The following is a 230,686-nucleotide window of genomic DNA, read 5'->3' as shown; positions in this document are numbered from 1 at the left end:
GAGGAGCGCTGTGCTCGCAGGATGGCGCCAGTCGAAGAAGCTCGACCAGTGGATCGCGTTCTGGTCGGTGCCGTTCTTCTTCACCGTGTTCGGAATCGTGTTCGTTCCGCTGAGCTGGATGATGCCGCCGCGCGCACCGAGCGCTTCGCAAACCGAGATCCTCTCGTTCATACAGTCGCCGAACCTGCTCATCGCCTGCGCCATCCTGATATTGGTGTTCGGCCTGGCGCCGGTGGCCAACGCCGGGTACCTCAACCAGATCCGCCGCATGTCGGTCAGCCCGGTGCTGCGCTACAGCCTGATGCTGGGTGCGATGACCGGCACCATCGTGGGGATGCTCTTCGCGATGTTCTGCTTCGGGTTGGGCGCGTTTCGTCCCGGCTACGACCCGGCGATCCTGGCAATGCTCTACGACTTCGGCTACCTGGCCTTCATCGGCTCGCTGGGGTGTTTCTGCATCATGTGGATGGCCTTCGGCCTGGCCATCATCCTCGACCAGAACAACATCCTGCCGAAATGGCTGGGCTACTACACCGTTTGGCAGTACGTGACCGAGTTGATGGCCGCGCCCGTCTGGATCGCCAAGTCCGGTCCGTTCGCCTGGAACGGCCTCGTGACGTTCTACTTCGCGATGGCGCTGTACGTGCCGTGGCAGATCATCGTCTACTTCTGCATCTACCGGGCCATCAGAGACCAACCCGAGGACGAACTCGACAACGCGCCGATCAAACCGGTCTCGAAGGTGCTCGCATGACCGAGGCCACCACGGCGCTACCGGGCCGCACTGGCACCGCCTCGCGAAAACTCCTGGTGCGCAGGCATCTTCCCGGTGAGCCGAGCATGTGGTTCTTCGTCATCGGGGATCTGATGATCTTCGCCGTGTACTTCGTGGCGTACATGTACTACCGCGGTCAAGACCACGCCATGTTCCTGGCGAGCCAAGCGAAGCTGAATTACAACATCGGCATGGTCAACACCGTTGTGCTGCTGACCAGTTCGTTGTTCGTCGCCTTGGGTACTTCAGCGGCGCGCGCCGGTAAAACCGCCGACGCTTACCGGCTGTTCTGGCTCGCCCTGGCCGGTGGCGTGCTCTTCCCGGTGCTCAAGGCGTTCGAGTACATTCCCGAAATCCTCGCGGGTCTGACGCCGGGAACCAACCTGTTCTTCATGTTCTACTACGTGATGACTGGCATGCACCTGTGCCATGTGTTGCTGGGGCTGGTGATCCTGTCTTTCATTGTGCGCCAACTGCGCGGGCCCGCCCAACCTCGAATCATCTTGGTGGAGACCGGCGCTACCTACTGGCACATGGTCGACCTGTTATGGCTGGTGCTGTTCGCGCTGCTCTACTTGATGAGGTGACCCTGTGACAGCCTATCTTCGCCACCCGCTGACCGTCGTGTGGGCCGTGCTCACCGCGGTGACCGTGGCGTCCTGGCTGACCGCCCGGGACGGCGGTCAGGCACACCACGTCAGCGCCACGGTCACCGTCGTCGTCCTGCTTATCGCCGCGGTCAAGACACAGTTGGTGATATGGCATTTCATGGAGGTGCGGCACGCACCGACATGGCTCAAGATCACGACCAACGGCTGGCTGGTCGGCGTCTTCGCGCTGGTGCTGGGTTTCTACTTCGCCGCGCTGTAGGTTTGCGCGTGATGCGCCACCCACTTCTTGTAGTCGTTCTTGCCATCGCGATGCTCTCGGCGGCCTGCAGCTCGACCGTCGCCGGAACGCCGGTCAGGGCCACCGGCGCGCAAGGGGCACTCGACTTCGACCGGCTCGACGTCGGCCCCTATCCGACCGAACCCAGCCGGCCGCTCGGCGTGGCGGGGGATCCGCTGCGCGGCATGGTCATCGAGGCGCAACGCATGGCCAATCACGTCATCGGGCCGTGGGAGGTCGACCCGGCGCTGACGAAGTGGTTCAACTTCGGCGCCATGGTGCTGCCCAGGGCGCAGGCGCTCGGGCTGATCGGCCCCGGCGAGCTCGGGATGGTGGCCAGCCGGCACAACTTCATCAACGGCTTCGCCACCGCACGCACCGAAGCCGACAAGAAGCTGTTGCTCAACGCGGTCCTGCGTTTCCCCGACGACGAGGCGGCCGCAGCCGCGGCGACCGCCCTCGGCGAAACGGCGATGCAGCAGCAGGGCGCCGACGGACCGGCGCAGACGGTGAGCATCCCCGGCCATTCCGACGCCACGGCCAACACCTACACCACCGTCGACCGCAGTGCCGGCAAGCGGCACGCCGTGCGCTCGTTCGCCGCGCACGGCTCGTACGTGCTGATGCAGCTCGCGCAATCGACCGACGGCGCCGAGCAGGCCGCCGAGCTGGTCGCCAAGACCCTCGACCTGCAGGGCCCTGAGATCGACAGCTTCCGCGCCACCGACCCGTCGGAGTTCGCCGACATCAGCATCGATCCGACCGGATTGTTGGCGCACATGATCCCGGTGGAGACGCCCGATCCGATGCTGACGAAGAACACCACCTACGAACGGCGCGGCGCGCTGCACTTCCAAAGTGATCCCGTTCGCTCGGCCAAACTGTTCGCCGACACCGGAACCGATTTGGTGGCCATGGCCATGGCCAGCGTCTACGAAGCCGAGGACGCCGCGGGAGCCAACGCCGTCGTCGACGAGTTCTACGCCGAGGTGTCGCCGAAGTCCAAGCCGGCCAACCCGGTGCGCAATATGCCGGACAGCCGCTGCATGCAGCTGGAGGATCGCAGCTTCTACTGCCTGGCCACCGCCGACCAGTATGCGATGGAGGCCGCCGGGCCCACCTTGCTCGATGCCCAGCAGTTGGCGGCCGCGCAGTACGTCATGTTGTTGAGCTAGCGCGGCGCGCAGAACGGCATCCCGGTGACGGTCGCCGCCGCGGCGACCTGAAAGGATCTGGGCCGTGGGCAAGAACGAACGCGCGAAGATCGTCATGACCGACGAGGAGATCGCCGCATACATCGAGCGCAGCAGAACCGCCACCCTCGCCACGCTGATGCCCGACGGGCGGCCGCACCTGGTCGCCATGTGGTACGGCGTGCTCGACGGGGACATCTGGTTCGAGACCAAGGCCAAATCGCAGAAGGCCGTCAACCTGCGTCGCAACCCGACGGTGACCGTGATGATCGAGGACGGCCATACCTACGACACCCTGCGCGGTGTGTCGATCGAGGGCCGCGCCGAAATCGTCGACGACCCGGAAACCATTCTGCGCGTTGGCATCAGCGTGTGGGAGCGCTATACCGGGCCGTACTCCGAGGAGATGCGCCCCTACGTCGACCAGATGATGCGCAACCGGATCTGCGTGCGGGTGGTGCCGACCCGCACGCGCAGTTGGGACCACCGCAAGCTCGGTATGCCCGAGATGCCGCTGGGCGGCAGCACCGCGCAGTATCTAAGTTGATCGCATGGACCCGAACAGCAAGCCCAAACAGCTGAACTCGCCGATCGTCACCCAGGTGATGAAGTACGCGGGCAAGGCCCACGTGTGGGTGTATCGCCGCACCGGCGGACGTGTCGGCGCCAGCTGGCGGGTGGGCGCGGGGTTCAAGAAGCCGGTGCCGACCCTGCTGCTCGAGCACATCGGCCGCAAGACCGGCAGGCGGTTGGTGTCGCCGCTGGTGTACATCCACGACGGCGACGACGTGATCGTGGTGGCCTCCCAGGGCGGACGCGACACCGATCCGCAGTGGTACCGCAATCTGGTCGCCAACCCCGACGCCTACATCGAGATCGGTTCGGAGCGCCGCCCGGTGCGTGCGATGACCGCGAACCCCGACGAGAAGGCCCGGCTGTGGCCCAAGCTCGTCGAGGCCTACGCCGACTTCGACACCTATCAGGCCTGGGCCGACCGGGAGATCCCGGTGGTGATCTTGCAGCCGCGCTGATCGGCGGACTGCGACCCATCTCACATCTGGACAATGTTCAGCTTCCCCCCGCCACTGGGTAGCCAACTAGGCAGGTGCAGCCCAAGCGCCGAATGAATTTTCGTCAACGCATAAGGGGCTAGAAGCAGATGACTACTACCGCTACCGAAACGACCTTGCTCCGGCAGCTACGCACGATGCTCGACCTGACCCATACCGAGATTCAGGTCGCCGAGACCCGCGTCGCGCAGGCCAGGACCGAGGCCGTGCGTCGCGAGCTGAGCGAGAACGCCGAGAACGGCCAGATCCGCGCCGAGGCGATCGAGAAGGCGATCCGCGACCTTGGCGGGTTCCCGGACACCGTCGGCCCGTTCTTCGGTCGTGCGGCCGCGGCCGTGAAGGCGCTGACCGAGCAGGCGCAGCCGTTCGATGAGGCTCTGTTGGGTGACCTGGCGCTGGAGAACCAGTTGCTGGACCGTGCGCGCTACATCAAGGCGCTGGCGGTTTCGGCCAAACAGCGCGACATCCAGGACCTGGCCGATCGCCTGATCACCGCGCATTCGGCGACGGTGAGCTGGCTGACCACCGTGTTGGCCGAGGACGCCCTCGGTGGACCGGCCGCGCTGCAGCGCACGCCGATGCAGGCCGCCGCCTGCACCGCCGTGAAGTTGGTCAACCTGCCCGGCCAGTGGTCGGCACAGTCGGTTGAGCGGGTCGCCGAGTTGGTGCGGTCCGCGGGACCGGCCGTCGAGGATCTGCGCCAGCGTGCGCAGCGGGCCAGCGAGATCACGCTGAAGGCGCTCGGCGCCTCACGTGATGGCGCGCTGAAGCGGGCCGAGGACGTGGTGCGTCGCGAGGGCGCCGATGAAGCAGCTGACCGGCTGCACAAGGCGCGCGCCGAGAGCGGTGTCGTCGACGCCGACGAGCTGCCCATCGAGGGCTACGACGAGCTGAACCAGAACGACGCGGTGGCCGCGGTGAAGGAGCTCGACGATCCGAGCGACATCCGCACGATCATCGCCTACGAGGAGATGCACAAGAACCGCCAGCGGTTGGTGTCGGCAGCGCAGACACGCCTGGCCGCCATCGCCCAGGAGGTTGTCGGCATCAGCTGACCCGGCTACACAGGAACACCCCGCGGACATTCCGCGGGGTGTTTTCTTGTCTACATGCGTGGCGGGGCGAAGCCGGGGTTGGACAGCGCGTTGGCCACACCGCTGCCGATCGGCCCGTGCTCGTCGACGATCGTCGCGCTGCCGGTCGCCACCCCCGCGTCGCTGTAGTGCGTCAGCGCCGCCAAGCCGAGGTAGGGACCCTTCGGCAACCGGGCCAACGACAGGGTGTAGTCGGCGTTGATCCACTGCAGACCGCTCGGCCCGAAATGCGTCAACGAGCTGACCATGTCTCCGGCCATCGACGCGCGCACGAACGGCGTGAGCTCTGATCCGGCGACCAGGGGCCGAAAGTCGCGCACCCAGATGTGCTTTGGCCCCGAGTGCTGCCAGTTCTGCAGGCCTTCACCGGGACCGGGTTCGCGGTCGTGTTTGCCGTAGGTCCACACCAGGGTCGATAACCCCGGCGGAATGAGGTCAGGTGTCGGCGGCGGCGACGGCATGGTCACCGGCGAGGTCCAGATCTCATCGGCGGGTTGCTCTCCGCGGCGCAAGAACAGGGTCGTGCCCCGGGCGACGACGGTGTCGCCCTGCGTCATCACCGCGTCGACCAACTTCAAGCGGCGACCCGCACGCACGACCGCAGTCTCGACGCGGACCGGCGCCAGCGCGGCGGGGCGGAACAGGTCGACGGTCAACCGGGTGGGCTGGAAGTCGGGCTCGCCGGCGTCGCGCTCGACCACGTGACCGAGCAGGCCGCCGACGTAGTTCCCGCTGATCGTCTGTCCCCAGGGGCCCTGCGCGATCGGCCCGGGTACGAACGCATCCCCGTCAGGGGTGAAAAACGCGGTCGTCACCGCGCCGACGATAGCGGGCCAGGCCGGTTACCGATCCGCCAGCCAGCGTTCGACGTCGGGGGTGACGGGGTCGACGACGTCGGAGAACTCCTCGTGTTTGTCGAGGTAGCCGGCGACCATGTCGCACACCGGCACGATCCGCAGCCCGTCGTCTCGGGTCTGCTGCAGCGCTTCGCCGATCAGGATGGTGGCCAGGCCGCGACCCTGGAACGCATCGTCCACCTCGGTGTGCGGAAAGACCCGTTGGCCGTCGCGGTCGGCGAACTCGGTGAACCCGGCGGTCTTGCCGTCCACCGTGATGTTGAAGCGGTCGGATTGTTTGACGACCTCGGTGGGCGCGCCGGTCTTGTCGGTGGTCATGGACTACCTATACCCCCGGATTGCGTCGCGGACGCAAAGTGGCGTTCGGCAGCGCGGGGGCGGGCAGCCGCTCCACCGCGCCGCGGTAGCCGTGCACCGCGCCGAACCGGCCGTGGTGGTCTTGCCACTGCTCGCGGTACGTCGCGACCTCGTCGTGGCTGCGGCCGACGAAGTTCCACCACATCACCAGCTCTTCAGGAAACGGCGGGCCGCCCAGGACGACGACGCGGGCGGGGCGGTCACCGCGGTTCGTCAGGGCCAAATCGGTGCTGCCCACGGCCTGGAACGCCAGATCCGCCACGTCGAGCGCGGTGTCACCGACCATGACGTCACCCTGGTCGAGCAGGACGCCGTGTTCGAACGCGGCGTCGACCTCGAACGTCACCGCGGAGCGCGGTTCGAGGTCGACCTGCGCGCCCAACAGCGGGGTGAAGGTGTGCACGGGCGATTGGGCGCCAGCGAGTTCACCGAGAAAGACCCGCAGGGTGGCACCGCCGAAGGCGCGCGGCGTCGGCACGAAATGCGCGAAGTCGCGGCCGGTGTCGCGGTCGGAGTCGGGCAGCGCCACCCACAGCTGCACACCGTGCAACACGGTGGTCGCCTCCGTCGACACCTCGGAGTGGCAGATGCCCGCGCCGGCAGTCATCAGGTTCAGTTCGCCCGGGCGCACCATCGCGTGCACTCCGGCGCTGTCGCGATGTTCGACCTCGCCGGCGAAGAGCCAGCTGACGGTCTGCAACCCGGTGTGCGGGTGCGGGGGCACATCCATGCCGGGCCCGTCGCGCACGTCCTGCGGGCCGTAGTGGTCGGCGAAGCACCACGCACCGATCAGCGAGCGTTCCCGCTGCGGCAGCGTGCGTCGCACCCGCATCGCACGTGGCCCGCCCAGCGGCACCTCGCGCGCATGCAGCACACCGGCGAACGGCGTTGCCGCACAAGCGACTGCGGCAGGCGCCGGTTCGGTGTTGCTCACCGCCTCACAGTAGCCGTCAGCCACCGCCCGTCATCGCCGAACGGATCACCTCCAGATCGCGGTCGTCGGTCGCCAGCCGGTGGATAGCATCGAACGCCATGAACGACGATCACGCCGAACTGGCGCGGCGCCGGGCGCTCACCGAGGACGCCGCCCGCCCCGAGGCCGTCGAACGTAGGCACGCCGCGAACGGACGCACCGCACGGGAGAACATCGACGACCTCGTCGACGAAGGGTCGTTCGTCGAATACGGGCGGTTCGCGATCGCCGCGCAACGGCACCGCCGCGACCTCGCCGATCTGATCGCCCGCACCCCCGCCGACGGGTTGATCGCGGGCACCGCGCGCATCAACGGCGACCTGTTCGGCGAGGAGCGCAGCGCGTGCGCGGTGCTGTCCTACGACTACACCGTGCTCGCCGGAACCCAGGGCGCATTGGGGCACCGCAAGAAGGACCGGTTGTTCGAGTTGATCGAGCGGATGCGGTTGCCGACCGTGTTCTTCGCCGAAGGCGGCGGCGGCCGGCCCGGCGACACCGACTATCCGACCGTGTCGTCGCTGGAGGTGCGGGCGTTCAAGTTGTGGGCGGCGTTGTCGGGGCTGGTGCCGCGCATCGCGATCGTCAAGGGCCGCTGTTTCGCGGGCAACGCCGTCATCGCCGGGTGCGCCGATCTGATCGTGGCCACCGAGGACGCGTCGATCGGGATGGGCGGGCCGGCGATGATCGCCGGCGGCGGTCTCGGCGATGTGGCGCCCGACGACGTGGGCCCGATCGCGGTGCAGGCGCCCAACGGTGTGGTCGACGTCGTGGTGGCCGATGAAGCCGAGGCCGTCGCGGTGACCAAGCGCCTGCTCGGCTACTTCCAGGGCACCACGCCACCGGGCCCGGCCGGCGACCAAACCCGGTTGCGCACAATGGTTCCCGAGCGCGCACGGCGGGCCTACCAGGTGGCCCCGATCATCGAGACGCTCGCCGACGAAGGGTCGGTGACGTTTCTGCGTCCCGGCTTCGCCAAGGAGATGGTGACCGCGTTGACGCGCATCGGCGGCCGCCCGGTCGGGGTGCTCGCCAACAACACCATGGTGATGGCCGGGGCGATCACCGCGGCCGCCGCCGACAAGGCCGCCAGGTTCCTGCAACTGTGCGACGCGTTCGGGCTGCCGGTGGTGTCCCTGGTCGACTGTCCGGGCTACATGGTGGGCCCGGCGGCCGAGGCCGAGGCGCTGGTGCGGCGCGGGTCACGGATGCTGGTTGCCGGTGCTGCGCTGAGCGTGCCGCTGATCGCGGTCGTGCTGCGCCGCGGATACGGGCTTGGTGCGCAGGCGATGACCGGCGGCAGCCTGCACGAGCCGCTGCTCACCGTGGCGTGGCCGGGCGCGCACCTGGGCCCGATGGGGCTGGAAGGTGCGGTGCGGCTGGGGTTGCGCAAGGAGCTCGAGGCCATCGCCGACGACGACGAGCGCGAAGAACGGGTCCGTCAGGCCACCGCGGCCGCGCAGGACAATGCCAAGGCGCTCAACGCCGCCCAGCTCTTCGAGATCGATGATGTCATCGACCCGGCCAACACCCGCAAGCTCATTCTCGACACCCTGACCGCAGCGGGCTCCGAAGAGCGTGCTGTGCGGCCGCGCTTCGTCGACACCTGGTGAGCGTTCGACGCCGACCAGGCTGCTCGCCGCCGACCCCCCGAGAACCGGCGGCGGGCGCCCTCGCGGGTCAGGCGGATTCGGCGTACAGGCGGCGGTGCCGGACCGGGTAACCGTTGCGCTCCGCCAGCGACCGCAGCTGCCGCAGAGCAAACGTGCGCCCGCGGCCGCCTTCGGGCACGACGATGCCGGCCCACAGCCCTTCGGCGCGGGGCAGCTCGCAGGCTTCGCGGGCGCACAACCACCGGCGCGGGCACGCCCGGCAGATCGCCTTGGCCGCCTGGTCGGCCGAGGTTGTCCACCGCTCGGGGTCGCGGGTGCAGGCGCCGACGGGCATCTCGTCGCAGTCGATTGAGTGCATGGCTGTCGCTCCTCTGCTGGTCTGCGGCCGCTGCGCCGCGTTGACGACAACGTAGCGGACTAAACCGTAGCAATGCAACAGTTACAGCCGTGGAATTCAGAACCTGTCTGAGCAGCCCGCACCCCCAATAGGTGCGCGGAACCGGACCGACCTGCGGGGAGACCGCGCCGGTCAAATCGTAGCGGTGCTTCAGTTCAGCACCCAAAGAAGGCGTAGCTTCGCGACAGCAAGTTGGTGCGGACACACCACCCAAGCTGTAGCGGTCGGGCGGCCGGCGGATAGGATTGCGGGGTCGTTCGCCCCCCGTTTCTTCGACAGGAACCGTCGTCCATGAGCCAGCCCGAGCCGACCGACGCGTCGGCCGAAACGCTGGATCCCGGCATGGTGCGCGCGGGCGCGGCCGCCGCCGCACGGCGCCGCGAGCTCAACATCAGCCAGCGTCGGCTGGCGGCCGACGGCATCATCAACGCCGGTGCGCTGATCGCATTCGAAAAGGGTCGCAGCTGGCCCAGGGAACGCACTCGAGCAAAGCTCGAGGAGGTGCTGAAGTGGCCGCCGGGCACCATCGCCCGGCTCCGGCAGGGCGAACCGGCGCAGACGCGCGCCGAGCCGCCCGCGGCCACCAACGCCGACGAGATCCCGCTGATCGCCCAGGCGGTCGTGACCGCGGTCGGCACGTTCGCGTCGGCGATCGACGCGTTGCCGCCTGTCGACGCTCCCGAGTTCGGCCCGAAGGTGACCAAGATCCTGGCCGACCTGCGCCAGCTCGAGTCCGTCGCCGCGCGCGCCGCGCGGATCAGCCGCGTGACCCCGGCGCTGATCAAGGCGTTGAGCGCGGTGCGCAGCCGCTACGACGCGCTCATGCTGCGCGCGGCGCGCTCACCGCACGCCACGCTCGGGCAGCGGCTCTACGCCGCGCGCCGCAGCGCCAACCTCACCATCGCCGAAACTGCCCAAGCCGCAGCGGTTTCCGAAGACGACATCACCGGCGCCGAATCCGAAGAACCGGTGTCGGCTGCCGCCGCGCATGCGATCGAAGAGCTGATCGCACAACTCGACTGGCGGTGACTAAAAGCGTCGGCGGTCGTCCTGGGTGGGGAAGTGCTTGGCGAGCGCCGCGGCGATCTCCAAAAAGCGCCGCCTGGTCGCCGGCGACATCTCCGCGGTGCGGTCGATGACACCACCCGGCCGCAGGTGCCCGTCGAACGGAACCTCGATGACCGCCTGCCCCTGACTGGAAAACTGTTGCGCCAGAATGGAACGCGTCCGCTTATCGGCATGCCCGTCGGAATCGTTGAGCACGATTACGGTGCGCTGCAGCAGCGGTGTCAGCCCCCGGGCGGCCAGCCAGTCCAGCGTCTGGCCCGCGGCGGCCGCACCGTCCACCCATGGTGAGGACACCACGACCAACGCGTCCAGATCGCGCAGCACCTCCTGGGTGACCGGGGAGTCCATCGTGGAACTGCAGTCGATGATCGAGATCGTGAAATGCCGGTCCAGCCGCGATGTCGCCTCCCGGTAGATCGCCGGGTCGAGCACCCGGCGCCGGGCCGGCGTCGCCTCACCGGCCAGCACGAACAACCCGGCGGCGTTGTTGCCCACCCGGCTGCGTACATCGGCGAACGTCTCCAGGTGCTGGTCGGACGCCAGCTCCCAGTACGAACCCTGCGCACGCGGGTCGATACGACTGCCCAACTTGCCGAACGCGGTGTCGGCGTCGATGGCCACCACGCGGTCGTCCTGGCGCAACTCGGCCAGCACCGAGCCGATGCTGGCCGACACCGTCGTCTTGCCCACACCGCCCTTGCCCAGCACGCCGACCTTGAAGTGGCCGCGCATCGGAGATTTGATCTTCGCCTCGAGTTGGCCCTGCCGGATCTCGTCGGGTCCCGGGCCCAGGTTGATCAACCCGAAACTGGCCTTGTACAGCGCCAACCGCCAGCCGCGACCCGGCGGCACCCGGCGCGCCGGCACCAGTTCGTCGGCGCGGATGCGATCGGCGTACGAGCCGCTGGGCGGGCCCTGCGCAGGCGGTGCATCCGGTGGATATCCGCCGGCCGGCCACTGCGGACCACCGGGTGGGGGCGGCGGCGCCGACGGCCTTGCTGGACCGGCGTGTGGACCGGCGGGCGGGCGCGGTGGCCTGCCGGGCGGCCCGGGCCACGGTCCGGGTTCGGAGCGGACGCTGCCGGGCAGCGGTCCGGTATCGCGTGGCATACCCGGCGGCGGACCGAACCTGCCCGGCGGAACGTCCGCGGGCGGGTGCGGCGGCGGCACCGGCGGGTTCGGCGGCGTTGGCTCTGGTTCGACGGCGGCAGACTCCATATCGCTCTCGTCGGAGCCCGTCCAGCCCAGATCTCTCCGCAATGCGTCATCGCGGTCGGTCACTACACGTCTCCTCACCGAATGTTCGTCTCGGCCCCTTCTCAAGTATCAACTACGAGACGACGCAGCTCGGGGGGCGGCGACCAATGCTCCGTAGCAAACTTCCATACGGCCCGGCATGGGACGCGCGGAACGCCATTGGCGCGCGGTGCAGTGGCGGTATGCCGCGCGTCGCCGGTGAGTATGCACAGGGTGACGAACCTAGCTAAGCGCCCGAAGCGGTGTCAGATTTTCGTTGCTGTGCAGATGATCAGCACAGGACAGCGCGGTATTCACTGCAGTATCAGATAGCTACAGATGTCCGTCGTGTAGCGCCTGCCCCACCAGAAATAAGCGCACTTAGCACATCCGCAGCGCTGGTACCCTTTGAAACGTCGAAGGGGTTTGCAGACCAGGGTCGGGGTGCGCCTGCCAGGGCGGCAAAGTGTCGTCGGCGATCTTGATCCGTCTGACCGGAGCCCGGGGACGGAGCCGCTGAAACCAGACATCCGGTCGGATGTCATCGCGGGACGACAAACAGGGAGGACTTCATGCCCGGCGACGATCTGCGCGCGACGTGCCAGACAGCGTGAGCGCTCTGCAGTCAGCGCACCGCGACGCCGCGCACATCGACGATGTCGTCGGCGTAGAGGTGACCATCGACGGCATGCTGGTCATCGCCGACCAACTGGGGCTGATGGAGTTTCCGGCATCGCTCGGCATTCGCCTCAACATTCCGCAACCAGATCTGCGCGACATCGTGTGGGATCAGGTCAGGCGCGATCTGACGGAGCAAGGGGTGCTGGATGTCTTCGGCCAACCCCACCCCGAAGTGGCGGCGATGGTCGACACCCTCAGCCGATCCGACCGGACCCTGGAGGGCCGCTGGTGGCGGCGCGACGTCGGCGGCAAGATGATCCGCTTCGTGGTGTGCCGCAAGGGCGACCGCCACGTCGTCGCCGCCCGTGACGGCGACATGCTGGTGTTGCAGCGCGTCGCCCCGCAAGTCGGGATGGCGGGCATGGTGACGACGGTCCTGGGAACAGCGACGGCCGCCGACGTGGAACCGCTGACCGGGGCCGCAACCAAGTTGGCGGAATGCACCAGCGCCAACCAGATCGCGACCTACGGCGTCGCGCCCACGTCGGCCCGCGTCTACGCCGACATCATCGCCAACCCGGCCAGCTGGGTGGAGCTCACCGCCCAAGAACGCCATCCCGGCGGTACCTTCACCCAAACCGACGTCGCCGCAGGGGTTTTGGATGCCCAACAGGGCCGGATCGTGTCGATTCCGCGCCGCGTCAACGGCGAACTGTTCGGCAGCTTTCTGCCCGGCAGCCCCGAAAACCTGCAGCGTGCGCTCGACGGGCTGATCGAGTTCCTGCCGTCGAAGTCCTGGTTCGATCAGCCCACCTCCGAACTCGTTGACGGCGAGGGGGACTGAGTGGCGACGAGTGACCGGACCCCGCATGACTCCGACGACCTGGCCGCGGCGCTCGACTTCTCGGTCGCCGACGACGGCTCCGCGGCGTCGGACCTCGACGCGCTCGACGTGTATGACCGAGCGGCGCGCGATGCCGCACAGGATCCGGTGTTCATCGTCGCCAACCCCGAGGGTTCCGTCACGGTGACGGCGGCATCGGACGGTCGCGTGCAGCGGATCGAGCTGTCGCCGAAAGCGACCGCCATGACCGAGGCGGACCTGGCCGACGAGATCGTCGTCGTCGCCGCGCTGGCCGCCCAAGACGCCAAGTCCGCGCAATACGCCTACATGCTCGAGGCGATGCGCGAGCAGGGCCACGACGATGCCGCCACCCGCGACTTCCTCACCCGCGACCTCGCCCTCCCCACGCCGGAACAAGCTGCGGCCGAACGGGAGCGGGTCTTCGCGACCAGGCAGGGGAGCGGCGGTGTCTGAGCAACTGGCCAACTTGTTCGGAAGCGCGGTGGGGATGTTGCCCAGCGCTCCCGCCCGCTCGCTGGAAATCTTCAGCGAGATCACCACGGTGGACGAGGCCGCGTGCGACGCGTGGGTCGGCCGGATCCGGTGCGGCGACACCGACCGGGTCACGCTGTTTCGGGCCTGGTACTCGCGGGCGAACTTCGGCCAGCTCGCCGGGGCCGCCGAGATCTCGATGAACAGCCTCGGCGCCAGGGTGCCGATCGGTGGGCAGTTCGGTGACATCACCTACCCGGTCAACTCACCGCTGGCCATCACGATGGGCTTCGCGGTGCACGAAGCGTCCGTCGGCAACTTCGTCGATGCGATGGAAGCCCTCGAAGAGGTACCCGCCATCGGCGCAGCGCATCTGCTCTCCTGGGTCAAGGCGGTGATCTACGGGGCCGCCGAACGCTGGACCGAGGTCATCGACGAAGTGCGGGGTGCCGCGGGGTGGCCCGACAAGTTCCTGGCCGCCGCGGCCGGCGTCGCGCACGGCGTGGCGGCGGCCAACCTCGGGTTGTTCAGCGAGGCCGAACGGCGGCTGACGGAATCGAACTCGGCACCGGCAGGCGAGGCGTGCGCACCTGCCATCGCCTGGTTCTTGGCGATGACACGGCGCAGCCAGGGCAACGAAGAGGCCGCGGTGGCGCTGCTGGAATGGCTGCAAGCCACCCACCCAGAACCGAAAGTCGCTGCAGCGCTGAAGGATCCGGGATATCGACTGACCACGACCACCGCCGAGAAGATTGCGTCGCGCAAGGATCCGTGGGATCCGGCCAGCGTCGAGGCGGACACATCGGGCCGTGAGTCGCTGCTGGCCGAGGCGCAGGCCGAGCTGGACCGCCAGATCGGTCTGACGCGCGTCAAGGAGCAGATCGAGGCCTACCGGGCCGCGACCCAGATGGCCAAGATCCGCGCCGCGCGCGGCATGAAGGTCGCCCAGGCCTCGAAGCATATGATCTTCGCCGGCCCGCCCGGTACTGGGAAGACGACCATCGCCCGCGTGGTGGCCAACATCCTGACCGGCCTTGGGGTGATCAGCGAACCGAAGCTCGTCGAAACCTCCCGCAAGGACTTCGTCGCCGAATACGAAGGACAGTCTGCGGTGAAGACGACCCGCACGATCGACCGCGCGATCGATGGCGTGCTGTTCATCGACGAGGCCTACACGCTGGTGCAGGATCGCGACGGACGCACGGACCCGTTCGGCACGGAGGCGCTGGACACGCTGCTGGCCCGGATGGAGAACGACCGGGACCGGCTGGTGGTCATCATCGCCGGGTACAGCGCAGACATCGACCGGCTGCTGGAGTCCAACGACGGGCTGCGGTCCCGCTTCGCCACCCGCATCGAGTTCGACTCCTACTCGCCGGAGGAGATCGTCGAGATCGCCAAAGTCATTGCGGCATCTACGGATTCCACCCTGTCCGAAGAGGCTGCCAAGCGGGTGCTCGAAGCCGCCACCCTGTTGAGTGAGCGCGATCTGAACGGTAAACCGGCGTTGGACATCGCAGGCAACGGCCGCTACGCCCGGCAACTGGTAGAGGCAGGTGAACAGAACCGGGATATGCGGCTGGCGCGGTCACTGGACTTCGACAGCCTCGAGGTCGAGCAGCTCAGCGAGATCAACGGCGACGATATGGCCGCCGCCATCACCGCGGTGCACAGCCGCTTGAGCATCAACGCGTAACCCCATGGCGAGTTTTCGGCTTACCACCAAGGTTCAGGTCAGCGGATGGCGGTTTCTGCTGCGTCGCGTCGAGCATGCGATCGTGCGCCGCGACACCCGCATGTTCGACGATCCGCTGCAGTTCTACAGCCGCTCGGTGTCGACCGGAGTCATCATCGCGGTGCTGATCTGTCTGGGCGCAGGGCTGTTGGCGTATTTCAAACCGCTCGGAAAGCGCGGCAGCGACACGCTTCTCGTCGACCGCACCACCAACCAGTTGTATGTGGCACTGCCGGGGGCCGGTTCGCTGCGGCCGGTGTACAACCTGACGTCGGCGCGGCTGGTACTCGGTAATGCGGGCAACCCGGTGGCGGTGAAATCCGATGAGCTCAACCAGATGGCCAAGGGCCAGCCGATCGGCATCCCGGGTGCGCCCTACGCGACCCCGGTGGGTGGCGCCGACACCACGTGGACGCTATGTGACACCGTCACGAAGCCGGAGAGCGTTACGCCCACGCTGGCGACCTCGGTGATCATCCGGCCGCTGCTGACCGACTCCTCGGTGGGGCCGATGCGCGCCGACCAGGGTGTGCTGGTGTCGTATGAGAACGACAACTGGCTGATTACCAAGGACGGTCGCCACGACATCGACCTCGCCGACCGCGCGGTCACGTCGGCGGTTGGCATCCCCGTCACCGCGAGGGCCACACCGATATCGGAGGGCCTGTTCAACGCGTTGCCCAACGCGGGCCCCTGGCGGCTCCCGCAGATTCCGCGCGCCGGTGAACCCAATACCGTTGGCCTCCCGCCGAACCTGGTGATCGGCGCGGTGTTCAAGGCGCTCACCGAAGACGGTGAGCAGCACTTCGTGGTGCTGCCCGACGGGGTGGCCCGGGTCAACGACACCACGGCCGCGGCGTTGCGCGCCACCAACTCCTACGGTCTGGTGTCGCCGCCGTCAGTGGAGGCCAGCGTCGTCGCGCGCATCACCGAGCATGTCTTCGCCTCCCCACTTGCCGATGAGCCGCTGGAGATCCTGCTGCGTGAGGATGCACCGACGCTGTGCTGGTCGTGGCAGCGCGAACCCGGGGACCAGGCCCCAGCCACGACCGTGATCGCCGGACGGCACCTGCCCATCCCGTCGTCAGCGATGAACAGCGGTATCGACCAGATCGGCGGTGATGCCACCGTTTACATCGACGGCGGCAAGTACATCCGGCTGCAGTCACCGGACCCGCGGTACGGCGAAAGCCTGTACTACATCGATCCGCAGGGAGTGCGCTACGGGCTGCCCGACGAAGAGACCGGGAACACCCTGGGGTTGTCCGCGCCGAACACCGCGCCCTGGCAGGTGGTGAGCATGCTCGTCGACGGTCCGGTGCTAACCAAACAGGCGGCGCTGCTCGAGCACGACACGCTGCCACCGGATCCCAACCCACGCAAGGTCGACGGAGGCACCCCCGGCGCCGCCCAACCGGCGTCCAACACCGGAGGTGGCCGATGACCACCAAGAAATTCACGCCGATCATCAAACGGGGCCCACGGTTGACACCCGGCGAAATCAACGTCGCCCCACCGGATGACCTCGGTGTCGACATTCCGCCGTCGGGAATCCAGAAGGCGCTGCCCTGGGTGATGGGCGGCGGCATGATCGGGATGATCGCCATCATGATCTTCACCGGCATCCGGCAGCTGTCGCCGTACATGCTGATGATGCCGCTGATGATGGTGATGGCCACCGTCGGGTTCATGGCGGGCGGCGGACCCGGCGGCAAGCGGGTGCCGGAAATCAACGCCGACCGCAAGGAATACCTGCGTTATCTGGCGGGTCTGCGCACCAGGGTGACGTCGTCGGCGGCCGCGCAGGTGACCTTCTTCAACTACCACGCACCGCATACCGAGGACCTGCTGTCGCTGGTCGGCACCAATCGGCAGTGGTCGCGCACCGTCACCGCAGACTTCTACGCCGCCACCCGGATCGGCGTTGGCACCGAACCCGCGGTCGACCGGTTGTTGAAGCCGGCGGTCGGCGGCGAACTCGCGGGGCCGCAGGGCGCCCCACAGCCGCACCTCGAGCCGGTCAGCCACATGTGGGTGACGAAGTTCCTGCGCACCCACGGCTTGATCCACGACTGCCCGAAGCTGTTGCAGTTACGCACCTTTCCGACCATCGCGATCGGCGGTGACCCCGAGGGCGCAGCCCGGCTGCTGACTGCGATGATCTGTCACCTGGCCGTGTTCCATCCGCCCGACCTGTTGCAGATGCGGGTGCTCATCGACAACCCCGAGGACCCGGACTGGGCGTGGGTCAAGTGGTTACCGCACGTGGCGCATCAGACCGACACCGACGTGGCCGGGCCGACCCGAATGGTGTTCACCCGGCCCGACGGGCTGGGCGATCTGACCGCACGCGGCCCGCACACTGCCGACGCCACGCCCAGCGGGCCCTACATCGTCGTCGTCGATCTGACCGGTGGAAGGGCCGGATTCCCCGTCGACGGACGGGCCGGCGTCACGGTCATCACGCTTGGCAACCACCGCGGCTCGGGATACCGGATCCGGGTAGCTGACGACGGCACCGCCGACGACCGGCTGCCCAATCAGACGTTCCGCCTGGTGACTTCGACGACCGACCGGATGACACCGCAGCAGGCCGCCCGGGTGGCGCGCAAGTTGGCCGGCTGGTCCATCACCGGCACCATCATCGACAAGAGCGTGCGGGTGCAGAAGAAGGTGGCCACCGAATGGCACCAGCTCGTCGGCGCGCAGACGGTGGCGGAAGTGACGCCGAGCCGGTGGCGGATGTTCAGCGATACCGACGGCGACCGGCTGCGCATCCCGTTCGGCCACGAACTCAAGACCGGCGACATCATGTATCTCGACATCAAGGAGGGCGCGGAGTTCGGTGCCGGGCCCCACGGGATGCTGATTGGCACAACGGGTTCGGGCAAGTCGGAGTTCCTGCGCACGCTGATCCTGTCGTTGGCCGCGACGCATCATCCAGACCAGGTGAACCTGCTGCTGACCGATTTCAAGGGCGGCTCGACGTTCCTCGGCATGGAGAAGCTGCCGCACACCGCCGCGGTGGTGACCAATATGGAAGAAGAAGCCGAGTTGGTCAGCCGCATGGGCGAGGTGCTCAGCGGTGAGCTCGACCGACGCCAGTCGATCCTGCGCCAGGCCGGTATGCAGGTCGGCGCGGCCGGTGCCCTGTCCGGGGTCGCCGAATACGAGAAGCACCGCGAGCGGGGTGCCGACCTACCGCCGCTGCCAACGCTTTTCGTGGTGGTCGACGAGTTCGCCGAGCTGCTGCAGAACCACCCGGACTTCATCGGGCTGTTCGACCGGATCTGCCGGGTGGGCCGGTCGTTGCGGGTGCACCTGCTGCTGGCCACCCAGTCGTTGAACACCGGCGGTGTGCGCATCGACAAACTCGAGCCCAACCTGACGTACCGCATCGCACTGCGTACCACCAGCTCGGCCGAGTCCAAGGCGGTCATCGGAACCCCTGAGGCGCAGTACATCACGAACAAGGAAAGCGGCGTCGGCTTTCTGCGCGTCGGCATGGAGGACCCGGTCAAGTTCCACAGCGTCTACACCGGTGTGCCGTACGAGCCGTCGCCGCCGGTGCAGGACGACGGGGAGGCCAAGCCCCGCGTGCACGCGGACAGCCGGCTGCGGATCCACCAGTTCACCACGGCCCCGATCTTCGACACGGCGGTGACGTCATGACCGTCCAACCCGGACAGCGCGTGTTGCGCGAGGTGGTCCTCGACCAGCTGGCCACCGGCGAGATCCGCGCATACCGGATGTGGTTGCCGCCGTTGGCCGATCCGACACCGGTCAACGAGCTGATCGAACGCGACCACCAGCGTCGGCCGTTGCGCTTCGGGCTCGGCGTCATGGACGAACCGCGGCGACACCGCCAGGAAGTCTGGGGCATCGACGTAGCGTCCGCCAGCGGCAACATTGCGGTCGGTGGCGCACCCCAGACCGGCAAGTCGACGTTCCTGCAGACGCTGATCCTGTCGGCCGCGGCTTCCCACACCCCGCGACAGGTGCAGTTCTACTGCGTGGACCTCGGCGGCGGCGGTTTGATGTACCTCGAGGATCTGCCGCACGTCGGCGGTGTCGCGACCCGGTCCGAACCCGACCGGGTCAACCGCGTGGTCGCGGAGATGAAAGCCGTCCTGCGGCAACGGGAAAGCATGTTCAAGCAGCACCGGGTCGGCTCCATGGCGGCCTACCGGCAGATGCGCGACGACCCCGCCCATCCCGCGGCCGCCGACCCGTTCGGCGACGTGTTCCTGGTCATCGACGGCTGGCCGGCGTTCGTCGCGGAGTTCCCGGACCTCGAACCGATGGTCCAAGACCTCGCCGGTCAGGGTTTGGCGTTCGGCGTGCACACCGTGATCTCCACGCCGCGGTGGACCGAGCTGAAAGCCCGGGTGCGCGACTACCTCGGCACCAAGATCGAGTTCAGGCTCGGCGACGTCAACGAAACCCAGATCGACCGGATCACCCGCGAGATCCCGACCAACCGGCCCGGCCGGGCGGTGTCGATGGAAAAGCACCACCTGATGATGGGGGTCCCGCGCCTCGACGGGGTGCACAGCGCCGACAACCTGGTGTCCGCCATGTCCGAGGCCGTGCAGATCATCGGGGCGCGCACCACCGAGCGTGCGCCGCAGGTGCGGGTGCTGCCCGAACGGATCTACCTGCACGAACTCGACCCGCAGCCGCCGGGACCCGACGCGGACTACCGCGCCCGCTGGACGGTGCCCCTCGGTATCCGGGAATCGGATCTGTCGGTGGCCTACAACCATATGAACATGACCCCGCACCTGCTGATCTTCGGTGGGCCGAAGTCCGGCAAGACCCGCATCGCACATGCCGTCGCACAGGCGATCTGCACGCGCAACAGCCCGCAGCAGGTGCGGTTCATGCTCGCCGACTACCGCTCGGGCCTGTTGGACGCGGTGCCCGACAGCCATCTCCTGGACGCGGGCGCCGTCAACCGCAACAACGCGACGTTGGAAGAGGCGATCAAGGCGCTGGCCATCAACCTCAAGAAGCGACTGCCTCCGCCGGACCTGACCACCGCCCAACTGCGGTCGCGGTCCTGGTGGAGCGGCCCCGACGTCGTGTTGCTGGTCGACGACTGGCACATGATCGTGGCCGCCAGCGGTGTGGTGCCGCCGATGGCGCCGCTGTTTCCGCTGTTGCCGGCCGCCGCCGACATCGGTCTGCACATCATCGTCACCTGCCAGATGAGCCAGGCGCACCGGGCCACCATGGACAAGTTCGTCGGCGCCGCCTACGGCGCCGGTTCGCCCACGATGTTTCTGTCCGGGGAAAAGCAGGAGTTCCCGTCCAGCGAGATCAGGCTCAAGAAGCGACCCCCTGGCCAGGCATTTCTGGTCACGCCCGACGGTAAAGAGGTGGTCCAGGCGGCCTATGTGGATCCACCGGAAGAAGAAGTGTCGTGAGCACTCCCGAGGCGCGGTTAAGATATAGACATACGCCTCCAGCAAAGCTTTCAATGGGGGGCTGGCAAAGGGGTCGGGGACAGATTCCCGGATGCAGTGGCCACCGTGGGTAGCGGTCGCACAAGTCAATATTCTGCGCATTTCATCCAGGTGAGGAGACATCGTAAATGCAACCAATGACGCACAATCCGGGTGCTGTCGGAATCGGCGCGCAGGTCGTCGCGAACGGGGCGCGCGGTCTGGCCGCCGGTACGACGGCAGCGGCCGAGGTCACCGCGCTGGTGCCGGCGGGCGCCGACGAGGTGTCGGCGCAGGCGGCGCTGGCTTTTGCCGCCGAAGGCGTCGAAACCCTCGCATTGAATACATTTGCGCAGCAAGAGATGGCGCGTGCGGGTGCGGCGTACATGGAGATCGCCGGTATCTACACCGCGGTCGACGGCGCCAACGCGGCCAACTTCTGACGGCTTCACCCCACTCGGCGAGGATGCACTAGGCGATGTTCTGGCATGCAATGCCGCCAGAGCTCAACACTGGACGGCTGATGGCCGGCGCCGGTCCGGCGCCGATGCTGCAGGCCGCCGCGGGGTGGGAGGTGTTGGCGGCCTTCCTGGAGACGCAGGCCGACGAACTGGCCTCGAGCCTGGCCGCGTTGTCGTCCACGTGGAGCGGATCGGCGAGTGAACGCGCCGTCGCTGCAACCATGCCGATGGTCGTCTGGCTAAGAACTGTCTCAGCTCAGGCGCAGAAGCGCGCACTGCAGGCCGTGGCACAGGCCAACTCGTACAGCCTCGCGATGGCGACTACGCCACCGCTGGCGGAGATCGAGCAAAACCACATTACCCACGCGGTGCTGGAAGCCACCAACTTCCTTGGCGTGAACACGGTTCCGATCGGGCTGAACGAGTTCGACTACTTCGTGCGGATGTGGAACCAGGCCGCCGGCGCGATGGACGTGTACCAGGCTGAAACGGCGATGAACATCATGTTCGAGCCGATCATGCCGATGAAACCCATCGTCATTCCGGGAATGGCTGAAGGCGCCGTCGGGGCAGCGCTCGGCCAGGCCGCGGCGATGGCGCCCGGGGCCGCGTTGCGCAACGCCGCGATCGCCCATGTCGGCGCGCAGGCCAGCGTCGAATCGGCGGGCCTGCAGACAGGGCGCGCGGTGGCGCAAGCCAACCAGGCTGCGGTGCATGCCGAGGGACAGGCGCAGCGCACCCAGAACGCCCACAACCTCGGACCGCAGGACACGCTGCAGCAGGGCATGCAGATGGGCATGCAGATGGGTGCTCAACTGGGCTCGACATTGGCCCAGATGCCGCAGCAGGCAAGCCAAATGGTCATGCAGCCCATGCAACAGTTGACCCAACCGCTGCAACAGGTGACCTCGATGTTCAGCCAGCTCGGCAGCCTGGGCGGCAGCGACACGGCGCAGCTGGGGTTGATCGGCGCCAGCCCGCTGTCCAACCATCCGCTGGCGGGTGGATCCGGTGCGAGCGTCGGGGCCGGTCTGGTGCGCGCCGCGTCGCTGCCCGGCGCCGGCGGCACGGCGGCACGAACTCCCTTGATGGCCAACCTGATCGGCGAAACCAAGCCGGTTGCGGTGGCGCCCGGCGCGGCGGCCGGAACGAGCGGGACGGGTGTGGCGCCGGTCGGCGCCGGCGGCGGGATGGGGCCGATGGGCGCCATGGGCCAACGCGGTACCAGCGGGGGCTCGAAGCAGGGGTTGACCGCACCGTCGGTGCTACCGCAAGACCTCGGTGAAGAGGAAGACGACGACTGGTAGTCGTCACCAGAAACTTCCCGGCCACCCGGCCGGAAAGACTCGCCATTTCCCCAGATATGTGGTGAGGACACAGGAAAAAAGAAAGAGAATCCAGCATGGCACAGATGAATACGGATGCCGCTGTCCTCGCCAAGGAGGCAGCGAACTTCGAACGTATCTCCGGTGAACTCAAGGCCGTCATCTCGCACGTCGAATCCACGGCAGGCGCGTTGGCCAGCCAGATGGTCGGCCAGGCAGGCACCGCGGCGCAGGCCGCACTGGTGCGCTACAACGAGGCGGCTGCCCGCCAGATCCAAGAGCTGAACGACATTTCAGCCAACATTCACACCTCGGGCACGCAGTATACGGTCACCGACGAAGACCAGGCCGGCATCGTCGCGGGCGCGATGGGCATCTGACCACTATCACCTAAAAGAACGGAAAATACAGACATGACCGAACAGGTATGGAACTTCGCCGGCATCGAAGGCGGAGCAAGCGAGATTCAGGGCGCCGTCGGACAGACCGCCGGCCTGCTCGACGAGGGCAAGGGCTCGCTCGCCGCGCTGGCCGCGGTGTGGGGCGGTTCGGGCTCGGAGGCCTACCAGGCCGTGCAGATGCGTTGGGACAGCACATCTGCCGAGCTCAACACGGCACTGCAGAACTTAGCGCAGACGATCAGCGAGGCCGGCGCGACGATGGCCCAAACCGAAGCCGGCGTTACCGGGATGTTCGCCTAACACGACGGTGCACGCGGGTGGGGGAGCGCGTCACGCAGACGGGCTCGCCCACTCCGCGCCTCGGCGTTTTTCCAACGATGAGAGGTACCCATGTCGGCCGACTATGACCGGCTCTTCCACTCCCCGGGCGATGCTGTGAAGACAGCCGACGAGGTAGCGGATCGCGACGCCGCCGCCACAGACGCGGCGGGCCCGATGCCCACCAGCGGCCCGGGCCGCAGTGAAGTGACGCCGCCCGCGCCGCCCATCACCCACCACGTGGCGCAGATCGGGTCCGCGCCGCCGGTGCGCGAGACCGAGGTCACCGCCCAGATGCCGCCGGCCAGGCCGACGCCCCCGCAGGCGCACGCCAACGGGATGATGCGCACGTCCCAGGCCGAGGTGCCCGCTGGTGCTCGTTACGAACAGCCGGGGCAGGCACCTGCGCCGCCGCCGCGGCCCGCTCCGGCGCCCGCGCCGAGCCAGCAATTCGCCGATGCGCCTTCGGAATCCAACGCCCCGCGGCGCTCGGCCCATCAAGCACCGACGTCCGCGGCCAGCATCGGCAATCACCGCGCGATCGATGCGCTGTCACACGTCGGCGTGAAGTCGGCCGTCAAGATGCCGTCGCAGCGCGGCTGGCGGCACCTGCTGTATGTGTTGACACGCATCAACCTGGGGCTCTCACCCGATGAGCTCTACGAGATGGAGTTGCACAGCCGGATCCGCCGCAACGCCCGCGACTCCTATCAGATCGGCGTCTTCGGGCTCAAGGGCGGCGTCGGTAAGACTGCCGTGACCGTGGCGCTCGGTTCTGCGCTGAGCAGGGTGCGCGGGGACCGAATCCTGGCCATCGACGCCGATCCGGACGCCGGCAACTTGGCCGACCGCGCCGGCCGCCAGTCGGCTGCGACCATCGCCGATCTGCTCTCCGACAAGGAGCTGGCGCGCTACAACGACATTCGTGCCTACACGAGCATGAACAGCGCCAACCTCGAGGTGCTCTCGTCGGAGGACTACAGCGGCGCGCGCCGCGAGTTCAACGACGAGGATTGGAAGGGCGTGACCAACATCGTGTCGCGCTACTACAACCTCGTGCTGGCCGACTGCGGTGCGGGGCTGTTCCAGCCCGCCGCCCGTGGCGTGCTGTCGACGGTGTCGGGTCTGATCATCGTCGCGAGCGCGTCGATCGACGGGGCGCGCCAAGCCGCGGTGACGATGGACTGGTTGCGGCAGAATGGATATCAGGATCTGCTGGGCCGCTCCTGCGTGGTGGTCAACCACGTGGTGCCGGGTAAACCGAACATCGACGTCGAGGACCTGGTGGAGCAGTTCGAACGCCATGTCCCGCCGGGCCGCGTTGTTGTGTTGCCGTGGGATAAGCACATCGCCGCGGGCACCGAGATCCAACTCGAGTTGCTTTCCAAGACGTTCCAGCGCCGCGTCATCGAGTTGGCTGCGGCACTGTCCGACGACTTCGACAGGATCGAGCGGCGTTGACCTCCACCGCCGCCGCAACAACGCCATCGGCTGTCACGCCGGGCCGGCCGTCGACCACACGGGTGACGATCCTGACCGGGCGGCGGATGACCGATCTGGTGTTGCCGGCGACGGCGCCGATCGAGAGCTACATCGACGAGACGGTTTCGGTGTTGGCCGAACTGCTCGAGGACACCCCCAAAGATGTGCTGGCGGGGTTCGACTTCTCCGCACAGGGGGTGTGGGCGTTCGCCCGGCCGGGTGCGCCGCCGCTGAAGTTCAGTGAGTCCCTCGACGACGCGGGCGTGGTCGACGGCTCGCTGCTGACGCTGGTCTCGGTCAGCCGCACCGAACGGTATCGGCCGCTGGTCGAGGATGTCATCGACGCGATCGCGGTGCTGGACGAATCACCGGAGTTCGACCGCGCGGCGCTGAACCGCTTTGTCGGGCTGGCGATTCCATTGGCGACGCTGGCGGTGACGGTGATGACGCTGGTGACCTGGGCGCAGACCGGACATGGCTGGTGGTGGGCGGTGGCGCTGGCGGCGCTCGGGCTGGGCCTGCTCGGCGGCAGCGCGGTCGCCACGAACCGGTACGGGAACCTCGAGGCGGCGGAAAGCCTGCTGGCGGCGTCGCTGCCCGCACTGGCCGGTGCGGCGGCGTTAGCGGTGCCGTTGCCGCGCGGGTTCGACTCACTGGGTGCACCGCAGGCGGCCGGCGCGGCCGCGGTCGTGCTGTTGGTGACGCTTGCCTCTCGCGGCGGCCCACGCCGAAGAGCCGAGCTGGCAGCGTTTTTGGCGGTCACCTCCATCGCGGCGACCGCGGCGGCCATCGCGTTCGGCTACGGGTGGCAGTACTGGGTGGCCGCCGGCGCCATCGCCTTCGGTCTGATCATCGTGACAAACGCCGCGAAGCTGACCGTCGCGGTGGCGCGGATCGCCTTGCCGCCGATCCCGGCGCCCGGTGAAACGGTGACCAACGACGAACTGCTCGACCCGGTGGCGACATCGGAGTTGACCGGCGACGAGTCACCGACCTGGCAGGCCATCATCGCGTCGGTTCCGGACTCCGCGGCGCGGCTGCACGAGCGCAGCGAGTTGGCCAAACGCCTGCTGATCGGTTTCGTCGCGGCGGGTGCGCTGATTCTGTCGGTGGGCGCGATCGGCGTTGTGGTGCAAGGCCATTTCTTCGCCCACAGCATGATCGTCGCCGGTCTGGTCACGGCGATCTGTGCGTTCCGGTCGCGGCTGTACGCGGAGCGGTGGTGCGCGTGGGCGTTGTTGGCGGCGACCGTTGTGGTCCCGACCGGCGTGATGGTTCGGCTGTGCCTGTGGTACCCGGAGCGGGCGTGGCTGGTGCTGAGCCTCTACACCGCCGCGGGGATCGTGGCGTTGATCGTCATCGGCGCGACCGCCGGGGTGCGCCGGGTCTCACCGGTGACCAAGCGGATTCTCGAACTGCTGGACGGTGCCTCGATCGCGGCCGTCATCCCGCTGCTGCTGTGGATCGCCAGCGTGTACGACGTGCTACGCAACCTGCGGTTCTGACGTCGCTCACTTGCGCGGCGGGCGCAGCACTTTCATCGCCATCCGCATGACCGGCGCTGGGAGCCGGTCCTTGGCCGAGAGCGCGGCGTCGGCGGCGCGCCCCCGCAGCGGGGTGCCCCGGCCGAAGACGCGGTTGAACGGTCCGCCGGTGGGTTCGAGGTCGAAGTGCAGCGGCGGTTTACCGTCGGCGGCGCCGAGCGCGTTGGCGATCACGATCCGCTGAATCTCGCTGGTGCCCTCGAAGATGGTGTACAGCTTGGCATCCCGATACCACTTCTCGACCGGGTGATCCTTGATGTAGCCCCAGCCGCCCATCGTCTGGATGGCGCGTTCGGTGGCGCGCACGGCGACCTCGCTGGCGGCCATCTTGCACATCGAGCCCTCACCGCGCTCGAACGGCACCCCGCTGGCGGCCATCCAGGACGCGCGCCAGGTGAGCAGCCGGGCCCCGTCGATCGCGGTCGCCAACTCGGCGAGCGGGAACGCGATGCCCTGGTTGTCGATGATCGGCGCGCCGAACGCCTCGCGGCGGTTGGCGTACTCGGTGGCGTATTCCAAAGCCGCCCTGGCGATCCCGAGCGCCTGCGCGGCGACCATCGGGTGGGTCTGCTCGAAGGTGCCCAGCGTCGCCGATCCGGAGTGTTTGGCACCGTGCGCCGACTTCTGGCTGGCCTCACGCGCCTTGGCCAGCTTGTGGTCGAGCTTCTCCTGCCCGCCGAGCAGCTGATCGGCCGGGATCCGGACGCCGTCGAACTTGAGTTCGGCGGTGTGTGAGGCCCGGCAGCCGAGCTTGTCGAGTTTGCGCACCAACTCCAGGCCCGGGGTGCCGCCGGGAACGATGAACAGCGCCTGGCCCTTGTGCCCGAGCTCCTCGTCGACGACCGCGTTGACCACGTGCACGTTGGCGATGCCGCCGTTGCCGATCCACATCTTGTGCCCGTCGATGATCCAGTCAGCGTCTTTTCCTGGGGCGGCACGGCGGGCCGTGGTCCGCAGGTTGCGCACGTCGCTGCCGCCTTCGGGCTCGGAGATCGCCAACGCCGCCAGCTTGAGATCACCTGGGGTGCCGAAACATTCGGGTGCCCACTGCAGCATCTGCTCCGGTGAGGCGGCCTGGCCGATCGCCGAGAGCGCCAGCGCGGGCATCACCACGGCCAACCCGATTCCGGCGCACCCCCAGAACAGCTCCTCCATGAACATCGGCAGCGACAGGCCGGTGGGATCTCCGATGAGGTCGCGGTAGAACAGCGGGCTGTAGAAGCCGCGCGTCGCCGCCTCTTCCAGCACCGGCCAAGGGAACTCCTGGCGCGCGTCGTACTCGGCGGCCACCGGGCGCACGACGTCGACGGCGAACTCGTGCGTGCGTCGCGCGAGGTCGTGCTGCGCCCCGGTCGGGGTGAGGTCGAAGCCCATCGAGCACCCGATTAGCCGTTCGGCGCCGCTGTGAAACCCCGTCGGCGCAACGACGAGGCCCCCGGATACGCGGGGGGGGGGGCGCATCCGGGGGCCTGCTGTGAGGGGGTTACTTCACGTCGACGTACACGGTCTTGTTGACCACTCGGGTGCTGAGGTCATGGCCCACACCCTTGCTGTTGGTTTCGGTGTAGGTCTGGCCCGACCGCACCGACACCACATCGGCCCGGTCGAGCGGCGCGTTGCCGATCCGGTTGACGATCACGTTGTAGCCCTCCGACTCGAGCTGGCTGATCGTCTCCTCGGCGTTTCCCGGTCCGGACGGCGCGGCCGAAACTGGGGCGGCAAACCCGACGACGGCGGCGGCCAGTGCGCTGGCGGCGATGGTGACAATGCTGAACTTCTTCATCAATCCCAGCCTTCTTCTCTTCTCGTTCTGACGAATCCGAGCCGTGGCAGGTGTCGCGGTTCGTGCTGCAGCTACCCAGTTCAAACCGGACCGTCAAGGGTTTAATCCCACTGGCAGAAATTGAATGTCAGCTGGCAGCAATTGTGCTGCGGCGCAGCCGATGCCCACGTACTGCGCACCGGATTGGACCGGCCTCAGCGCTGCACGGTCGCGTCTTGACCGCCGTGATCGCGGCGCAGCGTCGTCTTGAGGACTTTCCCGGTGGCGTTGCGGGGCAGTTCCGCCACGAACTCCACGCGGGTGGGGCACTTGAAGTGGGCCAGCCGCTCGCGGGCGTAGCCGATCAGCTCGGCTGCGGGTACCGGCGCTTCGTCGTTGCGGGCGCCGGTCCCCGGAAAGAAACGCCCGCCGGCTGATCCAGCTGCCGATGCCGCCCGTGGCCGCGTTCGCCGCAGTATCCAGTGCCCAGCCCTTCGCCGACGTTCGCGTGCCTCGATGATCGTCGACGGACCCACAAGGGCCCAGTGCCCACCGGAATCGAACGTATGATCGAGTAGTGGGTGAGTTGCAGTCGATCGGCTACCACGGACAGCCGGTCCAACAGGCCTTTCGTCGGGTCGACCCGCCCGTTGCCGTGCTCGTCGACCTGGCCGCCGTCTTCCCGCGCGAGCCACACCACAGCGGCGGCTACAACCCCGCGGGGCTGCAGATGCACTCGATCGTGGAGGGCAAGCTGACCTGCTGGGGCCTGTGCGAGCAGGGCTACTGGTGGGGCCTGGTCACCTACGAAATCGCTTACGGCGCACGCCGAAACCGCGTCACACACTGGATTCCGGCGTGGACGCTGAAGCGCAAGGCCGACTAGGGCCTTGGCCCCCGCGCTGGCTACGGGCCTTCGTCGTCTTCGGGCAGCAGGTACTTCTCGGGGTGGTGGTAGTTGTTGACGCGGGCCTGGCCGGTATCGAGGTAGGCTGGCGGCAGCCACTCGGTGCGTCCGTCGGCGCGCGGACGGGTGGTCCAACCGCCGTCGCTGTCGATCAGCCGGTTGTGCGGCGGGCAGGCGAAGGTGAGCTCGTTGATGTCGGTCTGTCCGCCGTTGATCCAGTCGGCGGCGGCATGGTGGACTTCGCACCAGTAACCCGGCGCGCTGCAGCCCGGCTTGGTGCAACCGCGATCACGCGAGTGCAGCACGATGCGCTGTCCCGGGGTGGCGAAGCGCTTGGCCCGCCCGGCATACAGCGGCAGCTCGGTGTGGCCGTCATAGACCACCAGATAGTGGTGTGCTTGGGAGGCCAGCCGGATCACGTCGCTCATCGGCAGCAACGTGCCTCCGCCGGTGACCGCCATGCCGGACGCCGACTCCAACTCCTTCAGCGTGGTCGACACGATGATCGAGGCCGGCAACCCTTTGTGCTGACCCAGTTGCCCGGAGGCCAGCACCGCGCGGCCCATAGCCTTGAGGGCATCGTGGTTGCGCTGACCTTGGCTGCGCATATCGCTGTGGCGCTGCTCGGGTGTGGGTTCACCATCCACGCAGGGACTTTCGTCATCCGGGTTACACATACCCGGAGCGGCCTTCTTGGCGAGCACTGCTTCCAATGTCGCGCGGGCTTCCGGATCCAGCCAGCCGGTGATCCTGCTCATCCCATCGCGGCCCTGGGTACCGATGTGCAGACTGCGCCGCCGGGCGCGCTCCTTGTCGTTGGGCATCGGACCGTCCTGGTCCAGCAGCATCGCCAGCCGGTCGGCGGCCTTGCGCAGTTCCTCCGGACGCAGCCCGGCCGCGATGTACGCCAGATCAGCCTCGGCCGACTCACGCGACTGATAGTCCACGTGCGCGGGTAGCTCCTGGAAGAACGTCTCGATGATGCGCACCTGCTCCGCGCCCAGCGCACCTTCGGCCTGGGCGGCCGCGGTGGCGGGCAGCAGCGGCGCCAACCGTTCCCCGGTCATCGCGGTGCGCGGACCGAGCGCCTGCGCCGAGTCGATCCGGCGCTTGGCCTCGTCTCTCGAAATCAGCAACGCCGTACACATCGCCTCGGCCAGCGACGACGCCCCCAACGCCTTCGGGTCCTCGAGCGCCAACCGCGAGATCAGCACATGGTCGACGGCCGCGTCGCGGCGACGCACTCGCTCCAGCCGGTTCTGCACGGCCACCAACTCGCGGCCGGTCAACCCCTCAAGCGACAAGCCGGCCAGTTTCTGATGGGCGGCCTCCACCTCGCCGACGGCCGCGAAGACCGCCTTGGATGAGGTGACACCGCACATCGTCATGGCTGAGTGACCGCCTCCCGGATGCGCCGCTGCGCCTCACCGGGGGAGATGCGCAGCCGCCTGGCCAGGTCCTTCGCCGAACACGCCCCGACGGGGCGAGCCGCGCCGCCTTCGGCGACCAGCCGGCCGATGAGCTTGCGGTTCAGCGTGGCGCGCTGCTGCTCCAGCCTGTCGAGCCCGGCCACCAGTGCATACAGATCGGTGCGCGACAGCCTGTCCAGGGGCAGCGCCGCCAACTCCTTGTAGGCGCTTTCGATCGACGTCAGCACGTCGACCGCGGACACTGTATTCGAACGCATGTGCGAAAGTCTACCGCCCTCGGCCGACACCCGGCGGAAGTTATCCACAGGTCCGGAATACTTGGACCGCAGTCCGGTTAGTCCCAGTATGCCTGCCATCACCGCTGACACCCTGACCCTTCCCCGGGTCGCGGCGCCGTCGCCGTCAGACACCGAACGCCCCGTCCGCTCGATCACCACGGGCCCGCGCGGCTACGAGGGTGAGGGCTTTCCGGTCGTGCGGGCGTTCGCCGGCGTCGGCGCCGCCGACCTCGACCCGTTCGTGCACATGGACCAGATGGGTGAAGTCGACTACGAACCCGGCGCGCCCCGGGGCACCGACTGGCATCCGCACCGCGGCTTCGAAACCGTCACGTACATGATCGACGGCCGCTTCGCGCACCAGGACTCACATGGCGGTGGCGGGTTGATCACCGACGGCGCCACCCAGTGGATGACGGCAGGCTCCGGCATCCTGCACATCGAGACCCCGCCCGCCGAACTCGTCGAGAGCGGCGGGTTGTTCCACGGCATCCAACTATGGGTGAACCTGCCGCGCCGCAACAAGTTCGCCGCGCCCCGATACCAGGCCATCGAAGGCGCCGACGTCAAACTGTTGTCCTCGGCCGACGGCGGTGCGCTGGTGCGCGTCATCGCCGGCGACGTCGACGGCCAGCACGGCCCCGGCATCACGCACACGCCGATCACCCTGGCGCACACCACGATCCAGCCCGGCGCACGGCTGAACCTCCCGTGGCGGCGCGAGTTCAACGCCCTGGTCTACGTGCTGTCCGGCCGCGGCACCGTCGGCGCGGCGCAACATCCGATCCGGCAGGGCCAACTGGCGGTGCTCGGCGCGGGCGACCGGATCAGCGTCGCGGCCGACACCGGCCAGGACGCCCACCGTCCCGCGCTCGAGGTCCTGCTGCTCGGTGGCCAGCCCATCCGCGAACCGGTGGTCCACTACGGCCCGTTCGTGATGAACACCAAGGCCGAGCTGATCCAGGCCCTCGAGGACTACCAGGCCGGCAAGTTCGGCACCGTGCCGCCCAATGCGCTGATGCCGCACCGCATCTGAGCCCAAGCGCGTCAGGAATGGCTGGGATACAACAACTCCAGACCGCCCAGGTGGGCCGCGACCGTGACCAGCGGCAGCGCGGCGGCAACGGCGAGATCAGTGTCGGCCTGCAGCGCCCGGACCTGGGGGGCCTCTGCGCGCAGCGTCAACACGAAGTCGTCGCTGATCGGCGGTGGTGACTGCCGGCTGCTGCCGATGATCCGGTCGCTCACCGCCTTGGCGTGGGCTTCCAGCACCGCCTTGGTTTGGTCGTATACCCCAAGCGGCGGCGGGACGACGTCGGTGATCAGCTCCGCGGCGGCGCGCAGCCGGACCGCCCCGTTGGCCGCGCGCACCGTCGGGGCCCGCACGTCGGTCACGCCGCCGTTCTCCGAAAGAAATTGGCGCACCGCATCATCGACGGTGCGTGTGGCGACTAGCGCATTGTGGCTGAGCGTGAGCACACGGTTTGTGGCCTCTTCGGAGGCACCACGTGTGACGCGCTGAACGGCTGCCTTGAGGAACGCTGCACCGAGGGTGAACGCCCGGTCGATCGTGGCGTTCACCCGCGCCGCGGCTCCGCGAGGCCACAGCAGCAGGGACACCATGACCCCCACCAGCGCGCCGACCACCACGTCCTCGACGCGGGCCAACCCGACGCTCCAGCCCGTCGGCGCTATCAGGTTGAACGTGATCAGCACCATCATGGTGAACGCCGCCTGTCCGGCGATGAACGATGCGATCTCGGGCACGAACGCCGAACCGAACGCCACGATCGGCAGCAGCGTCCACATGACAATCGGATCGACGCCGACGAGCTCGATGACGATGACACCCAGGATGAACCCGATGCCGGTGCCGGTGACGGCCCGCACGACGCGGGTGCCGGTGGTCAGCGCGCTGCTGCGCAGCACCGACATCGCGCCGAGCACCACCCAGAAGCCGTGCTCGAGCGGCAGCACGTGCGTCACGGCGACCGCAAGCGCGAGACCGAGGCCGGTGCGCACGCTGTTGCGGAACACCACCGCCCTGGTGGCCAGAAAACCCCGGGTGATCTGCGCGACGGCGGTGGTCTCGGGCATCACCCAGTCGGCCGTGCCGGTCGGTGGCAGACCCCGGCCGAGCACCCGGTCCCAGACCGGGCGGCCGTCGGCGGCCGCCGCGTTGCGGATGACGCGTCCGGTCACCCCGACGGTCGCCGAAAAGGTGCGCCGGCCCAACAGGTTTCGACCAACCGTCACCGCGGCGGTGTCGTCAGGACTGTCGAGGATCGCGACGATGTCCTCGCGGTAGTTGCCCTGCGCGACGGACCGCAGCTCGCTCAGCGCGATGTTGAGATCGGTGCCCAAGGCGCTTCGCGTCACCCGGTCGGGCGTCTGCAGGACGGCGGCGCCGTCGCGCAGCACCCGCACCAGTGGCGGTTTCATCACGCCGAGTTGGTGCCCGGTGTCTTCGGTGAGCCGGTCCGACAGATAGCCGAGGTCGTCCACCACGCGCACCAGCGCGCGACTGCCCGCGCTGAGGGCGACGGGGCGGAAGTCGGCGTTGAGGAACGTCTCCCACAGCGCGTTCATCGCGCGGGTCACCTCTTTGACCGTCGCGCCGCCCTCCAGCGCGTCGGCGAGCTTGGTGCAGACCGCGGCCGCGTTGTCGCGCAATTCGTCGTGATGGCGTGGTGGCAGGAGGAACAACGCGGCAGGCACGCACACGGCCAACGCGATGAGCCAGCCGAGCAGCCGCTCGGGGATGGGGCCCACGGGGGTGCATACGGGCAGCACGAAGGTGAGCAGGGTGGCGCGCTGACCCGCGGCGACGATCTCGCTGAGCACTCCGAAGAACGTCACCGCCACGCCGAGCAGGAACATCACCACGACCGCCAGCCACGGATGCGGCGCGACCAGGGTCCCTAGCGTGATGAGGACGACGCCGTTGACGCCGAGGCCGCCGTAGGCCAGCGCCCGGGCCGGCCGGTTGCCGGGGAAGTCGACCACGATCAGCAGTGCCACCGAGCCGAAGATGGTGAACAGCGGCGTCTGCGAGTCGCCGGCGACCAGGAAGCTGACCGCCGCGGCGACCGGCAGCATCACCGCTGCCCGCGTCGCGCGGCGCAACGCGTCGTGCTCGGGGTCGCGTTGGCGGATCCGGTCGACCACGCGGCGCCACAGCCGCACCGGGCCACGTAGCAATGATGTTGATGGGGTCGACCGGGGCCGAGTGCTCGATGTGGCGCCCGAGTTAGCTTTCATCGAAGACCGACGTGAACCGGCCGGATTCGAGGGCGCTGATCATCTGGGCCGCGATCCACTCGAGCGCGTGGGCGTCGCGTGGCAGGGCGGCCTGTTCGTATCCGATCAGCAAATAGACCGCCCACGCGGCGAACACCTGCGCCTGACGCACATGTTGCAGGATCTCGTAGGCCGACTCGTACACGATCTCGTAGCGTTGCTGGTCGACCGCGGATTGCACGGTCCGCACGTCAGGGTCGATCGCACTCCACACCCGAATCGCGGCCTCGGCCCCGTGGGGCAGGCCCAAGGCGCTCTGCACCAGCATGTCGATGCGCCGGCGCGGATCGGGTTCGGCGCGCACGGTGTCGACGACGCGCACGGTGCGGACCTGCATCCAGTGCGCGACCAGCGCCTTGGTGTACGCAGGCCAGTTCGGGAAGTAGTGATAGAACGATCCGGTCGTGACGCCGAGGCGGTTGCACACCTCGGCCAGTTTCAGCCCGCCATAGCCGAGGTCGGACAGGACGTCGAGACCCGTCTCGAAGTAGGCCTCACGCGATGCGACGCTCGCCATGGGACGCGACCCTAGTTCGTGAACCTGTGTCTTCTCTACGGCGGATTCGTCGCTACACCGTCGGATGCTTTGCTGGTCGGGCGGTCCTGACGCCGCCGTAAGCATCCTGGTGCAGTTATCCCCGGTGACCTGTGGCACAATTTCTCCGTGCCGCACACCGCGAGTAGGGGCCCCGGTCGTCCCCCCGCAGCGAAGGCCGCCGAGACCCGGGAGCGCATCGTAAAGGCGGCTCGCGAAGTCTTCAGCGAACTCGGATACGACGCCGCCACTTTCCAGGCGATCGCCATCCGCGCCGACCTGACCCGGCCGGCGATCAACCACTACTTCGCCAGCAAGCAGGTGTTGTGGCGCGAGGTCGTCGAGCAAACCAACGCGACGATCGCCAGGGTGGGCAAGGCCCGCGCCGAAGCCGAGACGAACCTGCTCGACCGGCTGACCGTCTATTTCACCGTCGCGATGCAGGCAGACTCTGAGGACCGGTCGGCGGCGGCGTTTCTCGTCACGTCGGTGCTGGAGGCTCAGCGGCACCCCGAACTCGGCGGCGACGAACACGATTCGCTGGAGAACTCTCGTGAGTTCATCACGTGGGCGGTCAACGACGCGATCGAACGCGGTGAGCTCAGCACGGACACCGACATCAAGTACCTGGTCGAGATGCTGGTCGCGGTGATGTGGGGGATGGGCTTCTATGCGGGTTTCGTCGGCACGCACGAAGAACTGACCGCGGTCATCCGTAACTTCGAGCTGTTGATGGCCAACAAGCTGTGGCAACTCAAGTCGTAGCGCCGGTGACGTCGCCCACAGTTCGGATAGCATGTCTAAGTTATTGGCTTACCATGGCGCACGATGAGTTCACTGCGCACTGACGACGACACCTGGGACATCGCCACCAGCGTTGGCTCGACCGCGGTGATGGTGGCGGCCTCCCGCGCCGCCGAGACCGCCCGCGACGAGCCGCTGATCCGCGACCCGTTCGCCAAGGTGCTTGTCGCCGGCGCAGGAACAGGGATCTGGGAGTTCATCCTCGACGATGCGTTCAAGGCCAAGGTCGCCGAGGTCGACCCCGAGGTCGCCGTGATCTTCGAGCACATGGGCAACTACCAGGCCGTGCGCACACACTTCTTCGACCGGTTCTTCACCGACGCCGCCGACGCGGGGATCCGCCAGGCCGTCATCTTGGCGTCCGGCCTGGATTCGCGCGCCTACCGGCTGCCGTGGCCGGCCGGCACCGTGGTCTACGAGATCGATCAGCCCAAGGTGCTCGAGTACAAGGCCGCGCGGCTGGCCGAGCACGGCACGCTGCCGTCGGTGCGACGGCACGCGGTACCGGTCGACCTGCGCTTCGACTGGCCGGCAGCGCTGCGCGACGCCGGTTTCGACGCCGACGCGCCCACCGCGTGGCTGACCGAGGGACTGCTGATGTACCTGCCAGCCGACGCCCAGGACCGGCTGTTCGAGCAGGTCACTGCGCTCAGCGCACCGGGAAGCCGGGTCGCCGTCGAGACCGTCGGCACGCAGGCCGACGAGCGTCGCGAACAGATGCGGGCGCGGTTCGAACGCATCGCCGCCCAGTTCGGCATGGAAGAAACGCTCGACGTCGCCGACCTGATGTACAACGACCCCGACCGCGCCGACGTCGCGCAGTGGCTCGACGCGCACGGCTGGCGCTCCGCCGCCGTCACCTCCCGCGACGAGATGCAACGCCTGGACCGGTGGGTGCTGCCACCCGAGGAGTACCAGGCCGACGCGTTCTCCGCGTTCGTCACCGCTGAGAAGGCGTGCTAACCGCCCGAACGGACGATATAAGGGGGACAAAGTTGCCCCTACAGGGTGGCCCAACCGGTTGGTTAGGATCGGGTATTCCTCGGGTCAGGAAGGACACCCACCATGACCACTGAATCCGTCGCGCCCGCGCCACCCACCACCGACATCCCCGGTGTCGTGCGCCGACTGCGCGAGACGTTCAAGACCGGCCGCACCAGGGATTTGGCCTGGCGCAAGCAGCAGTTGCTGGCAATGGAAAAGCTCGTCACCGAAAACGAGGACGCCATCGCCGAGGCGCTGCACCAGGACCTCGGCCGCAACCGCTTTGAAGCGTGGCTGGCCGACATCGCCAGCACCGCCGGTGAGGCCAAGGACGCCGCGAAGAACGTGCGCAAGTGGGCCCGCCGCCGCTACCGGCTGCTGGAGTTGTCGCAGCTGCCCGGACGCGGCTGGGTCGAATACGAGCCCTACGGCACCGTGCTGGTGATCGGCGCGTGGAACTTTCCGTTCGTGTTGACCCTCGGGCCTGCCATCGGGGCGATCGCGGCCGGCAACACCGTCGTGCTCAAACCCTCCGAGGTGTGCCCGGCGTCCTCGGCGCTGATGGCCGAGTTGGTACCGCGTTACCTCGACAACGACGCCATCGTGGTGGTCGAGGGCGACGGCAGCGTCAGCCAGGAGCTCATCGCGCAGGGCTTCGACCACATCTGCTTCACGGGCGGCACCGAGATCGGCCGCAAGGTCTACGAAGGCGCCGCACCGCACCTGACGCCGGTCACCCTGGAACTGGGCGGCAAGAGCCCGGTGATCGTGTCCGCCGACGCCGACATCGACGTCGCGGCCAAGCGGATCGCGTGGACCAAGCTGATCAACTCCGGCCAGATCTGCATCGCGCCCGACTACGTGCTGGCCGATGTGAAGATCCGCGATCAGCTCGTCGACAAGATCAAAGAAGCGGTGACGACGTTCGAGTCCGAAAACCCCAGCGGCAAGCGCATTGTCAACGAGCGCCACTTCAACCGGCTCGTCTCCGCACTCGATGCGACCAAGGGTGAGGTCGCCATCGGCGGCGGATCGGACCCGTCGACGATCAGCATCCAGCCGACCGTAGTCGTCGACCCCGATCCCGCCGAGCCGCTGATGACCGACGAGATCTTCGGCCCGATCCTGCCGGTCATGACGGTGAAATCCCTCGACGACGCAATCGGATTCGTTAACTCGCGGCCCAAACCGCTGGCGGCCTACCTGTTCACCAAGACCAAGAGCATCCGGGAACGGGTGATCAAGGAAGTGTCGGCGGGCGGCATGGTGGTCAACCACCTGCTGTTCCACTTCGCCACCAACAAGCTGCCCTTCGGCGGCGTCGGCCCGTCGGGCATGGGCGCCTACCACGGCAGGTACGGCTTCGAGCAGTTCAGCCACAAGAAGACGGTGATGACCAAGCCGACCCGACCCGATGTCGGAGCCTTCATCTATCCCCCGTATACAGAGAAGGCACTTAAGCTCGCCAAACGTTTGTTCTAGTCGGCGATTTCGGTGCGCTGAGTAGCGCTGGGCGCAACTGATCGCACCGAAATCCACAGTTGAGAAGGGAACCCCATGCCAGGAGTGCAGGATCGCGTCATCGTCGTCACCGGGGCCGGCGGCGGCCTCGGACGCGACTACGCGTTGACGCTCGCCAAGGAGGGCGCCAGCGTCGTCGTCAACGATCTCGGCGGTGCCCGCGACGGCACCGGCGCCGGTTCGGCAATGGCCGACGAGGTCGTCAAGGAGATCAAGGATGCTGGCGGCCGCGCGGTGGCCAACTACGACTCGGTGGCCGAACCCGAGGGCGCCGAGAACATCATCAAGACCGCTTTGGATGAGTTCGGCAAGGTCGACGGCGTGGTCTCCAACGCGGGCATCCTGCGCGACGGCACCTTCCACAAGATGGAGTTCGCGAACTGGGACGCGGTGCTCAAGGTGCACCTCTACGGCGGCTACAACGTGATCCGCGCGGCCTGGCCGCATTTTCGCGGGAACAGCTTCGGCCGCGTGGTGGTGGCGACCTCGACCAGCGGGCTGTTCGGCAACTTCGGGCAGGCCAACTACGGCGCCGCGAAGCTGGGCCTGGTCGGGCTGATCAACACGCTGGCCCAGGAGGGCGCGAAGTACAACATCAAGACCAACGCCGTCGCGCCCATCGCGGCGACCCGGATGACGCAGGACATCCTGCCGCCGGAGGTCTTCGAGAAGCTGACGCCCGAGTACGTGGCGCCGGTGGTGGCCTACCTGTGCACCGAGGAACTGCCCGACACCGCGTCGGTCTTCATCGTCGGCGGCGGCAAGGTGCAGCGCGCCGCGCTGTTCCAGAACGAGGGTGTGACGTTCACCGAGGTGCCGTCGGTCGACGACATCGCCGCCAAGTGGGGCGAGATCACTGACCTGTCGGCTGCGCAGCGCGCGACGTTCAGCCTCGGCTGATCAGCATTACATGAAAGCGCTTGTTGCGCGGGAGCTTTCCGGTCCGGCGGGCCTGGACTACACCGATGTCGACGACCCCGTTGCGGGCGACGACGCGGTGGTCATCGATGTCCGGGCCGCCGGGGTCAGCTTCCCCGACCTACTGCTGCTGCGCGGTGAGTACCAGTTGCGGTTGGAACCGCCGTTCACCCCGGGTATGGAGGTCGCCGGGGTGGTGCGCTCGGCGCCCGAGGAGTCGGGGTTCACGCCGGGCCAGCGAGTGACGGCGATGGCGATGCTCGGCGGGTGGGCGGAACAGGTGGCGGCGCCGGCCCCCAACGTCACGCCCACCCTCGAAGATCTCGACGATGCCGAATCCGTTGCGCTGATGGGTAATTACCAGACGATGTACTTCGCGCTGGCCCGCCGCGGCGCGCTGCGGCCCGGCGAGACGGTGCTGGTGCTCGGATCGGCGGGCGGCATCGGCGTGGCGAGCATCCAGATCGCAAAGGCGTTGGGCGCCAGAGTGATCGCGATGGTGCACCGTCCACACGCCGTCGACTTCGTGAAATCGCTCGGTGCCGACGTGGTTTTGCCACTGGCCGACGGCTGGTTGCAGGCGGTGAAGGACGCGACCGACGGCCGCGGCGCGGACCTGGTGGTCGATCCGGTCGGCGGCGAGGCGTTCGACGACGCGGTGCGGGCACTGGCCATCGAGGGCCGGCTGCTGGTGATCGGGTTCGCCGCAGGCCAGGGCATCCCGACCGTCAAGGTCAACCGGCTGTTGCTGCGCAACGTCGCGGTAATCGGTGTCGGCTACGGCGAGTACGTCAACCGCGTACCGGGTTCACAGTCGGTGTTCGCGTTCGGTGTCGCCGAGTTGGTCCGGGCCGGGCTGCGGCCGCCGCCCCCGGTGCGCTTCGGTCTGGCCAAGGGCGCCGACGCGTTGCAGAGCCTCGCCGACGGTGGCGTGCTCGGCAAAGTTGTATTGGAGCCCTAGCGATGGGTCCGCAGGCGCTGGCCTTCGACGTATTCGGTACCATCGTCGACTGGCGGTCGTCGATCATCAACGAGCTCAAGGCGTTCGGGCGCCGCCACGACGCGCACCGGGACTGGGCCGCGGTCGCCGACAGTTGGCGCGCCGGGTACGTGCCGGCGATGGACCGGGTACGCCGCGGCGAGCTGCCCTGGATGAAGATCGACGACCTGCACCGGATGATCCTCGTCGAACTGCTCGAGGCCGTCGGGCTGGCGGCGGTCGACGACAACGAGATCGACCACCTCAACCGCGCCTGGCATCGACTGGATCCGTGGCCCGACACCGTGGCCGGCCTGACGCGGCTCAAGCAGCGGTACGTCATCACCACGCTGTCCAACGGGAACTTCGCCCTGCTGACGAACATGGCCAAACGGGCCGGGCTACCCTGGGACTGCATCATTTCCGCCGAGCTGTTCCGGCACTACAAACCCGACCCCGAGACATACCTGGGCTGCGCCGAACTTCTCGACGTGGCCCCCGGCGAGCTGATGCTCGTCGCCGCGCACCCCGGCGACCTGCGCGCGGCCCGCGATGCGGGGCTGAGGACCGCCTATGTGGCCCGACCGCTCGAACGTGGTCCGCGCCGCCCGCAGCGGCGGGTCGAGGACGGCGAGTTCGACGTCACCGCAACCGATTTCCTGGACCTCGCCGACAAGCTGGGCGCATGACGCACAGGCGTAGCGTGGATCTGTGACCACCGCGCTGCCGCCCGCACTGAGCCGGGCGATCGAACTGTTCACCGAACCGCCGTCGAACCCCGATGCCGGCAAGGGCTACCTCGATCTGCTGAGCGGCCAGTCGAGCGCCGCACCACCGCGGAACACCGGGTTCATCCAGGCCGCGTGGGCGTCGGGAATCGGTTCGCTGCTGTACGACAACGCGCAGGCCTTCGCGCGTCGGTTCCTCGGAGCCTGGCGAACGCCGATCGACTGGCTCGACATCCCGTGGGGTGGTACCGCGCTCGACGTCGGCAGCGGCCCCGGCAATGTGACCGCGGCACTGGCCCGCGCCGCGGGACCGGAAGGGCTGGCGATCGGCGTGGACATCTCCGAACCCATGCTGGCCCGGGCGGTCCGCGCCCACGCCGCCCCCAATGTCGGCTTCCTGCGCGCCGACGCCCAGCGCCTGCCGTTTCGCGACGAGACCGTCGACGCGGTGACGTCACTGGCGGTGTTGCAGCTGGTGCCCGAGCCGGCGTCCGCGGTCGCGGAGATATTCCGGGTAATACGGCCCGGCCGCCGCATCGCGGTCATGGTGCCGACCGTCGGTACGGTACCGCCTCCGCTGCGGCTGTTGTCCTGTAGCGGCGCGCGCTTCTTCGGCGAGGACGAGCTTGGTGACCTGGTCGAACGGGTAGGGTTTGTGCGCGTTCGAACCAAGACTTTTGCCAACATCCAGTGGGTGCGGGCCCAGCGTCCCTGACCCGTACATTCGACGTATGAGTACCGGCGGCATCGTCCTTGTCGCGCTTGCCATCGCGGTGGGGTTGGTGGGCATCGTGGTGCCGCTGCTGCCGGGCACGCTGCTGGTGTTCGGCGCGATCCTGGTGTGGGCCGTCGTCGAGGGCCGGGAGAACGCCGTCACCGCCTGGGTGACATTCGGTGTGGCGACCGCGCTGCTCGCGGCGACCTTGCTGATCAAGTACCTGTGGCCGGTCAAGCGGATGCGAGCCGCCGACGTGCGCACCTGGCCCCTGGTCGCCGGCGGCGTGCTCGGGGTGATCGGCTTCTTCGTCATCCCGGTGCTCGGCCTGGCCGTCGGCTTCGTGCTGGGCATCTATCTGGCCGAACTGGCCAACCGGCGCGACCAACGGTTGGCGTGGACGTCGACGAAACACGCACTCAAGGGCGTCGCGCTGTCCGTCGGCGTCGAACTTGTCGGCGCACTGCTGGCGACCGCGGTGTGGGTGGCCGGGGTACTCGCCGCCTCTTAGATTGTCACCTCGCCCATTTCCGCCTGCCGTGACGCCCGGTTTCATATAACGTGGTTATCTAATTCTGCTTGGCGTCGCCGCGACGGAAGGACCGGGATGGCGAAGACCGTCAACACCTATTGCCAGATCTGTGTGACGAACTGCGGCATCGAGATCACGGTGGATGAAACAAGAAACCGCGTGCTGTCCATCGTTCCGGACCGGCAGAACCCTTACTCGTGGGGCGACTTCTGCCGGAAGGGCAAGACAGCCAACGAGGTCATCGAGCATCCGCGCCGCATCACCCGGCCGATGCGCCGGGTCGGCGACGGCAAGTATGTGGAGGCGACCTACGAGGAGGCCATCACCGACATCGCTGCGCGGCTCAACGCGATCATCGCTCGAGGCGGTCCCGACGCGGTTGCCACCTACCACGGCAACCCGATGGGCTTCTCGTTCTCGACCACGACATTCTGGACTGGATTGCTCGACGCGCTCGGGACGGGGAACCGGTTCTGGGTCGGCTCGCTCGACCAGAACAACGCCCACTTGGTGTACGAAGAGCTCTACGGGACCGCCTATCTGGGGCTCGTTCCCGACATCGACGCCTGCGAGTGCTTTCTGCTGGTCGGGATGGATCCTGCCCAAAGCCGGTTCAACTGGCTGGACAGCAACCCGTCGGGCTGGAATCGGGTGCTGCAGCGCCAGCGCGACGGCGCCGACGTCATCGTGGTGGATCCCCGACGTTCGACCTCCGCCGAACAGGCGCGTACCCATGTCGCCGTAATGCCCGGGCAGGACTGGGCTTTTCTACTCGGCGTACTGAAGGTCATCTTCGAACGCGGCCTCGACAAGCCGCCGAGCGCCGTCCCGGTCACCGGTATCGATGCCGTCAAGCGGCTGGCCGCCGAGGCGGACCTCGACTGGCTCGCGATCCGCTGCGGCGTCGACCGCGCTGTCATCGAAGACATTGCGTGCCGCTTCGGCGGCGCTCGCACGGCCATGTGTCTGAGCCACACCGGCGTCTCGCACAGCGAGTCCGGCACGATCGCCGAGTGGCTCGGGCAGTTGCTGAACATTGTGACCGACCGCCTGGACCGGCCCGGCGGGCGCCGCTACGAGCGCGGCTACGTCGACCTGCAAAGAGTCCTCAGGCTTTTCGGGTCGCCGATTCAGCACCTCACCCGGTTGCGTCGGAATCCGCCGATTTTCGGGTATCACTCGGTTGCAGAGCTGCCCGACGAGATCACCACACCGGGGCATGGTCAGATCCGCGCCATGATCATCGCCTTCGGCAATCCCGTCGTGAGCGGGCCGCAGGGCGAAGCGCTCGACACGGCGCTCGCCGATCTCGACTTGCTTGTCGCGGTCGATCTCGTGCAGCGGGAAAGCCACCGCCACGCGCACTGGCTCATTCCCGGGACGCACTGGCTGGAACGCGAAGAGCTTAGCCCACTGCTGGCCAATGTGCAGGAGCGCCCGTTCGTGCAGTACGCACAGCGCGCGGTCAACCCGCCTGACGGCGTCATGGAGGAGTGGGAGTTCTTCACCGAGCTCGCGTTGGCGATGGGACGCAACCTTTTCGGGCGCCGCGGGGTCAACCGGGCGGTGCGCGCGACTCGGTGGGTGGCCGCACACACGGGGCGGCGGGGGTTGGCGCTGAATCCCGAGTGGGTGTCACGCCTTCTGGTGGCCACCGGACGGCGGCTGAAGTGGCGTGACATCCGTGCCCATCCGCATGGTTGGCTCTACGGCGAACCCCGCTTCGGCGACCTCGCCGATGCGCTTGCCACCGACGACAAACGGGTGGACGCCGCGCCCGAGCCGTACCTTCACGCGGTGCGTGCAGCGCTCGCGACGCGCGTGCCGACCGATGAGGAGTTTCCGCTGGTCCTAGTGAACAAGCGTGTGCGCGAAGCGATGAACTCCTGGCTCAACGAGTCGCCCGGGCTTTTCGCCGCCCAACGGACCAGCGTCGTGGAGGTGCATCCCCGAGACGCTGCCGGTGCCGGCGTGCACGACGGCGACCTGGTGCGGCTGAGCTCGTCGGTGGGCAGCGTCGAGCTGCGAGCAGAGATCACCGACGCGATGCGCCCCGGTGTGGTCTGCGTGCCGCACGGCTGGGGCAGCCGCGTATTCGATCCGGTATCGGGCGAAGCGCCGCAGTCATTCGGGGTCAACCGCAACGCGTTGGTGTCCAATGCCCGTCTCGACCCGTTTTCACAGGTTCCGGCATTCAACTCCACGGCCGTGCGCCTCGCGCCGGCGACCCAGCGCGATCCGGCGCCGCCGAACAAGGACGCGAGCCTGTCGTGACCTATGTGATCACCGGTCGATGCTGCAACGACGCGATCGGTGTTTCGATCTGCCCTGTCGACTGCATCCATCCCATGCCCCGCCAGGGCGCGGTGTTAACCGAAGTCGATAACACCGCGCTCGCATCTGGCTAGATCCCATTACAGACACGCTGATCGGCGCGACCTCGAGTTCGTCGAGCACCTCGATGCGCTCGGATTCGACGAGGCGTGGATCGGCGAACATCATTCGGCGGGAAGCGAGATCATCGGCTCGCCGGAGGTGTTCATCGCGGCGGCCGCCGAGCGGGCCAAGCGGATTCGGTTCGGCACGGGCGTCATCTCGCTGGCCTACCACAACCGGTTATGGGTGGCGGACCGGCTGATGCTGCTCGACCATCTGACCAATGGCCGGATCATCGACGGCATGGGGCCGGGGTCGCTTCCCACCGATGCGGCGATGATCGGACTGACGCCCACCGACACCCGCGAGTTGCTGGAGACGAACCTCGACATCGTGGTGCGGTTGCCGGCCGGCGAGAGCGTCACCGCCAAGACCGTCAGCCACGAACTGTTCGACGCTCGACTTCAGCTCGCGTCTTACGCCGAGGGCGGTATCCCGCTGGCGGTCGCCGCCGTGGCGTCACCGACGGGCGCCCGATTGGCCGGTAAGCACGGTATCGGGTTGCTGTCGATCGGCGCGACGTTGGTGGTCGAGGGATTCGACGCGCTGGCCCACCACTGGGGTATCGCAGAGGAGCGCGCGGCGGCATTTGGCGCCACGGTTGACCGCAGGAACTGGTCGCTGGTGTGTCCCATGCACATCGCCGAAACCGAGGAACAGGCGCGCGCCGATGTGCGGTTCGGACTCGAGCCGTGGTTCCGCTACTTCCAGAAGGTGGCGGCCTTCCCACAGATGGAGATGCCGGGCGAGCGCATCGACGAGGTCATCGACATCATCCACGGTGCGGGCGCCGGCGTGATCGGCACGCCGGAACAAGCCCGAGCTCAGGTGCAACGGCTACGGGACGAGTCGGGTGGCTTCGGCTGCATGCCGCAGATGGGTCACGAGTGGGCCAACCCCACGGCCACCCGGCCTTCGGCGGATTTGTTTGCGGCCGAGGTGATTCCACACTTCCAGGGCCAGGCGCAGCCGACGCTGGACGCCGCCGCGCGCGCAACCGAGGTGCGGGAAGAGCTGGCGGTGACGCAGATGAGCGCCATCGAAAAAAGAGCCAAGAAGTACGAGGCCGAAAAGGGCTGACTGTGCGCTTCTTGAACGGCGAAGCCAAGGAAGCTCAAATAAGATAACCAGGTGAACTAAAAGCAGGAGATGCGGGGGGTCGCTGGCTCAAGCCGAGTCTTTCCGCTCAACCGCCGACTCGATCATGGTACTGCGGGCAGTACTCATTGACTGACATCGCGAAAAAGGTTCTGCCCAGATCGGCGTCGACGGCCAAGTACCGAGAGATGCGCTCCCTGACGTGGCCAGGATCTCGGTTGAGGCTGAGGAAATAACATGCTGAACGTGCGGTGCTGATCAGATTGGCTGCCGCCTGCTGGAACCCGAGAGCCTTGGCTTCGCGTACGAAGCCGGGATTGTCAGCCTGTGCTGGTGGTGCCGACAGTATGAGCGACGCTCCGATGACCGCGCCGCCGATCGCACTGGCAGTTCTCCGCATGTGAATTCCCCTGTGGCAAATAAGTATTCGGATACGACCGGACGTGTGGTGCGGTCAGGACGGGCATAGATAGATGAGTGCCAGTTGCGAGATGGCAGGCGTGACTAGCGTCGCCGGGGCCCCGGCGACGCCTATGTCGCGCTGTCGACAGACATGACGTCCGAGCTGCAACAGTTCTCCGTCGCTGCGGAACTCCGTGGGATCGCGGTATTCCGAGAAGACTTGACGTAGTTGCCCGAGGTACGCGATCTCGGCGGGCGATAGCGGCGTCAATGGTTCGGCTGGGGCAGGCGGCGCGCCGGGCAAGGACACGACGAGTGCCAGCAGCGACCCCATCAAGAGATCCCTGGGAATGTTCAACCCTGTCTCCTCCCTGCCCACGCGATCGGCGCGGTCCTCGGATCCGGGGTGGTGCTCCGTTCCGGACCGCTGCGCACTGCACCGCGTCGCTTGCTGGCGCAAGTGTGACATGTTGCGGGGTGCTTTGGACTCATTTCCGCCGGACTCGCCGGGCTGCACGTGAAGCACGGGGCCTTCCGAGAGTACGAAGTCGACCCTTATGCGCCGGAACTGAATTCATCTACTGCAGGGTGGCGTCCTGCGTTTGCGCGGGGCGAAATCGACGTGTGGCGCCAGCGTATAGGCAGACCCGTCGCCGTTACCCGCGATGACGTCAAATTTGCTGGTCTTGCACCCGGATGCTTACAAAGACGTAAATTCCTCCGTATCGCGGGATAGAAATGGGGTTTGTGGTGACCATCACACCATGATTTACTAACCTGGTTAGTGTTTTAATGATCCGGTGGCTTCCGGACGCTAGATGAGGCAGAAAGGGGAGCGGCGTGGCCAAACTGGTCGGAGGTCCTGCCCCGACGCAGGTCTTGACTTCGGCCGTGGCCAACGCGGGTCAAACGGCATCGAAGGCGGCCGCTGTTCCGACGCGCGCGGCGGGCACCACCGGTCGTGGCGTACGTCTGGCCGTCGACGTGCTGCGTTACGCAGTCCTCGACGCGGTCAGACTTCGGCTCCCGGTGCAGGAGTTCATGTGGCAGGCCTGGGTGCTGCTGAAGGTGACTGCGATTCCCGCGCTGCTGATGGCCATCCCGTTCGGCGCCATGGTCACCATCGTGACATCCGGCCTGGTTGCTCAGGTCGGCGCCACTGCCCTGCTCGGCGCGGCGAGCGGGGTCGGCGTTGTACGCCAGGGCGCGCCCATTACCGCGGGGCTGCTGATGGGGGGCGCCGCGGCGTCTGCGATCGCGTCGGACTTCGGTGCTCGCGCGATGCGTGAGGAACTCGATGCCATGCGGGTTCTCGGTATCGACCCGGTGCGCCGCCTGGTGGTGCCGCGGTTCCTGGCCCTAATCCTGATCGCGCCCATTCTCTGCCTGATCATCATCGCGTCGGGGACCGGCGCAGCCTTCCTGCTCTCGGTCACGGTCAACGATGTGGCCACCGGCAGCTTCTGGAACTCGTTCGGGACGTTCGCCAAGATGACCGACGTATGGTTCGCCATCGCAAAGAGCATGATCTTCGCCGCGATCGTGGCGATCGTCTCGTCGTTGCGAGGAATGGAAGCCAAGGGCGGTCCGCGCGGTGTTGCCGATGCCGTGAACGCGGCGGTTGTGATCAACGTCGTGCTCATAGTTTTCGCGAACCTGGCCATAACCCAGATACAGACGATGTTCTTTCCGACGGCGATCGCGTAATGGCGACTCCCTCCGTTCTGTGGCAAAACCGCGTGTTCACAACGCACACGGTGACGAAGCCCCTACGCGTAGTGGGTCAGTGGGTGCTGTTCATCGGGCAGACCTTCTTCTACCTGCCGTTGACGGTGCGCCGGTACACGCGACAAACCTTGGCCCAGACGATCAACCTTGGGTGGGGCAGAGGCTCGCTTATCGTGGACGGCGGCACGATCAGTGTCCTGCTGATCCTCGGTGTGGCGGTCGGCGCCTCCATGGCCATCGAGGCGCTCGCAACCCTCAACATCATCGGATTCGGACCGTTGGCGGGTCTCATCGGCGGGGTCGGGGCGGTCCGGGTGATCGGACCACTGGTCGCCGGCATCGCGTTCGCCGCGCAGGCGGGCACACGAATGACCGCCGAGATCGGTGCCATGCGGATCTCGGATGAGATCGACGCGGTCGAGGTCATGGGCCTCAGGCCGATACCTTTTGTGGTGGGTACGCGAATGATCGGCGGCCTGCTTTGTGTCGTACCGGGTTACCTGCTCACACTGGTGGCGACCTTCTTCGTGATGGACACGGTGGTGACGCTCAGCGGTGAACCGGGCGGAACGTACGACCACTATTTCATCCAGTTTCTGACGCCTATAGATCTGCTCTACTCGGTGATCAAGGCAACCACGTACTGCGTCGCGGCCACGTTGATCCACTGCTACTACGGCTATTTCGCGTCGGGCGGGCCGGTGGGTGTCGGCGAGGCGTCGGGTCGAGCAGTACGCGCAAGCCTGGTGACGATCATGATCCTGGATGTCACGACCACCGTGCTGCTGTGGGGTCTGCAACCCGAGTTCGTGTTCAAAGGATAGCGCGCTGCCATGCTGAGAGGTTCAACGAAGTACCAGGAACGGGTGTTGTCGAGCATCGGTCTTGCGGTGCTGCTGTGCATCGCACTGGCTGCGGTTCTCTTCAACGCGAAGCCGTTCGGTGGCCGGGGCGGCGACCAGCTTTCCGTCGTGATCAACACGCCCTATGTCGGGCAGGGCGTCGAGGCGGGCACACCGGTTGTGCTGCACGGCGTCGAGGTCGGACAAGTCTCGAATGTAGTCAATACGGCAGGTGGAGGTGTCCGGCTGGTCACGGACCTGCAGAAGAAGCCGGTGCAGGGCCTCACCGACTCGATGGGCGTCGACTTCCGGACGATCAACTACTTCGGCGTCCCAGGCGTAAACCTGGATCCCCAACCCGGCGGACAGCTACTGCGCGACGGCAGTGAGGTCAGCGTTGTGCCGACGGGCAATTTCACTCTTTCGGAGCTGCTATCCCAGCTCGGCGACGTGTCGATGGCCTCCTTGACGCCGCAGCTGATCCAGGTCATGGATCGTGTCACCCGGTATACCGATGGGCTTAATCCGTTGTTCGAAACCGCGGTCGCCGTGACGCAAGCGGTAGCGGATACCCGGACCGTTCCGACCGCGCAACTGCTGGCCAACACGACATCGATCGTCGCGGCCTTTCCGGAATTCAACGACGTCGCGATCGAGTCCACCAGGAGGATCATCGATTACAGTTACTACCCCGGTCAGACCTTCCCGCCGGCGGCAACGATCCCGCAGCGGCTCACTCCGCCCTTCTTGGAGGGTGTGACGGTGCCGAACCTGGCCGATGTCAGCGAGGAGTTCTTCCAGAACGTCACCACGGAATTCAGTCGGACCGCATCACAGGGTCTCTTCGCTGCCGTGGGCAAACTGCTCGGCAGTCATGTGGATGATCTGTTCCCGCTGATATCCGGGATGAAAGCGCTTACGGACGCGACGCCAGTGCTGCTGCGTCCGGGCGACATCGCCCAGAACCTCGCGGAGTTGCGCTCCCGATTCGAGAGGCTTTACGCAGGCAACGGCGATCAGCGTGCGATGTCGGTCCGCGTCGTGCTGGACAGTCTGCCTGGGGTGGCCGCACCCCTCGGAGTCGTGCTGGGAGGTCCGGAATGAGTCTGTGGGCCTCATCGTGGCGTATCTGGTTGGCTATCGCGGTCGCGGTCGGCCTGTTCGTCCTGCTCTCCAATACCCTCACCAACCCCGTGGCGATGGAGACTCGCACGTACACCGCTGATTTCACCGATGTGTCCGGACTGCATCCTGACGGCGACGTGCGGGTCCGTGGCGTTCGCGTCGGAAAGATCGAAGCCGTCGACCTCGTGCATCGTGACGGGCAGAACGTCGCGAACGTGACGTTCAGCCTCGATAAGCAATACGGCATTGTGGCCATCACGCGGCTTGCGATCAAGTTTCAAGCCCTTACCGGTGTCCGCTACATCGACGTCACCAACGCTGCGCAGGGTTACCAGGCAGCCGATCTGATCACGGCAGTACCGACCGCGATGACCCAGCCCTCGTTCGACGTGACTGCGTTGTTCAACGGTCTACAACCCGTGCTGGCGACCTTGAACCCGGAGGAGATCAACACCTTCACCGCGAACGCGGCGTCGTTCCTGACCGGCGACGGCAGTGGATTGGCACCTCTGCTGGCCAGCTTGCGCAGCCTGACGGAGTTTGTGTCGAATCGCCAGGAGGTCGTGTCGCGGTTGATGCAAAATCTGTCAGATGTGTCTGACTCCATCGCAGGCAAGTCAGCGCAGTTCGTGCACCTCATCGATGTGTTCAATCAGCCGGTGGACGCGGCGCTGACGATCCTGGACGAGTTCCGCAAGTCCCTGCTGTACGGGCATGGTTTCTTCGATCCGGTCGTGCGACTTCTCAACAGCGCGGGGCTCAAGCCGGGGAACAATATCGACGAGGCGTTGGATCGGGCATTCAGCAACCTCGACAACTTCTTCGACGCCTTCAAGTTGGTCCCTGTGATGAACGAGAACATCAGACCGCCCGGTGAGAACGACGAAGCGGTAGAGCCGTGTTCGCGCGGTCGCCTCCAACTACCGGAGACGATGGACGTGCTGCTGAACGGTCAAAGGGTGGTGTTATGCAATCGGTGAACCCGGCCAGAGCGCTGCGCAACCCGATCACCTGGGGTGCCGGAGCAATCGCCTTCGCGCTCGTGGTGGCGCTCGTGTTGGCCTACATCTATTTCCACCCGCCCGGTCAGAACAAGCTCGTCAGCTTCTACACCGATGACGCGGCGTCGATCCGCGTCGGTGACGACGTGCGGATGGCGGGTATCACCGTGGGCAAGGTCGAGGGACTCTCGCTCGAGGCGAAGCAGGTCCGCGTCACTGCGCGGGTCAATGACGACGCCTTCGTCGGTGACCTGTCGCAGGTCGATGTCCGGATGCTCACCGTCGTCGGCGGCTACTACGTGAACCTGGTGTCGATCGGCGACATCCCTCTGGGCGATGCCGCCATCCCACTCGCTCGAGTAACAATGCCGTACAACCTCATTCGCACTCTGACCGACTCCACCAAAATCACTGAGAATGTGGACACCAAACCGTTGAATGAGTCGCTCAACCAGCTCGAGCAGGGCCTCACCGGCACCAACGTCGAGGTGGTGTCCACCGTCATCGACGCAGGCAACACGATCATGTCGGCGGTGGACCGACAGCGTGGACAAGTGAGCAACATCCTCAACATGTCCGACGAGTACATTCGGGCGCTCGCGAATTACCGCGACAAATTCGATCAGCTGGTCAGGAAGGTATCGATCCTGACGCAGACGCTGGTGCTCTACAACGGCGGAATGACGAGCACGATCGGCGGATTGGGAACGGCTCTCATGCAGCTCAAGACCGTCGGCGATTTCTATGAAGCCCACCGAGCGCAGTTCGTCGAGAAAATCCAGCAGTATCTGCACAAGGGGCAGTTGTTCGTGGAGAGAAACGGCCTGACCATCCGGGCACTGCGGCGCGTGCAGAACTTGCTCGACCGAATTCTGGATGCGCAGAATGCAAGCCCGGCGCTGTTGGCCACGGACATTTGCATGCCGATTCCAGGGAGTCCGTGCTGATGGCCTCTACGCGTTCCAGCCCCGTTCGTTCTCGCCGCGGTCGCCGCGTGGTGGCCGCGTCGGTCGCAGTGGCCGCGACGCTGGCGTGCGGCTCGTGTGCGTCGTTGCGCGAGGCCCAGTCCGCCCGGTACTGCGCAATCATGCCCGACAGCATCGGGTTGTATGTCGACAACCCGGTCAGCCAGATGGGTTACGAGATCGGCAGGGTATCTGCGATCACCCCGTCGGCAACCTCGGTCCGCGTCGACTTCACCGTCGATGCCCAGCGGTCCCTACCCGGCAACGTCAAAGCGGTCATCAGATCGACCTCGATCCTTGCTGACAGGTCACTGGAACTCGTCGGCAACTATGAGGAGGGGCCGAAACTAGCTGTCGGCGAGTGCATTTCGCTTGACCACTCGATGACGCCGAAGAGTCTGTCGGAGGTGATCGGCGCGTCGACCGACTTCATCAACTCGATCAGCCCGGCGGAGTCGACGAACGTCGCTGGTGTCGTGCAGGGCTTCGAAGAGGCGCTGCGCGGCCAAGGGCCCAACGCCAACATGCTGCTGACCACCGCGGCGTCGGTGCTGGATTCACCCGACCAGGCGATCGGCGATCTGGGTTCCATCACCACCAACCTCGGTCTGTTGACGTCCACCTTGGTCGATCTCGAACCGATATTGAAAGGCGTGTTCTCCGACGCCGAGTTCATCGCACCGGAGCTCGTGACCGTCAGCTGGCACACAACGGAGGCCTACGAGGGCATCATCCCCATTCTCACGATGGCCGCAGATCTCGAGTCCCAACTCGGCCCGCAGATTCAGCAGACACTCGACGCGGTGTCGGTCGCGATCAGGAAGATGACGCCACGCGCCCCCTTCTACGCGAGCATCTTGAATGTGGCGCCTCGCCTGATCAACGGAATGGTGAACCAGGTCAACAGCCACCAGCCCGACACCCTTCGGTACCGTCCACCGCTCTACCGCGTCCGCACTCCGGACGGTGTGTTGCAGTGCAACATCATGAATGCGTCGGTGCCGGGCAGTTGCGCCAATGTGCAGGGCACGCCATATGCGGTGGACGTCGCATTACTTCAGTACGTTCTGACGCAGGCGAACCGATGAGCCGGCGATTCGCGCGGGCCGCGATCGCAGCCGCCTGCGCTCTGGCGCTTTCCTCGTGTGCATCCGCCAACTTCAACGCGATCCCCAGCCCGGGTGCGTCTTTCGGTGACGGATACGACATCGTGATGGAGTTCGAGAGTGTCCTCAACCTCCCCGAACGCACCAAGGTGATGCTCGACGGGGTGACCGTCGGCGTCGTCTCCGATATGACCTTGACCCCCGACTTCGTGAAGGTCACGGCGCGTGTCGGTCGCGACATCGCCATCCCGTCGAATGTCCAGGCGGTCCTCGAGCAGACGACGGTCCTCGGCGATATCTACGTCGCGCTCGAGCGCCCCCAGATCGGGATTCCGCCCGCGCCCGACCTACCGCCGGGCGCGTCGATTCCCCTTGCCCAGACGACGTCTCCGCCACAGTTGGAGGACACGATTGCCAGCCTCGCGAACTTCACGTCGAGTGGGTCCATCCAACGCGCACAGGACACCGTCATTCGGCTCAACCGCGTCACCCCGTCCAGTGCCGAGGTGCGTAGGCTGACGGCGCAGGTAGACGAAAGCCTCGCCGCGCTGTCGGAGAACCTCGATCAGGTAGACGAACTGTTCGACGGGGCGTCGCGAACCGCCGCCACCCTGAATGCGCACATACCTGAGTTCGACTTCTTGCTCTCACCCGAAGGTCAGCTCAACATGGAGCGCTTCATCGCCCTCAGCAACTACGTCGCCACCCTGCTGCCCGGCGTCGGCAGCATTGGCTCGGGCGGGTACTGGCTGGTCCCGTTCTTGAACTCGATGGCGGACACCATGGACGCGGTTCAGCACTCGAAGGTGGCAGTCGAAGACGAAATACCGAAGTGGCGACAGCTTTTCACCGACTCGTTCCTTCCGCAGGACAAGTACCCGGCGATCAACATCACGTCGATCATCGGACCTGACGGGCGCGAGCTGTCGGGCAATGTGCAAGAGGTGCTGCGGATACTGGGGGCGATGCCATGAGAAACGCCGTGAGACTGCGCGACGTGATCTCGTTCCTGGCTTTCGGTGCGATCGTCGTGTTCGTTCTCGGGTACTTCGCCACGCTCGGACTGCGTGTCGCTCCCCCCGACGATCGAACCACGCTGTCCATGGACGTCCCGGACATCAACGGGCTGGTGGTCGGATCGAATGTGCTGCTGCGCGGCGTGCCCGTCGGCAAGGTGACCGGCACCGGCACGTCACTTCAGTCGGCGACTGTCGACTTCTACGTCGCCGGTAAACAGAAGATTCCAGTCGACACCGAGGTGCGATTGGAGAATCTGTCAGCGTTGGGTGAGTCCTACATCGGGCTGATGCCGCGCAGTGAGGGTGGTCCGGTACTGCAGAGCGGCCAACGGTTCTCTACCGAGGAAGTTGTGCAGCCGGCTTCGGTCTCGGAGTTGGCGACTAGCGTGACGCGGCTGCTCAATCAGATGGAACCCGGCGCCCTGCAAAGCGTGATCGGCGAAACGGATGCGGCGCTACCGGACCCGACTATGGTGTTGCCCAGCCTCTCCCGCACTAGTGTTCTGCTCAACAACACCGTCGAAGAGATGAACGGTCGCGGGCGGCTCCTGCTCGGCAACTTCGAGACGCTGCTCAAGAATGCCGAATGGGTCAGTCCGATCCTGATCAGCCTCACGCCGCAACTTCGGGAGTTCAGCAAGGGCTATCAGGACTTCATGAAGCACGTGCCGATCCTCGATAACCGCGGCGAACCGCACAATGTGTCTAATCTGAACAAGCTGATGGCGCGTATACAGGCGCTCCTCGACGATCGGGGTGGTGATCTCAAGGTGTTGGGTGAGGCATTCCAACCGAAGTTGAACATGATCGCCGCGACGTTGATGAACTTCGACACCGGTCAGTTCTTGGAGAACGTGCTCAGGACAGTTCCGTCCGATGGAGCCATCACACTGCGTGTCACGCCGTGACGCCGGCACCGATGAGCGCGTGTTCGGCACGGGCACAGTTCGATGAAAGGTAAGACCATGGCCACCTCCGGCACAGACCCCGCAGAATCTGCTGCGACCGCAAAAGACACGACGGCGGTTGAGGGGACGCCGGCTGATACCAAACCGGAGGAAACGGCCACGGTGACGGCTGAGGAGGCGCCGACCGAGGCGAAGTCGAAGCGCACGCCGCACTCGATTTCGGTGACCGTGCGCAGTCTGGTGGTCGGTGGGGTAATTGTGTTGCTGATCGCGGCGGTCGCCGCCGTCGGCTGGTTGTACATCGACGCTCGCAGCCAACTCGACGCACAGGCCGCTCAGTCGGCGAACAACTCGCGCGCGGAGAAGATGGCGCTCGATTACGCAGTGAATGCGGCGACGATGGACTACAAGGATCTTCAGGCGTGGAAGGTCAAGCTCGTCGCAGGCACGACCCCGGAGTTGAACAAGAAGTTGTCCGAGGCTGCGCAATCGATGGAACAGGTCCTCGTGCCGCTGGAGTGGAGTTCGAGTGCCCGACCGCTAGTCGCCAAGGTCAGGTCGAGCAACGATGGCGTCTATGTCGTAGACAGCTTCGTCAGTGTGCAAACGAAGACCATTCAGTCACCGGAGGCGCTGCAATCCACGGCGACCTACAGCACGACGATCGATAGCAACAACGACTGGCAGATCACGGATGTCGGCGGTGTCGGCTCGGCGCTGGAGCCGAACTGACACCGGGATGCGGGGAGAACTGAGGTCATGGTGATAACGCTGAACGGTCGTGTTTCAACAGGACTCGGCGTGCGTCGACGGTGCACCACCCTCTGCGCGGTAGCCCTGGCGGTGACGGCCATCGCCTCAGGGGCGTCCGCCGGCGCCAGCCCCGGTGATCCACCGCCCCCGCCTTCCGACCGCGATCTGATCCGCCCCCTGCCGGTGGTCACACCGGTCGCATCCGGTTGGGAGCCGAAGTTCCCGTTTCCTTACGACCAGACGAGGAACAGGGTCACCGACGCCGACATCACGGCGATGCGGGAGATGTGTCAGTGGTACAACCTTCAGTACGCCACCCTGCGGGCGCAGATCGACCGCCTGCAGTTCAACCGGATTGGCCCCGACGGCAAGGATTACGACTACACCCGGGACAACATTGCGCAGCAGGTCGACATCGTCAGCGGAAACATCACCCGGTCCGTTGACTTCCTGACACCGCGCGCCCAGGCATTGACCCAGTCCCAGAATCCGTTCGGCGACAACTACTTTCCGATCTATCAGGGTGAGTCCTTCTACAAGCTGTGGGAGCAGTTGTACAACGTCAACAACGGGATACTGGCCCATCAGCCAAATTGGTTCACCGGTCCGTCGGTGCAGAAGGCGAAGCGGTGGGGCAGCGACATCCACCGCTCGCATGTGTGCGAATAGGAGGACGTGATGACGCGCAGACCCGTTCGCCAGCAAGGGTTGTCGGCGGTGATACTGACTTTCGTGATCGCTGGAACTGCGCTGGCACCGCCGGTACAGGCGGACACGGTTGACAAGCTCAGGGCGGCTGTTCAAGCGGCGCGCGAAGCATCTTGTGGACCGCTTCGGGATGACCCGATCGTTGCGGAGGCCGCGGAAGTGATCAACAAGTCCAACGACATATGGCTCGACCAGGGATCGCGCGCCGTGCCGGTGCCCGACGCGACGCCACTGCTGAAGGACCTGGGCTATCCAGCCAGCAAATCCAAAATCTTATACGGCGCCGGAAAGAAGGAAGCCGACTCGATCAAGGCCCTGTTGCTGCAGGGTTATCGCGAGATTCCAGACTGTTCCTACAGCGACGTCGGGGTCAGTGTGCTGCAGGGGAATTCAGCCGGCTGGATCATGAGCACCGTGGTGCTGGCATCATGAAGCGAATCGCGCTGATGGTCGTCTCGGTTCTTTGCGGTTTTGCTGGCGTGATTCAGGCACCGGTCGCACACGCGCAGGACATGGTCACCTACGAGATCTTCTCGGATTCAGTGGGCGGGTTGGCCAGCCTCCAGTATCGCGACATCTCGGGCAAGCATCAACTCCACCATGTTCCGCTGCCATGGCGACTGACGGTTCCAGTACTGGACGCCACGAGTCCGACGGCGGACGGTGCCGAGTTGCGGGCGGATTGGCGACCGAACTTCCGCACGGCGGCGACCGTCGGGCGGGTCCTGCTCGGAAAATTCGTGACGGTGCGCATCTATCGGGGCGATGAGCTACTTTGCGAGAGCATCCTCGATGTCGGCAATGTGACGTGCTACGGCAGTGTGCCGCATCGATCGGTGAACCAATCATCGCCGGGAAACCTGCCATGACACCTAGACCGCAGCGACTCAGCCTGAGCCGTCACCTACTCGGCGCGGCCGTCCTCACGGCCGGCCTGATGTTGATCGCTTCTCCCGCAGGACACTCGGAGCCGACCGCGAATCCGTATCCGGACAGCGATTTGATTATCAGGTCCTACAACCTGGTGAGATACGACGACTACTTCACCGCCAGTGCGGGCGGTGTGTGGTTCTCCACGCCGCTTGGACTCAACTGCGGAATCTGGGACCGCGGGAGCTTCGGCTGCACGGGTGACATCCGAGGTGCACCACCCGGTACCACCAACGTCGGCTGGGTCAACGGAAACGTCGTCACCCGGTACGACTGGTTGCTCGGAGTTCAGTTTCCGCCAGGCCGTGCCGAACGCGAGTTGGCGCCCCGCAATTACATCGAGTACAACGGCACGCGATGCGCGACGATGGCCGATTCCGGCACCTACTGTTCGCGCGGTCCGTACAAGTTCTTCGTCACGCCGAAGGGAACGTGGCTCAGTCCGCCGTAACGGCGACGCGGCTCAGCCAGCGGAAGCTCACCAGGGTTGATTTCCCCAGCGGTCTATATGGGTCACCTCACCTATCGGTCGGCGGGTGTTGGGTCCGTATTTGCCCCGCGGCCAGCCGAGCGGAATCACGCCCACCGGCGTGACGCTGCGGGGCAGGCCGAGAATGCGGCGCAATCTGCCGAGCCGCCACAGGGGCAGCGAGATGAAGCCCGCGCCCAGACCGACGGCACGCGCGGCCAGCAACAAGTTCTGCGTCGACGGATACACCGATGCGTATGGCGCGGAGTTGAGCATGATCGGCCGCCGCGGGATTCGACCCGTCCAACACACAACGATTACGACTGGCATTTCGTGGAAGTGGTCGCGCTGCCACTCGATCGCCTTCCACGTGCGGGCCCAAGCCGGGTCGGTGCGCACCCGCCGACGGTAGTACAACGACATCAGGGGAAACCCGCTGCGGTTCAGGCGGGCCAACTCCGCCCGTACAGCCGCGTCTTTGGCGACGACGAAAACGGACTTCTGCTCGTTACCGCCGTTGGGCGCCTTGGTGGCGAGCTCGATCACCCGCTGAAGAACGGCATCGTCTACCGGGTCGGGGTGCAAGCGCCGGATCGCCCGCTGCGTCTCCATTGCCTCGTGCAGGGGCATCATCAGCCCGCGCAGCGCAGCGTCGACCGTTGGGCCGACACCGGTGGGCATCCCATCTTCTGTCGTCACGCTCACCCTTCAGAAACTCGATGTGGGCCGTTCGATCCAGTCCGGTCACCGCTTGCCGCGAGCCCCTTCCGCGGCGCGTCGGGGCAAGCCGCCCTAACGGTGCACGGCGTCGGTATCGGAGAACTCTTCGGCACCACCGTTATCGACGCCGACCGAATCGGGCTGAGGTGTCCACCAAAACCGTTACTGTCACTGCCCGTCCCGACTGCCATTTTAACCAATAACCTGGTTATATAATAGTGAGCCGGAGCAGCCGCCGACAGGCAGGTCCGCGTATGCGCCGCACTCGAGGAGCGGATTTGCCATGACTAGTCAAGAGAAGATCACGTTCTGCCGGCTGTGTGAGCAGATGTGTGGCCTGCGGGTCACCGTTGACAACGGCATCGTGACTCGCATCAGGGCGGATCGCGAACATCCCCTGACCCGTGGGTTTGCCTGTCCGAAAGGGCTGGCGGCCCATGAAATTCAGTACGATCCCGAACGGGTCACCACGCCCCTGAAACGCACCGCGTCGGGCGGATTCGAACCGATCACCTGGAGCACCGCGCTGACCGAGATCGGGACCCGCCTCCGTGACGTCATCGATCGATACGGCCCGGAATCGATCGGCATGTATCAGGGCAACCCCGCGGCATACAGCATCGGCCACTATTTTTTTGCCAAGGGCATGATGGACGCGCTGGGTAGTCCGCACTTCTACAGTCCCGCATCCCAAGACACCAGCAGCCGTTTCGCGGCCTCGTACTTCCTGTACGGGTCACCGGTCAGCGTTCCCATCCCGGATTTGCCGCGGACCGACTTCCTGCTGATGGTCGGCGCCAACCCGTTTGTCTCACATGGCTCCCTGATGCAGGGGGGTCTGGTTCGAGTCGACATGCAGGAGATCGTGGAGCGTGGCGGCCGGGTGGTCATCGTCGATCCACGCCGCACCGAGACAGCCGAACGCTTCGAGCATGTCGCCGTCCTGCCCGACGGTGACGCGTGGCTGTTGCTGGCGCTGCTGAACGTCATCTTCGCCGACGGGCTCCAGCACCCGAGGGCCGCGGCGATCGCGACGGGTCTGCCGCAGCTGCGGCAGGCCGTGCAGTCCTTCACACCCGCGGCGACCGAGAAGCATTCGGGTGTGCCCGCGGCCGTTGCCCGGGACCTGGCCCGCAGTCTCGCGGCGGCCCCGCGCGCGGCGGTGTACGGCCGGGTCGGCGCCTGCGTGGGCAGCTACGGAACGCTGGTGAACTTTCTGCTCGACGCGCTGAACGTGGTAACCGGAAATCTGGACCGCCCCGGCGGCGCCGTGTTCACCACACCGCCGATCGACTTCTGGGGGATCGCTCGAAACGGCGGGTTCGACACCTACGGGGCCAGGCATACCCGGATCGGTGGCTACCCGGACGTGGTCGGCATGATGCCCGCCGGGATCCTGGCCGATGAGATCACCACACCGGGCCCGGGCCAGATCCGCGCCATGTTCGTCAGCGCGGGGAACCCGGTGCTGTCGGTCCCCAACGGCCCGGCCCTCAAAGCTGCGCTCGAGACCGTCGACCTCATGGTGAGTATCGACTTGTACATCAACGAAACCAACAGCACCGCCGACTACATCCTGCCGAGCACCACCTTCCTCGAACGAGAGGACGTCAATGGTCTGGTGCTGCCCTACCAATACCGCACTTTCGTGCAGTGGACCCCGGCAGTGGTGCCGCCACTGGGTCAGGCTCGCGAGGAGTGGACGATCATCCGGGACATCAGCGCCCAGCTCGGCCTCGTTGCGTCCAGTTCGCCACTGATCAGACGGCTGGGCCGGTTCGCCCGTGGGTTGACGCCCGCGCTGATGCTGGACATGATGCTGCGCTTCGGTTCCGCCGGCGACCGTCTCGGTCTTCGCCGCGGCGGACTGAGCCGGCGTCGCCTGCTGTCTCGTCCGCGGGGCGTGTTGGTGGCTGAGGAGGTGAAAACCGGTGTGCTGGAACGGGTGATCACCCGGCCCGACGGCCGGGTGAACCTTGCGCCGCCGGAGATCATCACCGTGGCGCAGGGTTTGTTCGACGAGGTGCGCGACGCCGCCGTGGGGCCGTATCCGCTGCGGCTCTTCGGCCGCCGTGAACTGCGCTCGCTCAATTCGTTCACGCACAACTCTCGTCGACTCAACCCGCGGGCGGTCGCGCCTGCGCTGCTCATGCACCCCGACGATGTGCAGCGATTCGGATTGCAGGACGGCGCCACGGTCCTCATCGAATCCGCCACCGGTGCGGTGCGGGCACAACTGTCGAGCACCGACACGGTCATCGTCGGAGCCGTCTGCCTCCCGCACGGCTGGGGGCACAACGGCGACGGCAACTGGCAGCACGCCAATGCCACCGGGGGTGCCAACTTCAACGCCCTGACCGCCAGCGGGGCGGGCGCCCTGGAACCGCTGGCGGCGATGTCGATTCTCAACGGCGTGCGCGTGAAGGTCAGCGCACTGGACTGACCCGAACCGGACGGGATGCCGGGTGCCGGTGCAACTTCGAACTCCGTCCGCTCAGCCGGGTGGTGTCTGTGGGCAGTAAGGGCAGCCCCGTGTCGGCGTTGACGCATACGGAATTCGACTTATCGCTACCGCAGGTGGAGAGAATACTATAACCTGGTTGGTGCATTCGCCGGCCGGAGTACGTCGCGTCAATAGTTCGATCGGAAAGGGGCCGATGGTCTCCACAGAATTGGTCGTCGCTGATCTCGTCGGCAGACGAGCCCGGCGCAATCCTGACCGCGTCGCCATCCAAGATGCCGACGGTGCGATCACCTACCGCGAGTTGGACCGACTGGTGGACGGGTTGGCGGCGGGGTTCGCGGCTTCCGGGGTCGCAGCCGGTGATCGGATCACGCTACTTGCGTCCAACTCCGCGCAGTACCTACAAGTCCTGCTTGCATGCTCGAGGATTGGTGCCGTGTTGGTACCGATCAACGTGCGGTTGATCGCCGACGAAATCCGCTTCCAAGTGGAGGATGCCGACTCACGTTTCGCGGTGACTGACCCGGAACTGGTCACGGTGGCGACGAACGCTGGGTTGTTCGAACACACGGTCTGGCAGACCGGCCCGGAGCTCAACGAGCTGGCCAATCAAAATGTGGGCGCGCCGGCCGGGCCCCGGCCCGACGCCCGATCTACCCTGACCCAGCTCTACACCTCGGGCACGACGGGCCGCCCGAAAGGATGTTTGCTGAGCCAATCAGCCTGGCTCGCAACTGTTTCGAACCAGATAATGGGGTTCGGCTTCCGCGACGGCGACGTGTTCACGATCGCCAACCCGCTGTTCCACGTCTCGGGAGTAGGGCAGGCTTTGACCGCTTTCGCTGTGGGCGGCACCGTCGTCCTACCGGTATCACCGTCTGCAGACGATATCTGGGCGAGCTGCCGTGAGCATGGGGTAACGGTCGCCGCGTTCCCCGCTGGCCTGGCGGCCGCTCTGCAGCACCCGGCAGCCGCCGACTCCGGCACGGGCCTACGCATGGTTCTCGGTGGTGCCGGCATGGAAAAGGTTGACACGCTCAACCTCTTGGCAGAGAAACTGCCCTCGGCCGAGTTCGCGGGGATCTACGGCAGCACCGAAGCGGGCGGCTATTCGACTCGCAGCACGCTCGACGACGAGGTCACTCGGCCAGACACCATAGGACGCCCGCTGCCGCTAACCGACGCAATTCTGTTGGACGATGCGGGTGTTCTGGTCGAGGTCGGCACAGTGGGGGAGTTGGCGCTACGTGGCGCCAGCACAATGGCCGGCTATTGGAACCTGCCGGCGGAGACGGCTGCGGCGACACGCGACAACTGGCTTCGCACCGGCGATCTGATGCGCTTCGACGAGGAGGGTTACCTGTACTTCGTCGGCCGGTTGAAGGAGATGGTCAAGCCGGGCGGCGAGAACGTCTACACGATCGAGGTGGAGCAGGCGTTGCTGAAGCATCCTCGGGTCAGTGAGGTGGCCGTCATCGGCGTCCCCGACGAACGCTGGGGCGAGGCGGTGAAGGCAGTTGTGGTGATCGACGGTCCGGTCGAACCCCAGGACCTCGACGCGTGGTGTCTGGAACGGCTGGCCCCGTACAAGCGACCAAGGTGGTACGAGTTCCGCGAAAACGCACTGCCTCGCACGGCGATGGGCAAGGTGCCGAAGGCCGAGCTTCGAGCGGGCCATGACCCGAACACGTCAATCCGACTGGGTGAGCGAGACCGCGAGTCCACCGAAATGAGGAACTGATGCAGGCGGATTCAGTGAGACTCGGCGTGGATATCGGCGGAACCTTCACCGACGGCATCGCTCTTACCGCGGACGGCCAATTCGCACAGGCAAAGACCCTGTCCACGCACGACACCAACCCCGCTGACGGGGTCATGACAGCCGTGGCACTGTTGGCCGAGAGTCTCGGTCGTGATGTCGAGACGCTGTTGCAGTCAACAGACCGGTTCAGCCATGGCACGACGATCGGCACCAACCTGGTTGTCGAGCGCAAGGGCACCCGCGTCGGTCTGATCACGACGCGAGGTCACGGCGACAACCTTCGAATCATGCGGGGCGCAGGCAGAGTGGCGGGTCTGCCGATCGACCGTGTTTTCGACGTGCAAAAGACCAAGAAGCCTGCGGCGCTCGTCGCACCCGACTCCGTTCTCGAGATCGATGAACGCGTCGATCGCTACGGAAGGGTGCTGGTCGCTCCCGACCCGCAACGTGTTCGCGCTCAGCTCGCCGAGTTCCTCGAATCGCAGCAGATCGACGCACTGGCGATCAGCCTGCTGTGGTCGTTCAAGAACCCTGTCCATGAGGAACAGATCGCAGCGCTGGCCCGCGACATCCGACCGGATCTGTTCCTCAGCCTGTCCTCACAGGTTTCGCCGCGGCTCGGCGAGTTCGAGCGCACCGTGGCAACTGTGCTCAATGGCTACATCGGTCCGGCGAGCCGCAAGTACATGATCGAGACGGGGCACCGGCTGCGCAGTCGTGGACTGGGCAACGAGCTCTTGATCATGCAGTCCCATGGGGGCGTGGTTCCGGTGACCACCGCGGTCGAGGTCCCCCTGGCAACCCTCGATTCCGGCCCGACCGGCGGCCTGGCCGCCGCAGCCGGTCTTGCGACAACCCTGGAGCATCCCCACGTTGTGGCAACGGACATGGGCGGCACGAGCTTTGATGTCGGGATGGTCGTAGGAGGCGAGCCGGTGCTCGCCGAAGCACGCGTGATCGACCAGTACACGTACCGCGCACCGGCGCTCGATGTGCGCTCGATCGCTTGTGGCGGTGGTTCGTTGGCGTGGATCGATCCTTACTCCAAATCGCTGCGAGTCGGCCCGTCCTCCGCAGGTAGCTATCCCGGCCCGGTGTGCTACGGACGTGGTGGTACTCAGCCGACAGTCACCGATGCCGATCTGGTGCTTGGGCTACTCGATCCAGCCGGATTTTTGGGCGGCACAATGTCATTGGACAGCGACGCCGCTCGCGTCGCGTTGGCCGAGCTGGGTACCGAGTTGGGACTTTCGGTCGAGGAGACCGCGGCCGGAATTCTGCGCATCAACAACAACAACGCCGCGACGTTGATTAGACAACGCACCGTCGAGCAGGGACTGGATCCGCGTGAGTTCATGATCTACGCATTTGGCGGCGCCGGCCCGGTACATGCGTGGGGGTTCGCCGCCGACCTTGGAGCGGCCGGGGTCCTCGTCCCGTTGGGAAACGGCGCATCGGCATTGTCCGCGTATGGAATTGCGTCGAGCGACGTATTCCGGTACTTCGATACCGAGTGCCTGCTTCCGGCCCCGTTCGATCACGAAGAGTTCGATCGCCTGCTGTATCAACTGGAAACGACAGCATCCAAGGCGCTGACGGAGGCCGGTTTCGACGACGGTCAGATACTGCTCGACCGCTTTGCCCTACTGCGCTACGCCGAGCAGTACGCGTACAGCATCCGGCTTTCCTTGCCCGACAGCGACGCCGAGAAATGGACGGCGGAGCTGTCCTCTCGTTTCACCGACGCTTACTCGCGGCTTTATGGTTCCGGAGCGGTGTCGTTGTTCCATGGAATCGAGGCCTTCGCACTACGGGTTCGCGCGCGGGTCGACTCCGGGGCACGTCCCCAGTCACAATCAGGCGGATCGACCCATAGTCACCACGCGACAAAGGACGTGTTCTGGCCCGACGAAATGGACTGGGTGACCACTTTCGTCTGGGACGGCGCCGATCTCGCTGCCGACAGCCAAGTTGACGGTCCGGCGATCGTGCAACTGCCGCATACCTCGGTTTCGGTGCCGCCCGGACACCGGTTGACCCGTGACCTGTGGGGCAATCTCCTGCTGCAGTCTTTGGAGGCGAAGTGACGGCGGACAGCCAAACAGTTCAAGCGGCCCCACCAGCCCGGTACTGGGACGGGGTGCAGCGCCCCTACATGCCTGGGGCTCGGTTGACCATTGCACCGGATCTGTTGCTTCACACCGACGTGGCCGAGGATCTTGATCCGGTCACCTACGAAGTCATCCGGTATTCGCTGCTTCAACTGAACTTCGAGCATGCATCGCTGCTGTGTCGGCTGGCGATCTCGCCCGCGGTGATGATCACCCGCGACATGCAAACGACCTTGCTGACCGAAGACGGCGATGTGCCGTTCATGGGTCCCGGACTGCAGTATTTCGCCACTGCGAGTTCGCTGATCGCGAAGTGGACGCTCGAGCACCGCGCGGCCAATCCTGGTATCCGCGAGGGTGACATGTTCATCTCCAACGACCCCTACGTCGGCTCACCGCATCAGCCCGATACCTGTATCGCCGCACCGGTGTTTGTCGACGGCAGGCTGTTCGGATGGGTCACCAACACGATGCACCATCTCGACCTCGGCGGCATCAAGTTGGGCAGCACCGATGAGGCTGCCGACGATATCTACCATGAGGGCATTTGCCTGCCGCCCACCAAGGTGATGTCCGGCGGCCAGATTCGCAACGACATCGCCGACCTGTTCGCCCGTTCGAGCCGGTTATCCCCCATGGTGGGGATGGATTTGCGCGCGAGCGTCGCGGCCTGCGGCCGGGCGCGAGACCAACTCAGCGCCCTGGTCGCCAAGTACGGCGCCGGAGCCGTCAAAGCGGTGATGCGCGGCACCATGGTCGCGGCTCGGCAGCTTTTCGAGGAGCGGCTGGCCCAGATTCCCGATGGGCGTTGGGTACATCGGGTGTACGCCGAAACCTGTCGCCCGGGGGACGACGGCGTGTACCGGATTCAGGTCGGCGTCACCAAAGAGGGTGGGCGCCTGGTGATCGACAACCGGGGCACTGACCCGCAAGCCGGCTCGCTGAACTGCGGATTCGGGGCCTTCTCAGGTGCGGTGCTGGCCGCGGTCACGGCGAATCTCGTCTCCGACCTGTCGGGTTGCTATGGGGGCGTGTATTCCAACGTCGATTTCGACCTGGAACCCGGGTTGCTCAACTGCGCCGAGTTTCCTGCGGCCGTGGGACCGGTCGGGTCACGCAATGCGATGTTGAACATCAACGCCGCGGCGGTTGCGGTCGCAAAGATGATGTCGTGCGGCACGCCGGCGGTTCGCGCGCGGGCGCTCGGACCCAACACGACGAACTTCTACGGAGCTATCTGCGCGGGATCAACGCCGACGAACGGCCCATTCCAGATGTTCGACGCCGACGGCATGATTGGAGCGCTCGCGGCACGTGCCGACGAGGACGGCGTCGATGCGGGCGGGCACTTTTGGATACCCGAAGGCATCGGCGCCAACGTTGAGCACAACGAGCAGAGCAGTCCGGTCATCGCGCTGTATCGCCGTCTCGTGTCCGGTGGCGCCGCAGGTGCCGGCCGGTTCCGCGGCGGTCGCGGTGTAGAGGTGGGCTACATGATGCACGGGGCTGACGCCGCCGTCCTATCGCTCTACAAGAATGAAACGATTCCCAAGACACAAGGCCTGTGGGGTGCAAACGCAGGATCGCTCGGGGGGATGCGGGTCAAGACCGAGGTCCACGCAGACGCTGTTCTCGCGGAGGGCCGCATCCCACAGGACTTTTCGGAGCTCGATGGTAAGGAAACGCCGCTACCGTACAGCGGGGGCAGCCACCCGCCGATGACTGAAGGCGACATGTGGTCGATGACCAATCCCGTCGCGCCCGGCCATGGGGACCCGCTTTTGCGCGACCCGAACCGCGTAGCCGAAGACGTTACCGAGGGGGCGTGCTCGGTGGAGACCGCGACGTCGACCTACGGCGTCATCTTTGATTCTGCGGGGATTCCCGACGCGGCAGCGACAGCAGAACAGCGGGCAGCCATCCGCCAGATCCGCCTCGGGTACGCGCCCCGACGCGATTTTCCACTCGATGACGCCTCCGACACCGACCGGGTGGGTGATGCGCTGCGTCACGCTGAGGGCGCGTGGTCCTGCCTCTGCGGCGCGGACCTCGGACGCGCGAAATCCTATAAGGAACTACTTCGCCGGCGCGAGACTCCCGGCGATGAGCTGGGCGCCAGCTATGTCTCGCCGGACCCGCAGGCGGCGGCTCGAATGAGCCTGCGCGAGTTCTTTTGTCCGGAATGCGGAGTGAGGGTCGAGGCGGAGTTGGCTCGAGCCGATGACATCGACTTGTGCGACGTCGAGTTCGCCAAATAAGCGTCCACAGCACACAGATAAGGAACCGAACAGCCATGACCGCCAAGCTCATCCTCTTCGTCCGTAGACGTCCCGACCTGACGCCCGAGCAGTTCAAGGAGCGGTATGAAACCGGGCACGTGCCCCTCGCGCATAGTGTCTCGCCCCTACTGCGCAAGTACGTCCGCAATTACCTGACCCAATTTCCCGGCGGTCCCGAACCCGAGTACGACGCGGTGTCGGAGTTCTGGTTCGACAACATGGCGGACCTCGAAGCGACGGTGGGATGGGCGGCCAGCGAAGAGGGCCAGGTGCTCGCTCGGGATGAAGCCGAATTCATCGACCGGGACTCGATGCGTCTCTTCATCGCCGACGAGTGCAATCTCGAGGATGACTCGCTGCGCTGATCGACGATTAGTGCGCAAACCCGCCCAGTGAGCGGGTTGCTGGCCTAGAGGTAGGCCTTGAGCTTCGACAGGGCTGCCTCGGCAAGAGGGCCGTGCGCACGTAGGGCCGAATGCTCTAGGGGCATCCGTCTGACCCCGACGCGGGCGAACTCAGCCGCGGTCCCGGCGATCCGATTCGGCGCGTCCCTCCGACCGAAACGCCACAGGGCTCCGCTGGGGGACACGACCTCGACGACGAGATCGTCGATCGTGTCTGGCATCGAGATTCCGGATTCCATCAATGCATGCGGTATCGCCCGATAGGTGATGTGACAGACGTGGCGAAGCCTGTCGGTGTCGACGGGCGCTACCCCCAGTGCCGTGAAGCAGTCGAGCCCGTGCGCCCAGGTTTCCATGAGGCGAGCCGTGCACAAGCTGACCGCCGACATGAGGTTCGGCCCCCACGGCACCCGTGCCGCAGAGTCAATCCGCCGGAACGCCGCCAACTGGCCAGCCCGGGCCCGTCGCCATGACGACAGGACTTCGTTGCCCGGAGTGTTTCCAGCCGGGATATCGATGAAGGGCGCGTCGCCGGAGGCCACCGCGGCGATGATCTCGGCGAAACGTGCTTCGCCTCCGCCGGTCAGCGACGTTGTTGCCACATCATCGAACATGGCCAAATGAGCGATCTGGTCGCGAACGCTCCAGCCCGCGGCGGGTGTGGGCGTCATCCACTGCGCATCGTCGAGGCCGTCGACCAGATCGTCGAGAACCTGTTGTTCGGCAATCAGATCGTCGAGCACCGGTGAATCCATCGAGGCAATGTCCCTAAGCCGCGCCGTTCGGAAGTGATAATAATAACCAGGTTATATTCTTGCGGCCTCCGGGAGTTTCCCTGGTAAGTACAGCGATAACTCCGCAAAAGATATATCCTGGTTATATATATATTGGCCGGATGGTGTCCCCGGGTAGTTCTAACGGCTCGTCGAGGAGAGGTTTGAAGACTGTGCATACCGAGATCGACGGGCGGACACCAATCATCGTCGGGGTCGGCCAGATAGCCGACCGGATCGAAGATCCGAGGTATCAGGCGCTGTCACCCATCGATCTGGCCGTCGAGGCGGCCCGCGCGGCCGTCGAAAACTGCGGCGCTGACGCTGAAGCCCTCATCGCGGCAATCGATGTCGTCGCGGCCACCAGGCAATTCGAGGATTCGACACCGAGCGCGCCCGCGCCGCTGGGCAAGTCGTCTGCGTTCACGCTGTCCGTGGCGGATCGCCTTAGCGCAAAGCCGCGACGCGCAGTCCTCGAGATCGCCGGCGGGCAGTCACCGCAGCACCTCGTGACCGAGTTCGCCCGCGAGATCGCCGGCGGCAGAGCCGACGTGGTCGTGCTGACCGGCGCCGAGGCGATCTCCACCATCGGGCATCTCGCGAAGTCGGAGAACAAACCGGACTTCTCCGACGATCCCGACGACCCGGAGGGTGTCTTCGAGGACCGTGGCTTCGGCCTCAAGGGCCTTGTCACCCTGGAGCAGATCGGGCACGGTCTGATCAACGCGCCCGTGCAGTACGCACTTTTGGAGAATGCGCGGCGTTCGGCCCGGGGGCAGTCGCGCGCCGAATATGCGAAGGCGATGGGTGAACTGTTCGCCCCGTTCACCGACATCGCCGCCGCCAACCCGCTGGCGGCGGCTCGCGATGTGCGATCTGCAACAGAACTCGTCACGGTGACCGAACGCAACCGCGTGATCGCCGAGCCCTACACCCGCTTCCTGGTCGCTCGTGATCTGGTGAACCTGGCCGCAGCGGTGGTGTTGACCTCCGTGGCGACCGCACGCCGCCTCCGTATCGCCGAGGAAAACTGGGTGTACCTGCACGGTCAGGCCGAACTACGCGAGCGGAACCTGCTCGAACGCAACAACCTTGGCGAAGCGCCCTCAGCGGCGATGGCGGTACGGCATGCCCTCGAGGTGGCCGAGATCGGCATCGACGACGTCGACTTCTTCGACTTCTACTCGTGTTTTCCCATCGCCGTCTCCAACATCACCGATGCGCTCGGGCTCTCCCCGCATGACCCGCGGGGACTTACACTCACCGGCGGCCTGCCCTACTTCGGAGGGCCCGGCAACAACTACTCGATGCACGCCATCGCCGAGGCGGTCGAACGCGTACGGGCCAAACCAGGCAGCCGTGCGTTGGTGTCCGCCAACGGTGGCGTGCTGTCGAAGACATCGGTCGGCATCTACAGCACGACACCGAGCCCGCTGCGCCAAGACGCCAGCGCGACCTTGCAGCGCGAGATCGATGCGCTCGACGCCCCCCGACACGCCCTCCGCCCCAACGGATGGGCCACTATCGAAACCTTCACTGTCGAACACAAGCGTAAAGGCAAGAACGGCATCGTTATCGGCCGGCTCGTCGCAAACGGTGACAGGTTCCTCGCGCTCGTCGCACCCGAAGACGACGAGTTGATGGAACTGTTGCAGAACGTCGATGACCCGATCGGCCAGTCCGTCTACGTCACGGCGCTGGGCTATGGCAACCGAGTCACCATGTCGGAGGCCAAGGCCGCCGCACTCTTCCCGAAGCGGCCGCCGAGGCTGCGTGAGAACTATGAGTTCATCACGGTGCACCGGGACGGCCGCGTCCTGGAGGTCACGATCAACCGGCCCGACCTGCGCAACTGCCTGCACCCACCTGCACATGAGGAACTGGACGAAGTGTTCGACGCCTACTTCGCCGACGACGACCTGTGGGTGGCCATCATCACCGGCGCCGGCGACAAGGCCTTCTGCGCGGGCAATGACCTGATCCACAGCGCCAGCGGCAAACCCTTGTACGTCCCGTTCAACGGGTTTGCCGGGCTGACCAGCCGTCGCATGCACAAACCGGTCATCGCCGCGGTGAACGGTTATGCGATGGGTGGCGGATTCGAGACAGCGATGGCCTGCCATCTGATCGTGGCCTCCGAATCGGCGACGTTCGCGCTCAGCGAGGTCAGGGTTGGGCTCATCGCCGGGGCTGGTGGCCTGATACGGCTGCCCCGCGCCATCCCGCCCAAGGTGGCCTACGAGCTGATCCTGACCGGCGCCCGCATCGACGCGGCACGTGCGCACGAGCTAGGTGTGGTCAACCGGCTCGCACCCGACGGCCAAGCTCTGAAGGTCGCCCGCGAGCTGGCCGCCGAGATCATTGCGGGATCGCCTACGTCCGTGCGACTTTCACTCGAGCTGATGCAGCAGACCGAAGCCATCGCCGACACCGTGGAAGCCGTCCGTAATACCCCCTCCGATGTCGTCGACGAGCTGATGACGAGCGCCGACGCCTTCGAGGGTATGACGGCGTTCGCCCTCAAGCGCGCTCCGAAGTGGAAGAACCATTGAGCGATCCGATGTCTCGCGCCGCGTTCCGGCCATCACTGCAAGACGAAAGGTAGGCATAGATGCCTGACACCGCACTCCCGCTCACCGGCGTCCGCGTGATCGATTTGACCGACGGCGTCGCAGGGGTGACGGGGCGCTTCCTCGCCGACCTGGGAGCCGACGTCGTGCTCGTCGAACCACCCCAGGGGGTGCCGTCGCGTCATCGGCAGCCACTGCACGCAGGGCATGGCCTTCGGTTCGCGACCGCCCACGCCAACAAGCGCGGAATCGTGCTTGACCTGACCGGTGGGCCGGGCCGCGAGGCCCTGCTGGCACTAACCGACGCCGCCGACGTCGTGCTGGAAGCCTTCGCGCCCGGGTATCTCGCCGGTCTGGGGCTTGGGCACCGCGACCTACGCTCCCGCAACCCGCGACTGGTGGTCGCGTCGATCACGAACTTCGGCCAGGACGGCCCCTACCGCGACTGGAAGGCCTCCGAACCGGTCCTGACGGCGATGTCGGCCGCTCTCACGCGGTCGGGCGCACCCGGGCGCGAGCCGCTGGTCCCACCCGGCGAACTCGCCGGCGAGACGGCCGCCGTCGAGGCGGTGTTCGCCGTATTGCTGGCGTACTACCAGGCCACGGTGAGTGGAATCGGCGACTACGTCGACTGCGCGTTACTGGACCTGGTGGTCCGGGGTCTGGACCCCGGCTTCGGCGTCGGCGGGTCGGCGACGATGGGCCAGCCGCAGATCAACGCGCCGCTCGAGCGTCCCGACCGGCGGATGCTGTATCCCATTCTCCCGTGTCGCGACGGGCATGTTCGGATGTTCATCGCCTCGGCGAAGCAATGGCGCGCGATGTTCGACTGGCTGGGAAGGCCCGAACACCTTGCGGATCCGGGACTAGAGCAGATGTTCACCCGGCTCATGCACTGGGACGCGATCCGCACCGCGTTGATCGACCTGTTCGCCGACCAGACCCGCGACGAAATCGTCACCCGCGGTAGAGAACTCGGTATCGCCGTCGCTGCACTGCACACCGCACAGGAGGTGCTGGGTTCCGAACACATCCGCGTGCGCAAATCATTTGTCCGCGCCGAGATCGCACCCGGGCTGACCGCCGACATCGCGAACGGATTCCTCGAAGTCGACGGGTATCGGGCGGGTTTCCGACGCCGCGCCCCGAGCCTGGGTGAACATAACGCCGAGGTGCTCGGCGAAGCAACCGGCACACCTGCCGCGGGCGTTGCATCCCCTGCGCCCACCACCGTGCGGCCGCTCGCGGGCCTGCGCGTACTGGATCTCGGGGTGATCGTCGTCGGCGCGGAGACCGGCCGGCTTCTCGCCGACCAGGGCGCTGAGGTCATCAAGGTGGAGAACCGCGAGTTCATCGACGGCCTCCGCCAATTCGACCAGCCCGAAACCTGTAGCTACACCGCCGCATTGGGTAATCGCGGCAAACGCAGCATCGGGCTGAACCTGCGTAGCGCCGCCGGCAAGGAAATCTTCAAGAACCTCGTCTCCGAATCTGATGTGGTGCTCAGCAATTTCAAGCCAGGAACCATGGAGTCGCTGGGCCTTGACTACCAGACCCTGCGGGCGGTCAATCCGCGCATCATCTACCTGGAGAGCAGTGCGCTCGGCAGCACCGGTCCATGGAGCAAGCAGATGGGATACGGGCCCTTGGTCCGCGCCACTGTCGGGCTCACCCAGTTGTGGCGACATCCCGACTCGGCGGAGGCCTTCGGTGATGATCTGACGGTTTATCCGGATCATTCCGCTTCGCGGGTGGGTGTGGCGGCCGTGATGGCGGGGCTGGTCTCCAGGGAACGCACCGCGAAAGGGTGCCAGATCAGCCTCGCGCAAATGGAAACGATCTTCGGCCAGCTCGCCACCGACTATCTGCGGGAGGCATTGCAGCCGGGTTCCATGACCGCCCGCGGCAATGTCGGCGAGTTCGACGCTCCGTCAGGGGTGTACGCGTGCACGGGTGAAGACGCCTACTGCGCCGTCGACGTGAACGGTGACGACCAATGGATCGCGCTGGCACATGCGATCGGCAGGTCCGACCTGGCGGCGAACCCCGCCTACGCCACCGCGCAGGACCGGGTCGCCCGCCGAGACGAACTGGATGCAGTGGTGACGGTCTGGATTGCGTCGAAGACGCCGTGGGAGGCGCAGGATCAGCTGCAGGCAGCCGGGGTTCCCGCCGGCGCCGCCGCGCATGTCGGCGATCTGCTTTCCAATCCCCAGTTGGCGGCGCGCCGGCAGCTGGGCGCGCTTCGGCAGCCGGGCTTCGCCGAACCGCTGGACGTCGACATGGCCCCCGCATTGTTCGAGCACATCGACGAACCGCAACTGCGGCCGGCACCGCTGATGGGCGCAGACACGCTCGATATCTGCTCGAACCTGCTCAAGATGCCCGACGAAGAGATCGACAGGCTCATTGCCGACGGTGTCCTCGAAACCCCGACCGGCTAGACCGCCAGGATCAGCAGGAGAACACGTGGCGATGCGCACCCCATTCACCGATCTCATCGGGATCCATCACCCGCTGGTGGGATTCAATCGCTCACCCGCGGTGGTCGCGGAGGTGACTAGAGCGGGTGGGCTGGGTGTGCTGGCCGCCACGGCCTACACCCCAGCGGAGTTGGACGCGCAACTGACGTGGATCGAAGAACAGGTGAACGGCCGCCCCTATGGCGTCGATCTCCTGGTGCCCGAGAAAGTGGCGGTCGGTGATCCGGACGACCTGATCGCGAGCCTGCGGTCACAGATCCCCGACGAGCACCGACGGTTCGTAGCCGATCTCCTCGCCAAGTATGAAATACCCGAGTTACCTTCTGATGCAACACCGTTGATCAACGACGACATCGCAGCCGCGCTCAACCCGGACGGTGTCGACGCGCTGCTCGACGTCGTGTTCGAGCATCCGATCGCCCTGGTGGCCAATGCGCTCGGGACGCCGCCGACAAGCCTGGTGGAGCGCGCAAAGGCCAACGGCATCGTCGTCGCGGCGCTGGTGGGCCAGGCCAAGCATGCCCGTCGTCAGGTGGCCGCAGGAGTCGACGTGTTGATCGCCCAGGGCACCGAGGCCGGCGGGCATACCGGCACCATCGCCACGACAGTGCTGACGCCCGAGGTGGTGTCGGTCGCCGAGGGGCGCCCGGTGCTGGCCGCCGGCGGCATCGCGACCGGTGAGCAGATGGCTGCTGGCCTGGCGCTGGGGGCCGCGGGCGTGTGGTGTGGGTCGGTGTGGCTCAACAGTTTCGAAGACATCACCCCGTTGCCGATCAAGCAGAAGTTCCTGGCCGCCGCCAGCATCGACACAGTCCGCTCGCCGCTGCGTACCGGCAAGCCCGCCAGGCAACTGCGCAGCGCCTATCACGCCGAGTGGGACGGCCCGAACAGTCCCTCGCCCCTGCCCATGCCGCTGCAACCCATGTTGGTGAACGAAGCCTTCAACCGGATCGACGCGGCCGCGGCAGACGGACACGCCGGCGCGCTGGAGTTGGAGACGTTCTTCATCGGCCAGGTGGTCGGATCGTTCACGACGCTGCGACCCGCACGCGAGATCACGCTCGACATGGTGGCCGACTGCGAAGAACGGCTGCGCGCACTGGCCGCCGCGATCGGGTAGCCCGGGCCGCTGGCGGTCACGTCGACGCGGTGTCCCTGGCCAGCACGAGATCGACCACTGCTTCGGTGTATTTGTCGCTGTCGCGAGCCAGGCGTGCGCGCCGCGACGGCGGTGTGGTCAAGCAGCGCATCAACAACGCGCCGAACAGCGCATCGAGAAGCATCGTCACGCCCGTGCCGCGCGGCAGCTCCCCGCGGGCGACGGCGCGTCGCACGATCTTGCGGGTGGCGGACACGTTGGCCCCGACGAACTCCTCCCAACGGGGTGCGAGTTCGGAAACCATGCGCGCTTCCGTGGACAACCGCAGAAGTACGTCGCCCGTGTCGCCGGTGAGCAGGCGCATGATGCCGCGCGCGAGCGCCAGAAGGTCACCGCGGACAGTGCCCGTGTCGATGTCCAGCGGTAGATCGACCGCCGTCTCGATAGTGTCGAGCAGCAGGGACGTGGTGTCAGACCAACGCAGATAAATCGACGACTTACCCACTCGTGCTTCACGGGCCACCGCTTCAATGCTGAACCCGGCCCACCCAGACTTGGCGTAGACCCGCGTTGCGGCGGTATGGACGCGACGGTCCAGTTGCGGATCACGGGGCCGTCCAGCACCGGTGTTGGTCTGTGTCATCTGGAAAGCCTCGGTTTCGTTTGACTCGAACCTGCACGACCATATCGCGACGGGCGAAATGGACGAGATGAAGTCGTCGGCCCCACTAAAAGTGGACGGCAGGCGTACAGTAATCGCAATCTAGGGCCTGACGCTGGCGGCCGGAACGGAGGAACCCGTGGGCGCCGTAATGGAGCTGGCCGCGTTCGTCGGGGCGGTCACCGAAATACTCGATAAGAGCTGGGGTGATGCGACCGCCGCTGAAACCGGCGAGATCGAAGAGCTTTGGGGCGCCGCGGCCGAGCACGGCTGGTTCGAACTCTCCGACGTCGGCGCGCTCGATTTCGCGGTGGCAACGGAACGAGCGCGGGGGCGTGCCGCCGCCTCGGCTACTCTGAGCCCGAGGCGGGATCGGACCTTGCGTCGCTGCGCACCCGCGCTGTCCGCGACGGTGACGACTGGGTGGTCAACGGCCAAAAGCTCTGGACTACAGGAGGACACGCCTCGGACTGGGTCTGGCTTGCCGCGCGTACGGACCCCGACGCCAAACCGCGACACGCCGGCATCACGGTGTTCCTCTTCCAGTTGGACACCCCCGGGGTCACCATCCGACAGCACACCGCCCTGTCGGGGGAGGTGTCGTGCACGGTCTTCTACGACGACGTCCGGATACCGGATTCCGCGCGGGTCGGGGAGGTCAACGGCGGCTGGGCGGTGATCGTCGATGCCCTTGCAGAGGAACGTATTCTGATGGGCAACATCGCGGCGGCGCTGCACCGTCAACTCGACGATCTGCTCGATCTCGTCGCCGAGGATCCGGTGCGACTGGTGGGCGAGCGCGGTTCGGCCAAGCGGGCCACCATCACCGACCTCGCCGTCCGCGTGCACGCCACCAGGGCGTTGGTCACCGCGGCCGTCCGGGCCAGCGCGACCGATCTCGGCGCCATGTTCGACGCGGCGATGGCCGGCGTGATGGGCGGAGAGCTCGCAGAGGATTTCGGTGAGGCGACGTTACAGATCTTCGGCCCCGCTGCCGCGTTGAGCGGCGACGGCACCGACGCGTCGATTCCCGGGGGCGGTGCATTCGAATACGGGCTGCGGCAGTCGATCATGTACGTGGTGGGCGGCGGCACCAACGACGTCCAGCGCGGCCTGATCGCCCGCGGACTCGGACTACCTCGCTAGCCGCCGCGCGGCCGCGCGGCGTTCCCAATTGATATATGCCCGCAGCCCCCACGCGAGCGTAGGGGAGTACGGCGGCGTGATCAGCTCGGCGAAACTCAACGGAAGCTTGCTTCGGGTCACCGTTCGGTGGTGGGTGAACGTGTCGAATCCCGTCTTCCCGTGGTATGCGCCCCAACCGCTGTGCCCGACTCCGCCGAACGGTGCTTCCATGACGGCGCAATGCAGGGCGAAGTCGTTGACCGCCACGCCTCCGCTTTGCGTTCGCTCACAAAACTTCTGGAAATCGGAGTCGGTCCGGCCATACCAGTAGGCGGCCAACGGCGAGGGGCGTGCCGCGATGTAGTCGCAGACGCCGTCGATGTTGTCGTAGGGCAGGACCGACAACACCGGCCCGAACACTTCCTCATTGCTGATACGCATGCCGTCGGTGACGCCGAGCACCACGGTCGGTGGGATCCGGCGTCTTGCGCGATCTAGCGGTGTGCCGCTGTCGTGAACCGTGGCGCCCTGTGCCCTGGCGTCTTCGATCAACGAGGTGACGCGGTCGAAGTTCTTCGCGTCGACGATGCTGACCAGCCCCGCCCCACCGTCCTGCGAGGCGGCCAGCCGGCCGTGCGCGAGCGCCGCCGCGACAAAGGAATTCACCTCGGCGCGGGGAACGAACACGTAGTCCGGGCACAGGCAGATCTGTCCGCCGTTGGCCACCCGGGCCGCCATCACACGCTGCGCCATGGCAGGGATGTCGACGTCGGCTGCGATGACGGCCGGGTTCTTTCCACCGAGTTCGAGCGTGACCGGCACCAAGTTCTGCGCCGCTGCGGCGGCGACCTTGGCCCCAACCCCCGGTGAGCCGGTGAAGAACAGGTGGTCGAACGGCAGTGCGCTGAACGCCGCACCGATATCGGCTCCGCCGGTGATCACCGTCAGCTCGGTCGGTGCGAAGTATTCGGCTGCCGTGGCGGCGAACAGCTCAGCGGTGCGCGGGGTGACTTCCGAGAATTTGATCATCACGCGGTTGCCTGCGGCGAAGGCGGACGCGGCCGGCTGGACCACGAGGCTGACGGGAAAGTTCCACGGTCCGATGACGCCCACGACGCCGAGTGGCTTCTTCTCCACCACGGTGGGCATCCCCATCAGAAGACCCGATCTGATCCGCTGGGGCCGCATCCATGTTTCGAGGTGGCGCCGGGTGGCCTTGATGTCAGGCAGGATGCCCACCGCCTCGGACAGCAGGTTCACCACGTGCGGCCGATTACCGAAATCGGCTTGCAGTGCCGTGGAGAACCGGTCGGCGTTCTCGGTGAGAAGCAGTATCAGCCGGTCGATCCGGTCGCGGCGGACCGCTGCCGACGGGAGGCCGGCCGCGAGAAAGTCTGCGCGTTGGGCGTCGAGCAGATCGCGCAGCGTGGGGGAAGGATGATCGGCTGCGGGCGCCGAGAACACGCCGTCACTGGACATTACGTCTCGCTTCCGGGTGCTGCGCTGGTTGACGTGGCTGCAGTCGGCGGGCCAGCGGCAGGGCCACCGCCGCGCAGGTGACGAGCATGACCACCCCACCGAGCCGCTGGTCGGTGATACCCGACAGCCCGATCACCGTGTGGTCAGCCATGATCGGAGACGGCAGGATAACCGCCGCCAAGCCCAGGATCGCCGCCACTTCCTGCCCGATGAGAAGCGCGCGAAGTCGTACCGCGGTGGTGACCCGACCGGCGGTGAGCAGGATGGCTGCCCAGTACGTGGTTCCGACCCCGATGACCAGCACAATGAGCCACAGCGGGACGGCGGTCAACGCCATGGCCTTGGAATGCACGCCGGGCAGGTGCGATCCGATCAACAGTGCCGAGTTGAGCACTACCGCCACGACCACCAACGACGTCCAGGATGCCGAACGGGTCGGGGCTGTCGCCGGCCGGGGTCGCCGTGTCGAGATGAGCAGCAGCGGCACCGCCACCAACAGCGCCTCCAGCACCACCATGCCGACAAGGTGTGATTGCAGTGCGATCGCACGCACCGGTTCGCAAACCGCAAGGCCCACCAACCCGCCTGCCGTCAGGACTGCGGGGATTCGGTCGCGGGTGAGCGCCCACCAGGTGAACGCCGCAGCCGTCACCACGGCGGCCACCGTGACGGCTGCGTTCCAGGAAATCGGCGAGGCATGGACGTGCATACCGGTATGGGGATCACCCGAGGACGTCGTCTTGGCGGCACCGAAGAGGATCGCCGCGACCACCACGGCGACACCGATCTCGGCGCCGGCCGCGAGCCACAGGCGCGGCCACGGCGGCCGGTTGTCGGTCAACGAGGTGGCCTCGACTGCTGATGTCGCCATTACGGATTCTTGACCAACGTCGGTAGTCGCTTCTGGGAAACGACGCGCGCTGCGACGGCGGCGAACGTCGACCCTTTACCGACGCGCGCCTGTGTCTTGCCTGCGGCCAGCGCGTCATACCCGCTGCGGGCCACCTCGACCGGCGAGCCGGCCTTGTTCTTTTCGAACAGGTTGTGCAGCAGTGACTTTCCGCGGAACGCGTCGATCCCGCCGGCTTGGGCGAACTTCGTCTGTGTCGCCCCTGGGGTCAGGCAGGTGACCGTGACGCCGAAGGGCTTCAGTTCGGCGGCCAGCGCGTACGTGAAGGTGTTGACATAGGACTTGCTGGCGCAGTAAGCGGCCATCCGCGTCGAGGGCACCATGCCCGCGGTCGAACCGACGTTGAGGATCTTGCCGTGGCCACGTTGCTTCATCGCGCGGCCGAAAAGCATCGATGCCATGGTCAACGTGATCACGTTGAGCTCCAACATGTTCGCCACACGTTCTGTCGACAGCTCGACCGCCTCGCCGAAGCAGGCGAACCCCGCGTTGTTGATCAGGACGTCGGGGAGCCAGTCGTTGTCCTGGCACCACTGCAACAAGGCCTCGGCGGCGTCGGGTTTGGCCAGGTCCATCTGCAGTGTCTGCAGCCGCGAGACACCGAACCGGAAGTCCTCGGGCAGCTGATCGAGCTCGGCCTGCAGCAGGCTGACCGCGAGGACCTCCGAGCCGTCCTGCAGGTACAGCTTGGTGAATTCCTTGCCGATGCCCGAGCCGGCGCCGGTGACGAGAACCTTCTGCATGGGTCGAAGACCTTTCCTGAACCGTCTAGGGCGCGGGAGCCAAAGCGACTTCGGTGCGTCCGGTGAGATCGACCGAGACCGTTGCGCGGCCGCGGTTGTCAGCGATCACCAGATCATCGACCGCACCATGGACGCGGTATTGCTGGCCCGGAACGAGTCGCTTGATCCCGAGATGCGCCCGCGTCGGGTTTGCGCCCGGCCACAACACCATCCGGAGGTCCGCTCCGTCGGTGCGCGCCGAGGCGACCAAGACGTCGGGATACGCGGCCTCGTCGAGGACGGGTCCGGTCAGCGTGGCCGGGTCGGGGCCGTCGGCGATCAACGCGCGGAACCCACCGGGCGGGCTGAATCGGGCCACCGCCAGCATCGCGTTCATGTTGGTCGACAACTCGTCATACCAGCGGGTGCCGTTGGTCTCGGTGGGCGGGGATTGCCGGTCCAGCGACGCCGCGAGCACGTCGTAGAGTTCGGTGTCTCCCATCTCGGCGGCCCCCCACATCACCGGCACGAACGAAGCCACCTGGCTCTTCTTGTAGTTGCCGGTGTCGATGGCGTCCCAGCCGCGCAGCGCGATCGTCGGTTCGGCGCCGGAGGTGTCGACGAACTCGCGTCGGACAATGGTCCAACACCGTTGTGCCAGCTCGGGATCGAACGCGTGAAGCATAGTGGCCAGACCGCTGTCGGCGATCGTCGACGTGAGCATGGGGATGGTGACACCGAGCCGAGCGGACCGGATGGCGGTCACCCGGCCGTCGGGGGTGATGAACTCGTCGTGCACTGCCCGTCGGAACTCGTCACCGACGGATTCGATGAAGCGGGTGTCGTGCAACCGGTCCGACAGCATCAACGTGTTGATGCCGGTCATGTTGCAGGCGCTGTAGACCCAGTTCGGCTCGCACGGGAACAGCGTCATCTCCGAGCGCGCCATGTTGTCGTGTACCGCGGCACTGACCATGTCGTGGTTGTAGGGCCAGGTGCGCTTGCCCAGCCGGAACGGCAGCGCGCCGCGGCGGCGGTACCGGTCATCGCCGGTGTTCGACTCGTAGGTGCCCAACATCATGCCGAGGTATCCGGACAGCATGACGTTGTCGCGCTTCATGGGGTCCCAGTCGAGGCTGAGGTTGCCCCACATCTGCTCGTAGGCCCAGTAGCGCCACACCGGCGGTAGCGTCAGCTTATCGATCAGGTTGCGTTGTGCTGCTGAAAGGTATCCGGAAAACGATGGAGTGCAGTGCAATTGGGACATCGCCAGCGCATACTGCAGAAAGTTGAGCTGGTAACGCGTGGCTGCGGGTTGAAACTGGTCGACCTTGGTGAACCCGTCGAACCTGTCCAATGGCTGCAGAGCCCGATCGAACAGCGATCGCAACGTCGCCAGGTCGTCGACGGAAAGTTCGTCGCGAGCCGAGTCCTTGGGGCGCGGATCGATGCGGGCCACCGTGGCGAGGTAGCGTGCGCGCTCGCGGCCGCGCTCCTGGGCGGTACGAAAGGCGCGTCGGCGGGCCACGGTCCCGGCCGCGGCGACGGTCACCAGCGCGGCCGGAACCGCCAGGCGAGCGCCGTCCCATGTCGCGCGTCCGCGGTCGGCCTGCCTGCGGGCGTTGAGCACGGCCGCGAGCCAGACCAGCGGCGGCGCCAGGATATTGCCGCTGCCGAACCAGGCCACCAACGATGCGGCGAACCCGCCGAGGGTGGCCAGGAATCGAAACGGGCTGCGGGTGTAGATGTAACCGCCACCGGGGACCAGCGCCCCGAGCGCCGCCGCCCGGTGACCCGATCGCCTGCTGAACGAGGAGATCAGGGTGGCGGCGGTGCCGAACAGCGCCGCGCCGATCGCGGTGCGGCGCAGCAGCCGTCGGACCGCGGGACCGTTCGGCTGGTTCGGGACGGTCAAGGGGTATCCGACATCGGTGTCATGCTCGGGTTCGACCGTGGACAGTGTCATCGCGAAGTGCTCCTCGACGTCGTGGTGGCAGCGTGTGATTCAGGTGACCACCGGGCGACAGGCACGGAAGTCTCCCGACCGCGATTGCGGCGGAGCCGGCGAACGACCGACCCGAACAGAGCGGCGGCCAATGCGCAGCACGCCATCAGTCACACCAACCGGTAGAGATCAACATGTGGTCCCTTCCACACCCGCAGGGCGGGCGTGATTTCAGCCGAAGTCTAATACCGACGCCGTCCGTCGGCAATAGGCTGGGAAGCGCAGTGTCTAAACTCGACCGACGAAAGGACACAGGACGCGATGAGTGCGGGCCAGGCCGATCGAGCGGGTGGGCGTGATCGAGAACGCCGCGCGCGAACACGCAAGCCAGGTGCGGGTCGCCGGCGCGATCCGACGATCGACGACAGGGTGCGGCAGGCGGCTCGTACGCTGTACGCGCGGGAAGGTTGGGCGGGCTTTCATTTCGAGGGAGTGGCGCGGGCGGCCGGCGTCAGCAAAGACGCGGTGTACCGCAGATATTCGGACGCCGAGGCCCTGCTTCTCGATGCTCTCTCAGACCAGTCGGTGCCGACGCTCGTCGACGATCGCCCGATAGAGGAGGCACTGGTCGTTTTTGCCTGCGACGTGTTCGCCTATTTCGCCAGCGGCAACGGTTACGCCAACCTGCGAGTTCACATTGACGGTGCCCGATACCCCAATGTGCTTCAGCAGTACCGCGATCGGGTGGTGAATCCACAGATAACGCAGGCGGTTTCGGTGCTCGAAAAGATCAAGCAGGCCGGGGCGCTTGATCCTGAGACGCCGACCGGCGCGGTGGTGGCGGCGCTGGGCGGTGCGGTGATCGTCTTGGCGCTGGCGGGGGGCTCGCGTCTGGACGACGATGGCCAACCCGATGCCGACGTCGTGCGCCAACTGACCGAGGTAGTTCAGCAGCTCCTGCATGGTCGACTCACCGAAATGCCGGGTGAAACCATACCGCGAAACGGATGAGGTCATTCCGAATGCCGTTCCGGCACAATGGTCGCCGTCGATCAAGGACCGTCGACCGGGTTTGTGTTGGCTTGTAGGAACTGGAGAACATGATCCGCGGCCGAGCGCCATTGCGGATCGAGCATCATGTCGTGACAAGGCGCATTGAGCAGTACCGGTGACACCCGGTAGGCATTCGCGGTCGCGCGCTGGCTCTTCTCGCCGAACAGGGCGTCGCCGCGCGATCCGATCACCAGGATCGGCGGAAGCTCGGGCGGTACCTGCTCGAAGCGCCGGACGAGATCCCTTATGGCGCGCCGAGACTCCGGGCCCAGCCGGGTCCGGTACGCCTCCGCCTCTGCGCTGCTGAGCCTGTTGCCGAAGAACGGGGTGTCGTTCACAGCAGATTCCACCGGGCGTCCCACCGCTATCCGAATGCCGTTGACCAACGCCCTTGGCCGGTTACCCCGCAACACATCAGCGAACCGGCTGCGGCCCAACCCTCCTGCGGTCGCCGAGGCGAACAGTACGGCGGCACACACCGTGTCCGCGTATTCTGCGAGGTATCGCTGCAGAATCGCGCCACCCATCGAGTGCCCGATCAGCACCGGCTTGCGGTTCAGTCTGTCGACCACCTGCACGACGTCGTCGACGTAGTCGGAAAGCCCCAGTCGGTGCAGTTGTTCGCGACCGGAACTGGCGCCATGCCCTCGCAAGCTGACCGCAATCGAGTCGTAGCCACGGTCCGCGAAGAAGTGCAGGAAATGATGCCAGCACCAGGCTGCATGGCAGACGCCGTGGATGAATACCACCGGCGGCGCCGACGTCCTCGGTCCGGCCCGGATGACCTCGAGATGACGATCGGTGAACCGCCACGTCTCGGCCCGGATACCTGAAGTGCGTTCTTCGGCGGCCATCTCGATCTCTCAGGTGTCAGCCGGTCCCGGTGTGATTGAAGCGAAGCGATCGCACGGAAAAATATAACCAGGTCATAGTATTGGTGGGGCGATCTTGACCATCTTTGCTCCCCGGCGGTGAGGCGGTACCGACAACTCATGCACATTCGCGATCACGTGAATAGGGCCAAACCGGCGTTGGTGCTGCATCCGTCCGGCCGGTCCGTCGACTTCGCCGAACTGGATCGGGCGGCCAACCGCCTGGCCCATGCGTTTCGCGGCGCGGGACTGCGGGAGGGGGACGTGATCGCCGTGCTCATGGAGAACAACGTCCACATCCACAGCTTCATGTGGGCGGCAGGCGCGCAGGTTTGTACTACGCGCTGATCAACACCCGCCTCACGGCCGCCGAGGCGGCCTACATTGTCGACGACAGTGGCGCCAAGGCGGTGATCGGCTCGAGCGCAACCCGCGCGGTCTGCGAGGCACTGGCCGACCATTTGACGAACGGCCTACCGGCGGTGCGGTTTCTGGTCGACGACGATCTGCCGGGGTGGGACCGTTACCCGGAGGTGGTGGCCGGACAGCCCGCCACGGCGATCGCCGACGAGCGAGAAGGTGAACTGCTGCAGTACTCGTCGGGCACCACCGGGCGCCCGAAGGGCATCGTGCGCCCGCTGAGCCACCTGTCGCCCGCCGAGGCGCCCCGCCTCCTGACCCCGTTGCTCGACGCGATGGGCATCACCGGCGACGCGGTATATCTGAGCCCCGCACCGCTGTACCACACGGCACCCAGCTACTGGTCGATGTCGTTGCAGTCGTTGGGAGCCACGGTGGTCGTGCTGGAGAGGTTCGATCCCGTCGAGGCGCTGGAGGCCATCGAACGCCATCGTGTCACGCACGCTCAGTTCGTTCCGACGATGTTCGTTCGGATGTTGAAATTGCCGAAGGAGATTCGGGAGCGCTATGACGTGTCGAGCCTGCAGCGGGTGGTGCATGCGGCGGCGCCATGCCCCGTCGAGACCAAACGGCAGATGCTCCAGTGGTGGGGGCCGATCATCGACGAGTTCTACTCCTCGTCCGAGGGCGCCGGCACGTCGTTCATCACCGCCGCGGAATGGCTCGCCCACCCCGGCTCGGTGGGGCGCCCGCTGGTGGGAACGCCACACATACTCGGCGATGACGGCAACGAACTACCGCCGGGGAAGGCCGGCGATATCTACTACGAAGGCGGCCTGTCGTTCACCTACCTCAACGATGAACAGAAGACCGCGGCCGGGCGGAACCGACGGGGCTGGGTGACGGTGGGCGACGTCGGATATCTCGATGAGGACGGTTACCTCTACCTGACCGACCGGCGCCATCACGTGATCAACTCCGGAGGAGTCAACATCTATCCGCGCGAGACCGAGGACATCCTGATCAGCCACCCCCGGGTGATGGATGCGGCCGTCTTCGGAATCCCCGACGCGGAGCTGGGGCAGATCGTCAAGGCCGTCGTCCAGCCGGTCTACATCACCGACGCCACAGCAGAATTCAGCGAAGAGCTGATGGTGTGGCTACAGGCTCGGCTGGCTCGCTACAAGTGCCCGCGCTCGATCTCGTTCGAGGCGCAGCTGCCCCGATCCGATGCCGGCAAGCTCTACAAACAAGAACTCGTGCAGCGCTACTCGTCAGGCGCCGAACCGCGCCGCATCTAGCGCCCCGGCGACCGGGCGTCAGTCGAGGAGGTTGGCGGCGATCCGGCGACGGTGCAGGCTGGGCGAGCCGTAGCTCTGTTGAAGCGCTTTTGCGCGCCGCAGGTACAAATGCAGGTCGCACTCCCAGGTCACCCCGATGCCGCCGTGCAACTGCACCGCGTCGCCGGCCACCGAAACCGCGTGATCGGTCGCCACGGCTTGTGCCAGCGCGACCGCGCGATCGGCATCCGCCCCCTCGGCCAGTGCCCACGCCGCACCGTAGACCGCCGACCGAGAATTCTCGACGTCCACCAACATGTCGGCCAGCCGATGCTTGACCGCTTGAAAAGTTCCGATGGGTAGGCCGAACTGGTGGCGCTCGATGGTATAGCCGGAGGTCATGTCCAGGGCGGCGGCCGCAACGCCGGCCGCTTCGGCAGCCGCCAAGGCCAGCAGCAGCTGGCCGGCACGTGAATTCGGACGGTCCCCCGCCAGCAGCTCGGCGTCGGCACCGACGAGTTCGGCAGCGGCCGCGGGCCGGGTGCGGTCCACGGTGGCCAACCCCTCGACGTGGGCGGCCTCGCTGACGAACCAGCAGATTCGATCGTCGACCAGGGCGGGTAGCACCAGCATCGTTGCTGCAGAGGCGTTGGGGATGAGCGGGATTCGACCGTCGAGCCGCCACCGCGCGCCGTCTCGTCGCGGTTGGACAGCCGCCGGGTGGTGACCGTCGCCGACCACGATGCCCGCTACTGTCTCGCCGCGAATCAGCGGGGTGAGAAATCGCTTGCGCTGCTCGTCGGAGGCGAGAAGCGCGATCGTCTCGGTCGCCGCGGTGTGCTCGCTGAACGGAACGGCGCCCACCGCGCGGCCCAATTCCTCCGCGATGAGGACCTGTTCGACGGGTCCCGCGCCGCCGCCCTCGTAGGCTTCGGCCAGCCCGACGCCCAGCAGCCCGGCGGCGCTCAGCGCGTTCCATAACCCCCGGTCGATACGGGAATCAGTGTCATACAGTGCCCGCGGCCGGCTCTGGTCGCGACAGAGGTCGGCGACGAGGTTGCGCAACGCGTCATGTTCCGCGGTGAATGCGAACTTCATCTATGCATCAGCCCACGGGTCTCGGGGCTGTCCGAGAATGCGTTCGGCCAGCACGTTACGTTGGATCTCGGACGTGCCCCCGCCGATGGTCGAGGCGCGGGTCCGCAGCCAGCCCAAGGCCCACTTGCCCTTGTTCGGTGCGTTTTCGGCACCCCGGTCGAGTATCGCGAACTCGCCGCCGAGATCGAGCGCGAGTTCGTGGAGGTGTTGTTCGACATGTTGCCCGAATAGTTTCGACATCGAGCCTTCCGGGCCGGGTTCCGCTCCGGCGAGCACCTTGGCGAGATTGCGCATTCCGTTGAGCCGCACCAGCTCCACGTCGATCCAGGTCTGCGCGATACGGTCGCGCCAGTGCGGATCGTCGGCGGCCCGGATTCCGTGCGGATCGGGTGTTTTGGCCATGTCGATCGCCTTGCGCAGGGTGGCGGTCAGGGCCATCTGCTGACCCATGAACAGGATTGCCCGTTCGTTGGCCAGTGTCGTGCGGGTGACATTCCAACCGTCGTTGAGCCTGCCGATCACGTTGGACAGTGGTACGCGGACCTCGTCGATGAACACCTCGTTAAAATCCGAGTCATCCGAGATTTGGCGGATCGGCCGCACCTCAATACCGGGTGCGGTCATCGGCACCAGGACGAAACTGATGCCCCCGCGCTTGGGCGCCGCCGGGTCGGTCCGCACCAGCGCAAACATCCAGTCCGCGAGGTGTGCACCGGAGGTCCAGATCTTCTGCCCGGTGATCACCAGGTCGTCGCCGTCGACGACGCCGCGGGTGCGCAGGGAGGCCAGATCTGAACCGGCGCCGGGTTCTGAGAAGCCTTGACACCACACCTCCCGACCGTCGAGCATCGGGGGCAGGAAGCGTTGCTGCTGTTCGGGAGTGCCGTGTGTGATCAGGGTCGGCCCGCACAGGTTGAGGCCGATGCGCCCGGCCAGCGGCGGCACCCGGCGCTCGGCAGAGATCAGGTAATAGAGCAGTTGCTGGCGCGCGGTGGCCGCTCTTCCGCCGAACGCAGCCGGCCAACTGATCGCCGCCCAGCCGCCGGCAGCCACCTGCGACTGCCACTTTCGGCCCACGAGTTGTCTGTCCGCAGAGGATTTCGCCGCCAGGAGCTCGTTGTGGATCGCCGGAAGGTGCCCGTCGAGCCATGCCGACCACTCCGACCCGAAGGCAGCATCTTCGTCGGACAGGTCGAGGTCGAGGTCGTCGAGTCCGTGCGGCGATGGTGCCGACGTGTCAGATTGCACATCGAATACTATAACCTGGTTGTAGCTTTAAAGGTCTAGGGGTCGGAGTGGTCGTTGTTCGATGAACGTTGGCCGGAGGAGGCCGAGGAATTGGCGCGGGCGCTCGATGCCGTCCTCGACAAACACTGCCCCCCGGACCTGCTCCGCGGCGCCGACGACGCCGGTGCAGCGCACGACGACCGAGTGCAGCGGCTGGACACCGCGCTGGCCGAGTTCGGGCTGTGGGAACTTCCGAACCAGCCCTACCTCCTCACCCGGGCGGTGGTCACCCTCGGTGCGCATCTGGCGCCGGTTCCGTTCGTATCGACCGTGCCGGCCCTGGTCGTGCTCGACGCGGCCGGGCTGGCCAACGGCATCGACCGCGCGCTGGTACCGGCAGGGCTGGCGCACGTCCTGGTTGCCGTCGGCGGCGACGGCCTGGGAATCGTTGCGACACCGGACAATCCCCGGCGCAGCGCCGGAGGGGAACGGGTGGTCGTCATCGAACCGGTCACCGAGGCGCCTACGCCGGTCGACGGCCACGTCGATGTAGTCCGGGCGTGGGGTTTCCTGCTGGAGGCGGCCCGCTTGGTCGGCGCCGCGCAGGCCCTCATCCGCTACGGCGTCTCGTACGTGTCCGACCGGCGACAGTTCGGTGTGCCGGTCGGGAGCTTTCAGGGTGTGTCCCATCCGTTGGCCGAAGCGGCCACTTCCGTGCAGTCCGCCGATCTGTTGGTGCGCCACGCCGCGTACCTGGCGGACGCCGACGGCGCCGTCCCGCTTTTCGCTGCGGTGATGGCGGCGGCCAAGGCACGGACCGCATCTCGTAACGCTGCGGCCACCGTGCACCAGGCGCTGGGCGGTTACGGCGTCACCGTCGAAGCCGACTGCCAGTTGTACTCGCGCCGGATCCGGGCGTGGACCGCCGCAATGCCCGATCCGGGTCCCTGGCTGGCCGACCTGGCGCGGACACTGGCGGACCCGGCCACCCGCGATCAGGTCACCGACCTGTGGCAGTTCGACCGGGGGTTCACGCTGCCACGCTGGGCGCGCGAGAGTCGTTGACACACAACCGTCGCGCTGCACACGTGAAAGAATCCAGCGCGTGGGTGCTGGGCGAGCTGCGCGTTCGGGGGTAACCCGCGGCCGCCCGCGGGACCCGGACATGGATGCCCGCGTGCTCGATGCGGCGCTGCGCGTGTACGCCGAACACGGTAAGGCGGGCTTCACCGTCGACCTGGTGGCCAAAACGGCCCGCTGCAGCCGGCCCGCCGTGTATGCGCGCTGGCCCACCCGCGAGGAGCTGCTGCTTGCAGCCGTGCGGTCGTTTGACGCGAGCCTGGACGTGGCCGATGAAGGCAGCGCGCGGGCCCAGCTGGTGTCGGTGGCACAGCAGTTGCTCGAAGGCTTCGCGAGCGTGCACGGGATGGCGACGTTTCGCATCGTGCTCGACAGCCGCGGGGACGAGGCGTTGCGGGCCGAGTGGGAGAAGATCAACACGGTGCGCTTGCATAGCGCAATGGAGGTTCTCGAACGTGGTGTGGCGCGCGGGGAGTGGCGCGAGGACGTCGCGACGACCGAGTTCCTTCGCAGCCTGACCGGCGCGACGATGATCGAGGGAATCTATACCCAGATGGCCTTTCCGGAGCGATTGGCCAGCGCCAGCGCGGAAGCGCAACGGCTCGTCGACTTCCTGTTGGACGGGCGGACAGCCAAGCGAACCTGAGACTTGTCACGGGGTCTGTGGCCGGGTAGCGTGCGGTAAGCAATTATCTGCAAACATTGCAGCTAATTGCCGTGAAAGGACGCCTAACATGCCGGAGAGCCTTCCCCGCAGAGGCGATTTCGACCACCAGCCGCTGGTCGGCTTCTTTCGCCCTGAGGCGGATCAGCATCTGCTGCACAAGACATACTTCGGCCTGGTCCTGGAAGGCACGTACTTCTACGGCATCATGACGACCGACGACGGTGAGTCGTATGCGTTCATCCGCAAGGCCATCACCTACACCACGCGCGACATCTCGATCATGGCCGCCGACGAGACCGGCCTTCGGGTGCATCCCGCCAGCGCGCACGGGGCCAAGGGTTGCAAGGTCGAGCGGGGATACCTCGACGGTCACGAAACGTTCGCCGGTGGATCTTCTGGTGGTGCGAATTTCGTTGTGCGGCTGAGCAATACGGGCTTCAGCTGGCAGGAACACGGCGACGACGGGCCGCTGCTCGACATTAGTGGCACCCTCGCTGCCCCCGGGTTCCAGGTCTTCGTGCCGTGGCGCACCGAAGAAGGGGAGGGCGGCGAACCCGGCGAACCGGGCGCCTGCTTCTACACGTCCACACCCTATTTCGCCGAGGGCACGATGCTGGGAAAGCCGGTCAGCGGCTTCTTCGCGGTCGATCACAGCTATCTGCCGAACGGTGTCGGCTGGAACAACAGCGCGATCTGGATGCGTCTGCAGGGCGGGTGGAACGTCTTCGCCAACGAGTACGAAGACGGCTCGGTCGAATGGGGACACATGAGTATCGGCGCTGATCGGTTCCGATTCGCCGCGGTGGCATCGGCAGATGCCGCACTTCTCAACTCGCTGTCCGTCGACGCCAAGATCGATTGGCGCGACGCCGAATTCGTAGATCGGATCACCTTCGATGTCGGTGACGGAAAGCCGTGGGAGTTCGTCACCGACCCCAACGGTAAGATGGTCGACTTCTCGGCCGCTCGACCGGGGTGGTCCGGTCACACCGGCGTCATCCGGCGCGTCGGTGAGACGCGCAGGCTCAAGCGGCACTGGGCCTGGCAGGAAGTTTTTCCGGCCCGCGTGTAGCGGCCCGGGGAATCCTGCCATGCGGGTATTGGTCACCGGAGCCAGCGGGGTCTTCGGTCGGATCATCTGTCGTGACCTGGTGCGCCAGGGCGCCGACGTGGTGGCGCTGGCCCGCCGGACCGTAGACATTCCGGGGGTGGCGTCGATCAGCGGAGACATCCGCGATGCCGAGGCAGTGAAGCGGGCGATGACGGGATGCGATCGGGTCGTCCATCTCGCGTTCCTGCTCGCCCCGCTGCGCTCATCGACCGGGGTGGCCGACATCAATATCGGGGGCACTCGAAACGTGTTGCGGGCCATGGAGTCGACCGGGGCGAACCAGCTGGTGTTCACGTCATCGACGCTGGCCTACGGTCCGTGGCCGGATAACCCGGACGTCATCGGTGAAGAGCATCCGCTGCGGCCCCATCCGGACGTGCTCTACGCGCGTCACAAGGCGATCTGCGAGGAGCTGATTTCGGAGTCCGGCGTACCCGCCGTGATCACCCGCACCTGTGTGGTCGCGGGCCGCGATATGGACAACTACGAGTTCCGTTTCCTGGCCCATCCCATGTTGGTTGCGCCCAGAGGCGAGATGCGGCCATGGCAGTTCCTGCACACCGACGACGTGGGCCGGTTTCACGCTCAGGCTGCGTTGGGCGACCGCACCGGAACCGTCAACGTCGGACCGCTGGATACCGGTCTCACCATCGAGGAGATCGCCGAGGTGCTTCGAAAACCGCTGATCCGGCTGCCTTTCAACGTCCTCCGGTCCGGCGCAGGCATCGCGTGGCGCGTGGATCTGCTGGAGCTCAGCCCGGCCGACCTGAACGGGTTCCGCTACATGCCCACGCTCGACACCACCCGGCTCGTGACCGAGTGGGGTTACACGCCGGTATACGGCTCGCGAGCGGCGCTGGTCGACGCGCGGGCCGGCGTCAACGCGGTGACCTACCTCGGCACTGCTCGGGTGCCGACCCCGTGGCGCACCCCGGCGCCGGATCACCGGTGGACGCGGAACCACCCACCGCCCGAGGGGTATCGGATCGATCCCGCACCGCCCGGGCTGAGGGGCGAGTTCGACGACTACGTCGACGCCCGCTATCCAACGCTGACCACCGCCAACGTCGGAGAGGCATTCGGCGGAACGTTGACACCGATGTCCTTGATGGCGGGCCGCGACGCGCTGCGGCTGGCGGGTGCCGTCCAGGTCGAAGTGCTCGGGATGCGTGACAAGGACATCATCGCCGCGCAACGGACCCGCAGCATCGCGTCGGTCGGACACCGCCTCTATACCAACCTGTCGGTGGTGCACGCCATGGCTGCCGCGATGCCCGGCACCAATGCTCGTGAGGTGGACGAACACATCCTCGGAATCCCGCACGTCGACGGCGATTCCGCGGAATGCCCGCCAATCTTGACCGCCATCCGGTCGGCGCTGGGGGCACCCGCCGCCGCGCTGCGGATGGCGGGCACCGGCCGTCGGATAGCCGACCTCGATGAACGGGTGCGGAAGATGTCCGCGTCCGTCGACGAACTGCGTCAGCTCGACGGTAATGCCTTGTTGACCCAGATCGACACCTCACGCGAACTCGTACTGGACGCGTGGGCCTACAGCACCACCACCAACCTGGTCGCATCGGCGGCGCAGGCGTTAGTTCGTCGCCTCGCACCAGACCTGGACCTGGCGGCGATGCGCGGCGGCACCGACGGGTTGGCAAGCGCCACACTGCTTGCCGGTGTGCACCGGCTGGTAGAGCTGGCGCGGTCCCGACCCGCCGTCGAGAAACTGCTCCGTGAGGAGCAGCCCACGGCCGTCCTGGACGGGATCGGCGGCGTCGACCCAGGATTCGCGGCGGCGTTTGGCAACCTGATCGCCGATGCCGGGCACCGTGGACCCGGGGAGACCGAATTGGCGAACCCGATGTACAGCGACCAACCAGAGCAACTTCTCGAAGCCGTCCGTAAGGCGCTCGACGTTCCGTCGCGGCCGGCGGGCGCCGTACCCGACCTCTCCGGTGTGGCGCGCCGGGCGGTGGGCGTGTTGAACGCCGCGGTGCGCCGACGCGAACGCTCCAAGGACGTTGCCGTTCGCAGTACCCACGCCCTGCGATTGGCGTTGCGTGAAGCGGGACGCCGACAAGTGGAGGCGGGAATTTTCGACGAAGTGGGTGACGTCTTCTACCTGGTGCCCGAGGAGATCGCCGCACCCAAGCTGTTCGCCGACCGCATTCCAGCCCGCCGGGCGGAGCGGGCGCGCCTGGCGGTGCTGCAGTTGCCGTCGATGTTCACGCTGCGCTGGGAACCGTTGAACTCCGAGATAAGTACCGGTGGGCCAGCCGATGTGTTGCGCGGAATCGGCGTCTCCCCGGGTATCGTGCGCGGGCCGGTCCGGGTGGTGCATTCCCGCGACGAGGTCGACGACATCGAACCCAACACCGTTCTCGTGGTCCGCGTCACCGACGTCGGGTGGACCCCGCTGTTCGGGTGCGTCGCCGCAGTGGTCACCGAAGTCGGCGGATTACATTCGCATGCTGCGATCGTCGCGCGCGAGTTCGGTATCCCCTGCGTCGTGGGAACACAACACGCCACCCTGTTGCTTTCCGACGGCGTTGTGGTCGAGGTCGACGGTACGAACGGAACTGTGATACCGGTGTAGTTCCTGTGCGGCAGACAACGCCTGCGCCCAAACCGATTTGATGCTGCGTCCGGTCGCCGCGGCTACCGCGAGGCAGTCCCGGTGCTCCGGTTTGACGTTCACGACCTCGTGGTCGAGCATGCCGAATTTCACGCCGATCCGATGACCATCTACGCGAACGGATCCGAAGTCCCGTGCCAAGGACCACCGGTGCTCTACCCGCCTGGCCCGCACGCCGATGGTGGTGCTCCGCCGAAGTATGATGTGTGCGACCGCGCGTTCGTTCGCTGTCGAGACCAGCGCGGACAACACGATTCCCGGCCGCCCGTTCTTCATGCCCGCCGGGGTGGTCCAGACGTCGTAGGCCCCAGCATCCAGACACGCCTGCATCACATCGGGTACCCATTCGGGAAGCATGTCGTCGAGGTTGGTCTCCAACACCAGCGCAGCGTCGCCGCGATCGGGCGGTGCCTGTTGCGGTGCGCCAAGAAGCGTACGCACCACGTTCGGCACCGCGCCCCAGTCTGCGTTGCCTGACCCGATCCCGATCACAGACAGCGTCATCGGCGGCATCGGTCCGAACCGCTGGCTCAACGACCTGACCAAAGCCGCGCCGGTGGGCGTGACCGTTTCGCCTTCGACGTCTACGCCGAAAACCGGACTGTCACGCAGGATCTCCAGGGTCGCGGGCGCCGGCAACGGCAGCGCGCCGTGCGCGCTGCGAACGGTGCCTTGGCCCATGGGAAGTGGTGAGCAGACGATCTCGCCGACGTCGAGCTGTTCGAGCGCCAGCGCGACGCCGCAGATATCGACGATGGCATCGACGGCCCCGACTTCGTGGAACGTCACCTCCTCGGGGGCGCTCCGATGTACCTGCGCCTCGGCCGCGGCGAGCACCTCGAAAGCCTGGTGCGCCCGCGCCATCGCAGTTGCAGGCATCGAACTGGAGTCGATGATCTCGCGGATGTCTCGAAGTCGCCGATGGGCGTGCTGTCGGGGGGCCGACACGGACAGCGCCGCGGCGCCGATACCGTGCCGCTGGACCGTGCGAACATCGAGCTCGACCCCGGCCACCGGCAGGGCCGAGCGGATATCCGCCACTGTGGCCCCCGCGTCGATCAGCGCCGCCAGCAGCATGTCACCGGCGACTCCGCCGACGCAGTCGATGTAGAGGATGGAGCTCACGTCTTGTCGACAAACCGTGTGGCGGCGCATGCTGCACCGAACCCGTTGTCGATGTTGGTCACCACCACGCCTTGAGCACAACTTGTCAGCATGGCATGCAATGCGGTCTCACCGCCGCGGGCGGCACCGTATCCGGTCGAGGTGGGAACAGCGATGACCGGGCACGACACGAGTCCTCCGACCACGGAAGCCAGCGCCGCGTCCATACCGGCGACCACGATCAGCGCCTGCTCGCGACGCAGGTCGTCGACGCGTTGCAGTAGCCGCCACAGCCCGGCCACACCGACGTCGATGTGCAGGCGCGATTCGATACCGAGAAAGTGCAGCGTGCGCTGTGCCTCTTGGGCCACCCGTCGATCCGATGTCCCCGCGGTGACGATGCCCACTCGCGCGTTGCGCTTGTCCAGCATTCCGTTGAGGAAAGCGGTCTGAGACGGGGCGTCATAGTCCAGAACCGCGTCGGTGCGGTCGGTGACGGCCTGCCACTGTTGCACCGACATTCGGGTGAACAGGACGGGACCGACCCCGGCGAGCTGCTCGACGATGTGCACCACGTCGGAGGTGTCCTTGTCGAGGCACAGCACCGCCTCGGGTAACCCGATCCGCGCGACGCGGTCACGGTCGTAGACCAACGTGTCGGCCACGCCGGTGTCGTCGCGTGTATCGGAGTTGTCCATGCCGCGCATCTTGTGAGGTACGTTACGGACCGATACAGTCTGAATCAAGGTCTGATCGGTGCGGGGTGACGGAGGGTGCGGATGCTGGAGGTGATGTCGCGGTACGCCGACGCCGTGAGTGTTCCGACGCAACCGCGGCGCATCACCCACGAGCTTGTCGCCGGCTTGGGCGGCCGGTACCGAGCGGTGGTCAGCCCGACGGAACCGGGAATCGTTGCGGGAACGGCGTTGATCGCACCTCCCGCGGCGGATCCGGCGGGGGCTTGGGACATCGTTGCGGTCGAAGGACAACGGGTACAACCCGGTCAGCCGGTGCTTTCCATCGAGGGCAACGCCCGGGAGGTCTCTGTCGCAGAGGACCACGCCATGGGTGTCCTCGGGTTCGCCGGGGGCGTAGCCCGGCGCGGTGTGCAGATCAAAACTCAAGCACCCGACGGGCTTCGTGTGGTGTGCGGAGCCTGGAAGAAGCTGCCGATGCAGCTGAAGCCGGCGTTGCGTGCCGGTCTTGATGTCGCGGGCCTGTCGCACCGACTGCTCGACGGGAACTTCGTGTATGTCGGTAAAAACCAGGCGGCGATGCTCGGCGGTGTGCCGCATGCGGTTACGGCAGCGCTCGGGTTGGGCAACGGGCCGGTCTCGATCCAAGTGGTTGACGTCGACGAGGCATTGCAAGCGGTGGACGCAGGCGCGGATGTGGTCATGGTCGATACCGGCCGGCTCGCTGATCTGGAATCGGTCGGCTCGGCGTTGCGCTCACGCGGCGCCGACGTACTGCTCGCCTACGCCGGTGGCGTCAACGCCTTTCAGCTGACCCGGATCGCCGAGTGCGGCGCCGACATCGTCGACATCGGACGCGCGGTCCTCGATGCGCCGCTGTGGGATCTGCACATGGAAGTGCTCTGATGGCGCAACCACGAAGCGTCGAGGCGGTGACCGCGGCCCTGGAGCGCTCACCGCTCCGCGTAATCGCATGCAGCGGCGGCGTCGACAGCCTGCTGCTGGCGGATATCGCACACGAAATGCGCCCGCGCACCACGGTGGTCGCGCATGCCGTCTCACCGGCCGTGCCTCCGTCGGCGACCGAGCGTGTACAACAGGCCGCTGCGGAGTTGGGCTGGCGGCTGGAACTGGTCGACTGCCACGAGTTCGACGACGCGGACTACCTCGCCAACCCGAAGAACCGGTGCTACTTCTGCAAGTCGAACCTCTACCGAGAGCTCGATCGGCTCACCGCGGCGTCCGGCTGGCGCGGACCCGAATGGACAGTGCTGAGCGGCGCCAACACCGACGATCTCGGCGAGTACCGGCCCGGTCTGACCGCCGCTGCTGAATACCGGGTGCGCCACCCCTACGTGGAGGCGCAGATGGCCAAGGCGGATATCCGCGCGTTGGCCCGCGATCGGCGACGCCGCTGGCACGATTTGCCCGCCGCGCCTTGTCTGGCCAGCCGCCTGTACACCGGCACGCCGGTCACCGCGGAGGTGCTGCGCGCCGTCGACCGAGGCGAGAACGTACTGCGGGCGGCTACTGGCCTTCCAGTGGTCCGCTGCCGCGTCAAAGGTGACGAGGTCATTGTCGAGGTCGCTGCTCCGGCTCACGGACGGGTGACCGCTCCGCTGCTGGCCGATGTGCTCGCCGCGATGCGCTGTGACGCCCCGGCGTTGCGGTCGATCACGCTGGATGACAACCCTTATGCGCCGGGACGGGCGTTTGTCAGCCTGTCCGCGCCATTGGAAGTTGTCTGAAGTGGCGGCCTCGTCAGCACGGGGCACTCGGCCGCACCGCGGGACGGGCCGGCCGCGCGATCCCGACGTCGAGCGCCGGGCGCTGCAAGCCGCGAGGCTGATCTATGGGGAATCGGGCAAGTCGCAGGTGACTTTCGCCAATGTGGCGGCGCGCGCAGCGGTCGGCAAAGCCGCGCTGTATCGGCGGTGGGCGTCACCGATCGACCTGCTCATGGACGCGCTGCGCACCGCCGCGTGGCCAACCGGGATTCCAGATCTCGGTGATGCCCAAGCCGAACTCGCCGGGTTCGCCCGCGCCCTGATGGAGTTGTTCGTGTCCTCTGATGGGGCGGCAACGATGCGGCTCGCCACCGAGTTTCACGACGAGACCGAGCCGTTTCGGCAATGGATCACTGCGACTTCGCAAGCCATGATCGACCAGGCCGCGTGGGTGCTGCAGCGGGCCGCCCGACGTGGGGAACACTTGCCGAACCGGTCGCCGGAGACGGTGATGCAGATCCTCACCGGCACCTTGCTCAGCCACACGGTGTTTCGATTCCAGGCGGGCAGGCCGTTGCACGCGGCCGAGGCCGACCAATACTGTTGGAATCTCGCGGGTTTGGCCCTCGGTCGGGCCGAGTCGGCCCGGCCACGCGGCCCGCTGGCGCGGCGCAGCGAGGATTCCGCAGCCGCGACGGGGCCGAGCAACAGGAAAGCCGAACTTGTCCGGATCGCGCAACGGGTGGCCGCAAGCCGTGGGTTCGCCGAACTGACGCTGGCTGCCGTCGCGAAGTCCGCGGGGGTGAGCACTCCGGCGCTGTACACGCACTTCTACAGCCGCGACGACCTACTCAAGCAGGTCATCGAAGTCACCGCGCGAGAGTATGTCGAGGATCTCGCCGCCACCGATGATCCTGCCGGTTCGGTCGAGTCACGGCTGCGAATGCGCTTGCGCCGGTGGGCGACTATGCCCACACCACGGTTGCGGGTGCTCCATGGTGCCGTGGTGCACAGCCCGGATTCACCCGGTGTCAGGGCCGCGGTCCGGCGGGCACGCGCGGCATGGGATGCGTTCCTGCACGACGTCCTCGAACGCGGTCAGGCTCGCGGCGAAGTGCGCCCCGACGTCGACTTCGACGCGGCCGCACAGCTGTTGACCAGTTGCCTCTTCGGCGTCGAGGTGGCCGCCGACACGGGTCTGGCGGATATGTCGCTGCGTGCACTCAGCGACCGGTTGGTCGACATGTTCCTCGCCTACGTGTGCGCGAGAGACGGAGTTCTTAATCCCCATTAAGATCAGTAAGGAGACGTCATGGCCAAACGGATCACGATGGTCGCGGAGGTTATCGAGGACAACTGTACCGGGTGCAACAAGTGCGTCCTGGTTTGTCCGACGGTCGCCATCTCCATGCGGCCCAGAAGTTCGGATGAGCCTGGGCCGGGGCGAAACGTCGCCGTGATACAGGAAGACATCTGCTACAACGCGCAGAATTGCCTGGAAATGTGCCCCGACGATGCCATCGTGATGCACCCATTGGAGCAACCGTACGAGGTGGGCACCTCCGAACCCGAAGCGGCCGCGGAGGAGATCGGACAGCTGTGTATGCAAACCGGGATGCTGCCCGACATGCTGGTCTGTGTCTGCACCGACACCGTGGCCGGTGACCTGGCCGGCGCCATTCTCGACGGGGCCCACACCCCCGAGGACGTCGCCATCCGCACCGGCGCACGCACCGGATGCGTGGAAATCTGTCTCGACCCGATTCTGCGGCTCCTGGCTGCTGCCGGACATGGCGAGGAGCCGCGCAATCCGCGAAATGGCTACCAGTGGTACGGGATACCGGGGCGGCTGATGAATTTCGTCGGACCCGACGGTCAGGTCGATCTCGAGCTGGCGAACGAATATCCGCACCTACGGTTGCAGAAGGACGTAAACGCAATGATGTTCAAGATGGACGAGGCCTGACCATGATTACCGCTGCCATGCCCGCTCCGCCGCTGTTCCCCACCTGGAACGGCCGTGCGCCCGCAGATGTGGTCACGCCGCGGGCCGCCGAGATCGACGGCATCGTGACCCTGCCGATCCGCGAGCTCACACCCTGGCTGCCGGAACCGATCTGGACGCCACAGCGTGAGCTCGGCCGCACCGACGTGAACGAGGTCCGCAGGCGCACCCGGTCCCGGCTCGAAGCGCTTGATTGGTCCAGGATCAAGCCCGGAGACCGAGTCAACCTGATCGCCAACCCGCACGGGTTCGCCCTGTCGGGCGAGGCGTACGTGGTCATGCTCGAAGAAATTCAGGGCCATGTGCAGAAGGTGAGCGGCGCGTCGGTTCGGCTGCGCATTGCAGAATCGATGGGGCACATCGAGAATCCGGACTGGATGAAAATCTACGACCTGGAGCGTCGCTTCGGTGACGCCCGCGAATGCCCGCAGATCGGCCAAGGTGTCCAGATCGATACGCGGGTCGGCCCGATGTATCTGACCCGGCAGCTGTTCAACGCCGACCACTTCATCCACACCCACGTCACCGAGATGCGCGAAGGCTATCTGCATCGCATGATCGACCGGTTGTACAAGCCTTTCGGGATGGCCTACACGCGGTTGGAGACGCGCTCTGCCTACCATTTCGGCTATGGTCCCCGGACAGGCCAGTTGGTGGCGCGCGCGGTGTTCGACAGCGACTTCGTGCAGCAGCGATACGTGTCGACCGTGGTGCTCAACACCAGCCCGGAAGGCGTCATCGACGTCGACGCCGACAACGACCTGGGAAGGCTCGACCGACGGGTGGCGACCGACATCTTTCGCAACTACGCCGTCTTGATCCGGTTGATGAGCGAAGTCAAGGATGTGACGGTGGTGTTCGACGGTCACGGCAACACCATTTACAGCTATGCGGGCGGGATCCCGTTTGACGTTCTCTACTACTCCAACGCGGACTGGCTGGATCTCGACAATCCCGCGCTGTACGCGGTGCTTCTGCCCGAGTCGATTCGAGGCATGGTGGGGCAGTACATGATGGGTGAGAACGCCGACATCAAGGCGTATGTCATCAATTACATGGCTGGCGGGGTGCCGTACATGTATCTCCTCAAGGGTGTGCCGACGTTCGTCACCAGCGCGCAGGTGCTGGAATGGTTGCAGCAGGACCCGTCGGGATGCTGGATCGGCGACCGGGCCGAGATGACCAACGGTCTTACCGACGCTCTCGCCCGCAGTAGGGAGATCGCACAGTCCGACAACGTCCTGGTGTATGACAACCTGCCAGGCGCCCTCCATGTTTCGGAGTCGCTTGCGGACGCGCTGCGTGTGGCCGCGCCGCAGGTGAAAGAAGACGTCGAGAACATCCGCATGCCGAAATGGCTGGCCCAGCGCGACCTTCCAGCCGTGACGCTGAGCTGAGCACGGTATGCCCGAGGTCGAACTGTTGGACAAGACCGAGGTGTGGGTGCGCGGTGTCGCACTCGACGGAGCGAACCTCGGCCAACTCGCCGCGACCGCTGCACACGCACTGACGATCGCCCCCGAGTCGGTGTTCGTCACCGACGCCCGCGACGATCACGTGGTGTTCGACGTTCTGCAGCCGCGGATGGAGCTCGCGAGCATCGTCGGCCGCGAGCCGGACCTGTTGGCGGCGCTGGCGCAGGTACCTGGCGTCGTCGTGGCCGATGGCGCCTCGGTGCACTCGCGCGGTGTGATCGGGATGATCGGCACCCCGCCGAAAGAGGTCGAACGCACGCTCACCCGAGCCGGACAAACAGATCAGCGGTTACGCCGATACATTTCGTCACGAGTCGCGGTGGTGTCGACCGGTCCTGAGGTGGTTTCCGGCCACATCGAAGACACCAACGCCGCGGCGGTGGCGGAAGGCATGGGTGGCGCCGGGTTCGAGGTGACGGCCGCAGGAGCCGTGGTCGACGACGACGACGCCATCCTCGGACGAATCCTGCGGCTGGTATCTGAAGGCTTCGGCGTGATCATCACCACCGGCGGTGTCGGAGCCGAGGACAAGGACCGCACGATCGAGTCGCTGCAGCGCGCCGACCCCGGACTGGCGACGGGGATCCTGGCAACCTACGCCGTGGGTCACGGCCGTCACGTCAAGCCCCACGTGCAGGTCGGCGTCGGCCAGATCGAGTGGACTCGGGTGATCGCCCTGCCCGGACCCACCCGGGAGGTACGAGCCGCCCTACCTATCGTGGTACGTGGCCTGCAGGAGCAGTGGAGCAACGCGCGGCTGGCTGAGCAGATCGCCGAAGTTCTCAAACAGCTGCTGCGACAGCCCAGCTGATGCGGATACACGGATTCGACTACTCGGACCCGCCGTCGACGTTGAGCAGCACGCCGTTGACATAGCCGGCGCGTTCGGAGACCAGAAATGTGATCGCGTCGGCGATGTCGTCGGGCACCCCGAGCCTCGTGCCCCACGTCGCCTGGCCCCAGCGACTGTTGGCGTCAGCGAAGTAATCGTCTTCGGTGCCACCGGTTTCCGCCATCCACTGCCTGCGTTTCGCGGCGATCTGTTCGTTGACGATCATCCCGGGCAGCACCGCGTTCGCCCGAATACCCCGGGGACCGTACTCACGGGCCAGGTTCTTGGTGAAATGGGCCAGCGCCGCCTTCTGAGCTGAATAATGCGCCAGCCGCGGAATGAAGTGCCGGATGGACATCGCCGAGGTGGTGACCACGGCGCCCCCGCCCGATTCGAGCATCAGCGGAATCCCGGCACGGCACGCCCGCACCGACGACATCAGCACCGACTGATACGCCCGGTCCCACCAGTCGTCGGGCTCGGTGACGGATACGCCCACCTCGCACACGCCGACGGTGTTGACCAGGATGTCGAGCCGTCCATGCTTCGCCTCGACGGCGGCGACGGCGCACTCGGCCTGGCCTGGTTCTGTCAGATCGGCGGCGACGGGCAGCGCCGACGCCGCTCCGGCTGCCAGCGCATCGGCCGCCACCGCCTCCAACTCGGGCTTGGCCGTGTATCGGTACTGCTCGTCGCCCTGGGAGTGGCCCCGTGAGCAGACCACCAGATGAGCCCCTTCGGCGGCGAGGCGCATCGCGGTCGCCCGACCCATCCCCTGGGTGGCGCCGAGCACCAGCGCCACCTTCTCCTGCAGACCCAGATCCATGGTGTGAATACCTTTCTCAGCCTCGGGGCAGCCCGAGCCAGCGTTGGGCGATGATATTGCGCTGAATCTCGCTGGTACCACCGATGATCGACAGCACCGTCGAAGCCCGCAGAAAGTGCTCGGCATCCTCTGCGAGCGGGTCACCGCTGTCGCGGGTGTAGGCGTCCGGCCCCAGCGCGTCGACCAGCCATTGCGCAACTCGCTGCGCCACCGCGGGTCCGTGCAGCTTGCTCATCGACGCCTCACCGCTGGCGGCCTCACCGCGGTCACCGAGCGCGACCACCTGCTGGCCGAGCAGACGCTCGGCCTGCAGGTCCACCAGGAACTCGCCGATCTGGCGGTAGTTGGCCTCGTCGAGGTCGGCGCCTTGGGTGCCGACCCGGTCGAGGTAGCGAGCCAACAGCAGCCGGGCCTCACGTCCGCCGAAGCTCATCGAGCGTTCCATGTCCAGCGCCTGCGACATCATCGTCCAGGCCTTGCCTTCGTCGCCGATCAGGTTGCGCGCCGGAACCGATACCTTGTCGAAAAAGCAGGCGTTGACTCGCCATCCGCCCATCACCCGCACCGGCTGGATGGTCACTCCGGGGGCGCGAGCGTCGATCATCAACAGCGACAGACCGCGATGCCGGGTGCTGTCGGGATCGGTGCGCACCAGGGTGAAGATCCAGTCGGCTAGGTGTGCGCCGGACGTCCACATCTTCTGCCCGTCGACGACGAAGTCACCGGCGGGCGTCCGAGAGGCCTTGGTGCGCAGCGCAAGCATGTCGCTGCCCGCCTCGGGCTCACTGTAGCCGCCAGCGTAGCTCCACGATGCATCGAGAATACGGGGAAGATGTTCTGCGGCAAGGTCTTGCGGCCCGAACGTCGCCAACATCCAGCCGACCGCTTCGGCCTGCTCCAGGCCGTACGTCGGCAGCCCGGCCGAATCGAGTTCCTCGTGCGCGACAAACCGCTCGGTCTGCGACGCCGGACGCCCCGACGGTTCGGGCCAGCCCAACCCGATGACGTGCTGACGCACCAACCACGGGTTGAACAAGGTGGGAGCCTGCCGGTCACTTTCCAACTCGGCCATTTCCGCGCGCATCGCGGCCATATCGTCGGCGCTGAACTCGTCGATCGCGCCGCGCAGCCGGTCGCGCAGCTCGCGTTCACCTGCGGTGAGCCGAAATTGCATCGTGCACAGTCCCTTCCGGATAGAGCGGGGTCAGGCCAGCAGGCTGTAGCCACCGTCGACGGGGATGGTGAGCCCGGTGACGAACCGGAAGTCGCTGGACAACAGCGAGACGATGACCGAGGCGAGTTCGTCGGGGTGCCCCAGCCGGCGCAGCGGGGTTTTCTGCGCGACGGCCGCCTGCATGTCGGCGACGCCGGCGATGATGCCCTCGCCGCCGTGGCCGGGGTTGTCCACCAGGGACGGAGAGATACCGTTGACCCGCACCCCGCGCGGCCCCAACTCGGCGCCGAAGTAGCGGACGAGGTTCTCCATCGCCGCCTTCGCCGGGCCGATGGCGCCGTAGTAGCGGGCATAGTGGTTGGCGCCGAGGCTGCTGACCGCCACCACCGCCCCGCCGACCTTCTCGAGTTCGGGTAGCGCGGTGCGGATCGCCTCCCACAGCCCCCATACCTGGACGTCGAATACCCGGTCGTATTCTTCGCGGGTCACCTTCAGGGTGCGCCCGGCGACGATGGGCACCGCGGTGGTCACCAGTCCCCCCAGACCGCCCAACGCTTCGACGGCCGCGTCCACCAGCCCGGCCGGGTCCGTGCCGAGGTCACCGCGCACGAGCACGGGCCGCGGGCCGCCGGTGTCGGCGGCCAGATTCTGTGTTTCCTCTGCCGCCGCATCGTTTTCCACGTAGCCGATCGCGCAGGCGATCCCCGCTGTGGCCAGTTGGACCACGGCGCTGCGACCGATCCCGCGGCTGCCGCCGATGACGAGAACCTTGTCGGGCAGCGTGCGTGCGTACGTCTGCGCCGTCACTGCGCCGACCCCGTCCCGTAGTGCTCGTCGCGCTTGCGGAACGCCTCGCTGGTTCCGCTCTTGGCGCGTTCCTTGACGAAGTTGAACTCGTCGGGTTCGAACCGGAGGTTCGTGCCGTAACTGTGGAACAGGTACGCGGTGGTCTCCTCCAGTCCGAGCGCCGAACTCGCCTCCACCAGACGGTAGGCCTCCTTGGCGATCGCGAGGCCGTCCGCGGGCATTTTGGCGACCAGCGCAGCCAGCGCCTCCGTCTCCGCGGCGACGTCCTGCTCGTCGACGAACCGGGTGAACAGCTTGGCGGACTCGAACTCCGCGCCGGTGGCCGTGCGGCCGGTCAACATGAGGTCGCGCGCGACGACGGGACCCAACCGGTGCATGAACAACGCCACGTTGCCGAGCACCGGTCCGAGGAACCGCGCGGCAGGCATGCCGATCTTGGCCTGGCGCGACACCACGGCAAGGTCCGCGGCCAGTGCGAGTTCCAGGCCCAGACCCAGCGCGTAGGACTCGACCTGCACGATGGTGGCCTTGGGGAACCCGATGAAATCGTGAAACATCCGCTGGCCCTTGCGGTCCACGGCCAGCCGGCGCCGTTGGCTGGGCCGGCGGTCGTCCCCGGGGGTGTCGTACCAGCCGTACGCCCGGTTGAGGTCGACGCCGGTGGTGAAGACGCCGCCCTCGCCCCTGACCAGCACCACCTTGATGGCGTCGTCCTCGGCGATGTCGTCGAGGTAGCGGCCCATCAGCTCGCAGTCCTCGGGGGCCATCGCGTTCTTCTTCTGCGGGTTGCAGATCGTGATCCGCGCGATGTGGTTGTCGTGGTCCTTGTCCAACCGCACCCGATCGGTGCTTTGTTGCGCAGCGGATGTGGATTCCGTTGTGGTCATGGTCGGCCTGCTTTCTGTGATTTCTCGTGGTCGTCGAAGAACTGCTTGCTGATCAGATCGCGGGCCAGCACCCGCAGCATCACCTCGTCGGCGCCACCGCCGATGGACAGCAACCGGGAGTCCCGGAAAAACCGCGACGTCCAGGTCTCGGCCATGTAACCCATGCCTCCGTGATACTGCAGGCAGGTGTCGGCCACCCGGCGAATCAACTTTCCGGCCAGCAGTTTCGCGCTGCTGGTGCGGCGGGTGACGTCGGCGCCCGCGACGATGAGCTCGGCGCAGGAGTGCGCGTACCGTTTGAGCGCGTCGACCTCACAGGCCAGCTCGGCCAGGGTGTACTGCAGGTACTGGTTGTCGATGAGCCTGGCGCCGAACGCGGGTCGCTGCTGGAGGTAGTCGATGGTGAGCTCGATCGCGGTTTCCATCTGGCCGACAGCTTGATACACGGCGCTGATGCGTTCGGTCTGGAATTGTTCCATCTGCTGCTGAAATCCCCGCCCGATTTCGCCGATGGTGTTGGCTACCGGAACCCGGACCCGGTCGAAGGTCAACTCGGCGGTGTCAGAGCACCAGTTGCCGAGTTTGGCCAGTGATCGGCTGACGGTCAGGCCCGGGCTCTTGGTGGGAACGATCACCTGGCTCATGCCGCGGTAACCGCCCTCGTCGGAGGTGCGCACCAACAGGCACAGCCAGTCGCCCTGGACACCGTTGGTGATGTAGGTCTTGGCGCCGGTGATCAGCCAGTCGGCGCCGTCGCGGACGGCCCTGGTGCGAATGCCCGCGACGTCGGAACCGGCGTCCGGTTCGGTCACCGCGATCGAACAGATCTGTTCGCCGGAAATCGCGGGCACCAGGTACTCCCGCTTGAGTTCGTCGCTGCCGTGCTTGTGCAGCGACGGGGTGGCCATGTTCGCCTGTACGTTGTAGGCCATCGGAATTCCGTTGCCCGGCAGCCGGCCGAACTCCTCGCATGCGATGACGGTGAACCAATGGTCGGCACCCTCCCCGCCGTACGCCGGGTCGTACTGCAGACCGAGCAGGCCCAGCTTGGCGAACTCCGGGAAGAGTTCGTGGGCGGGAAAGCGACCCGCCTTCTCCCACTCCTCGTAGCGCGGCGCGACGGTCCTGGCCAGCATCTCGCGCACGCTGGTGCGGAAGAGGTCATGCTCCTGGCTGAACTGCATGTCAGCCCTCCGTCGAGATGAGTTGTGGCACCAGGGTGCTGGGCACCCGGGCCCGGACCGCGCGGAATCGCTCGCCCAGGCTCTTGGCCTGAGGGTCTTCGCGCAGCGATGCCGCGACGCCGTTGCCGAGCAGCCCGACGATGACGACGTTGAACGCCAGCAGGTTGGGCAGCGCGTAGACGCGGATCTCGTGGGGCGCGAGTTCGGGCAGCAGTGTGGTGAGCCGGTCCGGGTCGGTCAGGTATTCGAGCAACGGCATGTCCCGTTCGTCCCGTACCCACAGGGCGAGGTTGGCGTTGCCGCCCTTGTCGCCCGAACGCGCACCCACGTAGGCGCCGACGTTGATCGTCGTGAGCTCGACGCCGCGGAACGCGTTGTCGCCAAGGGCTGGCCGCGGTTCATCAACAGGCATCGTCCGGGTTTCGAAAGGTGTGGCCACGTCGGCTTCTCGCCCGTCGACGCGGACCCGCGCCCGCAGGTGTGATGCGTCGATCAGGGTGGGCCAGCCCATCATGAACTCCGTCGCCGACCCTGGTGGTGTCGTCAGGTACAGACCGGGAAAGCTGCCCAGCGCGGTGGCCACCACCGCCGAGGAGAACTCGCGGCCCACGATCGCGGCGTCCGCGTCGGCCACCGAGATGCGCAGGTAACTCTGGTCGGCCGGATCATCCGAATCCAGGCTCGCCCCAACGACTTCGACTGCCGATTCAGCGAAACGTCCACGGCCGTCGCGAACCTGCGCCCAGACCGCTCGTTCGGCGAGCTCCGCTTTGGCGCGACGGTTGGCGCCGGTGAGGGCCAGCGTCATCGAGTTACGGAAGCCACCCGGATAGGTCAGCAGTGCCTTCGCCATCGAGGGGGCGGGTTCCCCGCGTGTGCCGCAGATCTGTACCCGGTCGGTCTCCAGCTGGCGCACCCGCACGGTGTCAAAGCGTGCGACCACATCGGGAACGGGATACCGGGGACCGGCGATCTCGTACAGCAGCTGAGCGGTCACCGTGTCCACCGTCACCGCGCCGCCGGTGCCTGGTTGCTTGGTGATGACACTGCTTCCGTCAGAGGCGATTTCCGCGATCGGAAAGCCGGGCTCGGTGAGGTCGGCGATGTCGGTGAAGAACGCGAAGTTACCGCCGGTGGCTTGGGTGCCGCACTCGATGGTGTGGCCGGCGACGGTTGCGCCGGCGAGCGCGTCGAAGTCGTCGGCGCTCCAGCGGTGCCACCACGCGGCGGCGCCCGACACCACCGCGGCGTCCGCGACCCGTCCGGTGATGACCACGTCGGCGCCCGCGCGCAGCCCCGCCGTGATCGCGTGACCGCCGAGGTAGGCGTTCGCGGCGACCACGTCCTTGCTGTCACCGGTCCAGGTCTGCCCGGTGTCCAGATGCGGGAAGGCCTCGCCCGCTGCGCGCAGTTCGTCGAGTCGCTCGGTCAGGTCGTCACCGCCGACGACGGCCACGGAGATGGCGATGCCGAGCCGATCTGCGATCTGGCGCACCTGGTCGGCACAGCCCTGCGGGTCGATGCCACCGGCGTTGGACACCACCTTGACGCCGCGCTCACGGCATTGACCGAGCACCTGTTCCATCTGGGTAACGAACGTCGTGGCGTAACCGGCCCGGCCCCGCTCGCGGCTCTTGGCCAGGATGGACATCGTCAGCTCGGCGAGCCAGTCGCCGGTGAGCACATCGATCGGGTCGGGCCCGTCGAGCAGTTGCGCCGCCGCGCTGACCCGGTCGCCGAAGAAACCCGAGCAGTTGGCGATGCGGCATGGGCGGGTCACGAAGGGTCCTCGAGTTCCACCAGAACACCGCCTGCGGCAACCGCCTGGCCGGCTTCGACGAGCACCTTCGCCACCACGGCGTCCGCCGAGGCCCGGATGACGTGTTCCATCTTCATCGCCTCGACCACCACCAGCCGGTCTCCGGCCGAAACCCGCTGGCCGACAGAGACATGCACGGACTGGACGGTGCCGGGCATCGGCGATGTGGGTCCGCCGAGGATGCTGTCGACACTCGCCACGGCGAACCGCGGCTCGACCGTCATCGCGACCTGCCCCGTGCCGCCGTTGACCCAGACCCGCGCGCCCCCGTCCGCGGCGAGGTCGCCATCGGCGATCACCTGCAACACCCGGGTGACGCCGTCGACTTCGACGCGCCAGCGGTGGCCGTTCCGGGCCAGGGAACGGACCGTGAAGTCGTCGTCGTTCACCCGGAACGGGCCGAACGGCTGGCCGGCAGCGGACGGCGGGCGATACGACAGTTCATAACGGGCGCCGTGGTCGTCCACCACCGTGCACTGCACCGGCGGGCGGGGCGCGTTCGACCACGCCGGCGAGAGCGGCCACACGGTTTTGGCCCTGTCGACCGCGGCAGCCACGACCGCGCCCACCGCGTGCACCGGAAGTGGCGTCGCTGCAACCAGATCGGCGCGCCGTTCCAGCCAGTTCACCGTCACCGCACCGCGCTCGTACTCCTCGTCGGTGAGGATCCGTTGCAGGACCGCGATATTGGTGGCCGGACCGTGCAGTTGCAGGCTGCCCAACGCGTCGCCGAGCGCCCGGATGGCCCGATTCCGGGAGGTCCCGCGCGCGATGACCTTGGTGATCATCGAGTCGTAGTGCGGGCTGATGGACACGCCCGAACAGATCCCGTCCTCGTAACGGACGCCTTCGTCGTGCGGATGCCAGTACCGGCGCACATACCCCGAACTGGGCAGCCACCCGGCGTACGGGTCTTCGGCGCACACGCGTGCCTGAATCGCGTGCCCGGTGAAGGTGATCTCGGACTGGCTGATGGGCAGTGGGGCACCGGAGGCGATATCAAGTTGCAGGGCTACCAGATCGATGCCGGTGACCTCCTCGGTGACGGTGTGCTCGACCTGGAGTCGAGTGTTCATCTCCAGGAAGAAGAAGTCCTCACCCTGCACCAGGAACTCACAGGTGCCCGCACCGACGTAGCCGATCTCCTCGGCGAGGCGAACGGCCGCCGCCGCCATCGCCGAGCGCAACTCGGGGTCGACGAGCGTCGCCGGACATTCCTCGAGAAGTTTCTGATGCCGCCGCTGCACCGAGCATTCGCGATCGCCGAGATGCACGACGTTGCCGTGGGTGTCACCGAAGATCTGAACTTCGATGTGGCGGGGGCCGGCAAGGAAGCGCTCGAGAAATACGGTGCCGTCACCGAACGCCGCCGTTGCCTCACGTTGCGCCGAGGCCACCGCGGTAAGCAGGTCGCCCGCACTCTCGACGAGCCGAATGCCGCGCCCGCCACCGCCGGCGCTGGCCTTGACCAGCAGGGGGTATCCGACGCGGGCGGCCAGCTCCAGCAGATCGGCGGTCGCGCCGCTGATCACCGCGTCAGGCAGAACCGGCACCGACGCCTTGCGCGCCAACTCCTTGGCGCGGACCTTGGAGCCCATCGCCGCGACGCATTCGGCCGGCGGCCCCACAAAGACCAGGCCCGCCGCCGCGACGGCCTGCGCGAACTCCGCACTCTCGGCAAGAAACCCGTAGCCGGGGTGCACGGCATCGCAGTTCGTGCGTTGCGCCGCGTCCAGCACGGCCGCGATGTTCAAGTAGGTGTCGGCGGCGGATTGGCCGGGCAGCCGAACCGCCTCGTCGACGTCATCGAGGTAGGGCAGTTCCGCATCGACGTCGGAGTACAGCCCCACCGTGCGGACACCGCGGACAAGCGCTGCGCGTGCCACTCGGCTCGCCACTTCACCTCGGTTAGCGATCAACAAACGATGCACGGGTTTCCTCACTAGAACCGGAAGACGCCGAAGCCGCTCGGCGGACGGACACCCGCCGGTTCGGCGGTGCGTGACATAGCGAAGGCGACGGTGAGCGCGGCACGGCTGTGGCGCGGGTCGATGATGCCGTCGTCCCAGCCGCGCCCGGTGGCGTAGAGCGCGGTGGATTCGGACTCGATCCGTTCCTCGTCGTTGGCGCGTTGGGCGGCATCGGCGGTGTCGTCGAACTCGAGGTTGCGCGAGGCCGCTGAACGCCGACGGACGATCGACATCACGCCGGCCAGCTGCCTGCCGCCCATCACCGCGATGCGATGGGTGGGCCAGGTCAGTACCAGACGCGGCCGGTAGGCCCGGCCGGCCATCGCGTAGTTTCCCGCGCCGTAGCTGACACCGACCATCAAAGTGACGTGGGGGACGCGCGAGTTGGCCACCGTGTTGATCAGCTTCGCGCCGTCTTTGATGATGCCCCCCTTCTCGGCCGCGGTGCCGACCATGAAGCCGGTGATGTTCTGGACAAACAGAAGTGGAGTCGCCAGCTGGTTGCACAGCTCGATGAACTGGGCGCCCTTCTGTGACTCGGAGGAGAACAGGATGCCGTTGTTGGCGAGGATGCCGATCGGCATGCCGTTCAACTCGGCCCAGCCGGTCACCAGGTTGGGCCCATAGAGCGGCTTGAACTCATCGAACTCCGAGGCGTCGACGATGCGGCCGATCACCTCACGGATGTCGAAGGGTGTCTTCGGATCGTCCGGGACGATGCCGAGCAGCTCGTCGGGATCGTGGACGGGCGCGGGCCCACCGGGAACCAAATCCACGTGAGCGAACCGGGAGATCACCGAACGGGCCTGCCGGATCGCATCGGCCTCGTCGGCGGCCAGGTAATCGGCCAGCCCCGAGATCCGCGCATGCATGTCGGCGCCGCCGAGTTCCTGCTCGGTTACGTCCTCGTCGATGGCCATCTTCACTAGCGGCGGGCCGCCGAGAAACGCGTAACCGCGGTCCTTGACGAAGACGGTGTAGTCGCTCATCCCGGGCAGATAGGCACCGCCGGCCGTCGATGAGCCGAAAACGATTGACACCGTAGGAATTCCGGAGGCCGACAACTCGGTGAGCCGACGGAACTGTTCGCCGCCGGGCACGAAGATGTCGGCCTGCTTGTCCAGATCGGCGCCGCCGGACTCCACCAGGGTGACGACGGGAAGTCGGTTGGCTTCCGCGATGTCCATGGCGCGCAAGGTTTTGGTGATCGAGGTCGGTGAAAGCGACCCGCCGCGCACGGTGGGATCGTTGCCGATGACCATGACCGGGCGCCCGCAGATTTCGGCGACGGCGGTGATCAGACCGCCGCCGAGCGGGTCGGTGGTCCCCCACCCGGCCAGCGTGGACAGTTCGAGGATGAAGCCGTGCCGGTCGACCAGAAGCGCCAGACGTTCACGCACCGGTAGCTTTCCCCGATCGCGGTGGCGTTGGACGGACGCGCTGGAGCCGCCCTGCGCGACCTGGTTCTGCAGGTCGGTGACCTCGGCGAGCAGCGCCTGCGTGCGCGTTCGGGCCCGTCGATAGGGCTCGCTCGACGGAACGACCTCAGTAGCGAGAACCGGCAAGACACCTCCAAATTGTTAACCTGGTTATATAAAAGATGTGGTCTGGAGGCAAGCCCCGCCCGATCACCGACGCAGCGCGAACGCCTTCGCGGCGTTGTCATGCAGAAAAAGACGCTCGACCTCGGGCTTGAGCGCCAGCTCGGACAGCCCGGCCATCGCCGCCTCGAAGGTGAGGATCGGCCAGTCGCTGGCCCAGATGCATTTGTGCCGCCCGTAGGTGCGCAGGAAGTGGGTGAACGTGGCCGGGTAGTATTTGGGCAGGTGCGCGCTCGTGTCGATGTACACGTTGGGATGCTTGGCGGCCACCGCGATCATCTCCTCGGTCCACGGCCAGCCGATGTGCCCCGCGACGATGCGCAGCTCGGGAAAGTCGATGGCGATCCGGTCGATGTGGCCGGGCCTGCCGGTTTCCGAGGTGTAGGTCGACGGGCCCGTTCCACCGACCTGGATCTGCAAGGTGATGTCGAGCTCGACACAAGCCGCATACAGCGGATACCACTGGGCCTCGGTGGGCAACTTGTCCAGGATGAACGGCTCGAGTTTCAACCCCACGAAGCCGTGCTCGGTCACCAGCCGGCGCAGCTCGTGCACTGCTGGCATCACCCCGTCGACCGACCAGGGGTTGACGCTGGCGACGCCGATCAGCCGATCGGGATACCGCGCAACCGCCCGCATCACATCGTCGTTCGGTATCAGCGGTCCAGCGGAGCACAGCGCCCTGTCGACGCCGTTGGCGTCCATCTCCTCGACGAGGGTCTCGAGGGGCATGCCGGCACGCAGGCGTGCGCCGTGCGCCATGCGATCGGCCAGGGTGAAGTTGCGCGACGGCATATTGGCGACCGTTTCGGGCAGCCACGGCTGCACCCAGGCGTCGATGATCGGCAGGCGGTCTTCGGCCATGGCTCAGCTCCTCGGCAGGCCGAGCACCCGCTCGGCGATCATCGTCTTCACTATCTCGTCGGTACCTCCGGCGATGCGGAAGGCCGGCGCCGAGAGCGCCACCAACCGCCAGTCGTCGAGCCCGGAGTCCGGCGCCGACAGCGCGTTGCCCAGCCGGTCGGCGACCGCGTCGGCGAGCGCGGACACCACCGTCCCGGTGGCCAGCTTGGCCAGCGCGGCCTCCGGGCCGGGAGTCTCACCGGCGAGCAGGCGTCGATGGATGCCGGCCTCGAACGCGGCCAGGGCCCGTTGGTCGATCACGGCGTCGAGAAACCGCTCCCGGGCGCTGGTATCTGGCCAGCCGAGCAGGGCGGCCTGGCGCACCAGCCGGCCGAGCGAGCGCCCGAAACTGGAGAACCGTTCGAAGCCCAACGTCGTCATCGCCACCGACCAGCCGCCGCCGACCTCGCCCAAAACCGCGTCGGCCGGCAGGTCGACGTCGTCGAAGAAGACCTCCGAGAATGAGGCGCCCCCGGTCATCTGCTTGAGCGGACGGACCTGGATGCCGGGCGTCGACATGTCCACCACGAAGGCGGTCAGGCCCCGGTGCCGCGCCTGTGGCGGATCGGTGCGCGCCAACAGGTAGCCGTATCGGGCGTGGCGCGCCTCCGACGTCCACACTTTTTGACCGTTGATCCGCCAGCCGGCCTCGGTGCGCACGGCGCCGGTGGCCACGCTGGCGAGGTCGCTGCCCGCACCCGGTTCGCTGAACAGCTGGCACCAGACTTCTTCGCCGCGCAGGATCGCCGCGCAATGCTTGCGCTGGTCCGTTGTGCCGACCGCCAGCAGCGTCGGGCCCACCATCTCGAGCGTCACGCCGAACAGGCCACGCGGCACGGCGTACTCGGTTTCGAGATCGGCCCAGGCCAGGGCATACGCCGAGGGCAGCGCGCGACCACCGACCTCGCGCGGCCACGTCAGGCCCGCGAATCCGTGATCGTAGAGCAGTCGCTGCCAGTCGACGCACCGGCTGCGGAACGCCTCAGGATCTGTGATCTCGCGGAACTGGGCGAACATCGCATCCGGGAAGCCGTCGGGGCGGTATTCGGCATGCGCATCGAGAAATGCCCGGGCGTCTCGGACGAAAACCTCGACCGAAGGCGGTTGTGGTTCCATCGCACTTCCTACTGTGGGGTGAGCACCGGATGGCAGCTTAATCGCTAACCTGGTTATATGATAGTGATATCACGTTGTCGCGAGGAGTATCAGTGAGTTCTCCGTCCTCTGCTTTTCAGGACTCGGTCGCCATCGAGCTATTGGGGAACCAACTGGAGGACGGACAACTCGTCGTCCGCCTCGACGGCAGCCGCATCTATCCCCGGATGATGGTCGGAGGCAAGGCGCACGGGCTCTCCAAGATCCGCGCCGCGGGGCTCCCGACACCACCGGCGTTCACGGTCACGGTCGATGCGTGCAGACAGTACTTCGAAGCACCCGACGACCTGATGGCCCGGCTGTGGCCGCAGATCGAGGAGGGGGTCGGCTGGCTGCAGGCGCAGACGGACCACACGTTCGGACGCGGCCCCGTGCCGCTTCTGGTGTCGGTCCGCAGCGGTGCTCCGGCCAGCATGCCGGGGATGATGGACACGGTGCTCAACCTCGGCATCAACGATGACGTCGAACGCATCCTCGCCGAGAAGTGCGGTGCCCGGTTCGCGGCGGACACGCACCAGCGGTTCCGCGAGCTGTTCTGCCAAGTGGTCGCTCCGGCCGACGGGCAGGTACCCGCCGACCCGTTCCTGCAACTGCGGGCCGCCGTGACCGCGGTGTTCGAGTCGTGGAACTCACCGCGGGCGGTGTCGTATCGGCGCCACCACGGGCTCGAGGGCAAGATGGCCGGCACCTCAGTGACAGTGCAGGCCATGGTGTTCGGCAACCTGGACGACCAATCCGGCACCGGCGTGCTCTTCAGCCGAAATCCGCTGACCGGGGCCAAAGAACCGTACGGCGAATGGCTGCCCGGTGGTCAGGGCGAGGACGTGGTGAGCGGCAAGTCCGATCCCCTCCCGCTGACGGTGCTCGCCCAGACTCATCCCGCGCTCCATTCCCAACTCATCGACGCGGCGACCTGGCTGGAGAACGACGGAGCCGACGTGCAGGACATCGAGTTCACCGTCGAGGCGAGCAAGCTCTACCTGCTGCAGACCAGGGCGGCGAAACGGTCGGCCCGCGCCGCTGTCACCATCGCGGTGGCGTTGCAGCGGGAGGGGCTGATCGACGTTGACGAGGCGTTGGGCCGCGTCACCCCCGCACAGCTGGAATCCCTGCTTACACCGGTCATCGAACCCTCGGCCCTCGCCGATGCGACCGCGGTGGCGACCGGGCTACCGGCGTGCCCCGGGGTCGGGGCGGGGCGCGTGGTCACCGACTGCGAGTCGGCCGAGGACGCCTTCGACGAGGGCGAGGACGTCGTGCTGGCCCGCGAAACCACCAGCCCCGACGACGTCGGGGGAATGATCGTCGCTCGCGCCGTGATCACCGAACAGGGCGGGGCGACGTCGCACGCGGCGGTCGTGAGCCGCGAGCTGCACACCCCGTGCGTCGTCGGTTGCGGCAAGGGTGCGCTTTTGGCCCTGGCCGGCACCGACGTCACTGTCGACGGGGTGACCGGCCACGTGTACGCCGGGCTGCTACCCCTCACCCGGCCGTCGGAAGACGGCGACCCGGCCATGGCGAAGCTGCTGGGGTGGGCGCGCGAGCGAAGCCAGGTCCAGGTGCGCAAGGCCGGCACTCCACACGCCGCGGGTCTGCCGGTCGTGGACCATCGCGACCCCTCGACGTTGACAACTGCGCTGGCATCGGGGGCCACGGCGCTCGCGGCAGAACATCCCTTACCCACCATCTTGGTGCTGCTACGGCTGACGGAGAATGTCGACGGCGCTATGCGCTAACCAGGATTGCTAATTAGATGAGAGGATGGAGTGGTGCATCCCGACAGCGAAGCCATCACGCATCCCACCGCGGGCCAGCTGGTCGCCGACAACATCCGCCGCAAGATCATTCTCGGCGAGTTCCGCGACGGTGATTTTCTGCCCAACGAAGCACAGTTGCTTGCTCAGTATGAGGTGTCGCGCCCGGTGCTACGCGAAGCCATCCGGATCCTGCAATCGGAGTCGTTGCTGACGATACGACGCGGCAGTAAAGGCGGTGCCCGGGTCAATGCACCGCGGCCGGAGCCGGTGGCGCGGCAGGCAGGCGGTCTGTTGCAGTACGGACACACGACGGTCTTCGATGTGTTCCGGGCGCGCTCCATCATCGAACCGCCCGCCGTGCGATTGCTCACCGAAAACGCTACGCCGACAACAGTTCAGCGTCTCCGAGATGCTCTCGAGCTCGAGTCGAACACGATCAACGATCCTCGCCGATGGGGCAAGGTGCACGCCGACTTCCATACGCTGGTGGTGGAACTTTCAGGCAGCAATACGCTCGCGCTTTTTGCCCACATCATGTCGGACATCACCACCGCACATACCCAAGCCGTTTGGCAGCACGCTGTCGACGACGCGCAGAAGCGTACCGATGCCGAGCTCGCGCACCGGGTGCATCGCAAGCTCGTGCGGCTCGTGGAGGACGGCAAGGCTGCCGACGCCGAGCAGCTGTGGCGGCGCCATCTCGAGGAGACCACCGAGAAGATGCTCGAGAACCAGGGCCACCGAGAGCTGCTCGACCTCATCGAATAGGCCCATCCGAGGCTTTAGGCTAACCTGGTTATACTTTTCCGGCTACGGTTGGAGGCCAGTGACGTGAGTTCGGACCTGCTCGAGGACCTCAGAAAGACCACCAGGCAGGCGCTGACCGCCGGTGGCGGTGATGTCGTCGACCAGTTGGACCTCGTGGGTCTGCTGCTGGATGGCCAAAGCGGTGGGCTCGGCATGGGCGAGCGCGAGATGGTGCTCGTCGGCGAGGAGATCGGCAGGCAGACGGCGCCGTCGGCGTTCCTGCCGAGCGTGATCCTGGCCGCCACGCTGCTGTCGCACGGGAACGTCGATGGAATCGAGCTGACGAAGGAGTTGGCGGGCAACCGTTATGCGGTCGCCCTGGCCGGCCTGAACACCGCAGCGACGGCGATGCCACCGGCCGCCGTCGTCGCCACCGGAGGGACCGGCGGATGGCTGCTGGACGGCACTTCGTGGGGCCTCGCGCCGCCGTGTGATTTCGACGCGGTACTTGTCGTCGCGGTATCCGGGCCGGGTCTGGCGCTCTTCGTTGCCGATGGCACTGCGGCGACGGTGACCGCTGACCAACTCGACCCAAGTCGCGGATTGGTCGAGGTCACCCTCGAGCGGGCGCCGGCGCGGATCGCGGTGGAGGCAACTGCGGCCGCTGGTGCGCTCCGGGCGGCATACCGCCGGGCAGTGCTCACCGTGGCCGCCGAGCAGTTGGGCGTGGCGCGAGCATGCCTCGAGATGGCCGTCGAACACGCCAAGACGCGTAACCAGTTCGGTGCCCCCATCGGATCGTTCCAGGCCATCAAGCATCGGTGTGCCGAGGTGTTGCTCGACGCCGAATTCGCCGATGCCGCAATACAACAGGCTATCCAAACCACCGGATTCGATGATCTCGAGCTGGCCTTCCTCGTCGCGACCAGGGCAGCGGTGTCCGCCGCCCAGTCGTGCATCCATGTCCACGGCGGTATCGGCTTTACTTGGGAACATCCCGCGCATTGGTACCTGCGGCGCGCCAAGGTCAACGCCACCCTCTTTGGCCCACCGAGCATGCATCGCAACGCCATCGCCGAATCGGTCGGTGTGAACGCAGCAGGAAGGAAATGACGATGATCGACGAATTGACCATCCTGCGCCTCGTGGCGATCAAGGGGCGGGTCTCGCCCGAGGCGGTCGCGGACAGCCTCGGCGCCGACCCCGCCGACGTCTGCGCACAGCTCGAGGAGTACGCGTCGCGCGAGCTGTTCAAGTCGACGCCGATGGGTTACCGGATCACTCCGTCCGGACGCCAACGGTGCACCGAACTCGTTGCCGCGGAACATCGCGACGCCGATGCGTCTGCGGTCGAACAGCTCTACGGAACCTTCACCGAGCACAATTTCGAGCTCAAGGCGCTGATCACCGATTGGCAGACGCGTGGACCCGATCAGCCCAACGACCACACCGACGCGGACTACGACCGCCAGGTGCTCGAACGCCTCCACACCCTGCACCGGCAGGTCCTGCCGCTGCTCGATCTGATCACGGCCGTGGCACCACGGCTGGCGCACTACAAGACGAGGCTGGTGAAGGCCGCCGACGCCGTGGCGGCAGGGGACCACAGCTTCGTGTCGAAGCCGATCACCGACAGCTACCACACGGTGTGGTTCGAACTCCATGAAGACCTCATGGGATTGGCCGGATCGACTCGTGCCGAGGAAGCCGAGGCGGGCCGCGGCGCGTGAGCCTCGTCCGCATCGAACGCGAGGATGGTGTCGCCCGGCTGCTGCTGGATTCGCCGGCCAACCGCAACGCGCTGTCCGCCCGGTTACGCACCGAACTCTATGCCGGACTTCGCGACGCGCTCGCCGACGCCGATGTCCGCACCATCGTGGTGGGCCACACCGGAACCGTATTCTGCTCCGGCGCCGACCTGAAGGAGGTCCGTAGCCAAACGCCGGCCGCCGACGCGCCCACGGTGCCGCAGATTCTCGTCGAGCTGTGGCGCTCGCCGAAGCCGGTCATCGCCGCGCTGACCGGGGTGGCGCGCGCCGGGGGGTTGGGACTGGTTGCGGCGTGCGATGTTGTCATTGCCTGCCGCACAGTCAGTTTCGCGTGCACCGAGGTTCGCCTCGGTGTCGTGCCGGCGGTCATCTCGGCGGTGATGCTGCCCCGGATGTCGCCGGCCGCGGTCCATCGGCTGTACCTCAGCGGGTTGCCCGTGTCGGCGCAGTGGGCGCAGCAAGCCGGTCTGGTCGACGTCATCGCCGAGCCCGAGCACCTCGACGACGAGGTGCGCCGCTTCACCGACGCCTTCAACCTCGCCGCGCCGGGCGCGTTGGCGGCCACCAAGCGGCTGACGCGCAGCGCGGCCGCGATCGCACGGTTGGAAGCCGAACTGGCCGACCTCGAACGCATGTCGGCTCGGCACTTCGCGAGCGACGAAGGACGAGAAGGTCTGGCCGCCTTCGCCGACAAGCGGAAGCCCAGTTGGGTGCTTGGACACCACTTACGGACTGACTGAAGGACTCGCCAGGGTTCAAAGCGTCTGTCGCAGTGATGGTGTGAACTGTGTGCCACCCACCGCGACACCTTGGTTTCGACGAATCTCTCTATATCGGACGATAGCCGTCTGCTATGTTCGTTCCACCGCCAGATCTCGTAGGAGAGCTGATGAGAATTCGGACTCAGCCCACCGATCTGTTCGAGATACACCATCCGCTGGTGGGATTCGGTCGCGACGTGCCGCCCGGCGGGACCGGATTGTTGGTGGCGATCTGCACTGAATCGCTGCATTGCAGTCACAGACCAGTCGCTGCCCGCTTAAACAGAGTTCACCGAGAGGTAGTCATGGAAGCGTTTGTCGACTCGCTCGCCGGCAAGTCCATCATCGTCACTGGCGCCGCGGGCGGGATTGGTCGTGCTGCGGCGTTGATCCTCGCCCGACGGGGTGCAGTGGTCACAGCCGTTGACGTACTGTCTACCGAGGGTGAGGAAACCGTGGAGCTGATTGCAGCCCAAGGCGGCAAGGCAAGCTTCGCGCAAGTGGACGTCAGTTCAGAGGAACAGGTCGAGGCGCTGGTTCAGCGAGTGGTGTCGGAAACCGGCCGCCTGCATGGCGCCTTCAACAACGCAGGTGTCGAACAAACTACTATGCCGCTGCACCTCATGCCATTGGAAGAGTGGCGTCGAGTCAACGAGGTGGACCTCACCGGGGTGTTCCTCTGCATGAAGCACGAAATCGCCGCAATGCTGAACAGCGGAGGGGGCGCGATCGTCAACACCGCCTCGGTGCTCGGCCAGGCGGGGATGCCGCAGGCCGCCGCCTACATCGCGGCCAAACACGGCGTGGTCGGACTTACTCGGGCCGCGGCGACGGAGTACTCGAAGTCAGGCATTCGTATCAACACCGTGATGCCCGGCGTCATCGCCTCACCGATGTTCGAGCGTCACCAAGACGATCCACAGTATGCGGACCAGATCGCGGCGGTCATTGCCGCCCACCCGATCGGACGTCCGGGGCGGTCGGAAGAGATCGCCGAAGCGGCGGCGTGGCTGCTCTCGGATGCGGCGTCCTTTGTCACCGGGTCGGCGTTCGCCGTCGATGGCGGGTATCTGGCGCAGTAGGAGGTGCTGGCTGGGCCGCGAGTGAAACATGTTGTGACCGTAAGTGTGAGATTAATGCTAACCTGGTTAGTGTTTTAGAGCCGGGCGCGGTACCAAGGGGCGGTATGGAACGGAAAGTTCACACCTTTTGCCGAATCTGCGTTGCCTCCTGCGGGCTCGAGGTGACGGTGGACGAGGAGTCGAACACGGTGATCTCGATCGAGCCTGACCGCCAGAACCCCTACACATGGGGGGATTTCTGTCGAAAGGGAAAGACCGCTCACCAGGCTGCCCAACACCCCAACCGGATCACCAGACCGATGAAGCGTGTGGGCGACCGCTACGTCGAGACCTCCTATGACGAAGCCATTTCCGCAATAGCAGAACGTCTCAACGACATCATCGACCGCCATGGCGCGGACGCGATCGGTTCCTACAACGGCAACCCGATCGGATTCACGTTCACCAACGCCACCTGGTATTCGGGCCTGCTTGATGCGATAGGCACTAAGAACCGCTTCTTCTACGGATCCGTCGATCAAAACGGCGGGCACATCGTCTGCGAGCAGTTGTACGGGATCGAACAGGTTTCGCTCGTGCCGGATATCGACGACTGTGACTGCTTTCTGATGCTCGGGATGGACCCTGCGGTGTCGAAGTTCAACTGGATGGAAAACAATCCACGGGGTTGGCAGCGTGTGTTGCAGCGACAGCAGGCCGGTGCGTACATCATCGTCGTGGACCCCAGGACCTCCTCGACGGCGGCATGCGCCGACAACCACGTCGCGATCCTGCCGGGACGCGACTGGGCGTTTCTGCTCGCGCTGATCAAGGTGATCCTCGACGAGAATCTCGAGCGTTTGTCGACCACGTTGCCGATCGCCGGGATGGACGACCTACGCGGTCTCGTCGGGGAAGCGGACCTGGGCGATCTGGCCGAACGATGCGGCGTGAGCGTTGCGACACTACGGGACATGGCCAGACGCTTCGCCGGCGCGCGGCGAGCGATGTGCGTCGCGCACACCGGTGTCTCCCAGAACGAGAATGGCACCCTCGGCGAGTGGCTGTCACACGTGCTCAACCTGATCACCGACCGGACCGACCGCCCGGGAGGCAGAAGGTTTGAACGCGGCGTCATCGACATCGGCAAGGTGTTGGCGATGGTCGCCCCGTCGACCAAGCACCGCTCCCGCGTCCGGGGACTTCCGGCGATCGTCGGTTATCATGCGGTCGCCGAGATCCCCGACGAGATCAACACACCCGGGCCCGGGCAGATCAAGGCGATGCTCATCGCGTTCGGCAACCCCGTCGTCTCCGGGCCCGACGGCCGCGCGCTGGATGAGGCACTGTCCGCGCTGGATTTCCTGGTGGCCATCGACATCGTTCAACGGGAGAGCCACCGTCACGCCGATTGGCTGATTCCCGGCACGCACTGGCTGGAGCGCTCAGAGTTGTCGCCCGTTCTGGCCTCGCTTCAGGAAGTGCCCTATATCCAGTACGGGGCCCGGACATTGGAAAAACCCGAAGGTGTGCTCGAGGAATGGGAGTTCTGCGAGGCGCTGGCCGCCGCGATGGGACGCAATCTTTTCGGCAAACCCGGCGTCAACCGCTTCACCGCGCTGACCAAGAAACTCGCTCGGTGGACCAATCGACCCGGCCTGGCAATGAACCCCGACTGGGTAGTTCGAGGGATGCTGGCCGCCGGCCGACGTGTGAAATACGCCGACATCATCAACGCACCACACGGGCTGGTCTACGGTCCACGGCGCTACGGCGACCTGGCCAAGGCTCTGCGGACACCGGACAAGCGCGTACGGATCGCCCCCGAGATGTTCGTCGAAGCCACTCGTGAGGCCTTACGCCGCCGACCCGTCGAGGGCGATGAATTCCCGCTGCTCCTCGCCAACAAGCGCACGCGCGAGGCGATGAACTCGTGGCTCAATGAATCCCCCGGCCTCAGGGCGCAGCAGGACAACGCCATTGAGATCCACCCGGCCGATGCGGGCAAGGTTGGCATCCGCGATGGGGATCGCGTCCGGGTGATTTCGGAGACCAACAGTATCGAGTTGCCCGCGATAGTGACCACATCAATTCGGCCCGGTGTCGTCTGTAGTCCGCATGGTTGGGGCGGCAGGCACTTCGATCCGCACACCGGCACTGCCGCCGGCCAGCTGGGCACAAATCGAAACTTATTGGTGGACAACCAACGAATCGACCCGCTTTCGCAACTGCCGGTGTTCAACTCGACCGCAGTGCGCGTAGAGCTTGTAGGCGCCGAGGATCGCAGTGACGAGGCGGTAAGGAGAACAAGAGATGACCTATGTCATCACCCAAAGCTGTTGTAACGACGCAATATGCGTCGAGGTGTGCCCGGTAGATTGCATCCATCCGGTGCCGTCATCACCGGAGTTCACGACGACCGAGCAGCTCTACATTGATCCGACGACGTGCATCGACTGCAACGCGTGCTTTGAAGCCTGTCCGGTGGAGGCGATCTACGCCGATCTCCACCTCCCGAAACGCATGCATCCGTATCTGGATATCAACGCCGGCTATTTCACACAACAATGAGTCTTCGGGTAGCCGTGATCGGCACTGGGCCGGCCGGAATGTACACAGTTGGTCACCTTCTGGACCAGCCTCGCGCCGTCGTCGAGGAGATCGCCGTACTTGACCGGTTGCCGACCCCCGGCGGCTTGGTCCGGTCCGGCGTCGCGCCTGACCACCCGACCACCAAACGCGTGCAGACGGCATTTGAACGCTTCCTACGCCATCCGCGGGTGAGCTGCTACTTCAACGTCGAGGTCGGTGCGGAGATCACGCACAGTGAGCTGCTCAGTTGTCACGATGCCCTCGTCTACGCGGTCGGCGCCGCTGGGAGCCGGTCCTTGGGCATCGACGGCGAACACTTGCCTGGCTCACACACGGCAGCGGAATTTGTGGCCTGGTACAACGGGCATCCGGATTCTTCCACCCGCGCATTCGACCTGGGGACCAAACGCGTCGTCATCGTCGGAAGCGGAAATGTCGCCTTGGACATCGCCCGGATTCTGACACTCCCCGTCGACGCTTTGCGTAAAACCGATATCGCCGACCATGCCCTCGTCGCCCTCGCCGATCGCAATGTGGAAGAAGTCGTTGTGCTCGCCCGGGGCACTGTAGCGACAGCGGCGTTCAGCAGCACGGAACTCTTGGCACTCACTCAGCTCGACGATGTCGATGTCCTCGTCGACGCCAATTTCGACAACCTCGGCGAACCTGTGGTCTACGGTGACCGCCTCAAGCTCCGTCTGCTTCGCGAACTGTCGACCCGCACGCCACGGGGTGGCCGACGACGGATCATTCTGCGCTTCATGACGTCGCCGGTTGCAGTGCTTGGATCTACTCGAGTAGAGGGTGTGCACTTGGTGCGCAACGAACTTCGCGACGGGAGGCTGGTCGCAACAGGCGATCGTGAAGCACTCGAGACAGGTCTGGTGCTGAGGGCGATCGGCTACCGAGCGACACCGATTGCCGGTCTGCCGTTCGATGAGGCCAGCGGCATGGTTGTGCACGACCACGGACGGGTCGAACCGGGTGTGTATGTCGCTGGGTGGTTCAAGCGTGGGCCGACCGGCGTAATCGGTACCAACAAATACGATGCTGCCGACACGGTCAAGTTGCTCCTAGCCGACTACGCCGCAGGGCTGCTCAGCCATCCCACCGGAAATTTTGCCGAACGGGTGGCGAACAAGCTTTTCGCCGCGGTGGGTGTCGAGGGCTGGACGCGCATCGATGAACACGAGCGCAACACATCGTCGGACCGCCCTCGGGTCAAGGTCACCGACCGCGCTGCGCTGCTGAGCATCGCGCAATGAGCCGACGCAATGTTCGCGCTAGATCTTCAGCAGCGCTCCGCCGTCGACCGGCAGTTGCAGGCCCGTGACATAACGTGATTCGTCGGAGGCCAGGTACACGACGGCATGCGCGATGTCGTCGGGCTCGACGTAGGGGATGGGCATCGCCTGCATGTGCGGAAACGCCTCCTCGGCGTCGGCCCGGGTCGGCTCGGCCAAGTCTTTACGGAAGGCCTTGTACATCGGCGGGCTGTGCAACATATCGGTGTTGCAGTTGGTCGGATGCACCGCGTTGACCCGAATCCCTTGGGCCGCAAGCTGTCGGGCCAGCACCACGACATAGTCGCTGATGAACTGCTTAGCCAGACCGTATCCCGCCCCGCCGGGGCCGTTAGCGGCGTTGTTCACCGCGTTGGGCAGCATGGCGGCCACCGACCCTGTCGCGATGATCGACCCGCCCGCCGAGACGTGCGGCAGAGCGGCATGGACGGTGTTCACGACGCCGATCAGGTCCACGTCGAGCGCATCGGCGAAGGCGGTCACCGGAAAGTCGGGCCCTATCGGGCAGATGCCGGCGTTGGCCACCACAACGTCCAACCCGCCCAGGGTGCCGACCGCCGCGGAGATCGCCTGCGCCAGCGAGGTCCGGTCCCGGACGTCGACGACGGACGCGACAGCGCGGCGGTCGAATTTCTCGACGAGCCGAACCGTTTCGTCGAGGTCCTCCGGCGTGGCCATCGGGTACCCGACGCCTGGTATGTCGGCGCAGATGTCGATCAAGACGACGTCAGCACCCTCCTCTGCCAGCCGGATCGCGTGATGGCGGCCCTGTCCGCGCGCCGCGCCCGTGACCAGAGCCCGCTTACCGTCGACCCGTCCCATCGCAGACCTCTCACTTCGTCACGCCCTCGATCCGACGAATCATATTACGTGGTTAGTCTATTGTAGGATGCGCCGGCTACGAAATGGAGGGGTCGCTATGCCTGGGGTGATGGACGGCGTTCGCGTCGTCGAGTTGGCGACGTGGGGGTTCATACCGTCGGCCGGTGTCGCACTCGCCGATTGGGGCGCCGAGGTGATTAAGGTCGAAAATCCCGCCCACGGTGATCCGATGCGCGGCCTCGTCAGCGCCGCCCTCACACCCCCCGGCGAGCAGCCGGTCAGCTACATGTTCCAGACCTTCAGCCGCAACAAATCCAGCGTCGGCATCGACCTCACCACCGACGGCGGCCGCGACGTGCTCTACCGGCTCGTCGGCACGGCAGACGTATTCCTCACCAACTATCTCGCGCCGGTTCGCCGCAAGCTGCGCGTGGACGTCGACGACCTGACCGCCGTGAACCCCCGCTTGATCTACGCCCGCGGAACGGGTCTGGGCCCCAAGGGGGAGGAAGCCGATACCGGTGGGTTCGACCTCGCGTCGTACTGGTCGCGGGGAGGGGTGGCATACGTGAGCATGCCCGAGGGCGCCGACTATCCGCCGCCCATGCCCGGAGCCGCATTCGGTGATCTGCAGTCGGGTCTGTACGCCGCCGGCGGGGTGGCCGCGGCGCTGTTCGCCCGTGAGCGCACCGGCGAGCCACAGGTAGTCGACGTGAGCCTGCTCGGATCCGCGGTGTGGGGGACCGCGCCCCACATCGCGGCCTCGTCACTGTTCGACATCGACGCGATGCCCCGGGGCGATCGTCAAGGGGCACACAACCCGCTGAGCAATACCTACCGAACAGCAGACGGGCGCTTCGTCGCGCTGGTGATGCTGGAGTCCGACCGGTTCTGGGCGCCCCTGATGGATCTGATCGGACGGCCGGACCTGGCGGCCGACGAGCGCTACCTCGACGCGGCCGCGCGCTGCGAGAACAGCAAGGCATGCATCGCAGAGCTGGACGCGATTTTCGCGACCCGCACGGCAGCCGAGTGGCGCGAAGTGCTCAACCGTCAACGAGGGGTGTGGGCCATCGTCCAATCACCGGACGAAACCCGCAAAGACAGCCAGGTCCTGGCGAACGAATACGTGACGCGAATGGAGATCGACGACGCCGCGGCGGTGACAGTGGCTCGGCCGCCGGTGCAGTTCAAGGGTGCGCACGCAGGTGCGCGCCCGGCGCCAGAACTGGGCGCCGACACCGATCAGGTGCTGCTCGATCTGGGTTACGGCTGGGAAGAACTCGTTCAGTTGAAGGTGGACGGCGCCATCACATGAGCAGCCCACAGCCGGGTTTTGGTGCGGCCGATCGGCTGTTAATATAACCTGGTTATATAAATCTGCCCGTTACTTGGGCGGTGCGCCAAGTGACGAGGGTGGCTGGATGGATTTGATCGAAGCGATGCGGCAGCTGATGCACGCCGACGGAAACAAGCCGATGCTGTGCTACGGCGATACCTGGTGCAGCCGAGCCGAATTCGCGAAAGCTGCTCGGTCCATCGACGTCTTACTGGCGGAACACGGAGTGGGGCCGGGTGCTCCGGTCGGCATGTTCATGCGTAATCGACCGGGCCTCGTCGCAGCGCTGGCGGTGGTGCTGGCCACCCGGCGGCCGCTGATCGTGCTCAACCCGATGATTCCTGACGGCACGGTTGGTGCCGACGTGCTGGCGTTGCGCCCCGTCGCGGTGCTGGCGGATGCCGAGGACTGGGCCCGCGGCCCGGTGGAAGCCGCAGTACAGGCCAGCGGCGCGCTCGGCGTGCAGGTCGACGTCCCAGCGGCGGATGCGCCCGCGGCCGTGGTCACCGTTGCGAGATCCGGATCCGACGGGACCGTCCCTATCGACGACGGAGTGGCCATCCTGATGCCGACCAGCGGAACTACCGGGCCGCCCAAGCGAATTCCACTGCGCTACAGCGAAATCGAACACGCACTGAGCGGTGCTCAGGAGCATTACATGGCGGGCAGCGCGCGCGAAGGCAGCGTGCGCGGCGGCGGAGTGCAAATCGTCTCGTTGCCGTCGACGAACATCAGCGGACTGTGGGCGATCATCACCGCGCTCAGCGGTGGTGGCCGCACCCTGCTGCAGGACAAATTCGAACCGGTCGCATGGTCGGCGGCCGTGGCGCAGCACCAGCCACGCTCGGTGTCGCTGCCCCCAGCCGCGCTACGCATGGTGCTCGATGCCGGCATCGAACCGGACCGGCTGGCCAGTCTCAAGGCGGTGTGGGCCGGTGCTGCGCCCACCGGAGCCGACCTCGCGGCGCAGTTCGAGCAGACCTACGGCTGTCCGGTTTTACTGAGTTACGGCGCAACAGAATTCACCGGCGGTGTCACGGGGTGGTCGCTCAAGGACTGGAGTGAGTGGAAGGACGCCAAGCGCGGCAGCGTCGGACGTGCCCATCCGGGAGTGCAGATCTCGGTGATCGATGCGAGCACCGGTGAGCTTCTTGCACCCGGACAGCACGGCATCCTGCAGGTGCGCTCGGCGCAGGCCTCGGGTGGCGACGGCCGGTGGGTGCGCACCAACGACCTCGGCACCGTCGACGAGGACGGCTTCGTCTGGATCCAGGGCCGCGCCGACGACGTCATCAACCGCGGTGGCTTCAAGATCTTCCCGGCCGAACTCGAAGACTGCCTCGAGTCGCACCCGCAGGTTCGTGAGGCCGTGGTGTTCGGTGTGGCAGACGAGCGACTGGGCCAAGTGCCCGTGGCCGTCGTGGTGACGGCCGGCAACGTCTCGGCGGAGGAGCTCATCGCGTGGACCCGCGATCGGGTGCCCGGCTACAAGGTGCCGGTGCGGGTCCGGATCATCGACGCCATTCCCCGCAACTCGGCGATGAAGATCCTGCGCAAACAGGTGCGCGAGGAGTTCGAAGCGGCAGAAGGGATCGACAGTGCAGTCGGACAGGGCTGATCGGGTAGCCGTCGTGACCGGCGCAGGCAACGGGCTCGGACGTGCCCACGCGCTGGCGTTCGCCGACGCGGGTTACGCCGTCGTGGTGAACGACCTCGGTGGCTCCCGTGACGGCAGTGGAGATTCCACCGGTCCGGCACATGCCGTCATCGACGAGATCGCCGCCGCAGGTGGACGCGCGGTCGCCAATACCGACGACATCAGCACCTGGTCCGGCTCCAGGTCGTTGATCGAGCAGGCCGTCGAAACCTTCGGCGGGCTCGACGTATTGGTGAACAACGCCGGCATCCTGCGCGACCGGATGCTGACGTCGATGTCGGAGGCCGAATGGGACGCGGTGATCGCGGTTCACCTCAAGGGGACGTTCGGCCCCACCCGACACGCCGCCGAGTTCTGGCGCAATCGCGCAAAGGGTGGTGCCGCCAACGACGCTCGGGTGATCAACACCACGTCGCCGTCCGGTCTGTTCGGCAGTCCGGGGCAGACGAACTACGGTGCGGCGAAGGCAGGCGTCGCCGGGTTCACGATAATCGCCGCCATGGAACTGCAGCGGTACGGCGTCACCGTGAACGCCGTGGCTCCCACCGCGCTGACCCGGCTCACCGAAGATCTGCCGGCCGCACGCGAGATGGCCGAGCAGGTCGACCTCGCTCCGGAGGGCGTATCGCCGGTGGTGCTGTGGTTGGCCGGGCCTGCCGGCCGCGACGTCACGGGACGGGTGCTATCGGTCATCGGTGGAACGATCGCGGTGGTGGAGGGCTGGGCGTATGGCCCCGAGATCCACAGCGACGAGCGGTGGACCATTCGGCGCCTCGACGAAATGCTGCCCGATCTGCTCGCCAAGGCGGCGCCCAACGCCGACATGACCGGCCACCGCCCGGTTCGATGAGCGCGTCGACCGTTCATCCGGCCGGGCGGCTGATCGACAAATTGCTGTTCGCCTACGAAATGCCCGTGGAACGCGGCAAGATCCGCGAGTTCGCCGCGGCCACCGGGGCCACCGACCCGACTTATCAGGAGCCCAATGCGCCTGTGCCGCCGACGTTCTTGGCAACCAGCATGCATTGGGAGCCGCAGGACCCGCCGCTGGCCACCCGGCTCGGCCTAAACCTGAGCAAGGTGCTGCAGGGCGGCCAGGAGTACACGTTTCTCGGCGCGCTGCCCCGCGCCGGGGACGTCCTGCACGCCGAGACCTCGGTCGAGTCGGTGACCGAAAAGCCCAGCAGCCGTGGCGGGGTGATGACGGTGATCGTCGTGCGCACCCGCTTCGCTGGCCCCGACGGCCGGTTGATCGCCGAGGGACGCGCCACCGTCATCGAGCGAGGCACGTCATGACGGCCAGGACGTCGGGCGTCGAGTGGACTGTCGGTGCGGCCCTGCCCGAACGGCGCTTCGGGCCGCAGACACACACCGACATCGTGCGATATCAGGGCGCCAGTGGTGATTTCAATCCCATCCACCACGACGACGAGTTCGCCCGGTCTGCGGGGATGCCGGGGGTGTTCAGCGTCGGCATGCTGCAGGCGGGCTATCTGGGCACCTACTGCGTCGAGTTGTTCGGCGCGGAAAGCGTGCGCCGATTGTCCGTTCGGTTCGCCGAGCAGGTTTGGCCGGGAGACGAACTGGTGTGCGGCGGGGTGGTGGCCAAGCTCGATCCGGGCGGCGTCGCCGAACTCGACCTGACCGTCACGCGCAGCAACGGCGGCGTGGCGATGTCGGCCTCGGCCACTGTCGTGCTCGAACCGACCACCGACGACGGGACCGCGTCATGACAACCGGGGTCGTGCCCGTCGCCGCGTATCTGACACTCGGTGACCGTCCGCACCTGAGCGGGTTCCGCTGCGCGAATTGCGATGCTGTTTACCTGCTGCGTCGCTCGGCGTGCAGTCGTTGCGGCGGTGCTGAATTCGGTGCGCGGGCGGATCTCGGCGACACCGGCGTGGTCACCGCCGCCACCGTGGTGCACCGTGCGCCGCCAGGCGTTCACACCCCCTTTGTCAGCGGTGTGGTTGCCCTCGACGGCGGCGGCTTCGTGCGCACCAACCTGACTGGCGCCGTCGACGACCCGGTGGCCGCGGTCGGTCGAAGGGCGCTCATGCGAACCCGTCCGATCGCCACCGACGCCGCGGGGCTGCAGGCCATCGGCTACGAGTTCGAGGTATCGGAACGATCATGACGCAGACCGTGTGGATCGTCGGCGCGGCGATGACCAAGTTCGGCCGCTTCCCGGAATCAGACGTCGTCGACCTGGGGGCGGCGGCCGCCCGCGCCGCGCTGTCGGACAGCGGCACCGCGATCGGCCAGATGCAGACGGTGGCCGTCGGCAACGTGTTCGAGGGCATTACCGGGGTGGGGCAACGCATCATGCACCAGATCGGGCAGACGGGCGCACCCGTGTACAACGTCTCGAACGCCTGCGCCACCGGCGCGACCGCGCTGCGCACCGCGCTGTTGTCCATCAAGGCCGGGGAGGCCGACCTGGCATTGGCGATCGGTTGCGAGCAGCTCGGCAAGCGCGGGTTGTTGGCCGCCGAGGAGGAGCCGCGCGGTGCGGAGTTCAGCCCGCGCGGCCGCGACGGTTCGGTGCTGGAGCCCGAAGGAATTCTGGGCAGCTCGATGATGCCGTCGGTGTTCGCCGAGGCGGGCGTCGCCTACCTGGCCCGGACCGCGGGCGCGACGGTCGAGCACTTCTTCAAGGTGGCGCAGAAGAACCACGCGAATTCGACGTTGAACCCGCTGGCGCAGTACCGCAAAGAGTTCAGCCTCGAACAGATTGCCGGTGGGGACATGATCGCCTACCCGAACACGGCGCTGATGTGCTCGCCGACCGGCGACGGTGCGGCAGCGGTGGTGCTCGCCGGTGATGCCGCGCTGAGCAGGCTCGATCCCGGGGTACGGGCGCGTGCGGTGAAGGTCAGCGCGTCGGTATTGGTCAGCGACCCGTGGGTGGAACACGCAGAGACGTGCTGGGACGTCGACACGATCACCCGCAACGCCGCCCGGCAGGCCTACGAGTCGGCGGGGCTGGGCCCGGCCGACCTCGATATGGTCGAGTTGCACGATTGCTTCGCCACCGCCGAGCTGGTGCACTACGAGAACCTGGGTTTGTGCCAACCGGGCGGCGCACCGGACTTCCTCGACTCCGGCGCACCGTGGCGGGGTGGCCACACGCCGGTGAACATCTCCGGGGGACTGTTGTCCAAGGGACATCCCCTCGGGGCGACCGGAATCGCGGGGGTGTTCGAAGTCGTCACGCACCTGCGCGGGGAGGCTGGCGACCGCCAGATCGACGGTGCCCGGGTCGGCTTGACGCACGTGTTGGGGCTGGGCAGTGCGTGCTCGGTGCACGTGCTCGAGAAGCGGGCCAAGAGGACTTTCGGCTCTGGCGCGGCCGCCAATACCACGTAGGCTAATGACTAACCAGGTTATAACAAGGGAGTGACCGATGCCGTTGCAGGATCACATGCAGTTGATCTCTGTCGATGACCATCTCATCGAACATCCTCGGGTGTGGGCCGACCGGTTGCCCGCGAAATACCAGGAACTCGGGCCACGCATCGTCGAGGTGCCACGGGCCAAAGGCGGCCGACCCAGCCAGGTCTGGGAGTACCAGGGCAAGACCTATCCGCAGATCGGGCTCAACGCCGTGGCCGGCAAGAAACCAGAGGAATACGGCATCGATCCGTCGCGCTTCGACGAGATGCTGCCCGGCTGCTACGACCCGGTTCAGCGGTTGGCCGATATGGACCTCGACGGGGTGGAGGCCGCACTGTGTTTTCCGTCGTTCCCCCGGTTCGCGGGCACCGTTTTTCTCGAAGGTGACGACCGCGACGTGGCGCTGGCCAGCGTGACGGCGTTCAACGACTTCATCCTCGACGAGTGGTGCGCCGCCGCGCCGCACCGCTACATCCCGCTGGTCATCCTGCCGCTGTGGGATGTCGAGTTGTGTGTGGCCGAAGTGCATCGCACCTTCGCCAAGGGCGCCAAGACGCTCGCCTTCCCGGAGAACCCGTCGCCGTTGGGCCTGCCGTCGATCCACACCGACCACTGGGATCCGCTGTTCAACGTCGCCGAGGAGTACGACCTGCCGCTCTCGCTGCACTTCGGCACCTCGGGGCAGTCGCCGAAGCCGTCGCCGGACGGGCCGATGGCGGTCAGCATCACGCTGTTCGGCTGCAACTCCATGTACGCCCTGGGTGATCTGCTGTTCTCGCCGGTGTTTCATCGCCACCCCAAGCTCAAGGTGGCGCTGTCGGAGGGCGGTATCGGATGGGTGCCCTACCTGTTGGAGCGGGCCGACTACGTGTGGGAGCGGCACCGCTTCTACCAGAACGTCAACCAGGACCGGCGGCCCTCGGAGTTGTACTTCGAACACATCTACTCGTGCTTCATCGAAGACCGCCACGGCCTGCGCAACCGCGACGAGGTCGGCATCGACAACATCCTCTGGGAGTGCGACTATCCGCACTCCGACTCGAACTGGCCCAACAGCCGCAAGGTCGCCGACGAGGTGTTCGCCGAGATCCCCGACGAGGACGTCCACAAGATCGTCGAACTCAACGCACGCGCGCTGTTCAACTTCCCGCGCATCGAGAAATGACCCCGGGCCCGGTGTCGCCCGTTCCGCCCGATGGGATGCTCGGGGCATCGGACTGGGACGACGAGGATCTGCTCACCATCGTCGAGGCGTCGCAACGGCTGGTCGACGAGATCAAGGCGTGCCGTGCGCGCATTCGGCAGGCAGAGCAGGCGCTGGCCGAGGGAACGTCTCCCGCGTCGGTCGACGAGGTGGCCCTCGACGGGCAACGTCGGCGCCTCCAGGAACTGATGGGCGCGGCAGAACGCATCAGGGCCGCCCATGCGAACGCCCCGCGCTGACATGGCCGTCAATGCCGTGGTCTTCGACATGGGCGGCGTGCTCACGGTCGACCCGTTCGAAGCATGCCGCAACTACGCCCGCGAACTGGGCTTGCCGGCGGAGACGTTCGTCGAGCAACTCCGGGGCCCGGACTTCGCCGAGGTCGAGACCGGGGCCCGTGCGGTCCGCGACTTTCTGAAGTTCGCGTGCCGCGACGTGGCTGAGCGGTTCGACGTGGACGTCAACATCCGGCGGCTGGCGGACTGTCTGGCCGCGGGCCAGCAGGTCCGTCCCGAGATGGTCACCCTGGTCGTCGAGCTGGCAGACAGGGGGGTGCCGGTCGGCCTACTGACCAACAACGCGAAGGAAGCCAGGTCGTGGTGGCACAGCGGGGTGTTGCCGATCGCGCGCTTCACCGCCGTCGTGGACTCCTCTCAAGTCGGGCTGCGCAAACCCGATCCCCGGATCTACACGGTGACGGCCGAGCGGATGAGACGTCGCCCCGACGAACTCCTGTACTTCGATGACATGGCGGACAACGTGGCGGGGGCCCGCACCGCCGGTTTGATCAGCGAGGTCTTCACCGATCCTGGTCAATGCCGACGGTTGTGCGCGTCGCACGAATTGCTCGCCAACGCCGGGAGCAGCCGGTGAATCCAACGAATAGCATAACCAGGTTTTAGTTATCGAGCGTCTGGCTGTCGCGACATTAGGGGCTCACGTGGATCGGGATACGTTCTCGCGGCTTTTCGATATGACCGGTCGTACCGTGATCGTCACCGGCGGTGCCGGGGGCATCGGCCTTACGCTGGCCGAAGGCTTCGTGCTGGCTGGGGCTCGAGTCGTCGTCGCCAGTCGCAGGGCCGACGCCTGCGAGCATGCGGCGCAGCATCTTCGCCGGCTTGGTGGGGACGCCATTGGGATGAAAACGGATCTCAGCGCGGTCGACGACCTACGGATGTTGGTGCGCAACACCGTTGCCGAGTTCGGTGGTGTGGACGTCGTGGTCAATAACGCGGCCAACTCGTTGTCGCAACCGCTCGGACAGATAACTTCGGCGGGATTGACCGATTCTTACCGAGTCAACGTGCACGGCCCGGTACTTCTCGTCCAGGAGGCGTTGCCGTACTTGGAGGCCAGCCCACACGCCGCCGTGGTCAACATCTTGTCGGTAGGGGCCTTCAATTTCGCCCCGTTACCGTCGATCTACGCGTCGGCCAAGGCGGCGTTGATGTCGTTCACCAGGTCGATGGCCGCCCAGTTCGCACCAGCGGGGATCCGCGTGAATGCAATCGCGCCGGGTCCGGTCGATACGGACATGCTGCGCAGTAGACCGCAGGAAAAGATCGACGTACTGGTCAATGAGACGCTCATGAAACGGCTGGCTTCACCCGCCGAAATGGTGGGTGCAGCAATGCTCCTAGCGTCGGACGCAGGTAGCTACATCACCGGCAGCGTCATCGTCGTGGACGGCGGCGGAACGCCCCTTTGAAAGCCGGGTCCGCATCTGCATGCGGAACGCAGGACGGCCGGAGAAGAGACCTATAGGCTGAATCCGACGATCGCCGTCGGTTTTTAGAAGCTTGGAAAGCTAAGGTCCGCGGGCCCGCTGGCTTCAGCGCTCAGTTGTGTTCCAGCCCACAGCGAAATACTATAACCAGGTTATAATATAAACGTCATTCGAAGATCGTGAAGGTGAGATGGCGGGACGAGTTCTAGTCACCGGAGGCACCGGCGCGGCCGGCGCGGCCACCGTGAAATGGCTCAAGCGAATGGGCGCCGACGTCGTGGTGCTGGCGCGGCGGACCCCGGCGGTGCCCGTTGCAGGGGTGACCTACATCGCCGCGGACGTACAGGACGCCGACGGGGTATCGCGGGCGGTCGCGGGCTGTGACGCCATCGCACACTTCGCGTGGACGATGTCAGCGATGCAGAGCGCCGAGGTGGCCGAGAGTATCGACATCGGGGGGACCACCAACCTGTTGCGCGCCATGGCCGATCATGACTGCCGCCGGATGGTTTTCGCCTCATCGATCACCGTCTACGGTGGGCACGCCAATCACCCGCAGCCGTACACCGAGGACGAGACACCTCGCCCCGCCCCTTCGTTCCATTACGAAAGGAACAAAGTGCGGGCCGAGACGATGATCACCGAATCCGGGGTCGAGGCGGTCAACGTGCGCCCCACCGTCATCGTCGGACGGTCGTCGTGGAGCGCACCGGCGAACATCTTCCGTCAACCGGTGGTAGTCACGCCTGGCCGCGATGCCCGGATGCAACTGGTCCACGTCGACGACGTCGGCCGGTTCTGTGCGATGGCCGCCCTCGGCGGGCCTGCCGGCACGGTGAACCTCAATGCCGATGACGCTCTGACGTTCGCCGAAATCGCCCATATCATCGGACGGCCGGTACTGAACTCCGGTGAACGCTTCTCTCGCATGCTGGCCGGCCTGCTCGGCAAGGCGGACAATTTCGAATCGGTGCCCGACCTGATCGAGCTGTTCCTGCACTACCCGCTCGGAGACAATCGAAAGTTGCGGGAGCAGTTCGGATTTCGCTGCGCGTACAGCTCAGCCGATGCCGTGGCGGACATGACCGACTGGTCCTCGAGCATGTGGACCGTTGGCGCGCGGTCGATGCGGAAGCCGGTTCGGCTCGCCGCGCCTTCCGTCTACCCACGCGACACCTCGGGTCCAGACGGCAGCGCGATTCAGATCGTGCCGCCGGAATACACGGGCGAATTCGACAGCATCACCGGTGACCCCGCCCTGCCGGAATGGAGCGCAGCCAACCTGTCGGAGGCGTTCCCAGGACCGATGACACCGTTTTCGCTCGGGCTGGCCAACCGAATCCTGTTCAGTGGCGCCAACATGCTCGATTACCTGTTCCCACTCGATCCCGAACTCGCCGCGGTGGTGAACTGCAAGCAGGTCGGCACCATCGGCCATCGGCTCTACAACAACATGACGGCGATGAAGAAGCTGGCCAGTGCGATTCCAGGCCAGACGCCCGAGAGCTTCGAACACCAGATGAACGGAACGCCGCTTCCAGAGGGCTACCGGCCTCCCCCGTTATCACGCGCGGATCTGCTCGCCGCCGCCAGAGCGGCCCTGAAGGGTGGTCCGCAGATCGCCGGACTCGGGATCGAACTGGCCGACATGGAGAAGCGCGCGCAACGGTTGATCGGCAACCGCCCCGTGCTGCACGAGATCCACGAGGAACAGCTGCTGAGCAGGATCGAACTGGTCTGTGACCTGGTGGTTCGGGCGTGGGACATCAACAACATGAACACGTTCATGGTGAGCCTCCCGATGAACCTGATCTCACAACGTTACGGAGATCGAGCCGCGATGAACGTGCGGGCCGGGACGCAGAAGCTACGCAGCGCGGCGCTGCTGTCCGGGGTGCGTGAACTCGCCGACATCGTCGCGCACGATGATGGACTTCGGCGGTTGATCCAGGACAGCCCCCGCGAGGTCGTGATGGACAAACTACGCAGCGACGCACCCGGTTTCGCCGCCAAGTTCGACCAACTGGTCACGCAGTGCGGGCACCGCGGCCCCGGTGAGACCGAACTCAGCAACCCGGTCTACGCAGACGCCCCGGAGCTGTTGCTGCGCGCGGTGCTGGGCAATACACGTGCCGAACCGCCCGCTCCCGCCGAGCCGGCGAAGTCACCACTGGCGCGCGCGTTGACACGGCTCGCGGTGAGCGCCATCGAACGACGAGAGCGGGGCCGAGACCTGTGCATGCGCATCACCTACGAGCTTCGGATCGCGCTCCAGGAATGGGGCAGACGGCTGGCCGAGCGTGCGACGCTGGAGACTGCAGACGACGTGCACTATCTGTCGATCGATGAGATCTACTGCCCACCAGTTGATTCCAGTCAAACCATTGCACGCCGGCGCGCCGAGCGCGCCCGCTTGGCGGCTTTGGACTTCCCCGTTCATTTCACGCAACCGTGGACGCCCGACGAAATGGCCGCGGCGAGCCGGAATGAGGTGGTCATCGGACAAGCGGTGTCTCCGGGTACTGCCCGCGGCCGGGTACGGATCCTGGCGCATCCCGACGACGACTTCGAACCCGGCGAAGTGCTCGTCGCCAACGTCACCGACACGGGCTGGACCCCGTTCTTCAGCTGCGCGGCGGCCATCGTGACCAACGTCGGCGGTCCGATGTCACATGCAGCAATCGTAGCCAGGGAGTTCGGCATTCCGGCGGTGGTGAACACCGAGACCGCCACCCAGTGGCTGGAGAACGGTCAGCTGGTCGAAGTCGACGGCACCGCAGGCACGGTGCACGTCATCGACGACACACACCACGCGGAATAGAGAAAGAGAGCGAAGCATTATGTCGAACAAGGGCGACTACGGACATCGGACACTGGTCGGTACCTACGAGCCCACCGCAACCGACAGCGATCCAACGCGCACGTACTTCGGCCTGTCGCTGTCGTGCACCTGGTTCTATCTCAACTTTCGCGACGCCGACGGCAAGCTACACTTTGCCTACCGCACTACCCTCGGCCTTGAGGGATCGCTGCACTTCACCTGCAACGAGTCTCGCGACGGCGCCTTGCGCAAGGTCGCCATGCCTGCCGGACGCGAGTTCTTCCGCGGTCCGGTCGTCACTACCGTCGTCGACGGTACCTACCGAGTAGCGAGCAAGCCCGCTGAGGCGGGGTACGCGACCGGCCAACCGTTCGAGTTGGCCCGCACCGACACCGAACTGAGCTACCACGAAGGTCACGAGCTTCAGTTCAATGGCCGACGCATCGGCCCGGGAATGCAGGTTTACGTGCCCAGCGGACCGACGCCGCTGCTCTACACCTCGCTGCAGCATCGGGTCTCCGGCACTGCGTTCGGGAAGCCCGCCGAGGGCTTCCTCTGGCTGGATCAGTGCTATCTGCCGCCTGGGGTCACGTGGCGCAACAGTGACTACTTCAAGGGCGTGGAACTGGCGTGGACGCCGTTCGGTACCGAGTTCTCCGACGGTTCCATCGAGATGGGGCACATCTGCTACGGCGCCAACGGTTTCAACTTCTCGTTGGTCGCCACGGGCGACGATCAGGTGTTGCACTGCACGTCCGATGTCGCCGCGCGCGACATCAAGTACCGGCCGGACACGTTCCCCGAGCACATGTATTACGAAGTCGATGGCGTGGACTGGGAGTGGTCTGCTGTCGACGATGGCGCACTGCCGGACCAGGCGTCGGGCCACGACTTCTACCGCTCCTCGGAGGGATATCTGAGACGCGCAGGGGAAACCCGCACACCGGTGGTGCACCACTCGTACAACGAGTTCTTCCCGCCCGCCATCCAAGCGTGGGAGTCGACGGGACGGATCATCGGCCGGTGAAGCTGGAGAACGCTGTCGCAGCGACGCGGGGCGGGCCGCTGCAACGTCCCGCGCCGACACCCGACGAGATGGAGTTCTGGCGGTCGGGATCCGACGGCCGACTGCGCATACAGCGCTGCCACGGTTGTGGACGCTGGCAGCACCCGCCGAACCCGGTCTGTCACCGCTGTCTTTCTCGCGACGTCGAATTCGAACCCGTCAGCGGAAGCGGCACGGTGTACAGCGTCACCGTCAACCACCAGCTGTGGCTGCCGCACCTGACCGAGCCCTATGCGGTGATCGTCGTCGAACTCGACGAACAGCCCGGGTTGCGGTTCCTGAGCCGGGTCGTCGACACCGCTGTCTGCGACGTCGTGATCGGGATGCGGGTGCGTGTCGTCTTCAAGCCGTTGGGGGAGGAGCTGTTTGCGCCGCTGTTCACCGCTTCGGAAGGCGCCTCATGACCGTGCGTCCGGAGCGGCAGGCGGTGATCCGGGGGTTCGGATCCTCGCAGATCGGCAGGCGGCTGCCGACCAGTGAAATGGCCCTGACTATCGACGCATGTCTGGCGGCACTGGCCGATGCCGGCGTGTGTCGAAGCGAAATCGACGGTCTGGCGACGTTTCCCGGTGGCGGGTTCGACACCCCGGGTCTCGCCGGGCCGGGCGCCGACGACGTGCACGCGGCGCTTGGTCTCCGCACGAACTGGAAATACGGAGGGCCCGAGGGCGGCCAGCTCGGCGGCTTCTTCTCGGCAATTCTAGCCGTGGCAACGGGGTTGGCACGACATGTGCTGGTGTACCGGACTGTCGGTGAGGCCTCCGCACAGGGAGCGGCCGGCCGCGCGGGAACACTGTCTGCCGGCGCCGACGCGGCGGTATCAGGGTTCCGACGCTGGCTCGCGCCGTTCGACGCCCATTCACCGGCCAATTGGATCGCGCTCTTCGCGCACCGCCACATGCATGAATTCGGTACCGCGCGTGAACATCTCGGCACGATAGTGGTCAACAACCGGCGCAATGCCGGTCGCAACCCGGACGCGGTGTATCGCACCGAGCTCACATTGGACGACTACTTCGCGGCTCGGATGATCACCACGCCGTTCGGGTTGTATGACTGTGACGTCCCCTGTGACGGGTCGGTGGCCTTCGTGGTGTCGCACGTGGACACCGCCAACGACGGACCACATCCCGCTATCGGCATCGAGTCGTTGGGCTGGGCGATGCGGCACCGTCCGGTGTGGGATCAGTGGGATGACATGACCGAAATGGCGGCCTGGGACGCGGCGGTACATCTGTGGGAACGCAGCGACCTCACGCCCGACGAAGTTGACCAGGTTCAGCTCTACGATGGGTTCTCGTTTCTGCCGCTGGTCTGGCTGGAGGCGTTGCGGTTCTGCGGCAAAGGTGAATCGGGCCCGTTCCTGGATGCCGGTGAGCGGATCGCGCTGGACGGGCAGCTGCCGCTCAACACCGGCGGCGGCCAGCTGTCGGCGGGCCGACTGCACGGCAGCGGGCTGCTGTACGAGGCGTGTGTCCAGCTGGCCGGACGGGGCGGGGACCGTCAGGCGGGACGTCCGAACACCGTCGCCGTCGGCGCCGGGGGCGGACCGACGGCCGGCGCGGTGCTGTTGGTGCGCCGATGAAAGACGGCGTGGAAGTGGCGTTGATCCGCCACGGGCTACCCAGCCGGATCGAGGGGGTGCGCAAGCCTGATCCCGGTCTCACCGAGAGCGGTCTCACCCAGGCGCGTGCCGTCGCCGAGGCGACTGCGTTCCTGCCTATTTGCAGCATCGCCAGCAGCCAGCTGCTGCGGGCCCGGCAGACGGCCGCACCCACCGCCGACAAGCTGGGCATCGACGTGGAGATCGACGAAGATCTCGCCGAGTTCGACAACGGCGAAGATTTCTACATCCCGATAGAGGACATGATCGCGGAGCGGGACCCACGACTGGATCGATGGCGAGAACTCATGGCGCAGCCGGAGATGTCGGGTGTCTTGGCGGAGTTCCGACGGGCCGCCACCGCTGCCGTCGAGCGGATCGCCGCGACCAGCCCGCCCGGCATTGCGGCCGTCTTCTGCCACGGCGGGGTGATCGGCGCGTGTGTCGTGAAGGCGCTCGGCGAGGCGCGAGTCTCGCTGACCGAACCGGACTACGGATCAATCACCCGGATCACGGTCGATGCCGGTGGACGTTGGAAACTGCGTACCTACAACGAGATCCACCACATCGAACGGTTCACAGTACGGCGAGAGGAACGCAATGAGCTTTCGCGATGACGGCAAGGTGTACCTCGAGGTCGGTGTCAACGAGGTGGTCAGCAAGGACGACAACCCAAACGTGCCCTACGGTGCGCAGGAGACGGCCCGCGACCTCGTCGAGTGCATCCGGCACGGAGCGACCGCGGTGCACTTCCACGCCCGCCACGACGACGGCAGGCAGGCCTGGACCGACGACGAGGTCTCCCGCACCGTGCTCGCCGCCGCGGCGGCCACGGTCGACCCGCTGGCCTATCCCAGCTATCACGGCAGCCTCGACCATATCTGGGCGCTGGCGAAGCGGCCGCCGGCTGGCACCAAGCTGTTGCTGACCCCGTTCGATCCCGTTCAGCACATCAAGCGGGTGCTGTGGCTCGAAGAGGGGAACCGGTTCGGTGTAGTCAGTTTCGGGCCCGACGACCCCAATAACTGGAACCCGCCCTATCCGCCCGAGTTGGATCGCTTCGCCGACCTCGGGTTGGTGCCCAACATCGCGGTGTTCAACACCGCCGACATGCGTTGGGTGGCGCTGGCCGCACGCATCGGCATTCTGCGCCAGCCGTTGAACATCAAGCTGTTCTTCTCCGACCGGTGGGTGTCCAACAACGACCCAGACCCGGACGTGATCGACTTTCTGCTCTCGCGAATCCCCGCAGGAATCGACCATGAGACCGTCGTGGTGCCCTATGCCATGAGCTCGGCGCAGCGGTGCGAGCTGTTGTGGGAGCGGGCGCTGGACCGCGGCCTCGGCATCCGCGTCGGAATCGGGGACTGCCCGTGGGCTTATCCCACCGCTACCAACGCCGAAATGGTGGACCGTGCCGTCGATCTGATCACCCGCCGGGGCCTGATGCCCGCGACGCAGGCCGACCTGCGGGAGCGGGTCGGTGCACCCGCGGTCACTGGGACGAGCCCATGAAGGTGAGCGTCGACCCGCAGCGCTGCATGGGCCACGGGCAGTGCTATACCCACGCCCCCGAGATCTACCAGTTCGATGCGGAAGGTTATTGCGTTGTGGTCAAACCCGAGGTCGAAGGCGACGCGTTGACACAAGCCGTCAAGGGCGCGCAGGCCTGCCCCGAATCGGCGATTACCGTCAGTGAGGAATGAGATGTCTGACCAGATTCTGTCGACCGCAGCACATTTCGATCCCTTCACCCCGGTCGCGGATCCATACACCCCGCTGCGGGACGCGGCCCTACGCTGTCCGGTCGTCGCCGCGCCGGGGGGCGCGGTCGTGGTCACCGGCGCCGCCAACGTCGCTGGGGTGTTCAAGGACTCACAGTCCTTTCGCAACGAACTGCGTCCGCCCGAGCCCGGTACCCAACCGAGCCTGGTGCACCTCGACGGTGACGAGCACACCCGCATGCGGAAACTCGTTGTCAAGGCGTTCACGCCCAAGGCGGTGAAGAAGCTGGAGGCCCCGACCTACGCGATCGCGCACGAGCTCGTCGACCGGTTCATCCCCCGCGGAACTGCGGATATGTGCACTGAGTTCGCATTTCTGTTGCCCGCCATGGTGATCGCCGAGCTGGTCGGTATCCCGGAAGGCGATCGCTCGCAGTTTGTGAAGTGGGCCGACGACGCGATCACCGCGGCGGCGCCGAACTCCAGCGGGTACGCCGAGTCGGATCCGCAACTGCGTGGATACGTGCTGAGCATCATCGACGAACGCCGTCAGACCCCGGGCGAGGATTTGCTGAGTCAACTCATCGACGTGCACGACGGCGAAGACCGGCTCAGCACGGCCGAACTGGTCGCCCTGGTCCGCATGCTGATCCTCGCGGGCACCGACACCACTGCCAACCTGATCGGATCGATGCTGCATCAACTGCTTTCGGTTCGATCACGTTGGGAGCGTGTGCAATCGGATCGCACGTTGATCGCGAACGTCGTCGAGGAGACGCTGCGCTTCGACCCGCCGCTGTACTGGGTGCCCCGCAAGGCCGCCGCCGACGTCGACGTAGCCGGGGTGACCATCCCGGCGGGCGCGCTGGTGTGCAACGCTGTCGCGCACGCCAACCGCGATCTCGACGGGATGGATCACCCCTACGACTGGGACATGGATCGCCCTGCCGCCCGCAACCGGACCCATCAGACGTTCGGGTTCGGCGAGCACTTCTGCATCGGTTCGTCGCTGGCGCGCCTGGAAGCCACCGTCGCGCTGGAGGTGCTGTTGGACCGGTTACCCGACCTCGCGCTCGCCGCCGAGTACGAGTACCAACCCCATGGGCCGTTGATGATGCGCGGGGTGAAAAGCATGCCTGTGATGTTCGCGCTGGGAACACCGCGGTGACGGCACTGGACATCGTCGGCACAAGGCTGCTCGTCGACGGCGAACTGCTCGCCGACGTCGGAAAGACGTGCGAGGTCGTCGACCCGTCCACCGGTCAGGTGGTGCGAACCGTGCCGCAGGGCGGCCCCGGCCAACTCGACTCGGCGCTGGCGGGCGCGCGCCGGGCCTTCGACGACGGACAGTGGTCGGAACTGCCTGCCGATCACCGCGCCAGGGTCCTTCTTCGGCTGGCCGACCTAATCGACGCCCACACCCCCGATTTCACCCGCTTCGTGGAAACCGAAGTAGGCACCTGTCGCAGAGTGGCCGGCCCGGGGCAGGTGCGTCGCCCGATGGATCACTATCGGGACCTGGTGTCGCGAGCCAGATCCGAACTCGGACGTCCCCTTCCGCAGCTTCCCGGCCCGCCCGCAACCGGCCAACGAGTCGTCCGGGAGCCGTGGGGCGTCGTCGCCGCGATCACTCCGTGGAACGCCCCGCACCTGCTCAACCTGTGGAAGGTGGCGCCGGCACTGGCCACCGGAAACACCATGGTGCTCAAGCCGGCGCCGGAAGCCCCGAGCTGTGCACTTCTGTTGGGAGAACTGGCGGTTGAGGCCGGTGTTCCGCCGGGGGTGCTCAATGTGGTGACCGGCGGTGCGGATACCGGTCAAGCGATGGTCGACGATCCCCGTGTCGACATGGTGGCGTTCACCGGTTCGTCCGCGGTGGGCCGGGCAATCGCGCAGTCGGCCGGCGCGACGCTGAAACACCTGCTGCTCGAACTCGGCGGCAAGTCGGCGCTGCTGGCCCTGCCCGACGCCGACGTCGCCTCCATGGTTGCCGCGGTGCTGCGCTTCGTGACCCTCGCCGGTCAGGGCTGCGGGCTGTTGACCCGCGTGCTCGTGCCCGACGCACTGCACGACCGCGTCGTCGACGCTCTTGTCGAGGCGCTGCGGCGCGTTCGGGTGGGACCCGCCGACGACCCGGAAGCCCTGATGGGACCGGTCATCTCGGCGCAGGCTCGGGATCGGATCGAAGCGACCGTAGCCCAGGCCGTCGCGGCCGGAGCGCGGATCGCCTATGGCGGCGGACGCCCGAGCGGTGTGCCCGAAGGCGGATTCTATTTAGAGCCGACCATTCTGACCGGGGTGACCAACGACATGGCGGTCGCGCGCGAGGAGATCTTCGGCCCCGTCGTGGTGGTGATCCGCTACAGCGGTGATCCCGAAGAAGGGGTCCGGATCGCCAACGACAGCCCGTATGGTCTTGTCGGCGCGGTTTGGACGGCCGACACCGCACTCGGGTTGCGCCTTGCGCGCCGTATCCGTGTGGGGCAGGTCCGCGTCAACACCACCGCATCAGGCGACGAGGCGCCGTTCGGCGGCTACAAGCAGTCCGGTGTGGGCCGCGAAGTCGGCCAGGAGGGACTGCTCGAATACACCACTATCAAGTACGTCGCTTGGCAAATGCCATCTGTCGAAGATGAATCACCGCAATAGGAGCACAGCATGACAGCAGCACCTCCGGTCGGAGACCTCGACTTCGCCACCTCCGTCAGTTGTTATCAACCCAACCTCGCCATGCATCTACCGACCGCACAACCCTTTGGGCTGACCGAGCAGTCGACCTACCTGTACGGGGGGTGGCGCGACGAGTCGGGTGCGCTGCACATCGTCGAACGGAAGTTCTGCGGGCCGATGACGGCCGGGCTGTGGATGATGACCAATCGGTCCGGCAAGGTTCAACTCGCGCCGGAGTCCCTGCAGACGGTGCGAGGTGAGGTGAAGCGCGAATATACCGACACCGAACACCATCTGCACGGCTCGCTGCTCGGCAAGGCCGGCGGAGCACCCGAGGAGGGGCTGGAGTACCGGCTCACCGCCGGCGCGATGCACTGGCGGGAGGGCACAATCCTGCAACTCGACGGGGCGTTGGTCGGGCCGGGCATCCAGGTCGCCTCGCTGGACCATGACGAGCCGTTCTTCTATACCAGCGAGCTCTACAAGGTGACCGGCAGTGTGCTCGGCGAACAGGTGCAGGGCTTCGTGTTTCTCGACCACGGTTACTGGCCGCATGGCCAGGACTGGAAGGAATACCGCATCTTCAACGGCACCCAGCTGTCGTGGTCGGCGTTCGCGACCGAATTCGCCGACGGGCACGTCGAGTGGGGGCAGGTCGCCATCGGGCGCCAGAAGTTCAACTTCGTGGCCGTGGCCGACGAGGACGGCCCGATCGTCATGGACGTGGACACCGCCGGTGGCGTGGACCCCGACCCCGACGACTGGGCACAACGGATCGGCTACCGCGCCCACGACGGCCGAACGTGGGTGTTCGAGTTGGAACCCGGCGGGCAGATGTCGCAGTTCTCGGCGGCCCGCTGGGGCGGTTACCGGGCACAGGCGGGCAGCATTTCGCGCCACGGCGACGACCGCGACGTCAAGGTCGCCTTCGCCTGGGGAGAGTCGTTCATGGACCGCTTCCGTGACGAGGGGGTCGAATCCGTTGACCAGCTGCTGGCCTCGGACGAAGGGCAAGCTCATCGGTGATCACCGAACGCTCCGCACCGCGTTCCCGTGACCGAGAAGCCCGCTGACACCCGTGGTGAGGAGAACCGATGAGGCCGCTGGTGGAGGAAGTGTCGGTGCGCTTCGCGGCTTCGCCCGCTGCGATCTGGGCGCTGCTCAGCGATATCACCCAGATGGGTCGGTGGAGCCCCGAATGCACCGGCGCAACCTGGGTGGGTGAGGCGTCGAGCCCATTGCCCGGCAACAGGTTTCGCGGGACCAATCGAGTCGGGCCGCTGCGATGGTCGACGACGTGCACGATCGTCGCCGCCGAACCCGGCAGGCTTCTGGTCTTCGACGCCTGCCACTGGAGCGGCGCCACGACGCGATGGACGTTCGAGTTGAGCCCGGACGACCGCGGAACGATAGTGCGAGAGAGCTTCCGGACCATCGACTCGCCCGCTTTGATCATCATCCTCGATCGGCTTGCCCGTCGGCCGCGCCGATTGGGGGCCGGCATGCGGACGACGTTGGAACGGCTCAGTGCGCAGGCCGAGCGAATGCCTCCGCCGCGGTCGTGATCGCCGCGACCCGGGGTGACTGCCTGCGCTAGGACGCGTCGTCGAGGGCCAGCGACACGAAGTTGCGCAGCTCGGTGTCGAGGTGGTCGGGGCTCAACGGCGCCGCGCGGTCCATCGCACCCGCATGCTGGCTGTACAGCGCATGAATGAGCACGCCGCCGCCGATTGACTCGAGAACCGCGACGGGGTCGACCGTCTCCCGCAGGTCGCCCCTGCGGACCGCTTCGTCGAGAGCGGAGATGTTGACGTCGAAGTTGGGGTCCACCACCCGGCTGCGGAACGTGGCATAGAGCTCGGGAAACTGTTTGGCCTCCAGATGTATTCGCAAGCTGGCGATCCCGGCGGCCGAGGTGAAGTAGGTGTAGATTTCGCGGGCGTAGGTCATCAACCGATCGCGGATCGGCCCGTCGCCGGTGACTGTCGGCAACACGGCGTCGGCCAGGGCATCGAGAAGCAGCGCCTCGCGATCCGAAAAGCGCCGGTACAGCACATCTCGACTGACCCGGGCCGCCTTGGCGACACGATCGAAATGAAATCCCGTCCAACCGAATTCGGCGTAGACATTACGCGCGGCCAACAGGACGCGGGCGTCGATCTCGGGATCACGTGGACGTCCGCCCCCCGGCCTGCGTTTGCGTGGCGCAGTTGCCGGGGCAGTGCCTTCGGCGGCCGGGTTGCGCCGCTTGCGTGCGCTATGCGGTTCGGCCACGACCCTCCTCTCCAAGCCGCCCGACGGGAAGCGATCGAAGAATACTAGCCCCGTTGCTATTGCCAACACATAGTGTCGGTAATAAGGTGACGTGGTCGGCATCACTATCGAGCGGTTAGACCGGACGTGGCGCAGACACGAATTTCCCTATGCGACAAGCTGTTGTGCCACGAGGAGCAAACATGGCATCAGACATCGGATCGTTCCGTCATCGGGCGCTCACCGCGCCCTATACCCCTGACGTCAGCGTGCACCACCCCTACAACACCCCGTTCGGGCTGACGGAGCAGGTGGTGTACTTCTACGGTGGATGGCGCGAGGCCGACGGCACCTTGCACGTCTTCGAGCGCAAGTTCATCGGCCCCATGACGGCGGGTCTGTGGCTGATGAACGCCCGTGGCGGGTCGGTGAGCATCGAGCCGGACTCCGCGAAGACGGTTCGCGGCGAGGTGAAGCGGGAGTATGCCGACGACCGAGTCCTGTTGCACGGCGCGATGATGGAGAAGGTCGGTGACTCGGGCGGGGCGTTCCGCTTCGAGGCCACCCCCGGCGCCTTCGAGTGGCGTGAGGGCGACCTGTTGGCGCTTGACGGCTCCCTGGTCGGACCCGGCGTGCAGATCTACGCACCCGACCAGAACGAACCGATCCTCTACGTCAGCGAGCTCTACAAGGTCGCGGGCACGGTGCTGGGCGACGGTGTCGAGGGTTTCGTCTTCTGGGACCACGCCTACTGGCCGTCGGGCTACGACTGGAAGGAATTCCGGGTCTTCAAGGATCTCCAACTCGGCTGGGAGGCCTTCGCCAACGAATACGACGACGGCACCATCGAATGGGGCCACCTGTGCATCGGACGGGACGGCTTCAACTTCACCGGCGTCAACGACCCGAACGGTCCGCTGGTGATGGACAGCGGGGTCACCGGCGGCATCGACCTCGGCGATGACGACTGGGCGCACCGCACACTCTGGAGGGCATCCTCCGGCGAGGAATGGACCTTCGAACTCGAAGAGGGGGGCAAGCTCTCGGAGTTCACCGCGGCCCGGTGGGGTGGATATCGGGCCCAGGCCGGCCACACCCGGCGAACGGGGGAGAGTCGCGAGGTCCGGCTCGGCTTCAGCTGGCTGGAGACCTTCGGGGACCGGATCCGGGAGAGCAAGATCCCATCGGTCGAGGACGCGGCGATCCGCTGAGCGAAAGTCTGTCCGTGACGTCCGACGGTCCGGTGCTGGTCACCGGCGGAACCGGGGCCTTCGGGGCGGCCACGACCAAGTGGCTGATCCGCTCCGGACACGACGTCGTCGTGTTCGCCCGGCACGAGCCGCATGCCCTCCCCCAGGGGGCCCGGTTCGTGCAGGGCGACATCGGTGACATCCAGTCGGTCCGGCGCGGGATGGACGGCTGCGCCACGGTGGTGCACCTGGCCTGGGCGCTGAGCGGATCGGTCACGCACGATGTGGCCGAGCCGATCAACCTCGGCGGCACCCGCAACGTCCTGACGGCCATGACCCAGACCGGTTGCGCGCGAATGGTGTTCGCCTCGTCGGTGACGGCCTACGGCGCCCACCCCGACCACCCCCAGCCGTGGTGCGAGCACGAACCGCTCAACCCCGCCTACGGTCTGGTGTACGAGTGGCACAAGGCTCAGGCCGAGCGAATGATCGCCGAATCCGGGGTGCAGGCCCTGCGGGTGCGCCCGACGGTGGTCGTGGGACGCGACGCCCACAACGCGCCGGCGAATGTCTATCGGCAGTTGGCCATACCGAGCCTCGGAAGCCGCGCGAGAATCCAGATGGTCCACCAGGACGACGTGGGGCGCTTCTTCGCGCATGCCTGCGACAGCCCGCTGGTGGGTGCGGTCAACCTGGCGGCCGACGATCAGCTCAGCTGGAGGGACGTGGCACGTCTGGCGCGTCGCCCGCCTGTGCCGACACCCCCGCGGCTGTTGATGCCGACGGTACGGGCGTTGAGCCGGATCGTTCCGGCGGCTCGTTCGGCGCCCGAGCTTTTCGACCTCTTCCTGCATTGGCCCATCGCGGATACGGCACGGTTGAAACAGGACTTCGGGTTCGAGCTTGCGTACTCCTCTGCCGAGGCGATCGCGGATCAAGGCCGGCACGCCACCACCCACCTGGTGCTCGGCATGAAGGAATATCGTCGCCCGACCAAGCTCGACCGGGCTCGCCCGCACCCGGCCGCCCAGGCCGGCGTCGACGGGACCTCGCTTCAGGTGCTGTCCGGTGCGGCATCCGGCGAGTTCGACACCCCCCGTGGGGATCCCGCCTATCCGGAATGGACCTGCGCCAACCTCGAGGAGGCATTCCCCGGTCCGATGACCCCGCTGTCGTTGGAGCTCATCCGCGACGCGCTGTTCACCGGTGCCGACCAGGTGGCACTGCTGCTTCCGCTCGACGAGCAGATCCGCGACAACGTGCGGCGCAGGCAGCTCGCGATCTTCGGGCACCGGTTCTACCAGAACGTGAGCGTGCTCAGGGAAATGGCGTCCGCGATACCAGGGCAGACGCCGGAGGACTTCGAGCACCAGATCAACGGGCGACCGTATCCGCAGGACTACGTGCGGCCCCGTCCGACCATCCGGGATCTGCCCCGATTCGCGAAGTTCGCCGCGGTGGCAGTTCCGCGACTGGCCGGAATCGGCGCGGCGGCCGCCGCCGTCGAACAGCGCGCGGACGAAGTTTCGCGCACTGTCGCAGCCGATCTCACCGACGAACGGTTACGCGCGCACATCGAGATGCTTTGGGGAGACTGCATCGAGGGGTGGAAGGTCGGGTTGCTGTGCACCTTCCTGGTGAGTGTGCCCAGTTCCCTGCTCGAACGACGATACGGAATCACGGCTCTGCGCTCATCCAGCGAGGACAAGGATGTTCTGGCCAGCTCCCGGCTGCTTCGGGGGGTGAAGGATTTGGCGGCGCTCGCGCATCGGCGGGCAGCTGCCGCCGCAGTGCTCACGGCACCTGTCGACGAGGAAAGTTGGGCTGAGCTGCAGTGTGCTGACCCCGATTTCGCGCAACAGGTGAACGCACTGTTGGCCGCCGCGGGCCACCGCGGGCCGGGAGAGACCGAACTTGCCAACCCCGTCTACGCGGATGCACCGCATCTGCTGTTGCGCGCGGTCTCCGGCGCGGGAGGTGTCGACATAGAACTGGCCGAGGTACAGCGGCTCGATCTTGTCGGCAGGCAGCTCGAAAGGCTGAGCCGGTCAATGATCATACGGCGCGAGCGATGCCGCGACGCAGTGATGCGGTTGACACACCAGCTGCGGCTGGCGCTGCGTGAATCGGGTGATCGGCTCACCGATTCCGGGCGGCTCTGCGAAACGGGTGACATCTTCTACCTCAGGCGCGAGGAGCTGTTCGCCTCGGCTCTCGAGCTGGCGCCGATCGTCGCGCGTCGGCGTGCAGAACGTCAGCGCTTGACGAATATCGAGATGCCCCTGCGCTTCTCCCAAGGGATGCCTACGGCGGAACCGGCCCGTGGTGAGCCGACCGATCGGGTGATCGCCGGCGTATCCGCGGTGGCGGGCGTGGTTCGTGGTCGGGTGCGCGTGTTGCGCTCGCCCGACGACGACATGGAACCGGGAGAGGTTCTGGTGGCCAGGGCGACCGACACCGGCTGGACGCCGTTCTTCGCTAGGGCTGCTGCGGTGGTCACTGACATCGGCGGGATGATGTCGCACGCATCAATCGTGGCAAGGGAATTCGGCATCCCGGCCGTGGTGGGCACCGAGATCGCATCGCGGGTGCTCGAGGACGGGGCACTGGTGGAGGTGAACGGCGATACGGGAACCGTCACGGTACTCGAGTCCTGAACCGGGGCGGTGAAGGCCGTCAGCGCAGGGTGCTGCGCAACCTACTGACCTGGTCGGTGGTGATGCCGATGGCTTCGAGGTAATTGGACACCGACCCGTACCGTTCGTCGATCGTCTTCAGCGCGGCGTGCAGGTAGACGTCACGGACCCCGAGCACCTCCTCGGCCAGCCGAGCCTCGGTGAAGGTCTCGATCGCCCGGGTCTGTTCATCACCGCGTTTCCGCAGCGACTCCAGGATGCGCTCACGCAGCTGCGGCACAGCTTGATTGCTGCGCAGGTAGTCGGCCATCACCGCATCACGATCCACACCGATGGCCTCCAGTGTCACCGCGACGGTGAAACCGGTGCGGTCCTTGCCCGCGAAGCAGTGCGCCAGCACGGGCCGCTCGTTGGCCAGCAGCGAAATCACCCGTCGGACAGCGGATTGCGCTCCGGGCAGCGCGGGATACTTCGCGTACTCATCGGTCATGTACCGGGCGGCCACGACCGCCACGTCCTCGTCCTCGACGCTTTGTCCCAGGGCCTGCTCGAACGCCTGCTCGTGGGGTGCCTGCTCACCGAGTTCGCGAAACGGCAACCGGTGAACCGAAACCGTGTCGGGCACCCGACCGGCGCCGAGCCGTTCGACCTCGCGGTCCGAACGCAGATCCGCCACATCGGAGATACCCAGTTCGACCAGCCGCTGGCGGCCCTCCTCGGAGAGGCTGCTCAGCTCGCTGGACCGGAACAGGCGACCGGGCCGCACACCGGTGGTCGCCGCGACATCCCGAAAGTTCCAGGCGCCCACCAGTTCCCCGGTGCCGACAGCCACTAGGACGTCACCGCTTCACCCGATTGGCGGCTCGCCGCCGAATTTGATTGGCGGCTCGCCGCCGACGCGAGAGAGCCCTTCTCCCGGCCCAACTCGGCGCGCGCGATGGTGCGCATGTGCACCTCGTCGGGCCCGTCGAACAGCCGCATCGCCCGGTGCCAGCCGTACATGCGGGCCAGCGGGACGTCGTCGCTGACACCGGCGCCGCCGTGCACCTGGATCGCGCGGTCGATGACGTCGCACGCCACCTGCGGAGCCACCGCCTTGATCTGGGCCACCTGCACCTGAGCGTCCTTGCTCTTGTTGCCGTGCTGGTCGATGGTCCACGCGGCCTTGTGGCACAGCAACCGAGCCTGGTCGATCTCGTTGCGGGACTTGGCGATCGACTCACGCACCACACCCTGCTCGGCGAGCGGCTTGCCGAACGCCACCCGCTTCTGCACGCGGTCGACCATCAGCGTCAGCGCACGTTCGGCCGCACCGAGCGCGCGCATGCAGTGGTGGATGCGGCCGGGGCCCAGTCGGGCCTGCGCGATCGCGAAACCGCTCCCTTCTTCGTGCAGTAGGTTCTCGACGGGCACCCGCACGTTGTCGAACACGATCTCGCAGTGCCCGTGCTGGTCCTGCCAGCCGAACACCGGCAGCGAGCGCTGGATGTCGACGCCGGGGGTATCGGTGGGCACCAGGATCATCGACTGCTGCTGATGGCTGGCCGCGTCGGGGTTGGTGCGGCCCATCACGATCATGATCTTGCAGCGCGGGTCGGCTGCTCCGGTGATCCACCACTTGCGCCCGTTGATGACGTAGTCGTCGCCATCGCGCAGCATGGTGGTCTCGATGTTGCGGGCGTCGCTGGAGGCCACGGCGGGCTCGGTCATCGCGAACGCGCTGCGGATCTCACCGGCCAGCAGCGGCTCGAGCCACTGCTTGCGCTGCTGTTCGGTGGCGAACAGATGCAGCGTCTCCATGTTGCCGGTGTCGGGCGCGGCGCAGTTCACCACCTCGGGTGCGATCTCGAGGCTCCATCCCGTCAGCTCGGCCAACGGCGCGTATTCGAGGTTGGTGAGCCCGGAGACCGGTGGCAGAAACAGGTTCCACAGACCCTGCTCCTTGGCCAGCGCCTTGAGGTCTTCGACGACCGGCGGAACGGTGTGGTCCTTGGGACCGGCCTCTTCACGGTGCCGGTGGTAGGCCTCCTCGGCGGGAAAGACGTGTTCGGTCATGAAAGCGGTCAAGCGCTGGTGATAGTCCTGCACCTTGGCCGACATCGCGAAGTCCATGCCGCCACGATATGACACCCGCTAAACCGGCTTGTGCTGCGTCGGGCTTTGTTCGGACTCCCATTTGGCCTCCAGCGAGCGGGTGACCCGGGCGTCGGCGGCGTATTCGACCTCGAACGTCGCGCCGTCGTCGTCCTGGTAGGTCACGACCACCGCGCCGTCGCGGGCGTCCTGGTGGACCACTTGGTAGGGCGCCGGCTCGGCGCCGCCGACGGCAACGCGCACGATATCGCCGGGCGCGACGTCGTCGATGGGGTCGTTCTCGGAGATGTTTGCCATCCTCTCGACGGTAGCAACCGGTATGTGCCCCCGCCGTCGTGCGACGGCGGGGGCCGAAATCGGCTGAAACCGAACCTATTTCACCGGGCCGGTGTGGCCACTATCACGTTCGTAGCCCTTGTCTTTAGCCGGTAAAAGGAACAGAATCGTATGCGTAATCTGGACTGACTCCAAACTAGACCAAGGATGGTGTGCAAACACATGGCATTGCTGACGATCGGTGACCAGTTCCCCCGCTACGATATGGCGGCGGTTATCGGCGGTGATCTCTCGGAGGTCGATGCCAAGAAGCCCGACGACTACTTCACCCGTGTGACCAGCGATGATCACGAAGGCAAGTGGCGGATCGTCTTCTTCTGGCCGAAGGACTTCACCTTTGTGTGCCCGACGGAGATCGCGGCCTTCGGCAAGCTCAACGAGGAGTTCGAGGACCGCGACGCGAAGGTGATCGGTGTCTCGGTCGACAACGAGTTCGTGCACTTCCAGTGGCGCGCCCAGCACGAGGACCTCAAGACGCTGCCGTTCCCGATGGCCTCGGACCTCAAGCGCGAGCTGTCGCTGGCCACCGGCGTACTCAACGCGGACGGTGTCGCTGACCGGGCCACGTTCATCGTCGACCCCAACAACGAGGTTCAGTTCGTGTCGGTGACCGCCGGCTCGGTGGGTCGTAACGTCGACGAGGTGCTGCGGGTGCTCGACGCCCTGCAGTCCGACGAGCTGTGCGCCTGCAACTGGAAGAAGGGCGATCCGACGATCAAGCCCGAAGAGCTTCTCGCCGAGGCGGTGTAACCGTGAGCATCGACCGCATCAAGGAAGCGCTTCCGGAATACGCCAAGGATCTCAAGCTCAACCTCAGCAGCATCGTCAAGACGACGGAGCTGACCGAACAGCAGCTGTGGGGTGCGCTGGTGGCGACCGCCGCGGCCACCAAGTCCGAGCGGCTGCTGCGCGAGATCGCCGAAGACGCGCTGGACATCCTCAGCGAGGAGGCCTACAATGCCGCCCTCGGCGCGGCCGCCATCATGGGGATGAACAACGTGTTCTACCGCACCAAGGGGCAGCTCGACGGCGCCTACGACGACCTGCGGGCAGGCCTGCGGATGAACATCATCGGCAACCCGGGCGTCGCCAAGGACGACTTCGAGCTGTGGTCGTTGGCCGTCTCGGCCATCAACGGCTGCGGGCACTGCCTGGCCGCGCATGAGAAGACGCTGCGCGACGCGGACGTGTCGCGTACGGCGATCTTCGAGGCGATCCGGCTGGCATCGATCGTCTCCGGCGTCGCACAGGCGCTGCAGACGGCTGACGTGCTGACCGCCGTCTAGCCGAACCCAACGAAAGAGCGGGGCACCCTGATGGGTGCCCCGCTTTTTCGTCATATCGGATGATCATTCGAGCCGATTCAACTTTGAGCCAGTGCTCTTCGCGCTTGCCGTGGTGCGACCACACCGGCGGCGCCGTGCCGATTCCCTCGCCGAGCAGACATAGAAGGTTGCAAACGCAGCTGCAGAACACGTTTCTGTGTCTGCTCGCGGTCCAGGGGTGCCCGGCGAGCGGTCAGGAAGTCAGGCCGCGCGCGATCACCAGGCGTTGAATCTGGTTGGTGCCCTCGAAGATCTGGGTGATCTTGGCCTCGCGCATGTAGCGCTCGACCCGGTAGTCGCGCGTGTATCCGACGCCGCCGAACACCTGCACCGCGTCGGTGGTCACCTTCATCGCGGCGTCTGTGGCGACCAGTTTGGCGATGCTGGCCTGCTGGGAGTACGGCTGGTCGAGATCGCGACGCCGCGCGGCATCCAGGTACGTGGCGCGCGCGCTGGCCACCGCGGCGGCCATGTCGGCCAGCAGGAAGCCGAGCCCTTGATGGTCAATGATCTTGCGGCCGAACGTGGTTCGCTCGTTCGCGTACTTGACGGCTTCGTCGAGGGCGGCCTGCGCCAGCCCTGTTGCGACCGCGGCGATGCCAAGGCGGCCGGAATCGAGTGCGGAGAAGGCGATCTGCAGACCTTGGCCCTCGGCGCCGATGAGGCGTTCGGCCTCGATGTGAGCGTGGTCGTAGAACGCCGACGTCGTCGGGACCGCGTGCAGGCCCATCTTCTCCTCGGGCTTGCCGAAGCTCAGCCCGGGCAGATCACCGGGGACCAGGAAACAGCTTATCCCCCTTGGCCCTTCGCCGGTGCGGGCGAACAAGGTGTAGAAGTCGGCCAGCCCGCCGTGGGTGATCCAGGACTTCGACCCGTTGAGGACATAGCCGGGCACCGGCCCTTCGTCAGAAAGCACAGCCGCACACCGCAGCGCCGCGGCATCCGAACCGGCCTGCGGCTCGGACAGGCTGTAGGCGCCGATCTGCTCACCGGACAACATCTGCGGCAGCCAACGCTTCTTCTGCTCCTCGCTGCCGAACGCCAACAGCGGATGCGAGGACAGGCTGTGCACGCTGACCGCCACCGCGACCGCCGCCCACCGCGCCGCGATCTCCTCGAGCACCTGCAGGTAGACCTCGTAGGGTTGGCCGCCGCCGCCCCACTCCTCGGGCTGCGGCAGGCTCAACAGCCCAGCCGAACCGAGCGCACCGAACACCCCGTCGGGATAGGTCTCGGCCTTCTCGTGGGCGTCGACGATCGGGTCGAGCACCTTGTCGGCGATGTCGCGGGTGAGTGCGATCAGGTCATGCGCTTCGTCAGTTGGTAACAGTCTGTCGACCGGCATGGGTATCGACCTTAATGAGCGGCGGCGAGCGCATCTGACAGCGCGGCGTTGATCGCGTCCACCCGGTCCTTGGCATCGCCGAACAACATTTGGGTGTTCTCCCGGAAGAACAGCGGGTTCTGCACCCCGGCGTAGCCCGACGCCATGGACCGTTTGAACACGATGACGTTGTCGGCGTTCCACACCGTCAGCACCGGCATGCCGGCGATCGGGCTACCCGGATCCTCGGAGGCGGCCGGGTTGACGGTGTCGTTGGCGCCGATGACCAGCACGACGTCGGTGCCGTCGAAGTCGTCGTTGATCTCGTCCATCTCCAGCACGATGTCGTAGGGCACCTTGGCCTCGGCCAGCAGCACGTTCATGTGGCCGGGCAGCCGGCCCGCGACCGGATGGATGCCGAACCGGACGTCGACGCCGCGTTCGCGCAGCCGGCGCGTCAGGTCGGCGACCCCGTACTGAGCCTGCGCGACGGCCATCCCGTAGCCGGGTGTGATGATCACCGAGCGGGCGTTGGCCAGTAGTTCGGCCGCACCGTCGGCGGTGATCTCGCGGTGCTCGCCGTAGTCGGTGTCGTCGGCGGGTCCGGCCTCGATCCCGAACCCACCGGCGATGACCGAGATGAACGACCGGTTCATCGCCTTGCACATGATGTAGGACAGGTAGGCACCGGATGAGCCGACCAGCGCGCCGGTGACGATCAGCAGGTCGTTGCCGAGCAGGAAGCCCGCCGCCGCGGCTGCCCACCCCGAATAGCTGTTGAGCATCGACACCACCACCGGCATGTCGCCGCCGCCGATCGAGGCGACCAGGTGCCAGCCCAGCAGCAGCGCCAGCACGGTCACCACCACCAGCACCCACAGCTGCGGGTCGATCACGAACCACACGGTGAGCGCGGCGAAGACCACCAACGCGCCGACGTTGAGGAAATTCTTACCCGGCAGCATCAGCGGCGCCGACTTCATCCGAGCCGAGAGCTTGAGGTTGGCCACGATCGAGCCGGTGAACGTCACCGCGCCGATGAACACCCCGATGACGACCTCGGCGGAATGGATGCCCAGCATCCCGTCCTGACCCAGCTGCACGGCTTCGGCGCCGGTTGGGTCGGCCTCGACGTGCAGGTAGCCGTTCCAGCCGACCAACACGGCGGCCAGGCCGACGAACGAGTGCAGCAACGCGATCAACTCGGGCATGCCGGTCATCTCGACGATCCGCGCGCGCCACAACCCGATCACCGCGCCGATGACCATGGCCACCGCGAGCAGACCCAACCCCAGCGGCTCGATCCGGTGGTTGATGGCCAGCGCGATCGTCGCTACCAGGGCGATCGCCATGCCGCCGATGCCGTAACTGATGCCGGCGCGGGAGGTCTCGTGCTTGGACAGCCCCGCCAGCGAGAGCACAAAGAGCAGCGCCGCGACGACGTACGCCGCGGTGGCGGTGGTCTCGATACTGAACATGGGTTAGCTCCTCGTGAACATGGACAGCATGCGGCGGGTCACCGCGAAACCGCCGAAGATGTTGATGCTGGCGATCAGGATCGCGACGAAGGCCAACGTGGTGATGATGACGTCACCGTGGCCGATCTGTAGCAGCGCGCCGACGATGATGATCCCGGAGATCGCGTTGGTCACCGACATCAGCGGGGTGTGCAGCGCGTGGTGCACGTTGCCGATCACGTAGTAGCCGATCACGATCGCCAGCGCGAAGACCGTCAGGTGCACCTGCAGCGCGGCCGGTGACAGGGCGATCAGCGCGAACAGCGCCGCGGCCGCCGCGAACGTCAAGCCGAGCCGGCGCGCGTTAGACATCGGCTCCTTGGCCGGTTTGGCCTCGACCGCGGCGGCAGGGGCCGCCGCCGGCGCCGCCGACACCTGCACCGGCGGAGGCGGCCAGGTGACTTCACCGTCGCGAACGACGGTCATCGAGCGCTGGACGACGTCCTCGAAGTCCAGGGTGAGTTGCCCGTCCTTCTCCGGGGTGAGCAGCTTGAGCAGGTGGACCAGGTTGGTGCCGTACAGCTGGGAGGCGGTGGCGGGCAGCCGGCCGGCCAGGTCGGTGTAGCCGATGATCGTCACGTTGTTGTCGGTGACGACGGCCTGATCCTTGACGGTGCCCTCGACATTGCCGCCGTTGGCCGCGGCCATGTCGACGATCACGCTGCCCGGCTTCATCGACGCCACCATCTCGGCGGTGATGATGCGCGGCGCCGGCTTTCCGGGGATCAGCGCCGTCGTGATGATGATGTCGACGTCCTTGCACTGTTCGGCATAGAGCGCGGCCTCGCGGGCCTTGTAGTCCTCGCCCATCTCCTTGGCGTAGCCGGTCTTGGAAATCTCAGCGACCTCGGCCGCCGGGTCGACGGACAGGTACTCCCCGCCCAGTGAGCGGACCTGATCGGCGACCTCGGGCCGCGGGTCGGTGGCCTTCACGATCGCGCCGAGGCTGCCCGCCGCACCGATGGCGGCCAGCCCGGCCACCCCCGCGCCGACGACGAGCACCTTGGCAGGCGGCACCTTGCCCGCCGCGGTCACCTGACCGGTGAAGAACCGTCCGAAGCTGTGCGCAGCCTCGACGACCGCGCGGTAGCCCGCGATGTTGGCCATCGACGACAGCACGTCCAGCGACTGCGCCCGCGAAATGCGCGGGACGGCGTCCATCGCCAGCGCCGTGATCGGGCGTGTGGACAGCTTCTCCACCAGGTCCGGGTTCAGCGCCGGAGAGATGAGGCTGACCACCGTCGCACCGTCGCGTACTGCGGCGATCTCGCTATCGGTCGGTGCGTTGACCTTGAGCACGATCTCGGCACCCCATGGGTCACCGATGCTGGCGCCCGCCTCGACGTAGGCGTCGTCGGCGAAGCTGGAAGCGGCGCCTGCACCCGACTCGACGACGACGGAATAGCCCAGCTTGATCAGCTGCCCGACGGTCTGCGGCGTGGCGGCGACGCGCGTCTCACCCGCGTGGGATTCGCGCGGTATCCCAATGATCATCCGGGAGAGTCTGCCATCTGTCTTCTGGCGACCAAATTCCCCTCCGACCGTCAGCGGTAGGAGGGGACGAAATCAGCCAAGCGCTACCGCGGGCTCACACCGGGGGGTAGGCCGGGGGTGGGTAGACGCCGCGCAGGATCCAGGCGAACCAGGCCGCTCCGTACTCCAGCTCGTCGCCCGCGTCATAGTCCGGGTTCGGATCCACGTGATCACCTCTCGAGTGCGGCTGGTTGTGGCGTAAGTCTAGACCCGTTGCCGGTGTCGGCGATAGCCCGAGCACATAAACTAGCCAACCAGTTGATTGATGCCCCGGACACCTTCCGGGCCTGCATATAGTGAGTCGCCATGTCCGTTACGTCACCTGCGACACCGCCTGATCGCGCGGGCGGTTCATCGGGCAACGGGATGTCCCGGCGCGAAGAACTGTTGGCGGTCGCCACCAAGCTGTTCGCCGCACGCGGCTATCACGGCACCCGAATGGACGACGTGGCCGACGCGGTCGGGCTCAACAAGGCCACCGTGTACCACTACTACGCCAGCAAGTCGCTGATCCTCTACGACATCTACAAAGGCGCCGCCGACTTCACCGTCGACGCCGTGCATGACGACCCCAGCGCATCGGCGCGCGAGACGATCTACCACTTCACCCGCAGGCTCCTCGTCGGCATCGCCAGTGACATCGAACGCGCCGCGGTGTACTTCCAGGAGGGCCCCTACATCACCGAGTGGTTCACCGAAGACCAGGTGGCTTACATCCGCCAGGCCGAGGCGCAGGTCTACGAGCACATCCGCGACGTGATCGACCGCGGTATCGAAAGCGGCGAGTTCTATGACTGCGACTCGCACGTGCTCGCCCTCGGCTACATCGGGATGACGCTCGGTGCGTACCGCTGGCTGCGGCCCCAAGGCCGGCGCACCGCCGGCGAGATCGCCGTCGAGTTCAGCACGGCGCTACTGCGCGGGCTGATCCGCGACGAGACCGTGCGGGTGGAATCACCGCTGGGCATCGACCTACCGAACACCGAGAATGCGGGGCAGGCTCAATCATGAAATCCACCCTGCTGTCCCGACGTGACCTCGACTTCTTGCTGTTCGAGTGGCTGCGCGTCGACGAGCTGACCAAGCGCCCCAGGTTCGCCGAGCACTCCCGCGACACGTTCGACGGCGCGCTGGACCTGTGCGAGCAGTTGGCCACCCGCTACTTCGCGAACCACAACAAGACCAGCGACGCCAACGAGCCCAGCTTCGACGGCGAGAAGGTCACCGTCATCGACGAGGTCAAACAGGCCTGGGACGCATTCGCCGACGCCGATCTGCTCGGCATGTCGATGGACAACGAACGCGGCGGCGCCCAACTCCCAATCGCCGTGGCCGAAGCCGGCTTCGCCTGGTTCGCCGCCGGTAACATCGCCACCGCCGGCTACCTCATGCTCACCATCGCCAACGCCAACCTGGTCAGCCGGTTCGGCACCGCCGAGCAGATCGACAACTTCTTCGAACCGATGCTGGCCGGCCGGTTCTCGGGCACGATGGCGCTCTCGGAAACCCAGGCCGGGTCGTCGCTGGCCGATATCACCACGCGGGCAGAACCACAGGACGACGGCAGCTACCGGCTGTTCGGATCCAAAATGTGGATCTCGGGCGGGGACCACGAGTTGACCGACAACATCGTCCATCTGGTGCTCGCCAAGGTTCCCGGCGGCCCGCCGGGCACCAAGGGCATCTCGCTGTTCATCGTGCCCAAATTCCTGATCGACGCGGACGGCTCGATCGGCGAGCGCAACGACGTGGCGCTGGCCGGGCTGAACCACAAGATGGGCCAGCGCGGCATCACCAATACGTTGCTCAACTTCGGCGAGGGCAAGTTCACCCCCGGCGGAAGGCCCGGCGCCGTCGGCTATCTGGTCGGCGAAGAGCACCGCGGCATCGTCTACATGTTCACGATGATGAACGAGGCCCGGCTGCTGGTCGGGATGGCCGCCGTCGCTCTCGGGTACACCGGGTACCTCAAATCGCTGCAGTACGCGCGCGAGCGTCCACAGGGCCGCGCGCTGACCGCCAACGACCCCACGGCGCCGCAGATCCCCATCGTCGAGCACGCCGACGTCAAGCGAATGCTGTTGGCGCAGAAGGCCTATGTCGAAGGCGGGATGGCGCTGCAGCTGTACTGCGCCAGGCTCATGGACCTGATGCACAGCGCCGAGACCGACGAGGAGCGCGACGCCAACTCGCTGTTGCTCGACCTGCTCACCCCGGTCGGCAAGAGCTGGCCGTCGCAGTGGTGCGTGGAAGCCAACAGCCTGGCCATCCAGGTGCTCGGCGGTTACGGCTACACCCGCGAGTACGACGTCGAACAGCACTACCGCGACAACCGGCTCAACCCCATCCACGAGGGGACCCACGGCATCCAGAGCCTGGATCTGTTGGGCCGCAAGGTGACTGCGCGCGGTGGCGCCGCGCTCGGTGCGCTGGGCGCCGCCCTCGGCCGGTCGGTGGCCACCGCCGGTGAACTCGGCGGCGAGATCGCCGAGCACGCCGCTGCGTTGGAGGTCAGCTGGCAACGCCTCGTGGCGGTCACCACGGCGATGTTCGGCTCCGGTGACATCGAAGCCGCGATGGCCAACAGCGTGGTCTACCTCGAGGCGTTCGGCCACATCGTGGTGGCGTGGATGTGGCTGGAGCAGCTGATCGCCGCGCACGGCCGCGACGGCGACTTCTATGACGGCAAGCGCGCCGCGGGCCGCTACTTCTTCCGCTACGAGCTGCCCAAGACCGCACCGCAACTGGATCTGCTGGAAAGCCTGGACCGCACCACGCTGGACATGCGCGAAGCCTGGTTCTAGTCGAAGAGGACGACCTGACGCACCGCGGCGCCGTCGGCCAGCGCGTCCATCCCCGCGTTGACGTCGGCCAGCGCGATGGTCGACGACACCAGCGACTCCACCGGCAGCCGCCCGTCGCGCCACAGCCCCACGAAGTGCGGTATCTCCCGCGCCGGCACCGCCGAGCCGAGGTAGCTGCCGATCAGTGAGCGACCTTCGGCGACGAAACCCAACGGCGACAACGACATCCGCGCATCCGGGGCGGGCAGGCCGACGGTGACAGTGCGCCCGCCCGGCGCCGTCAACGCGATCGCGGTCTGCACCGCCGCGGCATGTCCGACGGCCTCGATCACCACCGCGGCCTTGATACCGCCGTCGAGCGCCTCCTGCGGCGTGTACGCGTCATGCACGCCGAGGTCGCGGGCCCGCGCCAGCTTGTCGGGCAGCCGGTCGACGCCGACGACGCGGACGTCGGCGTGCGCCAGCGCGGTGAGCACCGCGGCCATCCCGACCCCGCCGAGACCCACCACGGCCACCGTGTCGCCTGCACGGGGGCGGCCGGCGTTGAGCACGGCGCCGCCGCCGGTCAGCACCGCACAACCCAAAAGCGACGCGACCACCGGCGGCACATCGGACTCCACGGGCACCACCGAACGGCGGTCCACGACCGCGTGCGTGGCGAACCCCGAGACGCCGAGGTGATGGTGCACCGGTTGGCCGTCGCGGCTCAGCCGTCGCGCACCGGTCATCAAGGTGCCCGCGTTGTTGGCCGCGCTGCCGCGCACGCACGGCGTCAACCCGTCGGTGGCGCAGGCCGCGCACTGCCCGCAGCGCGGCAGGAACGTCATCACGACCCTGGCGCCGGCGTCGACGTCGGACACCCCGGTGCCGACGTGCTCGACGATCCCGGCGGCTTCGTGGCCCAACAACATCGGCACCGGCCGCACCCGGCTGCCGTCGACCACGGAAAGATCCGAATGACACAGCCCCGCCGCCTCGATGCGCACCAGCAGCTCGTTGTCACCCGGCGCCGCCAGTTCCAGCTCGCCCACCGATAGCGGACGCGACTCGGCGTACGGCCGGGGCCGACTGATCTCCTCCAGCACTGCGCCGCGGATTCTCATGGCTACCAGCCTGCCGCGGCTGACACACTGCTGCCATGAGCAGTGCTGAGCCGCCGCCGAGTGCCCGCGACTTCCCGGTGCACTGGCCAGCGTCGACGCGGTGGATGGACAACGACATGTTCGGCCACCTCAACAACGCGGTGTACTACGGGCTGTTCGACACGGCGATCAACGGCTGGATCAACACCACCTGCCGGATCGACCCGGTGACGGCGCCCTGGCTCGGCGTGGTGGCCGAGTCCGGCTGCCGCTACTTCTCCGAGCTGAAATTCCCCGACCCGTTGACGGTCGGCCTCGCGGTGACCCGGTTGGGCACCAGCAGCGTCACCTACCGGTTGGGGCTATGGCGGTCCAACGGGCCGGTCGCCGCGGTGGGGCGCTGGGTGCACGTCTATGTCGACCGGGCCGGCCGCAGGCCGGTGCCGATACCCGAGCCGATCCGCGCACTGCTGGAAACGGCACGCACGGAATAGTCGGACGACGATCAAGCGGCGAGGCACGAGCCGCGTTGAGGAGTTCGACCAATCAGGAATAGTCGATATGCTCGACGAATGCCGCTCGTGAGCAAGACCGTCGAGGTGTCGGCGCCCGCCGAAGCGATCATGGGGATCGTCGTCGACTTCGAGTCGTATCCGGAATGGAACCCCGAGATCAAGGGCTGCTGGGTGCTTGCCCGCTACGACGACGGCAGACCGAGTCAGCTGCGCCTCGACGTCGTCGTGCAGGGGCAGTCGGGCACCTTCATCACCGCGGTGTACTACCCGGGCGACAACCAGATCTACACGGTGCTGCAGCAGGGTGACCACTTCGAGAAACAGGAGCAGAAGTTCTCGGTGGTGCCGATCGGGTCGACAGCGCTGCTGACCGTCGACCTCGACGTCGAGACCAAGCTCGCAATCCCCAAGACGATGGTCAAGAAGGCGATCGCCGACACTCTCGACTATCTGGCCGACAACCTCAAGGCCCGCGCCGAGCAGCTCGCCGCCACGTAGGACCCGGGGTGGGGCGGCTCAGCTCCACAGCCCCGATTCCTCCAGCCGCGCGATCAGCCGCTGCGCGCCGTCGGTGAATTCGCCTCCGGTCAGCCGGACGACGCTGGCGGCGTCGCGTCTGCGCAGCGCGGCGATGAGCTCGGTGTGCCGGGCCACCGCTGACGCGCCCCAGCCCGGATCGCGGGTGTAGACCCGGCCCGGCAGATAGCGGGCGACGTGCAGCAGGAACCACGCCAGCTTGAGCCGCCCGGCGGCCAGGTTGAACGCCCGGTGGAACGCGAACTCGGCGGCCGAGATCTCCTTGGCGTCGCCCTGCTCGATCGCGGCGGCCAGGGCGTCGTTGAGCTCCTCGAGCTCGTCGATCTGCGCGTCGGTGATGCGTTCGGCGACCGTCGCGGCCAGCTCCTTGGCGATCGTGCCCTGCAGCCAGAAGATGTCCTCGACGTCGGAACGCGTCAGCGGGACGACCACATGTCCGCGGTGCGGTTCCAGCTGCACCATGCCTTCCCCGCGCAGGGTGCGCAGTGCTTCTCGCACCGGAGTGATGCTGACGCCCAGCCGAGCGGCGGTCTCGTCGAGCCGGATGTAGGTGCCCGAGCGCAGCGCTCCGGTCATGATTTCGGCGCGGAGTCGGCCGGCGACCTCGTCGGACAGCTGTTCGCGACGCATCCCGCGGTGAGGCCCCCGGAACGGGGTGGCGGGTGCGTTCACTATCGTCTCCGGTCATCAAGGCGAGGACTTGTCCCTGCGCCGCCGAGGCCATAGTGTGACCGGGGCAACACCAATGTTTGATCAAATATCAACGCTGCGCAACCCAGAGATGGAGCAGATGCTGTTGACCTCGTCCCCGATGCCGGACCAGACGGAGCAGCCGTACCTGGCGCGCAGGCAGAACTGGACCAATCAGCTCGCCCGCCACGCACTGATGCAGCCCGACGGCGTCGCGCTGCGCTTCCTCGGTCGCACCACCACCTGGCGTGAACTCGACGAGCGCGTCACCAACCTCGCGGGCGCGCTGAGCCGGCGCGGGGTGGGCTTCGGTGACCGGGTGCTGATCCTCATGCTCAACCGCGCCGAGTTCATCGAGTCGTTCCTCGCGGTCAACAAGCTCGGCGCGATCGCCGTCCCGGTCAACTTCCGGATGACCCCGCCCGAGATCGCGTATCTGGTCAGCGACTGTCAGGCCAACGTGGTCATCACCGAGGAGGTGCTCGCCAACGTCGCGACCGCGGTCCGTGACCTGGACGCGACGCTGACCACCGTGATCGTCGCCGGCGGTGCGACCGACCAGAACGTGCTCGGCTACGACGACCTGATCGCCGAGGGCGGTAGAGCCGCAGAGACCCCCGAAGTTCCAGATATCCCCAACGACTCGCCCGCGCTGATCATGTACACCTCGGGCACCACCGGCCGTCCGAAGGGCGCGGTGCTCACCCACACCAACATCGCCGGGCAGGCGCTGACGTTTCTGTTCACCAACGGCGCCGACATCAACAACGACGTCGGATTCATCGGCGTCCCGCTGTTCCACATCGCCGGTATCGGCAACATGATCCCCGGGCTGCTGCTGGGACGGCCGACGGTCGTCTATCCGCTGGGCGCATTCGATCCCGGCGCGCTGCTCGACGTGCTCGAGGCCGAGCGGGTGACGGGGATCTTCCTGGTACCCGCACAGTGGCAGGCGGTGTGTGCCGAACAGCAAGCCCGGCCCCGCCAACTGCAGTTGCGTGTGCTGTCGTGGGGTGCGGCGCCGGCCTCGGACACGTTGCTGCGCACCATGTCCGAGACCTTCCCCGGCTCGCAGATCCTCGCGGCGTTCGGCCAGACCGAGATGTCGCCGGTGACATGCATGTTGTTGGGCGACGACGCGGTCCGCAAGCTCGGCTCAGTCGGCAAGGTGATCCCGACCGTCGCCGCGCGCGTCGTCGACGACGAGATGAACGACGTGCCGATCGGCGAGGTGGGTGAGATCGTCTACCGGGCGCCGACTCTGATGGCCGGCTACTGGAACAACCCGAAAGCCACCGCCGAGGCGTTCGCCGGCGGGTGGTTCCACTCCGGCGACCTGGTTCGCCAGGACGAGGAAGGCTACATCTGGGTCGTCGACCGCAAGAAGGACATGATCATCTCCGGCGGCGAGAACATCTACTGCGCGGAGGTCGAGAACGCGCTCGCCGGCCACCCGGCTATCGCCGAGGTGGCGGTGATCGGCCGCGCGGACGAGAAGTGGGGCGAGGTGCCCGTCGCGGTAGTGGCGCTCGGCCCCGACGCCGGCACCGATCTTGACCTGCGTGATCTCGATCGGTTCCTATCGGAACGGCTGGCCCGGTACAAGCACCCGAAGGCTCTCGAGGTGGTCGACGCGCTGCCGCGAAACCCGGCGGGGAAGGTGCTCAAAACCGAGTTGCGGACCCGCTTCGCGGCAGCCGGACCCACCGATGCCGGCGAAAGCCGTACTCCGCCAACAGTTTCTGCCGGGGCGCAAGAAGGCTAAAGAAATGAACAGAGGGTGGGCGACGCCGACGACGCGAATACTGCAGATGCCGTGCACGGCGCGGATGCGATCGGGTACAGTCCGGTGGTCTGCCTTACTACTGGCGAGTAAGGAGACGAAGGTCACAGGCACCAGGCTCGGGCAAGGAGGGCGCGTGCGACAGGCGCAGCTGTTGCGCCACGACAGTCGCGACTACGTCGTGGGAGGACACTGGTGACGGCCACAACCGGCATGACCGGTTATGTGCGTGAGCAGGTCAGGCCGGGTCTTGAGGCCGTTGGCGGCTTTGTCCGGATGTGCGTGCTCACCGGAAAGGCGCTGTTCAAGCCGCCGTTCCAGTGGCGCGAGTTCATTCTGCAGAGCTGGTTCCTCTGCCGGGTGGCGTTCCTGCCGACGCTGGCGGTCTCCATCCCGCTGACCGTGCTCCTGATCTTCACGCTGAACATCCTGCTCGCCGAATTCGGCGCCGCCGACGTCTCCGGAGCCGGTGCGGCGATCGGCGCCGTTACCCAGTTGGGTCCGCTGGTTACCGTGCTCGTGGTTGCCGGGGCCGGTTCGACGGCCATCTGCGCCGACCTCGGCGCCCGCACCATCCGCGAGGAGATCGACGCGCTGGAGGTGCTCGGCATCGACCCGATCCACCGCCTGGTCGTTCCCCGTGTGGTGGCCTCGACGTTCGTGGCGGTGTTGCTCAACGGTGCGGTCATCACCGTCGGGTTGGTCGGCGGCTTCATCTTCGGGGTGTACCTGCAGAACGTCTCGGCGGGCGCGTACGTCTCGACGTTGACGCTGATCACCGGGCTGCCCGAGGTGGTCATCTCGATCATCAAGGCAGGCACCTTCGGCCTGATCGCCGGCCTGGTCGGCTGCTACCGCGGCCTGACGGTCGCGGGCGGCGCCAAGGGCGTCGGCACCGCGGTCAACGAGACCCTGGTGCTCTGCGTCATCGCCCTGTTCGCAGTCAACGTGGTGCTGACCACGATCGGTGTCCGCTTCGGAACGGGGAACTGACGTGTCCACGACAACTGTCCTGCGTTCCCGGTTTCCGCGGGGGTACACCCGCACCCAGAACGTGGTCTCCGCGCCGGCCCGGTTTCTCGACAGTGTCGGGCACGTCGCCTGGTTCATCGTCACGGCGATCGGCTCGATCGGGCACGCGCTGCGCTACTACCGCAGGGAGACCCTGCGGCTGATCGCCGAGATCGGGATGGGCACCGGCGCGATGGCCGTCATCGGCGGCACCGTGGCCATCGTCGGCTTTGTGACGTTGTCCGGTTCGTCGCTGGTCGCGATCCAGGGCTTCGCCTCCCTCGGCAACATTGGCGTCGAAGCGTTCACCGGCTTCTTCGCGGCGCTGATCAACGTCCGCATCGCCGCGCCCGTCGTCGCGGGTCAGGCGCTGGCGGCCACCGTCGGCGCCGGCGCCACCGCCGAACTCGGTGCCATGCGCATCGCCGAGGAGATCGACGCGCTGGAGGTGATGGGCATCAAGTCCATCTCGTACCTGGTGTCGACGCGGATCATGGCCGGCTTCATCGTGATCATCCCGCTGTACGCGATGGCGATCATCATGAGCTTCCTGTCCGCGCAGGTGACCACGACGTTCTTCTACGGGCAGTCGATCGGCACCTACGAGCACTACTTCCGCACATTCCTGCGGCCCGACGATGTGTTCTGGTCGTTCATCCAGGCGGTGATCATCTCCGTCATCGTGATGATCAACCACTGCTACTACGGATACTTCGCCAGCGGCGGTCCGGTGGGCGTCGGCGAGGCCGTCGGCCGATCGATGCGGGCATCGCTGGTCGCGATCGTTGTTGTGGTCCTGTTGGCCTCGTTGGCGCTCTACGGCGTCGACCCGAACTTCAACTTGACGGTGTAGCCGCGATGACCGCACCTTTGAACGCACCCCGGACCCCGCCGTACAAGCTGGCGGGGCTGGTACTGGTGGTGTTGTCCATCGTCGCCCTGGTCCTGGTGTACCTCCAGTTCCGCGGTGACTTCCTGCCCCGCACACAGCTGACCGTGATCTCCGCGCGTGCGGGCCTGTCGATGGATCCCGGCGCCAAGGTCACCTACAACGGGGTGGAGATCGGCCGGGTCACCGGGGTCGACGCGGTCACCGTCGGCGACGAACCGCAGGCGAAGATCACCCTCGACGTCGACCCCAAGTACCTCGACCTGATACCGAAGAACGTCGACGCCAGCATCGACGCCACCACCGTTTTCGGCAACAAGTACATCAACTTCTCGGCGCCGGAGAACCCCACCGCGCAACGGATCACGTCAGCGGACGTGATCGACGTGACGTCGGTGACCACCGAGTTCAACACGCTGTTCGAGACCGTGGTCGAGATCTCACAGCAAGTCGACCCGATCAAGCTGAACCAGACGCTGGCGGCGACCGCGGAGGCACTCGACGGGCTCGGTGACCGGTTCGGGCAGTCGATCATCCACGGCAACGAGATCCTGGCCGACATCAACCCGAGGATGCCGGAGATCGCCGAGGACAACCGGTTGCTCGCCGACCTCGGCGAGGTGTACTCGGAGGCGGCGCCCGACTTGTTCGACGGTCTGGAGAACGCGGTCACCACCGCCCAGACACTCAATGAGCAGCAGGGCAACATCGACCAGGCGTTGATGGCCGCGATCGGCTTCGGCAACACCGGCGGCGACGTCTTCGAGCGCGGCGGTCCGTACCTGGTGCGTGGCGCCGAGGATCTCATCGTGGTCTCGGAGATCCTCGATGAGTACAGCCCGGCGCTCTACTGCATGGTCCGCAACTACCACGATGCGGAACCCAAGGTGGCCGCGTCGCTGGGCGGTAACGGTTACTCCCTGCGGACGCTGTCGGAGTTGATGGGCGCCGCGAACCCGTACGTGTATCCGGACAACCTGCCGCGGGTGAACGCCAGCGGCGGTCCGGAAGGGCGTCCGGGCTGCTGGCAGCCGGTCACCCGTGACCTGTGGCCCGCGCCGTATCTGGTGATGGACACCGGCGCCTCGATTGCGCCGTACAACCACTTCGAATTGGGCCAGCCGATCCTGATCGAGTACGTCTGGGGACGCCAGATTGGGGAGAACACGATCAACCCATGAGAATCACAGGTACCGCCGTCAAACTCGGCGTCTTCTCGCTGGTGCTACTGCTGTTCACCGCGATGATCATCGTGGTGTTCGGGCAGATGCGCTTCGACCGCACCACCGGGTATACGGCGATCTTCTCCAACGCCAGCGGGCTGCGCGAAGGCCAGTTCGTGCGTGCATCGGGTGTGGAAGTCGGCAAGGTCGAAAGCGTAAAGCTGATCAACGGCGGCTCCCAGGTGGAGATCGGCTTCAACGTCGACCGCTCGCTGCCGCTGTTCGAGGGCACCACCGCGTCGATCCGCTACCTGAACCTGATCGGCGACCGCTTCATGGAGCTCAAGCGCGGCGACAGTGATCAACGGTTGCCCAGCGGCGGCACGATTCCCCTCGAGCGCACCGAACCCGCACTCGACCTGGACGCGCTGATCGGCGGGTTCCGCCCGGTGTTCCGGGCCCTGGACCCCGACAAGGTCAACAACATCGCCCAGTCGATCATCACCGTCTTCCAGGGCCAGGGCGGCACCATCAACGACATCCTCGACCAGACCGCGTCGCTGACGTCGGCGCTGGCCGACCGCGACCAGGCGATCGGCGAGGTGATCCGCAACCTCAACACGGTGCTGGACACCACGGTGCGCCATCAGCAACAGTTCGACGAGACCGTGCAGGATTTCGAGACGCTGATCACGGGGCTGAAGAACCGGGCCGATCCGATCGCCACGTCCGTCGCGGGTATCAGCGATGCGGCAGGCACGGTCGCCGATCTGCTCGCCGACAACCGCCCGCTGCTGCAGGGCACGATCGGCCACCTCGAAAACGTTCAGCAGCCGCTGGTCGATCAGCGCGACGGCCTCAACGATCTGCTGGTCAGGCTGCCCACCGCGTTCAAGATCATCGGTCGCGCGGGCGGCATCTACGGTGACTTCTTCAACTTCTACGCCTGCGACATCTCGATTCGGATGAACGGGCTACAACCCGGCGGACCGGTGCGGACCGTCAAACTCTTCAGCCAACCGTCGGGTAGGTGCACGCCGCAATGAGAAGCCTGGAGGGATCGAACCGGGTCCGGAACGGGATGATGGGGATCATCATCCTGGCCCTGATCATCGGTGTGGGACAAAGCTTCGCCAGCGTGCCGATGCTGTTCGCGACGCCGACCTACTACGCCTACTTCTCCGACACCGGCGGTCTGACCAACGGTGACAAGGTCCGCATCGCCGGCGTCGACGTCGGCCGGGTGCGCAGCATGGATATCGAGGGCGACAAGGTCAAGATCGGATACTCGCTGGGCGGTACGCAGATCGGCACCGACAGCCGCGCGGCGATCCGCACCGACACCATCCTGGGTCGGCGCAACATCGAGATCGAGCCGCGCGGGTCTGATCCATTGCGAGCCAACGGCGCCCTGCCGCTCGGCCAGACCACCACGCCGTACCAGATCTACGACGCGTTCTTCGACGTGACCAAGGCGGCCTCGGAGTGGGACACCGAAACCGTCAAGCGATCGCTGAACGTGTTGTCGGAGACCATCGATCAGACCTACCCGCACCTGAGCGCGGCGCTCGACGGGGTGGCCAGGTTCTCCGAGACCATCGGCAAACGCGACGACGACGTCAAGAAGCTGTTGGCCAACGCCAACAAAATCGCCGGGGTGCTCGGCAACCGCAGCGAGCAGGTCAACCAGTTGCTGGTCAACGCCCAGACCCTGCTCGGTGCGATCAACGAGCGCAGTTACGCCGTCGGCGCCCTGCTGGAGCGCGTCAGCGCGTTCTCCGACCAGCTCAAGGGCTTCATCGACGACAACCCGAACCTCAACCGCGTCCTCGAACAGCTCCGCGTGGTCAGCGACGTGTTGCGGGAACGCCAGTACGACCTGATGGACACGCTCACCACGATCGCCAGCTTCGTGGCGTCGCTGGGTGAGGCCGTGGCCTCCGGTCCGTACTTCAAGGTGATGCTGGTGAACCTGTTGCCGGGCCAGATCCTGCAGCCGTTCATCGACGCCGCGTTCAAGAAGCGAGGTATCGATCCGCAGAAGTTCTGGGGCGACGCGGGCCTGCCCGCGTGGCGGTTCCCCGATCCGAACGCGCAGGGCTTCGACAACGGTGCCCCACCGCCAGGGCCCGCCGTGCTGGAGGGCACCCCCGAGCATCCGGGTCCCGGTGTGCTCAAGGGCCATCCGTGCTCGTACACGCCTGGGCCCGGCGGCCTGCCCCGGCCGGACAACCCGCTGCCGTGTGCGGACCTGACGACCGGTCCGTTCGGCGGCCCGGCCTACGGTCCGATCGACGTGGTCACGTCCGAGCCGAACGCGCACGGCCCGCAGCCGTCCCCGGGTGTGCCCGCCGCGGCCATCCCGGGCCAGATGCCGCCGCCGGTGCCGGGTGCGCACGGCCAGTTGGCTCCCGGACCGCCCGGGGCCCGCACCGTGCCGGTCGGGCAGGACCCTTCGCAGCCCCCATTACCCGCGGACTTCACGCCGGGTATCGCTCCGTTGCCGCCGGCGCTGCCCGCACCGCCGGTGCCGGGACCGGGGCAGCAGTTGGCGCCGGCCGGGCAGCGGCCGCTACCGGGCAATCCACCGTTCCTTCCGCCGGGCTCACAGGGATAGGGGGCTAAGCGATGTCAACTATCTTCAACGTCAGAAACCTGCGGCTACCCCAGGTTTCTCGTGCCGCGGTGATCATCGGTGTGCTGGTCTTGGTGCTCGCGGTGGTGGCGGCCATCGTGGGGTACAACCTGTACCGCAAGCTGACCACCAACACCGTCGTCGCCTACTTCACCGACACGCTGGCGCTGTACCCCGGTGACAAGGTGCAGATCATGGGCGTCAAGGTCGGTTCGATCGACGCGATCGAACCGGCGGGCGACAAGATGAAGGTCACCTTCCACTACGACAACAAGTTCAAGGTGCCCGCCAACGCGACCGCCTCGATCTTGAACCCGAGCCTGGTCGCGTCGCGCACCATCCAGCTCGCCCCGCCCTACACCGGCGGGCCGGTGATGGAGGACAACACCGTCATCCCGCTGGAGCGCACCCAGGTGCCGGTCGAGTACGACGAACTGCGTAACTCGATCAACCGGATCCTGACCGACCTCGGTCCGACACCCGAACAACCGTCCGGTCCGTTCGGCGAGATCATCGAGTCGGCCGCCGACGGTTTCGCGGGCAAGGGCGAGCAGCTCAACAGGACGCTCAACGGGTTGTCCGAAGCGCTGTTCGCGCTCAACGAAGGCCGCACCGACTTCTTCGGCGTGGTCAAGAGTCTGGCGATGTTCGTCAACGCGCTGCACCAGAGCGATCAGCAGTTCGTCGCGCTGAACAACGATCTGGCCGAGTTCACCAACGCGTTCACCAACACCGACCGCGAAGTGTCCAACGCGCTGCGCGATCTCAACGAACTGCTGACCACCACCCGCCAGTTCCTCGACGAGAACGCCGAGGTGCTGACGCACGACATCAACAACCTGTCGTCGGCCACCACGGCGATCCTGCAGCCCGAACCGCGCGACGGGTTGGAGACCGCGCTGCACGTGTTCCCGACCCTGGGCGCCAACCTGATGAACATCATCTCGCCGGTGACCGGCGGCGTGATGGGTATCCCGGTGATCAACAACTTCGCCAACCCGCTGCAGTTCGTGTGCAGTTCGATCCAGGCGGCCAGCCGGCTGGGTTATCAGGAATCGGCCGAGTTGTGCGCGCAGTACTTGGCGCCGATCCTCGACGCGATCAAGTTCAACTTCCCGCCGTTCGGGCTCAACCAGTTCTCCTCGGCGTTGACGCTGCCCAAGCAGGTCGCGTACTCCGAGCCGAGGCTGCAGCCGCCGGCGGGCTACAAGGACACCACGGTGCCGGGCATCTGGTCGCGTGACACGTTGTTCTCGCACGGCAACCACGAGCCGGGCTGGGTGGCCGCGCCGGGTATGCAGGGCGTCGACGTGCAGCCGTTCACCGCCAACATGATGACGCCGGAATGCCTGGCCGAGCTGATGGGCGGACCGGACTGCGTCATCCCGCCCGCGCCGCCGACCCCCGGTGGACCGCATCAGGCCGGACCGCCGAACGCCTACTCCGAGAACACCCCGCTGCCGCCGCCGTGGTATCCGCAGCCAGGGCCGCCGCCGGCACCGGCTCCGGGAGTGATCCCGGGCGATCCGGGCGGCTCCCCGCTGGCCGGACCCGCGCCGGCACCCAGCGGACCCGCGCCGGCAGCGCCGGCGGGACCCGCACTACCGGCAGAGGCAGGTCGGTGATGATCGCTCGCGCGAAGAACAGAGGTTCGGCAATGAGCGCTCGCAGGGTGAGCACGCTCGTACGCCGCGCGGTGGCGCTGGGTGCGATCGCGCTCGTGGTGAGCTCCTGCGGGTCGTGGAAGGGCATCGCGAACGTTCCGCTGCCCGGCGGTCCCGGCACGGCCGGGAACGCGTGGACGGTGTACGTGCAGATGCCGGACACGTTGGCGCTCAACGTCAACAGCCGGGTGCGCGTCGCCGACGTGTACGTGGGCCGGGTACGTGCGATCGAGCTGAACAACTGGGTCGCGACGCTGACGCTGGACCTGGAGCCCAGCGTGGAGTTGCCGAAGAACGCGCTGGCCAAGATCGGCCAGACCAGCCTGCTGGGCTCGCAGCATGTGGAGCTGGAGCCGCCGCCGGATCCGTCGTCGGAACCGCTGCGCGACGGCGACACGATCCCGCTGCAGAACGCGTCGGCCTATCCCACCACCGAACGGGTGCTGGCCAGCATCGCCACCATCCTGCGCGGCGGCGGGGTGCAGAACCTCGAGGTCATCCAGACCGAGATCAACAACGTGCTGACCGGCCGGGCCGACCAGATCCGAGAGTTCCTCAACAAGCTGGACACCTTCACCGACGAGCTCAACCAGCAGCGCCAGGACATCACGCGCGCCATCGACTCGACCGACCGGTTGTTGGCGATCGTGGCTCAGCGCAACAACACCCTGGACCGGGTGCTGACCGAGTTCCCGCCGCTGATCAAGCACTTCGCCGAGACCCGCGACCTGTTCGCCGACGCAGTCGAGGCGGTCGGACGGATCAGCGTGGCCGCCGACGAGTCGTTGGGCCCGGCCAGCGACGACCTCAACACCAACCTGGCCAACCTGCAGCGGCCGCTGAGGGAGCTGGGTAAGGCGTCGCCGTACCTGCTGGGGGCGCTCAAGCTGATGCTCACCGCACCGTTCTCGATCGAAAACGTGCCGAAGGTGGTGCGCGGTGACTACCTCAACGTGTCGCTGATGGTCGACCTGACGCTGTCGGCTCTGGACAACGGCGTGTTGACCGGTACCGGGGTGTCGGGCATGCTGCGCGCGCTCGAGCAGTCGTGGGGTCGCGACCCGGCGACGATGATCCCGGACGTGCGGTTCACCCCGAACCCGCACAACGCACCGGGTGGGCCGCTGGTGGAAAGGCATGAGTGAGCTGTGCTGACCAGATTCATCAAGATCCAGTTGGTGTTGTTCACCATCCTGACCGTCATCGCCCTGGTGGTGCTGGGCTGGTACTACCTGCGGCTGCCTGCACTGGTCGGGATCGGCCAGTACACGCTGCACGCCGAGTTGCCGCGCTCAGGCGGGTTGTACGCCACCGCCAACGTCACCTACCGCGGCACCCAGATCGGCAAGGTGACCGAGGTGGAACCGACCGAGACCGGTGCGCGCGCCACGATGAGCATCGACGACCGCTACAAGATCCCGGCCGATGCGACGGCCAACGTGCATTCGGTGTCGGCGATCGGTGAGCAGTACCTGGACCTGGTGTCCACGGGTGACCCGGGCCAGTACCTGCAGCCGGGCGCGACGATCACCGAGAGCACGGTGCCCAGCGAGGTCGGTCCGGCACTGGACGCGGCCAACGAGGGTCTGGCCGTGCTGCCGAAGGAGAAGATCGACGCCCTGCTCACCGAGACGTCGAAGGCGGTCGGCGGGTTAGGTCCCGCGTTGCAGCGCCTGGTCGATTCGACGTCCAGCCTGGCGGCCGGTTTCCAGGAGCACCTGCCCCAGGTCGACGACATCATCGTCAACGCGCGCCCGATCCTGGACAGCCAGGTGACCTCGGGCGACAACATCGAGCAGTGGTCGCGCAACCTGAATGTGATCGCGGCGCAGGCCGCTCAGGAGGATGCGGCGCTGCGCAGCGGTCTGCAGCAGGCGCCGCCGACGTTGGATCAGGTCAGCGCGGTGTTCGGCGGTGTGCAGGAATCGTTGCCGCAGACCTTGGCGAACCTGTCGGTGGTCATCGACATGCTCAAGCGCTACAACAAGGGCCTGGAACAGACGCTGGTGATCTGGCCCCAGGGCGGTGCGGCGACCCAGGCGGGCACGTTGTTCGAGGATCTGGGCCAGCTGCCGCTGGCGCTGTCGATCAACCAGCCGCCGCCGTGTCTGACCGGCTTTTTGCCCGCGTCGGAATGGCGTTCGCCCGCCGACACCAGCATGGCGCCGCTGCCCAAGGGCACCTATTGCAAGATCCCGAAGGACTACCAGGGCAACGTCGTTCGTGGTGCGCGTAACTATCCATGCGTCGACGTGCCGGGCAAGCGCGCGGCGACGCCGATGGAATGCCGCAGCGACGAACCCTACGTCCCGTTGGGCACCAACCCGTGGTACGGCGACCCGAACCAGGTGTTGTCCTGCCCGGCTCCCGGCGCGCGCTGCGATCAGGGCGTCAACCCCGGTTTCGTCGTTCCCGCGCCATCGGTCAACAGCGGCGTCAACCCGATGCCGGCCAGCGAACTGCCTCCGGCGTTGTCGACGGCGCCGGTCAGCGATCCGCTGAGCCCACCCGGACAGGGCACCGTCAGCTGCAGTGGACAGCAACCCAACCCCTGCATCTACACTCCGGCACCAGGGCCACCCGGCTCCACGGCGGTGTACAGCCCGACCAGCGGCCAGGTGGTCGGACCCGATGGCGTCAGGTACAACGTCAGCAACTCGAGTAACCCAGGAGACGACGGATGGAAGGAGATGCTGGCACCGGCCAGCTGAACCCCACCGATGCTGATGCTGTGCCGGAGGATGCGCATCCCGAGCCCGACGAGTCGTTAGCACTATCCACAGAAGAACAGATCGAAAGTTCACCCGACCAACGCCGCGCACCGCGGCTGGGTCGCGGCTGGGCGGTAGGCATCTGCGCGACGCTGGTGCTGCTTGCAGCCGCCGGCGGGGTCGGTGGCTATCTGGCGCTGAAGGCCAACCAGCAAAGCGAGGCGACCGCACGTGCGGAGGCGGCCGCCCTGCAGGCCGCGAAGGACTGCGTGGCGGCGACGCACGCACCCGATACCGCGGCGATGAGCGCGGCGCAGGCCAAGATCATCGAATGTTCGACGGGTGACTTCGCCGTGCAGGCCTCGCTGTACAGCGGGGTGTTGGTCGACGCCTACCAAGCGGCCGACGTTCAGGTGCAGGTGTCCGATATGCGCGCGGCGGTCGAAAAGCACAACGCCGACGGCTCCTTCGACGTCCTGGTCGCGGTGCGGGTCCAGGTGACCAACTCCGACACCGAAGACCAGGAGCAGGGCTACCGGCTGCGCGTCCAGATGGCGCCCGACGAGGGCACCTACAAAGTCGCCCGGCTGGACCAGGTCACCTCGTGACGCCACCGACCATGACGCTCGACATCGCTACCGACATCCCGGCCACCGACGAGGTGGTGCCGCCGCCGCTGGCGTCCTGGCCCGCGCGGGCCGGCGCCTTCGCCATGGACGTGCTGGTCGGACTCGGCGTGCTCACGACGCTGGCGTTGGTGGCGTGGACGGCGCCGCTGCGGGGCTGGCTGTGGTGGGTGTTCACGGTGACGGCGGCGGTCGTGGTGCTGGCGATGGCCGTGAACCGGCTGGTGTTGCCCGCGGTCAAGGGTTTCAGCCTGGGGCGCGCACTGTTCGGCATCGCCGTGGCGAACCGGACCGGATCGCCGGTCGGGGTGTGGCGGCTGCTGGTGCGCGACCTGGCGCACCTGCTGGACACCGCGGCATTGTTCATCGGCTGGTTGTGGCCGCTGTGGGACAGGCGCCGTCGCACGTTCGCCGATCTGCTGTTGCGCACCGAGGTGCACCGAGTCGAATCCGGGCCCCGCGACGTGCGCCGGCTCACTGCGGTGGTGTTGATCGCGGCGGCGCTGTTGTCGGCGGCGGCGGTCGCGTTGAGCGCTCTGGTGGTGTACCGCCACGACCGCGCGATCGAAACCGCGCGCGTGCAGATCGCCGAGCAGGGGCCACGCATCGTCGAGCAGATGCTGACCTACAAGAAGGACACCCTGCAGCAGGACTTCGCCCACGCCCAGTCGCTGACCACCGAGTCCTACCGCGAGCAGCTGATCGCCCAGCAGCAGGCGGTCCAGGACGCTGGGGTGACGTCCAACGAGTACTGGGCGGTGAGCAGCGCGGTGCTGCCAAATCCGCCCGTCACGCCCGACAGCGCGTCGATGCTGCTGGCGATGCAGGGCCAGCGCGGTGACGACCCGAACAACCTGAAGTTCATCACCGCGACCGTGCGGGTGAACTTCGAGAAGACCGACGGGCAGTGGCGCGTCGCCGATCTGACGGTGCTCAAGAGACCGATGATGAACCCGGAGGGCCAATGAGCCCGCGCCGTCGTATCGACGCCTCCGAACCCGACTTCTTCGAGGTGACGCCGAAGGCGCCGCGCCGCTGGGGACTGCCGGTGATCGCCACGGTGGCGTCGCTGCTGATGGTCGCCGCGATCACGCTCGGCACGCTGATGCTGATCAACCATGAGGCGGACCGCCGGACGGCGGTCAAGGATGCGATGGCGCTGGGCTATGTGCGTGAGTTCATGACCGACTACACCTCGCTGGATCCTTTCCACGCCAACGCATATGTGGACCGAATCCTCGCCGAGGGCACCGGTGAATTCGCGTCGATGTTCAACGAGAAGAAGAACGCGATTCTGGTCCAGGTGGCGCGCCAGGAACCGACCACCGGCACCGTGGTGGAGGCCGGGGTGCAGCGCTGGAACGACGACGGCAGCGCCGACGTGCTCGTCGCGACGACGGTCACCTCCAAGTCCCCGGACGGCGAGCAGACCTATGAGAGCGGAAGTCGTTGGATCGCAACGACTGTCCAGGAGGGAGAGCAGTGGAAGATCAGCCAGCTGATTCAGGTGATCTGACCGCCGCCGAGGATGCCAAGGACGCCGAGCCGTCGGCGCCCGCCGGCCGCCGCCGCTGGCTCTCCCTGCGTCGTCGTACAAAAACCGCTGGGGCCGAGGACGTTACCGAGCAGGATCAGAGCGTCGAGCCGGAGGAGCCCAAGCCGATGCCGCGCGGTAAGGCGGCCCGCACCAGCAAGTCGGAAATCACGGAGCCGGAGGTTTCCGAAACCGAGGTCTCCGAGCCAGAGGCGCCCGAGCCGGAGGCGACCGAGTCGGACGCCGCCGAGGAGGACGTCGTCGCCGACGAAACGCCCCAGGAGCCTGAGGAGCAACCGGTACTCGTTGCGCACCGGCCCGCGGGTAGGCGGTTGGCGATCGCCGCGATCGTCGCCGCGGTGCTGTTCGTCGGCGCCGCCGGCTTCGCCGCCGCGATGGTGCAGCCGTACCTCTCCGAACGGGCGACCGTGCAGATCAAACTCGACGTGGCGCGCACCGCCGCCGACGCGATTACCACGCTGTGGACCTACACGCCCGAAGACATGGAGAGCCTTCCGGACCGGTCCGCGACGTACCTCGGCGGCGACTTCGAATACGAATACCGCAAGTACATCGACGCGATCGTCGCACCCAACAAGCAGGCGCAGGTCTCCAACACCACCGAGGTGATGGGCGCGGCAGTGGAATCGCTGACGCCCACCGAGGCGACCGCGGTCGTCTACACCAACTCGGTTGCCACCAGCCCTATCACCAAGAACATCCCGTCGCTGCGCTACCTCTCGTATCGGTTGACGATGGAGCGTGAAGACGCGGAATGGTTGATCACCCGCATGTCCACGGTGACGTCACTGGACCTCACGCCACAGCTGTAGCACCGAAACCACCTTCGTGGCCGTTCAATCGCCTGTCTCGCAGCGGCTGACCTACGTCGCGCTTTTTCTGCTCACGTTCGCGACCGGGCTGGTCGACGCGGTCAGCGTGCTGGTGCTGGGACATGTCTTCGTCGCCAACATGACGGGCAACGTCATCTTCCTCGGCTTCTGGTTCGTGCCGGACTCCGGTGTGGACATGACCGCCGCGCTGGTCGCGTTTGTCGCCTTCGTGGCGGGCGCGGTCATCGGCGGCCGGTTCGCCCGACACCTCGACGCCGAGGTTCGCCGCTGGCTGGGCATCACCCTCGGCGTGGAAGTGGTGACGCTGATGGTGCTTGCGATCCTGGCCGGCGCGGGTGTGCTCGACTACGAGAACGACACCAAGCTCATCCTGATCGCCGGACTGGCCGTCGTGTTCGGCATCCAGAACGTGACCGCGCGCCAGTTCGGCGTGCAGGAGCTGTCCACCACCGTGCTGACATCGACCATCTCCGGGCTGGGCTTCGACAGCCGGTTGGCCGGCGGCACCGGCGAACGGGAAAAGCTGCGTTACGGCGTGGTTTTCACGATGTGCGGGGGCGCGGTAGTGGGTGCGACGCTGACCCGGGTCACGGTCGCTCCCGTCATCGCGCTGGCCGCGGCGTTCATCGCGGCCGGCGCCGCGATCTTCTGGTTCGGCCCCCGGCATTCGGCGGGGTAGTCCGCGGGCTGACCCACGCCGTAGTGTGACAACTGCTGCTGCCAGCCGCCTGAGGAGAAGACATGCCTTCCGTACTGGTCACCGGCGCCTCCCGAGGAATCGGCAGGGCGATCACCGAACACCTGGCCGCGCGCGGCTGGGACGTAATCGCGGGCGTCCGAAGCCAAACCGACGCGGACGCGGTGACCGCGGTCAACCCGCAGCGCATATCGGCAGTCATCCTCGACGTCACCGACGCTGAGCACATCGACGCATTGGCGACCTCGCTGCCGGCCCGCCTCGACGCGGTGGTGAACAACGCCGGCATCGTCGTCGCGGGCGCGGTGGAGACCATACCGATTGCCGACTGGCGAAAACAGTTGGAAGTCAATGTTATCGGACAGGTCGCGGTGACCCAGGAGGTGCTGCCGAGGCTGCGGGAGTCGCGGGGCCGGATTGTGTTCATCTCCAGCGTCAACGGCCGCATGTCGATGCCGCTGATGGGCGCGTACTCGGCGAGCAAGTTCGCGCTGGAGGCCGCCGCCGACGCGCTACGCGTCGAGTTGACCCCGTGGGACATCCCCGTGGTCGTGGTCGAACCCGCGCAGACCGACACCGACATGTGGCGCACCGCCGACATCATGGTGTCCGAGACCGAGGCGAACCTCACCGCCGAACACCGTGACCTCTATGCGAAACACATTGCGGGCATGAAGAAGATCATCCCGATCGCGCAGCGGACCGCAGCGCCTTCGGCAAAGGTGACCGCCGTCGTCGAGCAGGCGCTCACCGCACGCCGGCCGCGCCCCCGGTACGTGGTCGGTCTCGGCCCGAAAATCCAGGTGGGCTTGATGGGGCGACTGCCGACCGGGTTCCGCGACCGCGTGCAGCGGCGGATGTTCGGTCTGCCGTAGGCATGCCGGAGTTCGTCAAACACCGCGCCGGGGCGCCGCCGGACTTCTTTGCGTGCGAAGCCGCAGGGCTGCAATGGCTTTCGTCGGCACCCGGCGGCGTGCGGTGCGCGCAGGTGCTCGGCCACACCGACGACAGCCTCACGCTGGAACACCTGCAGACCACCGCACCGTCCGCGGCTGCCGCGTATGAGTTCGGCCGCCGTCTGATCAGCACCCACGACGCCGGTGCGGACGGGTTCGGCGCAGCCCCGCACGGTTGGGCAGGACCGGGATACTTCGGACCGCTGCACCATCCGCTACCGATGTCGTTCAGCACCCATGACGTCTGGGGACGGTTCTATGCCAGGGAGCGGCTGGGCCCGATGGCGTCTCGCGCCGGTGCGGGCCTCGACGCGGCTACGCACCAAACCGTCGACGCCGTGATCGCACGGTGTGAGGCCGGTGATTTCGAGGACGGCGATGCGCCGGCACGGTTGCACGGCGATCTGTGGAGCGGCAACGTGATGTGGACCCCAGACGGTGTGGTGCTCATCGATCCGGCCGCCCACGGCGGGCATCGGGAGGCCGATGTAGCGACGCTCGAGTTGTTCGGCTGTCCGTTCTTCGACGCGGTGATCGACGGCTACCAGTCGCGGCATCCGCTGCGCGACGGCTGGCGCGACCGGCTTGGACTGCACCAGCTCTTTGCGTTGCTGGCTCACGTCGTGATTTTCGGTAGCGGTTACGCACGACAAGTGGCTCGTGCTGCCGACAGCGCACTGTCGCTGTGCTGACAGCGCGTTATTGACCAATTTGCTGTTTCAAGACCCTATACCGGTAACCGGCGCTAATCACCACAGCAAGCATTGACCTTCTTTAGCCAGAAGCTTTCGGCGCATGCTACGGTCTGGTCAACACGGAGCTGGGGGCCGAGAGGACAGGTCAATTGGCTGGCAGACATCGCACGCGCCGTAAGAACGCCAAGAAGTTCGCTAGGAAGGCCTCCGCCTTCAGTGCTGCAACCGCGACGGCGACGGCGCTGATCACCGTGGCTCCGCCGCCCGAGGTCAACGCCGCGACAGCGAACGTCCGCCACGTCGACGCCGAGCTCCTCGCGGCCGTCAACCAGTGGCCCGCACCCGGTCGGATCCCCGATGTGACAGCGGGGCTCGGCACCTTCGGTTACGACATCACCCAAACCGTCGTCGATTTCGTCGCCCGCGCGGTGGTCGAGAACTTCAACCTGGCCGCGCTGGCCAGGGCAGCGGGCCAGGATCCGGAGAGCCTCATCGAGGGCCTGCTCGGTGACCCCAACTTCCTGGTGAACAACGTTCTGGGTGGTGTGCTCGGTGAGATCCCCATCGACCTGACGCCCGTGCTCGAGGAGTTGGTCGGGGGGCTCGTCACCGACACGGTCCTTGTTCCGGTCCTGCAACTCCTGGGGATCACCGATGCGCAGGGCGTCACCGACCTGCTGAGGCTGCTGGGTCTGGTCGGCCTGGACCTCAGCGATCCGCTCAACCTCGGCAACCTCGACATACCCGGCCTGAACGTCGTCACCGCGGGCCCGGTATTCACGATGCTGAAGCTGCTCGGTGCCGATCTCGGCTGGGTGCCGGCGCTGCCGAACTCGGTCGCCGGCGACATCAACGGCACCGACTACCTCGAAGTCGGGGCGGTCGGATTGCTCACCACATTGCTCGACGAGCTCACCGAAACGTTGCCGGGCAATCCGTTGATCCCGCTGTTGAGCAACGTCATCGAGGGCCTGCTGGGCGACGTCCTGCCCGACGCCGTGCACCTGCGCGCCCCGGTGTCTGTGGGCATCGGGATGGGCGCGTTCGCCATCGCCACGGGCTTCGATGATGTGCTCGCCGACCTGGCCAACCAGCCCGGCGGAGCCAACTACGACGGACTCGACCCGCTACTGGGCAGCATCACCGTGCTGCCGATGTTGCTTCTGCTCAACCCCGCCCGCCCCAACGGCGGGGCGTTGGCGCGGTTCTACCCGCTGTTCGGTTTATTGGGCATCGACACGATCAACCCGGAGACCGAGGTGACCAGCAGCGGTGGGTTGGCGCAGTTGCCCTTCGGGCTGTCCCTCGGCGGCGCGAACATCATCCCGGTGTTGATCGACGTCGGCGTGCAGTATCACCCGTTGTCGGACCTGGCCGCCTGGCCGAACCCCTTCTCGCTCGCCAACAACCTGCTGGCCGGGCTGCTGCCGACGTACATGCTTCGGGGGCTGACGCTGGACACCGTGACCGACCAGCTCACCGGGCAGGTCGACGATGCGTTGGAGAACCTCGTCGACGGGAAGCTGGCGCTGAACCTCTACGCCACACTGCCGTCGGCCACGCAGCCGCTGCTCGAACCGTTGTATCTGCTCTCCGACATCATCAGCATCGCCACGTTCGGGGCGTTGGCGGTCAACCCGGTTGGCATGTTCGCCAACGCGCTCGCGCCGGCGGTTCAGGCACTCAACAACCTGGGCTACACCGACGTGGCCCGCAACCCGGACGGCAGCTACACCAGAACGTTGACCGAGGGCGGTGTCCCGACACCGTTCCTGTCGTTCCCATCGGGGATCAACCCGCTGCAGGTCCCGTTCGACATCGTCAACCTGCTGGTCCGCGGATTCCAGAAGGAATTCCTCAGCGGCAATCCCACACCGGCCACCCCGAACGCGATCCTCAACCTGATTGACTACCTCACCGGTGGAGACCTGTTGGGGTCCTTGCCGTTCGGCAATCTGGGCGGCCAGCTCGAAGACCTCGTCGGTGACATCGTCGGAAACCTGAACCTGCCCGCGCTGCCGCGACAGGAGAGCGCCCAGGCCGCCGACGCGCCCGCCTCGGCGTCCGAAGGCGCCCGGATGCTGACGTCGTCGACCACCGAGGTGGACGAGTCCCTGTCCGACGAAACCGATTCCGAGGATGCGGATTTCGAAAATGCGGATTTCGAGCCGACCGGAAAGGCATCCGAGGAAGAAGCCGACGAAGAGCTGACGGAGGAAGACGCCGAAGACGAAGAAGTCGACGAGGAGCTTGACGACGACTTGGAGTATGACGAGGAGGAGCCCGACGACGCGGACGCTGACGACGAACCCTCCGACGCGGACGAGTCCGACGACCAAGAGTCGACGACGACCGACACCGGCACGGAATCGACTGACAGCTCAACAGATTCGGACGGATCCGACGGCGGATCGTCGGATGCTGCCGCTTGAGCTAGTTGAACGCCAGCCAGCTCGGCAACGCGCGCTCACGGGAGTCGCACAGCACCTGTCGGGTGTCACACGACCCGCGCGGGACGCCGGTACCCGCCCACATGCCGCCAGTGTCGCGGCGTAACACGATCGACGACGACCCGCCGCCGTCGAGCAGGATCGCGCTGTCGCCGCCCAGACCGCGGAACAGATCCTGGATCTGGTCCGGTGTGTAGCTGCCGCCCTGGAAGACGTACATCTCGTCCTTAGCCTTGGCGTAGGCGATGGCCGTGCGGGCGGCGCTGGGTCCACCGTCGTTGAGCTGGCTGGTATCTGTAGGCGACAGCAGGCCGATGCCCGCGACCGCCACGAACCGGACACCCTTTTCGACCAGGTCCTCGATCACCGGCGATGCGGCGTCGTAGTCGTCGGGGCTTTTCGGGGACACCACGAACGGCGGCCCCGCAACGGGCAGGATCATCGTGGACAGCGCCTTCCAGTGCTCACTGCCGCCCGACAGACCCTGCTTACCCGCATACGCGATCCGGCCGGTGACCACAGTGTTGGTCCGGCCCAGGCCGCGGGTGTTGTCGACGTAGGCGCCGAGCGGGGAACTGCAGCCCGTGGACTTCCACGACCCCCCTCGCTGCCCGCGCACGTCGAAGAAGTTGGCGTTGATCGCGATCGTGGGTTGGCCGAGTGCCTGCCATGCCTGCAGCGGCGTGAAGATCTCCGACGCCTGCACCAGCCCTTCGCCGGTGCGCGCCCGCGGATCGCGCTCACACCGCGCCTGATAGCCGCGGTGGGTGTCGGCGAGCAGGCGGGGCGCCAGACGTCCCGACGCGGCCTTGATGATCATCAGGTGGCCGCCGTTGTTCATCTCGTAGGCGTGGCCGGCAGCGTTGACCATCGGTGCCGGGTGGCCGCTTCCGAAGTTGTAGACCAGGTAGGACCCCCGGGTGTTGGCGATGGCGCTGGCCAGCAGTTCGCGCGCGCTGGCGCCGTGTGCGGTGGGCACACCGGCCGTCGTCGCCAAGGCAACGCACAGCAACAGCGCCGCAGCGGTGGCCGCGAATCGCCGAACGTTTGCCAATGGAGTCGACACAGTTGACCCTTCCGGGATTGCCCTACAACATGACAACTGTAATCACATGCGAAACACAGTCAACTTGCGTCACATTCGCATCACAATCTGATCGCGTTATCGCCCATTGCGTTTCGAAACTGCGCTTCCAGGAGTTCGATAGATCTTGTCGGACCCGAATGAGGTTAGGAAGGTTCTGTGCCGGGCATTGTCCTATGACGGCGCACCCGCGCCGCAACCGAAGGAGTCAGATATGTGGACGATCATCGTTGCTCTCATCGTCGGCGCCATTCTGGGCGCGTTGGCGCGACTCATCTTGCCGGGTAAGCAAAATGTCGGCGTGCTGATCACCGTCCTGCTGGGCGCGGTCGGCGCACTGCTCGGCTCGTGGATCTCCAACGCGGCGTTCGGCACGGGAGACAAGATGTTCTCGCCGATTCCGTTTGTCATCGGCTTGGTCGTGGCGATCATCCTGATCGCGATCTACGTGGCGATCACCGGACGCCGGGGTGCGGGCACACCGCGCACCTGATCAACGTCCAGGTGGTGCCAGGCGATAGACGGCATCCGCATAGTCATCGGTGATGTACACCGCGCCGTCCGGTCCCGCTACGGCGGCGACCGGACGGCCCCATCGTGAGCCGTCGGCTGCCTGAAGCCCGCCGACCAGCGTCTGCTTGTTCCCCAAACCGCCGTCGCGCCAGGGGAAAAACGCCACCTCCGGGGGCTGTGGCGGTTCTCGGTTCCATGAGCCGTGCACGCCGATCAGCGCGCCGCTGTCATACGGTGCGGGCAGAACGCCGTCGCTGAAGCTCATTCCCAGCGGCGCCGCGTGCGCGCCCAGGCTCTGCTCGACCGGCGGCAGGGCCGCGCAGTCGAGTTTGCTTCCGTCGGCGTTGGTTTGCGCATCGCGGATGAACGGCAGGTCGGCGGGACCCCCGTCGGAATTGCAGTACGGCCAACCCAGCTCGCGCCTTTCGGTCAGCCTGGCGACCTGCTCGGGCGGATGGTCATTGACGTAGGCGGGGTCCACTTCACCGGTCGCAGGGTCGGCGACGTTGTCGCGACCGTTGACCGCCGTCCACAGTGATCCGTCCGGCGCGACGGCCAGACCGGTCCCGTTGCGTACGCCCGTCGCGAAGGTCTCGACGGGTCCACCGCCGGGAGCGACCCGCATGATCGTCGCGCGCGGCGGGTCGGCCTCGCGGTCTTCGGCCGAGATGTTGCCAGTCGACCCGATGGAGAAGTACACGTTGCCGTCGGCGCCCACGGCAACGCTCTTGAGCGCGTGCGCATACGTACCGCGCAGGTCGGGGCTTTCCGCGTCGGGCAGGTCCGCGGCGATGGTGCGCCGGTTGGTCGCGGACCCCTCCGCGTAGTCGTAGGCGTCGATCTGGTCGCTTTCGGCGACATAGAGCGTGTCACCGTCGAACGCCAGCCCGTGCGGCTGGTCGAGCCCGTCGAGCAGCACCGTCTGGTCCGGTCGAGACTCGGTGGAACGCAGGTGCAGCACCTGCCCGGAGCTCGGAACCGACACCAGCAGCGCGCCGTCGGGTGCCCACGCCGCCAGCCTGGCCCGCGGAACCCGGGCCCACACCGACAGCGTCCATCCGTCGGGGACCAGCGCCTGGCGCGGCTCGTCGAACGGCCGCTGTGCTGTTTCGGCGTCGACCTCGACGTCGACAGGTACCAGCTCGGCCGCGGGTGGCGCGGACGGCTCCGGGGTGCTCGGTTGCGTCGGCGGTGCCGGGCTCGTCGAGCATGCGGCCAACACCGCCACGCCACCGAGCCAGGCGCCGATTCGATTAGGCCACACCCAAACCCGCATGCATCTCCCAGACGAGGATCTCGGCCGGTTCGGCCGCGGTGACGCGTTGGCCGCCGGACCCGGTGAACCGCACGGCGTCGCCTTCCTGCAGCGCGCCCGCTCCTTCGAGCGTGACCTCACCGCGGGCGACGAACAGGTGAAGGTACGGCGCGTCGGGCATCTCGACGCTGTGGCCGGCCTGCATCCGGGCACCGTGCAGGGCGGCGCGGTTGTTGTGGATGCTCACCGCGGCGCCGTCGTGCATAGCCGAGGCGATCGGGGTGAGTTCGCCGGACAACGCAACCTCCTGCTGCTGGTAGCTGGGATCGATGCCGGAGCGGTCGGGTGTCACCCACATCTGAATGAAATGCACGGGCTGCGTGGATGATCCATTCATCTCCGAGTGCTGCACACCGGTGCCCGCCGACATCCGCTGCGCCAACCCCGGGCGGATGACACCCGAGTTGCCCATCGAATCCTCATGTGCCAGAAGGCCGTCCAACACCCAGGTGACGATCTCCATGTCACGGTGCGCGTGGCTGTCGAAGCCGCCGCCCGGTGCGACGACATCGTCGTTGTTCACCAGCAGCACACCGTGGTGCGTGTTGGCCGGATCATAGAAGTCGCCGAACGAGAACGAGTGCCGCGACGTCAACCAGTGCGTGGTGGTGAGCCCACGGTCGTGCGCGCGGCGGATCTCGACGCTGGCGGTCATCCCACCAGACTAGCTACCAATCCGAGTCGTCGAATGTGATGACGCCGCGGATATTGCGGCCCTCGAGCATGTCCGCATAGCCCTGGTTGATGTCCTCGAGGCGGTAGGTCCGGGTGATCATGTCGTCGATATTCAGCAGACCCGCCTTGTAGAGCCCGACCAGCTTCGGCGTCTCGATGTGGCTGCTGCCGCCACCGAAGATGTTGCCCTTCAACGTCTTCTGCAACATCGTGAACAAAAACAGGTTGAGCTTGACATCGACGTCCATCATCGAGCCCATGCCCGTCACGACGCAGGTGCCGGTCTTGGTGGTCAGCGTCAGCGCCTCTTCGATGTAGGAGCCCTTCATATCCCCGACGGCGATGATGGTCTTGTCGGCCATGACGCCGTGGGTGAGGTCGATCAGCGGGGCGATCGCCTCGGCCATCGACGGGTAGACGTGGGTGGCGCCGAACTTGATGGCCTGATCGCGCTTCCACTCGTTGGGGTCGATCGCCACCACGTTGCGTGCCCCCGAGATGACCGCACCCTGCAAGGCGCTCATGCCGATGCCGCCGACGCCGACGATGACGACCGTCTCACCCGGTGCGACTTCGGCGACGTTGGTGGCCGAACCGAACCCGGTCGGCACCGCGCAACCCATGATCGCCGCGGTCTCGAACGGCACGTCCTTGTCGATTTTGACGACGGAGTCCTTGTGCACGGTCATGTACGGGGCGAACGTGCCGAGCAGGTTCATCGGGGACACCTCGGTGCCGCCGGCGTGGACCCGGCCGGTGCCGTCGGCGATGGCCTTACCGCCGAGCAGTACGGCGCCGCGGTCACACAGCGAGCGATGGCCCTTGAGGCACGGTGCGCACTCGCCGCAGGCGGGGATGAACGCGAGGATGACGTGGTCACCCTCCTCGATGCCAGCGACGTTGCGGCCGACCTTGGTCACGACACCCGCGCCCTCGTGCCCGCCGAGCGCAGGCAGGCCGATAGGGGTGGCGCCGGTGGTCAGGTGGTAGTCGGAGTGGCACATGCCCGCGGCGTGCACGCGGATCTGCACCTCGTCGTCCACGGGGTCGCCGATCTCGATCTCGTCGATCCGAAACGGCGAGTTCAGCTCCCACAGCAGAGCGCCCTTGGTCTTCATGGGGGCTGACTATAGAACAGGTTCCAGAACACGTGTCAACTAACCCGCTGGCCTGGGTTTATCCGCGCTTCCCCTAATTGTCGAGTGTCGCATTGTCCGAGGGTTGTCCACAGCCTGCGTCCGACGAGCCGACACTCGACTGCTGATGTGCGAGCGTCAACGCATGGGGGACAAAGACTGGCCGTTCCTCGGGACGGAGGCCAGAACAGCAGGTATCGCGACAGAGCGGAAATTGCGCAGCCAGCACAACATGATCTATCGGAACGTTTACCTTCCGAAGGATGTCGAGCTGACGGCTCGTACCCGCGCCGTGGCCGCCTGGCTATGGGCGCGACGTGACGCCACCGTCGCTGGTCTATCGGCGTCCGCGCTACATGGATCGAAATGGATCGATGCCGCGCTGCCCGCGGAGTTGGTCCGGTCGACCGCCGGCAGCGTAGACGGGATCATCATCCGCCGCGATCACCTCCATGACGATGAGACTTGCGTCGTCCGCGGGATACCGGCGACCAGCCCGGCCCGAACCGCCTACGACCTCGGTCGCCGTGACACGCTCACCGAGGCGGTTGTCCGGCTCGACGCCCTCGCGCACAAGACCGGTGTGAAACCCAACGACGTGCGCGGGCTGCTCGCCCGACATCGTGGTGCTCGGGGTCTCAGCCAACTGCGAAAGGCACTCGACCTCATGGACGGTGGTGCCGAATCCCCGCAGGAGACAAGGACTCGACTGCTGCTGGTCAAAGCGGGCTTTCCCCGACCGCGAACCCAGATCCTGGTGTGCGACCCGTTCGGGTATCTGATCGGACGTGTCGACATGGGGTGGCCCAATTGGAAAGTCGGGGTTGAATACGACGGCCCGCAACACTGGGCTACCGCGGCTGACCACGCCCGCACCATCGAGCGGATCGCCGACCTGGAGGCCGAGGGCTGGGTCATCATCCGCCTCAGCCGCGACATCTGGCGTTACCGGCCCGCGGTGTTCCTCGGGCGGGTGCGCGATGCGTTGCGGGCGGCGGGCTGGCCGGACCATGACCAGATCAACCTCGACGTGCGCCTGCAGCCGTGAGGGTCGCCGAGTGCTGGGTTGTCCGACGCTGAAGCGCCGTCAGCGTCGGACAACCCGACACTCGGCGCCTAGAGGGTGGCGGGGAGGCCCCACTTCTCGAACGTCGACGCGTGAAACGCGACGACGTGCGTGATGCCGTCGGTGCCGATGTCGAGCACATGCAGCTGAAGGGGCTCGTGCACACCGGTCTCCCGGTTGAGCAGGTACAGCGCGGCGGCGGGCTGGCCGTTGGCGGTGGTGCGGATGAACCGCATATCCCCGGGGCCGTCGGCGGGGCAGTGCGTCTTGGACAGCAGCACGATCTCCCGCGGGCCCTGATACCAGCCGTCGAACGGCGGCATCTCCCACACCGCGTCGGCGGTGAACAACTCGACCAGCTTGTCGATGTCGTAGCTCTCGAACGCCGCGATGTAGCGGCTCAACAGGTCCTGAACCTCCGGCGACTCCGGGGCCACCAGCACGTCGTCTTCGCTGGGGCCGACGGCATCGAGTTGCGCACGGGCCCGCTGCAGCAGGCTGTTGACCGCGGCGGTCGAGGCGCCGATCGCGTCGGCCACCTCCGCGGCCCGCCACTGCAGAACCTCACGCAACACCAGCACCGCGCGTTGCCGCGGCGAGAGGTGTTGCAGCGCCGCGACGAACGCCAACCGCACCGACTCGCGCGAGCCGACGATGTTCGACGGGTCGGAGGCGTCGTCGGGGAACGGTTCCAGCCACGGCACCTCTTCGCGCGCGACGATGTCGTCGACCGGGTCCGAACTGGGCGCGCCCAGCCCGGTGGGCAACGGCCGGCGGGACCGGCCTTCCAGCGCGGTCAGACACGTGTTGGTGGCGATGCGGTACAGCCAGGTGCGTACCGACGATTTGCCCTGGAAACCCTTGTAGGACTTCCACGCACGCAGATAGGTCTCCTGCACCAGATCCTCGGCGTCGTGCACGGATCCGGTCATTCGATAGCAATGTGCGAGCAGCTCGCGGCGGTACTGCTGGGCATCGGCGAGAAAGGCGTCCTCGGCGCTGCTGCCCTCTAGGTCGTGGGCCAGAACGGTCACCCAGCCGAGCTTAATCGCCGACTCCGACATGTGAAGGTGCGACAGCTAGTCTCACGGGGATGGTCACAACCCGCAGCGAACGCAGCTTCGACGGTGTCCGCGATGTCCGCATCGTCTACGACGTATGGACCCCCGACCGTGAACCCCGCGGTGTGGTGCTGATCTGCCACGGATACGCCGAGCATGCGCGCCGCTACGACCATGTCGCCCAGCGCTTCGGCGAGGCCGGACTGCTCACCTACGCGCTGGACCTGCGCGGGCACGGCCGCTCCGGGGGCAAACGCGTCTATCTACGCAACATCGGCGAGTACACCGCCGACTTCGGCACCCTGGTCGGCATCGCGGCCCGCGAGCACCCCGACCTCAACCGGGTGGTGCTCGGCCACAGCATGGGCGGCGGGGTCGTGTTCGCCTACGGCACCGAGCACCGCGACGAATACACCGCGATGGTGCTGTCCGGACCCGCGGTGTACGCGCAGGACGCGGTGTCGTCGGCGATGATCGCGGTGGCCAAGATCGTCGGCGCCGTCCTGCCGGGTCTGCCGGTCGAACAACTCGAGACCGAGGCGGTGTCCCGCGACCCCGAAGTGGTGGCGGCCTACCTGGCTGATCCGCTGGTACACCACGGCAAGCTGCCCGCCGGTATCGCCAAGGCGCTGCTGAAGGTCGGTGAGACCATGCCGCAGCGCGCCGCGAAGCTGACCGCGCCGCTGCTGATCGTGCACGGCGAGCACGACAAGCTGATCCCGGTCGAGGGCAGCCGTCGCCTGCTCGAGTGTGTCGCCTCCACCGACGCCCACCTCAAGGTCTATCCCGAGCTCTACCACGAGGTGTTCAACGAGCCCGAACGCGCGCTGGTGCTCGACGACGTCACCGCGTGGATCGAGGCCAAGCTTTGAAAGCTGTTCTCACCGTTCTGCTTTCGGTGGCGCTGATGTTGGTCGGCTGCGGCAAGGACGACGAGGACCGTTGGGTCGACGAGGACGTCAGCTTCGTCGACGACGGGTTGACCATCCACGGCACCTACCGGCACCGGCCCGACGCCGCACCGGGGCCGGCCGCGCTGTTGATCTCGGAGAGCGGCAACACCGACCGCAACGGTGACAACGCGGTCGCCGGACCGGTGGGCAACATGCGTCAGCTCGCCGAACTGTTGTCCGAACGCGGTGTGGCCAGCCTGCGCTACGACAAGATCGGCACCGGCAGGACCGGCCTCGGCCCGTACGCGCAGCGCCCCACCGACGTCGTCAGCGCCGTCTACACCTCCGGCGCCAAGGCCGCGGTGCGGTACCTGGCGGCCCAACCCGGCACCGACGCGGACCGCATCTCGGTCTATGCGCTGGGCGAGGGCACCGTGCACGCGATGTCGCTGGCCGGCGACACCGGCGCGGACGCGCCGAGGATCGGTGCGCTCGGCCTCTTCCAACCGCTGCCCGGCCGCTACCTCGAAATGATCACCAACCGGGTGCGCGCCAACGGCGACCCGGCTGCGCTGCAGGCGTGGCTGGCCGCCGTCGACCAGGTCCGCTCCACCGGCACCGCGCCGGACAACCTGCCCGAAGGCCTCGGCGCGCTGCTCAACGCGGGCAACGTCAGAGCCGTCGTCGAGGCCGACAAGATCGATCCGGTGGCGCTGGCCGCGCAGGTGCCCGCGGACACCCGGGTGCTGCTGACGTGTTCGGACGCCGACGGTCAGGCCAGGTGCGACGACGTGAAACCGCTCGTCGATGCGCTCGCCCACACCGCGCTGACCGTCGTGGAACTCACCGGGGTCAACCACGTGCTGCGCGACGACGCCAGCGACAACGTGGCCAACTACGCCAACCAGGAGCCGCTTTCTCCACAGGTTGTGGATGCGCTGGATGGCTTTGTCGGCAACTCGACCTAGATTTGGCCCATGAGCACCCGAAGACGACCGCGAGTGCGGATCGCAGCGAGACACGAGCGAGGACCGGAGCGAGCGGGAGTCGAGGCATGACAGACGACAAGATGCTGGCCCGCATCGCCGCGCTGCTGCGCCAGGCCGAGGGCACCGACAACCCGCACGAAGCCGACGCGTTCATGGCCGCCGCGCAACGGTTGGCGACCGCGACGTCGATCGACCTGGCGGTGGCGCGCTCGCATACCGAGCACCGCACCAAGGCGCAGACACCGGTGCAGCGCACGATCACCATCGGCAACGCCGGCACCCGCGGCCTGCGCACCTACGTGCAGCTGTTCACGGTGATCGCCGACGCCAACGACGTGAAATGTGATGTCGCGTCGAACTCGACGTTTGTGCACGCCTACGGTTTCGCCGAGGACATCGACGCCAGCCACGCCCTCTACGCCAGCCTGGTGATGCAGATGGTCAAGGCGTCGCAGGCCTACATCTCCTCTGGCGCGCACCGTCCGACACCCACGATCACCGCGCGGATCAACTTCCAGCTGGCGTTCGGCGCCCGCATCGGCCAGCGGCTGGCGCTGGCCCGCGAAGAGGCCCGTCGGGAGGCCACCAACAGCCGCGACAGCCGAGCGGGTACAGCGCTGGCGTTGCGGGACAAGGACATCAAGCTCAGGGACTTCTACCGGGAGACCTCCGAGGCCCGGGGAACCTGGCGGCCCACCAGCGCGACGGCGGGATACTCGTCGGCAGCGCGACGCGCCGGTGACCGCGCGGGCAAGCGGGCGCGGCTGGGCGCCGGCCCCGAGCTCGCGGGTGCGCGCTCGGTGCTGGAGAGGTGACTTCGCGGGACTTTCAACGTGCCAAGGTCTATGCCGCAGAGGATTTCGTGCGCACGCTGTTCGACCGGGCCAGTGAGCGCGGCAACCCGGTGGTGGAGTTCTTCGGCACCCAGTTGACCCTGCCGCCGGAGGGACGGTTCGCTTCGGTGCCTGCGGTGCAGCGCTACATCGACGACGTGTTGGCCATGCCGGCGGTGCGCCGACGCTGGCCGGGGGCGTTGCCGTTGACGGTTCGTGCGCGACGAGGAGTGTCCGCCGCGCACTATGAACGCAGTGACGACGCGGCGGTCATCGCCGTGCCTCAGCGTGGCAGCGGTTGGGCCCTGCGCGAACTCGTGGTGCTGCACGAGATCGCACACCATCTGTGCGACGACCTTGCGCCGCACGGGCCGCAGTTCGTCGCGACGTTCTGCGAGTTGACCGAAACCGTGATGGGCCCGGAGGTAGCCCACTTGCTGCGCGTGGTCTACGCCAAAGAGGGTGTGCGCTAAGGGGTTACAACTGCGGATCGGTGATCTCGGCGACCGCGGCATCGATCCGCTCGCGATCGGCTTCGATGGCGGTGCTGGCGGCGGCCGAGGCGTTACGCAACGCCTCGTTGAGCCGCTGCTGGAGTTCCTCGACGCCCAACCGCATCGTGCCTTCGGCGATGGACGCCGCCTTCAGCTGGTGGTGGCCGTCCAGAGTCACCTCGACGGTGCCGGATTCGTCGGCGGCGGTGAAGGTTTGGCTGTTCATCTTGTGAAGCTGCTCATCCATGATCGACTGCAACTGCTGCGCCTGCTGCAAAACAACGGCGACCTGCGGATGCATCTCGTCGGTCACTGGTCTTCCTTACTCTCCCTGCGTCGACGGTTCCCGATGACCCCCTCCGTCCAGGGTCGATCCTCGGTGTAGAGGTCCTCATCGGGTGCCAGCGCCGGGTTGCGCCGCTTCTCCTTACCCTGCCCCGCACCGGCGGCACCGTGCATGGGCGCCATGCCCATCCCGCCGCCTGCCATCATGCCGGTCGTCGAGGGACCGGGCGCCGCGCCCGACGCCGACGTCGGCACCGGGGCCGGCGCCACCGTCTCGGCGGTCACCGCAGGCGACAGGGGTTGCGAGCCCGCCCCTTTGGCTCCGCCGCCTCCGCCTGCGCCACCGCCACCTGCGGATCCACCACCGGCGGCCGCGGCCGGTCGCAGGCTCGGGTCGGTGTGACGCGGCGGCGCACCCGTCGACGCCCCGCCGGGTGTGCTACTGGGCGCACCACCGGGCGCACCGCCGCCGGACGGCGACCCGCCACCCGAGGGTGCACCGCCACCTGTGGGCGCCCCGCCGGGCTTACCGCCGGCAGCGGGACTCGGTGCTGCGAGCGACTCACCCATCCGCTCCGCCATCGCAGCCGGGTCACCGCTGGGCTGACCACCCGCGCCACCGCCCCCGGACGTACCCGCGCCGGATCCGGAATTCGGAGGATTGTCAACGCGCACCGCATCGAACGAGGCGTTCCTCGCATACTCCGCGCGTATCTCGTCAGACTGGCGCTGAAGCTCCTTCATCTCCTCGACGGCCGCGGAGACATCCGTGCCCGCGCCCGCCTGCGCCAACGACGCCTCCAGCGCCACGTAACGGGCATAGACGGGAATGTGCTGCGTGTTGGCGTTCAGATGCGACGCCTGGACCTTGGCGGCGGCCATCGCCAGCTTTCGCCACGCGCCGGCCAGGTCGTGCAGCCACGAACTGAACGCGTTCATCCTGGCGTGTGCGGCGTCGGCGGCTTCCCCTTCCCAATCGGTGATGTTCTTCGGCGCGGCATGGCCCTCGGCGAAGGTGCCGGCCAGCCCCCACTGAACCTCGGCCACCTGCAACGAGTTTCCGTGATCGCCTCCGTTGAGCAGGGCATGGGTCTGCGGCACGGGACTGTATTCGTCGGCGCGAAGCGACGCCGGCCCTGGCGTTGCGGCGGGCAGCGCGGGCATCGCGGTCGACGGGGCGGGCAGCGCGATGTTGGCGATGGCCTCCGCGCGGCCGGGGTCGTCGAGCTGGTCCTTGTAGCTTTCGTCGATCTCGCGGTACGCCTTGGCCGCGTTGTCGAGGATCTCGGCGATACGCAGGTTCTCGGCCTCGGCCCACTTCTGGTATTCGGTGAGCACCCTTGCGGTTTCGTTGAGCCGGTCGACCGCGTCCCTGGCGAACGGCAGCGCGTCAGCGGGGATGGGCGCCACCTCCGGCGTCTGCCAGGTGATCGACCGCATGGCGGACGCCTGCGCCGCCAGCTTCACCGGGTCGACACGCACTTCGCTGCTCATGGTCAGCCCTCCAGCACCATCTGATAGCGGCTTTCCTCACGCGGGTTGATCAACCGGATCGGCAGCTGGCGATGCCGGGGAGTGCCGATAAAGGTGTCGCGCAACACCACTCGGCCGACACCGGCATGCGGCCCGAGATAGGTGGTCGCGTTCGGCCATGCCACCTTGGCCACCTCGCCGATGCGGCCGTTGACGAACCCCGCGAACTCACCGAACTGCGGCAGCAGCGTGACGACGCCGCCCGCCGCGGCCGAGCGCACGATGAACTGGGTGAACAGCCGCGCATCACCCAGGTTGATGCTGGCGTCGACGTCATCGAACGGCATGTACACCGGGTAGCGGTCGGCGGTCTCCCCGACCAGCACCCCCGCCGAGCCGATCGGCAGCTCGTAGTGGCGGTCGGTGACCGGGCTGATGCCGTGGTACGCGGCCCGCTGGCCACCGAACAAGCACGAAAAACCGCGCGGCGTAGTCGGATTAGCCAGCGTCGTCAACAGCACTGTCGTCGTCGGCGCCGCTCCCGGTCGCACCCGCACCCGGGTGATCGTGTGATCGGCGCGCGCCGGCCACCACACGTCGGGGCCGCCCGGCGCGCTGTAGGCGGCGGTGAACGTGCTGCGTCCCTTGATCGCCGACCACGTTTCGCGTTCGAAGCTGATCTCGGTCGCGTGGTCGTATGCGTCGAAGCTGCGGATCACGCGGGCGTCGATTCCATTGCTGGCCAACTGGTCTGCGATGCGGGTGGCCGAGGCCACCAGGTAACGCGCCAGCCCGGCCACGCCGGCCTCGCGGCGCTGCGCGGATCTGCGGGTGTGTTCCGGGTCTGCGCGCAGCACGATCCAGGTGCGCCGGTTGGCCGGCGCCGGGTACGGCCCGACCACCTGCTCGTAGAGCGACACCAGCGCCGTCGGCGCCGTCTTACCCACCCGGTAACCCGCGGACACCACGTCGGCTTCCAGATCCGGGCAGTGCGCGGCCAGCAGCCGTTCGACGAGCATCGTGTCGACCACGTCGTCGGTGTAGGCCTCGCCGTTGACGATCACCGTCGGCGTGAACGGCCGCGGTACCAGTTCGATGGCCGACGTCAGCCGCTCGTCCTGCCAGCGCACCGCCACGTGATCGCCGGGCATCACCGTCGCGCCGACGGCCGGTTCGGAGGGCCGCTCGGGAACGTTGCGGTGCCTGCGCCGCCACGCGAACACCGCAGCCGCCCAACCGGTGACCCGCCGGCCGCGGATCGTCACCATCGCGGCAAGAGCGATGAGCACCGCAAGCGTGATCCCCAACCAGAGCAGGTCGAGTTGGGCGAACGCCACGATGGCGGCCGGTGCCAGGACCGCCGCCCAGGCGGTGTGGCCGGTCGTCACGCGCAGCCCGAACAGGGCACGGATCTTGTTCATTGACGCCTCAGCGCGCGTCGGGCCAGCGCGCCGAGCCCGAGCGCCAACGCCAGCCCCGTGCCGATGACGACGACCGTTGTGATCGGCCCGCGGTCCGGCGGCGGGATGTGCACGGGCGGCGGAATCTCTTTGACCTTGTAGGGGGCCCGTTCGGGCCCGGCGGGTACGTCCCACGTCAGCGCCGCCACCGGGTCGATGACGCCCGCGCCGACGTAGTTGTCGACCCCACCGCCCGGATGCCGTGCAGTCGCGGTGATGCGGTTGATGATCTGGGCGGGTGTCAGGTCGGGGAAGCGCTGTTTGAGCAGCGCCGCCAGACCCGAGACGTAGGCGGCCGCGAACGAGGTGCCGCTGATCGGGATCAGGCCCTCGTCGCCGTGCAGGGCGTTGACCGGGTTGCCGTCATAGCCCAGCGCGATCAGGTTCTCGGCGGGCGCGGCGGCTCCCAGCCACGGTCCCGACATCGTGAAGGTGCTGGGCTGTCCGTTCTGGGCGATGCCGCCGACCGTCAGCACCAGCGGCGCGTACCAGGCCGGGCTGACGACGGTCTGCACCTGCTCCCACCCGCGCGGATCGTTCGGTAGCGCCGGATCCGGTGGCGGGTTCTGCGTGCAATCCTGGCCGGTGTTGCCTGCGGCGACGATGAGGACGGTGTTCTTCACGTGGACCGCGTAGTTGATCGCCGCGCCGAGGCTGGTCTCGTCGATCGGGCGGGTGACTTTGTAGCAGGCGGCCTCGCTGATGTTGATGACCTGCGCGCCGAGGTTGGCGGCGTGGACGACGGCGCGGGCCAGGCTGCGCAGGGATCCCGCGGTCTGCGTGGTGTTGGGGTCGTTGGGGTCGGTGCGCGACCCGACCGGCTGAAACGCCGCCGAGGTCTGGCGCAGCGAGAGGATGCGGGCGTCCGGGGCCACGCCGATGAACCCGTCGGTGGGTGCGGGCCTGCCCGCGATGATCGACGCGGTGAGCGTGCCGTGCGCGTCACAGTCCGACATGCCGTTGCCGGCCGGGTCGACGAAGTCGCCGCCGGGTTCGGCGGGCACCCGCGGTGAGCCGTTCACGCCGGTGTCGATCACCGCGACGGTGATGCCCGCTCCCGTCGCGAACTTCCGCGCTTCTTCAAGCCGCAGATAGTCATTTGCCCACGGCTTATCAGCGAAGTTGGAGTCGGGAAACACCGCGGGCGCCGCACACGCGCTGCGCTGTTCGGTGGGCTGGTCGGGGCCGGTCTCGTCGGGCGGGACGGCCGAGGGGTCGATCGTCGGCGGTTCGAGCGCACCTGCGACAGGTGCGCTGATGAACGCCAACAGCAGCGCGGCCAACAGCGCAGCGATGCGGCGCATGCGCTTACCGACCTCCCGCCGTGCGCCGGCGGAACCACAGCAAACACCACGGAGCTGTCTGGTCGGCACGAAGTCTCACGTCAAGCCGATGGGCCGATAACACGCAGCCAATCTTAAGGGCCTGGCGAGGCACCGAGTTCCGCATTCTGCCGGCGCGACGCTGCTGTGCAGGTGAGCCGCCTCTTGTGGGCGCGAACGTGGGTTACCCGCACGCGATCGCGCCGGTTTGCGTGACACGAGCCCACACTCGCGGTCACAGGGTCAATGCGGTCAGGCCCTGTGGCCGGGTTCCAGCAGGTGTCCGACGTGGTCACCCAGGTCGTAGCGGCGCGATAGCGGTGTCGAGGCCGTCGAGGTCCAGCGTGATCGAACCGTTCGGATCGGTGCGGCCGCCCACGGTGCCCGTGAGGTGTTCGATGCCGACGTAGAGCGCCGACTTGTCCGGCGCGTAGGCCAGCAGCCACTTGGTGGTCGACGTGCCCTTGATGTCGCCCTCGTAGCGCTTGGCCACTAGCGCCTCGGTGAGTTTGGTGGCGTCGTCGCCGTCTTCGAACGGTGTCTCGTCCCAGCTGCCGATCTGGAAGGTGGCCTCGATATGCCTGCTCATGGTCGGCGGATACCCCGTCGGCGGGGGGCGGAACCGAGAGGCCGGAAGCGCCGTCTCCGACGACTGTGGTAGTCAAGGCAGTGCGGCCGCTTTGCGTCCCATAGCCCGTCAAACTATAGTCTGGACACATGTCCAGAGGGTTCGGAGTTGTTGCGTGACACGTTCTGTCCTGGCCGCCGACCTCGGATTTTTCCGCTGCAGCGCATTGTCGTGAGTTGAGCATGCGCATCGCTTTGTTGTCGTACCGGAGCAAGACCCACTGTGGCGGACAGGGGGTCTACGTCCGCTATCTCAGCCGCGGCCTGGCCGAGTTGGGCCACGATGTCGAACTGTTCTCCGGTCAGCCCTACCCCGATGGGCTCGATCCGCGGGTCCGGCTGACCAAGGTGCCCAGCCTGGATCTGTATCGCGAGCCCGATCCGTTTCGCATCCCGTGGCCCAACGAGATCAAGACCCGAATCGATCTGCTCGAGTTGTTGACGACGTGGACGGCCGGCTTTCCGGAACCGCGCACGTTCAGCCTGCGCGCCGCGCGGATCCTCGCCGAGCGCCTGGCGGACTTCGACGTCGTGCACGACAACCAGTGCCTCGGCACCGGGCTGCGCAAGATCGCCGAGATAGGTCTTCCGGTGGTGGCCACGGTGCATCACCCGATCACCCGCGACCAGGTGCTCGACGTGGCGGCCGCGAAGTGGTGGCGTAAGCCGTTGGTGCGCCGCTGGTATGGCTTCGCCGAGATGCAGAAGCAGGTGGCCCGCGAGATCCCCGAGATCCTGACCGTGTCATCGACGTCGGCGGCTGACATCGCCGAGGACTTCGGGGTCGCTCCGAGCCAACTGCACGTAGTACCGCTCGGTGTGGACACCGAGATGTTCAAACCGGCCCAGCACCGGGTCCGCAACCGCATCATCGCGATCGCCAGCGCCGACGTGCCGCTCAAGGGCGTCAGCCACCTGCTGCACGCGATCGCGCGGCTGCGCGTCGAGCGCGACCTCGAGCTTCAGCTGGTCGCCAAGCTCGAGCCGAACGGGCCCACCGAGAAGCTGATCGCCGAGTTGGGCATCTCCGATATCGTGCACAGCTCGAGCGGGCTGTCCGACGCGGAGCTCGCCGACCTGCTGGCATCGGCCGACGTCGCTTGTATCCCTTCGCTTTACGAGGGTTTCTCACTACCGGCGGTAGAGGCGATGGCCAGCGGCACCCCGATCGTGGCCAGCCGTGCCGGCGCGCTGCCGGAAGTGGTCGGCGCCGACGGTGAGTGCGCCAGGCTGGTGCAGCCCGCCGACGTCGACGAGCTGACCAAGGTGCTCGGCGAGCTGCTGGACTCACCGCAGGAACTGTGCCGGCTCGGCGCCGCGGGCCGGCGCCGCGCGCTGGAGGTGTTCAGCTGGGAATCGGTTGCGGCGCAGACGGTTGCGGTCTACGAGCGGGCGTGTGAGCGGGTCAGCGCATGTTGACCGTCGACTTCGACCGGCTCGGTGTCGGTGCGGGCACCAAGGTGATCGACGTCGGATGTGGTGCGGGGCGGCACAGCTTCGAGGCGTATCGACGCGGTGCTCACGTCATCGCGTTCGACCAGAGCGCATCCGACCTCAACGACGTCGACGAAATCCTGACCGCGATGCGCGAGCAGGGCGAGGTTCCGGCCGCGGCCAAGGCTGAGGCCGTCAAGGGTGATGCTCTTGACTTACCTTACGGTGACGGCACTTTCGACTGCGTGATCGCCTCGGAGATCCTCGAACACGTCCCCGAGGACGACCGCGCGATCGCCGAACTGGTGCGGGTACTGGCTCCCGGTGGCACGCTGGCGGTCACGGTGCCGCGCTGGCTGCCCGAGAAGATCTGCTGGGTGCTGTCCGACGAGTACCACGCCAACGAGGGCGGCCACGTGCGGATCTACCATGCCGACAGGCTGCGCGACAAGGTGCTGACCCACGGCCTGAAGCACACCCACACCCACCACGCCCACGCGCTGCACTCTCCGTTCTGGTGGCTGAAATGCGCCGTGGGAACTGAAAACTCGGATCATCCGGCGGTCGCGGGGTATCACCGGCTGCTGGTCTGGGACATGGTCAGCCAGCCGTGGCTCACCCGCACCGCGGAGTCGGTACTCAACCCGCTGATCGGTAAGAGCGTGGCGATGTACTTCAGGAAGCCGGGGGTCGCTGTTGCTGCGGGATGATCTCGCCGACGTGCCCGGCGTGTGCGGTGTCTTTACGCCCGCGCAGTGTCGACAGACCGCTGAGTCGATCGCCGCAATCCAGGAACCCTCCGGCGCCATCCCGTGGTTCGACGGCGGCCACACCGATCCGTGGGACCACGTCGAGAACGCGATGGCGCTGAGCGCGGCAGGCCTGCTCGAACCGGCCCGCGCCGCGTACGATTGGTGCCGGTTCAACCAGCGCGCTGACGGCTCGTGGCCGCTACAGGTCCGCAACGGCGTCATCGAAGATGCCAACAGCGACAGCAACTTCTGCGCCTACATCGCCACCGGCGTCTGGCATCACGTGCTGATCACGCAGGATCGCCGGTTCGCCGAGACCATGTGGCCGGTGGTGAGCAAGGCCATCGACTTCGTCATCGACATGCAGCTCGACGGCGGTCAGATCTCCTGGGCCAGGAGTGCATCGGGACTGGAGCCCGACGCGTTGCTGACCGGTTGCGCGAGCATCCACCACAGCATCCGCTGCGCGCTGGCGCTGGCGGACTACCTCGACGAGCCCCAGCCGGAATGGGAGGTGGCGGTCGGGCGACTCGGTCACGCGATCGCCCACCACCAGGACCTGTTCGTGCTCAAGGACCGGTGGTCGATGGAGTGGTACTACCCGGTGCTCGGCGGCGCCGTGCGTGGTGCGCAGGCCAGCGCCCGCATCGCCGAGCGGTGGGACGACTTCGTGGTCCCGGGCCTCGGCATCCGGTGCGTCGACGACCGACCCTGGGTGACCGGTGCCGAAACCTGCGAGTTGGTGCTGGCTTTGGACGGGATGGGCGATACCGTCCGCGCCCATGAACAGTTCAGCGCCATGCAGCACCTGCGTGACGACGACGGCTCCTACTGGACGGGCCTGGTCTATGCCGACGGCAAACGGTGGCCGGTGGAGCGGTCCACCTGGACCGGCGCGGCGGTGATCCTGGCGGCCGACGCGCTGTCGCGCACCACCACGGCCAGCGGCATCTTCCGCGGCACCCACCTGCCGCGCGGGCTGGAAAGCGACTACGACTACGACTGCGCCTGCGCGACCAGCGACCGGTAACGCGCTAAAGCACCTCGCCGGGCACACCGGAGATGCGCTCGAGCACCCGCATCGACCCAGTGGCCGACACCTCGCGAAAGTCGCCGGTGTCCAGCGCGCGACGGTAGACGTGGTACGGCGCCTGCCCACCGTCAGCGGGGTCGGGGAACACGTCGTGGATGATCAGCGCGCCGCCGACCTCCACCCATCTGGCCCAGCCGTCGAAGTCGCGTTGCGCGGCCTCCTCGGTGTGGCCGCCGTCGATGAACAACAACCTCAGCGGGGTGCGCCAACCACGCGCTGCCACAGGGGATTTCGCGACAATCGCGGCGACGTGTTCGTCAAGGCCGGCGGCGTCGAGCGTACGCCGCAGCGTCGGAAGCGTGTCGAACAGTCCGGTGACCGGGTCGACCATGGACGTGTCGTGATACTCCCAGCCGGGCTGGTGCTCTTCGGAGCCGTGGTGGTGATCGACGGTGTAGAGCAGGCCGCCGCTCTGCTGCGCCGCGGCGCCCAGCATCACGGTCGACTTGCCGCAGTAGGTGCCGATCTCCACACCGACGCCGTCGCCGAGGTAGCGCAGCGCGGCGTCATAGAGGGCGCGGCCTTCGTCGGCGGGCATGAAGCCAGTGACCTGCTCGGCGAGCGCGAAAAGGCGTGCGGCGGGCGGCGGAAGGGCGGTGTCGGTGTTGCTCATCGCGTCCAACCTATCGTGTCGAATCGTTGCTGGTGCAGGGGTGTTGTAGTAGCGTCCGGACATGTGTCCGACACGGCCCTCGAGGGGACTCGCCGCCGTCTGACCGCCAAGCAGGCCGGCACCGTCGAACGTCTCGGCCGCGCCGCGCTCGAGCTGCTGTGCCGCGACGGATTTCCCGCGCTGACCGTGCGTCGGGTGGCCGCCGAGGCCGGTGTCGGAGCGGCCACCGCCTACACCTACTTCTCGTCGAAGGAACACCTTGTCGCCGAGGTGTTTTGGCGTCGGCTGGCCAGCTCGCCGCCGGCGGCGCACGAATCGACGGATCCGGCCGCCCGGGTTATCGAGGTGCTGCGCCATATCGCGTTGCTGGTCGCCGACGAGCCCGAGTTCGCCGGCGCGGTGACCACCGCCCTGCTCGGCAAGGACCCCGACGTCGAGGTGCTACGCCAACGCATCGGCCGCGACATCCGCCAGCGCCTGGCCAGCGCGCTGGACGCCGACGTCGATCCCGACGTCATCGATTCGCTGGAGATGCTGTATTCGGGAGCGTTGGTACGCGCCGGGATGGGATACGCCTCCTACACCGACATCGCCGAGCGGCTGGAGAGGTCCGCGCGGCTGATCCTGGGGCTGACCGCAGTCTCGACGCAAAAGCCAAAGACCTAGGGCCCGAGGATCGCCGTCGACGCGGTGAACGCCGGCTCGACGATGCCGCGCAGATCGCGGCCGTCCTCGACGAACAACGCCGTCAGCTCCCGCAATCCGCCGAGCAGGATGAGCGCAAGCGGACGCGATACCGGTGCCAGCCCCGCCCGCCGGAACCCGGGGCTGTCGCTGAGATCGACCAGCATGTCGGTCAAATGCTCCATGGCCTGACGGTGCAACGGCGCCGCGACGTCGCCCAACGCCGGGGCTTCGCGGATCCAGCTCAGCGTCACCGCGGTTCGCTCCGAGATGTGCACGACGTAGGCGTCGACCGCGCAGCGAATCTGCTCGGCCCAGTCGTCCTCGGGATTCACCGCGGCGCGGATGCTGGCGATCAGCGTCTCGTTGTTGCGCCGCAGCAACTCGATCAGGCATTCGGCCTTGCTTCCGAACTGCTCGTAGAAGGTGCGCTTGGACGTGTGGGCGTGTCGGACGATGTCGGCGACGGTGGTGTCGCGGTAGCCGCGTTCGGTGATCGACGCCGCCATCCCGTCGAGCAAACGGTCGCGGAATTGCACGGTGGGGCGCGAATCGGGCGCACCGTCCAGCGCGGTCGTCATATCGCCTCCCCGGATCTCTTGCGGTCGTTGGTACCAAGCGGTACCGTACTACACACACCTGCGGTACATGGCTGTACCAAAGAGCCGGCTGGGAGTGATCATGAGCGAATCATCGACCGTCGAAGCACCCGCCACCCCGCTGCGCGCGGTGAACCTGCCGCCGGGGCCGCGGCTTCCCAAGGCGCTGCAAGGGCTGGCGTTCATCGCCAACCGCCGCTGGACGGTGCACGAAATGATCCGTCGCTACGGCGAGGTGTTCACCCTCAACATCCCGATCTTCGGGCGCACGGTGGTGGTCGCCGATCCGCAACTGGCCAAGCAGGTGTTCACCGCCAACCCCGACGACCTGGGCAACATCCAGCCCAACCTGTCGCGGGTGCTCGGCCCGGGTTCGGTGTTCGCGCTCGACGGCGCCGAGCACCGCCGCAGGCGCCGGCTGCTCACCCCGCCCTTCCACGGTAAGAGCATCAAGAACTACGAAAAGATCTTCGAAGAGGAGACGCTGCGCGAGTCGGTGAACTGGCCGGAGGGTCAGGCGTTCGAAACGCTCGAGCCGATGATGCGCATCACGCTCAACGCGATCCTGCGGGCCGTGTTCGGCGCCGACGGTGAACGCCTCGACGACCTGCGCCGCATCATCCCGCCCTGGGTCACCCTCGGCTCGCGCCTCGTCAGCCTGCCCACGCCGAAACGGACATACGGGCGGTTCAGCCCGTGGGGCCGGCTGGCCGAGTACCGCCGCCAGTACGACGAGGTCATCAACCGGCTCATCGACGAGGTGACCGCCGACCCGTGCTTCGACGACCGCAACGACGTCCTCGCGCTGCTGTTGCGCAGCACCTACGAGGACGGCACGGCGATGACGCGCCGCGAGATCGGCGACGAGCTGCTCACCCTGCTGGCCGCCGGCCACGAAACAACGGCGGCCACCCTGGCGTGGGCGTTCGAGCGGATCACCCGCCACCCCGAGGTGCTCGCCAAGCTCGTGGAAGAAGTCGACACCGACGACAACGCGTATCGCCAAGCCACGATCCTCGAGGTTCAACGCAACCGCACCATCATCGACTTCGCGGGCCGCCACGTCTACTCGCCGACCTTCGAACTCGGGAAGTGGGTTATCCCGCAAGGCTATTCGGTCATGACCAGCATCCTGCTAATGCATGAGCGCACCGACGAGTTCCCGGCGCAGGAGCGGTTCGACCCGGAGCGGTTCCTCGGCAACCGCCCGCCGATGTTCGCCTGGATCCCGTTCGGCGGCGGCACCCGTCGCTGTGTGGGTGCGGCGTTCGCCAACGTCGAAATGGACGTCGTGTTGCGCACCGTGCTGCGCCACTTCGTGCTCGAGACCACGTCGGCGCCGGGGGAGAAGTGGCACTCCCGCGGCGTGGCGTTCACCCCGAAGAACGGCGGTCGCATGATCGTGCACCGCCGCGGGTGACGAGCAGACACAAACTCGCACCGCCACGCCGGGATTGACGCGATTTTGCGTCTGCTCGCCGCGCTATGACGTGGCCTTCTCCCGCTTCGGCAGCTTCCAGTCGGGCCGGGGGAAGTGGCAGGTGTAGCCGTGGGGGTAGCGCTCCAGATAATCCTGGTGTTCGGGCTCGGCCTCCCAGAAGTCGCTGGCCGGGGTCACCTCGGTGACGACCTTGCCCGGCCACAGCCCGGATGCCTCGACGTCGGCGATGGTGTCCAGCGCGACCTGCTTCTGCTCATCGTCGAGATAGAAGATCGCCGAGCGGTAGCTGGTGCCGACGTCGTTGCCCTGGCGATTCTTCGTGGTCGGATCGTGGATCTGGAAGAAGAACTCCAGCAGCGCCCGGTAGTCGGTCTGCGCTGGGTCGTAGACGATCTCGATGGCTTCGGCATGGCCGGGATGGTTGCGGTAGGTGGCGTTGGCGTTCTCCCCGCCGGTGTAGCCCACCCGCGTCGCAACGACGCCGGGCTGCTTGCGGATCAAGTCCTGCATGCCCCAGAAGCAACCGCCGGCTAGGATGGCCTTTCGCGTAGTGGTCACGCTTTCTCCTTGAGTCTGTGGTGCCTGTCTACAACCATCGTCCACGCCGAAATCTTCCGGCGCACGTATGAAGTCTGCAGCCCCGGGTAAGCATCAGCCATGAAGCTGCTGCGATGGTTGCTCGTGCTGTTGGGCACCGCAGCCGTGTTGGTCGGTGCGGTAGGGCTGCTCAACCCGGTCAACGTCGGCCCAGAGGACGTCGAATGCGGCAGCGCGGCCTTCCCGGATCTCACCGCGGCGCGCGCTGCCACCGACTTCGGCGGGGCCAATATCCCGGTACTCGACGAAGTCATCACCAACCCCGACTACGAAGAGTTGTGCCGGATGGAACTCGAGGATCGGCGGGTGTGGACGCTGACCGTTGCCGCGGTCGGTGCCGTCGTGCTCATCGGTACCGGGGTCATGTTCTTCGCCGCGCGACGCAACCGGGCCGGGTAGTCGTTTACCGTGAGGTGATGCGCCTTCTCGTGTGCGCGGCCCTGGCCGCCCTGGCCACTTGTTTTGCGCCGACGGCGACGGCCGAGCCGACGACGGTGGCACCGCCCGAGGTGCCGCCGCGGCCGGGGGTGCCCTTCGTCGACAACCCGGCGATCGTCGACGCGCATCCGATGCCCGTCGAGTCCTGGAGCCGGATCGGTGCCGGCGAGGTGGTGGCGCTGCACTTCACCACCGGCACCCCGCAGTGCTACGGCGTGACGGCGACCGCACACGAAACCCCCGACACCGTCACCGTCGAACTTCGCGGTGGCATCGTGCCCGATGCGGTCGGCCGGGCGTGCATCGAGATCGCGGTGTTCGGCACGCTCGAGGTGCCGTTGCAGCATCCGGTCGGCGCGCGTGGCGTGCTCAGCGTCTATTGATGCTCGACAAACCCAATAGAACGTGTTCTAGTTTTGACGTGACCGGCAAGGTGTTCAGCCGCGACGAGCTGGCTGCAGCGTTTGAACAATTCGAGGCGACCGTGGATCGCGCCGCGCAGACCCGCGACTGGGATCCGTGGGTTGCGCAGTACACCCCCGACATCACCTACGTCGAGCACGCCGCGGGCACGATGCGCGGCCGCGAAGAGGTCCGGTCCTGGATCTGGAAGACGATGGAGAGCTTCCCCGGCAACCAGATGACGTCGTTCCCCGCCTTGTGGACTGTGATCGACGAACCGACCGCCCGCATCATCTGCGAACTCGACAACCCGATGCGCGACCCGGGCGACGGCACCATCATCAGCGCCACCAACATCTCGATCCTCACCTACGCCGGCGACGGGTTGTGGCGCCGTCAGGAGGACATCTACAACCCGCTGCGGTTCGCCAGCGCGGCGTCAAAGTGGTGCCGCAAGGCCGAGGAACTCGGCACGCTGCCCGACGAGGCGCGTAGCTGGATGCGCAAGTACGGCGGTGCAGAATGAGCTCACCACCCAAACTCGTCATCGGTGCCAACGGCTTCCTCGGCTCACACGTCACCCGGTTGCTCGTCGCCGACGGCCAGCAGGTGCGCGCGATGGTGCGCCCGACCGCCAACACGATCGGCATCGACGACCTGCCCGTCGAGAAGTATCACGGCGACATCTGGGACGACGACACGCTGCGCGAGGCGATGGCCGGCTGCGACGACGTCTACTACTGCGTGGTGGACACCCGCGGCTGGCTGCGCGATCCGGCGCCGTTGTTTCGCACCAACGTCGACGGCACCCGAAACGTGTTGGAGGTGGCCAAGACTGCCGATTTGCGACGGTTCGTCTACACCAGCAGTTACGCCACGGTCGGCCGACGCCGCGGCCGCGTGGCCGACGAGAACGACGTCGTGTCCGAGCGCGGGCTGACCGCGTATGTGCGCTCCCGGGTGCAGGCCGAGAACATGGTGCTGGCCTACGCCCACGAGCATGGTTTACCCGCGGTGGCGATGTGCGTGTCGACCACCTACGGCAGCGGGGACTGGGGCCGCACCCCGCACGGCGCGATCATCGCCGGGGCGGCGTTCGGCAAGATCCCGTTCGTGCTGCGCGGCATCGAACTCGAAGCCGTCGGCGTGGATGACGCCGCCCGCGCGATGCTGTTGGCCGCCGAGCGCGGCCGCGTCGGCGAGCGCTACCTGGTCTCGGAGAAGATGATCAGCAACGCCGAGGTGATCAATATCGCCGCCGAGGCGGCCGGTATGCCGGCACCCAGCAAGTCCATCCAGCTGCCGGTGGCCTACCTGTTGGCCACGCTCGGCAGCGTCAAGGCGCGGCTGCGCGGCACCGACGAGAAGCTGTCGCTGAACTCGTTACGGCTGATGCGGGCGGAGGCCCCGGTCGACTGCAGCAAGGCCAGACGTGAATTGGGTTGGCAGCCAAAGCCGGTGGAGGAGTCCATCCGGGAAGCTGCCCGGTTCTGGGCGGGTCTGCGCGACGCCAGGCGGGCCAGCAGGGCGGGTTGACGCGTGGCTGAGAAACTGCACGTCGACCTGTCCGGCGCACCGCAGACCATGCTGGCGACGTTCTACGCCAAAGCGCTCGACGCCGACCTGCCGAAACCGATCCTCGGCGACCGCTTCGCCAAGGAGATCGTCGACCGCATCGACTACGACTGGTCGAAAACGACGATCAACAAAGCCAATTCACCATCGGTGACCACCCGCACCGCACACTTCGACATCTGGGCGCGGCAGTTTCTGGCTGTGCACCCCGAAGCCGTTGTGCTTCATCTGGGTTGCGGGTTGGACGCACGTGCGTTTCGGCTGGACCCGGGACCCGGCGTCGAGTGGTACGACGTCGACTACCCGGAAGTCGCCGAGTTGCGCCGGGCGCTCTACCCGGCCCGTGACCACTACCACGTCGTGCCCGCATCGGTCACCGACCCGGCGTGGCTGGCCGACATTGCCACCGACCGGCCGACGCTGATGATCGCTGAGGGCCTGACCATGTACCTGCAGCCGTCCGACGGTGTCGCTCTGCTGCGCCGCGTGGTCGACGGATTCCCGTCCGGCGAACTGCAATTCGACGCGTACGGTCGCCTCGGCATCCGATCGCAAGGGATGAACGTGGTGGTGCGTCGCGCGGGCGCGACGCTGCACTGGGCCATCGACGGACCCGACGACATACTCGACGCGGTGCCGGGGACGCGGCTGCTGGCGTGGGTTTCACCGTTCGACTCGCCGACGTTCGACGACGTGGCCTGGTACTACCGTGCGCTGGCCAGCGTGATGCGGGCAGTGCCGCCGTTGCGGCATATGGCGCAGTACCACCGCTACGCGTTCTGACCCCGGACGCCCGGGTCGAAACCGATGCTACCCAGGGCATTTGGCGGATTCCCCTGCACAATGCCAGTTTCGGCGCCGGGAGTCCTAGCTGGCCCTCAGTTCGGCGATCACCTCGCCATAGAGCCGCTCCTTGATCGTGCCGAACACCGCGCCCGCCTTGGCCGCGCGTTCCTCGGCGCGCGCGACGGCGACGTCGAGCAGTTCGTCTTCACCGGCGGTGGCGGCGACGATGCCGGCCTCGCGGGCGTCCTCGCCGCCGTACCGGCGACCCGTCGTCATCGCCTCGTGCGCGGTGGCGATCGGCAACCGGGCGCGGATCAGCGCGTTCATCCCCGCGGTGAACGGGATGCCGAGATCGACTTCGGGAAGGCAGAAGAAGCCGCGGTCACCGCGCATGACGATCAGATCGTGCGCCAGCGCCAGCATCGCCCCGGCGGCGAACGCGTGGCCCTGCACCGCGGCGACGATCGGTGCGGGAAAGGCCAACACGCGGGCGAACAGGGCGTGCACGTCGCTCAGGTTCGCCTCAGCGGCACCGGGATTGGCGGCCATGTAGTCCAGATCCAGACCGTTGGAGTAGAACTTTCCGACCCCGGTGGTGACGACGGCCTTCGGACCGTCGGCGGCCTCGACCTCGTCGAGCGCGGTGTTGATCTGCCCCAACCGGTCCGGGTGGAAACGGTTTTCGTCCTCGCCCAGCGGCAACACGAAAACCGCACCGCGGCGCTGCAAATCGGCCATCAGACGGCCCTCGCGCTTTCGGCCTTCTCCTTGAGCCGCTGCAGCGTCAAGCGGATGTGCTGGGCATTGGCGGTGTCACGGTCCCTGACACCGGTGGCCATGCTCGCCGGTTTGCGGAACCAGCCGGGCCGCCTGTCCCAGGTTCGCTCCGTCACCGTGCAGCCACCGTTACCGGCGACGATGTCGTAGCGCCAGTGCGCGACGGGCACCGCCAGCGAGCGCACGTCGAACGCGAACGTCTGCCCAGGCTCGGCGTCGGTCACGGTGCAGGTCGTGGTCCACGTCCTGGAGCCGTTGCGGTTCTGCCCCTTGAACACCGCGCCCGGTTGCGCACTTGCGCCCTTGGACCACTGCATCGCGTGGGTTTCCTCGGCCAGCGACGCCAGCGTCGACAGATCGGTGATCAGCGCGTACACCGCCGACGGGTCGGCATTGATGCTGATCGAGGCCTCCGCGGAGGCCGGCCCGTGTTGACTCATGTCGCGATCGTAGCCACCGTGAGAACATGACCGACCGCCCCGTGCTGAAACCCACCGGATCGCATCCGATCACCATTGAGCCCACCGGCAGACACGTCACGGTCCGGGTCAACGGCGAACTGGTCGCCGACACCGATGAGGCGCTGACGCTGCAGGAGTCGACGTACCCGCCGGTTCAGTACATCCCGCAGCGTGACGTCGTGGCCGGCCGGCTCGCGCCCAGCGGCACCCAGACGTACTGCCCCTTCAAGGGGCAGGCGAGCTACTACCACGTCGTCACCGAGGCAGGCGAACGTGTCGACGACGCGGTCTGGACCTACCCGGACGCCTACCCCGCGGTCGCGCGCATCGTCGGCCACGTCGCGTTCTATCCGGACAAGGCCGACGTCAGCATCGCCTAACCTGAAGCGGTGCACAGCTCGGTCAGCGTCGTGCACCGGGTTGTCTTCGACGGGCCGGTGAGCCCAGGACTGACGCTGTCCCCGCTGCGCCGTGGCCGCGCCGACCCGTGCTACCAGGACGCCCCCGACGGCGCCATCTGGCGCACCAGCCTGATGCGCAGCGGCCCGGTCACCGCCCGCATCGCCAGATCCGCACCCGACGCCGTCGACTGCGAGGCGTGGGGAAGCGGTGCAACGGAATTCATCGAGACACTGCCCGCCCTGCTCGGCGCCTTCGACGACAGTTCGGGTTTCGCGCCCGAGGAACCCACCATCGCCGCGGCGCACCGGGGGGTGCCGCATCTGCGGCTGGGACGCACCGACCGGGTGCTCGAAGCGCTGATCCCCGCGGTTCTCGAGCAACGGGTGTACGGCAAGGACGCGCGCCGGGCGTGGCGGACGCTGGTCACCAAGTACGGCGCGCCCGCGCCCGGGCCCGCGCCCGCCCACCTGCGGGTCCCACCGTCGGCGGAGGTGTGGCGGCGCATTCCGTCGTGGGAGTTCCACAAGGCCAACGTCGACCCGCGGCGCGCCCGCACGGTCGTGGGCTGCGCGCAGCGCGCGGACGCGCTGGAGCGGCTGGCCGCCCGCCCGCCCGAGCAGGCGCGCCTGGCGCTGACGTCCCTTCCGGGGGTCGGGGAGTGGACGGCCGCCGAAGCCGCCCAGCGCGCGTTCGGCGACGCCGATGCGTTGTCGGTCGGTGACTTCCACCTCGCGAAGATGATCGGCTGGAGCCTGCTCGGTCACCCGATCGACGATGCGGCGATGGTCGAACTCCTCGCGCCGCTTCGCCCGCACCGCCACCGCGCCGTGCGGTTGTTGGAGGCCAGCGGTCTTGCGGTGCTCCCGCGGTTCGGCCCGCGCCAGGCCATCCCGCGCCTGCGTGCGATCTAGCCGACACTTCGCATACCTGCCACGCCGCGTGGGTACTCGGCGCAGTACCGGACGACGACTTTCAAAAGGAGCTTTCGATGCCGAGTGAATACACCGTTCCTGGCCTGTCTGAACGTGACGGCACCAAGGTGGCCGAGCTGCTGCAGAAGCAGCTGAGCACCTACAACGATCTGCACCTGACGCTCAAACACGTGCACTGGAACGTCGTTGGGCCCAACTTCATCGGCGTACACGAGATGATCGACCCGCAGGTCGCGCTCGTGCGCGGGTATGCCGACGAAACGGCCGAGCGCATCGCCGCATTGGGTAATTCGCCGCTGGGCACGCCGGGTGCGATCATCAAGGACCGCACCTGGGACGACTACTCCGTGGCACGCGACACCGCGCAGGCGCACCTGGCAGCCCTCGACCTCGTCTACACCGGGGTCATCGAGGACACCCGCAGGTGCATCGACACGCTGGAGGAGCTGGACCTGGTGTCGCAGGACATGCTCATCGACCACACCGGCGAGTTGGAGAAGTTCCAGTGGTTCATGCGGGCCCATCTGGAGAACTCCGGCGGCCAACTGTCCAGTGGCGGCGCCCGCACCGAGAAGAGCGCTGCCAGCAACGCCAAGAAGAAGTAACCGAAAGACAATTGGCGACCGGGGTCCCCCAAAACCCCGGTCGCCAACCGCCTGAGCGGCTATCGGCCGCGTGTGCGCTGGCAACCCCCCTCGTCTGCCAGCTGCGTCGGTAGTCAGCAATATCCTAAAACACGATCAGCCAAGATCAACAGTCGTTTCAGCGAATTGATCGGAAACGGTCCGTCGTCCCTGGTTGTGATGTCCCGCAAACAATATATTGCAGGCCAGCAAGCATCATGGCACGGCGGAGTCGCTCTGCCGGTCGGTGCGCTGGGCCTGGTAGATCGACACGTCCGTGCGCAGGATCAGCAGATAGGCGATGCCGACGGCGACCATCGCGCACGGGATGACAGCGAAGGATCCGGTCATCTCAGCGACCATGATCATCACCGCCAGTGGGGCGTGGGCGACGCTGCCGAAGCAGGCCATCATGCCGACGACGACGAAGACCGCGGGGCTATCGGGAATCCCGGGTGCGCCGAGGTCGTGTGCCAGCCGCCAGATCGCCGCGCCGACGAAAGCGCCGACGACGACGCCGGGTCCGAAGATGCCGCCCGAACCGCCGGTGCCGATCGACAGCGAGGTGGCCACGATCTTGGCCAGCGGCAGCAGCAGCACAATCCACAACGGGATGGCCATCAACGTGTCGGTGGCTCCGGCCTTCTGCGCCCAGCCGTATCCACTGGCCAGGATCTGCGGGATCAGCAGGGCCAGCAGACCGACCGCAAGGCCGCCGAGCGCCGGTTTGATCACCTTGTTGCCGGGCAGTTTCGCGGTCAGCGCGACGGTGCCGTAGAACATCTTGGCGTAGAGGTATCCGAAGAACGCCGCGACGACGCCGATCACCAGGTACCAACTGAGATCCAGCGGATGGTCGAAGCGAAAGTCGGCGGCCATGAACCCGAACAGCGGATCGAACCCAAGGATCGAACCCAGCACCGCGTAGGCCGTCGCCGAGGTGATGAACCCGGGGATCAGCGCCTTGTAGTCGAAGTCCTCGCGGTAGACGATCGAGGCGGCCAGCACCGCGCCGCCCAGCGGGGCACCGAAGATCGCCCCGATGCCGGAGCCGATGCCCAGCGACACCGCGATACGCCCGTCCTCATAGGAGAGGTTGAGCCAGCGGGTGAGCAGCGACCCGAAACCCGCCGAGATCTGCGCGGCGGGGCCTTCGCGGCCGCCGGACCCACCGGAGCCGATGGTCAGCGCGCTGGCGATCGTCTTGACGACGATGGCGCGGCCGCGGATCGCGCGGGGGTCGGTGTGCACCGCCTCGATCGCGCTGTCGGTGCCGTGGCCTTCGGCCTCGGGGGCGAACTTGGCCACCAGAAACGCCGACACCAGCGCACCGCCGAACGCCACCAGCGGGATCGCCCACGGCCGGTCGAACCCGGGCGAGCCGGCGTCGCCGCCGTCACCGATCGGCTTGGGAATGTCGTAGCCGGCGAGGTAGCCGAGCAGGAAGCGGCCGGCGTAGTCGAGGGCCAGATAGAACGTCACCGCGCCGAGGCCGGCGATGACGCCGATCGCGATGCCGAGGATCAGCCATTTGCGCAGATACCCCGAGCGTCGGATGAATCCGCCTAGTCCACCGCCGGTTTCGGGGGGAGCTGGCATGGTCTGAGATGCTAGTCCACGATGACGTTGCGCTATCGGCTTTTCACCCGTAGGCCGTGACGCGGGCGATGATCGCGGTCCTGCCGTCGGCGCTGATGGCCTGCGCCTCGGCGATACCCGTCCGGCGTCCGACACGTAACGCCGTTCCGACATAACGAGATTCGGGACCACTCTGAAACTCACGCAGGAAGTTCACCCGCAGCGACGCGGTGCGCAACGGTTCGCCGGCACGGCCGTTGTTCAGCGCGGCCGCGGCCACCATCTCCAGCGCCATGGCCGACACGCCGCCGTGCACGACGCCGAGGCTGTTGTTGAGGACCGGATCGGCGGCCTGCAGCAGAACCTGTGCGGCGCCGCCGGATTCGGCGACGCTGAGCGCCATCTTCTCGGAGAGCGGGATGGGCGGCGGCGGGCCCGTGGCACCGGCGGGGAACTCCGCGACCCGGTCCTGCGCCTTGATGAAAAACGAGCGCACGGTGGCGGTAGCCAGCGCGATGCCGCGGTGGGTGAAGTCGCACAGCGCCAACGCCACCTCGCCCTTGGGGCCGAACGGTCGGGCCGTCGCGATCACGGGTTCGTCGGGCGCGGCCGCGATGATGTCCACCGCCTCGGGCCTGCACTCCAACGACAACTCGGTGGTCACCGTCCACTCGTCGGCTGCTCGAAGATGGTGGTTGACCAGGCCCCCGGCGTGGTCCACCAGCATCGCCAGCGGCGCGATCGTCGGCGCGCCGGTCAGTGGGTTGACCGCATCGCCCGCGGGAATCGAGGCCACGCAGCGGTGCGGCCCGTCCTCGAAATTCCGGACGCCGAACCGGCCCAACGGGGTACTCAGCGGATATGTCATCAGGATCCAGCCTGACCGCTCCGGTTCCCCTGATACCCCCTAGGGGTATATAGTGTCGTCATGACGCAGCACGGCACACACGTCGGTCACGGCGCGTCGACCGGCCACGGCGACCACGAAAGACACGGCGGGCACAACGGCCACGGAGATCACGGGGGCCACGTGGCGCAGTTCCGACGGCTGTTCTGGATCATGCTGGTGCTCGCGATCCCGACGGCCGGGCTGTCGACGATGTTCGCGATGATCCTCGGCTACTCCATCCCCGACGTACCCGCTGTGCAATGGGTGTCGCCCGTCCTGGGCACGGTGATGTACCTGTGGGGCGGACGTCCGTTCCTCACCGGTGCTGTCAGCGAGATCCGTTCCCGCACACCGGGAATGATGCTGCTGATCGGCCTGGCGCTGACCGTGGCGTTCGTGTCGTCGTGGGGGGCGAGCCTGGGCCTGCTGCACCACCAGCTCGAGTTCTGGTGGGAGCTGGCGCTGCTGATCGTGATCATGCTGCTCGGCCACTGGATCGAGATGCGCTCGTTGGCGCAGACCACCTCTGCGCTCGACTCGCTGGCGGCGCTGCTGCCCGATGAAGCCGAACGCGTGGTGGGCGACGACGTCGAGGTCGTTGCGCCCGCCGAACTGCGCGCCGGCGATGTGGTGATCGTGCGCCCGGGCGGCAGCGTGCCCGCCGACGGCGAGATCACCGACGGTGCCGCCGACGTCGACGAGTCGATGGTGACCGGCGAATCCCGGCCGGTACGCCGCGGCGTGGGCGATCACGTGGTCGCGGGCACCGTCGCCACCGACTCGGGCCTGCGCGTCGAGGTGACCGCGGTCGGCGACGACACCGCGCTCGCCGGGATCCAGCGCTTGGTCACCGAGGCGCAGAACTCGTCGTCGCGGGCGCAGCGGATCGCCGACGTCGCCGCGGGCTGGCTGTTCTGGTTCGCGCTGGGTGCCGCCGCGATCACGGCGGTGGTGTGGGGTTTCATCGGGATTCCCGAACAATCGGTGATCCGGACGATCACCGTGCTGGTGATCGCCTGCCCGCACGCGCTGGGGCTGGCGATCCCGCTGGTGGTCTCCATCGCGACCGAACGCGCGGCGCGGGGCGGGGTGCTGGTCAAAGACCGGCTCGCGCTGGAGAGCATGCGCACGGTCGGCGCGGTGCTGTTCGACAAGACGGGCACGCTGACCAAGGGCGAGCCGACGGTGGTCGGCGTCACCGCGGCGAGCCGCGCAGAAAAGACCGCGGCGAGCCGCGCAGAAAAGACCGCGGCGAGCCGCGCAGAAAAGACCGCGGCGCCAGGGCACTCCGAGGACCAGGTGGTGGCGCTCGCGGCTGCCGCCGAGGCCGCCTCCGAGCATCCGCTGGCCAAGGCAATCGTGGAGACCGCGCGTCGCCGCAACCTGACCCTGCCTGCCTGGTCGGACTTCACATCCTCACCGGGCGTCGGCGTCATGGCGACGGTCGATGGCAAGACAGTACAGGTCGGGGGCCCGCGCGCGCTCTCCGCAGCCGGTCAACGTGAACTGCCCGAAGCCGACCGGTGGCGCGAGCAGGGCGCCACCATCCTGCACGTGCTGGTCGACGGGGCGATCGTGGGCGCGCTGGCGTTGGCCGACGAGGTACGCGAGGAGTCCCGCCAAGCCGTCGACGCCCTGCACCGGCTCGGCATCGAAGTGATGATGATCACCGGAGACGCGCAGGCCGTCGCGGACTCGGTGGCGGCCGAACTCGGCATCGACCGTGTTTTCGCAGGTGTACGGCCCGAAGACAAGGCCGCCAAGGTGGCATCGCTGCAGTCGGAGGGGCTCAAGGTCGCGATGGTCGGCGACGGCGTCAACGACGCGCCCGCGCTGGCGCAGGCCGAAGTCGGTATCGCGATCGGGGCGGGCACCGATGTGGCGATCGCCTCGGCCGGGGTGATCCTGGCCAGTTCCGATCCGCGATCGGTGCTTTCGGTGATCGAGCTATCCAAGGCCGCGTATCGAAAGATGAAGCAAAACCTTTGGTGGGCAGCGGGATACAACCTGATCGCGGTGCCGTTGGCGGCCGGCGTGCTGGCTCCGGTGGGCTTCGTGATGCCGATGTCGGTCGGGGCACTGTTGATGTCGGCCTCCACGGTGGTGGTGGCGGCCAACGCACAGCTGCTGCGACGGCTGGATCTGTCCCCCGAAGCCGGTGTGCGGGCCGTTGTCTAAGAATCTGACTAGGCTTTACGCAAAGACTATGTGATGTGGTTCACCCAGCGTACAGTGGTGAACGGAGTATCACAGCAAATTGTGAGACCTGGGAAAAGTTAGGATCGCTTAGTGCTGCGGCGCGCGGCCGCTTCCGGGCGGAGCGTGAAATCCGAAGCGGCCCAACGCTATTCGAAACCGATGACGGTGTGGGGAATTGACCGGCCCAACGGGGCGCCACCACTTAGTTAGGCTCGACTAAGTTGGCATGTCAGGCATGGTTTGTCATATCGTTTTTCACTTAGGCGAGTTGGGTTCGAGCAGTCGTTCGATGTCGCACGGAGGCGCCCCTCGCAGGCCGGCCGCAACGCCGCTGTACGGCCGCCGTTGAAAACAGCTCAAGGCGTGCGGATAAAAGGGTAGGTGGGAATGACGCCCAGGATTCAAGGGCTCTACAACCCCGCGTTCGAGCACGATGCGTGTGGTGTGGCCATGGTGGCCGATATGCACGGTCGGCGCAGTCGCGACATCGTCGACAAAGCGATCACCGCGTTGCTGAACCTGGAGCACCGCGGCGCCCAGGGCGCTGAACCGCACACCGGTGACGGGGCAGGCATCCTGCTGCAGGTGCCCGACGAGTTCCTGCGGGCAGTGGTCGATTTCGAACTGCCGGAGTACGGCAGCTACGCGACCGGGATCGCGTTCCTTCCGCAGTCGTCCAAGGATGCCGCGGTGGCTTCTGAAGCCGTCGAGAAGATCGCCGAGGCCGAAGGGCTTCAGGTGCTGGGGTGGCGGGAGGTGCCCACCGACGAATCGTCGCTGGGCGCGCTGGCCCGTGACGCGATGCCGACCTTCCGGCAGCTGTTCATCGGCCTGGGCGAGCGAAGCAACGGGAAGGGGCAGGGCGCGTCGGGGATGGACCTGGAGCGTCGTGCGTACGTGGTGCGCAAGCGCGCCGAGCACGAGCTGGGCACCAGGGGACCTGGTCAAGACGGTCCCGGCCGCGAAACCGTGTACTTCCCAAGCCTTTCCGGTCAGACCTTCGTCTACAAGGGGATGCTGACCACACCGCAGCTCAAGGCGTTCTACCTCGACCTGCAAGACGAACGGCTCACCAGTGCGCTGGGCATCGTGCACTCGCGGTTCTCCACCAACACGTTCCCGTCGTGGCCGCTGGCGCACCCGTTCCGACGCATCGCCCACAACGGTGAGATCAACACCGTCACCGGCAACGAGAACTGGATGCGGGCCCGCGAGGCGCTGATCCGCACCGACCTGTTCGGCGACGCCGCCGACCTGGAAAAGATCACGCCGGTCTGCACCCCGGGGGCATCCGACACCGCGCGGTTCGACGAGGTCCTCGAGCTGTTGCACCTCGGCGGTCGCAGCCTGCCGCACGCGGTGCTGATGATGATCCCCGAGGCGTGGGAGCGCCACGAACAAATGGACGCGCGTCGCAGGGCCTTTTATGAGTTCCACGACTCGCTGATGGAGCCGTGGGACGGCCCGGCCTCGGTGTGCTTCACCGACGGCACCGTGATCGGCGCCGTGCTGGACCGCAACGGCCTGCGACCGTCGCGGATCTGGGTGACCGCCGACGGCCTCGTCGTGATGGCGTCCGAAGCCGGTGTGCTCAACCTCGACCCGTCCACGGTGGTGCGCAAGATGCGGCTGCAGCCGGGCCGTATGTTCCTGGTCGACACCGCGCAGGGCCGCATCGTCGACGACGAGGAGATCAAGGCCGAACTGGCCGCCGAGCACCCCTATCAGGAGTGGCTGGACGCTGGGCTGTTCCGTCTCGACGAGCTGCCGCAGGGCGACTACGTCCGCATGCCGCACCACCGGGTGGTGTTGCGCCAGCAGGCTTTCGGCTACACCTACGAAGAGCTCAACCTGCTGGTCGCGCCGATGGCCCGCACCGGTGCCGAGCCGATTGGTTCGATGGGCACCGATACGCCCATCGCGGTGCTGTCGCAGCGGCCCCGAATGTTGTTCGACTACTTCCAGCAGATGTTCGCTCAGGTGACCAACCCGCCGCTGGACGCGATCCGCGAAGAGGTGGTGACCAGCCTGCAGGGCGCCATGGGGCCGGAGGGCGACCTGCTCAACCCGGGCCCTGAGTCGTGCCGCCAGATCGTGCTGGCGCAGCCGATCATTCGCAACCACGAACTCGCCAAGCTGATCAACCTCGACCCCGAGCAGGAGATCGACGGTCGCCGCCACGGCCTGTCGACCGCAGTGGTGCGCTGTCTGTACCCGGTGAACCGGGGCGGCCAAGGTCTCAAGGAAGCCCTCGACAACGTCCGCGCGAAGGTGTCGGCGGCCATCCGGGAGGGCGCCCGCATCATCGTGCTGTCCGACCGCGAGTCCAACGAGCAGATGGCGCCGATCCCGTCGCTGCTGTCGGTGGCCGCTGTACACCACCACTTGGTGCGCGACCGGACCCGCACCCAGGTCGGCCTGGTCGTGGAGGCCGGTGACGCGCGCGAGGTGCACCACATGGCCACGCTCTGCGGTTTTGGTGCGGCCGCCATCAACCCGTACATGGCGTTCGAGTCGATCGAGGACATGGTCGATCGCGGGGTGATCACCGGCGTCGACACCGATACCGCCAAGGCCAACTACGTCAAGGCCGCAGGCAAAGGCGTGCTCAAAGTGATGTCCAAGATGGGCATCTCCACGTTGGCGTCCTACACCGGCGCGCAGCTGTTCCAGGCCATCGGCATCAGCCAGCAGGTGCTCGACGAGTACTTCACCGGGCTGACCTGTCCGACCGGGGGCATCGGCCTCGACGACATTGCCGACGACGTGGCCGCCCGGCACCGGTTGGCCTACCTCGACCAGCCCACCGAGTGGGCGCATCGTGAACTCGAGGTCGGCGGCGAATACCAGTGGCGCCGCGAGGGCGAGTACCACCTGTTCAACCCCGACACGGTGTTCAAGCTGCAGCACTCAACCCGCACCGGCCAGTACTCGATCTTCAAGGAGTACACCAAGCTGGTCGATGACCAGAGCGAGCGGATGGCCTCGCTGCGCGGGCTATTCACGTTCAAAGACTCCAAAGATGCAGGGCGCCAGCCGGTCCCGCTCGAGGAGGTGGAGCCGGCCAGCGAGATCGTCAAGCGGTTCTCGACCGGCGCGATGAGCTACGGTTCGATCTCCGCGGAGGCCCACGAGACCCTCGCGATCGCGATGAACCGCCTCGGCGGCCGGTCGAATTCCGGTGAGGGCGGTGAGCACGTCAGCCGGTTCGACCCCGAGGAGAACGGCGACTGGCGGCGCAGCGCCATCAAGCAGGTGGCCTCCGGTCGGTTCGGCGTCACCAGCCACTACCTGACCAACTGCACCGACATCCAGATCAAGATGGCCCAGGGAGCGAAACCCGGTGAGGGCGGCCAGCTTCCGGGCAACAAGGTGTATCCGTGGGTGGCCGAGGTGCGCCACTCCACACCCGGGGTGGGGCTAATCTCGCCGCCGCCGCACCACGACATCTACTCCATCGAGGATCTGGCGCAGCTGATCCACGACCTCAAGAACGCCAACCCGCAGGCCCGCGTACACGTCAAGCTGGTCAGCGAAACCGGGGTGGGCACGGTGGCCGCCGGAGTCTCGAAGGCGCACGCCGACGTGGTGCTGATCTCCGGGCATGACGGCGGCACCGGTGCGACGCCGCTGACGTCGATGAAGCACGCGGGTGCGCCGTGGGAGCTCGGCCTGGCCGAGACCCAGCAGACGTTGCTGCTCAACGGACTTCGTGACCGCATCGTGGTACAGGTCGACGGGCAGCTCAAGACCGGACGCGATGTCGTGGTCGCCGCGCTGCTCGGCGCCGAGGAGTTCGGCTTCGCCACCGCGCCGTTGGTGGTGTCGGGCTGCATCATGATGCGGGTGTGCCACCTCGACACCTGCCCGGTGGGGGTGGCGACGCAGAACCCGATACTGCGGCAACGCTTCACCGGCAAGCCCGAGTTCGTCGAGAACTTTTTCATGTTCATCGCCGAAGAGGTGCGCGAGCTGATGGCGCAGCTGGGGTTCCGCACGCTCAACGAGATGGTCGGCCAGGTCGACGCGCTGGACACCACCCGCGCCGCCGAACACTGGAAGGCCAACAAGCTGGACCTGGCGCCGGTGCTGCATCAGCCCGAATCTGCGTTCATGAACCAGGACCTGTACTGCAGCTCACGGCAGGACCACGGGCTGGACAAGGCGCTCGACCAGCAGCTGATCGTGATGTGCCGGGAAGCGCTGGATTCGGCGACGCCGGTGCGCTTCTCGACGACGATCGCCAACGTCAACCGCACGGTCGGCACCATGCTGGGCCACGAAGTCACCAAAGCCTATGGCGGGCAGGGACTTGCCGACGGCACCATCGACATCACGTTCGACGGGTCGGCGGGCAACAGCTTCGGCGCTTTTGTGCCGCAGGGCATCACGCTGCGGGTGTACGGCGACGCCAACGACTATGTCGGCAAGGGCCTGTCCGGCGGTCGCATCGTGGTGCGGCCATCTGATGACGCGCCGGCCGACTATGTCGCCGAGGACAACATCATCGCCGGCAACGTGATCCTGTTCGGCGCCACCAGCGGTCAGGCGTTCCTGCGCGGCCAGGTGGGGGAGCGGTTCGCGGTGCGCAACTCCGGCGCGCACGCGGTCGTCGAAGGTGTCGGCGACCACGGCTGCGAGTACATGACCGGCGGACGCATCGCCATCCTCGGCCCGACCGGCCGCAACTTCGCGGCGGGGATGTCCGGTGGCATCGCCTACGTCTATGACCCCGACAACCGGCTGCCGCAGAATCTCAACGCCGAGATGGTGGAACTCGAGGACCTCGACGACGAGGATCTGGCGTGGCTGCAGGACATGATCACCGCCCATGTGGATGCCACCGATTCCGCTATCGGGCAACGCATCCTCGATGACTGGAGCACCAACGTGAAGCACTTCACCAAGGTGATGCCCCGTGACTACCGGCGGGTGCTGGAAGCCATCGCCGACGCCGAACGGACCGGCGCTGACGAGAACGGAATTGCCGAAGCGATCATGGCGGCCGCCGGTGCCTGATCCCCGCGGCTTCCTCAAGCACACCCACCGCCAGACCCCGCCGCGGCGGCCGGTCCCGCTGCGCCTGCAGGACTGGAAAGAGGTCTACGAAGACTTCTCTCACGACACACTGCGGGAGCAGGCTGCCCGCTGCATGGACTGCGGTATCCCGTTCTGCCACAACGGCTGTCCGCTGGGCAACCTGATCCCGGAGTGGAACGACCTGGTCCGCACGGACCGCTGGTACGACGCGATCGAGCGGCTGCACGCCACCAACAACTTCCCGGAGTTCACCGGACGGCTGTGCCCGGCGCCGTGTGAGGGCTCGTGTGTGCTCGGCATCAACCAGGATCCGGTCACCATCAAGCAGGTCGAGGTCGAGATCATCGACAAGGCCTTCGAGGAGGGTTGGGTGGTGCCGCTGCCGCCCGCCGTGCGCACCGGCAAGACCGTCGCCGTCGTCGGCTCGGGCCCGGCCGGGCTGGCCGCCGCCCAGCAGCTCACCCGCGCCGGCCACACCGTGACGGTGTTCGAGCGCGACGACCGCATCGGCGGCCTGCTGCGCTACGGCATCCCGGAATTCAAGATGGAAAAGCGCCACATCGACCGTCGTCTCGAACAGATGACCGCCGAAGGGACCCAGTTCCGCGCCGGTGTGAACGTCGGCGTAGACCTCACGGCGCAGCAACTGCGTAAGGACTTCGACGCGGTGGTGCTCGCTGGCGGCGCGACGGCATGGCGCGATCTGCCGATTCCGGGCCGCGACCTCGACGGCATCCACCAAGCCATGGAATACCTGCCGTGGGCCAACCGGGTGCAGCACGGCGACCCCGTGACGGGTCCGGACGGGGAACCACCGATCACCGCGAAGGGCAAGAAGGTCGTCATCATCGGCGGCGGCGACACCGGCGCCGACTGCCTGGGCACCGCGCACCGCCAAGGCGCGGTCAGCGTGCACCAGTTCGAGATCATGCCGCGCCCGCCGGACACCCGCGCCGACTCGACGCCCTGGCCGGTCTACCCACTGATGTTCCGGGTCTCCTCGGCACACGAGGAAGGCGGCGAACGGATGTACTCGGTCAACACCGAGGAGTTCGTGGGCCGCGACGGCCGCGTCACCGGGTTGCGCGGCCACGAGGTGCGCAACGAGGACGGCAGATTCGTCAAGGTCGACGGCACGGAGTTCGAGCTGGAGGCCGACCTGGTGTTACTGGCCATGGGTTTCGTCGGGCCGCAGCGGGAGGGCCTGCTCAGCGACCTCAGTGTGGAGCTCACCGACCGCGGAAACGTCGCGCGCGACGCAAACTTTGCCACCTCGGTGCCCGGGGTGTTCGTGGCCGGCGACATGGGCCGCGGCCAGTCCCTGATCGTGTGGGCCATCGCCGAGGGCCGCGCCGCCGCGGCCGGCGTCGACCGCTACCTGATGGGGCAGAGCGCGCTACCGGAGCCGATCAAGCCGACCACCGTCCCGCAGCGCTAGTCCTTTCTGCCGCGAGCTTTGTAGCGCCGAGCTGGGCCCACACGCACGCCGAGCAGACGCCGAAGGTGGCGACACGCCGCGTAATCAGACGTTTCTGCGTCTCCTCGCGGGACAGTAGGGACGATGGCCGCCCGCTACCGCATACCCCGCGCCGGAACCGAGCTCGACCGGCGCCACTTCATCGCGGCCCTGACCGTTGCCAGCCTCGGCGTGATCGGGCTCAGCCGATGCTCGGCGGCCGGGCAGACGCAGGTGGTCGGCGCCGCCGCCGAGGCAGCCACGCCCACGGCGGCCGCACCCGCGGGGTTGCTGCCGCCACCGCCGCCGTCGGCGCGGATCCCGCTGCTGCCGGGGGTACTCAGCAACCTTCCCGGAAACGGCGACCTGCTCGCGCTCACCCTCGACGACGGGGTCAGCAGCGACGTGGTGCGGGCCTACACCCAGCTGGCGAGGGACACCGGGATGCGGCTGACGTACTTCGTCAACGGCGTCTACCGGTCGTGGACCGAGCATGCCGAACTGCTGCGGCCGCTGGTCGACGACGGCCAGATCCAGCTGGCCAACCACACCTGGACGCATCCGAACCTGACCAAGCTGGCGTTGACCGACGTCGCAGAAGAATTCCGGCACAACCACGACTTCCTGTGGAAGACATACGGTGTCGACGCCCGCCCGTACTTCCGGCCACCGTATGGCGCCCACAATCCGCACGTCGACAAGGTGGCAGGCGATCTGGGGTACACCGTCGACACGCTGTGGTCGGGGACGCTGGAAGACCACGTGTGGATACCGGCGGTCGAAGTCGTGAAGATGGCCGAGCGATACTTCCAGCCGCAGACCATCGTGATCGGACACCTCAACCACGAACCCGTCACGCAGGTGTACGCGCAGCTGGTGGACATCATCCGCGCGCGCAAGCTGCGCACCGTCACCCTCAACGACGTATTCCTCGCTCGGTAACCCCATGGGCTAACGTGACGTCGATGGCGGACCCGGATCCCAAAGCGCTCGACGAACTGTTCACCCGGGTGTTGGACACCGAAGACGGCGCGTTGACGGCGGCACGCGAATCAGCCGCGGCCGCGGGCATGCCTGCGATCGAGGTATCGGCCCAGCACGGCAAGCTGCTGTACCTGCTCGCGACCGCGACGCGGGCCACCCGCGCTCTGGAGATCGGCACCCTGGCCGGCTACAGCACCATCAACCTAGCGCGCGGCGTCGGCTCCGGGGGTCGCGTCGTCACGCTCGAGTACGAGCCCGAGCACGCCGACGTCGCGCGGGAAAACCTGGCCCGTGCGGGGGTGGCCGATCGTGTCGAGATCGTCGTCGGTGCCGCGCTAGACACGCTGCCCACCCTGGCCGACCGCGACGAGAAGTTCGACATGGTTTTCATCGACGCCGACAAGGAGAACAACGTCGCCTACGTCGAATGGGCGATCAAGCTCAGCAATGCCGGCGCAATTCTCGTGGTGGACAACATCGCCCGGTTTGGCCGGGTGCTGGACCCGGCGCCCGACGATCAGCAGGCCAAAGCCGTGGGCGACATGCTGGACGTGATGGGCAGCCATCCGCGGCTGGACACCGCGGCCATCCAGACCGTCGGGACCAAGGGCTGGGACGGCTTTGCCATCGCGGTGGTCAAGTAGGCGGCCCCTGACCCACGGTCAGCCGCAGACCGCCCCCGTCGCGGCCGTGCCGACCAGCTTGATGTACTTGGCCAACACACCGCTGGTGTAGCGCGGCGGCAGCGGCTCGAAACCGGCCTTGCGCGAATCGAATTCGTCCGGATCGACCAGCACGTCCAGCGTGCCCTTACCGACGTCGAGCCGGATGCGGTCACCGTCGCGCAGGAACGCGATGGGGCCACCGTCCACAGCCTCGGGGGCGATGTGGCCCACGCACAGCCCAGTCGTGCCGCCGGAGAACCGGCCATCGGTCATCAGCAGCACGTCCTTGCCGAGGCCGGCACCCTTGATCGCGCCGGTGATCGCGAGCATCTCGCGCATACCCGGTCCGCCCTTGGGGCCCTCGTAGCGGATGACGACCACATCGCCGGGGACGATGGTGCCGTCCTCGAGCGCATCGAGCGCCGCGCGTTCACGCTCGAAAACCCTTGCGGTGCCTTCGAACACGTCGGAGTCGAACCCCGCCGACTTGACCACCGCACCCTCCGGTGCCAGCGAGCCGTGCAGGATCGTGATGCCGCCGGTCGGATGGATCGGATCGTTCATCGCGCGCAACACCTTGCCGTCTGGGTCCGGCGGTTCGATGTGGGCGAGGTTTTCGGCCATGGTCTGGCCGGTGACTGTGAGGCAATCCCCGTGCAGCAGACCGGCATCCAGTAGCGCCTTCATCACCACGGGCACTCCGCCGATTTCGTCGACGTGCTTCATCACGTGCCGGCCGAAGGGCTTCACATCGGCGAGGTGTGGCACCTGCTGCCCGACGCGGGTGAAATCGTCAAGTGACAGCTTGACGTTGGCCTCGTTGGCGATGGCCAACAGGTGCAGGACCGCGTTGGTCGACCCGCCGAACGCCATCACCACCGCGATCGCATTCTCGAAGGCTTCCTTGGTGAGGATGTCGCGTGCGGTGATGCCGCGACGCAGCATCTCCACGACCGCTTCGCCGGATCTGCGTGCGAACTCGTCGCGGCGCTGGTCGATGGCCACGGGGGAGGCGCTGCCCGGCAACGACATGCCCAGCGCTTCGGCGGCCGAGGCCATCGTGTTGGCGGTGTACATGCCGCCGCAGGCGCCCTCGCCGGGGCAGATCGCTCGCTCGATGATGTCGACGTCCTCGCGCGGCATCAGTCCACGCGCACAGGCGCCGACGGCCTCGAACGCGTCGATGATCGTCACTTCCTTTTCGGAACCGTCGGTCAGCTTGGCGACACCCGGCATGATCGAGCCGTTGTAGAAGAAGACGCTGGCCAGGTCGAGCCGTGCGGCCGCCATGAGCATGCCCGGGATCGACTTGTCACAGCCGGCCAACAGCACCGAGCCGTCGAGGCGTTCGGCCTGCATGACCGTCTCGACGCTGTCGGCGATCACCTCGCGGCTCACCAGCGAGAAATGCATGCCTTCGTGACCCATGGAGATGCCGTCGGACACCGAGATCGTGCCGAACTCCAGCGGGAAGCCGCCAGCGGCATGTACGCCGCCCTTGACCGCCTGCGCCAACCGCTGCAGCGACATGTTGCACGGGGTGATCTCGTTCCACGACGAACCGACGCCGATCTGGGGTTTGCCCCAGTCGTCGTCGCCCATGCCTACCGCGCGCAGCATCCCGCGAGCAGCGGCTTTCTCGAGGCCGTCGGTGACGTCGCGGCTTCTGGGCTTAATATCGGGCTCTGCCCGACGGGGCTCGATGTCAGGACCTGAGGGCATGACGCTAAGTATGCCTCCGGTGGGCATCCCGCCAAAACCGTTTTATACCCCGAGGGGGTATCGGGTACCCTGGCCGCATGACGTCTTTCGCTACCCGGATTCTCGCGGTGCTCGCCGCACTTGCCACCGCGCTGTTCCTGACCTCGTGCACCCAGTCTGAGTCCGCCGACGGGCACACTGACCACGAGCATCCTGACACTCCGGCGATCAGCGGCGAGCCGGCCGGTTACAACGCCGAGGATGTGGCGTTCGCCACCAACATGATCCCGCACCACGAGCAGGCCATCGAGCTGTCGGCAATGGTGCCCGATCGGTCATCGAACCCCGAGTTGATCGCGCTGGCCGAGCAGATCTCGGCCGCGCAGGAACCCGAGATCAGGGCGCTTCGGGTGTTCTTGGTGCAGTGGAACGAGAACCCCGACACCGCCACCGGTGAGGGGCACGCAGATCACGCCGAGATGCAGGGCATGGTCGACGAGGCCACGATGGAACGGCTGCGATCGCTGCGCGGCGAGGAGTTCGACACCCTGTGGCTGGAATCGATGATCAGCCACCACGAGGGCGCGGTCAAGATGGCGCAGGCCGAGATCGCCAACGGTGCGAACGTCGACGCCAAACGCATGGCCCAGACCATGATCGACACCCAACAGGCCGAGATCACCCAGATGCAGCAGATGTTGAGAGGACCCAATGGCTGAGCAGACCACCACAGTCGCTGCGCACGGCTATTCGGCGCAGAAAGACAACTACGCCAAGCGGTTGCGACGCATCGAGGGGCAGGTGCGCGGCATCGCCAAGATGATCGACGAAGACAAGTACTGCATCGACGTGCTCACCCAGATCAGCGCGGTCAACAACGCGCTGCAATCGGTGGCGTTGGGCCTGCTCGACGAGCATCTGGGGCATTGCGTCGCCCAGGCGGTCGCGGAGGGCGGCGAGCAGGGCGACGCCAAGCTCGCCGAGGCCTCGGCAGCGATCGCGCGGTTGGTGCGGTCCTGAACGCGGGACGCCGTAACGTTTCGCGCTCGCAGCAGCGATAAGCCTGCAGGTCAGCGCGTTCTATCCGGCCATTTGCGCTGGTCCAGCCGCCGCCCGGCGGCGTGGGATGAAGTCCCGAGCTATGCCACACTGGTTGGAAGTTCTGCGACTTGGAGGTTACGTATGCCGCAGCCGATGAGATATCGACTGCTCACCGCGATGTGCGCAGCCGGCTTGGTCGGCGCGATGGTGCTGAGCACCCCGTCCGCGCTGGCCCAGCCCGGCGTTCCGCCGCCGCCCCCGGCGCCTGTCGATCCGGCTGCCGCGGCCGCGCCGGTCCCACCGCCGCCCCCGCCCCCGGGTCCGGTCGTCCTTCCACCGGCCCCGCCGCCGGCGCCGAACGCCGCGCCTGCACCCAACCCGTTCATGCCGGCGAATCCGTTCGCGGCGCCGCAGCAGATTCCGCCCGGCACTCCGGCAGGACAGAACCCGCTGCCCTACACCGGTGAGCCGGTGTTCTCCCCGCCGAGCTTCAACCCGGTCAACGGCTCCATCGTCGGGGCCGCCAAGCCGATCTACATCAACTTCCAGCGCCCGATCGCCGACCGCAAGATGGCCGAGGACGCCATCCACATCTCGTCGGTTCCGCCGGTGCCCGGCAGGTTCTATTGGACCAGCGACACCCAGGTGCGCTGGCGGCCCCAGGACTTCTGGCCGGCAGGCACCGTGGTGAACATCGACGCGGGCGGCACCAAGTCCAGCTTCAGCGTCCCCGAGCAGTTGGTCGCCACCATCGACAACGACACCAAGCAGATGGAGATCATGCGCGACGGCGAGTTGGTCAAGACCTTCCCGGTGTCGATGGGTAAGTCGGGCTACGAAACCAAGAACGGCACGTACTACGTGCTGGAGAAGTTCAAGGACATCGTGATGGACTCCTCGACCTACGGGGTGCCCGTCGACGACCCCGAGGGTTACAAGCTCAAGGTCAAGGACGCCGTCCGGATCGACAACCAGGGCATCTTCGTGCACAGCGCGCCGTGGTCGGTTGGCGCCCAGGGCAACAGCAACGTCAGCCACGGGTGTATCAACCTCAGCCCGGAAGACGCCAAGTGGTTCTACGACAACTTCGGCAGCGGCGACCCGGTTGTCATCAAGAACACCAACGGTGGGTGGTACGACCAGCCCGACGGCGCATCCGACTGGCAGATGTTCTAACTGCCGAGCAGACGCAAAAACCCCTATTTTCCACGGGAAATGGGGGTTTTTGCGTCTGCTCGCGCGGCGTGGGAACCTAGCTCCAGATCCGCACCCGGTGCTCGGGTTCCAGGTACAGGTCGTCGTCCTCGCTGACGTCGAACGCCTCGTAGAACGCGTCCATATTGCGGATGACGCCGTTGCACCGGAACTCCGGTGGTGAGTGCGGGTCGATCGCCAGGCGCCGGATCGCCTCGGCGTCACGGGATTTCGTCCGCCACACCTGCGCCCAGCCGAAGAACACGCGTTGCTCACCGGTGAGCCCGTCGAGCACCGGTGCCTCTTTGCCCTGCAACGACAGCCGGTAGGCCAGCAGCGCGATCGACAGCCCGCCGAGATCGCCGATGTTCTCGCCGACGGTAAAGGCCCCGTTCACATGCGGAACAGGGGAGTGGCCGTTGCTTAGTTGGCGCGGTACATACTGCTCGTACTGCTCGATCAACTTCTTTGTCCTGGCGCCGAACTCGGTGCGGTCCGCATCGGTCCACCAGTCCACCAGGTTGCCGTCGCCGTCGTACTTGGCGCCCTGATCGTCGAACCCGTGCCCGATCTCGTGGCCGATCACCGCGCCGATACCGCCGTAGTTGGCGGCGTCGTCGGCGTCGGCGTCGAAGAACGGCGGCTGCAGAATCGCTGCGGGAAAGACGATCTCGTTCATGCCGGGGTTGTAGTAGGCGTTGACCGTCTGCGGCGTCATGAACCACTCGTCGCGGTCGACCGGGCCGCCCAGCTTGGCCAGCTCACGCTCGTACTCGACGGCGTAGCCCCTGCGGTAGTTGCCGTAGAGGTCGTCGCGGTCGATCACCAGCGCCGAATAGTCGCGCCACTTGGCCGGATAACCGATTTTGGGCGTGAACTTGTCGAGTTTGGCCAGCGCCTTCTGCCGCGTCTGCGGCGTCATCCACTCCAATGAGTTGATGCTGACGCGGTAGGCCTCGCGCAGGTTGGCCACCAGCTCATCCATGCGCTCCTTGGCGTGCGGCGGGAAATGCCGCTCGACGTAGAGCTTTCCGACCGCGTCACCCATCAGGCTCTCCACCACCGACACGGCCCGCTTCCACCGGTCACGGATCTGCTCGGTGCCCGACAACCTGCGTCCGTAGAACGCGAAATCCTCGGCCACCAGCTCGTCGGTCAGCAGGAACGCGCGGGCGTGGATGACCCGCCAGCGCAGCCACGCCTTCCAGTCCTCGATGTTTTCGGCTGACCACGCGTTCGCGAACGCCGTGAGGTAATCAGGCTGGCGCACAACAACTTCCGCCGGGCCCGGGCCGGGTGCGAAAATCTGTGTGCCCAGTGCGGTCACCCAGCCGGTCCAGTCGAAGCCGGGCGCCTCTTGGACCAGGTCTGCGAAGGTGCGCAGGTTGTAGGCCAGATCGGCGTCGCGGCGTTTGACCACGTCCCAGTGCGCGGCGGCCAGCTTGGTCTCCAGCGCGACGATGCGTTGCGCGGTCTCGGTGTGCTCGCCCGCACCGTAAACCAGCGTGAACATCGCGGCGATGTGCCGCGGGTAGGCCGCCAGGATGTCGGCGTGCTGCTCCTCGCGGTAGTACGACTCGTCGGGCAGCCCCAACCCGGACTGGTTGAAGTGCAACAGGTACCGGGTGGAGTCCTTGGCGTCGGTGTTGACGTAGACGCCCGCGCCGCCGCCGACACCGGTGCGCTGCAGCGCACCCAGCACGGCCGCCAGCTCGGCCGGCGTCGTCGCCGCGTCGATGGGCGCGAGTTCTTCATGCAGCGGAGCCACCCCGCGTGCGGCGACGGCCGCCTCGTCCATGAAGCTGGCGTACAGGTCGCCGATGCGCTGCTCGTCGGTGCCCGGCGCGGCGCCTGCGGCCGCCGCCTCGGTGATCAGGTCGCGCACATGTTCTTCGGCCCGGTCGTAGAGCGAGCGGAACGCGCCGTCGGTGGCACGGTCGGCCGGCATCTCGTACTCGGCCAGCCAGCGGCCGTTGACGTGGCCGAAGAGGTCGTCTTGCGGGCGGGCGTCGAGATCGACATGGCTCAGGTCGATGCCTGATCGGATCGTTTCCACAGTCACCACACCAGGGTGCCAGATCCCGATCAGCCCCCGCGGCCTCGGCGGGTAGCCTCACGCCCATGCCCGACGACGCCGCCGCACCGCCGGACCCCGATGACCAGGACGGTCCCGTCTTCACCAGCTACGGCATCGCCTCGACGGTGATCGGCGTCATCGCGGTGGTCGCCGTCGCGCTGGCCGCGCTGATCTGGACCCAGCACCGCGAGGACGTCGAGGAGTTGCAGTACCGCACCCGCGCCATGGCGGCAGCCGCCGACTGGACGGCCACGCTGATCAACATGGACTCCGGCACCGTCGAAGCCAGCATGACCAAGCTGCACGAAGGCACGGTCGGGCAGCTCCACGCCGACTTCGACGCGGCCATCAAGCCCTTCCGCGAGCTGGTCCAGACGCTGCAGTCAAACACCCGCGGTCAGGTCGACTCCGTCGCCGTCGAGTCGATTCACCGGCCAGGAGCCGGCGCCACCACCGCGCCGCCCCCGCCGCCGCAGCCCGAGCTCACCGAGTTCGCGGCGCGCACCGACACGGTGATGGTGGTGGCGACGTCGGTCAGCGAGAACGCCGGCGACGACGAGCCCCGCACGGTGCGCTGGACGCTGCGCCTGGACGTCTCCGACGTGGACGGCGACCTGCTGATCTCGCGGTTGGAACCGATCCGATGAGAAATGCGTGGCGGGTAGCGGCATTCGACGTGGTCCCTCCGCTGGCGGCGGTCGCGGCGCTGGTGTACATCGGTGTCGCGCTGGGCTGGCCGCTGTGGTGGGTGGCGACCTGCTCGGTGCTGTGCGTGCTGATCGTGGAGGCCGTCATCGTCAACGTGGTGTTGGCGCGCCGCGACGGGGTGACCATGGGCACCGACGACGACGGGCCCGGCCTGCGGTTGGCCGCGGTGGCCGTGGCCACCGCGGCGGTGGTGGCCGGGGTGGCGGTCGGATACTTCCGCTGGACGGTGCCTGACCGCACTCTGCACGCCGACACCGACGCGGTGGTCGGCATCGCCACCAGCATCGCCGAAGCCTCCGCGACGTTCACCCCGCAGAACCCGACCGCCTCGATCGACCGCGCCGCGGCCATGATGTCGGACGCCAGCGCCGAGGCACTCAAGAACCAATTTGCCACCGTCGCAGAACAATTGACCAGCAGAGGTGTCTCCGCACAGGCCAGCACCATCTCCGCGGGCGTCGAGGCGATCGGCCCGAACGCGGCCAGCGTCGCGGTGATCCTGCGCGGCACGCAGAACGCACCGGACAAGCCGCCGGAGAACGCGATCCTGGCGCTGCGGATCCAGCTGACCAAACACGACGGCCGCTGGCTGGTCGACGACCTGAGCCCGATCCACTCCCGCTAAAACCAGCGATTTCGGTGCGCAAGCCAGCGCTCAGCGCGCC

General features: G+C 66.8%; 212 protein-coding genes and 6 pseudogenes (1 of these 218 cut by a window edge). 152 read left to right on the top strand and 66 right to left on the bottom strand.

The window, feature by feature from the left end; translation table 11 throughout:
* The 7 genes from ABQE44_RS11555 to ABQE44_RS11525 form a co-directional block, all read left to right on the top strand.
* On the top strand, positions 1–754 hold the 3' portion of the coding sequence (locus ABQE44_RS11555) for a hypothetical protein (RefSeq protein WP_448429880.1). 5 nt of this gene lie to the left of the window's left edge; only the last 754 of its 759 coding nucleotides appear in the window; its start codon lies off the left edge, out of view; its stop codon occupies positions 752–754.
* The gene (locus ABQE44_RS11550) at positions 751–1,362 is read left to right on the top strand and encodes a cytochrome c oxidase subunit 3 (protein ID WP_448429878.1); all 612 of its coding nucleotides are present in this window, start codon (positions 751–753) and stop codon (positions 1,360–1,362) included. Before ABQE44_RS11555 ends, ABQE44_RS11550 begins: the two co-directional genes overlap by 4 nt.
* 4 nt (positions 1,363–1,366) lie before the next feature.
* Positions 1,367–1,645, top strand: coding sequence for a cytochrome C oxidase subunit IV family protein (locus ABQE44_RS11545; RefSeq protein WP_448391491.1), 279 nt, complete (start codon positions 1,367–1,369; stop codon positions 1,643–1,645).
* 11 nt (positions 1,646–1,656) lie between these two features.
* Positions 1,657–2,838, top strand: a complete 1,182-nt coding sequence (locus ABQE44_RS11540) for a DUF7373 family lipoprotein (RefSeq protein ID WP_448429876.1) — start codon at positions 1,657–1,659, stop codon at positions 2,836–2,838.
* Between the two features lie 64 nt (positions 2,839–2,902).
* A complete protein-coding gene (locus tag ABQE44_RS11535) occupies positions 2,903–3,403 on the top strand; it encodes a pyridoxamine 5'-phosphate oxidase family protein (RefSeq protein WP_448391490.1) in 501 nt (166 codons plus the stop codon).
* A gap of 4 nt (positions 3,404–3,407) precedes the next feature.
* Entirely contained in the window at positions 3,408–3,887 is a 480-nt protein-coding gene (locus ABQE44_RS11530; RefSeq protein WP_448391489.1) for a nitroreductase family deazaflavin-dependent oxidoreductase, read from the top strand.
* Between the two features lie 128 nt (positions 3,888–4,015).
* The gene (locus ABQE44_RS11525; RefSeq protein WP_448429874.1) at positions 4,016–4,981 is read left to right on the top strand and encodes a ferritin-like domain-containing protein; all 966 of its coding nucleotides are present in this window, start codon (positions 4,016–4,018) and stop codon (positions 4,979–4,981) included.
* Positions 4,982–5,031: 50 nt separating this feature from the next.
* Here the strand turns inward: ABQE44_RS11525 and ABQE44_RS11520 are convergent, their stop codons facing one another.
* Genes ABQE44_RS11520 through ABQE44_RS11510 form a run of 3 tightly spaced genes read right to left on the bottom strand, consistent with a single transcriptional unit; the run spans position 5,032 to position 7,168 of the window.
* On the bottom strand, positions 5,032–5,835 hold the full coding sequence (locus tag ABQE44_RS11520) for a thioesterase family protein (RefSeq protein WP_448391487.1): 804 nt from the start codon (positions 5,833–5,835) through the stop codon (positions 5,032–5,034).
* 27 nt (positions 5,836–5,862) lie between these two features.
* Entirely contained in the window at positions 5,863–6,195 is a 333-nt protein-coding gene (locus ABQE44_RS11515) for a GNAT family N-acetyltransferase (RefSeq protein WP_448391486.1), read from the bottom strand.
* 7 nt (positions 6,196–6,202) lie between these two features.
* Positions 6,203–7,168: a pirin family protein gene (locus tag ABQE44_RS11510; RefSeq protein ID WP_448391485.1), complete on the bottom strand. Its 966-nt coding sequence runs from the start codon at positions 7,166–7,168 to the stop codon at positions 6,203–6,205.
* An 83-nt stretch (positions 7,169–7,251) separates the two neighbouring features.
* Here ABQE44_RS11510 and ABQE44_RS11505 point away from each other — a divergent pair, with 83 nt between their 5' ends.
* A complete protein-coding gene (locus ABQE44_RS11505; RefSeq protein ID WP_448429926.1) occupies positions 7,252–8,817 on the top strand; it encodes an acyl-CoA carboxylase subunit beta in 1,566 nt (521 codons plus the stop codon).
* A 67-nt stretch (positions 8,818–8,884) separates the two neighbouring features.
* Here ABQE44_RS11505 and ABQE44_RS11500 read toward each other — a convergent pair whose 3' ends face one another.
* The gene (locus ABQE44_RS11500) at positions 8,885–9,175 is read right to left on the bottom strand and encodes a WhiB family transcriptional regulator (RefSeq protein WP_448391484.1); all 291 of its coding nucleotides are present in this window, start codon (positions 9,173–9,175) and stop codon (positions 8,885–8,887) included.
* Positions 9,176–9,505: 330 nt separating this feature from the next.
* Here ABQE44_RS11500 and ABQE44_RS11495 point away from each other — a divergent pair, with 330 nt between their 5' ends.
* Positions 9,506–10,243 carry a transcriptional regulator gene (locus ABQE44_RS11495; RefSeq protein WP_448429872.1) on the top strand — a complete coding sequence of 246 codons (738 nt, stop codon included), beginning with the start codon at positions 9,506–9,508 and terminating at the stop codon, positions 10,241–10,243.
* Here the strand turns inward: ABQE44_RS11495 and ABQE44_RS11490 are convergent, their stop codons facing one another.
* Positions 10,244–11,563, bottom strand: coding sequence for a MinD/ParA family ATP-binding protein (locus ABQE44_RS11490; protein WP_448429870.1), 1,320 nt, complete (start codon positions 11,561–11,563; stop codon positions 10,244–10,246).
* A 643-nt stretch (positions 11,564–12,206) separates the two neighbouring features.
* On the opposite strand from ABQE44_RS11490, the gene ABQE44_RS11485 reads away from it, so the two are divergent.
* From ABQE44_RS11485 to eccD, 12 genes are all read left to right on the top strand, one after another.
* The gene (locus tag ABQE44_RS11485; RefSeq protein ID WP_448391998.1) at positions 12,207–12,983 is read left to right on the top strand and encodes an ESX secretion-associated protein EspG; all 777 of its coding nucleotides are present in this window, start codon (positions 12,207–12,209) and stop codon (positions 12,981–12,983) included.
* The gene (locus ABQE44_RS11480; protein ID WP_448391481.1) at positions 12,984–13,457 is read left to right on the top strand and encodes a YbaB/EbfC family DNA-binding protein; all 474 of its coding nucleotides are present in this window, start codon (positions 12,984–12,986) and stop codon (positions 13,455–13,457) included.
* Positions 13,450–15,171 (top strand): type VII secretion AAA-ATPase EccA, encoded by a 1,722-nt coding sequence (gene eccA, locus ABQE44_RS11475; protein ID WP_448429868.1) that lies wholly within the window; start codon positions 13,450–13,452, stop codon positions 15,169–15,171. The genes ABQE44_RS11480 and eccA overlap by 8 nt, the downstream gene beginning before the upstream one ends.
* 4 nt (positions 15,172–15,175) lie before the next feature.
* Complete coding sequence (gene eccB, locus ABQE44_RS11470; protein WP_448429866.1) at positions 15,176–16,654, top strand: type VII secretion protein EccB; 1,479 nt, start codon at positions 15,176–15,178, stop codon at positions 16,652–16,654.
* Positions 16,651–18,882, top strand: coding sequence for a type VII secretion protein EccCa (gene eccCa / locus ABQE44_RS11465; protein WP_448429864.1), 2,232 nt, complete (start codon positions 16,651–16,653; stop codon positions 18,880–18,882). The genes eccB and eccCa overlap by 4 nt, the downstream gene beginning before the upstream one ends.
* Positions 18,879–20,639: a type VII secretion protein EccCb gene (eccCb, locus tag ABQE44_RS11460; protein WP_448429862.1), complete on the top strand. Its 1,761-nt coding sequence runs from the start codon at positions 18,879–18,881 to the stop codon at positions 20,637–20,639. Before eccCa ends, eccCb begins: the two co-directional genes overlap by 4 nt.
* A gap of 167 nt (positions 20,640–20,806) precedes the next feature.
* Positions 20,807–21,100: a PE family protein gene (locus tag ABQE44_RS11455; RefSeq protein ID WP_448391476.1), complete on the top strand. Its 294-nt coding sequence runs from the start codon at positions 20,807–20,809 to the stop codon at positions 21,098–21,100.
* Positions 21,101–21,135: 35 nt separating this feature from the next.
* Complete coding sequence (locus ABQE44_RS11450; RefSeq protein WP_448391475.1) at positions 21,136–22,425, top strand: PPE family protein; 1,290 nt, start codon at positions 21,136–21,138, stop codon at positions 22,423–22,425.
* Between the two features lie 95 nt (positions 22,426–22,520).
* A complete protein-coding gene (locus ABQE44_RS11445; RefSeq protein WP_448391474.1) occupies positions 22,521–22,823 on the top strand; it encodes a WXG100 family type VII secretion target in 303 nt (100 codons plus the stop codon).
* A 33-nt stretch (positions 22,824–22,856) separates the two neighbouring features.
* Positions 22,857–23,144, top strand: a complete 288-nt coding sequence (locus ABQE44_RS11440; protein ID WP_069404752.1) for a WXG100 family type VII secretion target — start codon at positions 22,857–22,859, stop codon at positions 23,142–23,144.
* Between the two features lie 90 nt (positions 23,145–23,234).
* Positions 23,235–24,623 carry a MinD/ParA family ATP-binding protein gene (locus ABQE44_RS11435; protein ID WP_448391473.1) on the top strand — a complete coding sequence of 463 codons (1,389 nt, stop codon included), beginning with the start codon at positions 23,235–23,237 and terminating at the stop codon, positions 24,621–24,623.
* A complete protein-coding gene (gene eccD, locus ABQE44_RS11430) occupies positions 24,620–26,149 on the top strand; it encodes a type VII secretion integral membrane protein EccD (protein WP_448391472.1) in 1,530 nt (509 codons plus the stop codon). Before ABQE44_RS11435 ends, eccD begins: the two co-directional genes overlap by 4 nt.
* A gap of 6 nt (positions 26,150–26,155) precedes the next feature.
* On the opposite strand, the gene ABQE44_RS11425 is transcribed toward eccD, so the two are convergent.
* From ABQE44_RS11425 to ABQE44_RS11415, 3 genes and pseudogenes are all read right to left on the bottom strand, one after another.
* Positions 26,156–27,562: an acyl-CoA dehydrogenase family protein gene (locus ABQE44_RS11425; RefSeq protein WP_448429924.1), complete on the bottom strand. Its 1,407-nt coding sequence runs from the start codon at positions 27,560–27,562 to the stop codon at positions 26,156–26,158.
* Between the two features lie 109 nt (positions 27,563–27,671).
* The gene (locus ABQE44_RS11420; protein WP_448429860.1) at positions 27,672–27,971 is read right to left on the bottom strand and encodes a hypothetical protein; all 300 of its coding nucleotides are present in this window, start codon (positions 27,969–27,971) and stop codon (positions 27,672–27,674) included.
* Between the two features lie 194 nt (positions 27,972–28,165).
* Positions 28,166–28,327 (bottom strand): annotated as a pseudogene (locus ABQE44_RS11415) (AMP-binding enzyme); the annotation flags it as partial.
* 200 nt (positions 28,328–28,527) lie between these two features.
* Here ABQE44_RS11415 and ABQE44_RS11410 point away from each other — a divergent pair.
* Positions 28,528–28,836, top strand: coding sequence for a hypothetical protein (locus ABQE44_RS11410; protein ID WP_448429858.1), 309 nt, complete (start codon positions 28,528–28,530; stop codon positions 28,834–28,836).
* A gap of 20 nt (positions 28,837–28,856) precedes the next feature.
* On the opposite strand, the gene ABQE44_RS11405 is transcribed toward ABQE44_RS11410, so the two are convergent.
* Both ABQE44_RS11405 and ABQE44_RS11400 read right to left on the bottom strand, forming a co-directional pair.
* Positions 28,857–30,245 carry an HNH endonuclease signature motif containing protein gene (locus tag ABQE44_RS11405; protein ID WP_448429856.1) on the bottom strand — a complete coding sequence of 463 codons (1,389 nt, stop codon included), beginning with the start codon at positions 30,243–30,245 and terminating at the stop codon, positions 28,857–28,859.
* Positions 30,242–30,544 (bottom strand): DUF222 domain-containing protein, encoded by a 303-nt coding sequence (locus ABQE44_RS11400; RefSeq protein WP_448391468.1) that lies wholly within the window; start codon positions 30,542–30,544, stop codon positions 30,242–30,244. Before ABQE44_RS11400 ends, ABQE44_RS11405 begins: the two co-directional genes overlap by 4 nt.
* 88 nt (positions 30,545–30,632) lie before the next feature.
* Between ABQE44_RS11400 and ABQE44_RS11395 the strand changes: the two genes are divergently transcribed.
* Positions 30,633–31,601, top strand: coding sequence for a pirin family protein (locus ABQE44_RS11395; protein ID WP_448429854.1), 969 nt, complete (start codon positions 30,633–30,635; stop codon positions 31,599–31,601).
* Positions 31,602–31,612: 11 nt separating this feature from the next.
* Here the strand turns inward: ABQE44_RS11395 and ABQE44_RS11390 are convergent, their stop codons facing one another.
* Entirely contained in the window at positions 31,613–33,766 is a 2,154-nt protein-coding gene (locus tag ABQE44_RS11390) for an FUSC family protein (protein ID WP_448429852.1), read from the bottom strand.
* A gap of 49 nt (positions 33,767–33,815) precedes the next feature.
* Positions 33,816–34,382, bottom strand: coding sequence for a TetR/AcrR family transcriptional regulator (locus ABQE44_RS11385; protein ID WP_448391465.1), 567 nt, complete (start codon positions 34,380–34,382; stop codon positions 33,816–33,818).
* Between the two features lie 147 nt (positions 34,383–34,529).
* Here ABQE44_RS11385 and ABQE44_RS11380 point away from each other — a divergent pair, with 147 nt between their 5' ends.
* The 11 genes and pseudogenes from ABQE44_RS11380 to ABQE44_RS11330 all read left to right on the top strand — a co-directional run.
* On the top strand, positions 34,530–35,165 hold the full coding sequence (locus tag ABQE44_RS11380) for a TetR/AcrR family transcriptional regulator (RefSeq protein ID WP_448391464.1): 636 nt from the start codon (positions 34,530–34,532) through the stop codon (positions 35,163–35,165).
* Positions 35,166–35,228: 63 nt separating this feature from the next.
* Positions 35,229–36,167 carry a class I SAM-dependent methyltransferase gene (locus tag ABQE44_RS11375; protein WP_448429850.1) on the top strand — a complete coding sequence of 313 codons (939 nt, stop codon included), beginning with the start codon at positions 35,229–35,231 and terminating at the stop codon, positions 36,165–36,167.
* 102 nt (positions 36,168–36,269) lie between these two features.
* Entirely contained in the window at positions 36,270–37,670 is a 1,401-nt protein-coding gene (locus ABQE44_RS11370) for an aldehyde dehydrogenase family protein (protein WP_448429848.1), read from the top strand.
* A gap of 75 nt (positions 37,671–37,745) precedes the next feature.
* A complete protein-coding gene (locus ABQE44_RS11365) occupies positions 37,746–38,609 on the top strand; it encodes an SDR family oxidoreductase (RefSeq protein WP_448429846.1) in 864 nt (287 codons plus the stop codon).
* Positions 38,610–38,619: 10 nt separating this feature from the next.
* Complete coding sequence (locus ABQE44_RS11360; protein WP_448429844.1) at positions 38,620–39,588, top strand: NADPH:quinone oxidoreductase family protein; 969 nt, start codon at positions 38,620–38,622, stop codon at positions 39,586–39,588.
* 2 nt (positions 39,589–39,590) lie between these two features.
* Complete coding sequence (locus tag ABQE44_RS11355; RefSeq protein ID WP_448429842.1) at positions 39,591–40,295, top strand: haloacid dehalogenase type II; 705 nt, start codon at positions 39,591–39,593, stop codon at positions 40,293–40,295.
* Between the two features lie 22 nt (positions 40,296–40,317).
* Positions 40,318–41,049 (top strand): methyltransferase domain-containing protein, encoded by a 732-nt coding sequence (locus ABQE44_RS11350; RefSeq protein ID WP_448429840.1) that lies wholly within the window; start codon positions 40,318–40,320, stop codon positions 41,047–41,049.
* Positions 41,050–41,065: 16 nt separating this feature from the next.
* Positions 41,066–41,560, top strand: coding sequence for a DUF456 domain-containing protein (locus tag ABQE44_RS11345; RefSeq protein WP_448429838.1), 495 nt, complete (start codon positions 41,066–41,068; stop codon positions 41,558–41,560).
* 96 nt (positions 41,561–41,656) lie between these two features.
* Entirely contained in the window at positions 41,657–43,855 is a 2,199-nt protein-coding gene (locus ABQE44_RS11340; protein WP_448429836.1) for a molybdopterin-containing oxidoreductase family protein, read from the top strand.
* Positions 43,852–43,989: a hypothetical protein gene (locus ABQE44_RS11335; protein ID WP_448429834.1), complete on the top strand. Its 138-nt coding sequence runs from the start codon at positions 43,852–43,854 to the stop codon at positions 43,987–43,989. Before ABQE44_RS11340 ends, ABQE44_RS11335 begins: the two co-directional genes overlap by 4 nt.
* A gap of 16 nt (positions 43,990–44,005) precedes the next feature.
* Positions 44,006–45,097 (top strand): annotated as a pseudogene (locus ABQE44_RS11330) (LLM class flavin-dependent oxidoreductase); the annotation flags it as partial.
* 106 nt (positions 45,098–45,203) lie between these two features.
* On the opposite strand, the gene ABQE44_RS11325 reads toward ABQE44_RS11330, so the two are convergent.
* Complete coding sequence (locus tag ABQE44_RS11325) at positions 45,204–45,515, bottom strand: DUF732 domain-containing protein (protein ID WP_448429832.1); 312 nt, start codon at positions 45,513–45,515, stop codon at positions 45,204–45,206.
* A 54-nt stretch (positions 45,516–45,569) separates the two neighbouring features.
* The gene (locus ABQE44_RS11320) at positions 45,570–45,875 is read right to left on the bottom strand and encodes a hypothetical protein (protein ID WP_448429830.1); all 306 of its coding nucleotides are present in this window, start codon (positions 45,873–45,875) and stop codon (positions 45,570–45,572) included.
* A 521-nt stretch (positions 45,876–46,396) separates the two neighbouring features.
* Between ABQE44_RS11320 and ABQE44_RS11315 the strand changes: the two genes are divergently transcribed.
* The 13 genes from ABQE44_RS11315 to ABQE44_RS11255 all read left to right on the top strand — a co-directional run bounded on the left by ABQE44_RS11315 (position 46,397) and on the right by ABQE44_RS11255 (position 57,053).
* On the top strand, positions 46,397–47,224 hold the full coding sequence (locus ABQE44_RS11315) for an ABC transporter permease (RefSeq protein ID WP_448429922.1): 828 nt from the start codon (positions 46,397–46,399) through the stop codon (positions 47,222–47,224).
* The gene (locus ABQE44_RS11310) at positions 47,224–48,069 is read left to right on the top strand and encodes an MlaE family ABC transporter permease (RefSeq protein WP_448429828.1); all 846 of its coding nucleotides are present in this window, start codon (positions 47,224–47,226) and stop codon (positions 48,067–48,069) included. The genes ABQE44_RS11315 and ABQE44_RS11310 overlap by 1 nt, the downstream gene beginning before the upstream one ends.
* Before the next feature lie 42 nt (positions 48,070–48,111).
* The gene (locus ABQE44_RS11305; RefSeq protein ID WP_448429826.1) at positions 48,112–49,191 is read left to right on the top strand and encodes an MlaD family protein; all 1,080 of its coding nucleotides are present in this window, start codon (positions 48,112–48,114) and stop codon (positions 49,189–49,191) included.
* Positions 49,188–50,192, top strand: coding sequence for an MlaD family protein (locus ABQE44_RS11300; protein WP_448429824.1), 1,005 nt, complete (start codon positions 49,188–49,190; stop codon positions 50,190–50,192). The genes ABQE44_RS11305 and ABQE44_RS11300 overlap by 4 nt, the downstream gene beginning before the upstream one ends.
* Positions 50,180–51,160, top strand: coding sequence for an MlaD family protein (locus ABQE44_RS11295; protein ID WP_448429918.1), 981 nt, complete (start codon positions 50,180–50,182; stop codon positions 51,158–51,160). Before ABQE44_RS11300 ends, ABQE44_RS11295 begins: the two co-directional genes overlap by 13 nt.
* Positions 51,160–52,266: an MlaD family protein gene (locus tag ABQE44_RS11290; RefSeq protein WP_448429823.1), complete on the top strand. Its 1,107-nt coding sequence runs from the start codon at positions 51,160–51,162 to the stop codon at positions 52,264–52,266. Before ABQE44_RS11295 ends, ABQE44_RS11290 begins: the two co-directional genes overlap by 1 nt.
* Positions 52,263–53,258: an MlaD family protein gene (locus ABQE44_RS11285; protein WP_448429821.1), complete on the top strand. Its 996-nt coding sequence runs from the start codon at positions 52,263–52,265 to the stop codon at positions 53,256–53,258. Before ABQE44_RS11290 ends, ABQE44_RS11285 begins: the two co-directional genes overlap by 4 nt.
* 8 nt (positions 53,259–53,266) lie before the next feature.
* Complete coding sequence (locus ABQE44_RS11280) at positions 53,267–54,211, top strand: MlaD family protein (RefSeq protein ID WP_448429819.1); 945 nt, start codon at positions 53,267–53,269, stop codon at positions 54,209–54,211.
* Between the two features lie 57 nt (positions 54,212–54,268).
* Positions 54,269–54,943 carry a hypothetical protein gene (locus tag ABQE44_RS11275; protein WP_448429817.1) on the top strand — a complete coding sequence of 225 codons (675 nt, stop codon included), beginning with the start codon at positions 54,269–54,271 and terminating at the stop codon, positions 54,941–54,943.
* Positions 54,944–55,012: 69 nt separating this feature from the next.
* Positions 55,013–55,633 (top strand): hypothetical protein, encoded by a 621-nt coding sequence (locus tag ABQE44_RS11270; protein WP_448429815.1) that lies wholly within the window; start codon positions 55,013–55,015, stop codon positions 55,631–55,633.
* A 9-nt stretch (positions 55,634–55,642) separates the two neighbouring features.
* Positions 55,643–56,104 (top strand): hypothetical protein, encoded by a 462-nt coding sequence (locus ABQE44_RS11265; protein ID WP_448429813.1) that lies wholly within the window; start codon positions 55,643–55,645, stop codon positions 56,102–56,104.
* Positions 56,101–56,541, top strand: coding sequence for a hypothetical protein (locus ABQE44_RS11260; RefSeq protein ID WP_448429811.1), 441 nt, complete (start codon positions 56,101–56,103; stop codon positions 56,539–56,541). The genes ABQE44_RS11265 and ABQE44_RS11260 overlap by 4 nt, the downstream gene beginning before the upstream one ends.
* Positions 56,538–57,053 (top strand): hypothetical protein, encoded by a 516-nt coding sequence (locus tag ABQE44_RS11255; protein WP_448429809.1) that lies wholly within the window; start codon positions 56,538–56,540, stop codon positions 57,051–57,053. The genes ABQE44_RS11260 and ABQE44_RS11255 overlap by 4 nt, the downstream gene beginning before the upstream one ends.
* Positions 57,054–57,080: 27 nt before the next feature.
* On the opposite strand, the gene ABQE44_RS11250 is transcribed toward ABQE44_RS11255, so the two are convergent.
* Positions 57,081–57,770 (bottom strand): nitroreductase family protein, encoded by a 690-nt coding sequence (locus ABQE44_RS11250; RefSeq protein WP_448429807.1) that lies wholly within the window; start codon positions 57,768–57,770, stop codon positions 57,081–57,083.
* Positions 57,771–58,074: 304 nt separating this feature from the next.
* Here ABQE44_RS11250 and ABQE44_RS11245 point away from each other — a divergent pair, with 304 nt between their 5' ends.
* The 5 genes from ABQE44_RS11245 (at position 58,075) to ABQE44_RS11225 (ending at position 66,772) form a co-directional block, all read left to right on the top strand.
* Positions 58,075–60,234, top strand: a complete 2,160-nt coding sequence (locus tag ABQE44_RS11245) for a molybdopterin-dependent oxidoreductase (protein ID WP_448429805.1) — start codon at positions 58,075–58,077, stop codon at positions 60,232–60,234.
* A gap of 214 nt (positions 60,235–60,448) precedes the next feature.
* Entirely contained in the window at positions 60,449–61,996 is a 1,548-nt protein-coding gene (locus ABQE44_RS11240; protein ID WP_448429803.1) for a class I adenylate-forming enzyme family protein, read from the top strand.
* Entirely contained in the window at positions 61,996–64,104 is a 2,109-nt protein-coding gene (locus ABQE44_RS11235) for a hydantoinase/oxoprolinase family protein (RefSeq protein WP_448429801.1), read from the top strand. Before ABQE44_RS11240 ends, ABQE44_RS11235 begins: the two co-directional genes overlap by 1 nt.
* Before the next feature lie 83 nt (positions 64,105–64,187).
* Entirely contained in the window at positions 64,188–66,386 is a 2,199-nt protein-coding gene (locus ABQE44_RS11230) for a hydantoinase B/oxoprolinase family protein (protein WP_448429799.1), read from the top strand.
* Between the two features lie 35 nt (positions 66,387–66,421).
* Positions 66,422–66,772 (top strand): EthD domain-containing protein, encoded by a 351-nt coding sequence (locus ABQE44_RS11225; RefSeq protein ID WP_448429797.1) that lies wholly within the window; start codon positions 66,422–66,424, stop codon positions 66,770–66,772.
* 44 nt (positions 66,773–66,816) lie between these two features.
* Here ABQE44_RS11225 and ABQE44_RS11220 read toward each other — a convergent pair whose 3' ends face one another.
* The gene (locus tag ABQE44_RS11220) at positions 66,817–67,566 is read right to left on the bottom strand and encodes a maleylpyruvate isomerase family mycothiol-dependent enzyme (protein WP_448429795.1); all 750 of its coding nucleotides are present in this window, start codon (positions 67,564–67,566) and stop codon (positions 66,817–66,819) included.
* A gap of 140 nt (positions 67,567–67,706) precedes the next feature.
* Here ABQE44_RS11220 and ABQE44_RS11215 point away from each other — a divergent pair, with 140 nt between their 5' ends.
* From ABQE44_RS11215 to ABQE44_RS11205, 3 genes are read left to right on the top strand one after another with little or no spacing between them, the layout of a single operon-like run.
* Positions 67,707–70,136, top strand: coding sequence for an acetyl-CoA acetyltransferase (locus tag ABQE44_RS11215; RefSeq protein ID WP_448429793.1), 2,430 nt, complete (start codon positions 67,707–67,709; stop codon positions 70,134–70,136).
* Between the two features lie 59 nt (positions 70,137–70,195).
* On the top strand, positions 70,196–72,598 hold the full coding sequence (locus ABQE44_RS11210) for a CaiB/BaiF CoA transferase family protein (protein ID WP_448429791.1): 2,403 nt from the start codon (positions 70,196–70,198) through the stop codon (positions 72,596–72,598).
* Between the two features lie 31 nt (positions 72,599–72,629).
* Positions 72,630–73,757: a nitronate monooxygenase gene (locus ABQE44_RS11205; RefSeq protein WP_448429789.1), complete on the top strand. Its 1,128-nt coding sequence runs from the start codon at positions 72,630–72,632 to the stop codon at positions 73,755–73,757.
* A gap of 16 nt (positions 73,758–73,773) precedes the next feature.
* On the opposite strand, the gene ABQE44_RS11200 is transcribed toward ABQE44_RS11205, so the two are convergent.
* Complete coding sequence (locus ABQE44_RS11200; protein WP_448429787.1) at positions 73,774–74,379, bottom strand: TetR-like C-terminal domain-containing protein; 606 nt, start codon at positions 74,377–74,379, stop codon at positions 73,774–73,776.
* 264 nt (positions 74,380–74,643) lie between these two features.
* Here ABQE44_RS11200 and ABQE44_RS11195 point away from each other — a divergent pair, with 264 nt between their 5' ends.
* Positions 74,644–75,543, top strand: coding sequence for an acyl-CoA dehydrogenase family protein (locus ABQE44_RS11195; RefSeq protein WP_448429785.1), 900 nt, complete (start codon positions 74,644–74,646; stop codon positions 75,541–75,543).
* Here ABQE44_RS11195 and ABQE44_RS11190 read toward each other — a convergent pair.
* Genes ABQE44_RS11190 through ABQE44_RS11175 form a run of 4 tightly spaced genes read right to left on the bottom strand, consistent with a single transcriptional unit; the run spans position 75,532 to position 80,599 of the window.
* Complete coding sequence (locus ABQE44_RS11190; RefSeq protein WP_448429916.1) at positions 75,532–76,938, bottom strand: aldehyde dehydrogenase family protein; 1,407 nt, start codon at positions 76,936–76,938, stop codon at positions 75,532–75,534. The genes ABQE44_RS11195 and ABQE44_RS11190 overlap by 12 nt on opposite strands.
* A gap of 52 nt (positions 76,939–76,990) precedes the next feature.
* Complete coding sequence (locus ABQE44_RS11185; RefSeq protein ID WP_448429783.1) at positions 76,991–77,872, bottom strand: cytochrome c oxidase assembly protein; 882 nt, start codon at positions 77,870–77,872, stop codon at positions 76,991–76,993.
* Positions 77,872–78,654, bottom strand: coding sequence for an SDR family NAD(P)-dependent oxidoreductase (locus tag ABQE44_RS11180; protein WP_448429781.1), 783 nt, complete (start codon positions 78,652–78,654; stop codon positions 77,872–77,874). The genes ABQE44_RS11185 and ABQE44_RS11180 overlap by 1 nt, the downstream gene beginning before the upstream one ends.
* Before the next feature lie 25 nt (positions 78,655–78,679).
* Positions 78,680–80,599: a linalool dehydratase/isomerase domain-containing protein gene (locus ABQE44_RS11175; protein ID WP_448429779.1), complete on the bottom strand. Its 1,920-nt coding sequence runs from the start codon at positions 80,597–80,599 to the stop codon at positions 78,680–78,682.
* Between the two features lie 300 nt (positions 80,600–80,899).
* On the opposite strand from ABQE44_RS11175, the gene ABQE44_RS11170 reads away from it, so the two are divergent.
* Entirely contained in the window at positions 80,900–81,589 is a 690-nt protein-coding gene (locus ABQE44_RS11170) for a TetR/AcrR family transcriptional regulator (protein ID WP_448429776.1), read from the top strand.
* 41 nt (positions 81,590–81,630) lie between these two features.
* Here ABQE44_RS11170 and ABQE44_RS11165 read toward each other — a convergent pair whose 3' ends face one another.
* Entirely contained in the window at positions 81,631–82,485 is an 855-nt protein-coding gene (locus ABQE44_RS11165) for an alpha/beta hydrolase (protein WP_448429774.1), read from the bottom strand.
* A gap of 138 nt (positions 82,486–82,623) precedes the next feature.
* Between ABQE44_RS11165 and fadD4 the strand changes: the two are divergent.
* Positions 82,624–84,164, top strand: a pseudogene (gene fadD4, locus ABQE44_RS11160) (fatty-acid--CoA ligase FadD4).
* 18 nt (positions 84,165–84,182) lie between these two features.
* Here fadD4 and ABQE44_RS11155 read toward each other — a convergent pair.
* Together ABQE44_RS11155 and ABQE44_RS11150 are read right to left on the bottom strand one after the other, a co-directional pair.
* A complete protein-coding gene (locus ABQE44_RS11155; RefSeq protein ID WP_448429772.1) occupies positions 84,183–85,241 on the bottom strand; it encodes an acyl-CoA dehydrogenase family protein in 1,059 nt (352 codons plus the stop codon).
* Positions 85,242–86,489, bottom strand: a complete 1,248-nt coding sequence (locus ABQE44_RS11150) for an acyl-CoA dehydrogenase family protein (protein WP_448429770.1) — start codon at positions 86,487–86,489, stop codon at positions 85,242–85,244.
* Between the two features lie 54 nt (positions 86,490–86,543).
* Between ABQE44_RS11150 and ABQE44_RS11145 the strand changes: the two genes are divergently transcribed.
* From ABQE44_RS11145 to ABQE44_RS11130, 4 genes are all read left to right on the top strand, one after another.
* The gene (locus ABQE44_RS11145; protein ID WP_448429768.1) at positions 86,544–87,533 is read left to right on the top strand and encodes an acyl-CoA dehydrogenase family protein; all 990 of its coding nucleotides are present in this window, start codon (positions 86,544–86,546) and stop codon (positions 87,531–87,533) included.
* 100 nt (positions 87,534–87,633) lie between these two features.
* Positions 87,634–88,194 (top strand): TetR/AcrR family transcriptional regulator, encoded by a 561-nt coding sequence (locus ABQE44_RS11140; RefSeq protein WP_448429766.1) that lies wholly within the window; start codon positions 87,634–87,636, stop codon positions 88,192–88,194.
* A gap of 88 nt (positions 88,195–88,282) precedes the next feature.
* Positions 88,283–89,287 carry a hypothetical protein gene (locus ABQE44_RS11135; RefSeq protein ID WP_448429764.1) on the top strand — a complete coding sequence of 335 codons (1,005 nt, stop codon included), beginning with the start codon at positions 88,283–88,285 and terminating at the stop codon, positions 89,285–89,287.
* Positions 89,288–89,306: 19 nt separating this feature from the next.
* A complete protein-coding gene (locus ABQE44_RS11130; protein WP_448429762.1) occupies positions 89,307–91,925 on the top strand; it encodes an NAD-dependent epimerase/dehydratase family protein in 2,619 nt (872 codons plus the stop codon).
* Positions 91,926–91,967: 42 nt separating this feature from the next.
* Here the strand turns inward: ABQE44_RS11130 and larC are convergent.
* Both larC and larB read right to left on the bottom strand, forming a co-directional pair.
* Positions 91,968–93,119, bottom strand: a pseudogene (larC, locus tag ABQE44_RS11125) (nickel pincer cofactor biosynthesis protein LarC); the annotation flags it as partial.
* Positions 93,086–93,766: a nickel pincer cofactor biosynthesis protein LarB gene (gene larB / locus ABQE44_RS11120; protein ID WP_448429760.1), complete on the bottom strand. Its 681-nt coding sequence runs from the start codon at positions 93,764–93,766 to the stop codon at positions 93,086–93,088. The gene larB and the pseudogene larC, both read right to left, overlap by 34 nt.
* Positions 93,767–93,847: 81 nt before the next feature.
* Here larB and ABQE44_RS11115 point away from each other — a divergent pair, with 81 nt between their 5' ends.
* The 6 genes from ABQE44_RS11115 to ABQE44_RS11090 are packed head-to-tail and all read left to right on the top strand — an operon-like array spanning position 93,848 to position 99,781.
* Positions 93,848–94,669, top strand: a complete 822-nt coding sequence (locus ABQE44_RS11115) for a hypothetical protein (protein WP_448429914.1) — start codon at positions 93,848–93,850, stop codon at positions 94,667–94,669.
* Complete coding sequence (locus tag ABQE44_RS11110; protein ID WP_448429758.1) at positions 94,669–95,511, top strand: ATP-dependent sacrificial sulfur transferase LarE; 843 nt, start codon at positions 94,669–94,671, stop codon at positions 95,509–95,511. The genes ABQE44_RS11115 and ABQE44_RS11110 overlap by 1 nt, the downstream gene beginning before the upstream one ends.
* 1 nt (position 95,512) lies before the next feature.
* Entirely contained in the window at positions 95,513–96,784 is a 1,272-nt protein-coding gene (locus tag ABQE44_RS11105; RefSeq protein ID WP_448429756.1) for a TetR/AcrR family transcriptional regulator C-terminal ligand-binding domain-containing protein, read from the top strand.
* Positions 96,785–96,802: 18 nt separating this feature from the next.
* Positions 96,803–97,456, top strand: coding sequence for a 4Fe-4S dicluster domain-containing protein (locus ABQE44_RS11100; protein ID WP_448429754.1), 654 nt, complete (start codon positions 96,803–96,805; stop codon positions 97,454–97,456).
* A gap of 2 nt (positions 97,457–97,458) precedes the next feature.
* The gene (locus ABQE44_RS11095) at positions 97,459–98,892 is read left to right on the top strand and encodes a hypothetical protein (RefSeq protein ID WP_448429752.1); all 1,434 of its coding nucleotides are present in this window, start codon (positions 97,459–97,461) and stop codon (positions 98,890–98,892) included.
* Positions 98,893–98,899: 7 nt separating this feature from the next.
* Positions 98,900–99,781, top strand: a complete 882-nt coding sequence (locus ABQE44_RS11090; protein WP_448429750.1) for a molybdopterin-binding protein — start codon at positions 98,900–98,902, stop codon at positions 99,779–99,781.
* 19 nt (positions 99,782–99,800) lie between these two features.
* Here the strand turns inward: ABQE44_RS11090 and ABQE44_RS11085 are convergent, their stop codons facing one another.
* The 10 genes from ABQE44_RS11085 to ABQE44_RS11040 all read right to left on the bottom strand — a co-directional run bounded on the left by ABQE44_RS11085 (position 99,801) and on the right by ABQE44_RS11040 (position 112,089).
* Positions 99,801–100,628 (bottom strand): SDR family NAD(P)-dependent oxidoreductase, encoded by an 828-nt coding sequence (locus tag ABQE44_RS11085; RefSeq protein WP_448429748.1) that lies wholly within the window; start codon positions 100,626–100,628, stop codon positions 99,801–99,803.
* 16 nt (positions 100,629–100,644) lie between these two features.
* On the bottom strand, positions 100,645–101,802 hold the full coding sequence (locus tag ABQE44_RS11080; RefSeq protein ID WP_448429746.1) for an acyl-CoA dehydrogenase family protein: 1,158 nt from the start codon (positions 101,800–101,802) through the stop codon (positions 100,645–100,647).
* 30 nt (positions 101,803–101,832) lie between these two features.
* Positions 101,833–102,609 carry an SDR family oxidoreductase gene (locus ABQE44_RS11075; RefSeq protein ID WP_448429744.1) on the bottom strand — a complete coding sequence of 259 codons (777 nt, stop codon included), beginning with the start codon at positions 102,607–102,609 and terminating at the stop codon, positions 101,833–101,835.
* Positions 102,606–103,496 (bottom strand): enoyl-CoA hydratase/isomerase family protein, encoded by an 891-nt coding sequence (locus ABQE44_RS11070; protein ID WP_448429742.1) that lies wholly within the window; start codon positions 103,494–103,496, stop codon positions 102,606–102,608. Before ABQE44_RS11070 ends, ABQE44_RS11075 begins: the two co-directional genes overlap by 4 nt.
* Entirely contained in the window at positions 103,493–104,680 is a 1,188-nt protein-coding gene (locus tag ABQE44_RS11065) for an acyl-CoA dehydrogenase family protein (RefSeq protein WP_448429740.1), read from the bottom strand. The genes ABQE44_RS11070 and ABQE44_RS11065 overlap by 4 nt, the downstream gene beginning before the upstream one ends.
* Before the next feature lies 1 nt (position 104,681).
* On the bottom strand, positions 104,682–106,460 hold the full coding sequence (locus tag ABQE44_RS11060; protein ID WP_448429738.1) for an acyclic terpene utilization AtuA family protein: 1,779 nt from the start codon (positions 106,458–106,460) through the stop codon (positions 104,682–104,684).
* Positions 106,457–108,430, bottom strand: coding sequence for an acetyl/propionyl/methylcrotonyl-CoA carboxylase subunit alpha (locus tag ABQE44_RS11055; RefSeq protein WP_448429736.1), 1,974 nt, complete (start codon positions 108,428–108,430; stop codon positions 106,457–106,459). Before ABQE44_RS11055 ends, ABQE44_RS11060 begins: the two co-directional genes overlap by 4 nt.
* An 11-nt stretch (positions 108,431–108,441) precedes the next feature.
* A complete protein-coding gene (locus ABQE44_RS11050) occupies positions 108,442–110,034 on the bottom strand; it encodes an acyl-CoA carboxylase subunit beta (protein ID WP_448429734.1) in 1,593 nt (530 codons plus the stop codon).
* A gap of 63 nt (positions 110,035–110,097) precedes the next feature.
* Positions 110,098–110,934 (bottom strand): amidohydrolase family protein, encoded by an 837-nt coding sequence (locus ABQE44_RS11045; RefSeq protein WP_448429732.1) that lies wholly within the window; start codon positions 110,932–110,934, stop codon positions 110,098–110,100.
* 3 nt (positions 110,935–110,937) lie between these two features.
* The gene (locus ABQE44_RS11040) at positions 110,938–112,089 is read right to left on the bottom strand and encodes an acyl-CoA dehydrogenase family protein (RefSeq protein ID WP_448429730.1); all 1,152 of its coding nucleotides are present in this window, start codon (positions 112,087–112,089) and stop codon (positions 110,938–110,940) included.
* A gap of 152 nt (positions 112,090–112,241) precedes the next feature.
* Between ABQE44_RS11040 and ABQE44_RS11035 the strand changes: the two genes are divergently transcribed.
* From ABQE44_RS11035 to ABQE44_RS11000, 8 genes and pseudogenes are all read left to right on the top strand, one after another.
* Complete coding sequence (locus tag ABQE44_RS11035) at positions 112,242–113,864, top strand: pyruvate, phosphate dikinase (protein WP_448429912.1); 1,623 nt, start codon at positions 112,242–112,244, stop codon at positions 113,862–113,864.
* Positions 113,865–113,897: 33 nt separating this feature from the next.
* Positions 113,898–114,653 (top strand): FadR/GntR family transcriptional regulator, encoded by a 756-nt coding sequence (locus tag ABQE44_RS11030; RefSeq protein ID WP_448429728.1) that lies wholly within the window; start codon positions 113,898–113,900, stop codon positions 114,651–114,653.
* A gap of 63 nt (positions 114,654–114,716) precedes the next feature.
* On the top strand, positions 114,717–115,745 hold the full coding sequence (locus ABQE44_RS11025) for an acyl-CoA dehydrogenase family protein (protein WP_448429726.1): 1,029 nt from the start codon (positions 114,717–114,719) through the stop codon (positions 115,743–115,745).
* A gap of 2 nt (positions 115,746–115,747) precedes the next feature.
* Positions 115,748–116,362, top strand: a complete 615-nt coding sequence (locus ABQE44_RS11020) for a hypothetical protein (protein WP_448429724.1) — start codon at positions 115,748–115,750, stop codon at positions 116,360–116,362.
* Positions 116,359–117,141, top strand: a complete 783-nt coding sequence (locus ABQE44_RS11015; RefSeq protein WP_448429722.1) for an enoyl-CoA hydratase-related protein — start codon at positions 116,359–116,361, stop codon at positions 117,139–117,141. Before ABQE44_RS11020 ends, ABQE44_RS11015 begins: the two co-directional genes overlap by 4 nt.
* Before the next feature lie 326 nt (positions 117,142–117,467).
* Complete coding sequence (locus tag ABQE44_RS11010) at positions 117,468–118,244, top strand: SDR family oxidoreductase (protein WP_448429720.1); 777 nt, start codon at positions 117,468–117,470, stop codon at positions 118,242–118,244.
* Positions 118,169–120,568 carry a molybdopterin-containing oxidoreductase family protein gene (locus ABQE44_RS11005; RefSeq protein WP_448429718.1) on the top strand — a complete coding sequence of 800 codons (2,400 nt, stop codon included), beginning with the start codon at positions 118,169–118,171 and terminating at the stop codon, positions 120,566–120,568. Before ABQE44_RS11010 ends, ABQE44_RS11005 begins: the two co-directional genes overlap by 76 nt.
* Positions 120,537–122,080, top strand: a pseudogene (locus tag ABQE44_RS11000) (FAD-dependent oxidoreductase). The gene ABQE44_RS11005 and the pseudogene ABQE44_RS11000 overlap by 32 nt, the downstream one beginning before the upstream one ends.
* An 18-nt stretch (positions 122,081–122,098) precedes the next feature.
* Here the strand turns inward: ABQE44_RS11000 and ABQE44_RS10995 are convergent.
* Positions 122,099–122,941 (bottom strand): mycofactocin-coupled SDR family oxidoreductase, encoded by an 843-nt coding sequence (locus tag ABQE44_RS10995; RefSeq protein ID WP_448429716.1) that lies wholly within the window; start codon positions 122,939–122,941, stop codon positions 122,099–122,101.
* A gap of 97 nt (positions 122,942–123,038) precedes the next feature.
* Here ABQE44_RS10995 and ABQE44_RS10990 point away from each other — a divergent pair, with 97 nt between their 5' ends.
* From ABQE44_RS10990 to ABQE44_RS10885, 22 genes are all read left to right on the top strand, one after another.
* The gene (locus ABQE44_RS10990; RefSeq protein ID WP_448429714.1) at positions 123,039–124,259 is read left to right on the top strand and encodes a CaiB/BaiF CoA transferase family protein; all 1,221 of its coding nucleotides are present in this window, start codon (positions 123,039–123,041) and stop codon (positions 124,257–124,259) included.
* Positions 124,260–124,365: 106 nt separating this feature from the next.
* Positions 124,366–125,898, top strand: a complete 1,533-nt coding sequence (locus ABQE44_RS10985; RefSeq protein WP_448429712.1) for a class I adenylate-forming enzyme family protein — start codon at positions 124,366–124,368, stop codon at positions 125,896–125,898.
* Positions 125,879–126,787 (top strand): SDR family oxidoreductase, encoded by a 909-nt coding sequence (locus ABQE44_RS10980; RefSeq protein WP_448429710.1) that lies wholly within the window; start codon positions 125,879–125,881, stop codon positions 126,785–126,787. Before ABQE44_RS10985 ends, ABQE44_RS10980 begins: the two co-directional genes overlap by 20 nt.
* Positions 126,784–127,233, top strand: coding sequence for an FAS1-like dehydratase domain-containing protein (locus tag ABQE44_RS10975; protein ID WP_448429708.1), 450 nt, complete (start codon positions 126,784–126,786; stop codon positions 127,231–127,233). Before ABQE44_RS10980 ends, ABQE44_RS10975 begins: the two co-directional genes overlap by 4 nt.
* Positions 127,230–127,670: a MaoC/PaaZ C-terminal domain-containing protein gene (locus ABQE44_RS10970; RefSeq protein ID WP_448429706.1), complete on the top strand. Its 441-nt coding sequence runs from the start codon at positions 127,230–127,232 to the stop codon at positions 127,668–127,670. The genes ABQE44_RS10975 and ABQE44_RS10970 overlap by 4 nt, the downstream gene beginning before the upstream one ends.
* On the top strand, positions 127,667–128,074 hold the full coding sequence (locus ABQE44_RS10965; protein ID WP_448429704.1) for a Zn-ribbon domain-containing OB-fold protein: 408 nt from the start codon (positions 127,667–127,669) through the stop codon (positions 128,072–128,074). Before ABQE44_RS10970 ends, ABQE44_RS10965 begins: the two co-directional genes overlap by 4 nt.
* Positions 128,071–129,306, top strand: coding sequence for a thiolase C-terminal domain-containing protein (locus ABQE44_RS10960; RefSeq protein WP_448429702.1), 1,236 nt, complete (start codon positions 128,071–128,073; stop codon positions 129,304–129,306). The genes ABQE44_RS10965 and ABQE44_RS10960 overlap by 4 nt, the downstream gene beginning before the upstream one ends.
* Positions 129,307–129,343: 37 nt before the next feature.
* Positions 129,344–130,498, top strand: coding sequence for an amidohydrolase family protein (locus ABQE44_RS10955; RefSeq protein WP_448429700.1), 1,155 nt, complete (start codon positions 129,344–129,346; stop codon positions 130,496–130,498).
* A gap of 11 nt (positions 130,499–130,509) precedes the next feature.
* On the top strand, positions 130,510–130,776 hold the full coding sequence (locus tag ABQE44_RS10950; protein WP_448429698.1) for a hypothetical protein: 267 nt from the start codon (positions 130,510–130,512) through the stop codon (positions 130,774–130,776).
* Positions 130,757–131,410 carry an HAD family hydrolase gene (locus ABQE44_RS10945; protein WP_448429696.1) on the top strand — a complete coding sequence of 218 codons (654 nt, stop codon included), beginning with the start codon at positions 130,757–130,759 and terminating at the stop codon, positions 131,408–131,410. Before ABQE44_RS10950 ends, ABQE44_RS10945 begins: the two co-directional genes overlap by 20 nt.
* 67 nt (positions 131,411–131,477) lie before the next feature.
* Entirely contained in the window at positions 131,478–132,248 is a 771-nt protein-coding gene (locus ABQE44_RS10940; protein WP_448429694.1) for an SDR family NAD(P)-dependent oxidoreductase, read from the top strand.
* Positions 132,249–132,456: 208 nt separating this feature from the next.
* Positions 132,457–135,087, top strand: coding sequence for an NAD-dependent epimerase/dehydratase family protein (locus ABQE44_RS10935; protein WP_448429692.1), 2,631 nt, complete (start codon positions 132,457–132,459; stop codon positions 135,085–135,087).
* Positions 135,088–135,106: 19 nt separating this feature from the next.
* Positions 135,107–136,114 carry a hypothetical protein gene (locus ABQE44_RS10930; RefSeq protein ID WP_448429690.1) on the top strand — a complete coding sequence of 336 codons (1,008 nt, stop codon included), beginning with the start codon at positions 135,107–135,109 and terminating at the stop codon, positions 136,112–136,114.
* Positions 136,111–136,557, top strand: a complete 447-nt coding sequence (locus tag ABQE44_RS10925; RefSeq protein WP_448429688.1) for a Zn-ribbon domain-containing OB-fold protein — start codon at positions 136,111–136,113, stop codon at positions 136,555–136,557. The genes ABQE44_RS10930 and ABQE44_RS10925 overlap by 4 nt, the downstream gene beginning before the upstream one ends.
* Positions 136,554–137,738 carry a thiolase family protein gene (locus tag ABQE44_RS10920; protein WP_448429686.1) on the top strand — a complete coding sequence of 395 codons (1,185 nt, stop codon included), beginning with the start codon at positions 136,554–136,556 and terminating at the stop codon, positions 137,736–137,738. The genes ABQE44_RS10925 and ABQE44_RS10920 overlap by 4 nt, the downstream gene beginning before the upstream one ends.
* A complete protein-coding gene (locus ABQE44_RS10915; protein ID WP_448429684.1) occupies positions 137,735–138,373 on the top strand; it encodes a histidine phosphatase family protein in 639 nt (212 codons plus the stop codon). The genes ABQE44_RS10920 and ABQE44_RS10915 overlap by 4 nt, the downstream gene beginning before the upstream one ends.
* Positions 138,357–139,271, top strand: a complete 915-nt coding sequence (locus ABQE44_RS10910; RefSeq protein WP_448429682.1) for a 3-keto-5-aminohexanoate cleavage protein — start codon at positions 138,357–138,359, stop codon at positions 139,269–139,271. The genes ABQE44_RS10915 and ABQE44_RS10910 overlap by 17 nt, the downstream gene beginning before the upstream one ends.
* On the top strand, positions 139,268–139,462 hold the full coding sequence (locus tag ABQE44_RS10905; protein ID WP_448429680.1) for a ferredoxin: 195 nt from the start codon (positions 139,268–139,270) through the stop codon (positions 139,460–139,462). The genes ABQE44_RS10910 and ABQE44_RS10905 overlap by 4 nt, the downstream gene beginning before the upstream one ends.
* 1 nt (position 139,463) lies before the next feature.
* Positions 139,464–140,648 (top strand): cytochrome P450, encoded by a 1,185-nt coding sequence (locus ABQE44_RS10900; protein WP_448429678.1) that lies wholly within the window; start codon positions 139,464–139,466, stop codon positions 140,646–140,648.
* Positions 140,645–142,129 (top strand): aldehyde dehydrogenase family protein, encoded by a 1,485-nt coding sequence (locus ABQE44_RS10895; protein ID WP_448429677.1) that lies wholly within the window; start codon positions 140,645–140,647, stop codon positions 142,127–142,129. The genes ABQE44_RS10900 and ABQE44_RS10895 overlap by 4 nt, the downstream gene beginning before the upstream one ends.
* A 9-nt stretch (positions 142,130–142,138) precedes the next feature.
* Positions 142,139–143,176 carry a hypothetical protein gene (locus ABQE44_RS10890; protein ID WP_448429675.1) on the top strand — a complete coding sequence of 346 codons (1,038 nt, stop codon included), beginning with the start codon at positions 142,139–142,141 and terminating at the stop codon, positions 143,174–143,176.
* A 68-nt stretch (positions 143,177–143,244) separates the two neighbouring features.
* On the top strand, positions 143,245–143,715 hold the full coding sequence (locus ABQE44_RS10885; RefSeq protein ID WP_448429673.1) for an SRPBCC family protein: 471 nt from the start codon (positions 143,245–143,247) through the stop codon (positions 143,713–143,715).
* 28 nt (positions 143,716–143,743) lie between these two features.
* On the opposite strand, the gene ABQE44_RS10880 is transcribed toward ABQE44_RS10885, so the two are convergent.
* Positions 143,744–144,424, bottom strand: a complete 681-nt coding sequence (locus tag ABQE44_RS10880) for a TetR/AcrR family transcriptional regulator (RefSeq protein ID WP_448429671.1) — start codon at positions 144,422–144,424, stop codon at positions 143,744–143,746.
* Positions 144,425–144,606: 182 nt separating this feature from the next.
* Here ABQE44_RS10880 and ABQE44_RS10875 point away from each other — a divergent pair, with 182 nt between their 5' ends.
* Entirely contained in the window at positions 144,607–145,614 is a 1,008-nt protein-coding gene (locus ABQE44_RS10875) for a hypothetical protein (protein WP_448429669.1), read from the top strand.
* A gap of 14 nt (positions 145,615–145,628) precedes the next feature.
* Positions 145,629–148,250: an NAD-dependent epimerase/dehydratase family protein gene (locus ABQE44_RS10870; RefSeq protein WP_448429667.1), complete on the top strand. Its 2,622-nt coding sequence runs from the start codon at positions 145,629–145,631 to the stop codon at positions 148,248–148,250.
* A gap of 19 nt (positions 148,251–148,269) precedes the next feature.
* On the opposite strand, the gene ABQE44_RS10865 is transcribed toward ABQE44_RS10870, so the two are convergent.
* The 3 genes from ABQE44_RS10865 to ABQE44_RS10855 are packed head-to-tail and all read right to left on the bottom strand — an operon-like array spanning position 148,270 to position 150,620.
* Positions 148,270–149,061, bottom strand: coding sequence for a tyrosine-protein phosphatase (locus tag ABQE44_RS10865; RefSeq protein WP_448429665.1), 792 nt, complete (start codon positions 149,059–149,061; stop codon positions 148,270–148,272).
* Positions 149,061–150,341, bottom strand: coding sequence for an acyl-CoA dehydrogenase family protein (locus tag ABQE44_RS10860; protein WP_448391455.1), 1,281 nt, complete (start codon positions 150,339–150,341; stop codon positions 149,061–149,063). Before ABQE44_RS10860 ends, ABQE44_RS10865 begins: the two co-directional genes overlap by 1 nt.
* A gap of 21 nt (positions 150,342–150,362) precedes the next feature.
* The gene (locus tag ABQE44_RS10855; protein ID WP_448429663.1) at positions 150,363–150,620 is read right to left on the bottom strand and encodes a hypothetical protein; all 258 of its coding nucleotides are present in this window, start codon (positions 150,618–150,620) and stop codon (positions 150,363–150,365) included.
* 201 nt (positions 150,621–150,821) lie between these two features.
* Here ABQE44_RS10855 and ABQE44_RS10850 point away from each other — a divergent pair, with 201 nt between their 5' ends.
* Both ABQE44_RS10850 and ahpD read left to right on the top strand, forming a co-directional pair.
* The gene (locus ABQE44_RS10850; protein WP_448391453.1) at positions 150,822–151,409 is read left to right on the top strand and encodes a peroxiredoxin; all 588 of its coding nucleotides are present in this window, start codon (positions 150,822–150,824) and stop codon (positions 151,407–151,409) included.
* A gap of 2 nt (positions 151,410–151,411) precedes the next feature.
* Positions 151,412–151,945, top strand: a complete 534-nt coding sequence (gene ahpD / locus ABQE44_RS10845; protein WP_448391452.1) for an alkyl hydroperoxide reductase AhpD — start codon at positions 151,412–151,414, stop codon at positions 151,943–151,945.
* A 232-nt stretch (positions 151,946–152,177) separates the two neighbouring features.
* Here ahpD and ABQE44_RS10840 read toward each other — a convergent pair whose 3' ends face one another.
* The 4 genes and pseudogenes from ABQE44_RS10840 to ABQE44_RS10825 form a co-directional block, all read right to left on the bottom strand.
* Positions 152,178–153,329 carry an acyl-CoA dehydrogenase family protein gene (locus ABQE44_RS10840; RefSeq protein ID WP_448391451.1) on the bottom strand — a complete coding sequence of 384 codons (1,152 nt, stop codon included), beginning with the start codon at positions 153,327–153,329 and terminating at the stop codon, positions 152,178–152,180.
* A gap of 11 nt (positions 153,330–153,340) precedes the next feature.
* Positions 153,341–154,786, bottom strand: coding sequence for a Re/Si-specific NAD(P)(+) transhydrogenase subunit beta (gene pntB / locus ABQE44_RS10835; RefSeq protein WP_448391450.1), 1,446 nt, complete (start codon positions 154,784–154,786; stop codon positions 153,341–153,343).
* A 3-nt stretch (positions 154,787–154,789) separates the two neighbouring features.
* The gene (locus tag ABQE44_RS10830; protein WP_448429661.1) at positions 154,790–156,319 is read right to left on the bottom strand and encodes a Re/Si-specific NAD(P)(+) transhydrogenase subunit alpha; all 1,530 of its coding nucleotides are present in this window, start codon (positions 156,317–156,319) and stop codon (positions 154,790–154,792) included.
* Between the two features lie 94 nt (positions 156,320–156,413).
* Positions 156,414–156,521, bottom strand: a pseudogene (locus ABQE44_RS10825) (CAP domain-containing protein); the annotation flags it as partial.
* 143 nt (positions 156,522–156,664) lie between these two features.
* On the opposite strand from ABQE44_RS10825, the gene ABQE44_RS10820 reads away from it, so the two are divergent.
* On the top strand, positions 156,665–157,369 hold the full coding sequence (locus tag ABQE44_RS10820) for a TetR/AcrR family transcriptional regulator (RefSeq protein WP_448391448.1): 705 nt from the start codon (positions 156,665–156,667) through the stop codon (positions 157,367–157,369).
* Positions 157,366–159,162 carry an acyl-CoA dehydrogenase gene (locus tag ABQE44_RS10815; protein ID WP_448429659.1) on the top strand — a complete coding sequence of 599 codons (1,797 nt, stop codon included), beginning with the start codon at positions 157,366–157,368 and terminating at the stop codon, positions 159,160–159,162. The genes ABQE44_RS10820 and ABQE44_RS10815 overlap by 4 nt, the downstream gene beginning before the upstream one ends.
* Here ABQE44_RS10815 and ABQE44_RS10810 read toward each other — a convergent pair.
* On the bottom strand, positions 159,159–160,265 hold the full coding sequence (locus ABQE44_RS10810; protein WP_448391446.1) for an alcohol dehydrogenase catalytic domain-containing protein: 1,107 nt from the start codon (positions 160,263–160,265) through the stop codon (positions 159,159–159,161). The two genes, ABQE44_RS10815 and ABQE44_RS10810, sit on opposite strands and share 4 nt — an antisense overlap.
* A 35-nt stretch (positions 160,266–160,300) precedes the next feature.
* Between ABQE44_RS10810 and ABQE44_RS10805 the strand changes: the two genes are divergently transcribed.
* Positions 160,301–160,738, top strand: coding sequence for an acyl-CoA thioesterase (locus ABQE44_RS10805; RefSeq protein WP_448391445.1), 438 nt, complete (start codon positions 160,301–160,303; stop codon positions 160,736–160,738).
* Positions 160,739–160,816: 78 nt separating this feature from the next.
* A complete protein-coding gene (locus ABQE44_RS10800; RefSeq protein ID WP_448391444.1) occupies positions 160,817–161,257 on the top strand; it encodes an SRPBCC family protein in 441 nt (146 codons plus the stop codon).
* Positions 161,258–161,275: 18 nt separating this feature from the next.
* Here the strand turns inward: ABQE44_RS10800 and ABQE44_RS10795 are convergent, their stop codons facing one another.
* The gene (locus ABQE44_RS10795) at positions 161,276–161,968 is read right to left on the bottom strand and encodes a GntR family transcriptional regulator (RefSeq protein ID WP_448391443.1); all 693 of its coding nucleotides are present in this window, start codon (positions 161,966–161,968) and stop codon (positions 161,276–161,278) included.
* Between the two features lie 139 nt (positions 161,969–162,107).
* Between ABQE44_RS10795 and fadD5 the strand changes: the two genes are divergently transcribed.
* From fadD5 to ABQE44_RS10710, 17 genes are all read left to right on the top strand, one after another.
* A complete protein-coding gene (gene fadD5 / locus ABQE44_RS10790; RefSeq protein ID WP_448391442.1) occupies positions 162,108–163,751 on the top strand; it encodes a fatty-acid--CoA ligase FadD5 in 1,644 nt (547 codons plus the stop codon).
* A gap of 213 nt (positions 163,752–163,964) precedes the next feature.
* The gene (locus ABQE44_RS10785) at positions 163,965–164,762 is read left to right on the top strand and encodes an MlaE family ABC transporter permease (protein WP_448391440.1); all 798 of its coding nucleotides are present in this window, start codon (positions 163,965–163,967) and stop codon (positions 164,760–164,762) included.
* A gap of 1 nt (position 164,763) precedes the next feature.
* Positions 164,764–165,633, top strand: coding sequence for an MlaE family ABC transporter permease (locus ABQE44_RS10780; protein WP_448391439.1), 870 nt, complete (start codon positions 164,764–164,766; stop codon positions 165,631–165,633).
* 5 nt (positions 165,634–165,638) lie between these two features.
* Positions 165,639–166,850 (top strand): MCE family protein, encoded by a 1,212-nt coding sequence (locus ABQE44_RS10775; RefSeq protein WP_448429657.1) that lies wholly within the window; start codon positions 165,639–165,641, stop codon positions 166,848–166,850.
* Positions 166,847–167,878, top strand: coding sequence for a virulence factor Mce family protein (locus ABQE44_RS10770; protein WP_448429655.1), 1,032 nt, complete (start codon positions 166,847–166,849; stop codon positions 167,876–167,878). The genes ABQE44_RS10775 and ABQE44_RS10770 overlap by 4 nt, the downstream gene beginning before the upstream one ends.
* Positions 167,875–169,449 (top strand): virulence factor Mce family protein, encoded by a 1,575-nt coding sequence (locus tag ABQE44_RS10765; protein ID WP_448429653.1) that lies wholly within the window; start codon positions 167,875–167,877, stop codon positions 169,447–169,449. The genes ABQE44_RS10770 and ABQE44_RS10765 overlap by 4 nt, the downstream gene beginning before the upstream one ends.
* A gap of 11 nt (positions 169,450–169,460) precedes the next feature.
* Complete coding sequence (locus tag ABQE44_RS10760) at positions 169,461–171,092, top strand: virulence factor Mce family protein (RefSeq protein WP_448429651.1); 1,632 nt, start codon at positions 169,461–169,463, stop codon at positions 171,090–171,092.
* A gap of 32 nt (positions 171,093–171,124) precedes the next feature.
* Entirely contained in the window at positions 171,125–172,276 is a 1,152-nt protein-coding gene (locus tag ABQE44_RS10755) for a virulence factor Mce family protein (RefSeq protein ID WP_448429649.1), read from the top strand.
* Positions 172,277–172,279: 3 nt separating this feature from the next.
* Complete coding sequence (locus ABQE44_RS10750; RefSeq protein ID WP_448429647.1) at positions 172,280–173,842, top strand: MCE family protein; 1,563 nt, start codon at positions 172,280–172,282, stop codon at positions 173,840–173,842.
* Complete coding sequence (locus tag ABQE44_RS10745) at positions 173,812–174,450, top strand: Rv1363c family protein (protein ID WP_448429645.1); 639 nt, start codon at positions 173,812–173,814, stop codon at positions 174,448–174,450. The genes ABQE44_RS10750 and ABQE44_RS10745 overlap by 31 nt, the downstream gene beginning before the upstream one ends.
* 11 nt (positions 174,451–174,461) lie before the next feature.
* Positions 174,462–175,436: an RDD family protein gene (locus tag ABQE44_RS10740; protein ID WP_448429910.1), complete on the top strand. Its 975-nt coding sequence runs from the start codon at positions 174,462–174,464 to the stop codon at positions 175,434–175,436.
* Entirely contained in the window at positions 175,433–175,984 is a 552-nt protein-coding gene (locus tag ABQE44_RS10735; protein ID WP_448429643.1) for an Rv1363c family protein, read from the top strand. Before ABQE44_RS10740 ends, ABQE44_RS10735 begins: the two co-directional genes overlap by 4 nt.
* On the top strand, positions 175,951–176,835 hold the full coding sequence (locus ABQE44_RS10730) for a prolipoprotein diacylglyceryl transferase (RefSeq protein ID WP_448429641.1): 885 nt from the start codon (positions 175,951–175,953) through the stop codon (positions 176,833–176,835). Before ABQE44_RS10735 ends, ABQE44_RS10730 begins: the two co-directional genes overlap by 34 nt.
* Before the next feature lie 16 nt (positions 176,836–176,851).
* Positions 176,852–177,535 (top strand): YoaK family protein, encoded by a 684-nt coding sequence (locus ABQE44_RS10725; RefSeq protein WP_448391428.1) that lies wholly within the window; start codon positions 176,852–176,854, stop codon positions 177,533–177,535.
* A gap of 62 nt (positions 177,536–177,597) precedes the next feature.
* Positions 177,598–178,428 carry an SDR family oxidoreductase gene (locus ABQE44_RS10720; protein ID WP_448391427.1) on the top strand — a complete coding sequence of 277 codons (831 nt, stop codon included), beginning with the start codon at positions 177,598–177,600 and terminating at the stop codon, positions 178,426–178,428.
* Between the two features lie 2 nt (positions 178,429–178,430).
* Entirely contained in the window at positions 178,431–179,201 is a 771-nt protein-coding gene (locus ABQE44_RS10715; RefSeq protein ID WP_448429639.1) for a fructosamine kinase family protein, read from the top strand.
* A 152-nt stretch (positions 179,202–179,353) separates the two neighbouring features.
* On the top strand, positions 179,354–181,636 hold the full coding sequence (locus ABQE44_RS10710) for an ATPase (protein ID WP_448429637.1): 2,283 nt from the start codon (positions 179,354–179,356) through the stop codon (positions 181,634–181,636).
* Between the two features lies 1 nt (position 181,637).
* On the opposite strand, the gene ABQE44_RS10705 is transcribed toward ABQE44_RS10710, so the two are convergent.
* The gene (locus ABQE44_RS10705; protein WP_448429908.1) at positions 181,638–182,738 is read right to left on the bottom strand and encodes a phosphodiester glycosidase family protein; all 1,101 of its coding nucleotides are present in this window, start codon (positions 182,736–182,738) and stop codon (positions 181,638–181,640) included.
* Between the two features lie 214 nt (positions 182,739–182,952).
* Between ABQE44_RS10705 and ABQE44_RS10700 the strand changes: the two genes are divergently transcribed.
* Positions 182,953–183,231: a GlsB/YeaQ/YmgE family stress response membrane protein gene (locus ABQE44_RS10700; protein WP_448391424.1), complete on the top strand. Its 279-nt coding sequence runs from the start codon at positions 182,953–182,955 to the stop codon at positions 183,229–183,231.
* Here the strand turns inward: ABQE44_RS10700 and ABQE44_RS10695 are convergent, their stop codons facing one another.
* The 3 genes from ABQE44_RS10695 to ABQE44_RS10685 are packed head-to-tail and all read right to left on the bottom strand — an operon-like array spanning position 183,232 to position 186,359.
* Positions 183,232–184,527 (bottom strand): PQQ-dependent sugar dehydrogenase, encoded by a 1,296-nt coding sequence (locus tag ABQE44_RS10695; RefSeq protein WP_448429635.1) that lies wholly within the window; start codon positions 184,525–184,527, stop codon positions 183,232–183,234.
* Complete coding sequence (locus ABQE44_RS10690; protein WP_448429633.1) at positions 184,505–185,221, bottom strand: pirin family protein; 717 nt, start codon at positions 185,219–185,221, stop codon at positions 184,505–184,507. The genes ABQE44_RS10695 and ABQE44_RS10690 overlap by 23 nt, the downstream gene beginning before the upstream one ends.
* A gap of 13 nt (positions 185,222–185,234) precedes the next feature.
* A complete protein-coding gene (locus ABQE44_RS10685) occupies positions 185,235–186,359 on the bottom strand; it encodes an NDMA-dependent alcohol dehydrogenase (protein WP_448429630.1) in 1,125 nt (374 codons plus the stop codon).
* Between the two features lie 163 nt (positions 186,360–186,522).
* On the opposite strand from ABQE44_RS10685, the gene ABQE44_RS10680 reads away from it, so the two are divergent.
* Positions 186,523–187,425, top strand: a complete 903-nt coding sequence (locus ABQE44_RS10680; RefSeq protein WP_448429628.1) for an endonuclease domain-containing protein — start codon at positions 186,523–186,525, stop codon at positions 187,423–187,425.
* A 68-nt stretch (positions 187,426–187,493) separates the two neighbouring features.
* On the opposite strand, the gene ABQE44_RS10675 is transcribed toward ABQE44_RS10680, so the two are convergent.
* Positions 187,494–188,507 (bottom strand): sigma-70 family RNA polymerase sigma factor, encoded by a 1,014-nt coding sequence (locus ABQE44_RS10675; protein WP_448429626.1) that lies wholly within the window; start codon positions 188,505–188,507, stop codon positions 187,494–187,496.
* Between the two features lie 29 nt (positions 188,508–188,536).
* On the opposite strand from ABQE44_RS10675, the gene ABQE44_RS10670 reads away from it, so the two are divergent.
* The 4 genes from ABQE44_RS10670 to ABQE44_RS10655 all read left to right on the top strand — a co-directional run bounded on the left by ABQE44_RS10670 (position 188,537) and on the right by ABQE44_RS10655 (position 191,692).
* Complete coding sequence (locus ABQE44_RS10670; protein ID WP_448429624.1) at positions 188,537–189,376, top strand: alpha/beta hydrolase; 840 nt, start codon at positions 188,537–188,539, stop codon at positions 189,374–189,376.
* Positions 189,373–190,365, top strand: coding sequence for an alpha/beta hydrolase family protein (locus ABQE44_RS10665; RefSeq protein WP_448429622.1), 993 nt, complete (start codon positions 189,373–189,375; stop codon positions 190,363–190,365). Before ABQE44_RS10670 ends, ABQE44_RS10665 begins: the two co-directional genes overlap by 4 nt.
* An 86-nt stretch (positions 190,366–190,451) precedes the next feature.
* The gene (locus ABQE44_RS10660) at positions 190,452–191,201 is read left to right on the top strand and encodes a DUF2786 domain-containing protein (RefSeq protein WP_448429620.1); all 750 of its coding nucleotides are present in this window, start codon (positions 190,452–190,454) and stop codon (positions 191,199–191,201) included.
* Positions 191,198–191,692, top strand: coding sequence for a TIGR04338 family metallohydrolase (locus ABQE44_RS10655; protein WP_448429618.1), 495 nt, complete (start codon positions 191,198–191,200; stop codon positions 191,690–191,692). The genes ABQE44_RS10660 and ABQE44_RS10655 overlap by 4 nt, the downstream gene beginning before the upstream one ends.
* 4 nt (positions 191,693–191,696) lie before the next feature.
* Here the strand turns inward: ABQE44_RS10655 and ABQE44_RS10650 are convergent, their stop codons facing one another.
* From ABQE44_RS10650 to ABQE44_RS10630, 5 genes are all read right to left on the bottom strand, one after another.
* Positions 191,697–192,026, bottom strand: coding sequence for a YbaB/EbfC family nucleoid-associated protein (locus ABQE44_RS10650; RefSeq protein ID WP_448429616.1), 330 nt, complete (start codon positions 192,024–192,026; stop codon positions 191,697–191,699).
* Positions 192,023–193,492: a PPE domain-containing protein gene (locus ABQE44_RS10645; RefSeq protein WP_448429614.1), complete on the bottom strand. Its 1,470-nt coding sequence runs from the start codon at positions 193,490–193,492 to the stop codon at positions 192,023–192,025. The genes ABQE44_RS10650 and ABQE44_RS10645 overlap by 4 nt, the downstream gene beginning before the upstream one ends.
* A gap of 2 nt (positions 193,493–193,494) precedes the next feature.
* Entirely contained in the window at positions 193,495–194,892 is a 1,398-nt protein-coding gene (gene eccE, locus ABQE44_RS10640) for a type VII secretion protein EccE (protein WP_448429612.1), read from the bottom strand.
* Positions 194,889–196,235, bottom strand: a complete 1,347-nt coding sequence (gene mycP, locus ABQE44_RS10635; RefSeq protein WP_448395157.1) for a type VII secretion-associated serine protease mycosin — start codon at positions 196,233–196,235, stop codon at positions 194,889–194,891. The genes eccE and mycP overlap by 4 nt, the downstream gene beginning before the upstream one ends.
* Positions 196,236–196,545: 310 nt before the next feature.
* Positions 196,546–196,842 (bottom strand): DUF3224 domain-containing protein, encoded by a 297-nt coding sequence (locus tag ABQE44_RS10630; RefSeq protein WP_448429610.1) that lies wholly within the window; start codon positions 196,840–196,842, stop codon positions 196,546–196,548.
* Between the two features lie 221 nt (positions 196,843–197,063).
* On the opposite strand from ABQE44_RS10630, the gene ABQE44_RS10625 reads away from it, so the two are divergent.
* Genes ABQE44_RS10625 through ABQE44_RS10615 form a run of 3 tightly spaced genes read left to right on the top strand, consistent with a single transcriptional unit; the run spans position 197,064 to position 200,096 of the window.
* On the top strand, positions 197,064–198,299 hold the full coding sequence (locus ABQE44_RS10625) for an MMP alpha-(1->4)-mannosyltransferase (RefSeq protein WP_448429608.1): 1,236 nt from the start codon (positions 197,064–197,066) through the stop codon (positions 198,297–198,299).
* Complete coding sequence (locus ABQE44_RS10620; protein ID WP_448395154.1) at positions 198,293–199,024, top strand: class I SAM-dependent methyltransferase; 732 nt, start codon at positions 198,293–198,295, stop codon at positions 199,022–199,024. Before ABQE44_RS10625 ends, ABQE44_RS10620 begins: the two co-directional genes overlap by 7 nt.
* Complete coding sequence (locus ABQE44_RS10615; protein WP_448395153.1) at positions 199,011–200,096, top strand: MMP endo-(1,4)-3-O-methyl-alpha-D-mannosidase; 1,086 nt, start codon at positions 199,011–199,013, stop codon at positions 200,094–200,096. Before ABQE44_RS10620 ends, ABQE44_RS10615 begins: the two co-directional genes overlap by 14 nt.
* A 4-nt stretch (positions 200,097–200,100) precedes the next feature.
* Here the strand turns inward: ABQE44_RS10615 and ABQE44_RS10610 are convergent, their stop codons facing one another.
* On the bottom strand, positions 200,101–200,772 hold the full coding sequence (locus ABQE44_RS10610) for a class I SAM-dependent methyltransferase (protein WP_448429606.1): 672 nt from the start codon (positions 200,770–200,772) through the stop codon (positions 200,101–200,103).
* Positions 200,773–200,835: 63 nt separating this feature from the next.
* On the opposite strand from ABQE44_RS10610, the gene ABQE44_RS10605 reads away from it, so the two are divergent.
* Positions 200,836–201,438: a TetR/AcrR family transcriptional regulator gene (locus ABQE44_RS10605; RefSeq protein WP_448395151.1), complete on the top strand. Its 603-nt coding sequence runs from the start codon at positions 200,836–200,838 to the stop codon at positions 201,436–201,438.
* Here the strand turns inward: ABQE44_RS10605 and ABQE44_RS10600 are convergent.
* The gene (locus tag ABQE44_RS10600) at positions 201,435–202,037 is read right to left on the bottom strand and encodes a TetR/AcrR family transcriptional regulator (protein ID WP_448395150.1); all 603 of its coding nucleotides are present in this window, start codon (positions 202,035–202,037) and stop codon (positions 201,435–201,437) included. The two genes, ABQE44_RS10605 and ABQE44_RS10600, sit on opposite strands and share 4 nt — an antisense overlap.
* 100 nt (positions 202,038–202,137) lie before the next feature.
* Between ABQE44_RS10600 and ABQE44_RS10595 the strand changes: the two genes are divergently transcribed.
* Positions 202,138–203,475 carry a cytochrome P450 gene (locus ABQE44_RS10595; protein WP_448429604.1) on the top strand — a complete coding sequence of 446 codons (1,338 nt, stop codon included), beginning with the start codon at positions 202,138–202,140 and terminating at the stop codon, positions 203,473–203,475.
* Between the two features lie 63 nt (positions 203,476–203,538).
* Here ABQE44_RS10595 and msrA read toward each other — a convergent pair whose 3' ends face one another.
* Complete coding sequence (gene msrA / locus ABQE44_RS10590) at positions 203,539–204,006, bottom strand: peptide-methionine (S)-S-oxide reductase MsrA (protein WP_448395168.1); 468 nt, start codon at positions 204,004–204,006, stop codon at positions 203,539–203,541.
* Between the two features lie 147 nt (positions 204,007–204,153).
* Between msrA and ABQE44_RS10585 the strand changes: the two genes are divergently transcribed.
* From ABQE44_RS10585 to ABQE44_RS10565, 5 genes are read left to right on the top strand one after another with little or no spacing between them, the layout of a single operon-like run.
* Positions 204,154–204,492, top strand: coding sequence for a hypothetical protein (locus ABQE44_RS10585; RefSeq protein ID WP_448395148.1), 339 nt, complete (start codon positions 204,154–204,156; stop codon positions 204,490–204,492).
* A gap of 17 nt (positions 204,493–204,509) precedes the next feature.
* Positions 204,510–204,914, top strand: coding sequence for a hypothetical protein (locus ABQE44_RS10580; RefSeq protein ID WP_448395147.1), 405 nt, complete (start codon positions 204,510–204,512; stop codon positions 204,912–204,914).
* A gap of 38 nt (positions 204,915–204,952) precedes the next feature.
* Positions 204,953–205,459, top strand: a complete 507-nt coding sequence (locus ABQE44_RS10575) for a nuclear transport factor 2 family protein (RefSeq protein ID WP_448395146.1) — start codon at positions 204,953–204,955, stop codon at positions 205,457–205,459.
* Positions 205,456–206,469, top strand: coding sequence for an NAD-dependent epimerase/dehydratase family protein (locus tag ABQE44_RS10570; protein WP_448395145.1), 1,014 nt, complete (start codon positions 205,456–205,458; stop codon positions 206,467–206,469). Before ABQE44_RS10575 ends, ABQE44_RS10570 begins: the two co-directional genes overlap by 4 nt.
* 48 nt (positions 206,470–206,517) lie before the next feature.
* The gene (locus tag ABQE44_RS10565; RefSeq protein WP_448395167.1) at positions 206,518–207,291 is read left to right on the top strand and encodes a class I SAM-dependent methyltransferase; all 774 of its coding nucleotides are present in this window, start codon (positions 206,518–206,520) and stop codon (positions 207,289–207,291) included.
* Positions 207,292–207,375: 84 nt separating this feature from the next.
* On the opposite strand, the gene ABQE44_RS10560 is transcribed toward ABQE44_RS10565, so the two are convergent.
* Both ABQE44_RS10560 and ABQE44_RS10555 read right to left on the bottom strand, forming a co-directional pair.
* The gene (locus ABQE44_RS10560; protein WP_448395144.1) at positions 207,376–208,032 is read right to left on the bottom strand and encodes an enoyl-CoA hydratase-related protein; all 657 of its coding nucleotides are present in this window, start codon (positions 208,030–208,032) and stop codon (positions 207,376–207,378) included.
* Positions 208,032–208,511 (bottom strand): SRPBCC family protein, encoded by a 480-nt coding sequence (locus ABQE44_RS10555; protein ID WP_448395143.1) that lies wholly within the window; start codon positions 208,509–208,511, stop codon positions 208,032–208,034. The genes ABQE44_RS10560 and ABQE44_RS10555 overlap by 1 nt, the downstream gene beginning before the upstream one ends.
* 26 nt (positions 208,512–208,537) lie before the next feature.
* On the opposite strand from ABQE44_RS10555, the gene ABQE44_RS10550 reads away from it, so the two are divergent.
* The 3 genes from ABQE44_RS10550 to ABQE44_RS10540 all read left to right on the top strand — a co-directional run bounded on the left by ABQE44_RS10550 (position 208,538) and on the right by ABQE44_RS10540 (position 210,471).
* On the top strand, positions 208,538–208,912 hold the full coding sequence (locus ABQE44_RS10550; protein ID WP_448429602.1) for a DUF427 domain-containing protein: 375 nt from the start codon (positions 208,538–208,540) through the stop codon (positions 208,910–208,912).
* A 9-nt stretch (positions 208,913–208,921) separates the two neighbouring features.
* On the top strand, positions 208,922–209,845 hold the full coding sequence (locus ABQE44_RS10545) for a DNA-3-methyladenine glycosylase family protein (RefSeq protein ID WP_448395141.1): 924 nt from the start codon (positions 208,922–208,924) through the stop codon (positions 209,843–209,845).
* Between the two features lie 77 nt (positions 209,846–209,922).
* Positions 209,923–210,471, top strand: coding sequence for a Dps family protein (locus ABQE44_RS10540; RefSeq protein WP_448395140.1), 549 nt, complete (start codon positions 209,923–209,925; stop codon positions 210,469–210,471).
* A 234-nt stretch (positions 210,472–210,705) separates the two neighbouring features.
* On the opposite strand, the gene ABQE44_RS10535 is transcribed toward ABQE44_RS10540, so the two are convergent.
* Complete coding sequence (locus tag ABQE44_RS10535; protein ID WP_448395139.1) at positions 210,706–212,088, bottom strand: chloride channel protein; 1,383 nt, start codon at positions 212,086–212,088, stop codon at positions 210,706–210,708.
* Positions 212,089–212,131: 43 nt separating this feature from the next.
* A complete protein-coding gene (locus tag ABQE44_RS10530; RefSeq protein WP_448429599.1) occupies positions 212,132–212,935 on the bottom strand; it encodes a PaaI family thioesterase in 804 nt (267 codons plus the stop codon).
* Between the two features lie 60 nt (positions 212,936–212,995).
* On the opposite strand from ABQE44_RS10530, the gene ABQE44_RS10525 reads away from it, so the two are divergent.
* The 5 genes from ABQE44_RS10525 (at position 212,996) to ABQE44_RS10505 (ending at position 223,279) form a co-directional block, all read left to right on the top strand.
* Positions 212,996–215,134 (top strand): heavy metal translocating P-type ATPase, encoded by a 2,139-nt coding sequence (locus ABQE44_RS10525; protein WP_448395137.1) that lies wholly within the window; start codon positions 212,996–212,998, stop codon positions 215,132–215,134.
* 408 nt (positions 215,135–215,542) lie between these two features.
* Positions 215,543–220,174: a glutamate synthase large subunit gene (gene gltB, locus ABQE44_RS10520; protein WP_448429597.1), complete on the top strand. Its 4,632-nt coding sequence runs from the start codon at positions 215,543–215,545 to the stop codon at positions 220,172–220,174.
* On the top strand, positions 220,167–221,633 hold the full coding sequence (locus ABQE44_RS10515) for a glutamate synthase subunit beta (protein WP_448429595.1): 1,467 nt from the start codon (positions 220,167–220,169) through the stop codon (positions 221,631–221,633). The genes gltB and ABQE44_RS10515 overlap by 8 nt, the downstream gene beginning before the upstream one ends.
* 123 nt (positions 221,634–221,756) lie before the next feature.
* Positions 221,757–222,593, top strand: coding sequence for a polysaccharide deacetylase family protein (locus tag ABQE44_RS10510; protein ID WP_448395134.1), 837 nt, complete (start codon positions 221,757–221,759; stop codon positions 222,591–222,593).
* Between the two features lie 23 nt (positions 222,594–222,616).
* Positions 222,617–223,279: an O-methyltransferase gene (locus tag ABQE44_RS10505; protein WP_448429593.1), complete on the top strand. Its 663-nt coding sequence runs from the start codon at positions 222,617–222,619 to the stop codon at positions 223,277–223,279.
* Between the two features lie 18 nt (positions 223,280–223,297).
* On the opposite strand, the gene ilvD is transcribed toward ABQE44_RS10505, so the two are convergent.
* A complete protein-coding gene (gene ilvD, locus ABQE44_RS10500; RefSeq protein ID WP_448395132.1) occupies positions 223,298–225,022 on the bottom strand; it encodes a dihydroxy-acid dehydratase in 1,725 nt (574 codons plus the stop codon).
* Positions 225,023–225,099: 77 nt separating this feature from the next.
* Here ilvD and ABQE44_RS10495 point away from each other — a divergent pair, with 77 nt between their 5' ends.
* The 3 genes from ABQE44_RS10495 (at position 225,100) to ABQE44_RS10485 (ending at position 227,218) form a co-directional block, all read left to right on the top strand.
* Entirely contained in the window at positions 225,100–225,720 is a 621-nt protein-coding gene (locus tag ABQE44_RS10495; protein ID WP_448395131.1) for a DUF305 domain-containing protein, read from the top strand.
* Entirely contained in the window at positions 225,713–226,021 is a 309-nt protein-coding gene (ricR, locus tag ABQE44_RS10490; RefSeq protein WP_448395130.1) for a copper-sensing transcriptional repressor RicR, read from the top strand. The genes ABQE44_RS10495 and ricR overlap by 8 nt, the downstream gene beginning before the upstream one ends.
* Before the next feature lie 162 nt (positions 226,022–226,183).
* Positions 226,184–227,218: a L,D-transpeptidase gene (locus ABQE44_RS10485; protein WP_448395129.1), complete on the top strand. Its 1,035-nt coding sequence runs from the start codon at positions 226,184–226,186 to the stop codon at positions 227,216–227,218.
* A gap of 76 nt (positions 227,219–227,294) precedes the next feature.
* On the opposite strand, the gene ABQE44_RS10480 is transcribed toward ABQE44_RS10485, so the two are convergent.
* Positions 227,295–229,298 (bottom strand): M13 family metallopeptidase, encoded by a 2,004-nt coding sequence (locus tag ABQE44_RS10480; RefSeq protein ID WP_448395128.1) that lies wholly within the window; start codon positions 229,296–229,298, stop codon positions 227,295–227,297.
* Positions 229,299–229,357: 59 nt separating this feature from the next.
* On the opposite strand from ABQE44_RS10480, the gene ABQE44_RS10475 reads away from it, so the two are divergent.
* Together ABQE44_RS10475 and ABQE44_RS10470 are read left to right on the top strand one after the other, a co-directional pair.
* Positions 229,358–229,960 carry an Rv1363c family protein gene (locus ABQE44_RS10475; RefSeq protein WP_448395127.1) on the top strand — a complete coding sequence of 201 codons (603 nt, stop codon included), beginning with the start codon at positions 229,358–229,360 and terminating at the stop codon, positions 229,958–229,960.
* Positions 229,957–230,646: a hypothetical protein gene (locus ABQE44_RS10470; protein ID WP_448395126.1), complete on the top strand. Its 690-nt coding sequence runs from the start codon at positions 229,957–229,959 to the stop codon at positions 230,644–230,646. The genes ABQE44_RS10475 and ABQE44_RS10470 overlap by 4 nt, the downstream gene beginning before the upstream one ends.
* The last annotated feature ends 40 nt before the right edge of the window (positions 230,647–230,686 follow it).

The organism is Mycolicibacterium sp. XJ2546 (assembly GCF_053483195.1).
The sequence above is the reverse complement of the archived record's forward strand: the minus strand, read 5'-3'. Positions and strand labels throughout refer to the sequence as shown.

Excerpts from the sequence above, each read along its gene's own strand:
- ABQE44_RS11550 (WP_448429878.1), top strand. The coding sequence starts at position 751 with ATGACCGAGGCCACCACGGCGCTACCGGGCCGCACTGGCACCGCCTCG.
- ABQE44_RS11540 (WP_448429876.1), top strand. The coding sequence starts at position 1,657 with ATGCGCCACCCACTTCTTGTAGTCGTTCTTGCCATCGCGATGCTCTCG.
- ABQE44_RS11530 (WP_448391489.1), top strand. The coding sequence starts at position 3,408 with ATGGACCCGAACAGCAAGCCCAAACAGCTGAACTCGCCGATCGTCACC.
- ABQE44_RS11525 (WP_448429874.1), top strand. The coding sequence starts at position 4,016 with ATGACTACTACCGCTACCGAAACGACCTTGCTCCGGCAGCTACGCACG.
- ABQE44_RS11515 (WP_448391486.1), bottom strand. The coding sequence starts at position 6,195 with ATGACCACCGACAAGACCGGCGCGCCCACCGAGGTCGTCAAACAATCC.
- ABQE44_RS11500 (WP_448391484.1), bottom strand. The coding sequence starts at position 9,175 with ATGCACTCAATCGACTGCGACGAGATGCCCGTCGGCGCCTGCACCCGC.
- ABQE44_RS11495 (WP_448429872.1), top strand. The coding sequence starts at position 9,506 with ATGAGCCAGCCCGAGCCGACCGACGCGTCGGCCGAAACGCTGGATCCC.
- ABQE44_RS11485 (WP_448391998.1), top strand. The coding sequence starts at position 12,207 with ATGCTGGTCATCGCCGACCAACTGGGGCTGATGGAGTTTCCGGCATCG.
- eccB (WP_448429866.1), top strand. The coding sequence starts at position 15,176 with ATGGCGAGTTTTCGGCTTACCACCAAGGTTCAGGTCAGCGGATGGCGG.
- eccCa (WP_448429864.1), top strand. The coding sequence starts at position 16,651 with ATGACCACCAAGAAATTCACGCCGATCATCAAACGGGGCCCACGGTTG.
- eccCb (WP_448429862.1), top strand. The coding sequence starts at position 18,879 with ATGACCGTCCAACCCGGACAGCGCGTGTTGCGCGAGGTGGTCCTCGAC.
- ABQE44_RS11455 (WP_448391476.1), top strand. The coding sequence starts at position 20,807 with ATGCAACCAATGACGCACAATCCGGGTGCTGTCGGAATCGGCGCGCAG.
- ABQE44_RS11450 (WP_448391475.1), top strand. The coding sequence starts at position 21,136 with ATGTTCTGGCATGCAATGCCGCCAGAGCTCAACACTGGACGGCTGATG.
- ABQE44_RS11445 (WP_448391474.1), top strand. The coding sequence starts at position 22,521 with ATGGCACAGATGAATACGGATGCCGCTGTCCTCGCCAAGGAGGCAGCG.
- ABQE44_RS11440 (WP_069404752.1), top strand. The coding sequence starts at position 22,857 with ATGACCGAACAGGTATGGAACTTCGCCGGCATCGAAGGCGGAGCAAGC.
- ABQE44_RS11435 (WP_448391473.1), top strand. The coding sequence starts at position 23,235 with ATGTCGGCCGACTATGACCGGCTCTTCCACTCCCCGGGCGATGCTGTG.
- ABQE44_RS11425 (WP_448429924.1), bottom strand. The coding sequence starts at position 27,562 with ATGGGCTTCGACCTCACCCCGACCGGGGCGCAGCACGACCTCGCGCGA.
- ABQE44_RS11420 (WP_448429860.1), bottom strand. The coding sequence starts at position 27,971 with ATGAAGAAGTTCAGCATTGTCACCATCGCCGCCAGCGCACTGGCCGCC.
- ABQE44_RS11405 (WP_448429856.1), bottom strand. The coding sequence starts at position 30,245 with ATGACGATGTGCGGTGTCACCTCATCCAAGGCGGTCTTCGCGGCCGTC.
- ABQE44_RS11400 (WP_448391468.1), bottom strand. The coding sequence starts at position 30,544 with ATGCGTTCGAATACAGTGTCCGCGGTCGACGTGCTGACGTCGATCGAA.
- ABQE44_RS11395 (WP_448429854.1), top strand. The coding sequence starts at position 30,633 with ATGCCTGCCATCACCGCTGACACCCTGACCCTTCCCCGGGTCGCGGCG.
- ABQE44_RS11385 (WP_448391465.1), bottom strand. The coding sequence starts at position 34,382 with ATGGCGAGCGTCGCATCGCGTGAGGCCTACTTCGAGACGGGTCTCGAC.
- ABQE44_RS11375 (WP_448429850.1), top strand. The coding sequence starts at position 35,229 with ATGAGTTCACTGCGCACTGACGACGACACCTGGGACATCGCCACCAGC.
- ABQE44_RS11370 (WP_448429848.1), top strand. The coding sequence starts at position 36,270 with ATGACCACTGAATCCGTCGCGCCCGCGCCACCCACCACCGACATCCCC.
- ABQE44_RS11365 (WP_448429846.1), top strand. The coding sequence starts at position 37,746 with ATGCCAGGAGTGCAGGATCGCGTCATCGTCGTCACCGGGGCCGGCGGC.
- ABQE44_RS11360 (WP_448429844.1), top strand. The coding sequence starts at position 38,620 with ATGAAAGCGCTTGTTGCGCGGGAGCTTTCCGGTCCGGCGGGCCTGGAC.
- ABQE44_RS11355 (WP_448429842.1), top strand. The coding sequence starts at position 39,591 with ATGGGTCCGCAGGCGCTGGCCTTCGACGTATTCGGTACCATCGTCGAC.
- ABQE44_RS11345 (WP_448429838.1), top strand. The coding sequence starts at position 41,066 with ATGAGTACCGGCGGCATCGTCCTTGTCGCGCTTGCCATCGCGGTGGGG.
- ABQE44_RS11340 (WP_448429836.1), top strand. The coding sequence starts at position 41,657 with ATGGCGAAGACCGTCAACACCTATTGCCAGATCTGTGTGACGAACTGC.
- ABQE44_RS11325 (WP_448429832.1), bottom strand. The coding sequence starts at position 45,515 with ATGCGGAGAACTGCCAGTGCGATCGGCGGCGCGGTCATCGGAGCGTCG.
- ABQE44_RS11310 (WP_448429828.1), top strand. The coding sequence starts at position 47,224 with ATGGCGACTCCCTCCGTTCTGTGGCAAAACCGCGTGTTCACAACGCAC.
- ABQE44_RS11300 (WP_448429824.1), top strand. The coding sequence starts at position 49,188 with ATGAGTCTGTGGGCCTCATCGTGGCGTATCTGGTTGGCTATCGCGGTC.
- ABQE44_RS11295 (WP_448429918.1), top strand. The coding sequence starts at position 50,180 with ATGCAATCGGTGAACCCGGCCAGAGCGCTGCGCAACCCGATCACCTGG.
- ABQE44_RS11290 (WP_448429823.1), top strand. The coding sequence starts at position 51,160 with ATGGCCTCTACGCGTTCCAGCCCCGTTCGTTCTCGCCGCGGTCGCCGC.
- ABQE44_RS11285 (WP_448429821.1), top strand. The coding sequence starts at position 52,263 with ATGAGCCGGCGATTCGCGCGGGCCGCGATCGCAGCCGCCTGCGCTCTG.
- ABQE44_RS11275 (WP_448429817.1), top strand. The coding sequence starts at position 54,269 with ATGGCCACCTCCGGCACAGACCCCGCAGAATCTGCTGCGACCGCAAAA.
- ABQE44_RS11265 (WP_448429813.1), top strand. The coding sequence starts at position 55,643 with ATGACGCGCAGACCCGTTCGCCAGCAAGGGTTGTCGGCGGTGATACTG.
- ABQE44_RS11260 (WP_448429811.1), top strand. The coding sequence starts at position 56,101 with ATGAAGCGAATCGCGCTGATGGTCGTCTCGGTTCTTTGCGGTTTTGCT.
- ABQE44_RS11255 (WP_448429809.1), top strand. The coding sequence starts at position 56,538 with ATGACACCTAGACCGCAGCGACTCAGCCTGAGCCGTCACCTACTCGGC.
- ABQE44_RS11245 (WP_448429805.1), top strand. The coding sequence starts at position 58,075 with ATGACTAGTCAAGAGAAGATCACGTTCTGCCGGCTGTGTGAGCAGATG.
- ABQE44_RS11240 (WP_448429803.1), top strand. The coding sequence starts at position 60,449 with ATGGTCTCCACAGAATTGGTCGTCGCTGATCTCGTCGGCAGACGAGCC.
- ABQE44_RS11235 (WP_448429801.1), top strand. The coding sequence starts at position 61,996 with ATGCAGGCGGATTCAGTGAGACTCGGCGTGGATATCGGCGGAACCTTC.
- ABQE44_RS11225 (WP_448429797.1), top strand. The coding sequence starts at position 66,422 with ATGACCGCCAAGCTCATCCTCTTCGTCCGTAGACGTCCCGACCTGACG.
- ABQE44_RS11220 (WP_448429795.1), bottom strand. The coding sequence starts at position 67,566 with ATGGATTCACCGGTGCTCGACGATCTGATTGCCGAACAACAGGTTCTC.
- ABQE44_RS11215 (WP_448429793.1), top strand. The coding sequence starts at position 67,707 with ATGGTGTCCCCGGGTAGTTCTAACGGCTCGTCGAGGAGAGGTTTGAAG.
- ABQE44_RS11210 (WP_448429791.1), top strand. The coding sequence starts at position 70,196 with ATGCCTGACACCGCACTCCCGCTCACCGGCGTCCGCGTGATCGATTTG.
- ABQE44_RS11205 (WP_448429789.1), top strand. The coding sequence starts at position 72,630 with ATGCGCACCCCATTCACCGATCTCATCGGGATCCATCACCCGCTGGTG.
- ABQE44_RS11200 (WP_448429787.1), bottom strand. The coding sequence starts at position 74,379 with ATGACACAGACCAACACCGGTGCTGGACGGCCCCGTGATCCGCAACTG.
- ABQE44_RS11185 (WP_448429783.1), bottom strand. The coding sequence starts at position 77,872 with ATGGCGACATCAGCAGTCGAGGCCACCTCGTTGACCGACAACCGGCCG.
- ABQE44_RS11180 (WP_448429781.1), bottom strand. The coding sequence starts at position 78,654 with ATGCAGAAGGTTCTCGTCACCGGCGCCGGCTCGGGCATCGGCAAGGAA.
- ABQE44_RS11175 (WP_448429779.1), bottom strand. The coding sequence starts at position 80,599 with ATGACACTGTCCACGGTCGAACCCGAGCATGACACCGATGTCGGATAC.
- ABQE44_RS11170 (WP_448429776.1), top strand. The coding sequence starts at position 80,900 with ATGAGTGCGGGCCAGGCCGATCGAGCGGGTGGGCGTGATCGAGAACGC.
- ABQE44_RS11165 (WP_448429774.1), bottom strand. The coding sequence starts at position 82,485 with ATGGCCGCCGAAGAACGCACTTCAGGTATCCGGGCCGAGACGTGGCGG.
- ABQE44_RS11155 (WP_448429772.1), bottom strand. The coding sequence starts at position 85,241 with ATGAAGTTCGCATTCACCGCGGAACATGACGCGTTGCGCAACCTCGTC.
- ABQE44_RS11140 (WP_448429766.1), top strand. The coding sequence starts at position 87,634 with ATGGATGCCCGCGTGCTCGATGCGGCGCTGCGCGTGTACGCCGAACAC.
- ABQE44_RS11135 (WP_448429764.1), top strand. The coding sequence starts at position 88,283 with ATGCCGGAGAGCCTTCCCCGCAGAGGCGATTTCGACCACCAGCCGCTG.
- ABQE44_RS11130 (WP_448429762.1), top strand. The coding sequence starts at position 89,307 with ATGCGGGTATTGGTCACCGGAGCCAGCGGGGTCTTCGGTCGGATCATC.
- larB (WP_448429760.1), bottom strand. The coding sequence starts at position 93,766 with ATGGACAACTCCGATACACGCGACGACACCGGCGTGGCCGACACGTTG.
- ABQE44_RS11115 (WP_448429914.1), top strand. The coding sequence starts at position 93,848 with ATGCTGGAGGTGATGTCGCGGTACGCCGACGCCGTGAGTGTTCCGACG.
- ABQE44_RS11110 (WP_448429758.1), top strand. The coding sequence starts at position 94,669 with ATGGCGCAACCACGAAGCGTCGAGGCGGTGACCGCGGCCCTGGAGCGC.
- ABQE44_RS11100 (WP_448429754.1), top strand. The coding sequence starts at position 96,803 with ATGGCCAAACGGATCACGATGGTCGCGGAGGTTATCGAGGACAACTGT.
- ABQE44_RS11095 (WP_448429752.1), top strand. The coding sequence starts at position 97,459 with ATGATTACCGCTGCCATGCCCGCTCCGCCGCTGTTCCCCACCTGGAAC.
- ABQE44_RS11090 (WP_448429750.1), top strand. The coding sequence starts at position 98,900 with ATGCCCGAGGTCGAACTGTTGGACAAGACCGAGGTGTGGGTGCGCGGT.
- ABQE44_RS11085 (WP_448429748.1), bottom strand. The coding sequence starts at position 100,628 with ATGGATCTGGGTCTGCAGGAGAAGGTGGCGCTGGTGCTCGGCGCCACC.
- ABQE44_RS11080 (WP_448429746.1), bottom strand. The coding sequence starts at position 101,802 with ATGCAATTTCGGCTCACCGCAGGTGAACGCGAGCTGCGCGACCGGCTG.
- ABQE44_RS11070 (WP_448429742.1), bottom strand. The coding sequence starts at position 103,496 with ATGACCACAACGGAATCCACATCCGCTGCGCAACAAAGCACCGATCGG.
- ABQE44_RS11065 (WP_448429740.1), bottom strand. The coding sequence starts at position 104,680 with ATGCAGTTCAGCCAGGAGCATGACCTCTTCCGCACCAGCGTGCGCGAG.
- ABQE44_RS11045 (WP_448429732.1), bottom strand. The coding sequence starts at position 110,934 with ATGGCCGAAGACCGCCTGCCGATCATCGACGCCTGGGTGCAGCCGTGG.
- ABQE44_RS11040 (WP_448429730.1), bottom strand. The coding sequence starts at position 112,089 with ATGGAACCACAACCGCCTTCGGTCGAGGTTTTCGTCCGAGACGCCCGG.
- ABQE44_RS11020 (WP_448429724.1), top strand. The coding sequence starts at position 115,748 with ATGATCGACGAATTGACCATCCTGCGCCTCGTGGCGATCAAGGGGCGG.
- ABQE44_RS11010 (WP_448429720.1), top strand. The coding sequence starts at position 117,468 with ATGGAAGCGTTTGTCGACTCGCTCGCCGGCAAGTCCATCATCGTCACT.
- ABQE44_RS10995 (WP_448429716.1), bottom strand. The coding sequence starts at position 122,941 with ATGGGACGGGTCGACGGTAAGCGGGCTCTGGTCACGGGCGCGGCGCGC.
- ABQE44_RS10990 (WP_448429714.1), top strand. The coding sequence starts at position 123,039 with ATGCCTGGGGTGATGGACGGCGTTCGCGTCGTCGAGTTGGCGACGTGG.
- ABQE44_RS10985 (WP_448429712.1), top strand. The coding sequence starts at position 124,366 with ATGGATTTGATCGAAGCGATGCGGCAGCTGATGCACGCCGACGGAAAC.
- ABQE44_RS10975 (WP_448429708.1), top strand. The coding sequence starts at position 126,784 with ATGAGCGCGTCGACCGTTCATCCGGCCGGGCGGCTGATCGACAAATTG.
- ABQE44_RS10970 (WP_448429706.1), top strand. The coding sequence starts at position 127,230 with ATGACGGCCAGGACGTCGGGCGTCGAGTGGACTGTCGGTGCGGCCCTG.
- ABQE44_RS10965 (WP_448429704.1), top strand. The coding sequence starts at position 127,667 with ATGACAACCGGGGTCGTGCCCGTCGCCGCGTATCTGACACTCGGTGAC.
- ABQE44_RS10960 (WP_448429702.1), top strand. The coding sequence starts at position 128,071 with ATGACGCAGACCGTGTGGATCGTCGGCGCGGCGATGACCAAGTTCGGC.
- ABQE44_RS10955 (WP_448429700.1), top strand. The coding sequence starts at position 129,344 with ATGCCGTTGCAGGATCACATGCAGTTGATCTCTGTCGATGACCATCTC.
- ABQE44_RS10945 (WP_448429696.1), top strand. The coding sequence starts at position 130,757 with ATGCGAACGCCCCGCGCTGACATGGCCGTCAATGCCGTGGTCTTCGAC.
- ABQE44_RS10935 (WP_448429692.1), top strand. The coding sequence starts at position 132,457 with ATGGCGGGACGAGTTCTAGTCACCGGAGGCACCGGCGCGGCCGGCGCG.
- ABQE44_RS10930 (WP_448429690.1), top strand. The coding sequence starts at position 135,107 with ATGTCGAACAAGGGCGACTACGGACATCGGACACTGGTCGGTACCTAC.
- ABQE44_RS10920 (WP_448429686.1), top strand. The coding sequence starts at position 136,554 with ATGACCGTGCGTCCGGAGCGGCAGGCGGTGATCCGGGGGTTCGGATCC.
- ABQE44_RS10915 (WP_448429684.1), top strand. The coding sequence starts at position 137,735 with ATGAAAGACGGCGTGGAAGTGGCGTTGATCCGCCACGGGCTACCCAGC.
- ABQE44_RS10910 (WP_448429682.1), top strand. The coding sequence starts at position 138,357 with ATGAGCTTTCGCGATGACGGCAAGGTGTACCTCGAGGTCGGTGTCAAC.
- ABQE44_RS10905 (WP_448429680.1), top strand. The coding sequence starts at position 139,268 with ATGAAGGTGAGCGTCGACCCGCAGCGCTGCATGGGCCACGGGCAGTGC.
- ABQE44_RS10900 (WP_448429678.1), top strand. The coding sequence starts at position 139,464 with ATGTCTGACCAGATTCTGTCGACCGCAGCACATTTCGATCCCTTCACC.
- ABQE44_RS10890 (WP_448429675.1), top strand. The coding sequence starts at position 142,139 with ATGACAGCAGCACCTCCGGTCGGAGACCTCGACTTCGCCACCTCCGTC.
- ABQE44_RS10885 (WP_448429673.1), top strand. The coding sequence starts at position 143,245 with ATGAGGCCGCTGGTGGAGGAAGTGTCGGTGCGCTTCGCGGCTTCGCCC.
- ABQE44_RS10875 (WP_448429669.1), top strand. The coding sequence starts at position 144,607 with ATGGCATCAGACATCGGATCGTTCCGTCATCGGGCGCTCACCGCGCCC.
- ABQE44_RS10860 (WP_448391455.1), bottom strand. The coding sequence starts at position 150,341 with ATGGACTTCGCGATGTCGGCCAAGGTGCAGGACTATCACCAGCGCTTG.
- ABQE44_RS10855 (WP_448429663.1), bottom strand. The coding sequence starts at position 150,620 with ATGGCAAACATCTCCGAGAACGACCCCATCGACGACGTCGCGCCCGGC.
- ABQE44_RS10850 (WP_448391453.1), top strand. The coding sequence starts at position 150,822 with ATGGCATTGCTGACGATCGGTGACCAGTTCCCCCGCTACGATATGGCG.
- ABQE44_RS10840 (WP_448391451.1), bottom strand. The coding sequence starts at position 153,329 with ATGCCGGTCGACAGACTGTTACCAACTGACGAAGCGCATGACCTGATC.
- pntB (WP_448391450.1), bottom strand. The coding sequence starts at position 154,786 with ATGTTCAGTATCGAGACCACCGCCACCGCGGCGTACGTCGTCGCGGCG.
- ABQE44_RS10830 (WP_448429661.1), bottom strand. The coding sequence starts at position 156,319 with ATGATCATTGGGATACCGCGCGAATCCCACGCGGGTGAGACGCGCGTC.
- ABQE44_RS10820 (WP_448391448.1), top strand. The coding sequence starts at position 156,665 with ATGTCCGTTACGTCACCTGCGACACCGCCTGATCGCGCGGGCGGTTCA.
- ABQE44_RS10815 (WP_448429659.1), top strand. The coding sequence starts at position 157,366 with ATGAAATCCACCCTGCTGTCCCGACGTGACCTCGACTTCTTGCTGTTC.
- ABQE44_RS10810 (WP_448391446.1), bottom strand. The coding sequence starts at position 160,265 with ATGAGAATCCGCGGCGCAGTGCTGGAGGAGATCAGTCGGCCCCGGCCG.
- ABQE44_RS10805 (WP_448391445.1), top strand. The coding sequence starts at position 160,301 with ATGAGCAGTGCTGAGCCGCCGCCGAGTGCCCGCGACTTCCCGGTGCAC.
- ABQE44_RS10800 (WP_448391444.1), top strand. The coding sequence starts at position 160,817 with ATGCCGCTCGTGAGCAAGACCGTCGAGGTGTCGGCGCCCGCCGAAGCG.
- fadD5 (WP_448391442.1), top strand. The coding sequence starts at position 162,108 with ATGCCGGACCAGACGGAGCAGCCGTACCTGGCGCGCAGGCAGAACTGG.
- ABQE44_RS10775 (WP_448429657.1), top strand. The coding sequence starts at position 165,639 with ATGACCGCACCTTTGAACGCACCCCGGACCCCGCCGTACAAGCTGGCG.
- ABQE44_RS10770 (WP_448429655.1), top strand. The coding sequence starts at position 166,847 with ATGAGAATCACAGGTACCGCCGTCAAACTCGGCGTCTTCTCGCTGGTG.
- ABQE44_RS10765 (WP_448429653.1), top strand. The coding sequence starts at position 167,875 with ATGAGAAGCCTGGAGGGATCGAACCGGGTCCGGAACGGGATGATGGGG.
- ABQE44_RS10760 (WP_448429651.1), top strand. The coding sequence starts at position 169,461 with ATGTCAACTATCTTCAACGTCAGAAACCTGCGGCTACCCCAGGTTTCT.
- ABQE44_RS10755 (WP_448429649.1), top strand. The coding sequence starts at position 171,125 with ATGAGCGCTCGCAGGGTGAGCACGCTCGTACGCCGCGCGGTGGCGCTG.
- ABQE44_RS10745 (WP_448429645.1), top strand. The coding sequence starts at position 173,812 with ATGGAAGGAGATGCTGGCACCGGCCAGCTGAACCCCACCGATGCTGAT.
- ABQE44_RS10740 (WP_448429910.1), top strand. The coding sequence starts at position 174,462 with ATGACGCTCGACATCGCTACCGACATCCCGGCCACCGACGAGGTGGTG.
- ABQE44_RS10735 (WP_448429643.1), top strand. The coding sequence starts at position 175,433 with ATGAGCCCGCGCCGTCGTATCGACGCCTCCGAACCCGACTTCTTCGAG.
- ABQE44_RS10720 (WP_448391427.1), top strand. The coding sequence starts at position 177,598 with ATGCCTTCCGTACTGGTCACCGGCGCCTCCCGAGGAATCGGCAGGGCG.
- ABQE44_RS10715 (WP_448429639.1), top strand. The coding sequence starts at position 178,431 with ATGCCGGAGTTCGTCAAACACCGCGCCGGGGCGCCGCCGGACTTCTTT.
- ABQE44_RS10700 (WP_448391424.1), top strand. The coding sequence starts at position 182,953 with ATGTGGACGATCATCGTTGCTCTCATCGTCGGCGCCATTCTGGGCGCG.
- ABQE44_RS10695 (WP_448429635.1), bottom strand. The coding sequence starts at position 184,527 with ATGCGGGTTTGGGTGTGGCCTAATCGAATCGGCGCCTGGCTCGGTGGC.
- ABQE44_RS10690 (WP_448429633.1), bottom strand. The coding sequence starts at position 185,221 with ATGACCGCCAGCGTCGAGATCCGCCGCGCGCACGACCGTGGGCTCACC.
- ABQE44_RS10685 (WP_448429630.1), bottom strand. The coding sequence starts at position 186,359 with ATGAAGACCAAGGGCGCTCTGCTGTGGGAGCTGAACTCGCCGTTTCGG.
- ABQE44_RS10680 (WP_448429628.1), top strand. The coding sequence starts at position 186,523 with ATGGGGGACAAAGACTGGCCGTTCCTCGGGACGGAGGCCAGAACAGCA.
- ABQE44_RS10675 (WP_448429626.1), bottom strand. The coding sequence starts at position 188,507 with ATGTCGGAGTCGGCGATTAAGCTCGGCTGGGTGACCGTTCTGGCCCAC.
- ABQE44_RS10670 (WP_448429624.1), top strand. The coding sequence starts at position 188,537 with ATGGTCACAACCCGCAGCGAACGCAGCTTCGACGGTGTCCGCGATGTC.
- ABQE44_RS10660 (WP_448429620.1), top strand. The coding sequence starts at position 190,452 with ATGACAGACGACAAGATGCTGGCCCGCATCGCCGCGCTGCTGCGCCAG.
- ABQE44_RS10645 (WP_448429614.1), bottom strand. The coding sequence starts at position 193,492 with ATGAGCAGCGAAGTGCGTGTCGACCCGGTGAAGCTGGCGGCGCAGGCG.
- eccE (WP_448429612.1), bottom strand. The coding sequence starts at position 194,892 with ATGAACAAGATCCGTGCCCTGTTCGGGCTGCGCGTGACGACCGGCCAC.
- mycP (WP_448395157.1), bottom strand. The coding sequence starts at position 196,235 with ATGCGCCGCATCGCTGCGCTGTTGGCCGCGCTGCTGTTGGCGTTCATC.
- ABQE44_RS10630 (WP_448429610.1), bottom strand. The coding sequence starts at position 196,842 with ATGAGCAGGCATATCGAGGCCACCTTCCAGATCGGCAGCTGGGACGAG.
- ABQE44_RS10625 (WP_448429608.1), top strand. The coding sequence starts at position 197,064 with ATGCGCATCGCTTTGTTGTCGTACCGGAGCAAGACCCACTGTGGCGGA.
- ABQE44_RS10620 (WP_448395154.1), top strand. The coding sequence starts at position 198,293 with ATGTTGACCGTCGACTTCGACCGGCTCGGTGTCGGTGCGGGCACCAAG.
- ABQE44_RS10610 (WP_448429606.1), bottom strand. The coding sequence starts at position 200,772 with ATGAGCAACACCGACACCGCCCTTCCGCCGCCCGCCGCACGCCTTTTC.
- ABQE44_RS10600 (WP_448395150.1), bottom strand. The coding sequence starts at position 202,037 with ATGACGACCGCGCTGGACGGTGCGCCCGATTCGCGCCCCACCGTGCAA.
- ABQE44_RS10595 (WP_448429604.1), top strand. The coding sequence starts at position 202,138 with ATGAGCGAATCATCGACCGTCGAAGCACCCGCCACCCCGCTGCGCGCG.
- msrA (WP_448395168.1), bottom strand. The coding sequence starts at position 204,006 with ATGCAGGACTTGATCCGCAAGCAGCCCGGCGTCGTTGCGACGCGGGTG.
- ABQE44_RS10585 (WP_448395148.1), top strand. The coding sequence starts at position 204,154 with ATGAAGCTGCTGCGATGGTTGCTCGTGCTGTTGGGCACCGCAGCCGTG.
- ABQE44_RS10580 (WP_448395147.1), top strand. The coding sequence starts at position 204,510 with ATGCGCCTTCTCGTGTGCGCGGCCCTGGCCGCCCTGGCCACTTGTTTT.
- ABQE44_RS10570 (WP_448395145.1), top strand. The coding sequence starts at position 205,456 with ATGAGCTCACCACCCAAACTCGTCATCGGTGCCAACGGCTTCCTCGGC.
- ABQE44_RS10565 (WP_448395167.1), top strand. The coding sequence starts at position 206,518 with ATGCTGGCGACGTTCTACGCCAAAGCGCTCGACGCCGACCTGCCGAAA.
- ABQE44_RS10560 (WP_448395144.1), bottom strand. The coding sequence starts at position 208,032 with ATGGCCGATTTGCAGCGCCGCGGTGCGGTTTTCGTGTTGCCGCTGGGC.
- ABQE44_RS10555 (WP_448395143.1), bottom strand. The coding sequence starts at position 208,511 with ATGAGTCAACACGGGCCGGCCTCCGCGGAGGCCTCGATCAGCATCAAT.
- ABQE44_RS10550 (WP_448429602.1), top strand. The coding sequence starts at position 208,538 with ATGACCGACCGCCCCGTGCTGAAACCCACCGGATCGCATCCGATCACC.
- ABQE44_RS10540 (WP_448395140.1), top strand. The coding sequence starts at position 209,923 with ATGCCGAGTGAATACACCGTTCCTGGCCTGTCTGAACGTGACGGCACC.
- ABQE44_RS10535 (WP_448395139.1), bottom strand. The coding sequence starts at position 212,088 with ATGCCAGCTCCCCCCGAAACCGGCGGTGGACTAGGCGGATTCATCCGA.
- ABQE44_RS10530 (WP_448429599.1), bottom strand. The coding sequence starts at position 212,935 with ATGACATATCCGCTGAGTACCCCGTTGGGCCGGTTCGGCGTCCGGAAT.
- ABQE44_RS10525 (WP_448395137.1), top strand. The coding sequence starts at position 212,996 with ATGACGCAGCACGGCACACACGTCGGTCACGGCGCGTCGACCGGCCAC.
- gltB (WP_448429597.1), top strand. The coding sequence starts at position 215,543 with ATGACGCCCAGGATTCAAGGGCTCTACAACCCCGCGTTCGAGCACGAT.
- ABQE44_RS10510 (WP_448395134.1), top strand. The coding sequence starts at position 221,757 with ATGGCCGCCCGCTACCGCATACCCCGCGCCGGAACCGAGCTCGACCGG.
- ABQE44_RS10505 (WP_448429593.1), top strand. The coding sequence starts at position 222,617 with ATGGCGGACCCGGATCCCAAAGCGCTCGACGAACTGTTCACCCGGGTG.
- ilvD (WP_448395132.1), bottom strand. The coding sequence starts at position 225,022 with ATGCCCTCAGGTCCTGACATCGAGCCCCGTCGGGCAGAGCCCGATATT.
- ABQE44_RS10495 (WP_448395131.1), top strand. The coding sequence starts at position 225,100 with ATGACGTCTTTCGCTACCCGGATTCTCGCGGTGCTCGCCGCACTTGCC.
- ricR (WP_448395130.1), top strand. The coding sequence starts at position 225,713 with ATGGCTGAGCAGACCACCACAGTCGCTGCGCACGGCTATTCGGCGCAG.
- ABQE44_RS10485 (WP_448395129.1), top strand. The coding sequence starts at position 226,184 with ATGCCGCAGCCGATGAGATATCGACTGCTCACCGCGATGTGCGCAGCC.
- ABQE44_RS10475 (WP_448395127.1), top strand. The coding sequence starts at position 229,358 with ATGCCCGACGACGCCGCCGCACCGCCGGACCCCGATGACCAGGACGGT.
- ABQE44_RS10470 (WP_448395126.1), top strand. The coding sequence starts at position 229,957 with ATGAGAAATGCGTGGCGGGTAGCGGCATTCGACGTGGTCCCTCCGCTG.